The sequence below is a fragment of the Streptomyces sp. AJS327 genome (genome assembly GCF_013450295.1).
Lineage (GTDB): Bacteria > Actinomycetota > Actinomycetes > Streptomycetales > Streptomycetaceae > Streptomyces.
Genome location: NZ_SKBR01000002.1, coordinates 892,501 through 1,123,186, shown reverse-complemented (window position 1 = coordinate 1,123,186; position 230,686 = coordinate 892,501). Strand labels below are relative to the sequence as shown.

182 protein-coding genes, 1 tRNA gene, 2 rRNA genes, 1 pseudogene and 1 riboswitch (2 of these 187 running past the window's edge) are annotated in these 230,686 nt (G+C 72.6%); of the genes and pseudogenes, 75 read left to right on the top strand and 111 right to left on the bottom strand.

The features are described from left to right. The 8 genes from E0L36_RS14500 to E0L36_RS14465 all read right to left on the bottom strand — a co-directional run. Positions 1–1,205, bottom strand: the 5' portion of a protein-coding gene (locus E0L36_RS14500; RefSeq protein ID WP_180929435.1) for an SAV2148 family HEPN domain-containing protein. Its footprint begins 67 nt before the window's first position; the window shows 1,205 of its 1,272 coding nt (coding positions 1–1,205); the start codon lies at positions 1,203–1,205; its stop codon lies beyond the left edge, outside the window. 403 nt (positions 1,206–1,608) lie between these two features. Then, positions 1,609–2,187, bottom strand: coding sequence for a DUF1707 and FHA domain-containing protein (locus tag E0L36_RS14495; RefSeq protein ID WP_180929434.1), 579 nt, complete (start codon positions 2,185–2,187; stop codon positions 1,609–1,611). A gap of 201 nt (positions 2,188–2,388) precedes the next feature. After that, positions 2,389–2,706, bottom strand: coding sequence for a hypothetical protein (locus E0L36_RS14490; protein WP_180929433.1), 318 nt, complete (start codon positions 2,704–2,706; stop codon positions 2,389–2,391). Positions 2,707–2,933: 227 nt separating this feature from the next. Next, positions 2,934–3,101: a hypothetical protein gene (locus E0L36_RS14485; RefSeq protein ID WP_180929432.1), complete on the bottom strand. Its 168-nt coding sequence runs from the start codon at positions 3,099–3,101 to the stop codon at positions 2,934–2,936. A 658-nt stretch (positions 3,102–3,759) separates the two neighbouring features. Then, positions 3,760–4,212 (bottom strand): peptide-methionine (R)-S-oxide reductase MsrB, encoded by a 453-nt coding sequence (gene msrB, locus E0L36_RS14480; protein ID WP_180929431.1) that lies wholly within the window; start codon positions 4,210–4,212, stop codon positions 3,760–3,762. A 78-nt stretch (positions 4,213–4,290) separates the two neighbouring features. Next, a complete protein-coding gene (gene murC, locus E0L36_RS14475) occupies positions 4,291–5,694 on the bottom strand; it encodes a UDP-N-acetylmuramate--L-alanine ligase (RefSeq protein ID WP_180929430.1) in 1,404 nt (467 codons plus the stop codon). Positions 5,695–5,749: 55 nt separating this feature from the next. Further along, on the bottom strand, positions 5,750–6,217 hold the full coding sequence (locus E0L36_RS14470; RefSeq protein ID WP_180929429.1) for an indole-3-glycerol phosphate synthase: 468 nt from the start codon (positions 6,215–6,217) through the stop codon (positions 5,750–5,752). Between the two features lie 128 nt (positions 6,218–6,345). Further along, the gene (locus E0L36_RS14465; RefSeq protein ID WP_180929428.1) at positions 6,346–7,125 is read right to left on the bottom strand and encodes a pyrimidine reductase family protein; all 780 of its coding nucleotides are present in this window, start codon (positions 7,123–7,125) and stop codon (positions 6,346–6,348) included. A gap of 72 nt (positions 7,126–7,197) precedes the next feature. On the opposite strand from E0L36_RS14465, the gene zapE reads away from it, so the two are divergent. Together zapE and E0L36_RS14455 are read left to right on the top strand one after the other, a co-directional pair. Further along, positions 7,198–8,406: a cell division protein ZapE gene (gene zapE / locus E0L36_RS14460; protein WP_180929427.1), complete on the top strand. Its 1,209-nt coding sequence runs from the start codon at positions 7,198–7,200 to the stop codon at positions 8,404–8,406. Between the two features lie 419 nt (positions 8,407–8,825). Next, entirely contained in the window at positions 8,826–10,229 is a 1,404-nt protein-coding gene (locus E0L36_RS14455; RefSeq protein ID WP_180929426.1) for an alkaline phosphatase PhoX, read from the top strand. A gap of 165 nt (positions 10,230–10,394) precedes the next feature. Here the strand turns inward: E0L36_RS14455 and E0L36_RS14450 are convergent, their stop codons facing one another. After that, positions 10,395–11,129 (bottom strand): ABC transporter, encoded by a 735-nt coding sequence (locus E0L36_RS14450; RefSeq protein ID WP_258016165.1) that lies wholly within the window; start codon positions 11,127–11,129, stop codon positions 10,395–10,397. Then, positions 11,116–12,273: an ATP-binding cassette domain-containing protein gene (locus tag E0L36_RS14445; protein WP_180930007.1), complete on the bottom strand. Its 1,158-nt coding sequence runs from the start codon at positions 12,271–12,273 to the stop codon at positions 11,116–11,118. Before E0L36_RS14445 ends, E0L36_RS14450 begins: the two co-directional genes overlap by 14 nt. A 10-nt stretch (positions 12,274–12,283) precedes the next feature. Between E0L36_RS14445 and E0L36_RS14440 the strand changes: the two genes are divergently transcribed. From E0L36_RS14440 to E0L36_RS14420, 5 genes and pseudogenes are all read left to right on the top strand, one after another. Continuing rightward, complete coding sequence (locus tag E0L36_RS14440) at positions 12,284–13,024, top strand: peptidyl-tRNA hydrolase (RefSeq protein ID WP_180929425.1); 741 nt, start codon at positions 12,284–12,286, stop codon at positions 13,022–13,024. Between the two features lie 42 nt (positions 13,025–13,066). Next, on the top strand, positions 13,067–15,109 hold the full coding sequence (locus E0L36_RS14435) for a hypothetical protein (RefSeq protein WP_180929424.1): 2,043 nt from the start codon (positions 13,067–13,069) through the stop codon (positions 15,107–15,109). Positions 15,110–15,114: 5 nt separating this feature from the next. After that, positions 15,115–16,677: an ABC transporter substrate-binding protein gene (locus E0L36_RS14430; RefSeq protein ID WP_180930006.1), complete on the top strand. Its 1,563-nt coding sequence runs from the start codon at positions 15,115–15,117 to the stop codon at positions 16,675–16,677. Between the two features lie 88 nt (positions 16,678–16,765). After that, positions 16,766–18,107, top strand: a pseudogene (locus E0L36_RS14425) (DUF692 domain-containing protein). A 222-nt stretch (positions 18,108–18,329) separates the two neighbouring features. Continuing rightward, the gene (locus tag E0L36_RS14420) at positions 18,330–19,163 is read left to right on the top strand and encodes a TIGR04222 domain-containing membrane protein (RefSeq protein WP_180929423.1); all 834 of its coding nucleotides are present in this window, start codon (positions 18,330–18,332) and stop codon (positions 19,161–19,163) included. Positions 19,164–19,191: 28 nt separating this feature from the next. Here E0L36_RS14420 and hemQ read toward each other — a convergent pair whose 3' ends face one another. The 3 genes from hemQ to hemE all read right to left on the bottom strand — a co-directional run bounded on the left by hemQ (position 19,192) and on the right by hemE (position 22,434). Next, positions 19,192–19,908, bottom strand: a complete 717-nt coding sequence (hemQ, locus tag E0L36_RS14415) for a hydrogen peroxide-dependent heme synthase (protein WP_180929422.1) — start codon at positions 19,906–19,908, stop codon at positions 19,192–19,194. A 9-nt stretch (positions 19,909–19,917) separates the two neighbouring features. Beyond that, positions 19,918–21,303: a protoporphyrinogen oxidase gene (hemG, locus tag E0L36_RS14410; protein ID WP_180929421.1), complete on the bottom strand. Its 1,386-nt coding sequence runs from the start codon at positions 21,301–21,303 to the stop codon at positions 19,918–19,920. Between the two features lie 72 nt (positions 21,304–21,375). Further along, entirely contained in the window at positions 21,376–22,434 is a 1,059-nt protein-coding gene (gene hemE, locus E0L36_RS14405; protein ID WP_258016266.1) for a uroporphyrinogen decarboxylase, read from the bottom strand. A gap of 144 nt (positions 22,435–22,578) precedes the next feature. Here hemE and E0L36_RS14400 point away from each other — a divergent pair, with 144 nt between their 5' ends. The 5 genes from E0L36_RS14400 to E0L36_RS14380 all read left to right on the top strand — a co-directional run bounded on the left by E0L36_RS14400 (position 22,579) and on the right by E0L36_RS14380 (position 29,285). Beyond that, on the top strand, positions 22,579–23,283 hold the full coding sequence (locus E0L36_RS14400; protein WP_180929419.1) for a DUF3000 domain-containing protein: 705 nt from the start codon (positions 22,579–22,581) through the stop codon (positions 23,281–23,283). Between the two features lie 371 nt (positions 23,284–23,654). Further along, positions 23,655–24,332, top strand: coding sequence for a response regulator transcription factor (locus E0L36_RS14395; protein WP_180929418.1), 678 nt, complete (start codon positions 23,655–23,657; stop codon positions 24,330–24,332). 82 nt (positions 24,333–24,414) lie between these two features. Beyond that, positions 24,415–25,680 (top strand): ribonuclease D, encoded by a 1,266-nt coding sequence (locus E0L36_RS14390; protein WP_180929417.1) that lies wholly within the window; start codon positions 24,415–24,417, stop codon positions 25,678–25,680. Positions 25,681–25,938: 258 nt separating this feature from the next. Next, positions 25,939–27,159 (top strand): acetyl-CoA C-acyltransferase, encoded by a 1,221-nt coding sequence (locus E0L36_RS14385; protein WP_180929416.1) that lies wholly within the window; start codon positions 25,939–25,941, stop codon positions 27,157–27,159. Continuing rightward, the gene (locus E0L36_RS14380) at positions 27,156–29,285 is read left to right on the top strand and encodes a 3-hydroxyacyl-CoA dehydrogenase NAD-binding domain-containing protein (RefSeq protein WP_180929415.1); all 2,130 of its coding nucleotides are present in this window, start codon (positions 27,156–27,158) and stop codon (positions 29,283–29,285) included. Before E0L36_RS14385 ends, E0L36_RS14380 begins: the two co-directional genes overlap by 4 nt. A gap of 112 nt (positions 29,286–29,397) precedes the next feature. Here E0L36_RS14380 and E0L36_RS14375 read toward each other — a convergent pair whose 3' ends face one another. From E0L36_RS14375 to acnA, 10 genes are all read right to left on the bottom strand, one after another. Beyond that, entirely contained in the window at positions 29,398–30,993 is a 1,596-nt protein-coding gene (locus E0L36_RS14375; RefSeq protein WP_180929414.1) for a glycosyltransferase family 39 protein, read from the bottom strand. Between the two features lie 260 nt (positions 30,994–31,253). Beyond that, positions 31,254–33,239 (bottom strand): 1-deoxy-D-xylulose-5-phosphate synthase, encoded by a 1,986-nt coding sequence (dxs, locus tag E0L36_RS14370; RefSeq protein ID WP_308416761.1) that lies wholly within the window; start codon positions 33,237–33,239, stop codon positions 31,254–31,256. 434 nt (positions 33,240–33,673) lie between these two features. Continuing rightward, complete coding sequence (locus E0L36_RS14365) at positions 33,674–34,984, bottom strand: sugar ABC transporter permease (protein ID WP_180929412.1); 1,311 nt, start codon at positions 34,982–34,984, stop codon at positions 33,674–33,676. Then, on the bottom strand, positions 34,981–35,760 hold the full coding sequence (locus E0L36_RS14360; protein ID WP_180929411.1) for an ATP-binding cassette domain-containing protein: 780 nt from the start codon (positions 35,758–35,760) through the stop codon (positions 34,981–34,983). The genes E0L36_RS14365 and E0L36_RS14360 overlap by 4 nt, the downstream gene beginning before the upstream one ends. A 235-nt stretch (positions 35,761–35,995) precedes the next feature. After that, on the bottom strand, positions 35,996–37,081 hold the full coding sequence (locus E0L36_RS14355) for a substrate-binding domain-containing protein (RefSeq protein WP_180929410.1): 1,086 nt from the start codon (positions 37,079–37,081) through the stop codon (positions 35,996–35,998). Between the two features lie 426 nt (positions 37,082–37,507). Continuing rightward, positions 37,508–38,707 carry an ROK family transcriptional regulator gene (locus E0L36_RS14350; RefSeq protein ID WP_180930005.1) on the bottom strand — a complete coding sequence of 400 codons (1,200 nt, stop codon included), beginning with the start codon at positions 38,705–38,707 and terminating at the stop codon, positions 37,508–37,510. A 302-nt stretch (positions 38,708–39,009) separates the two neighbouring features. After that, positions 39,010–39,960 (bottom strand): carbohydrate ABC transporter permease, encoded by a 951-nt coding sequence (locus tag E0L36_RS14345; protein WP_180929409.1) that lies wholly within the window; start codon positions 39,958–39,960, stop codon positions 39,010–39,012. 22 nt (positions 39,961–39,982) lie between these two features. Then, a complete protein-coding gene (locus tag E0L36_RS14340) occupies positions 39,983–41,062 on the bottom strand; it encodes a carbohydrate ABC transporter permease (protein ID WP_180929408.1) in 1,080 nt (359 codons plus the stop codon). 70 nt (positions 41,063–41,132) lie between these two features. Then, the gene (gene ngcE, locus E0L36_RS14335) at positions 41,133–42,551 is read right to left on the bottom strand and encodes an N-acetylglucosamine/diacetylchitobiose ABC transporter substrate-binding protein (RefSeq protein WP_180929407.1); all 1,419 of its coding nucleotides are present in this window, start codon (positions 42,549–42,551) and stop codon (positions 41,133–41,135) included. 922 nt (positions 42,552–43,473) lie between these two features. Next, positions 43,474–46,206 (bottom strand): aconitate hydratase AcnA, encoded by a 2,733-nt coding sequence (gene acnA, locus E0L36_RS14330; RefSeq protein ID WP_180929406.1) that lies wholly within the window; start codon positions 46,204–46,206, stop codon positions 43,474–43,476. 1,090 nt (positions 46,207–47,296) lie between these two features. Here acnA and E0L36_RS14325 point away from each other — a divergent pair. Both E0L36_RS14325 and E0L36_RS14320 read left to right on the top strand, forming a co-directional pair. Further along, on the top strand, positions 47,297–48,826 hold the full coding sequence (locus E0L36_RS14325) for a UDP-N-acetylglucosamine 1-carboxyvinyltransferase (RefSeq protein WP_180929405.1): 1,530 nt from the start codon (positions 47,297–47,299) through the stop codon (positions 48,824–48,826). 664 nt (positions 48,827–49,490) lie between these two features. Continuing rightward, positions 49,491–50,327, top strand: coding sequence for a hypothetical protein (locus E0L36_RS14320; RefSeq protein ID WP_180929404.1), 837 nt, complete (start codon positions 49,491–49,493; stop codon positions 50,325–50,327). 59 nt (positions 50,328–50,386) lie between these two features. Here the strand turns inward: E0L36_RS14320 and E0L36_RS14315 are convergent, their stop codons facing one another. The 3 genes from E0L36_RS14315 to E0L36_RS14305 form a co-directional block, all read right to left on the bottom strand. Then, the gene (locus E0L36_RS14315; RefSeq protein ID WP_258016262.1) at positions 50,387–51,061 is read right to left on the bottom strand and encodes a response regulator transcription factor; all 675 of its coding nucleotides are present in this window, start codon (positions 51,059–51,061) and stop codon (positions 50,387–50,389) included. 92 nt (positions 51,062–51,153) lie between these two features. Continuing rightward, positions 51,154–52,452: a sensor histidine kinase gene (locus E0L36_RS14310; RefSeq protein ID WP_374705536.1), complete on the bottom strand. Its 1,299-nt coding sequence runs from the start codon at positions 52,450–52,452 to the stop codon at positions 51,154–51,156. A gap of 172 nt (positions 52,453–52,624) precedes the next feature. Beyond that, positions 52,625–53,644, bottom strand: coding sequence for a hypothetical protein (locus E0L36_RS14305; RefSeq protein WP_258016164.1), 1,020 nt, complete (start codon positions 53,642–53,644; stop codon positions 52,625–52,627). A gap of 589 nt (positions 53,645–54,233) precedes the next feature. On the opposite strand from E0L36_RS14305, the gene E0L36_RS14300 reads away from it, so the two are divergent. After that, positions 54,234–55,115, top strand: a complete 882-nt coding sequence (locus tag E0L36_RS14300; RefSeq protein ID WP_180929402.1) for an SAM-dependent methyltransferase — start codon at positions 54,234–54,236, stop codon at positions 55,113–55,115. A 13-nt stretch (positions 55,116–55,128) separates the two neighbouring features. Here the strand turns inward: E0L36_RS14300 and E0L36_RS14295 are convergent, their stop codons facing one another. Together E0L36_RS14295 and E0L36_RS14290 are read right to left on the bottom strand one after the other, a co-directional pair. Next, positions 55,129–56,112, bottom strand: coding sequence for a CU044_5270 family protein (locus E0L36_RS14295; protein WP_180929401.1), 984 nt, complete (start codon positions 56,110–56,112; stop codon positions 55,129–55,131). Then, positions 56,109–56,732 (bottom strand): RNA polymerase sigma factor, encoded by a 624-nt coding sequence (locus E0L36_RS14290; RefSeq protein ID WP_180929400.1) that lies wholly within the window; start codon positions 56,730–56,732, stop codon positions 56,109–56,111. Before E0L36_RS14290 ends, E0L36_RS14295 begins: the two co-directional genes overlap by 4 nt. Positions 56,733–56,986: 254 nt before the next feature. Between E0L36_RS14290 and E0L36_RS14285 the strand changes: the two genes are divergently transcribed. The 11 genes from E0L36_RS14285 to E0L36_RS14235 all read left to right on the top strand — a co-directional run bounded on the left by E0L36_RS14285 (position 56,987) and on the right by E0L36_RS14235 (position 68,241). Beyond that, positions 56,987–57,310, top strand: coding sequence for a DUF3099 domain-containing protein (locus E0L36_RS14285; RefSeq protein ID WP_180929399.1), 324 nt, complete (start codon positions 56,987–56,989; stop codon positions 57,308–57,310). A 424-nt stretch (positions 57,311–57,734) separates the two neighbouring features. Then, positions 57,735–58,088, top strand: coding sequence for a nucleotide pyrophosphohydrolase (locus E0L36_RS14280; RefSeq protein ID WP_180929398.1), 354 nt, complete (start codon positions 57,735–57,737; stop codon positions 58,086–58,088). A gap of 106 nt (positions 58,089–58,194) precedes the next feature. Then, complete coding sequence (locus tag E0L36_RS14275; protein WP_180929397.1) at positions 58,195–58,653, top strand: DUF6099 family protein; 459 nt, start codon at positions 58,195–58,197, stop codon at positions 58,651–58,653. A 284-nt stretch (positions 58,654–58,937) separates the two neighbouring features. Beyond that, positions 58,938–59,861 (top strand): LLM class F420-dependent oxidoreductase, encoded by a 924-nt coding sequence (locus tag E0L36_RS14270; protein ID WP_180929396.1) that lies wholly within the window; start codon positions 58,938–58,940, stop codon positions 59,859–59,861. A 6-nt stretch (positions 59,862–59,867) separates the two neighbouring features. Then, entirely contained in the window at positions 59,868–60,791 is a 924-nt protein-coding gene (gene mmuM, locus E0L36_RS14265; RefSeq protein ID WP_308416760.1) for a homocysteine S-methyltransferase, read from the top strand. Positions 60,792–60,999: 208 nt separating this feature from the next. After that, on the top strand, positions 61,000–62,235 hold the full coding sequence (locus E0L36_RS14260) for an arginine deiminase (protein ID WP_180929395.1): 1,236 nt from the start codon (positions 61,000–61,002) through the stop codon (positions 62,233–62,235). Positions 62,236–62,346: 111 nt separating this feature from the next. Further along, positions 62,347–63,351: an ornithine carbamoyltransferase gene (gene argF / locus E0L36_RS14255; RefSeq protein WP_180929394.1), complete on the top strand. Its 1,005-nt coding sequence runs from the start codon at positions 62,347–62,349 to the stop codon at positions 63,349–63,351. Positions 63,352–63,852: 501 nt separating this feature from the next. Next, entirely contained in the window at positions 63,853–65,433 is a 1,581-nt protein-coding gene (locus E0L36_RS14250) for a sodium:solute symporter (protein WP_180929393.1), read from the top strand. A gap of 17 nt (positions 65,434–65,450) precedes the next feature. Beyond that, on the top strand, positions 65,451–66,551 hold the full coding sequence (locus E0L36_RS14245) for a Gfo/Idh/MocA family protein (protein WP_180929392.1): 1,101 nt from the start codon (positions 65,451–65,453) through the stop codon (positions 66,549–66,551). 2 nt (positions 66,552–66,553) lie between these two features. Next, positions 66,554–67,384, top strand: coding sequence for an SDR family NAD(P)-dependent oxidoreductase (locus E0L36_RS14240; protein ID WP_180929391.1), 831 nt, complete (start codon positions 66,554–66,556; stop codon positions 67,382–67,384). Further along, on the top strand, positions 67,381–68,241 hold the full coding sequence (locus E0L36_RS14235) for an SMP-30/gluconolactonase/LRE family protein (protein WP_180929390.1): 861 nt from the start codon (positions 67,381–67,383) through the stop codon (positions 68,239–68,241). The genes E0L36_RS14240 and E0L36_RS14235 overlap by 4 nt, the downstream gene beginning before the upstream one ends. 64 nt (positions 68,242–68,305) lie before the next feature. On the opposite strand, the gene E0L36_RS14230 is transcribed toward E0L36_RS14235, so the two are convergent. After that, positions 68,306–69,325, bottom strand: coding sequence for a zinc-binding dehydrogenase (locus tag E0L36_RS14230; RefSeq protein ID WP_180929389.1), 1,020 nt, complete (start codon positions 69,323–69,325; stop codon positions 68,306–68,308). Beyond that, positions 69,322–70,248: a dihydrodipicolinate synthase family protein gene (locus E0L36_RS14225; protein WP_308416759.1), complete on the bottom strand. Its 927-nt coding sequence runs from the start codon at positions 70,246–70,248 to the stop codon at positions 69,322–69,324. The genes E0L36_RS14230 and E0L36_RS14225 overlap by 4 nt, the downstream gene beginning before the upstream one ends. Positions 70,249–70,434: 186 nt before the next feature. Between E0L36_RS14225 and E0L36_RS14220 the strand changes: the two genes are divergently transcribed. Further along, positions 70,435–71,217 (top strand): IclR family transcriptional regulator, encoded by a 783-nt coding sequence (locus E0L36_RS14220; RefSeq protein WP_180930001.1) that lies wholly within the window; start codon positions 70,435–70,437, stop codon positions 71,215–71,217. A gap of 58 nt (positions 71,218–71,275) precedes the next feature. Continuing rightward, complete coding sequence (locus E0L36_RS14215) at positions 71,276–72,124, top strand: amidohydrolase family protein (RefSeq protein WP_180929387.1); 849 nt, start codon at positions 71,276–71,278, stop codon at positions 72,122–72,124. 36 nt (positions 72,125–72,160) lie between these two features. Here E0L36_RS14215 and E0L36_RS14210 read toward each other — a convergent pair whose 3' ends face one another. Beyond that, positions 72,161–73,345, bottom strand: coding sequence for a mandelate racemase/muconate lactonizing enzyme family protein (locus E0L36_RS14210; RefSeq protein ID WP_180930000.1), 1,185 nt, complete (start codon positions 73,343–73,345; stop codon positions 72,161–72,163). Positions 73,346–73,457: 112 nt separating this feature from the next. Here E0L36_RS14210 and E0L36_RS14205 point away from each other — a divergent pair, with 112 nt between their 5' ends. Further along, positions 73,458–74,309 (top strand): fumarylacetoacetate hydrolase family protein, encoded by an 852-nt coding sequence (locus E0L36_RS14205; protein ID WP_180929386.1) that lies wholly within the window; start codon positions 73,458–73,460, stop codon positions 74,307–74,309. 21 nt (positions 74,310–74,330) lie between these two features. Here the strand turns inward: E0L36_RS14205 and E0L36_RS14200 are convergent, their stop codons facing one another. Together E0L36_RS14200 and E0L36_RS14195 are read right to left on the bottom strand one after the other, a co-directional pair. Beyond that, entirely contained in the window at positions 74,331–75,755 is a 1,425-nt protein-coding gene (locus E0L36_RS14200; RefSeq protein ID WP_180929385.1) for a class I SAM-dependent RNA methyltransferase, read from the bottom strand. 93 nt (positions 75,756–75,848) lie between these two features. Then, complete coding sequence (locus tag E0L36_RS14195; protein ID WP_180929999.1) at positions 75,849–77,915, bottom strand: APC family permease; 2,067 nt, start codon at positions 77,913–77,915, stop codon at positions 75,849–75,851. 83 nt (positions 77,916–77,998) lie between these two features. Between E0L36_RS14195 and E0L36_RS14190 the strand changes: the two genes are divergently transcribed. Continuing rightward, the gene (locus E0L36_RS14190; RefSeq protein ID WP_180929998.1) at positions 77,999–78,670 is read left to right on the top strand and encodes a TrkA family potassium uptake protein; all 672 of its coding nucleotides are present in this window, start codon (positions 77,999–78,001) and stop codon (positions 78,668–78,670) included. Further along, complete coding sequence (locus E0L36_RS14185) at positions 78,667–79,353, top strand: TrkA family potassium uptake protein (RefSeq protein WP_180929384.1); 687 nt, start codon at positions 78,667–78,669, stop codon at positions 79,351–79,353. The genes E0L36_RS14190 and E0L36_RS14185 overlap by 4 nt, the downstream gene beginning before the upstream one ends. A 105-nt stretch (positions 79,354–79,458) precedes the next feature. On the opposite strand, the gene E0L36_RS14180 is transcribed toward E0L36_RS14185, so the two are convergent. The 7 genes from E0L36_RS14180 to E0L36_RS14150 all read right to left on the bottom strand — a co-directional run bounded on the left by E0L36_RS14180 (position 79,459) and on the right by E0L36_RS14150 (position 86,185). Continuing rightward, a complete protein-coding gene (locus E0L36_RS14180) occupies positions 79,459–80,238 on the bottom strand; it encodes a DUF3159 domain-containing protein (protein WP_180929383.1) in 780 nt (259 codons plus the stop codon). 3 nt (positions 80,239–80,241) lie between these two features. After that, positions 80,242–80,646 carry an OB-fold nucleic acid binding domain-containing protein gene (locus E0L36_RS14175; protein ID WP_180929382.1) on the bottom strand — a complete coding sequence of 135 codons (405 nt, stop codon included), beginning with the start codon at positions 80,644–80,646 and terminating at the stop codon, positions 80,242–80,244. Between the two features lie 60 nt (positions 80,647–80,706). Further along, a complete protein-coding gene (locus tag E0L36_RS14170; protein WP_180929381.1) occupies positions 80,707–81,393 on the bottom strand; it encodes a response regulator in 687 nt (228 codons plus the stop codon). Next, positions 81,368–84,055: an ATP-binding protein gene (locus tag E0L36_RS14165; protein ID WP_180929380.1), complete on the bottom strand. Its 2,688-nt coding sequence runs from the start codon at positions 84,053–84,055 to the stop codon at positions 81,368–81,370. The genes E0L36_RS14170 and E0L36_RS14165 overlap by 26 nt, the downstream gene beginning before the upstream one ends. A gap of 222 nt (positions 84,056–84,277) precedes the next feature. After that, positions 84,278–85,069, bottom strand: coding sequence for a DUF3710 domain-containing protein (locus E0L36_RS14160; protein WP_180929379.1), 792 nt, complete (start codon positions 85,067–85,069; stop codon positions 84,278–84,280). Position 85,070: 1 nt separating this feature from the next. Next, on the bottom strand, positions 85,071–85,586 hold the full coding sequence (dut, locus tag E0L36_RS14155; RefSeq protein ID WP_180929378.1) for a dUTP diphosphatase: 516 nt from the start codon (positions 85,584–85,586) through the stop codon (positions 85,071–85,073). After that, entirely contained in the window at positions 85,583–86,185 is a 603-nt protein-coding gene (locus E0L36_RS14150) for a PaaI family thioesterase (protein WP_308416758.1), read from the bottom strand. Before E0L36_RS14150 ends, dut begins: the two co-directional genes overlap by 4 nt. Before the next feature lie 58 nt (positions 86,186–86,243). On the opposite strand from E0L36_RS14150, the gene E0L36_RS14145 reads away from it, so the two are divergent. Beyond that, positions 86,244–86,717, top strand: a complete 474-nt coding sequence (locus E0L36_RS14145; RefSeq protein ID WP_180929376.1) for a DUF3093 domain-containing protein — start codon at positions 86,244–86,246, stop codon at positions 86,715–86,717. A 137-nt stretch (positions 86,718–86,854) separates the two neighbouring features. On the opposite strand, the gene E0L36_RS14140 is transcribed toward E0L36_RS14145, so the two are convergent. The 4 genes from E0L36_RS14140 to E0L36_RS14125 all read right to left on the bottom strand — a co-directional run bounded on the left by E0L36_RS14140 (position 86,855) and on the right by E0L36_RS14125 (position 90,496). Then, complete coding sequence (locus E0L36_RS14140; protein WP_308416757.1) at positions 86,855–87,634, bottom strand: hypothetical protein; 780 nt, start codon at positions 87,632–87,634, stop codon at positions 86,855–86,857. A 13-nt stretch (positions 87,635–87,647) separates the two neighbouring features. Then, positions 87,648–87,947: a DUF4193 domain-containing protein gene (locus tag E0L36_RS14135; protein ID WP_180929375.1), complete on the bottom strand. Its 300-nt coding sequence runs from the start codon at positions 87,945–87,947 to the stop codon at positions 87,648–87,650. Between the two features lie 644 nt (positions 87,948–88,591). After that, positions 88,592–89,839 (bottom strand): cell wall metabolism sensor histidine kinase WalK, encoded by a 1,248-nt coding sequence (locus E0L36_RS14130; RefSeq protein WP_180929374.1) that lies wholly within the window; start codon positions 89,837–89,839, stop codon positions 88,592–88,594. A 3-nt stretch (positions 89,840–89,842) separates the two neighbouring features. Continuing rightward, positions 89,843–90,496, bottom strand: coding sequence for a response regulator transcription factor (locus tag E0L36_RS14125; protein WP_180929373.1), 654 nt, complete (start codon positions 90,494–90,496; stop codon positions 89,843–89,845). Between the two features lie 380 nt (positions 90,497–90,876). Here E0L36_RS14125 and E0L36_RS14120 point away from each other — a divergent pair, with 380 nt between their 5' ends. After that, positions 90,877–91,047 carry a hypothetical protein gene (locus E0L36_RS14120; protein WP_180929372.1) on the top strand — a complete coding sequence of 57 codons (171 nt, stop codon included), beginning with the start codon at positions 90,877–90,879 and terminating at the stop codon, positions 91,045–91,047. 107 nt (positions 91,048–91,154) lie between these two features. Here the strand turns inward: E0L36_RS14120 and E0L36_RS14115 are convergent, their stop codons facing one another. Both E0L36_RS14115 and E0L36_RS14110 read right to left on the bottom strand, forming a co-directional pair. Further along, positions 91,155–91,961, bottom strand: coding sequence for an inositol monophosphatase family protein (locus tag E0L36_RS14115; RefSeq protein ID WP_180929371.1), 807 nt, complete (start codon positions 91,959–91,961; stop codon positions 91,155–91,157). A gap of 197 nt (positions 91,962–92,158) precedes the next feature. Next, positions 92,159–93,337, bottom strand: a complete 1,179-nt coding sequence (locus tag E0L36_RS14110) for a ferrochelatase (protein WP_180929370.1) — start codon at positions 93,335–93,337, stop codon at positions 92,159–92,161. A gap of 416 nt (positions 93,338–93,753) precedes the next feature. Here E0L36_RS14110 and E0L36_RS14105 point away from each other — a divergent pair, with 416 nt between their 5' ends. Further along, positions 93,754–95,076: a D-arabinono-1,4-lactone oxidase gene (locus tag E0L36_RS14105; protein ID WP_180929369.1), complete on the top strand. Its 1,323-nt coding sequence runs from the start codon at positions 93,754–93,756 to the stop codon at positions 95,074–95,076. Between the two features lie 87 nt (positions 95,077–95,163). Here E0L36_RS14105 and E0L36_RS14100 read toward each other — a convergent pair whose 3' ends face one another. After that, positions 95,164–96,168 (bottom strand): hypothetical protein, encoded by a 1,005-nt coding sequence (locus E0L36_RS14100; RefSeq protein WP_180929368.1) that lies wholly within the window; start codon positions 96,166–96,168, stop codon positions 95,164–95,166. A 440-nt stretch (positions 96,169–96,608) separates the two neighbouring features. Here E0L36_RS14100 and sepH point away from each other — a divergent pair, with 440 nt between their 5' ends. Further along, entirely contained in the window at positions 96,609–97,697 is a 1,089-nt protein-coding gene (gene sepH / locus E0L36_RS14095; protein WP_180929367.1) for a septation protein SepH, read from the top strand. 62 nt (positions 97,698–97,759) lie between these two features. Here the strand turns inward: sepH and E0L36_RS14090 are convergent, their stop codons facing one another. Then, positions 97,760–98,596 (bottom strand): sulfurtransferase, encoded by an 837-nt coding sequence (locus tag E0L36_RS14090; protein ID WP_180929366.1) that lies wholly within the window; start codon positions 98,594–98,596, stop codon positions 97,760–97,762. Positions 98,597–98,800: 204 nt separating this feature from the next. On the opposite strand from E0L36_RS14090, the gene E0L36_RS14085 reads away from it, so the two are divergent. Beyond that, positions 98,801–99,580 carry a VOC family protein gene (locus E0L36_RS14085; RefSeq protein WP_180929365.1) on the top strand — a complete coding sequence of 260 codons (780 nt, stop codon included), beginning with the start codon at positions 98,801–98,803 and terminating at the stop codon, positions 99,578–99,580. A 60-nt stretch (positions 99,581–99,640) separates the two neighbouring features. On the opposite strand, the gene E0L36_RS14080 is transcribed toward E0L36_RS14085, so the two are convergent. From E0L36_RS14080 to E0L36_RS14065, 4 genes are all read right to left on the bottom strand, one after another. Further along, a complete protein-coding gene (locus E0L36_RS14080) occupies positions 99,641–100,357 on the bottom strand; it encodes a thymidine kinase (RefSeq protein WP_180929364.1) in 717 nt (238 codons plus the stop codon). A gap of 143 nt (positions 100,358–100,500) precedes the next feature. Continuing rightward, positions 100,501–101,685 carry an alkaline phosphatase family protein gene (locus E0L36_RS14075; protein WP_180929363.1) on the bottom strand — a complete coding sequence of 395 codons (1,185 nt, stop codon included), beginning with the start codon at positions 101,683–101,685 and terminating at the stop codon, positions 100,501–100,503. Then, positions 101,682–102,266, bottom strand: a complete 585-nt coding sequence (locus tag E0L36_RS14070; protein ID WP_180929362.1) for a DUF5998 family protein — start codon at positions 102,264–102,266, stop codon at positions 101,682–101,684. Before E0L36_RS14070 ends, E0L36_RS14075 begins: the two co-directional genes overlap by 4 nt. 53 nt (positions 102,267–102,319) lie before the next feature. Beyond that, a complete protein-coding gene (locus E0L36_RS14065) occupies positions 102,320–105,127 on the bottom strand; it encodes a bifunctional GNAT family N-acetyltransferase/acetate--CoA ligase family protein (protein ID WP_180929361.1) in 2,808 nt (935 codons plus the stop codon). A gap of 325 nt (positions 105,128–105,452) precedes the next feature. On the opposite strand from E0L36_RS14065, the gene E0L36_RS14060 reads away from it, so the two are divergent. Beyond that, on the top strand, positions 105,453–105,737 hold the full coding sequence (locus E0L36_RS14060) for an HPr family phosphocarrier protein (RefSeq protein WP_180929360.1): 285 nt from the start codon (positions 105,453–105,455) through the stop codon (positions 105,735–105,737). Between the two features lie 160 nt (positions 105,738–105,897). On the opposite strand, the gene E0L36_RS14055 is transcribed toward E0L36_RS14060, so the two are convergent. From E0L36_RS14055 to E0L36_RS14045, 3 genes are all read right to left on the bottom strand, one after another. Then, positions 105,898–106,749: a M23 family metallopeptidase gene (locus E0L36_RS14055; protein ID WP_180929359.1), complete on the bottom strand. Its 852-nt coding sequence runs from the start codon at positions 106,747–106,749 to the stop codon at positions 105,898–105,900. A 14-nt stretch (positions 106,750–106,763) separates the two neighbouring features. Then, a riboswitch (cyclic di-AMP (ydaO/yuaA leader) is annotated at positions 106,764–106,916 on the bottom strand. A 209-nt stretch (positions 106,917–107,125) separates the two neighbouring features. Further along, positions 107,126–108,544, bottom strand: coding sequence for a pitrilysin family protein (locus E0L36_RS14050; protein WP_180929997.1), 1,419 nt, complete (start codon positions 108,542–108,544; stop codon positions 107,126–107,128). Positions 108,545–108,570: 26 nt separating this feature from the next. Further along, positions 108,571–109,917 carry a pitrilysin family protein gene (locus E0L36_RS14045; protein WP_180929358.1) on the bottom strand — a complete coding sequence of 449 codons (1,347 nt, stop codon included), beginning with the start codon at positions 109,915–109,917 and terminating at the stop codon, positions 108,571–108,573. Between the two features lie 534 nt (positions 109,918–110,451). Between E0L36_RS14045 and E0L36_RS14040 the strand changes: the two genes are divergently transcribed. Beyond that, positions 110,452–112,902 (top strand): DNA topoisomerase (ATP-hydrolyzing) subunit A, encoded by a 2,451-nt coding sequence (locus tag E0L36_RS14040; protein ID WP_180929357.1) that lies wholly within the window; start codon positions 110,452–110,454, stop codon positions 112,900–112,902. A gap of 120 nt (positions 112,903–113,022) precedes the next feature. Here E0L36_RS14040 and E0L36_RS14035 read toward each other — a convergent pair whose 3' ends face one another. After that, positions 113,023–114,225, bottom strand: a complete 1,203-nt coding sequence (locus tag E0L36_RS14035) for a GTP-binding protein (protein WP_180929356.1) — start codon at positions 114,223–114,225, stop codon at positions 113,023–113,025. 311 nt (positions 114,226–114,536) lie between these two features. Between E0L36_RS14035 and E0L36_RS14030 the strand changes: the two genes are divergently transcribed. Next, positions 114,537–115,517: a sucrase ferredoxin gene (locus E0L36_RS14030; protein WP_308416756.1), complete on the top strand. Its 981-nt coding sequence runs from the start codon at positions 114,537–114,539 to the stop codon at positions 115,515–115,517. 205 nt (positions 115,518–115,722) lie between these two features. Beyond that, positions 115,723–117,321 (top strand): sensor histidine kinase, encoded by a 1,599-nt coding sequence (locus tag E0L36_RS14025; protein ID WP_180929995.1) that lies wholly within the window; start codon positions 115,723–115,725, stop codon positions 117,319–117,321. A gap of 57 nt (positions 117,322–117,378) precedes the next feature. Here the strand turns inward: E0L36_RS14025 and E0L36_RS14020 are convergent, their stop codons facing one another. After that, the gene (locus tag E0L36_RS14020; RefSeq protein WP_180929355.1) at positions 117,379–119,502 is read right to left on the bottom strand and encodes a type IIA DNA topoisomerase subunit B; all 2,124 of its coding nucleotides are present in this window, start codon (positions 119,500–119,502) and stop codon (positions 117,379–117,381) included. 433 nt (positions 119,503–119,935) lie between these two features. Between E0L36_RS14020 and E0L36_RS14015 the strand changes: the two genes are divergently transcribed. Further along, on the top strand, positions 119,936–120,163 hold the full coding sequence (locus E0L36_RS14015; RefSeq protein ID WP_180929354.1) for a hypothetical protein: 228 nt from the start codon (positions 119,936–119,938) through the stop codon (positions 120,161–120,163). A 135-nt stretch (positions 120,164–120,298) separates the two neighbouring features. Here the strand turns inward: E0L36_RS14015 and E0L36_RS14010 are convergent, their stop codons facing one another. The 13 genes from E0L36_RS14010 to E0L36_RS13950 form a co-directional block, all read right to left on the bottom strand. Continuing rightward, positions 120,299–121,189, bottom strand: coding sequence for a trypsin-like serine protease (locus E0L36_RS14010; RefSeq protein WP_180929353.1), 891 nt, complete (start codon positions 121,187–121,189; stop codon positions 120,299–120,301). Positions 121,190–121,400: 211 nt separating this feature from the next. Beyond that, positions 121,401–123,008, bottom strand: a complete 1,608-nt coding sequence (locus tag E0L36_RS14005; RefSeq protein WP_180929352.1) for an RNA polymerase sigma factor — start codon at positions 123,006–123,008, stop codon at positions 121,401–121,403. Positions 123,009–123,352: 344 nt separating this feature from the next. Next, positions 123,353–124,303: a FadR/GntR family transcriptional regulator gene (locus tag E0L36_RS14000; protein WP_374705549.1), complete on the bottom strand. Its 951-nt coding sequence runs from the start codon at positions 124,301–124,303 to the stop codon at positions 123,353–123,355. A 232-nt stretch (positions 124,304–124,535) separates the two neighbouring features. Beyond that, on the bottom strand, positions 124,536–126,593 hold the full coding sequence (locus tag E0L36_RS13995; protein WP_180929350.1) for an ATP-binding cassette domain-containing protein: 2,058 nt from the start codon (positions 126,591–126,593) through the stop codon (positions 124,536–124,538). Positions 126,594–126,714: 121 nt separating this feature from the next. Then, positions 126,715–127,497 (bottom strand): NUDIX hydrolase, encoded by a 783-nt coding sequence (locus tag E0L36_RS13990; protein WP_180929349.1) that lies wholly within the window; start codon positions 127,495–127,497, stop codon positions 126,715–126,717. 79 nt (positions 127,498–127,576) lie between these two features. Continuing rightward, positions 127,577–129,484: a glycogen debranching N-terminal domain-containing protein gene (locus E0L36_RS13985; RefSeq protein WP_374705535.1), complete on the bottom strand. Its 1,908-nt coding sequence runs from the start codon at positions 129,482–129,484 to the stop codon at positions 127,577–127,579. A gap of 352 nt (positions 129,485–129,836) precedes the next feature. Continuing rightward, a complete protein-coding gene (locus E0L36_RS13980; RefSeq protein WP_180929347.1) occupies positions 129,837–131,081 on the bottom strand; it encodes a DUF4192 domain-containing protein in 1,245 nt (414 codons plus the stop codon). 1,343 nt (positions 131,082–132,424) lie between these two features. Next, positions 132,425–134,584, bottom strand: a complete 2,160-nt coding sequence (locus E0L36_RS13975; RefSeq protein ID WP_180929994.1) for a RecQ family ATP-dependent DNA helicase — start codon at positions 134,582–134,584, stop codon at positions 132,425–132,427. 377 nt (positions 134,585–134,961) lie between these two features. Beyond that, entirely contained in the window at positions 134,962–135,411 is a 450-nt protein-coding gene (locus tag E0L36_RS13970; RefSeq protein WP_308416754.1) for a hypothetical protein, read from the bottom strand. Positions 135,412–135,642: 231 nt separating this feature from the next. Then, the gene (locus E0L36_RS13965; RefSeq protein WP_180929345.1) at positions 135,643–136,320 is read right to left on the bottom strand and encodes a ribonuclease HII; all 678 of its coding nucleotides are present in this window, start codon (positions 136,318–136,320) and stop codon (positions 135,643–135,645) included. Between the two features lie 462 nt (positions 136,321–136,782). Next, entirely contained in the window at positions 136,783–137,442 is a 660-nt protein-coding gene (locus E0L36_RS13960) for a histidine phosphatase family protein (protein ID WP_180929344.1), read from the bottom strand. A gap of 9 nt (positions 137,443–137,451) precedes the next feature. After that, positions 137,452–138,066 carry a YdbC family protein gene (locus E0L36_RS13955; protein ID WP_180929343.1) on the bottom strand — a complete coding sequence of 205 codons (615 nt, stop codon included), beginning with the start codon at positions 138,064–138,066 and terminating at the stop codon, positions 137,452–137,454. Between the two features lie 64 nt (positions 138,067–138,130). After that, positions 138,131–139,540 (bottom strand): amidase family protein, encoded by a 1,410-nt coding sequence (locus E0L36_RS13950; protein ID WP_308416753.1) that lies wholly within the window; start codon positions 139,538–139,540, stop codon positions 138,131–138,133. A gap of 143 nt (positions 139,541–139,683) precedes the next feature. On the opposite strand from E0L36_RS13950, the gene E0L36_RS13945 reads away from it, so the two are divergent. Then, positions 139,684–140,331, top strand: coding sequence for a TetR/AcrR family transcriptional regulator (locus tag E0L36_RS13945; protein WP_180929342.1), 648 nt, complete (start codon positions 139,684–139,686; stop codon positions 140,329–140,331). A gap of 95 nt (positions 140,332–140,426) precedes the next feature. Continuing rightward, on the top strand, positions 140,427–141,449 hold the full coding sequence (locus tag E0L36_RS13940; RefSeq protein WP_180929341.1) for a medium chain dehydrogenase/reductase family protein: 1,023 nt from the start codon (positions 140,427–140,429) through the stop codon (positions 141,447–141,449). An 80-nt stretch (positions 141,450–141,529) separates the two neighbouring features. On the opposite strand, the gene E0L36_RS13935 is transcribed toward E0L36_RS13940, so the two are convergent. From E0L36_RS13935 to nrdR, 3 genes are all read right to left on the bottom strand, one after another. Continuing rightward, the gene (locus tag E0L36_RS13935; RefSeq protein ID WP_180929340.1) at positions 141,530–142,876 is read right to left on the bottom strand and encodes a cytochrome P450; all 1,347 of its coding nucleotides are present in this window, start codon (positions 142,874–142,876) and stop codon (positions 141,530–141,532) included. A gap of 435 nt (positions 142,877–143,311) precedes the next feature. After that, the gene (locus E0L36_RS13930; protein WP_180929339.1) at positions 143,312–146,179 is read right to left on the bottom strand and encodes a vitamin B12-dependent ribonucleotide reductase; all 2,868 of its coding nucleotides are present in this window, start codon (positions 146,177–146,179) and stop codon (positions 143,312–143,314) included. Between the two features lie 113 nt (positions 146,180–146,292). Continuing rightward, on the bottom strand, positions 146,293–146,823 hold the full coding sequence (nrdR, locus tag E0L36_RS13925; protein WP_180929338.1) for a transcriptional regulator NrdR: 531 nt from the start codon (positions 146,821–146,823) through the stop codon (positions 146,293–146,295). A gap of 478 nt (positions 146,824–147,301) precedes the next feature. Between nrdR and lexA the strand changes: the two genes are divergently transcribed. Further along, the gene (gene lexA / locus E0L36_RS13920) at positions 147,302–148,117 is read left to right on the top strand and encodes a transcriptional repressor LexA (RefSeq protein WP_180929337.1); all 816 of its coding nucleotides are present in this window, start codon (positions 147,302–147,304) and stop codon (positions 148,115–148,117) included. A gap of 315 nt (positions 148,118–148,432) precedes the next feature. On the opposite strand, the gene E0L36_RS13915 is transcribed toward lexA, so the two are convergent. The 4 genes from E0L36_RS13915 to E0L36_RS13900 all read right to left on the bottom strand — a co-directional run bounded on the left by E0L36_RS13915 (position 148,433) and on the right by E0L36_RS13900 (position 155,082). After that, entirely contained in the window at positions 148,433–150,409 is a 1,977-nt protein-coding gene (locus tag E0L36_RS13915; RefSeq protein WP_180929336.1) for an ATP-dependent DNA helicase, read from the bottom strand. A gap of 115 nt (positions 150,410–150,524) precedes the next feature. Continuing rightward, complete coding sequence (locus E0L36_RS13910; RefSeq protein ID WP_374705534.1) at positions 150,525–152,321, bottom strand: IucA/IucC family siderophore biosynthesis protein; 1,797 nt, start codon at positions 152,319–152,321, stop codon at positions 150,525–150,527. Between the two features lie 36 nt (positions 152,322–152,357). After that, positions 152,358–153,074, bottom strand: a complete 717-nt coding sequence (locus E0L36_RS13905; RefSeq protein WP_374705548.1) for a GNAT family N-acetyltransferase — start codon at positions 153,072–153,074, stop codon at positions 152,358–152,360. A gap of 112 nt (positions 153,075–153,186) precedes the next feature. Continuing rightward, a complete protein-coding gene (locus E0L36_RS13900) occupies positions 153,187–155,082 on the bottom strand; it encodes an IucA/IucC family protein (RefSeq protein WP_308416751.1) in 1,896 nt (631 codons plus the stop codon). A 684-nt stretch (positions 155,083–155,766) separates the two neighbouring features. On the opposite strand from E0L36_RS13900, the gene E0L36_RS13895 reads away from it, so the two are divergent. Both E0L36_RS13895 and E0L36_RS13890 read left to right on the top strand, forming a co-directional pair. After that, complete coding sequence (locus E0L36_RS13895) at positions 155,767–157,002, top strand: serine protease (RefSeq protein WP_180929334.1); 1,236 nt, start codon at positions 155,767–155,769, stop codon at positions 157,000–157,002. A 68-nt stretch (positions 157,003–157,070) separates the two neighbouring features. After that, positions 157,071–158,285 (top strand): serine protease, encoded by a 1,215-nt coding sequence (locus E0L36_RS13890; protein WP_180929333.1) that lies wholly within the window; start codon positions 157,071–157,073, stop codon positions 158,283–158,285. A 154-nt stretch (positions 158,286–158,439) separates the two neighbouring features. On the opposite strand, the gene hflX is transcribed toward E0L36_RS13890, so the two are convergent. From hflX to E0L36_RS13850, 8 genes are all read right to left on the bottom strand, one after another. Continuing rightward, positions 158,440–159,948, bottom strand: coding sequence for a GTPase HflX (hflX, locus tag E0L36_RS13885; RefSeq protein ID WP_180929332.1), 1,509 nt, complete (start codon positions 159,946–159,948; stop codon positions 158,440–158,442). A 248-nt stretch (positions 159,949–160,196) separates the two neighbouring features. Beyond that, the gene (locus E0L36_RS13880) at positions 160,197–161,636 is read right to left on the bottom strand and encodes a M1 family metallopeptidase (RefSeq protein ID WP_180929331.1); all 1,440 of its coding nucleotides are present in this window, start codon (positions 161,634–161,636) and stop codon (positions 160,197–160,199) included. 93 nt (positions 161,637–161,729) lie between these two features. Continuing rightward, positions 161,730–163,865, bottom strand: a complete 2,136-nt coding sequence (locus E0L36_RS13875; protein WP_180929990.1) for a bifunctional (p)ppGpp synthetase/guanosine-3',5'-bis(diphosphate) 3'-pyrophosphohydrolase — start codon at positions 163,863–163,865, stop codon at positions 161,730–161,732. Between the two features lie 132 nt (positions 163,866–163,997). Then, positions 163,998–164,873, bottom strand: coding sequence for a diaminopimelate epimerase (dapF, locus tag E0L36_RS13870; RefSeq protein WP_180929330.1), 876 nt, complete (start codon positions 164,871–164,873; stop codon positions 163,998–164,000). A gap of 94 nt (positions 164,874–164,967) precedes the next feature. After that, positions 164,968–165,537 carry a hypothetical protein gene (locus tag E0L36_RS13865; protein ID WP_374705547.1) on the bottom strand — a complete coding sequence of 190 codons (570 nt, stop codon included), beginning with the start codon at positions 165,535–165,537 and terminating at the stop codon, positions 164,968–164,970. A gap of 417 nt (positions 165,538–165,954) precedes the next feature. Then, positions 165,955–166,239, bottom strand: a complete 285-nt coding sequence (locus E0L36_RS13860) for a GntR family transcriptional regulator (protein WP_258016163.1) — start codon at positions 166,237–166,239, stop codon at positions 165,955–165,957. A gap of 285 nt (positions 166,240–166,524) precedes the next feature. After that, on the bottom strand, positions 166,525–167,181 hold the full coding sequence (locus E0L36_RS13855; protein ID WP_180929329.1) for a YdcF family protein: 657 nt from the start codon (positions 167,179–167,181) through the stop codon (positions 166,525–166,527). Between the two features lie 10 nt (positions 167,182–167,191). Beyond that, a complete protein-coding gene (locus E0L36_RS13850) occupies positions 167,192–167,971 on the bottom strand; it encodes a GntR family transcriptional regulator (protein ID WP_180929328.1) in 780 nt (259 codons plus the stop codon). A 524-nt stretch (positions 167,972–168,495) separates the two neighbouring features. Between E0L36_RS13850 and E0L36_RS13845 the strand changes: the two genes are divergently transcribed. From E0L36_RS13845 to xerC, 17 genes are all read left to right on the top strand, one after another. Continuing rightward, complete coding sequence (locus E0L36_RS13845; protein ID WP_180929327.1) at positions 168,496–168,777, top strand: hypothetical protein; 282 nt, start codon at positions 168,496–168,498, stop codon at positions 168,775–168,777. Then, the gene (locus E0L36_RS13840) at positions 168,774–168,917 is read left to right on the top strand and encodes a hypothetical protein (protein ID WP_180929326.1); all 144 of its coding nucleotides are present in this window, start codon (positions 168,774–168,776) and stop codon (positions 168,915–168,917) included. Before E0L36_RS13845 ends, E0L36_RS13840 begins: the two co-directional genes overlap by 4 nt. A 219-nt stretch (positions 168,918–169,136) precedes the next feature. Next, the gene (locus E0L36_RS13835; protein WP_180929325.1) at positions 169,137–169,508 is read left to right on the top strand and encodes a hypothetical protein; all 372 of its coding nucleotides are present in this window, start codon (positions 169,137–169,139) and stop codon (positions 169,506–169,508) included. A 121-nt stretch (positions 169,509–169,629) separates the two neighbouring features. Then, positions 169,630–169,902, top strand: a complete 273-nt coding sequence (locus E0L36_RS27670) for a DUF6284 family protein (protein WP_374705533.1) — start codon at positions 169,630–169,632, stop codon at positions 169,900–169,902. After that, entirely contained in the window at positions 169,899–170,306 is a 408-nt protein-coding gene (locus tag E0L36_RS13825; RefSeq protein WP_180929324.1) for a hypothetical protein, read from the top strand. Before E0L36_RS27670 ends, E0L36_RS13825 begins: the two co-directional genes overlap by 4 nt. A 5-nt stretch (positions 170,307–170,311) precedes the next feature. Continuing rightward, positions 170,312–170,788 (top strand): hypothetical protein, encoded by a 477-nt coding sequence (locus E0L36_RS13820; RefSeq protein WP_180929987.1) that lies wholly within the window; start codon positions 170,312–170,314, stop codon positions 170,786–170,788. After that, positions 170,785–172,533, top strand: a complete 1,749-nt coding sequence (locus tag E0L36_RS13815) for a hypothetical protein (protein ID WP_180929323.1) — start codon at positions 170,785–170,787, stop codon at positions 172,531–172,533. Before E0L36_RS13820 ends, E0L36_RS13815 begins: the two co-directional genes overlap by 4 nt. A gap of 76 nt (positions 172,534–172,609) precedes the next feature. Then, positions 172,610–172,831, top strand: coding sequence for a hypothetical protein (locus E0L36_RS13810; protein WP_180929322.1), 222 nt, complete (start codon positions 172,610–172,612; stop codon positions 172,829–172,831). Further along, on the top strand, positions 172,831–173,508 hold the full coding sequence (locus E0L36_RS13805; RefSeq protein ID WP_180929321.1) for a hypothetical protein: 678 nt from the start codon (positions 172,831–172,833) through the stop codon (positions 173,506–173,508). Before E0L36_RS13810 ends, E0L36_RS13805 begins: the two co-directional genes overlap by 1 nt. A 22-nt stretch (positions 173,509–173,530) precedes the next feature. Beyond that, on the top strand, positions 173,531–173,971 hold the full coding sequence (locus E0L36_RS13800) for a hypothetical protein (RefSeq protein WP_180929320.1): 441 nt from the start codon (positions 173,531–173,533) through the stop codon (positions 173,969–173,971). Continuing rightward, positions 173,971–174,822: a hypothetical protein gene (locus E0L36_RS13795; RefSeq protein ID WP_180929319.1), complete on the top strand. Its 852-nt coding sequence runs from the start codon at positions 173,971–173,973 to the stop codon at positions 174,820–174,822. Before E0L36_RS13800 ends, E0L36_RS13795 begins: the two co-directional genes overlap by 1 nt. Positions 174,823–174,905: 83 nt before the next feature. Then, positions 174,906–175,136: a hypothetical protein gene (locus tag E0L36_RS13790; protein ID WP_180929318.1), complete on the top strand. Its 231-nt coding sequence runs from the start codon at positions 174,906–174,908 to the stop codon at positions 175,134–175,136. A 146-nt stretch (positions 175,137–175,282) separates the two neighbouring features. Then, positions 175,283–175,426, top strand: coding sequence for a hypothetical protein (locus E0L36_RS13785; protein ID WP_180929317.1), 144 nt, complete (start codon positions 175,283–175,285; stop codon positions 175,424–175,426). Positions 175,427–175,794: 368 nt separating this feature from the next. Beyond that, positions 175,795–176,652 (top strand): bifunctional DNA primase/polymerase, encoded by an 858-nt coding sequence (locus tag E0L36_RS13780; RefSeq protein WP_180929316.1) that lies wholly within the window; start codon positions 175,795–175,797, stop codon positions 176,650–176,652. A gap of 3 nt (positions 176,653–176,655) precedes the next feature. Further along, a complete protein-coding gene (locus tag E0L36_RS13775; RefSeq protein ID WP_180929315.1) occupies positions 176,656–178,131 on the top strand; it encodes an ATP-binding protein in 1,476 nt (491 codons plus the stop codon). Positions 178,132–178,600: 469 nt separating this feature from the next. After that, complete coding sequence (locus tag E0L36_RS13770; protein ID WP_180929986.1) at positions 178,601–178,834, top strand: helix-turn-helix domain-containing protein; 234 nt, start codon at positions 178,601–178,603, stop codon at positions 178,832–178,834. A gap of 155 nt (positions 178,835–178,989) precedes the next feature. Further along, positions 178,990–180,216, top strand: a complete 1,227-nt coding sequence (xerC, locus tag E0L36_RS13765) for a tyrosine recombinase XerC (RefSeq protein ID WP_180929314.1) — start codon at positions 178,990–178,992, stop codon at positions 180,214–180,216. 95 nt (positions 180,217–180,311) lie between these two features. Here xerC and miaA read toward each other — a convergent pair whose 3' ends face one another. Beyond that, positions 180,312–181,262, bottom strand: coding sequence for a tRNA (adenosine(37)-N6)-dimethylallyltransferase MiaA (gene miaA / locus E0L36_RS13760; RefSeq protein WP_180929313.1), 951 nt, complete (start codon positions 181,260–181,262; stop codon positions 180,312–180,314). A 349-nt stretch (positions 181,263–181,611) separates the two neighbouring features. On the opposite strand from miaA, the gene E0L36_RS13755 reads away from it, so the two are divergent. Next, positions 181,612–181,839: an antitoxin gene (locus E0L36_RS13755; protein WP_180929985.1), complete on the top strand. Its 228-nt coding sequence runs from the start codon at positions 181,612–181,614 to the stop codon at positions 181,837–181,839. A 279-nt stretch (positions 181,840–182,118) separates the two neighbouring features. Here E0L36_RS13755 and E0L36_RS13750 read toward each other — a convergent pair whose 3' ends face one another. Together E0L36_RS13750 and miaB are read right to left on the bottom strand one after the other, a co-directional pair. After that, entirely contained in the window at positions 182,119–182,826 is a 708-nt protein-coding gene (locus E0L36_RS13750) for a class III extradiol dioxygenase subunit B-like domain-containing protein (RefSeq protein ID WP_180929312.1), read from the bottom strand. A gap of 72 nt (positions 182,827–182,898) precedes the next feature. After that, complete coding sequence (gene miaB, locus E0L36_RS13745) at positions 182,899–184,386, bottom strand: tRNA (N6-isopentenyl adenosine(37)-C2)-methylthiotransferase MiaB (RefSeq protein WP_180929311.1); 1,488 nt, start codon at positions 184,384–184,386, stop codon at positions 182,899–182,901. 77 nt (positions 184,387–184,463) lie between these two features. Here miaB and E0L36_RS13740 point away from each other — a divergent pair, with 77 nt between their 5' ends. Further along, a complete protein-coding gene (locus E0L36_RS13740; protein WP_180929310.1) occupies positions 184,464–185,483 on the top strand; it encodes a TAXI family TRAP transporter solute-binding subunit in 1,020 nt (339 codons plus the stop codon). Positions 185,484–185,981: 498 nt separating this feature from the next. Then, a complete protein-coding gene (locus E0L36_RS13735) occupies positions 185,982–189,077 on the top strand; it encodes a glycoside hydrolase family 38 C-terminal domain-containing protein (protein ID WP_180929309.1) in 3,096 nt (1,031 codons plus the stop codon). Here E0L36_RS13735 and E0L36_RS13730 read toward each other — a convergent pair. Together E0L36_RS13730 and E0L36_RS13725 are read right to left on the bottom strand one after the other, a co-directional pair. After that, positions 189,043–190,443: a HAMP domain-containing sensor histidine kinase gene (locus E0L36_RS13730; RefSeq protein WP_180929308.1), complete on the bottom strand. Its 1,401-nt coding sequence runs from the start codon at positions 190,441–190,443 to the stop codon at positions 189,043–189,045. The two genes, E0L36_RS13735 and E0L36_RS13730, sit on opposite strands and share 35 nt — an antisense overlap. Before the next feature lie 15 nt (positions 190,444–190,458). Then, positions 190,459–191,181, bottom strand: a complete 723-nt coding sequence (locus E0L36_RS13725; protein WP_180929307.1) for a response regulator transcription factor — start codon at positions 191,179–191,181, stop codon at positions 190,459–190,461. 445 nt (positions 191,182–191,626) lie between these two features. On the opposite strand from E0L36_RS13725, the gene E0L36_RS13720 reads away from it, so the two are divergent. The 5 genes from E0L36_RS13720 to E0L36_RS13700 all read left to right on the top strand — a co-directional run bounded on the left by E0L36_RS13720 (position 191,627) and on the right by E0L36_RS13700 (position 196,872). Continuing rightward, entirely contained in the window at positions 191,627–192,403 is a 777-nt protein-coding gene (locus E0L36_RS13720; RefSeq protein ID WP_180929306.1) for an amino acid ABC transporter ATP-binding protein, read from the top strand. Positions 192,404–192,452: 49 nt separating this feature from the next. Next, the gene (locus tag E0L36_RS13715) at positions 192,453–193,367 is read left to right on the top strand and encodes a glutamate ABC transporter substrate-binding protein (protein ID WP_180929305.1); all 915 of its coding nucleotides are present in this window, start codon (positions 192,453–192,455) and stop codon (positions 193,365–193,367) included. Positions 193,368–193,462: 95 nt separating this feature from the next. Continuing rightward, positions 193,463–194,110: an amino acid ABC transporter permease gene (locus E0L36_RS13710; protein WP_180929304.1), complete on the top strand. Its 648-nt coding sequence runs from the start codon at positions 193,463–193,465 to the stop codon at positions 194,108–194,110. Beyond that, positions 194,107–194,994: an amino acid ABC transporter permease gene (locus E0L36_RS13705; RefSeq protein WP_180929303.1), complete on the top strand. Its 888-nt coding sequence runs from the start codon at positions 194,107–194,109 to the stop codon at positions 194,992–194,994. The genes E0L36_RS13710 and E0L36_RS13705 overlap by 4 nt, the downstream gene beginning before the upstream one ends. A gap of 276 nt (positions 194,995–195,270) precedes the next feature. Further along, entirely contained in the window at positions 195,271–196,872 is a 1,602-nt protein-coding gene (locus tag E0L36_RS13700; RefSeq protein ID WP_180929302.1) for an FAD-dependent monooxygenase, read from the top strand. A 341-nt stretch (positions 196,873–197,213) separates the two neighbouring features. On the opposite strand, the gene recX is transcribed toward E0L36_RS13700, so the two are convergent. The 7 genes from recX to E0L36_RS13665 all read right to left on the bottom strand — a co-directional run bounded on the left by recX (position 197,214) and on the right by E0L36_RS13665 (position 203,408). Beyond that, positions 197,214–198,029 (bottom strand): recombination regulator RecX, encoded by an 816-nt coding sequence (gene recX, locus E0L36_RS13695; RefSeq protein ID WP_180929301.1) that lies wholly within the window; start codon positions 198,027–198,029, stop codon positions 197,214–197,216. Positions 198,030–198,032: 3 nt separating this feature from the next. Beyond that, positions 198,033–199,178: a recombinase RecA gene (recA, locus tag E0L36_RS13690; protein ID WP_180929300.1), complete on the bottom strand. Its 1,146-nt coding sequence runs from the start codon at positions 199,176–199,178 to the stop codon at positions 198,033–198,035. A gap of 427 nt (positions 199,179–199,605) precedes the next feature. Continuing rightward, entirely contained in the window at positions 199,606–200,985 is a 1,380-nt protein-coding gene (locus tag E0L36_RS13685; protein ID WP_374705546.1) for an AI-2E family transporter, read from the bottom strand. 49 nt (positions 200,986–201,034) lie between these two features. Continuing rightward, complete coding sequence (locus E0L36_RS13680) at positions 201,035–201,229, bottom strand: DUF3046 domain-containing protein (RefSeq protein WP_180929299.1); 195 nt, start codon at positions 201,227–201,229, stop codon at positions 201,035–201,037. 76 nt (positions 201,230–201,305) lie between these two features. Then, positions 201,306–201,626, bottom strand: coding sequence for an AzlD domain-containing protein (locus E0L36_RS13675; protein WP_180929298.1), 321 nt, complete (start codon positions 201,624–201,626; stop codon positions 201,306–201,308). Beyond that, on the bottom strand, positions 201,623–202,522 hold the full coding sequence (locus tag E0L36_RS13670; RefSeq protein ID WP_374705545.1) for an AzlC family ABC transporter permease: 900 nt from the start codon (positions 202,520–202,522) through the stop codon (positions 201,623–201,625). Before E0L36_RS13670 ends, E0L36_RS13675 begins: the two co-directional genes overlap by 4 nt. A 28-nt stretch (positions 202,523–202,550) precedes the next feature. After that, complete coding sequence (locus E0L36_RS13665) at positions 202,551–203,408, bottom strand: AraC family transcriptional regulator (RefSeq protein WP_180929296.1); 858 nt, start codon at positions 203,406–203,408, stop codon at positions 202,551–202,553. Between the two features lie 154 nt (positions 203,409–203,562). On the opposite strand from E0L36_RS13665, the gene E0L36_RS13660 reads away from it, so the two are divergent. Then, positions 203,563–208,221, top strand: coding sequence for an ATP-dependent helicase (locus tag E0L36_RS13660; RefSeq protein ID WP_180929295.1), 4,659 nt, complete (start codon positions 203,563–203,565; stop codon positions 208,219–208,221). A gap of 33 nt (positions 208,222–208,254) precedes the next feature. Here the strand turns inward: E0L36_RS13660 and E0L36_RS13655 are convergent, their stop codons facing one another. Further along, positions 208,255–208,677, bottom strand: coding sequence for a DUF2267 domain-containing protein (locus tag E0L36_RS13655; RefSeq protein WP_180929294.1), 423 nt, complete (start codon positions 208,675–208,677; stop codon positions 208,255–208,257). Positions 208,678–208,853: 176 nt separating this feature from the next. Here E0L36_RS13655 and E0L36_RS13650 point away from each other — a divergent pair, with 176 nt between their 5' ends. Beyond that, positions 208,854–209,105, top strand: coding sequence for a DUF6480 family protein (locus E0L36_RS13650; RefSeq protein ID WP_180929293.1), 252 nt, complete (start codon positions 208,854–208,856; stop codon positions 209,103–209,105). A 96-nt stretch (positions 209,106–209,201) separates the two neighbouring features. Then, positions 209,202–210,047, top strand: a complete 846-nt coding sequence (locus E0L36_RS13645; RefSeq protein WP_180929292.1) for an Fpg/Nei family DNA glycosylase — start codon at positions 209,202–209,204, stop codon at positions 210,045–210,047. A 56-nt stretch (positions 210,048–210,103) separates the two neighbouring features. Here E0L36_RS13645 and E0L36_RS13640 read toward each other — a convergent pair whose 3' ends face one another. From E0L36_RS13640 to E0L36_RS13600, 9 genes are all read right to left on the bottom strand, one after another. Then, the gene (locus E0L36_RS13640; protein WP_180929291.1) at positions 210,104–210,388 is read right to left on the bottom strand and encodes a hypothetical protein; all 285 of its coding nucleotides are present in this window, start codon (positions 210,386–210,388) and stop codon (positions 210,104–210,106) included. A gap of 372 nt (positions 210,389–210,760) precedes the next feature. Then, positions 210,761–211,138 (bottom strand): helix-turn-helix domain-containing protein, encoded by a 378-nt coding sequence (locus E0L36_RS13635; protein ID WP_180929290.1) that lies wholly within the window; start codon positions 211,136–211,138, stop codon positions 210,761–210,763. A gap of 130 nt (positions 211,139–211,268) precedes the next feature. Beyond that, positions 211,269–211,844 carry a CinA family protein gene (locus E0L36_RS13630; RefSeq protein WP_180929289.1) on the bottom strand — a complete coding sequence of 192 codons (576 nt, stop codon included), beginning with the start codon at positions 211,842–211,844 and terminating at the stop codon, positions 211,269–211,271. Positions 211,845–211,851: 7 nt separating this feature from the next. Beyond that, a complete protein-coding gene (gene pgsA / locus E0L36_RS13625; RefSeq protein ID WP_180929288.1) occupies positions 211,852–212,553 on the bottom strand; it encodes a CDP-diacylglycerol--glycerol-3-phosphate 3-phosphatidyltransferase in 702 nt (233 codons plus the stop codon). Beyond that, positions 212,550–214,082: a 30S ribosomal protein S12 methylthiotransferase RimO gene (gene rimO, locus E0L36_RS13620; RefSeq protein ID WP_180929287.1), complete on the bottom strand. Its 1,533-nt coding sequence runs from the start codon at positions 214,080–214,082 to the stop codon at positions 212,550–212,552. Before rimO ends, pgsA begins: the two co-directional genes overlap by 4 nt. 220 nt (positions 214,083–214,302) lie before the next feature. Further along, positions 214,303–215,112: a helix-turn-helix domain-containing protein gene (locus E0L36_RS13615; RefSeq protein ID WP_180929286.1), complete on the bottom strand. Its 810-nt coding sequence runs from the start codon at positions 215,110–215,112 to the stop codon at positions 214,303–214,305. A 189-nt stretch (positions 215,113–215,301) separates the two neighbouring features. Continuing rightward, the gene (locus E0L36_RS13610) at positions 215,302–217,977 is read right to left on the bottom strand and encodes a DNA translocase FtsK (RefSeq protein WP_180929285.1); all 2,676 of its coding nucleotides are present in this window, start codon (positions 217,975–217,977) and stop codon (positions 215,302–215,304) included. A 252-nt stretch (positions 217,978–218,229) separates the two neighbouring features. Next, positions 218,230–218,928 carry a response regulator gene (locus E0L36_RS13605; protein ID WP_180929284.1) on the bottom strand — a complete coding sequence of 233 codons (699 nt, stop codon included), beginning with the start codon at positions 218,926–218,928 and terminating at the stop codon, positions 218,230–218,232. A gap of 248 nt (positions 218,929–219,176) precedes the next feature. Next, positions 219,177–224,840 (bottom strand): HAMP domain-containing protein, encoded by a 5,664-nt coding sequence (locus E0L36_RS13600; protein ID WP_180929283.1) that lies wholly within the window; start codon positions 224,838–224,840, stop codon positions 219,177–219,179. A 449-nt stretch (positions 224,841–225,289) separates the two neighbouring features. On the opposite strand from E0L36_RS13600, the gene E0L36_RS13595 reads away from it, so the two are divergent. After that, positions 225,290–227,902 (top strand): SpoIIE family protein phosphatase, encoded by a 2,613-nt coding sequence (locus E0L36_RS13595; protein ID WP_180929282.1) that lies wholly within the window; start codon positions 225,290–225,292, stop codon positions 227,900–227,902. An 87-nt stretch (positions 227,903–227,989) separates the two neighbouring features. Here the strand turns inward: E0L36_RS13595 and E0L36_RS13590 are convergent. The 4 genes from E0L36_RS13590 to E0L36_RS13575 form a co-directional block, all read right to left on the bottom strand. Continuing rightward, positions 227,990–228,062: transfer RNA gene (locus E0L36_RS13590), tRNA-Thr, on the bottom strand. 125 nt (positions 228,063–228,187) lie between these two features. After that, entirely contained in the window at positions 228,188–228,868 is a 681-nt protein-coding gene (locus E0L36_RS13585) for a DegT/DnrJ/EryC1/StrS family aminotransferase (protein ID WP_180929281.1), read from the bottom strand. 109 nt (positions 228,869–228,977) lie between these two features. Then, positions 228,978–229,094 (bottom strand): 5S ribosomal RNA (gene rrf, locus E0L36_RS13580). Between the two features lie 139 nt (positions 229,095–229,233). Then, positions 229,234–230,686: ribosomal RNA gene (locus E0L36_RS13575) — 23S ribosomal RNA — on the bottom strand (it continues 1,674 nt past the right edge of the window).

Below are 230,686 nucleotides of genomic sequence, written 5' to 3'. Positions count from 1 at the left end.
CCTTCGCCCTCGTCCCGGCGGGGGCCGCCGGTGACACCGTCGGCGGGCCGCTGGACGAGGTCGCGGGAGCCGCCGCGCAGCACGAAGACCGGGGACTCCAGACCCCGCACCCGACGCAGGTAGGTCTGGATGACGGCCAGACCGTCGCTGCCGTCCCCGTCCACCAGGTACGCGGCGCATCGCGGGGTCTCGTCGAAGACGTGCACCTCGAAGGCGGCCGGATCGCGCAGCCGATCGCGCACCCGCCGCATGTGCAGGATGTTGGTCTCCACCGAACGGCTCAACTCGCCCTTCTTCAGGCCGAGTTCCCGTTCGCGTCGACGCACCGCGCTGCTCGCCGGGTTGAGGAAGAGCAGCCGGACCCGGCAGCCGGACTCCGCCAGCCGCACCAGCCGCCGCCCGCCGAAGTTCTGCACGAGCAGGTTGAGTCCGATGCCCATGGCGTCCAGCCTGCGGGCTCCGCCGAACACGTCCTCGGCGGGCAGGTGCCGTTGCAGCCGCACCCGGTCCGAGTGCACCCCCACCACGTCGGCGAAGCGGTCCCCCACCAGGCTCTCCACCGCGTCCACCGGAAGCCGCCCGGCGGAGGGGGTGTCCTCGTCCATCGCGCCGAGGAAGCGCAGCAACCGGGCGCACATCCGCTCCGCCTGGGCCAGCACGGTGGGCGAGAGCGCCCGGTTGCGGGCGACGGCGCTGCGCGCCACCTCCAGCTCGTCCAGGGCGAGTTCGAGTTCCCTGCGGTCGTCGAAGTACGGTTCGAAGCAGGGCCAGTGCTGCACCATCAGCTCACGCAGCTGCGGCAGGGTGAGGAAGGCGAGCAAGGTGTCGTCGGCCGGGTCGAGCAGGTAGCCCTTACGGCGGCTCACCTCCCGGACGGCCACCGCCCGCTGCACCCACTCCTGGCCGGTGGGGCCCGCCGCCGCCATGACCCAATCCTCGCCGTGCACCGGCTCGTAGATCGGGCGCAGCACGGCGGAGACGACCGATCGCGTGCGCTGCTCGACCAGGTTGATCCAGAGGTAGGCGCGACCGGCGCGCTCGGCGCGGGTGCGGACCTCGGCCCAGATCTCGGCGTCCCAGGTGAGATCGGCGCCGATCTCCATCGGGCGTGCCAGGGAGACGGCCCCCGGGGGTGCGTCGGCGGCGCCCTGGTCCTCCTCGGACACGCCCTCGCCTGGGGGAAGCTCCAGCCCTCCCGAGCCCAAATGTGCACCGCCTTCCGGACCCGTCGTTCGATCAAGGAAGACTACTGCGGCTCCGGTTCCGGTGCATCCGGAACCCCCTCAACCACCGTCTCCCGTACGGTCGTACGAGGCGACCAGCGCCCAACGGCGGCGCGAGGCGCGACCGTACACCGCCCGGCGTCCCCACTGCCAGTCCGGTACCGGAACCTCGTGACCGGTGCCCGAACGCGGTTTCCACCACACCCCTCCGTCGAACGGATATGGGGCGCGGTCCGGACTTGGCGGCGGCCGGGTCGGGGCGGGGCGCACGGGGGCTATCCGGGAATCCCGGCGTCGGCACGCGAGAGGCCGGGCGACGCGGGCGGCCCGACGGGGGCGGCCGGAGGCGGCCCGGCGACGGGGGCGGACGGCCGACGGGCCGAACTCACTGGCGCGGCGCGGTTCCCAGCTCCGGCGGCTGCGGCACGGACAGCCGGAACGCCATCTGACCGAAGCGCACCTGGTCGCCGGGGTAGACCTGCACGGAGCCCGTCACCCTGCTGTCGTTCACCCAGGTTCCGTTGCTGGAGCCCAGGTCGCGCAGGAACCAGCCCTCCACGGTGCACCGGAGCTGGGCGTGCGCCCGCGAGACCGTGAAGTCGTTGAGCCGCAGCATGGATCCGGGCGCCCGGCCGATGGACAGCGGATGTGGGGCGGGCGGGGGCAGCAGCAGTTCCGGCAGCCGCTGGGTGCGCCACGCCTTGCGGAGCATCAGTGGCGTCGCCGACACCCGGGCGATGGCGCGGGTGAACCAGCGTCCACGGTCCCGCCGGGTGGGGAGGTCGTGCAGGACGGCGTGGAGTTCCTCCTGCCACTGGGCCTTGAGGATCGCCTCGGTCCGGCGCATGAAGGTCTCGTGGGAGAGCCGTCCCTGAGCCGCGCCCTCCCGCAGCACGTCGAGCGCGCGTTCCCGGTCGCTGTCCGACAGACGCGACGGGTACGCGCTGAACTCGATCGATGTCATGCCGAGCATTTTCCGGACGTGGTCATCCCCTGTCCAGACGGGACCGGATCCGGTAGCCAGATGGAGACAAACCGCCCCGTCAAGGTCCCCACACCCACCAGCACGGGCACCGGACGCCTCCGCGCCGTACGCGAGTTCCGGACGCTCACCGCCGGACGGGACACCCCGTCAGTGTTCCACTCCCACCCCGGCACCCGGACGTCAGGGCGCCGTCCTTCGCTGCCACAGCATCTCCAGCCCCAGCACGATGGCGCACAGCACCGCGACCGTTCCGGGAACGGCCACGAACGCCACGTGGATCGGGCTGCCCTCATCCGGGAGGAACAGGTCCACCCATCCCAGGGTCAGGGCCACCGCGGTGGCGATTCCGCCGAGCCGGGAGGCCCACTCGAAGAGACGCGCGTGCCACGGCCCGGAGCCGGGCGACTCCCGCGATCGCACGTCGATGCTGAAGAAGACCAGCAGGACGGCGAGGAACGCGATCATGTCGACCATCTCGGACGAGGGCATCTGGCGCATGTCACGTTCCTTGCTGAGCGAAACCGACCTGGGTGAGCGAGCCCGACGGCACCCCAGCACCACTCACGCCGGGACAGGCACGGGCACCATAGGAGGCCGTGGAGCCGGTTCGCGGAGCGAACAGCCCGCTCCCCGCCACTCCCACACGAATGGCTCCGCGACACCAGGCCCGTTGGGCTCAGGGAGACGGCGAGCGGAAGGCCGCTCGGCACCGCGTGGGGTGGTGGTCAACTGACGTGGCGGCGGGGCGGGTTGCGGAGCAGGAGGCAGTGGGTGGGGCGGCCGTGGGTCCGCGCCAGCTGCCACTGGTGGAGGACCTGCCAGCCGTCGCATACCGCGTCCAGGGCCGTGCCGGTCAGTCCCACCGGAGCGGTGCCGTCGCTGAGGGCGGTCATCACGTACAGCAGTCCTCCGGGACGGAGCCAGCGGTGGCGGGCCCACGTCGTCCAGGTGAGGGGACGCGGCAGACAGTGGAGGCCCCCAGCACCACCCGCGCCACCGTTCCCCGCCTCACTGGCGCTTCGTGCTCGGTGCCTCCGCCGGGTCCGGGGAACGCGTTCACCGCCGCGGCGACGTCGGGAAGACGAGGGTGGCCAGGTCCGGTGAAGAGTTCTGCGACCATGCCCTGATCACCTGTCAGGTGTAGTACCTGAAGGCACGAACTCGCCCCTCTCGCCGCACAGCGCGTCTTGGGCAGGATGCGGGGCACGGTCGTTGACACGCTTCCCCAACGGATGACACCCCGAGAGAACGCCGTGTACGCGACCAGAAGGCCTCACAACCACCGTCAGGAACACGGCACATGACGACCCGAGTGCTCTGCCTGATCGCGTGTGCCGCCGAGCCCGCCCAGTCGTCGACACCGGAGTCCGTCGAGCGCGTCGCGAGGGGTGGGACGCGTGCCTGATCCTCACCCCCGTCACGCGCGAGCACGAACAGCGCCTCCGCACACTGGAGTTCCTGACGGACAGCCCCACCCGCCCGGCGGGGCGGCCGAGTTGGGCGGCCCGGCGGCCGCGCGCCCCGGGCCGCCGCCTTCCGGTGGCGGGTGGGCTACGCCGCCGCGCCGCCCGTGCCCTCGCCGGGCCCGGCCGCGTCGTCGGACTCCTTGGGCTCCAGCCGCAGCGAGATGCTGTTGATGCAGTACCGCTGGTCGGTGGGGGTCGGGTAGCCCTCTCCCTCGAAGACGTGGCCGAGGTGTGAACCGCAGGCCGCGCAGCGGACCTCGGTGCGCGTCATGCCCAGCGAGTGGTCGGCGATCAGTTCGACGGCGGCGGAGTCGGCCGGGTCGTAGAAGCTCGGCCAGCCGCAGTGCGAGGCGAACTTGGTGTCCGAGCGGAAGAGTTCGGCGCCGCAGCCCCGGCAGCGGTAGACGCCGGTGGTCTCGGTGTCGGTGTACTCACCGGTGAACGGCGCCTCGGTGCCCGCCTGCCGCAGCACCCGGTACTCGCTGGGCGTCAGCTCCGCGCGCCACTGCTCGTCCGGCTTGTCGGCCTCGTATGCCATGCTCGCTCCTCGGTCTTCGGTGGCCTGCTCGGGGGAGGGAAGGGGAGGGAAACGGGACCGGGTGGTCCGCCGGGCGGCTCAGGCCCCGAGGCGGTCCAGGATCCGGGGGCCCAGCTCGGTGACGTCCCCCGCGCCCATGGTGAGAACGAGATCGCCGGGCCGCGCCATTCCCGCGGCGAGGTCCACGGCCTCGTCCCGGGAGCCCGCGTCCCGCACCTCGGCTCCGGCCGCCCGGGCCGCCTCGGTGATCAGCGCGCTGGTCACGCCCGGCAGCGGGTCCTCACGGGCCGGGTAGATCTCCAGTACCACCGAGGCGTCGGCGCCCAGCAGCGCGTCGCCCATCTCGCGGCCCAACTCCCGGGTGCGGCTGTACAGATGGGGCTGGAACACGACGAGGACCCGGCCGGTTCCGGCCCCGGCACGCACCGCCTCCAGGTCGGCCGCCATCTCGGTCGGGTGGTGCGCGTAGGAGTCGATGACCCGCACCCCGGCGGCCTCGCCACGGAACTGGAGCCGCCGCCCCACCCCGGTGTAGCTGCCGAGCGCGGTGGCCAGCTCCTCCGCCGGGAGGCCCATCGCCACTCCGGCGGCCAGCGCCGCGACCGCGTTGGAGGCGTAGTGGCGGCCCGGCACCGAGACGGTGAAGGCCAGCTCGCGCCCGTCGATGATCACCCGCACCTCGCTGGTCAGCCCGCGCGGGGTGATGTCGGTGATCCGTACGTCGGCGTCCGGTGACTCACCGTAGGTGACGAGCCGCAGCGCGGGGCGGCCGCCGATCCGCTCGGTCAGCTCCCGGGCACCGGCCTGGTCGGCGGAGATCACCAGGGTGCCACCGGGCGGAATCCGGCCCACGAAGGTGGCGAAGGACTCGTAGACCTCCTCCAGACCGGCGTAGTTGGCGTGGTGGTCCAGTTCCACGTTGAGCACGATCGCCACCTCGGGCGCGTACGAGTGGAAACTGCGGTCGCTCTCGTCGGCCTCGGCGAGGAAGATCTCCCCGGTGCCCTGGTGCGCGTTGGTTCCGGGACCGTCGAGGTCGCCGCCGATGGCGAAGGAGGGGTCGAGGCCCATCGCGCGGAGGCTCACGGCCAGCATCGAGGTGGTGGTGGTCTTGCCGTGGGTGCCCGCGACGGCCAGCGGCCGGACGGCGTCCATCAGCGCGGCCAGCGCCGTCGCCCGGTGCATGACCCGGATCCCGCGCGCCCGCGCCTCGACCAGCTCCGGGTTGTCGTCGCGGATGGCGCTGGAGACGACGATGGCGGTGGTCCCCGGGTCGAGGTTCCCGCCCGCGTGCCCGATGTGGACGGTCGCGCCCAGCTCGCGCAGCGCCTCGTTCGTCCCCGAGTCCCGGGAGTCGCTGCCCGCCACCGCCGCGCCCCGCTGGGCGAGGATCCGGGCGATGCCGGACATCCCCGCTCCGCCGATGCCGATGAGGTGCGGGCGTTCCAGGACGGGGGGAACAGGCGGGGTGGCGGCAGCCATGGGCGCGTCTCCAGGTGGTTCGGCTTCGGCGCGCGGGGCGCGGATCAGCGCAAGACTATGCCGTGTGGGCGAACAGCTTGAGCACCGGGACGCCCACTTTGTGCCGGGCCCGCGACGCCCAGTCACGGTGGAAGAACTCCTCCACGAGGTGCGGGGCGGTGAGCACGATGACCTCGTCCGCCGAGGTCTGCTGGACGACCGAGGTGAGCAGGTCCAGCGGGTGCTCCTGGATGATCTGGCCGACCGCCTCAGCGCCCGCGTCTCTCAGCTGTCTCAGCGACTGGGACAGCGCGTGGTCGGCCGGGGCGACCGCCGCGTCCCCCTCGGGTTCCCGGTTCTCCCGGACGGCGTCGTCCAGCTCGCCGAGCGCCACGTCATCGAGCGCCCGGAGCAGCCGGTCCTGCTCGCCGCGCGGCTGGAGCAGCACGACGAAGGAGACCGGCTCGTCACCGTGCAGGGTGGTGACGAGTTCCACGTCGTCGGAGACCAACGGCTTCTCAATCATCAACACGGTCGTGACCACGACGGGCGCCCCTCTCCTCGCGGGGCCGGGACCCCGACAGAAACCATCCTGCCCCGCGTTCTCACGGGAACTTGCGCTCATCAGTCTGCCCAATGACCGGAAAGCGGAACGTAATATTCCGCCGATTGTCAGACGCGCCGGTAACGGGTGAAGAGAAAACCCCCGTCCTCCAGCACCGCGTCCAGGGCGAAGTCCGCGGGCTCCGGGAGCACCGGCCCGCTCGTGATCCGCGAGGCGTCCCCCGAGGTGATCCGGGGCGCCACCGAAAGGCAGATCTCGTCCAGCACCCCGGCCGCCGCCAGCGCCCCCAGCAGCCGGGGCCCGCCCTCGGTCAGCTGCCGCCGCAGCCCGCGCTCCGCGAGCGCCCCCGGCACGTTCGCGGGATCCGCGACGGCGGCGCTCCCCGCGAACACCACCTCGGCACCGGCCTCCCGCGCCCGGGCCACCCGGTCACCGGGCGCCGCCGCCCCGGTCACCACCAGGGTCGGCACCCGCGGGCTGGTGAACAGCGGCTGCTCGAAGTCGAGTTCCAGGCTCGCGCTGACCACGGCGATCGCCGGAACCGGCCGCTGACCGGCCGCTGACCGCCGCTCCACGAAGGCGTCCCGGCGCTTCGCGGGCCCGTACCCCTCCTGGCGGACCGTCTGCGCCCCGACGACGACCACGTCGGCCAGCGCCCGCAGCACCCCGAAGATCCGCATGTCGGCGCGGGAGGACAGCGGCTGGGAGCGTCCGTCGTGGTGCACCGCCCCGTCCAGCGAGGCGACCATGTTCGCCCGCAGCCAGGAGCGCGGCACCTCTCCGGTGGCACCCGTCTCCGGGTAGGCGTAGGCGTCGGCCAGCGCGTCGAGACTCCACTCGGGAGACCGCTCCGGCCCTGCTGAGCTGGAAGGGAACAGGCGTCGCATAGGCGGCAGTGTGGCACGTCCCACCTCTCCCGCCCCGGGCGGTGAACCCCCCACCCGCACTACGATGGCCGAGTGTCCACCTCGCCCACCCGGATATCCACGCCCGCTGGCGGCCCCGCCCGAGAGCCCCTCGCGCTCACGGCGCGCACGCCCCAGGTCCCGGCCGAGCGACTGGTCGCCGAGCTGGTACCACCGCCGCGCTTCGCGGACGCCCGCTTCGGCAGCTACCTCCCTGATCCGGCCCAGCCCAGCCAGGCCGAGGCCGTACGGGTGCTCAGCGCCTTCGCGGACGGGCTCGGCGCGCGCGGCGGACCGGAGCGGGCCGGAGGCGGGCTGACGGGCTGGCTGCGCCGTCTGCGGGGCGGCGCTTCCAGGCCGACACCCGGGCGCCCGGCGGGCAGCGGCACCAGCGGGGTGTACCTGGACGGCGGGTACGGCGTCGGCAAGACGCACCTGCTCGCCTCGCTCTGGCACGCGGCGCCCGCGCCGCCGGAGCGGAAGGCGTTCGGCACCTTCGTCGAGCTGACGAACCTGGTGGGCGCGCTCGGCTTCCAGCAGACCGTGCGGACGCTCAGCGGCCATCAGCTGCTCTGTATCGACGAGTTCGAGCTGGACGACCCCGGCGACACGGTGCTCGTCTCCTCACTGCTGAGCCGCCTCGTGGAGGAGGGCGTGGCGCTCGCGGCCACCTCCAACACACTGCCGGGCAAGCTGGGCGAGGGCCGGTTCGCCGCCGCCGACTTCCTCCGCGAGATACAGGGGCTCTCCGCGCACTTCCGAGCCCTGCGCGTGGACGGCCAGGACTACCGTCACCGCGGCCTCCCCGCGGCACCGGCGCCCCGGACCGACAAGGAGGTGACCAGGGCCGCCCGGCACACCCCCGGCACCTCCCTGGACCACTTCCCCGCACTGCTGGACCACCTCGCCGCGGTCCACCCGAGCCGGTACGGCGCCATGGTCGAGGGCGTCGCCGCGGTCTGCCTCACCGGGGTCTGCCCGGTGCCGGACCAGGCGACCGCGCTGCGTCTGGTGGTGCTGGCCGACCGGCTCTACGACCGCGAGGTGCCGGTACTCGCCTCCGGCGACTCCTTCGACCGGCTGTTCAGCGAGGAGATGCTGAACGGCGGCTACCGGAAGAAGTACTTCCGGGCGATATCCCGGCTGACCGCCCTCGCCCGCGACGGCGGCAGCCTGGACGCCGGAAGCCCGGACGGTGCGCGTCCGGACGCCGGGAGCCTCGGCACCGAGCGGCGGACGGGCGAGCTGACCGCCGGTCGCTGAGCCCCGTTCCCGCGTCGCACCGCTTCCCCCGCGCGCTCCTCCCGCCCTCGCCGCCCCCGCTCCGGGCGCTCCCGGGCCGGGGGCCCCCGGGCCGCGCCCGCCCGGCCGAGGACGCCGTCCGTCGCCGGTGACCGGAGACGCCCCCTCGGCTCCCGGCCCCTCGCTCCCGGCATCAGCTCTCGGCCCCCGTGCCCGGCGCCCTGCCCCCGGTGACGCGCACTCAGTCGGCCGAGGGTCCTCCCGAACGCGCGTAGATCTCTTTCACGGCATTACCCCCGGACCTCACCCATACCTCCTCCGGGATTCGGTCGCACCCGTGTGCGGACCCCACCCGTCCGTGGTACACACACCAGGTCCCCAGCGGTGATCCACGCGCGCGTGGGAGCGCCGCTGACCTGTCCGCCAACAGGGAGTTGCCGATGTCCACGACCCGACGTCAAATCCTCGCCAGAACCGGGGCTCTGGGAACGGGTGTCGCCTTCACCGGTGCGTTCTCCGAGCTGTTCGCCGGTACCGCCGCCGCCCAGGCCACCGGAGGGCGCTCGGGTTACGGCCCGCTCGTGCCCGACCCGGATGGGCTCCTCGACCTGCCGGAGGGCTTCAGCTACCGGGTGCTCTCCCGCGAGGGGGACGAACTCCCCTCCGGTGAGGGCAAGGTTCCCAGCAACTTCGACGGCATGGCGGCCTTCGAGGGACACGGGCGCCCGTCACACATCGACCGGCCGGGCCGGGGTGGACGGGTGTGGCTGGTCCGCAACCACGAGAACCGGATGGACGCCGAACTCGGGGTCCCCACCACCAAGGGCCTGACCTACGACCCGGAGGCCAAGGGCGGCTGCACGCTGCTGGAGCTGGACTCCGAGAACAACGTGCTGCGCGAGCAGGTCGGCATCGCCGGTACCTCCACCAACTGCGCCGGCGGGCCCAGCCTCTGGGGCACCTGGCTGACCTGTGAGGAGACCGAGTTCAAGGCGGGCGAGGAAGGCCACTCCCGCGACCACGGCTTCGTCTTCGAGGTCGGCTTCGACAAGAAGCGGCCCACCTCCACCGAACCGCTCAAGGACATGGGGCGGTTCCAGCACGAGGCGGTCGCCTTCGACCCGCGGACGGGCGTGGTCTACGAGACCGAGGACGCCTTCGAGAAGCCCTTCGGGCTCTTCTACCGCTTCCTGCCCAACAAGCCCCGGGGCGGCTACGGTTCGCTGCACGCGGGCGGCACCCTGGAGGCCATGCGGGTACCGGGCGTGGCGGACCTGTCGGTCGTCTCCGAGCCGGGGCAGTGCTTCGAGGACATCGAGTGGATCGAGGTCCCCGACCCGCTGGCCGCCGAAACCCCCATCCGCTTCCAGGACTTCGGCAAGGGCGGCATCACCCACGCGCAGAAGCTGGAGGGGTGCTACTGGGGCAACGACAGCGTCTACTTCGTCGCCAGCTACGCCAAGAGCGCCGAGGGCTCCCAGGCCGACCACTACGGCCAGATCTGGCGCTACGAGCCGGAGCGGAACAAGCTGACGCTCGTCATCTGCTTCGGCCCGGACACCGACCTGGAGCTGCCGGGCGAGGAGCCGGACAACATCTGCCTGGCCCCCAGCGGCGGGCTGATGGTGTGTGAGGACGGCGAGGGCGCCCAGCACGTCTACGGCCTCACCCGGCACGGCAAGGTCTACCCGATGGCCCGCAACGCGCAGAACATCGGTGACGAGGACGAGCCCGAGTGGGGCGAGTTCGCGGGGGTCACCTTCTCCCCGGACCACCAGACGATGTACGTCAACTGCTACAACCCGGGCACCACGTTCGCGATCACCGGGCCCTGGAAGCACTGACCGCCAGCGCCCCGGCGCCGCCCCGCGCGGTTCCCGGGGACGCCCCGCCGGTCCGCCCGGCACCGCGCCGCACCGGCCACCGGAGTCCGCTCCGGCGGCCGGTGCCCGTGCGTCAAGGGGACGTCTCGGCGCCGCGCGCGTCGGGCGCACGCGCGGCGCGGCGGGTCAGCGAGCGCGGCGGGCCAGTACGCAGACCAGCGTCACCGCGCCGGCCGCCGCGCCCGCGGCGAGCGGCGGGGAAAGCCAGGCGACGTCGACCGTCCCGGTGTCGGAACCGGTGACCAGCGCGCGTATCGACGCGTTGGCGGGCGAGGCACCGAGCGCCAGCAGCAGCACGCTGGCGAGCAGACCGCCGCTGACCGACCAGCCGGTGCCCCGGAGCAGCGGCCGGTTGCAGAGCGCCCCGGCCAGCGTGCCGCACAGCGCGCAGACCAGGGCGGCGAGCAGTCCGGCCCCGGCGGCCGGGAGCAGCGGCACCGCGACCCGTCCGTCGGTGCTGTGCGGATCGCTGAGCAGCAGCACCGCCGCCGTGCCCGGCACGGCGAGCGCCAGCGCCGAGAGCAGCGCGGTGAGCACCGCCGCCAGTTGCACCGTCGCGGGTCCGGCCACCGCCGCGACGCAGTCCCGGGACGCCTCGGGCTCGTGGGTGACGCAGATCCGTACGAGCCAGGCGGTGACGGGCAGCAGCCCGGCCGCCGCGTAGGCGAGCGAGTCCAGCAGCGGTTCGCCGTACCGCACTCCGGCGGCGAGGACCGCCAGGTAGAGCAGGAGGGGTGGCAGCCAGCGCTGCGAGCGGAGCAGCAGCGAGGTCTGGTAGCGCAGCAGCGGCGGGAGGACCGCCCGGACCGCCACGGATCGCCCGGCCCCGGGCGCCGTCACCTCGGCGTCACCCCTGCTCATCGCGGTCCCCTCGCTCGTGTCCCCGGCGTTCGGCGGGTCCAGCGGGTCCCTCGTGCCGCACGCTCCCGGGTGCCTCCGGTTCCGGGGGATCCGCCTCCCGCTCGGCGGACCTCGTAACGCCGGGGGGTCCAGGGGGACTCGGGGGTTCGGGGGGACGTGGGGCGCCGGGGGCGTCGGGGGGTTCGGCGGTCTCCGGGGGGCCTATTCCCCTGGTGGGTCCGGGGTGTTGGTCCCGGCTGGCCGGTGGGGCGGGTGCGGAGCCGGAAGCGGAGGGGGGTGGTGGAGCCTCGGCCGGTGTGGCGGAGCGGACGTGCCAGGGCGGGCTGGCGGTGAGCAGCGCCCGCAGCAGCGCGTCGGAGGCGGGAGCGGGCACCGTCAGGGTGACGGTGCCGTCGGCGCGCTGCTCGCGCACCCGCGCGCCGGGCGGGCCGAGCGGCGGGCGGGCGCCCGGCGGTCCCTCCGCCTCCACCCTGACGCTCGGGCCGTCCTCGGCGCGCGCTCCGCCCGGGGCCTCCGGCGCTCGCGCTCCGGAGCCGGGGACGGCCCACACGGTGCCGTCCCCCACCCGGTAGGCGGTGTCCTGGACTCCCGCGAGCCGCCGGGGGTCGTGGTCGACGAAGACGACGGTTCCGCCGTCGGCGACCCGCTCGGCCACCGCGCGGTCCAGCAACTCCCGGGCTGGCTGGTCGAGTCCGGTCCACGCCTCGTCGAGGACGAGCAGTCCGGGGCCGCCCAGCAGCGCCTGCGCGACCGCCACCTTCTGGCTCGTCCCCTTGGAGAGTTCGGCCAGCGGGGTGCTCGCGAACTCGCCCGCGCCGAACCGTTCGAGCCATTCGCGGGCGGCGCGGCGGGCGGTCCGCCCCCGCAGGCCGTGCAGTCGCGCGAGGTGGACGAGGTAGCCGAGGGCGGTGAACGGCAGGGCGGCGGGGAAGCGTTCGGGCACGAAGGCGCTCGGGGGACGGCCGGTGATCCGGCCCGTGCTGGGCGCGTCGATTCCCGCCAGCAGCCGCAGCAGCGTGGACTTGCCCGAGCCGTTGCCACCCTCCACGCGCAGCAGCGCGGGACGGGGCAGCTCCAGGTCGATCCCCTTCAGCACCCAGGGTCCGCGCGGCCCGTAGCGGCGGCCGACCCCGTGCAGCGTCATGGGCACGGTCATGGACACGACCCTAGTGCCTGGCAGACTGGGCCGGGTGAGCCCAGCGGAAACCCCCGGTGACACGCCCCTCCGCCGTTACGTCCTGCCTCTCGTCGTCCGGGTCGAGCGCGCGAACCCGCCCACCCGCGTCGACGCGCTGGAGACGGCCGCCCGCGCCACGGTGACCCTGCTCGCCGACCCCCGCGCCGCCCAGTCCGGCGGGGAGTGGCGGGAGGTGGTGGAGCTGTGGGAGGAGCGCGGCATCCGCAAGGTGGTGCGCAGGGCGCGCGGCGCCGAATGGCGCCGGGTGGCTCCGCTGCCGGGCCTCACCGTCACCGGCCGGACGGCCGAAGTGCGCGTCTTCCCCCCGGTGCCGCTGGACGACTGGCCGTACGAGTTGTCCCGGCTCCAGGTCTCCGGCACCGACCTCGACGACCCCGAGCCGCCGGGCCCGCCCCCGTCCGGGGTGCCGGTGCTGTGGACCAGCCCGGAGCTGACGATGTCGGCGGGCAAGGCGATGGCCCAGGCCGCGCACGGGGCACAGCTGCTGTGGTGGGCCCTGGACGCCGGGCGGCGCACGCGGTGGGCCGCCGAGGGCTTCCCGCTCGCCGTCCGCGCGGCCCACGGTGGCGAACACTGGGCGCGGCTGCGGGAGTCGGGCGCGCCGGTGGTGCGGGACTCGGGGCTGACGGAGATCGCACCCGGCTCGGAAACCGTGGTGGCGGAGCACGAAGCGTGGCATCCTCACCGCACGGGGTGATTCCCGTCCCAGGGGCAACGACTCGCGGGGGGTGTGTGGCCCATGGCCGAGGGCGCGTTAGCGGCGGCGCACGGACGCGGCACCGAGGGTGTGCTGCATCTCGTGGGCGAGTGTCTGAGCCAGCCTCCGGGCACCGAACGGCCGGTGGTGATGCTGCTCGGGCCGCACGGCAGCGGCGCCAGCGGGGCGCACAACCAGCTGATGGTGCGCTTCGGGCGGAGTGAGGTCCCCTTCGCCTACGTCAACTTCGGCTCCGAGCAGCCGCTGCTGCCCCGGCACGCGCTCGCCCTCATCGCCCGTCAACTGGAGCGAAAACTCCCGCAGTTCCGGGTGTCCCGCTTTCCGCTGCTCACCCTGGGCCTGCTCACCTCGGACAACGAGATCCGGCTCGGCCCGGCGGACCACCGCTCCCGGCAGCGGCGTCATCTCCGCGCCCAGCTCGGTGAGTTCGAGGACCGTTCGGTGGAGCGGTACGGCGACTACCTCTCCGGCTTCATGCTCGTCGGCGAGCAGGCGCTCGGGCTGCCCATCGGCGCCCCCTCGGGCGTGCAGGAGCTGGTGCAGGGCGCGGCTCGGGAGGGGATGCGGGTGGTCTCCGGGCTGTTCACCAACCGGGGCTTCACCGAGGGCGCCACCTGGTACGCGGGCCACCAGCTGAGCCGCAGCTCCGGCCCGTGGGACGCGCTGATCGACCTCAACCAGTGGCGGCACAGCGGCTCCGAGGACGACGCGCTCCGGCTGGAGCGGGTGCTGTTCGCGGCGTTCCTGGAGGACCTGCGGCGGGCCGTCAACCGCTCCTTCGCGCCCCGCTCCTTCCTCCTGCTGCTGGACAACGTGCACACCCCGCACGGCAGACGGTTCCTGGACCTGCTGGTGCGCTCCCGGCAGGACGCGACGGAGGAGAGTCTGACCTGCGATCCGCTGACCTGCGTGGCGAGCGTCAACCGCTGGCTGACGCGCTGGGGTCCGTCCTCCGGGGAACAGTGGCGCTGGGTCCCCCGCGAGACGGACGGCGCCTCGCTGGACGACTGGCGTGCCCGCCGCCCCTCCGGCGGCAGCGCCGACGCCTGGTGGTACCCGCTCCGGCTGCGCGACCTCACCCTCAACGAGGTCCGCGTCCGGCTGTCCGTCACGCCCCAACTCGACCCGTCCCTCGCCCCGTTCGTGCACCGGCTGACGGGCGGGCTGCCCCGCGCCGTCCGGCAGGTGACGACGCTGATGGAGCGCGCCGACATGCCGCCGCACGGCACCGAGCGGGACGCCTGGCTGCGCAACCTGCTCGACCACCCGCTGGTCGACGAGGAGACCGAGGCCCGGGAGGGCGATCCGGACGCGGAGCTGCCCACGCTGGCCGAGGCCGCGCTCGGCCCGCTCCTGGAGAGGTTCACCACCGACCAGCGCGGCACCCTGACGGAGTGCGCGGCGGCGCTCGACCTGTCGATCGCCACCCAGGTGCTCAGCGAGGGCATCCGCTCCCCCGCCGGAACCTCGCTGTTCAGCGCGGCCCGCTCGGCCTTCCTCCTCCTCGAACGGGGGCCGGGTGAGCAACCCCCGCCCACCCTGCACCCCTGGCTGCGGCGGCTGTTGCTCTGGGAGCTGGCCAAACGCCCGGAGGACTGGGACACCGCGCACGAGCTGCTGGCCGACTACTTCCGCTCCGACGGGCGGCCGGTGCAGGAGATGTACCACCGGCTCGCCGGGCACCAGCTCGGCCAGGTCACGGAGTACCTGGTGCGGCGCTACCAGTCGGTGGACGCGCGGCGCTGGATCAGGGAGTTCAACGCGATCACCGCGGCGCCGCACCGGCACCCGGCCAGCCGGGACCACCGCGCGCTGGTGAGTTCGCTGACCCCGGCGGCGCCCCGCACCGCCAACCCGGTGGAGGCCGACATCCGCGCGCTGCTGGTCGCCCGCTGGGTGTGGAGCGACCCGCTGGCCGATCCGGGGATGCGGCTCACCGAGACCGTCGGGGAGCGCTTCGCGCGGCTCTCCGAGCATCCCAGGGGCGACAACCTGTACCTGTTCAACGAGGCGGAGCGCTACCGCAGTTGGCTGCATCCGCAGACGCGCACCGTGGAGGGGTGAGACGGATGGTCCGGATCGAGTGGCGACTGGACCGCGTCAAGCGGATCGCGGCCGTGGTGCTCGCGCTGGCGGTGGTCGCCGTCGCGGTGCCGCTGCTCCTCGACTGGCGGGAGGACCGCCAGGCCGAGGAGGACCAACGGGCGGCGGAGAGGGAGAACTTCTGCGCGAAGGGCATCGCGCGCAAGCCCGTGGGCGGGAAGCGCGGCGGGAGCGCGCACGAACGGGGGAACGGCGAGGAGCGGAGGGAGTGCGTCGGGGTCACCGACGGCTCCTACGTGTTCTACACCCGCTCCGGCGACTCCTCGCCGAGCGAGCAGGAGAGGAAGGACCTCAAGGAGGTCATGCGGAAGATCGAGAAGGAGAACCGCCGCGTCGAACGGGAGACCAAGAAGTACGTCAGCGTCGCGTACGTCACCACACTCACCCTCCAGTCGTCCGACTCCAACCCCCAGGAGTCGGTGCTGCACGAGTTGCAGGGCGCGCACGCCGCCCAGCTGCGGCACAACACCGGTGACCGCAGCGCCCACCCGAAGATGCGGCTGCTGGTCGGCAACGTCGGCAGCGAGTCGGCCCACTGGAAGCACACGGCGGACGAGCTGCTGAAGCTCCGCGACACCCCCGACCGGCTGGTCGCGGTGACCGGCCTGGGCCCGAGCACGGGAAAGAACCGCGCCATGGTGCGTCGCCTCTCGGAGAACGGCCTCGCCACCGTCGCCAGCACGATGACGGCCTCCAACTTCAAGCACATCGAGTACTTCGTCCGGGTCTCCGCTCCGAACGAGGAAGAGGCCAAGGCCGCGGCACGGTACCTCAAGAAGGACGACGAGCGGAGCCGGGGCAGCGCGGTCATCGTGCGGGACAGGTCGAAGAACAACCACTACGCGCAGAACCTGGGCCCCGCCTTCGAGGACGAGTTCACCGCGAACGGCGGCAAGGTCGACACGACTCCGGAGCTGACCTTCAACTCGGAGGCGGAATCGGCGTGGCGCTCCAAGATGCACATGATGCCCCGCCAACTCTGCGCCAAGGACCGGAACGTCATCTTCTTCTCCGGACGCGGCATGCATCTCACCGCGTTCCTCAAGGCCCTGCGCAACCGCACGGAGTGCCAGAAGCAGAACTTCACCGTGATCACCGGTGACGACACCACGAACCTCACCGAGCGGGACATCCGGGAGGCGGAGAAGACCGGCATCGAGGTGATCTACGCCGGGCTGGCCCACCCCGACGTGTGGAAGGACCGCGAGGACGAGAAGCCCAGCCCGGCGATCACGGCGGTCGAGAAGGTCGCCGGGAGCACCGACGACGGCCAGGCCCTGGTAGCGCACGACGCGGTGATCACCGTCGCTCAGGCGCTCACCATGCTCACCAGCAAGGAGGGCCGGTTCACCGGCGAGAGCGTCGGCGAGATGTTCTACTCCATGAAGGGGGACGAGGCGCCCGGCGCCAGCGGCCCGCTCTCCTTCGACGAGAACGGCACCCCGAGGGACAAGGTGATCCCCATCCTGCGGCTGACCAAGGACGGACGGACCGAACTGGAGGACGTCTCCTGGCCGGAGGAGCGCTGAGCCACCGGCCACCGCCCACCCCGGAACCGACGCCGGGGACGCCGCGTCCCTCCCAGAGCCGGGAGACGGCGGGACGGGAGGAGACGGGATGACGCGGCTCGGGACCGGGATCGGATGGCGGCCGGAGATCGCCGGGGAGATCGCGGCGCTACCCGGCGTCGACTGGGTCGAGGTGGTCGCGGAGAACATCGCCCCACGCCACCTCCCGGACGCCCTGCGGCGGTTGCGGGAGCGCGGCACCACCGTCGTACCGCATGGAGTGGGGCTCAACCTGGGGGGCGCGGAACCCCCGGACCCGGAGCGGCTGACGGCCTTGGCCGCCCGCGCGGAGGCGCTGTCCGCCCCGCTGGCCACCGAGCACATCGCGTTCGTCCGTGCCGGAGGCCCGCTCACGGGCGCGCGGCGGCTGGAGGCCGGGCACCTGCTGCCGCTCCCCCGCACCCGTGACGCGCTGGACGTGCTGTGCGCCAACGTCCGTCTCGCGCAACGGGAGTTGCCGGTCCCCCTCGCCCTGGAGAACATCGCCGCGCTCGTGAACTGGCCCGAAGAGGAGCTGACCGAGGGCCAGTTCCTCACGGAACTAGTCGAACGCACCGGCGTCCGGCTGCTGCTGGACGTCGCCAACCTGCACACCAACCACGTCAACCGGGGCGAGGACCCGGCCCGCGTCCTGGACGAACTCCCGCTGGACGCCCTGGCGTACGTGCACGTGGCGGGCGGCGTCGAGCGGGACGGCGTCTGGCACGACTCGCACGCCCACCCGGTGCCGCCCGCCGTGCTGGACGTCCTCGCCGAGCTGTGCTCCCGCGTCCGCCCCGACGGCGTACTGCTGGAGCGGGACGACGACTTCCCCGGCGCGGAGCTGGCCGCCGAACTCGACGCCATCCGGGGCGTGTTCGGCACACCGGAGGTGAACACCCGTGACGTCCGCGCCTGAACCCCGCCGGGCGGCCCCCGAGCGGATCGCGGAACCCGTGCCGCCCCCGGGGTCACCTCTCGCCCCGACGGAGGACGGAGAGCTGGCGGCCGCCCGACTGCGGCTGGCCGCCGCGCAGTTCGCGCTGCTCTCCGCCGTCACCGCCGACGCCCCCACCCCGCCCGGCTTCGACGCGGAGCGGCTGGCCGTCCAGCGGCGCGCGCTGCTCGGCAAGCGGCGCGACGTGGTCGCCAAGGTGGCCCCCGAAATCCCGGAGCTGCTCGGCCCGTCGGCCTACCGCGCCCGCTTCCCCGAGTACGCGGCGGGGCGCCCGATGACCGGCACCTACCGGCAGGACGCCCTGGACTTCGCCGTGTGGCTGCTGGACCGGCGGCTCCCGGAGGACCGCCGCGACCGCGCCCGGCTGCGGCGGTGGTGGCGCGAGCGGTCCGGACCCGCTCCCCTCCCCCGGGGACGCCTCCCCCGGCTGCTGCGCCGTCTCCACCTCGCCTGACCCACGGCCACCCTCGGCTCCCTCGGCTCCCGGGCCCCGAACGCCGGGGACGGACGCCCGGCACCGGGCCCGCCTCTCCCGGAGCGGCCCGACGGCACCCTCCAGAAAAACGACCGCCCAGGGGCCCGGCCGCCCGTACGAACCCCCGGCCGGAGTCCGCTTTTCCGTCCGGATGGTGGAAACCGGATGGCGCCGCGGCCGGGGCCTGGATACAAACAGTCCATGTGGGTGCCGCTGCTCCTGTTGTCCTCGGTGGTCGCGATCCTGGCCTGCGCCCGGCTGTGCCAGGTGTCGCTGGCCGCCGCCGAGGCCGCCGAGAACACGCTCCTCGGCCCCACGGACCCCGAACCGAGACTGACGCTGTACGAGACGGCGTACCTGCGCGGCGGACCGCGCCGCGTCACCGACCTCGCCCTCCTCACCCTGCAACGGCAGCGTCGGCTGCTGCTCGCGCACACCGGGTGGGTCACCGTGGTCCACGCGGACGCGGGCGACCACGTCGAGCGCTCGGTGATCGCCGCCATCGGCGGCCCCGGCGGGCAGTCCACCCTGCCGCCGGTCCGCTCGGCGCCCGGCGTCGTCAGCGCGGTGGGCGACCTGGCCGAACGCCTCGCGGGCGCCGGGCTGACCGTGCCGGAGGCGGTGCGCGCCGAGGTCCGCTCAGCCCTGGCCCACCTGCGGATGGCCGCGCTGTTCGTACTGCTGACCGGCGGCGCGGCGGAACTGCTGTGGGGCGCCCCCGAGGACTCGGCGGCCCCGGGGCTCTGGTTCGCGCTGCCCCTGCTGCTGATCCTCGGCACTCTCGTGGTGGCCCGCTTCGAGATCCACCCCTACACGCGCTGGGCCTCCCCCGAGGGCGAACGGCTCCTGATCGAGGTCACCCGGGAGAGCCGCTACGACCGGGTCCGCCGGGAGGGCGCGGACGCCGGGACCGGGCCGGGGCCGGAGACGGAACGCGCGCTGACCGACTTCGCGCTGCACGGCCCGATAGCGCTCCCCGACCCGGCGCTGCGCGCCGCGCTGGGCGGCGCCCGGCTCACCCGCCGCGAACGCTGAATCCGCCCCGGCGGGCGGGGCTACCGGGTCAGACCAGGCCCGCCAGCAGCTCACCGACCGGCCTGCGCCGCCCGGTGAAGAACGGCACCTCCTCCCGGACGTGCAGCCGCGCCTCGGAGCCGCGCAGGTGACGCATCAGGTCGACGATGCGGTGCAGTTCGTCCGCCTCGAAGGCGAGGATCCACTCGTAGTCGCCCAACGTGAAGGACGGCACGGTGTTGGCGCGCACGTCCGGGAAGCCGCGCGCCATCCGGCCGTGGTCGGCGAGCATCTTCCGCCGCTCCTCGTCCGGCAGCAGATACCACTCGTACGACCGGACGAACGGGTAGACGCTGACGTAGTCGCGCGGCGTCTCGTCGGCCAGGAACGCCGGGATGTGCGACTTGTTGAACTCCGCCGGGCGGTGCAGCGCCATGTTCGACCAGACCGGCTCCAGCAGGCGGCCCAGCCGGGTGCGGCGCAGCCGGTTGTAGGCCGACTGGAGCGCGTCCGAGGTCTCCGCGTGCCACCAGACCATGAGGTCGGCGTCGGCGCGCAGCCCGGAGACGTCGTAGCTGCCGCGCACCACCACGTCCTCCTCGGCCAGCTCCGCGAAGAGCCGCTCCACCTCCCCGGCCAGCGCCGCGCGGTCCTCCGGCAGCGCCTCCCGCAACCGGAAGACGGACCAGAGGGTGTACCGGATGACCTCGTTCAGGTCCTTGGCCCGCTTGCCCGCGCCCCGCTCGTTCTCCTGTGCGTTCGTCATGACTCTCTCTCACTCACTGCCCGGCCGTGTCCCGGCCAGGATGTCCTCCGCCGCCCGCCGCCCACCGCCGACGCAGGCGGGCACCCCGACCCCGTCGTACACCGCGCCGCACAGCACCAGCCCCGGCAGCGCGGCCACCGCCGAGCGGATCCCCGCCACCCGGTCCAGGTGCCCCACCGGGTACTGCGGCAGCCCGCCGTACCAGCGGGTGACGTCCGTGTCGACCGGCCGGGCCGACAGCCCGGTCGCCTCCGCGAGGTCGGCCAGGGCGAGGTCGGCCAGTTCGGCGTCCTCCCGCTCCAGCACCGCCTCGTCCCCGTACCGGCCGAGCGAGGCGCGGAGCACGAAGAGGTCCGGCGCGGACTTCTCCACCCACTCCCACTTGACGCTGGAGAACGTGGCCGCCTTGATCGACCGGCCGTCGACCGGCGGGACGAGGAAGCCGCTGCCCTCGGGGGTGCTCGGCAGCTCCGCCCGTGCGAAAGCCATCGTGACCAGCGCCATCGAGGCGTACTCGACAGCGTCCAGCTCGGTGGCGGCGGCCGGGGCCCACGGACTCAGCAGCCGCGCGGCCCGCGGGGCGGGCAGCGCCAGAACGACCGCGTCCCCCGCGATCGCGCCCTCCCCCGTGTCGGCGCTCCAGCCGCCGGGGGTGCGGTGCAGCGCCCGCACCGTGACGCCGGTGCGCAGTTCGGCGCCCGCCGCGCGGCAGCTCTCCGCCACCGCCGTCGGCAGCCGCCCCACACCGCCCTCGATCCCCATGAACACCGGCCCGCCCTCCGGGCCGGGCGTGGGCTCCTCGCGCAGCGCGCGCACCGCCGCCAGCAGGGAGCGCTCCGCGCGGGCCGCCTCGTACAGCCGGGGCACGGCGGCGCGCAGCGAGATGCGGTAGGCGTCGCCCGCGTAGACCCCGCCGAGCAGCGGCTCCACGAGCCGGTCCACGACCTCGTGCCCCAGCCGCTCCGCGACGTACGCGCCGACCGCCACGTCCGCTCCGACCTCGGTACGCGGCAGCCGTTCGTCCTCCGCGATACGGGACAGTCCGGCCGGGGAGACGACCGAGGCCACCGCCTCCGGCTCCCCGGGCACCCCCATGACGTGCCCGCGCGGCATCGGGCGCACCGCGCCGCGGGTCCACAGCGCCCCGCCGGTGACCCGGGGGACGCGCAGGGCGTCAGCCAGCCCGGCAGCGCGCGCCAGCTCCACCGCCTCCGGACGGCGGGCCAGCAGCGACTCGGCCCCCAGGTCGACGGTGACACCCGCGACGGTGCCGGTGCGCAACTTCCCGCCGAAGCGCGGGGAGGCCTCCAGCAGCGTGACGCGCGCGCCGCCCTCCAGCAGCCGGTGCGCGGCGGCGAGGCCCGAGATGCCCCCGCCGATGACCAGAACGTGCATAACCGCAGTCTTCCAGACGCCCCTTCGGCGCCCGCGCCCGATCCCCGGTAGCGCGGGTCCCCAGCCGGTGGGTCAGCGGGCGGTGCGCTCGTGGACGTGGGAGACGAGGCGGGTGAGCGCCTCCGGGTCGGTGTCCGGCAGCACCCCGTGGCCGAGGTTGAAGACGTGGCCCTCCAGGGCGGCGGCCGACTCCAGGACCCGGTCCGCCTGCCGCTCCACCGCGGAGCGCGGCGCGAAGAGCACCGCCGGGTCCAGGTTGCCCTGGATCGCCTTGCCGGGCCCCACCCGCCGGGCGGCCTCGTCCAGCGGCACCCGCCAGTCGGCGCCGACCACATCGGCCCCTGCCCGGCCGAGCAGCGGCAGCAGCTCCCCGGTGCCGACCCCGAAGTGGATGCGGGGGACGCCGTATTCCGCGACCGACTCGAAGACCTTCGCGGAGGCGGGCAGCACCGACCGCTCGTAGTCGGCGGGCGCCAGCGCCCCCACCCACGAGTCGAACAGCTGGACCGCGGCGGCCCCGGCCTCGATCTGTACCCGGAGGAACGCCGAGGTGATGTCCGCGAGCCGGTCGAGAAGCGCCGCCCACAGCTCGGGGGCGCCGTACATCAGGGCCTTGGTGTGCTCGTGGTTCCGCGAGGGGCCGCCCTCCACCAGGTAGCTGGCGAGGGTGAACGGGGCACCGGCGAAGCCGATCAGCGGGGTGGCGCCCAGCTCACCGGTGAGCTGGCCCATCGCCTCGGTGACGTACCAGACGTCCGCGGGCTCCAGCGGGCGCAGCCGCTCCAGGTCGGCCCAGGTGCGGATGGGCCGCTCGACGACCGGGCCGACGCCCGGCTTGATGTCCAGATCGACGCCGATGGCCTTCAGCGGCACCACGATGTCGCTGAAGTAGATCGCGGCGTCCACGCCGTGCCGCCGCACCGGCTGGAGGGTGATCTCGGTGACCAGGTCGGGCCGCATGCAGGACTCCAGCATCGCGGTGCCCTCCCGCACCTTCCGGTACTCCGGAAGGGAGCGGCCAGCCTGCCGCATGAACCACACCGGGGTGTGCGGGACCGGTTCCCGGCGGCAGGCGCGCAGGAACGCGGAGTCCTGGACGCCGGAACGCGGGGCGGCGACCGCGGCGTCCAGGGAGGAGCGGGCGCCGCGCCCGGCGCCGGAGGTCTCTGTCGGCTGGCCGCTCGGCCCGTGGTTGGCACTCACGCCCCGAGTCTCGCACGCCCCGCGGGGTGTCCCTACCAACGCCGGACGCCCGGGCCGCCTACCCTTCCGCCCATGGCTGCGGCTCGAACACCGATGACGGGGGGCTCCGCCGGGTCCGAGGGCCCCGGCGGCACGCGACAGGACGAGGGACCCGGGGAGCCGAGCGCCTTCCGGCAGGCCGTCGCCGCGCTCCGGGCGGCCCGCCCCCGCCCCGAGATCCGGCTCTCCGGACTGCCGGCGCCCAGACGGCTCGCCCCGTACGCATTCGCCCTGGAGGCCTCGGTGGCGGAGGCCGCCGGGGAGGGCGGCGACGGGGCGGAGCCCGAGGAACTGGCCGACGGCCGGTTCGTGCTGCTGCACAACCCCGCGGGGGACGACGCCTGGCGCGGGCGGTTCCGGGTGGTCACCCTGGGCCGCGCCGACCTGGAGGCGGAGATGGCCGGTGACCCCCTGCTGCCGGAGGTCACCTGGTCCTGGCTGACCGGCGCGCTGGAGGCGCGTTCGGCCGCGTACGACGAGCCGAGCGGCACGGTGACCCGTTCGACCTCGGCGTCCTTCGGCGGACTGGCCGACCGGGCGGCCCAGTCGGAACTGGAGATCCGGGCCAGCTGGACGCCACGGGCCGAGGAGGGAGCCGCGCCGGACACCGTGCCCGACCTCGCGGCCCACCTGGTCGCCTGGTGCGATCTGCTGTGCCAGTGCGCCGGGTTGCCGCCGGGCGGCGACGGCTCCCCGGTCGTCCCGCTGCCCCAGCGACGGGGCCCCAAGCCGGTCTGAGCGGCGGGGACTCGGCCGGGGCGCGGGGCACGGCTCACCGGCGGGCGTACGGATCCGGTCACCGTCCGGCCGGGACGAGGCGGCGACGTCGGGCCGCCGCCGGGCCCAGGCGAGACCGGGACAGGCTGGCAGGGGGAGGCGGGGGACGGGGTGGGCGACATGGTGCGACGGACAGCGGGGGGAGCGAGCACCGCCACAAACGGCACTGTGTCTGATTTCCGAGAAATCCCTCACCGGTTCGTGATCACTCCCTAAAGGGAGCGGAGTCGCCTGCCGAAGAGGTCTGTGACCCTTCCACACGGAATACCCCGGCTCATCCCCCCTGACACCAGCCGGGGTCCGTCCCCCCGCACTCTCCCTCAGGAGGCCCGGTGTCTGTTCTTCTTGAGCACCCCACAAGCCTGGTCGCCTACCGCCCTAACAAGCCGACGGCCATGGTCGTCGTGGCCGACCCCCGCGTCCGTTCCACCGTGACCCGGCATCTCTGGGCTCTCGGTGTCCGGGACGTGATCGAGGCGTCGTCCATCGCGGAGGCCCGCCCCCGAGTTGGTAACCCACGTGACATCTGCGTGGCTGACGTACACCTCCCCGACGGTTCGGGGCTCAGTCTGCTGTCCGAGACCCGCGCCGCGGGCTGGCCCAACGGACTGGCGCTCTCCGCGGCGGACGATATCGGCGCGGTACGGAACGCCCTCGCCGGTGGCGTCAAGGGCTACGTCGTCACCGGCACCCGGAACACCCTGGGCGGCGGCCTCCCGACGCGGCACGGCGCCGCGCCCATCGGCGCCGCCGCCGCGCGGATGCACCGGCGCCCCGGCTCGGCTCCCGGCGGTCCAGGTCACCCCGGCGGCTACCGCGAACTCTCCGGCCGCGAGGTCGAGGTGCTGCGGCTCGTCGCGGAAGGCCAGTCGAACAAGGCGATCGGCGTCTCGATGGGACTGTCCGCCCTGACGGTCAAGAGCCATCTCGCCCGAATCGCCCGGAAACTCGGCACCGGGGACCGCGCCGGAATGGTCGCGGTGGCCCTACGCACGGGGATCATCCACTGACCTCCGAATTCAGCCGACGCCCGCCGACGGAACGTTCCGTCGGCGGGCGTTCCCGCTGTGAACACACAGCTACCCTTTACTGGTGACCGACGCCCAAGAGACCGCCCCCGCGAACGCAGCTCAGTCTCCCCCGCAGGACTCCGGTCCGGCGCCGGTCCCCCTGCTGGAGCCGCGCGAGGGGATTCCCCCGGTAACCGCGACCGCCGAAGCGCTGTCCGAGGTCACCGCCGCCTTCGCGGACGCGGGCGGACCGGTCGCCGTCGACGCCGAGCGCGCCTCGGGCTACCGCTACGGACAGCGGGCCTACCTGATCCAGCTGCGCCGGAACGGCGCGGGCAGCGCGCTGATCGACCCGGTGGCCTGCCCCGACCTCTCCGGACTCGGCACCGCGCTGTCCGGCACCGAGTGGGTCCTGCACGCAGCGACCCAGGACCTGCCGTGTTTGCGGGACATAGGCATGCGCCCCAGACGCCTTTTCGACACCGAACTGGCCGGGAGACTGGCCGGATTCCGACGGGTGGGCCTCGGCGCGATGGTCGAGAACGTCCTCGGGTACGTCCTGGAGAAGGGGCACTCCGCGGTCGACTGGTCGACGCGCCCCCTGCCCGAGCCCTGGCTGCGCTACGCCGCCCTGGACGTCGAGCTCCTGGTGGACCTGCGGGACGCGCTGGAGGCCGAGTTGGAGCGGCAGGGCAAACTCGACTGGGCCCTCCAGGAGTTCGCCGCGATCGCCTCGGCTCCGCCGGCTCCGCCGCGCAAGGATCCCTGGCGGCGCACCTCCGGGATGCACAAGGTCCGCAGGCGCCGGCAGATGGCCGTCGTGCGGGAGCTGTGGGAGACGCGGGACAAGGTCGCGCAGCGGCGGGACGTCTCCCCCGGCAAGGTGCTCACCGACGCGGCGATCGTGGAGGCGGCGCTCGCGCTGCCCACGGACGTGCGCGCGCTCTCCGCGCTGCCGGGCTACGGCCACCGGATGGGCCGTAAGCAGCTCCAGCAGTGGCAGGCCGCGGTCGACCGGGCCCGTGGGCTGCCGGAGACGGAGCTTCCGCAGCAGGGGCAGCAGCCGACCGGCCCGCCGCCGCCCCGCTCCTGGGCCGAGAAGGACCCGGCCGCCGCCGCGCGGCTGGCCGCCGCCCGGGCCGCGGTGAGCGAGCGGGCCGAGGAGCTGAACCTGCCGCAGGAGAACCTGCTGACCCCGGACACCGTGCGACGGCTGTGCTGGGAGCCCCCGGCCGAGGGCACCCGCGCCGCGATCGCGCAGGTACTGCGTGGCCTCGGGGCCCGGGAGTGGCAGATCGAGCAGACCGGTCAGCTCCTCAGCGAGGCCCTGCACACCGAGCCGTCCTGAGCCGGCCGGCCGCCGCGCGGCTGCCCGCGCCCCCCAGGTCAGCGGGTTCGGGGACCGCCACGTCCGGCGGCGGGGATTCCGGTTCCGGGCGACCGCCCGCGGGCGCGATGTGACGTGTGCCCCTCACCGTGACCCGGCCTTGCCCAGCGGTTACCCACAAGTAGCATAGGGTCGGGAAGCGCACCGTCCGGCAGCGGTAGCTTTCTCCCCCCGGGGGAGACACCCCCGGACTCCCGGCCGCACCTGGAGGAGAGCCACGTGCCTCGTACCGCTAGGGATGTCGTCTTCGTCGACGGCGTCCGCACCCCGTTCGGCAAGGCGGGCCCCAAGGGCATCTACCACGAGACCCGCGCCGACGACCTGGTCGTCAAGTGCATCCGCGAGCTGCTGCGCCGCAACCCGAGTCTGCCCCCGGAGCGGGTGGACGAGGTGGCCGTCGCCGCGACGACCCAGATCGGTGACCAGGGCCTGACCCTGGGCCGCACCGCCGGTATCCTCGCCGGGCTCCCGGAGACCGTGCCCGGGTACTCCATCGACCGCATGTGCGCGGGTGCGATGACGGCCGTCACCACCACCGCCGGGTCCGTCTCCTTCGGGGCGTACGACGTCGTGGTGGCCGGCGGCGTCGAGCACATGGGGCGGCATCCGATGGGCGAAGCCGTCGACCCCAACCCCCGGTTCGTCTCCGAGAAGCTGGTCGACCAGTCCGCCCTGTTCATGGGCATGACGGCGGAGAACCTGCACGACCGGTTCCCGCACCTGACGAAGGCCCGCGCCGACGAGTACGCGGTGCGCAGCCAGGAGAAGGCGGCCAAGGCTTACGCCGACGGCCGCATCCAGCAGGACCTGGTGCCCGTCTCCATCCGGCGCACCAGCCCCGAGGGTGGCGAGACCGGCTGGGGCCTCGCCACCGCGGACGAGCCCATGCGGCCGGGCACCACCCTGGAGAACCTGGCCTCCCTCAAGACGCCCTTCCGCGCGCACGGCCGGGTCACCCCGGGCAACGCGGCCGGGCTGAACGACGGGGCGACCGCCTCGCTGATCGCCGCCGAGGACGTGGCCCGGGAGCTGGGCCTGCCGGTGCGGATGCGGCTGGTCTCCTACGCCTTCGCCGGGGTCGCCCCGGAGGTCATGGGGATCGGGCCGGTGCCGGCCACCGAGAAGGCGCTGCGGCAGGCGGGGCTGTCCATTGAGGACATCGGCCTGTTCGAGATCAACGAGGCGTTCGCCGTCCAGGTCCTGGCGCTGCTCGACCACTACGGCATCGCCGATGACGACCCCCGGGTCAACCAGTACGGCGGCGCCATCGCCTACGGCCACCCGCTGGCCTCCTCCGGCGTGCGTCTGATGACGCAGCTGGCGCGGCAGTTCGAGGAGCAGCCGCACGTCCGTTACGGGCTGACCACCATGTGCGTCGGCTTCGGCATGGGCGGAACCGTCATCTGGGAGAACCCGCACCACGAGGGGGCAGGCAAGTGACCACCACCGCCGAGCTGCTGAACACGGCGGCCGAGCAGTTTCCCGACGAGGTCGTGACCGAGGCGCACGTACGCCACCTCGACCTGCCGGACGGGGCGGGCCGGTTCGCGCTGATCACGCTGGACAACGGGTTCGACCACACCAAGCCGACCACCTTCGGGCCGCGGTCGCTGGCGCGGCTGGACGCGGCCCTGGACCAGGTCGAGAAGGAGGCCGCGGACGGCGAGGTGACGGGCGTCGGGATCACCGGCAAGCCGTTCATCTTCGCCGTCGGCGCCGACCTCAAGGGCGTCGAGGTGCTGCGTGAGCGGGAGCACGCGAAGCTGATCGGGGAGGGTGGACACGCCGTCTTCTCCCGGCTGGGGAAGCTGGCCGTGCCGACCTTCGCGTACTACAACGGGGCCGCCATGGGCGGCGGTGTCGAGGTGGGGCTGCACTGCTCCTACCGCACCGTCTCCAAGGCGGTGCCCGCGTTCTCGCTGCCGGAGGTCTTCCTCGGCCTGATCCCGGGCTGGGGCGGTTGCACGCTGCTGCCGAACCTGGTCGGGCCGGAGCGCGCGGTCTCCGTCATCATCGAGAACTCGCTCAACCAGAACAAGCAGCTCAAGGGCGCCCAGGTCTACGAACTGGGCATCGCCGACGTGCTGTTCGAGGGCGCCGACTTCCTGGAGGAGTCGCTGCGCTGGACCGCCTCCGTGCTGAACGGGAAGACCGACGTGGTCCGTCCGGAGCTAGACCGGGGCGACGCCTGGGACGAGGCCGTGCGGCGCGGCCGCGAGATCGCGGACAGCAAGGTGCACGGGGCGGCCCCCGCCGCCTACCGCGCGCTGGACATCATCGACGCCGCCAGGAACGGCGATCTGCGTCAGGGCTTCGAGGCCGAGGACACCGCGCTCGCCGACCTGATCATGACGGGTGAGCTGCGGGCCGGGCTCTACTCCTTCAACCTGGTGCAGCGGCGGGCCAAGCGCCCGGTCGGTGCCCCGGACAAGTCGCTCGCCCGCCCCGTCAACAAGGTGGGTGTGGTCGGCGCGGGGCTGATGGCCTCGCAGCTGGCGCTGCTGTTCGCGCGACGCCTGGAGGTGCCGGTCGTGCTGACCGACATCGACCAGGAGCGGGTCGACAAGGGTGTGGCCTACTGCCACGAGGAGATCGACAAGCTCCTGCTCAAGGGCCGGGTCAACCAGGACAAGGCGAACCGGCTGAAGGCGCTGGTGACCGGCACGCTCGACAAGGCCGCCGGGTTCTCGGACGCGGACTTCGTCATCGAGGCCGTCTTCGAGGAGATGGGCCTGAAGCAGAAGGTGTTCGCCGAGGTCGAGGCCGTGGTCCCGGCGGAGGCGATCCTCGCCACCAACACCTCCTCGCTCTCCGTCACGGAGATGGCCTCGCGGCTCCAGCACCCGGAGCGGGTCGTCGGCTTCCACTTCTTCAACCCCGTGGCGATCCTCCCGCTGCTGGAGATCGTGCGCGGCGAGCAGACCGACGACGCCTCGCTGGCCACCGCGTTCAGCGTGGCCAAGACGCTGAAGAAGACCGCGGTCCTGGTCAAGGACGCCCCGGCGTTCGTCGTCAACCGGGTGCTGACGCGCTTCCTCGGTGAGGTGCTGCGCTCCATCGACGAGGGCACCCCGGTCGAGGTGGCGGACCGCGCGCTCGCCCCGCTCGGGCTGCCGATGTCGCCGATCGTGCTGCTGGAGCTGGTCGGCCCGGCGGTGGCGCACCACGTCGCCGGAACCCTGCACGCCGCCTTCCCGAACCGCTTCGGCGTCTCGGAGAACCTGGGCCGGGTCGTGGAAGCCGGGAAGCGGAACCTCTACACCTACGACTCCGGCGCCCCGGAGCTGGACCCGGAGGTGGCCGCGCTCTTCGAGACCGGCTCGACCGTGCTGACCGAGGAGCAGGTGCGCGACCGCGCGCTGGACGCGATCGCGCAGGAGATCCGGCTGATGCTGGACGAGGGCGTGGTCGCCGAGGCGCAGGATGTGGACCTGTGCCTGATCACCGGCGCCGGGTGGCCCTTCCACCTGGGCGGCATCACGCCGTACCTGGACCGCGAGGGCGTCAGCGAGCGCGTGACCGGCGAGAAGTTCCTGGAGAACGGGGTCGCCAGCGTCCCGGCGTGACACCGGGCACCGGGCCGGCGGACACCGCCCGGCCCGAACCCAGCGGAGGGGCCGGTCAGTTGACCGGCCCCTCCGTCGTGCCCCGGGGTCGCCGGGCGCCTCGGGGGTCCGGTCAGGGGATGGCGGTGCGGACGTAGAAGACCGCGCCGCCGATCGTGTCGGTCCGCTCGTAGTCCCGCTCCAGAACGGCGCGGAGCGTCGGCGTCCGCTCGATCCCGTACGCGGCGCCCCGCGCGTCGTCGACTACCACGGCGGGCGGGTTCTCGGCCAGTTCCCGCCGGAAGTACGGCCAGGCGCCCTCCATCGCGTACTGCTCCCCCACACGCACCCCGCCGCGTCCGCCGCTGAAGTTGGTCAGGAAGCCCGCGGTGAGGTAGCGGGAGGCCGGGGGGCGCTGGGCGAGCCAGTACCCCTCGGGGTGCATGCCCCACAGCAGCACCGGTTCGTCCGGCGCGGTCCGGTCGCGGACCGCGAGCGCGACCCGGTGCGCGTGGTCGAGTTCCGTACGGTCCGCGAGGAAGCCCCAGCCCATGTAGCCGGAGGCGATCACCGCGGTGGCCGCGAGGACGGCCATCACCCGCCGGGCGCTCAGCGCGGCGAGGGCCCCGGCGCCGATCAGCGCCAGCGCGGGCACCAGCTGGAGGAAGTAGTGCCCGAAGAACTGGAAGCCCACGGTGACCGCCATCGCCGAGGCGCCCAGCCACACCAGCAGGTCCGCCATCGGCCCCAGTTCCCGACGGCGCCGGGCCAGGACGTAGCCCAGCGCGCACAGCACCGGCAGCAGCGCCAGCACGAGCAGCGCGCCGCTGCCCACCGCCCGGACCAGCGCCAGCGTCCCAGCGCCCTTCACCGAGGCGTACGAGCCGGAGCCGGTGGCCATCCAGTACAGGAAGGTCGCCGGGCCGTAGGCCACGGCGACGGCCAGCACCGGCAGCGCCGAACCGGCCAGCAGCCTGGCCGCCGCGACCCATCCGGCGCGGGAGCGCCAGAGCACGAACAACATCGGCAGCAGCACGGCTCCGCCGGTCTGCTTGGTCAGTACCGCCCCGGCCAGGGCGAGGCCCGCGGCGGCCCAGTGACCACGCTCGGCACACCACATGGCCAGCACCGTCCACACCATCATGAACAGGCCGAAGCTCGCCGCCTGGGTGTCCTCCGGGTTGAGCCCCACGGAGACGAGCACGAACAGGACCCCGGCGGACCAGCCACCCACCGCTCCCCAGCGGTGCCTGCCCATCGAGGCGATCAGCACCGCCCCGAGCAGGACGGCGACGATCGCCACCACCCGCAGCGGCCAGAGCGAGTCGGCGCCGAACAGCGCGAACGCGCCCTGGTAGAGCCAGGGCAGCAGCGGCGGTTTGCGGTCGACGACGGTGTCGTAGAGCACGCCCCCGTCGGCCAGTTGCCGGGCCTGGGTGGCGACGAAGCCCTCGTCCGGGTTCCACAGCGTGCGGGCGAAGGAGGGAAGCCGGGTGATGACGGTCAGCGCCGCCAGGGTCGGCAGCAGACTCAGCCAGAACCGTCTCCGCTCGGTGCCGGGCTCCGGGGCGAGCGCGGGCGGTCCCCCCGGCCGCCGGGGGGACGGTACCCGGGTGCCGGGTCTGGCCGGGTGCCCGGACGCCTCCGGTTCGGCGTCCTCCGTCGGTGCTCCGACGGCCGGTCCACGGGTGGGTGACGGAGAATACGGCGGCTCGGCGGACGATGGCATAGCCACCAATTTATCGGCCGGGGTGTCAGTACGGTCCACCGGTTTAGCGGCTGTCGCACCGGGCCGGGGTCGGCTCCCGGCCACCGCCGCCCCATGCCCCGAACACCCCCGGGGCGCGGGGAGTTCACCGCCGTTGGGCGCCGCTCAGCGTCTCCCGGGGCCGTCTGCGGGGCGCCGATCCGCGACCGGGCGGGCCCGGACACGAACGCTCCCCGGCCGCCAGCGGCGAGGCCACCGGCGGCCGGGGAGCGATCCGCGGTTCAGTCCCGGACGGTGCGGTCCGGGTCCAGCCGCTCCGCGCGCTCCGTCTCGTACCGGCCGTCCAGCCGGGCGACGAGGCCGGTGACCTGGCGGGAGATGTCCGGCGCCGTGAGGCCCACCTCGGCCAGGACCTCCGCGCGGGAGCCGTGGTCGAGGAAGCGCGGCGGGATACCGAAGTCCCGCAGCGGCATGTCCACGCCCGCGTCCCGCAGCGCCTGCGCGACGGCCGAACCCACGCCGCCGGCACGGCTGTTGTCCTCGACGGTGACGACCACCCGGTGCCCCTCGGCGAGCGGCGCCAGTTCCTCGTCCACCGGCTTGACCCAGCGCGGGTCGACGATGGTGGTGGAGATGCCCTGCTTGTCCAGCAGATCGGCGACCTCCAGGCACATCGGGGCCAGCGCCCCGACCGAGACCAGCAGCACGTCGGGGTGGGGCACGCCCGCCTCGCGCAGCACGTCCATACCGCCGACCCGGCCGACCGCGGGCACCGGCGGCCCGACGGCGCCCTTGGAGAAGCGGACGACCGTCGGCGCGTCGTCCACCTCGACGGCCTCCCGCAGCTGCGCCCGCAGCTGGTCGGCGTCGCGCGGGGCGGCGAGCCGCAACCCCGGCACGCACTGGAGCACCGACATGTCCCACATGCCGTTGTGCGAGGCGCCGTCCGAACCGGTGACGCCCGCGCGGTCCAGCACGAAGGTGACGCCGCACCGGTGCAGCGCCACATCCATCAGCAGTTGGTCGAAGGCGCGGTTGAGGAAGGTGGCGTAGACCGCGAAGACGGGGTGGAGCCCGCCGGTGGCGAGCCCGGCCGCCGAGACGGCGCCGTGCTGTTCGGCGATGCCCACGTCGTAGACCCGGTCGGGGAAGCGCCGCGCGAAGGCGTTCAGCCCGGTGGGGCGCATCATGGCCGCGGTGATGGCGACGATGTCCGGCCGCTCCCGGCCGAGCGTGACCATCTCCTCACTGAAGACCGACGTCCAGTCGGCGCCCGAGGACTTGACCGGCAGTCCGGTGTCCGGGTGGATCACGCCCACCGAGTGGAACTGGTCCGCCTCGTCCTGCCGCGCCGGCTGGTAGCCACGGCCCTTCTCGGTGAGGCAGTGCACCAGCACCGGGCCACCGAACCGCTTGGCGCGCAGCAGGGCCGACTCGACGGCGGCCATGTCGTGCCCGTCGATCGGGCCGACGTACTTCAGGCCCAGGTCCTCGAACATGCCCTGCGGCGCGATGAAGTCCTTCAGGCCCTTCTTCGCGCCGTGCAGGGTGCCGTACAGCGGGCGGCCCACGACGGGGGTGCGGTTGAGCATCTCCTTGCCCCGGGCGAGGAAGCGCTCGTAGCCGTCGGTGGTGCGCAGGGTGGCGAGGTGGTTGGCCAGCCCGCCGATGGTCGGCTCGTAGGAGCGCTCGTTGTCGTTGACGACGATGACCAGCGGACGGTCCTTGGCGGCGGCGATGTTGTTCAGCGCCTCCCAGGCCATACCGCCGGTCAGCGCGCCGTCCCCGATGACGGCGACCACGTGGTCACTGGTTCCGCGCACCTCGTTCGCCTTGGCGAGGCCGTCGGCCCAGCCCAGCACCGTCGACGCGTGGGAGTTCTCGATGACGTCGTGCTCGGACTCGGCCCGGGAGGGGTAGCCGGAGAGGCCCCCCTTGGCCCGCAGCCTGCTGAAGTCCTGCCGTCCGGTGAGCAGTTTGTGCACGTACGACTGGTGTCCGGTGTCGAACAGCACCCGGTCCCGGGGGGACTCGAAGACCCGGTGCAGCGCGATCGTCAACTCCACCACGCCGAGGTTGGGGCCGAGATGCCCACCGGTCTTGGCGACCTCCGAGACCAGGAACGCGCGGATCTCGGCGGCCAGCCGCTCCAGCTGTTCCGGGGAGAGTCCGTCCAGATCACGCGGGCCTGAGATGCGCTTCAGCAGTTCCCCACCGTTGCCCGCCCCCGCACCGGGCCGTCGCGCCTCGCGCGGCACCTGCTGCACTGTGCCTCCTTGGTGTCGAACCATGCCGATCCGTCTGTCTGCCCGTGCTGTCGGTGGTGCCCGGCCCGCGCGCCTCCGGCGCGGCACCCGCCGGGTGCCCGGCCGGCCGTCTGGAACGCCCGCGACCCCGCGGGGTCGCGCCACGGGCGCAGCCCGGGAACCTGACCCGGGTGGGCCTCCGTGCCCGACCCGACGAGTCTAATGTTCCCCCGACGGGGACGAAGCCTGCCCGGTGCGATCCGGCTCACGCCAATGGCGCCCGGCCGGGGGCCGGAGCGGCCCGGCCGCGTCCCCGCGCGGGCGCCCACCGGCCCACCCCGATGGCCCGCGCCCGGCCGCCCGCCACCCGCACACGGACGGGGCGGCGACGCGGGCCGGGCGGATCGGAGCGGCGGAGGGAGCGGGCGGCGCGCTCGGGCGGCCGGGGCCGCGCGTCAGGTGCGTCCGGCGGTTCGCTGGGTTCGGCGCGAGACCGAGTCGATCACCACGGCGGCGAGCAGCACCGCACCGGTGATCATGAACTGGATCTCGCTGGGCTTGCCGAGCAGGTTCAGGCCCTGCTCTATGGACTGGATCACCAGGATGCCCAGCAGCGCCGACCAGATCTTGCCCCGGCCCCCGAAGAGGCTGGTCCCGCCGATCACGGCGGCGGCGATCACGTTCATCAGGGTGTTGTCCCCGCCGAGGTTCTTGCTGGCGCCCCCCGCGAGGCTGGCGATGAACAGTCCGCCGAAGGCCGCCAACATGCCGGAGATCGCGAAGACGGTGATCCGGATCCGGTCGACGGGGATGCCCGCGCGCCGCGCCGCCTCGGCGTTCCCACCGACGGCGAAGACCTGGCGCCCGAAGGTCGTCCTGCGCACCGTGAAGTCGGCGATGACCAGCACCGTGAGGAACAGCACCAGGGCCAGCGGCAGCCCGCGCGACTGGTTGAGGATGTACGCGGCGGCGAACACGACCACCGCCAGCACGCCCGTCCGCAGCCCGATCTCGGTCATGGGACGGAAGGGCAGCCGGGCGGCGCGGCGCCGCCGGGCGTCCCACAGCAGCGAGCCCGCGTACGCGGCGGTCGCCACCGCGGCCAGGCCGTAGGCGGCGGCGATGTCCTCGAAGTAGAAGCCGGTCAGGTCCTCGACGACGCTGCCCGCGGGGGTGTTGATGCTCCCCTCCGAGCCCATCAGCCAGATCTGGAGGCCGCTCCACCCGAGGAACCCGGCGAGGGTCACCACGAAGGCGGGCACGCCCACCTTGGCGAAGAAGAAGCCGTGCAGCCCGCCGATCACCAGCCCCGCGCCGAGGGCGAGGACGACGCCCGTCCAGTCCCCGACGTCGTGGGTGACGCTCAGCACCGCCCACACCGCCGCGCCGACCCCGGCGACGGAGCCGACCGACAGGTCGATCTCGCCCAGCAGCAGGACGAAGACGATGCCGGTCGCCATGATGCCGGTGCCCGCGATGTACACGCTGATGTCGCTGAGGCTGCCGGCCGAGAGGAACTTGCCGTTCAGCGACTGGAAGACGATCGCGATCAGGATCAGGCTGACGACCACCGGCAGCGAACCCAGTTCGCCGCTGCGCACCCGGCGCCGGAAGTCGGTCAGGTAGCCGCGTACCCCCTGCTCGCGGACGAGCAGCCGTGGGTCGGCCACCGGGGTGGCGCCGCTCGCGGCCGCCTGGTCGGCGGGGTCGGCGGGGGCAGCCGCGTCGGGCTGGGCCCCCGGCTCGGTCCTGGCGGTGTCACTCACTTCGACCCCTCCGTGGTGCGGGCCTCGCGCCGGGTGACGGCGTTGTCCGCCGCTCCCGTGATCGCGGCGACGATCTCCTCGTGGGAGGTGTCCGCCAGCCGGAAGACACCGTTGTTCCGGCCGAGCCGCAGGACGGCCACCCGGTCCGCGACCGCGCGCACGTCGGCCATGTTGTGGCTGATCAGGATGACGCCCAGCCCGCGCTGCCGGAGCCGCTCGACCAGGTCGAGCACCTGCGCGGTCTGCTCGACGCCGAGCGCGGCGGTGGGCTCGTCGAGGATCACCACCCGGGGGTCGCCGATCAGCGCCCTGGCGATGGCCACCACCTGCCGCTGCCCGCCGGAGAGCGAGGCCACCGGGATACGGACGCTGGGGATGCGGATGGACAGCGTCTCCAGCAGCTCCCTGGCGCGCTTCTCCATGGCGATCTCGTCCAGGACGGTGGCGGAGCGCAGCTCGCTGCCGAGGAAGAGGTTGGCGACCACGTCGAGGTTGTCGCAGAGCGCCAAGTCCTGGTAGACGGTGGCGATTCCGAGGCTCTGCGCGTCGTGCGGCCGGTGGATGGAGACGGGCCTACCCTCCCACTCCACCGTTCCGCTGTCGATGGGGTGCACCCCGGCGACGGTCTTGACGAGGGTGGACTTCCCGGCGCCGTTGTCCCCCACGAGGGCGACGACTTCGCCGGTCCGGATCTCCAGGTCGACCTTGGTCAGCGCCTGGACGGCGCCGAACCGTTTGGAGACCCCGCGCAGCGCGAGCTGCGGCGTAGCGGACACGGTGCATCAACTCCTGGTGCGCGCGGGGCCGCGCGCTCGCGACGGTGGTGCGTGGTTACCGGAACGGCCGCCCGGCACCGGCCCGGTGTGCCCCGTCCACCGGCTGGCGGGCTCCCGGCGGACGCGGTGGGCGGCCCGCGGGACGGAGGGCGGACGGGGAGGGTGAGCGAGATGACGTAGGGCGCGACGGGTGGGGCGGGCGCGGCCGGACGGCCGAACCGTCCCGCCCCGGCCGCTACTTGATACCCGCGTCGGCGCAGGCCTTCGCGTACTGCTTCGTGCAGATCTGCTCGACGGTGTAGACCTTGTCCTTGATGACCGTGTCCTTGATGTTGTCCTTGGTCACGATCTTGGCGCTGTACAGCTGGGCCGGGACCTTCTTCTTGCTCTGGCTGTCGACCGTGCGCGGGACGAGGTCGTCGATCTTCTTGTCCTGGAGCAGCCGCACCGCGATCTCGGCCGTGGTCTCGGCCTCCGGCTTGATCGCCTTGTAGATGGTGTACGCCTGCTGGCCCTGCACGATCCGCTGGAGGCCGGCGAGTTCGGCGTCCTGGCCACCCACCGGCACATCGGTGACCCCGGCCTTCCGCATCGCGGTGAGGGCGCCGCCGGCCATTCCGTCGTTGGCGATGTAGGCGCCGTCGAAGCCGTCGTCACCGAGCTTGGTGATGGCGGCCTTCATCTTCTTGTTGGCCTGCTCCGGCTCCCAGTTGGGCACGTCCTGCTCGTAGACCACGCCCTTGATCTTCTTGTCGAGCACGCTGTGCGCGCCCCGCTTGTAGAGCGGCGCGTTGGGGTCGGTGGGCGAGCCGTTGAGCATCACCAGCTCGCTCTCCTTCGCCCTGTCACCCAGCGCCTCCAGCATGGCCTTGCCCTGGAGCTGGCCGATCTTGTAGTTGTCGTAGGAGACGTAGGCGGAGATGTCGCCCTCGGCCAGCCGGTCGTACGCGACCACCTGGACGTCCTTCTTGGCCGCGCGGTCCACCCAGGAGCGGACGGACTCGGCGTCCACCGCGTCGAGGATGATCACCTTGACGCCCTGCGCGACCATGCCGTCGAACTGCTTCTTCTGGGTGTCCGAACTCTCCGACGCGTTGTTGTACTTCACCGTGCAGTCGGAGCAGAGCGCCTTGATCTTCTTCTCGATGAGCGGCTTGTCGAAGCTCTCGTAGCGCGTGGTCTTGTTCTCCGGGAGCAACAGCCCGATCGTCTTGTCGTCGCCGTCGTCGTCACCGCCGCCCGCCTTTCCGCAGGCGCCGAGGGTGAGTGCCAGAGATATCGCCGCCGTCCCGATGACAGCGCGACGCGTCCTCGTGTGCATGGGGTCCCAACCTCCCTGACGGGGCCGCGCCGTTGCGGCCGGGGTGGCTGGAAGTCAACTCGCGGGGCGAGGGGCCGTCAAGAAGTAAATCATTAACGAGACGGCAACGATGCCATGCGTTACGGAACTAAAGGCTCAACGACGGTACGGCCGGGGAGATCTGACCGCCCGGCGGCCGGAGTCCGGCCCATCTCCCCCACGAGGCCCGGGCGTTGGACGGCCGGTCCGGCAACCCACGGCACCGGGACGGCGTCCCGTGCCGGGCTCGGTGCGGGAGGACGAGCGCGCGGAGGGTGAACTCGCCCCGCCAGGCGGGTGGTTGGGGTGAACGGTTCGAAGGCGGCACCCAGGGGCACCCGGGGGCCCGCGCGGCGCGTCCGCCCCGCGCGGCGCGCTCCGGCGGGCGCCGGGCGCCGCGGACCGGGCTCAGCCGCCGACGGCGGCGGGCACCCCCCCGGTCGCGTCCAGCAGGCTGGCCTCGCCCATCTCGCTCAGCACCAGGCCGAGCGCTCCCAGCACCTCGGCCCGCCCGCCCAGGCTGCCCGCCGTGATGCGCAACTGCCGGGCGGCGCTGGGGATCGCGTACCGCGCGACGGAGTCACGGACCGGTTCCAGCACCAGGTCCCCGGCGTCCGCGAGGTCGCCGCCGAGCACCACCATCGCGGGGTTGAGCAGGTTGCAGAGGCTGGCCACCCCGCTGCCGATGTGCCGCCCGACGTCCGCCACCACGCGGCGGCAGCCCGGGTCGCCCGCCCCGGCGAGCCGCACCACCTCCGGCATGGTCAGCCCGGCGCCGTGGCTGGAGTGCAGCAGCGGCAGCACGTAGCGGGCGGCGGTGAAGGTCTCCAGGCAGCCCCGGTTGCCGCAGCGGCAGACCGGACCCGACTCGTCCAGCGTGATGTGCCCGATCTCCCCCGCGGTGCCACCCGGACCGCGGTAGACCCGTCCGTTGATCACGAGACCGGCGCCGACGCCGCTGGCCACCTTGATGTAGGCCAGGTCGTTGACACCCCGCGCGTCGCCCCAGACCTGCTCGCCGAGGGCGCCCAGATTGGCGTCGTTGTCCACGTGGACCGGGACCCCGAGGCGGGCGGCCAGTTCGTTCCGCGGGTTGGTGCCCGTCCAGCCGGGGAGGATGGCGGTCGAGCCGAGCACGCCGGTCTCGACGTCGATCGGCCCGGGCACCCCGAGGCCGACGCCGATGATCTTCTCGTGGTGGATACCGGCCTCCGCGACGAGCCGGTGCACCAGCGCCTCCGCGCGGTCGAAGCCCTCAGCGGCCGAGGCGTCCACGTCGAACGGCTCGGCCTCCTCGGCGAGCACCTGGTGGGCGAGGTTGCCGACCGCCACCCGCAGGTGCGAGTGGCCGAAGTCCACGCCGACGACGATCCCCGCGTCCCCGCTGAGCGCCACCGCCCGGGCCCGGCGCCCGCCCGAGGAGGTGGGCGTGACCTGGACGGTGCCGCCCTCCTTCAGCTCCCGCACGATGTTGGAGACGGTCGCGGCGGAGAGCCCGGTCCCCCGGGCGATCTCGGCCTGGGTCAGCGAACCGGCCATCCGCACGGCCCGGACGACTCGTTCGAGATTGGCCCGGTGCAGCGAGGACTGCGACCCTGGAGTCTCCACCACTTGTCAGCTCCCTACCTCGACGGCCCGGCCGGTCCTCGACCGCCGGTTCCCCCGGCCCGCGACCGTGGGCATGACCCACGGCGCCCGCCGCGGCGGAGCACGGCCCGTTTCCAACATGTGAACCCCAGCAGAGACCGAGCGGTTCCCTCCCGTCAAGTCCTTGACCGCGAACCGAGGGGGCGGCCCGGCCCGGCACCGGGGTCCACGGAGCGGACGGCACACGACGGCCGGGCGCCCCGTGGCGCCCGGCCGTCGTGTGCCCCGGTCGGGCGAGACGTACGCCTCGCCCGGAACGGCGGCTACTTCACGGCACCGGCCGTCAGCCCCTCCTGCACCTGGCGCTGGAAGACCATGTAGACGACGAGGATCGGCACCATCGCGATGGACAGCCCCGCGAAGAGGGCGCCCCAGTCCCCCTCGTAGCCCTGGGCGACCGAGAGTTCCGCGAGTCCCTGGGTGAGCAGCGCCTTGGAGTCGTCCTCCGAGTTGAGCGCCAGGGGCAGGAAGTACTGGTTCCACTGACCGAGGAAGTTGAAGATCCCGATGCTGATCAGGCCGGGCTTCGCCATCGGCAGCATGATCTGGAAGAAGGTGCGCAGGTGCGAGGCGCCGTCGATGGTGGCCGCCTCGGCGACGCTGCTGGGCAGCGTCCGGAAGAAGGCGGTGAGGAAGAAGGTGGTGAACGGCAGTGAGTAGGCGATGTACGCGATGATCAGCCCCTGCTTGGTGTCCAGCAGGGCGAAGTTGTCCATCACGAAGAACAGCGGGACGACCGCCAGGATGATGGGGAACATCATCCCGCCCGCGAACAGCAGGTAGAGCACCCGGTTGCCGGGGAAGGAGTACCGGGCGATCACGTAGGCGGCCATCGCCCCGAGCAACATCGTCCCGGGGAGCGAACCGGCCAGCACGGTCAACGAGTTGAGCGCGTAGGTCCCGATGTTCGCGTCGGACCAGGCGTTGGTGAAGTTCTCCAGATTGAACGAGGGCCAGCCGAACGGCTCCCCCTGGATCTCCGCCGACTTCCGCATCGAGTTGATCACGACCCAGACCAGCGGTCCGGCGGCCATCACGACCCACAGCAGCAGGAACCCGAAGGAGAAGACGTTCAGGACGGAGCCCTGCGAACCAGGTCCGCCCCGCTGCCGCTTGCCGCGCGTCCCCCGCTCGCCGGACTCGCCGGAGCCCGCGGGCGCCGGGACCTTCCGCAGCGAACCGGCCTCCTGCTCGGCTGGCTGGGCTGTGCTCATACCGTGGCTCTCCCCGCTCATCTCAGTACTCGATCCGGTCACGGCGGCTGAACAGCATCATGATCGCGGCGAACACCATGGTGACGAGGAGCAGTACCACGCCCATCGCGGTGCCGTAGCCGGCCTGCCCGTTCTCGAACGCCTTCTTGTACAGGTAGACCGGGGTGACCAGGGTCGCGTCCCCGGGACCGCCCTTGTTGATCGTCATGATGTGCACGATGGCGAAGGCGTCCAGGGCCTGGATGCCCATGTAGATCCACCCCGTCTGCACCGTGTCCCAGATGAGCGGCAGGGTGACCCGGAAGAAGGTGACCGGGCGGCTCGCCCCGTCCAGCAGCGCCGCCTCGTAGATGTCCTTCGGGATGGAGCCCATCGCGGCGGAGAACAGCACCACGTAGAACCCGACGAACATCCAGCAGAGCACGAACAGCACACAGAGCAGGGCGGTACCCCGGTCGGCGAGCCAGCTGGTGGTGAGCGACTCCAGCCCGACCGTGCGCAACGTCTCGTTGATCGGCCCGGTGATGGGGTCGAACATCGCGCCCCAGACCACACCGATGATGGCCACCGAGAGGACCTGCGGGAAGAAGTAGACGACCTTGAAGAACTTGGCGCCCTGGATCCCGGAGACGGCCTCGTTCTTCCGGTGCCGCCCGCCCGCCTGGAGCATGAAGGCGAAGAAAAGACCCAGGACCAGGGTGACGACCGGGGCGACGATCAGCAGCAGCAGGCTGTGCCGGATCGAGGCCCAGAACGTCGAGTCGTTCCACAGCCGTTCGTACTGGTCCAGCCCGACGAAGTTGAAGGAGCTGCCGTACCCCGTCCAGTCCGTCAGCGAGTAGTAGAACGCCTGGAAGAACGGGGAGATAACGAAGACCGCGTACAGCACCACCGGGATCAGCAGGAACCAGCAGATGAACCGGTACTTGTCCAGGGTGCGGTACCGCCGGTCCCCGCGCACCACCGCCGGGGTCAACTGCGGCGGGAGCAGGGCGGACAGCAGCAGCAACAGCAACGGCGCCCGCTGCGAGGCCACCGTGCCCCGCCCGCCCGCTCCCGGCTGGGCGGGCCGCTTCTCCACCGTGTCGACGTGCTCTGTCATGCCGCCCCGCTCCGTACTCGCCATGGCCCACTGAGACGCGTGCGCTGCCCGGTCACCTCGCGCACGCGGATCAGCGCTTGTACTTCTTGATGCTCTTGTCCTTGGCCACCTCGTCGGCGGCCGTCTGGCAGCGCTTGACGGCCTCGGCGGGCTCGATGTCGCCGGACATCATCTCGGCGATGGCGCCACCGATCTTGTCCTTGTGCAGCTCCAGGTACCAGTCCCGGATACGCGGCATGACGATGTTGTCCCCGGCCTTGTCCAGCGCGTCCAGCGCGGAGGTCACGCCCGGGTCCAGGTCCTTCAGCCCGGCGCCCGCACCCTTGACGGCGCTCGGCGCGGAGACGAGCTGGATGAAGTTCTCGGTCGACTGCTTGCTGAGCATCAGCCGCAGCCACTCCATACCGCCCTCGACGTTCTTCGCCTTGGTCGGCACCATGAACGGCTCGCTGCCCTCGCAGTACATCGTCTCGAAGGGCATCTTGTCCGCCTTGTCCAGGCTGGGGATGGGCGAGACGGCCATGTCGAAGTCCTTGGGCGTGGTCTTCCGCGACTCGTTCTCCACCCAGGAGCCGTTCGGCAGGAAGAGCGCCCGCCCCTTCGTCCACTGCGTCTGCGACTGGATGTGGTCGATACCCGGGGTGCCCTTGAGGACGTACCCCTTGGCGTACAGCTCGTGGAACGCCTCGAAGCCCTGCTTGACCGCGTCCTGCTTCCAGGCGTTCGGCTCCAGGTTGTCGATCTTCCGCAGCACCTCCTCGCCACCGATCTTGGCGAAGAAGGGGTAGAGCACGAAGGAGAAGTAGTACGGGTGCTTGCCCGCGTAGGTCCACCCGGCGATGTCCTGCTTCTTGGCCTTGGCGCAGGCCGCGAGCATCTCGTCCCAGTTCTTGGGGTACTCGATCTCCAGCTTCTCCAGCGCCGTCTTCGAGTACCAGACGCCGTAGATCGTGTACGAGTAGCTGAGCTGGTACATCTTCTCGCTGCCGATCTGACCGCGCTCGATGACACCGGGCAGCAGGATGTCACGTATCTTCTTCGACGGATCGTCGTAGGAGGGCGCGTCCAGCAGCGGGGTGAGGTCGGCGGCCTGACCGTCCTTGATCAGGCTGGCGATGTCCATCTCCTCGGCGCCGGAGTTGTTGATCACGTCCGGCGGGTTCCCCTTGACCATGCGGGGCTGGAGCTTGGTGCGGATCTTCTGGGTCTTCGAGTGCTTGACCTTGCCGAAGGTCTTCTCGTACAGCTTGTGGTTGTCCTTGGCGTACTGGTCGCCGTAGCCGCCGTTGAAGATCACGACTTCGAGGTCGGCGTCCTTGTTGGCGCCCAGCGGGTTGTCCTTGGACTTCTTGCCCTTCTCGACCTTGTCGCCGCCGTCGTCGCCACCGGTGGCACAGGAGCTGAGCAGCCCCATTCCCGGTGCGGCGACAAGTCCGACCGCTGCCGTCCGCTTGACCAGGTCACGGCGGTTGACGTGGGTGGATCCCATGCTCAAGTCCTCGCTCTCTCCAGGACTCAGGCGGTGTACCGGTGTCCCGTCAACTCGCGCGTCTCGCGAAGGGCCCCACACCGCAGGTCAGTTGAAGCTGGGGTCGTACTGATCGTGCTCCCGCCGCGGTTCCGTGTGCGGGTCCGCGTGAGGTGCGGACAGGTATAGTCCACTCATCACCACACAGGCAAGATCGGGTACACCCCAGAACGCCAGTCTTTCCCGAGTTGAGACCTCACGGACATCGGGCGGAGAGCGCATCCCCCCAACTGCCCTTCCCCGTACGGCGGAAAGGGCCGTCGCCCGACCCCCGGCCATGGTGACACCCCCGGCCCGAACAGCTCCCGCACCGGGCTGAGGCCACGGCCCGGCGGTGCGCTCGACACCCCCGACGCCGACCCCGTTCCCCCAGCTCACACCCATTCCGGCCCCATCAGCCCGCGGTGGACCACTCCCCGTCCCCTACCCAGCCCCGCCACCGCTCAGCTCGTGCCGCCCGGGCTCACGAGGGCTCGCGAGGGCTCACCGGAGGCCGGTGTCCCGGCGAGCGCCCCCCGAACCGGAGACTCCCCCTCCTCATCGCACCGGCGGCGATGGCCGCCACCCCCGCACCCGCCCGGGCCACCCCGGGAACAGCCGCCCGGATCATCCCGAATCCGGACCCGGCGCGGGCCCGCGCGACGGTGACGGCCCGGGACACCAACGACGCATACCCACAGGTAAGTTGGCCGGAAAACGACGCCGGGGACGCCCTCCGGAGCGACCGGGCTCCGGCGGGACAGCGGCCCGGGGAACGGCCGGAGGCCCGGCTCGGCGGGCGCCCGCCGCGGGCGCGCGAAACGGCCCCGGACCGCCGCTCGCCTGGGGCGAGAGCCGGTTCCGGGGCCATAAGGCCGGGTGGGAGGCGCCGCCTCCCACCGGGTCACTTACGCAGCAGGCTGCGCAGCACGTACTGCATGATGCCGCCGTTGCGGTAGTAGTCCGCCTCGCCGGGGGTGTCGATACGCACGACGGCGTCGAACTCGACGCCGGTGTCCGTCGTCACCTTGACCGTGCCCGGGACCCCGCCGTCGTTCAGCGCGGTCACACCGGAGATGGAGAAGGTCTCCTCGCCGGTGAGCCCCAGCGTCTGGGCCGAGCCGCCCTCCGGGTACTGGAGCGGCAGCACGCCCATGCCGATCAGGTTGGAGCGGTGGATGCGCTCGTAGGACTCCGCGATGACCGCGCGGACACCGAGCAGCGCCGTGCCCTTGGCAGCCCAGTCGCGGGACGAGCCGGAGCCGTACTCCTTGCCGGCCAGCACGACCAGCGGGATGCCCTGCTCGATGTAGTTGCGCGAGGCGTCGTAGATGAACGAGACGGGGGCCTCCCCGGCGTTCTCGGCGCGGGTGAAGTCCCGGGTGTAGCCGCCCTCGGTGCCCGGCGCGATCTGGTTCCGCAGCCGGATGTTGGCGAAGGTGCCCCGGATCATCACCTCGTGGTTGCCGCGCCGGGAGCCGTAGCTGTTGAAGTCCCGCCGCTGCACGCCGTGTTCGGTGAGGTACTGGCCCGCGGGGGTGTCCGCCTTGATGGCACCGGCCGGGGAGATGTGGTCCGTGGTGACCGAGTCGCCCAGCTTGGCCAGCACCCGCGCGCCGGAGATGTCCTCCACCGGCTCCGGCTCGGCGCCCATGCCCTCGAAGTACGGGGGCTTGCGCACGTAGGTGGAGTTCGGGTCCCACTCGAAGGTGTCGCCGGTGGGTACCGCCAGGGCACGCCACTGGTCGTCGCCCGCGAACACGTCGGAGTAGCTGGAGGTGAACATCTCCTGGCCGATGGCCCCGGCGACGACCTCCTCGACCTCCCGCTCGGAGGGCCAGATGTCCTTCAGGTAGACCGGGTCGCCGTTCTGGTCGATGCCCAGCGCCTCGCGGGTGATGTCGACCTTCATCGACCCCGCGATGGCGTACGCGACCACCAGCGGGGGCGAGGCCAGGTAGTTCATCTTCACGTCGGGGTTGATCCGGCCCTCGAAGTTCCGGTTGCCGGAGAGCACCGAGGTGACCGCCAGGTCGGCGTCGTTCACCGCCCTGGAGACCTCCTCCGGCAGCGGGCCCGAGTTGCCGATGCAGGTCGTGCAGCCGTAACCGACCAGGTTGAAGCCGAGCTTGTCGAGGTACGGGGTGAGCCCGGCGCGGTCGTAGTAGTCCATGACGACCTGCGAACCGGGGGCCAGCGTGGTCTTGACCCACGGCTTGCGGGTCAGGCCCTTCTCCACCGCCTTCTTGGCGACGAGCGCGGCACCCACCATGACGTACGGGTTGGAGGTGTTCGTGCAGGAGGTGATCGCCGCCACGGCCACCGCGCCGTGGTCGATCTCGTAGGTCGCGCCCGCCTCGTCGGTGACCAGCGTCGGTTTGGTGGGCACACCGTCGGAGACCGCCGGGGAGTCGGAGGCCGGGAAGGACTCCTTGCCCGCCTCGTCCAGGTCCGCCTCGGAGACGAAGGCCCGCACGTCCTCGCCGAACCGCGGCTTCGCCTCGGACAGCGCGATCCGGTCCTGCGGGCGCTTGGGCCCGGCGATCGACGGGACGACCGTGGCGAGGTCCAGCTCCAGGTACTCGCTGTACTCCGGCTCACGCGCCGCGTCGTGCCACATGCCCTGCGCCTTGGCGTACGCCTCGACCAGCGCCAGCTGCTGGGCGTCGCGCCCGGTGAGGCGCAGGTAGTTGATGGTCTCGCCGTCGATCGGGAAGATCGCCGCGGTGGAGCCGAACTCGGGGGACATGTTGCCGATGGTGGCGCGGTTCGCGAGCGGCACCGAGGCGACGCCCGCGCCGTAGAACTCCACGAACTTGCCGACCACACCGTGGTTGCGGAGCATCTCGGTGATGGTCAGCACCAGGTCGGTCGCGGTGGTGCCGGTGGGCAGCTCACCGGTGAGCTTGAAGCCCACCACCCGGGGGATCAGCATCGAGACCGGCTGGCCGAGCATGGCCGCCTCCGCCTCGATCCCGCCGACGCCCCAGCCGAGCACGCCGAGCCCGTTCACCATGGTGGTGTGCGAGTCCGTGCCGACCAGCGTGTCCGGGTAGGCCTGTCCGCCCCGCACCATCACCGTGCGCGCCAGGTGCTCGATGTTCACCTGGTGCACGATGCCGGTGCCCGGGGGTACCACCTTGAACTCGTCGAAGGCGGTCTGGCCCCAGCGCAGGAACTGGTAACGCTCCTTGTTGCGCCCGTACTCCAGGTCCACGTTCTGGCTGAAGGCGTTCGCCGTACCGAACTTGTCGGCGATCACCGAGTGGTCGATGACCAACTCGGCGGGGGCCAGCGGGTTGATGCGCGACGGGTCGCCGCCCAGCTCCTTCACCGCCTCGCGCATGGTGGCGAGGTCCACCACGCACGGCACCCCGGTGAAGTCCTGCATGATCACCCGGGCGGGCGTGAACTGGATCTCCTGGCTGGGCTGCGCCGCCGGGTCCCAGTCGCCCACGGCCCGGATGTGGTCGGCGGTGATGTTCGCGCCGTCCTCGGTCCGCAGCAGGTTCTCCAGCAGCACCTTCAGGCTGTAGGGCAGCCGGGCCGAGCCCTCCACCTTGTCCAGCCTGAAGATCTCGTACGACTCGTTGCCCACGTCAAGCGTGCTGCGGGCGTCGAAGCTGTTCGCCGACACGACAGTCTCCTTCAATGCGTGCGATCGCGCGTACCACCAGCCATCCTGCCGACTCGCCGCACGGGGCTGCCGCTGAGGTCAGGCTTAGTTGGGGTGGCCTTGCTCCTTCTCGGACTTCCCGGTCTTCCCAGAGTGCGGCGCCGACGGCTCGGCCGCACCGCGCCCTCAAGATATCTCGATGTCGAGATAACTCTAGTACACAACCGCGCACCCCTGACGAGCCGCCTCGTCTTCCCCGGCCATCCGGCCGAGGCGACGGGAGGCGTCCGGTCACCCCAAGACCCCCCGGGTACCCACGAGACACCGGAACACGACCAGCCCGGGCCCCGCACGGAGCGCCCGAACGGCACCACCCGGACACCAACCCCCGCCCCGACCCGGATCACCCCGCCCCGGCCTGGCCCGTCCCGCCCGCTCCGTTCCGCCCCGGCGCCTGCTGTGGCCGTGGCCGCGCGGCACGGCTGGCGCCGGGGGACACCCGGAGGCGGCAACCCCACCCCGGAACCCAGGCTCACCCGTACGGCGCAAGGCGGGGCGGACCCTCCGGAGACCGGGTCCGCCGATCCCCGGGTCCGCCGGTGCCCCGGGCCCTCTGACGGCCAGGTCCGCCGGGGACCGGCCGCGCCAGCCGGAACCAGCCCTTCCGACCGCCGCTTCCGACCTCCCCGGCGCGCGGGACTCCCCGCTTCCCACCGCCCCCTCGGCCGCCCCGGGCCCCGCCTCGCCGGTTCCCGCCGGGCGGCCGATGATGGGGAGACGGCACCCCCGACCGGTCGCGCCGGAACATCCGCGTGCCGGGAGAGCGCCCGGGCCGCCCGCTCGGCGGGGCGGACCGGCACACCGCCGCACTCGCGCCGTACCGCACACCGGCTCACCACCGGGGCGGTCAACTCCCGTTCGCCACGGGCCGGCCGGGGCGCGCGGAGCGCGCCGCCGCGCTCGCGCCGTCGTGCCCGGTGTCCGCCGTGGCCGCGAAGTCACCGCCGGGCGCGCTGACTTGCGGGCCGCGTGCGGGGGCGGGGCCCGGACCCGGGCGTCACGACCACCCCCCGAGTTAACACGTATCTCACATCTGAGATAGCGTTTTCTCATGACCGACGCCTACCTTGCCCGTATCGGCCAGTTGATCAGGGACGCCCGACAGCATCGAGGCTGGACACAAACGCGGTTGGCTGGAGCCCTGGGCACCAGCCAGAGCGCGGTGAACCGCATCGAGCGGGGAAACCAGAACATCAGTCTTGAGATGATCGCGCGTATCTCCGAGGCGCTGGACAGCGAGATCGTGTCCCTCGGGTACTCCGGGCCGATGCACCTGCGGGTGGTCGGCGGGCGTCGGCTCTCCGGCAGCATCGACGTGAAGACCAGCAAGAACGCCTGTGTCGCGCTGCTCTGCGCCGCGCTGCTCAACTCCGGCCGCACGGTGCTGCGCCGGGTGGCGCGCATCGAGGAGGTGTTCCGCATCCTGGAGGTGCTGACCTCCGTCGGGGTGCGCACCCGCTGGATCAACGACGGCGCCGACCTGGAGATCGTGCCGCCCGCCGAACTCGACCTGGCGAGCATCGACGAGGAGGCGGCCCGGCGCACCCGCAGCATCATCATGTTCCTCGGCCCGCTGCTGCACCGCGTCGACCACTTCCGCATCCCGTACGCGGGCGGCTGCGACCTCGGCACCCGCACCGTCGAACCGCACATGAGCGCGCTGCGCCCGTTCGGGCTGGACATCACGGCGACCGAGGGCGTCTACCACGCGGAGGTCGAGCGGGGAGCGGCGCCCAGCCGGCCCATCGTGCTGACCGAACGGGGCGACACCGTCACGGAGAACGCGCTGATGGCCGCCGCCCGGTACGAGGGCACGACGGTCATCCGGAACGCCTCGTCCAACTACATGGTCCAGGACCTCTGTTTCTACCTGGAGCGCCTGGGCGTCCGGGTCAGCGGCATCGGCACCACGACGCTGACGGTGCGTGGGGTGCGCGAGATCGACGTGGACGTCGACTACTCCCCCTCCGAGGACCCGGTCGAGGCGATGAGCCTGATGACGGCGGCCGTGGTGACGGAGTCCGAACTCACCGTCCGACGGGTGCCCGCGGAGTTCCTGGAGATCGAACTCGCGGTCCTGGAGGGGATGGGCCTGGACTTCGACCGCAGCGCGGAGTACCCGGCCGACAACGGCCGCACCCGGCTCACCGACGTGACGGTGCGCCCCTCCAAGCTGGAGGCGCCGATCGACAAGATCCACCCGATGCCGTTCCCCGGCCTGAACATCGACAACGTCCCGTTCTTCGCGGCGATTTCGGCCTTCGCGCACGGCAAGACCCTGATCCACGACTGGGTCTACGACAACCGCGCGATCTACCTCACCGACCTCAACCGGCTCGGCGGACGGCTCCAGTTGCTCGATCCCCACCGGGTGCTGGTGGAGGGGCCCACGCGCTGGCGGGCGGCCGAGATGATGTGCCCCCCGGCACTGCGGCCCGCGGTGGTGGTGCTGCTGGCGATGATGGCGGCCGAGGGCACCTCGGTGCTGCGGAACGTCTACGTCATCAACCGGGGCTACGAGGAACTGGCCGAGCGACTGAACGAGGTCGGCGCGCAGATCGAGACCTTCCGCGACATCTGAGGCGGACGCGCCGCGGACTCCGGTCCGCGGCCCCTCGCTCCAGCCGCCGCGCCCCTCCGCCCCGACTCGGGCGGCGGCGCACGCTGGGATCAACTCACCCCGGATAGCGGCGACTTGGCGACCACACGCGGTCCGCGGGCGGGCGGCCGGGGAGGCGACGGAGGCGGGCGCACGATCGTTGCCATGCCTGTGTCAACGCGCGTAGCCTGGTGCGCCGCGGCGCCCCGGTGGTGCCGGCTCCGTGGGCTGAGCCGAGGAGGAAGTCCCATGGGCGAGCGACCGGTTGGGCTCCGGCACCAAAATGCCCGCACACGGAGCGGCACCGCCCGCGCCGCCCCGGTACGGCCCCCGCGCGCGTCCGGCGGCCCGGCCCGTACCCCGTCCGCGCCCGGGAAGGCGACCCGCGCGCTCCGCGATGCCGCAGCCCGCACGGAACGCCGCCCCACCCGCCAGCGCGGCGCCGCACGGCCGGACCTCCACCCCGGCGGCGGCCACCCCCCGCCCCCGCGCGCGGACCGGCCGGCCCACGGCGTCTGACGACCCCCGTCTCCGGCTCGCCTCCCGGCCAGCCCCACCAACGCACCGCCCCATCACGCACCGCCGTACGACGCGCCACGCACCAACCGCCCCCGGTCAGCAGCAGTGCCCGTGCAGAAGGGACGCCATGGAAGCGATCAGCAGGAGACTCGCCCTCACACTCGGCGGCGGCGCCGCGCTCGGTGCCGCCGCGCACCTGTCCTCCGCCAGCGGCGCCGAGGCCGCCCCCGGGTGGCATCGCCTGGTCGTCGTCACCGCCAACATCGGACGCCGGAACCTGGGGCAGCGCGAACGGGCGATCCGCGACGTCCGCCGCGCGGTGACGATCGACGGCCAGCTCACCAGGCCGCTGGTGGGCTGGCAGGAGATCGGTGGCGGAGACGACGACGGCAAGGAACGGCACTGGATCGACCAGTACTTCGGCCCCCGCTACCGGAACCTCTTCGGAGACGGCGGCCGGGGCCGTCAGGTGCCGATGTCGATACCCCGGGCGTACACCGTCCGCGAACGTCGGGTCACCGTCGCCCACGGTGGGAAGAAGGGCGTGTCACCGCACCGCGTCATCACCCAGGCCCTGCTGGAGCACGCGGACGACCCCCGGCTGCGGTTCGTCTTCGCCAACACCCACTACGTGTCCGGGGCCTGGAACGGCGAGCAGGACCCGTACGAGAAGTGGCGGGACCGCATGTGGCGCGAGCACTTCCGGGTCCACCGCGACGAGGTGCTCCGCCACTGGCGCGCGAAGGGCTACCCGGTGATCTGGGTCGGCGACGTGAACCGCCGCCGGATGCCGCTCCTCCTGCCCGACCACGAACGGCGCGCCTTCAAGAAGGGCATCGACCAGATCGGCTGGGCCCCCGGCACCAACGGCACCCGGATCCGGCTCAGGTGGACGAAGACCGTCCCGATGCACGTCGACGGGCACGACGCGCGCGTCGCCGTCCTCCAGATCCGCCGATCCTGACCGCGCGGCGCCCGGCGGCGCGGCTCACCGCCGCGCCGCCGGGCGCGGACCGGGACGCCTCACCCCGTTGACGCACCGCCCGGGGTGACGAAGCCGTGCTCGTACGCGGCGATCACCGCCTGCGTGCGGTCGCGGGCCTCCAACTTCGCGAGCACGGCGGCCACATGGGTCTTCGCCGTGGCCTGACCGATCGCCATCCGGCCGGCGATCTCGGTGTTGGTCAGCCCCTCCGCCATCAGCCGCAGCACCTCGGCCTCGCGCCCGGTGAGCCGTCGGCGCAGGGCGCCCGCGCGGTCCGCGCGCGCGTGGTGGGCGGCCAGGGAGCGGAGGGCGGCGGGGAAGAGCAGCGAGTCGCCGCGCGCGATCAGGCGGACACCCGCGACGAGTTCCTCGGCCGTGGCGCGTTTGAGGAGGAAGCCGTGCGCTCCCGCGCGCAGCGCCTCGTAGACGTAGGAGTCGTTCTCGAAGGTCGTCACGACGAGGACGCGCGGCGCGGCGCGGTCACCGGCGACGACGTCCGGTGCGCCGAGGATCAGTTCGGTGGCGCGGATACCGTCGGTCTCCGGCATCCGGACGTCCATCAGGACGACGTCGGGGCGCAGTTCGCGCACGAGCGACACGGCCTCGCTGCCGCTCGTCGCCTCCCCCACGACCTCGATGTCCGGTTCCGCGCCGAGGATCGCGCGCAGCGCGCCGCGCACCAAGTGCTCGTCGTCCGCCAGGACGAGGCGCAGCGGCCCGTCCGGGCCGGGCGCGGTGGGTCCGGCGGGTTGGGGGTCGGTGGGTCCGGGGGTTTCGGGGCCGGGGGTTTCGGGGCCGGGCGCGGTCATCGGGCGTCCGCCCGGTCCGCGCGCGACGCCGTGGTGAGCGGCAGCCGGGCCGAGAGCCGCCAGCCGTCCTCCCCCACCCCGGCGCGCGCCGAACCGCCCAGCAGCTCGGCGCGTTCGGCGATGCCGGGCAGCCCACGCCCGCCGGTGCCCGGCCGCGCGCCCGTGGCCTCCCCGGTCAGCGGATTGGTCACCGCGATCTCCAACTCCTCACCCTTTCTGGTCTGTTGACGTGTCAGCCGGATCCGTACCGGGGCGCCCGTGGCATGCCGCAGGGCGTTGCTGAGGCCCTCCTGGACGATGCGGAAGGCGGTGCGCGAGGTCTCGTCCGGCAGCGCGTCCAGCGGTTCCACTCCGGGGCCGGGCAGGAACGCGATGGCGGCGCCGGTGGCACGGCCACGCGCCAGCAGTCCGTCGAGGCCGGCGGCGAGCGTGGGCGGACGCGCCAGCTCGCCTTCCCGGTCCGCCGCGTCACCGCGCAACACCCCCAGGACCGCGTCGAGTTCGCCCACGGCGCTCCTGCTGGTGCTCTCGATGGCGGTCAGCGCCTCGCGTACGAAGTCCGGGTCGGAGTCGAGGAGCCGCCGGGCGGCGCCCGCCTGAAGGCTGACCGCGCTGAGCGCGTGGCCGACGGAGTCGTGCAGCTCGCGCGCGAGCCGGTTGCGGCGCGCCAGTTCGGCCGCCCGGCGTTCGGCCGCGGCCAGCCGGTCCGCGGGGGTGGGCCCCAGCAGCGGGGGCGCGCAGCGCGCGAGGACGGCCCCCGCCGCGTACGCTCCGGCCGCCAGCGCCAGCAGCAGCGCCAGCCCGGCCACCGGCGCCGTCCACACCATGCCGTCGGCGCCCCAGGGTCCGCCGCCGAGCCGGGAGCGCAGCGCCTCCGAGAACGGAAGCAGCAGCAGCACCCCGGTCATCGGCGGAACGGCCAGGGTGGAACCGCTGACCACGGCGCCGAGACCAGCGTGCAGGGTGAACCATCCGGCGGTGCGCCAGCGCGCCGCCCACGAGCGTGCCGGTTCCGTGTCCAGCGCGCCGCCCGGCACACAGGCCAGGGTGCGCGCCGTCGTCGCCTCCAGGACGCGGACGAAGGGGAGGAGCAGCGCGGTCACGGCGACCAGCGGCAGCCCGAGCCCCAGCCCGAGGAACTGCCACCCCGGCTCGGAGGAGAAGGGCCGCACACCCGGGCGCACCACGCCGACCACCACCATCACGAGCAGGAAGTACGGCGTCATCAGCGCGCCGCCCTGCAACAGGTGCACCCAGCGCAGCCCGAGCCACCGCGCCCGTGTCCGCGATCCCACGCGTCCCCGCACTCGTCTCCCCCGCTTCCCCGGCGCTTCCCGATCCCCACACCGCGGCCGTCCGACCGCCTCCGGCCCGGCCCCGCCGGGCGGGCGCCCAGCTCACCACACCGGCGAACCGCGCCGCCAACGGACCGCCCCGCCGGTCAACTGCCGTGCCGCGGGCCCCGGTTCACCGCCGTTCCAGGGCCCGCGCGCAGCCGGTCAGCGCCCGGGCGACCAGCGCCGCCAGCAGCAGCCCGACCAGCGTCTGGAGGACGTAGGTGCCCTGCATCGGGCCGGTGATCCGATCGCCCAGGGTGCGTCCGCCGCCGGACAGCGCCCCCATCAGCATCCAGGCACCCCAGCAGGCCAGCGCCCCCGAGCCGACCCAGGCGACGAGGAGCGGCCGCCACAGGGGGACGCGGCCCCCGCCCCGTACGAGCCAGGCCGTCCCCGCGACCGCGAGGAGCACGAAGAGGAGGTGCGTCGCCTCGACGATCCGGGTGTCGGCCGTGCGCTCCGCCGCGACCTCCGCGTCGAGCCCCCACTCCGAACCGGCCGCCCACAGCGCGTGGAACGCCGCGACGGGCAGCGCCCCCAGCGCCGCGACCCCCAGCACCGCGCGGGAGCGGGCCGTGGGGCGCGGCGCCCCCGGCAGCGTGCCCGGACGGATCCGCAACAGCGCGCCCCAGCGCTCGCGCACGTAGAGCACGGAGAGCGCCGCGAGGACGAGGCCCTGCACGCTGAAGCCGGTGTAGACGGTGTTCCACACCCAGCCGTCCAGCAGTTCCTCGGCCCCACCGTCCGCGTCCCCAGTGCTGCCCCCCGCCCCGGTCAGCGCCCCGTGGAGCGCCTGGATGGGAAAGGCCACCAGGATCAGGCCCAGCAGTCCGCTCGCGCACCAGAGCGGCACCGCCACCAGCGTGCTGGGCAGCCGCCGCCCCCGGGGGTGGGTGAGGGCCAGCGCGAGCAGGATGACCGTGGCGTCCATGACGGCGGTCAGCAGGTTCACCGCCCACAGGGTGCCGCCGCCGTCCCGCAGGACGCTTCCCTCCGGGATGCCCGCGGTGCCACCGCAGAGCCAGGAGATCTTCAAGACGAGGTACGGGAGGCAGGCCAGGGGAACCAGGGCGAACAACAGGTTCCGCCATCCCTGGACGCGCGAGGTGGATGCGGGCCGAACGGCCCTGGTGAGCGGTGAGTTGGACATGTCCCCAGGCTCTCCGGGGCGGTGGCGCCCGCACGTCCTGCCAGACGGTGAACCCGCTCCGCCGCGCGGCGGAGACCGCCTCCGCCCGCCTCGTCCCCGGGGGTCGGTGACGGGCGCCGGGACCAGCGAGGCCGGGGGCGGCGTCCGGCGTCCCGGCGTCCCGGCGTCCCGGCGTCCCGGCGTCCCGGCGTCCCGGCGTCCCGGCGTCCGCCAACGAGCGCCGCGTCGCGCGGTGTTGTTCTCCGGCGGCGGGGCGCCAGCCGACGTCCGGTGGTGTGGGTGACCGCGCCCGGCGGCCGCTCCCCCGGGGGGCCACCACCGGCCCACCCACCGCCCCGGCCGGGCTCCACGCCCCCGGCGCGGGCCGCGACCGAACGGCTCCTGATCCGCCGGGAGTCGAACGCGTGCCGACGGCGCGCTCCGCTCCGGGCGGCCCCGACGCGGGGGCGGAGGATGGCGGAAAAGGATCTCGTCCGCCGATCGCCGCTGGTCGCGCCCGGCCCTCGTCTCGTAGCGTGCGGTCCGGGCACACCTGGTGCGCCCACGGGCACATTCCGTGAGTGATCTCCCCCCTCCTGGAGGTAGGTTCGTGAGTTCGGAGCAGCGGTCGGACACGTGGGACATCGTCTCCGGGGCGGGGGTGACGGCCCTCGCGGTGGCGGCTGGCAGAGCGAACGAGAGCGCCCGGCCGGACGCGCTCATGACCGATCCGTACGCCGCCGACTTCCTCACGGCGGCCTCCCCCGACCTCCCCGTCCCGATCACACCGGACGGGGCGGAGGGCACCATCTCGGACGAGCTGTGGACGGCGATAAGCAGGTACCTGGGGGTCCGTTCGCGGGTCTTCGACGACTTCCTCACCGACGCCGCGCGGGAGGGGGTACGCCAGTTCGTCATCCTCGCCTCCGGTCTGGACACCCGTCCCTTCCGTCTCACGTGGCCGGCCGGTACCCGGTGCTTCGAGCTGGACCAGCCCCGCGTCCTCGACTTCAAGCTGGGCGTGCTGCGGGAGAGGGGCGCCGAGGCCGCCTGTGACCACACGCCCGTACCGATGGACCTGCGCGAGGACTGGGCCACGGCCCTGATCGACGCGGGCTTCGACACCACGCGGCCCACCGGATGGCTGGCCGAGGGGCTGCTGCCCTACCTCCCGTCCGAGGCGGAGGAGGAGCTGTTCCGGCAGATCGACCGGCTCTCCGCGCCCGGCAGCCGGATCGCGGCCGAGTGTGCCGCCGTGGCCCCGCTCGCGGGGGACGAGGAGATCCGGGAGAGCGGTACCGCCCTCGGCATCGATCTGCCCACCCTCCTCCCGGACGGCGAACGGCGCGGCCTGCGGGAGCAGTTGACCTCGCTGGGCTGGCGGTACGAGAGCCGCACGGCCCAGGAGTCGGCCCAGACGCTCGGCCGGGTGCTGCCTCCCGACCCCCGGGTGACGGAGAACGTGTCCCACGCGTTCGCTCAGCGCCCCTGAGCCCGCGGGGCGGCTACTCCTTCTTCGCCGCGTCCGGCCGCTGCCCGGGCCGGTCGACCACGGCCCGTTCGAGGACAGCGCTGCGGCCCGTCACCGCGCCCTCACGCGGGCCGTGGGAGAGGTCCTCGGTGGCCACGGACCGTTCGCCGAGGAAGGTCTTGGTCTTCGGGTGGAAGATCAGTTCCACCCGCTCCCCGTCGTTCTCCCGGGCGACGGCCACGCCGCGCCGCCCCGCCGCGTCCACCGCGTCGGAGACCACGGTGACGCCGGAGATCCGCGCCGCCGCCCGGAACAGGGCGGCGGCGGTGTCCGGTGGCAGCAGCGACTCCCTGGCCAGGTCCCCGACGAGCACGAAGGCGTTCTGCTCGTCGCTCTCGCCGCCCTCGGCCACCCGGTGCAGCCACCGCAGCATCCGGGCCGGATCGGTGGGAAGCGTCTGGAGATGCCGGTAGTTGGTGTTGCCCTCGACACCGGGGGTGTCCGGCTCCAGCCTCATGGTGCCGGTGTCGTTCCGCTCCCGGAGCAGTCCCCATCTGCTCCCGTCCACCGAGAGCCAGGCCTCGCGCTGGTGGACGGGCTCCAGCCTGGGCGGCCCGTCCGGCCGCCCCTGGAGGTAGCCCACCCTGCTCCGGACGTAGACGAACTGCTCGTCACGGACGCCGTCCGGCTCGCGCTTCCCCTCGGCCGCCAGCGCGGCGTCCTCCAGCAGGGCTACCGCCTCCTCGGAGGCCCCGGGAGGCGCGCTCGCGCCGTCCTGGGGCAGCACGACGGTGAGGGTGACGACGGCGGCGGTGGCGGCCACCGCGGCGGTCAGCAGCGGCCGGGTCCACCGCCGGGTCGGCCGGCGGCCGCCGGGCCACCAGGACCTCCCCCCGGCCCGGGCCGGAGCGCGCCGCACCTCGTCCAGCAGGTGCTCTCGGCGCAGGTGGTGGCGGCCGGGCGGGAGGTCCCGTTCGTACGGGTCGCTCGGGGTGATCGGATCAGCGGGCGTGGTCATCGGTTTCCCTCCTGAACGGGCCTGGCCACCATGGCCCGCCCCCTTGTCTCCGGTGTCACCCGTGGGTCGGGCCGGGTGTGGCCCAGCGCGGCGGCGAGTTGCCGACGAGCCCGGGACAGTCGCGACCGCACGGTGCCGACGGGGATACCGAGGGCCCGCGCGGCGGCGGCGTAGTCGAGTCCGGACCACGCGCAGAGCGCCAGCACCTCCCGCTCCCGGCGCCCCAGGGAGTCCAACGCGGTGCGGACCAGGGCGAGTTGGGCCTTGTCATCGACGCGCGCCGCGACCTCGTCGGAGAAGTCGCCCTGGTCCCGGGGGACGGGCAGCCGCGCGAGAGCGGCCTGATGGCGGCGCGCCGCCCGGCGGGTGTTCCGAGCCACGTTGGTGGCCAGGCCGAGCAGCCAGGGGCGCACCGAACCGCCGTCCGCGGTGATCCCGCCACGTTTCCGCCACGCCTCCAGGAAGGTGAGGGAGACGATGTCCTCGGCCACCGTCCAGTCCCCGGTCAGCCGGAAGGCGTGGTTGTAGACCGAGCGCGCGTAGGTGTCGAAGAGCGTCCCGAAGGCGTCGGCGTCACCGGATCGGAGCCGGCTTCTGAGTTCTGACTGTTGCGTCGTCACACCCCCTTGTCTGTCCGCGCGTTCCGGACGGGTTCACGCCTGCCGCGCCCCGTCCGCGTCACCCCTCCGTCCGGGGCCACGCCCGCCCTCTGGTACGGGTCCCATCCTGGCCGTACGCCGGAGCGGGCACGGGTGGGGACAGACGGAACGGGCGGCGACGAGCGGTGCCGGGTGCCGACCGGCCGGGACCCGGTGGCGGGGCTGGGGGCGGCCGCCGCCGCGCCTGGCGGCCGTGCCCGCCGTAGCGTGGAGCCGTGTACAGACGACGGCGGAGGCGCTACTTCGCGCTGATGACCGTGTGCCTGGTGCTGTTCGTCAGCGCGGGCGCCTTCGTCCGGCTGTGGTCGGTTCCGGTGGCCGTCGGGATGTGCGTGGTGGCCATGGTCATCCCCCCGTGGGCCGCGATCGTCGCGAACCGCCGGGAGCCCGACGACCGCTGGTGGGACGAGAACGGGGGCGGCGGGGCGGACGGGCGCCGTGGGGCCGCCGGGCACGCCGGGTCCCCCGGTCACCCGGATGACGCCGGAGGCCCCCGGAACGACGGAGACGCCGGGGGCCCCGGCGGCCGCCGCCGCTGACCGAGCGCCTCCCAACTCGCGCCGCGCCCACCGGAGTCCGGGCCGCGCGGCCTCCGCCGAGTGCCCGGGACCGGCGGCGGGCGGGGCGGCGGGCGAGGCGGTAGGCCGCTCCGGCGGCTGACGGAGGAGGGCCGGGGGTTCCGTCCCCTTCTGGGTCCCTCGATCGAGGGAGCGGTACCCGGCGGAAACGGTTCGGCGCACACCACCGCACGTACGTTTCCTGGCCATGGCTACGGCACCGCACACCCCGCGTCCCCGTACCGGAGCACCCGCCCCACCGGGCGGCGGCGACCCGGCACCCCCGCGCCCGCGCGCCGCGTCACTGGTGCTCCCACCACCCCGGGCGGAGCGGGCCGTCCGGCCCGCCGGTTCCCGCGCCGGGGCGACCGGTGGGCTCCGCGCCCGCCCTGGTAGACCTGGGCGGATGAGCGACCTTGACGATCTCACCGTGCGGGCCCTCCAGCGTCGGCTCGCCGCGTTCGCGGCGGCCCGGGACTGGGGCCCGTTCCACACGCCGAAGAATCTCTCCGCCGCGCTGAGCGTCGAGGCCGGGGAACTCGTGGAGATCTTCCAGTGGCTCACGCCGGAAGAGTCCTCCCAGGTCATGGCGGATCCGGAGACGGCCCCACTGGTCGAGGACGAGGTGGCCGACGTGCTCGCCTACCTCCTCCAGTTCTGCGAGGTCCTGGGCATCGACCCGCTCTCCGCACTGGCCGCGAAGATCGAGAGGAACGAAACGCGTTTCCCGGCAACCGGAAACGGTCACTCTATGGAGTGAGAAACCTGCTGAGGCAGGGTCGATTATCCCGAGATTTCCCAAACCCCCTGGCGGAAGAGGCCCTTGATGGTCACGCTGGGTAGCGACCAGTTGAGGGGGATGGCAGATGGACGCCCTACGGCTCATCGAGGCCACCCGGCACGCTCTCGCGCGGTGCGGCACCGCGTCGGAGATCGTCGCGGAGGCGTGGCAGACACAGGCGCTCGCCGAGGCGATCGGCAGCCATCTCGCCATCAGCGGTCCGCCCATGGTGCGTTCGGAAGCCCTGGGCCTCAGTGAGGCGGGCTCCCTCGCCTCCGCGCCCGCCCACCCGCGCGCCCCGGGCGGGGACGCGGTGCGGGCCGCCCGGCTCACCCTCGTCGTCGACCCGCGGTGCACGCTGCTGGAACTGGGCGAGCTGCTGGTCGAGTCGGGCGTCGCGCTGGTGGCGGTGGCCGCCTCCGCCTCCGACGAGGCGCTCTACTGGCAGTGCATCGAGGCGATCGACGCGGCGGACGAGTCCGGGGACCGGGTGACCGGCATCCTGCGCCGGCTTGAGTCGCGAGAACGCGGCGGGGTGGCCTGACCGGCACCCCCGGGACCATCCGGTACCGGACGGGCGCTGCCGCACCGGCCCGGTACCGCCGCCCGCCGCCCGCCCGGCCTCCGGGCCGGTCACGACCGGCCCCTTCCTTCCCCGGAGGCCGGGCGGGCGCCCCACGCCGGACGGAGCGCGGAGCGGCCTCCGGAAGGCGCGGAGAAAGGGCTGGCCGGGGAGCCGGATCCGCTCGGAGGCCCGGATCCGGGCGGCCGGGCGACGGGACCGAAACCCGCCGCTGACCGCCGTCAGCCAATGTGCAAGATGGAGGTATGGACCTCCGCGTATTCACCGAACCCCAGCAGGGCGCCGACTACGACGCGCTGCTCTCGGTCGCCCAGGCCACCGAGGAGCTGGGCTACGACGCCTTCTACCGCTCAGACCACTACCTGGCCATGGGCGACTCCGACGGGCTGCCAGGGCCGACCGACGCCTGGATCACCCTGGCCGGGCTCGCCCGGGAGACCAGCCGCATCCGGCTGGGCACCCTGATGACGGCGGGCACCTTCCGGCTCCCGGGGCCGCTGGCCATCCAGGTGGCGCAGGTGGACGCGATGTCGGGGGGCCGGGTCGACTTCGGCCTGGGCGCCGGGTGGTATGAGGCCGAGCACACCGCCTACGGCATCCCGTTCCCCCGGGAGCGGTTCGCGCGGCTGGAGGAGCAGCTGGAGATCGTCACCGGGCTGTGGGCGACCCCACCCGGCGAGAAGTTCAGCTACCGGGGCGTCCACTACCAGCTCGACGACTCCCCCGCGCTGCCCAAGCCCGCACAGCGCAGGATCCCGGTCCTCGTCGGCGGGCTGGGTCCGCACCGCACACCGCGGCTGGCGGCCCGCCACGCCGACGAGTTCAACGTGCCGTTCGCCTCGGTCGCGGACACCGCGCGGCAGTTCTCCCGGGTGCGGGCCGCGGCCGAGGAGCACGGCCGCCGGGCGGACGAACTCGTCTACTCCAACGCACTGGTGCTGTGCGTCGGACGGAACGAGGCGGAGGTGGCCCGGCGCGCCGAGGCGATCGGCCGGGACCCCGCCGAACTGCGGGAGAACGGTCTGGCGGGCACCCCCGACGAGGTGGTCGACCGGATCGGCCGGTTCGCGGAGATCGGCAGCTCGCGCATCTACCTCCAGCTGCTGGACCTGACCGACCTCGGCCACCTGGAGCTGGTCGCCGACCAGGTCCGCCCGCAGCTCGGCTGAGCGGCCGTGGCCGCTCCCCGGACACCCCTGCGGGACGCGCTGCGCTCCGCGCCCCCCGGCCGACCGCTGCTGCTTGACGGCGGGCTCTCCAACCAGCTGGCCGCGCAGGGGAACTCGCTCGACGGCGCGCTCTGGTCCGCGCGGCTGCTGGCCACCGATCCGGACCAGGTGGAGGCCGCGCACGCCGCCTACCTGGACGCGGGCGCCGACGTGCTGATCAGCGCGAGCTACCAGGCGTCCGAGGCGGGCTTCGGCACGCTCGGGCTGAGCCCCGCCGAGGCGAGGGGGATGGTGCGGCGGAGCGTGGCGCTGGCCCGGCGGGCGGCGGAGGGGACGCGCCGCCCGGTGTGGGTGGCGGGTTCGGTCGGCCCGTACGGCGCGGTCCGCGCGGACGGCGGCGAGTACCTGGGCCGGTACGGGCTGAGCGTCGCCGAGTTGACCGCCTTCCACCGGCCGCGCGTCGAGGCGGTGGCCGAGGCGGGGCCGGACGTGCTGGCTCTGGAGACGGTGCCGGACACCGACGAGGCGGAGGCGCTGCTCCGCGCGGCGGAGGGATGCGGTCTCCCGGTGTGGCTCAGCTACACCGTGGCGGGGGGACGCACCCGCGCGGGGGCGCCGCTGACCACGGCGTTCGCGGTGGCGGCGGACGATCCGCGGGTCATCGCCGTCGGGGTGAACTGCTGCGACCCCAGCGAGGTGCCGGAGGCGTGCCGGATGGCGGCGGAGGCCACCGGGAAGCCCGTGGTCGCCTACCCCAACAGCGGGGAGGGCTGGGACACGGCGCGGGGCGCCTGGCACGGGCCGGAGACCTTCGACGTGGCCGACGTGCCCGGCTGGACGGCCGCCGGAGCGCGGCTGGTCGGTGGCTGCTGCCGGGTGGGTCCCCGGCGGATCGCCGCCCTGCGCGAACGGTTCGGGCCGGTTCGCTGACCCGCCCGGCTCCCACCAGGTGGGGGCGGCCGGGTGGGGGCCGTGGACGCGCCGCGCGTGCGCCGGAGGCCGGGAAACCACCGGTACATCGCCGTAGTGCGGGGGGGTGCCCGGTATCCGGTACCCGACGCCCGATGCCCGGTACCGGGATGAGAACGATCACGGTGAACCCGGCGCGTACCCGGGGGTCCTCAGCGAGGATGACCCCATGGGATTCCATGTCGACTCCGAGACCGGGCGGCTGCGCCGCGTCCTGCTGCACCGTCCCGACCTGGAGCTGAAGCGGCTCACACCGAGCAACAAGGACGACCTGCTCTTCGACGACGTGCTGTGGGTCCGGCGGGCCCGCCAGGAGCACGACGCGTTCGCCGACGCGCTGCGTGAACTCGGCGTCGAGGTGCACCTGTTCGGCGATCTGCTGACGCAGGCGATGGACGTGCCGGCCGCCCGCGCGCTCGTACTGGACCGGGTCTTCGACGAGAAGGAGTACGGCCCGCTGGCCACCGGCCACCTGCGCGCCGCCTTCGACCAGCTCCCCTCGCCCGAGCTGGCGACCGCGCTGATCGGTGGGGCGACCAAGCGGGAGTTCCTGGAGCGCCACCCGGAGCCCGTCTCCGTGCGCTTCCACGCCATGGAACTGGACGACTTCCTGCTCACCCCCCTCCCCAACCACCTCTTCGCCCGGGACGCCTCGGCGTGGATCTACGACGGGGTCTCGATCAACGCGATGCGGTGGCCCGCGCGGCAGCGCGAGACGGTGCACTTCGAGGCGATCTACCGGCACCATCCGCTCTTCCGGTCTCCGGAGGCGGGCGACTTCCACACCTGGTCCGGAGGGCAGTGCGACTACCCGTCCACCATCGAGGGCGGGGACGTGCTGGTCATCGGGTCCGGCGCGGTGCTGATCGGGATGAGCGAGCGGACCACCCCGCAGGCGGTGGAGCTGCTGGCGCGTGGGCTGTTCGAGGCGGGTTCGGCGAAGACCATCGTGGCGCTGGACATGCCGAAACGGCGGGCGTTCATGCACCTGGACACGGTGATGACCATGGTCGACGGGGACACCTTCACCCAGTACGCGGGGCTGGGGATGCTCCGCTCGTACACCATCGAGCCGGGCTCCGGTCCGCAGGAACTGAAGGTCACCGACCACCCCCCGGAGCACATGCACCGGGCCATCGCGGCGGCGCTGGGGCTGGACGGGATCCGGGTGCTGACGCCGATCCAGGACGTGCGCGCGGCGGAGCGCGAGCAGTGGGACGACGGCTGCAACGTGCTGGCCGTCGAGCCCGGCGTGGTGCTCGCCTACGAGCGGAACGCCACGACCAACACACATCTGCGCAAACAGGGCGTTGAGGTACTGGAGATCCCGGGTAGTGAACTGGGCCGGGGCCGGGGCGGCCCACGCTGCATGAGCTGCCCACTGGAGCGGGACGCCGTGCGGTGAGCCGGGGAGGCGGGGTGACCGGGCGGCCGCCGGCCGCCCGACCCGCATAGAGATACGAATAATCGTATACACTTCCAGTCTTCCCCGGCACGCCGCGAGCTAGGAGGCCCCATGGCGGCAGACCTCACGGGACGCCACTTCCTGAAGGAGCTGGACTTCAGTCCCGGGGAGTTCCGGCGGCTCATCGCGCTGGCCGCCGAGCTCAAGGCGGCCAAGCGGGCGGGCAGCGAGGAACGCCTGCTGCGGGGACGGAACATCGCGCTGGTCTTCGAGAAGACCTCGACCCGCACCCGCTGCGCCTTCGAGGTCGCCGCCGCCGACCAGGGCGCCTCAACGACCTACCTCGATCCGACCGGTTCACAGATCGGGCACAAGGAGACGATAAAGGACACCGCCCGGGTGCTGGGGCGGCTCTACGACGCCATCGAGTACCGCGGCAACGGCCAGGACGTCGTCGAGGAACTGGCCGCGCACGCCGGGGTTCCGGTCTACAACGGGCTGACCGACGAGTGGCACCCCACGCAGATGCTGGCCGACATGCTCACCATGACCGAGCACGCGCCGGACCGGGAACTGAGCGAACTGCGCTACGCCTACCTCGGCGACGCCCGCAGCAACATGGGCAACTCCTACCTGGTCACCGGCGCGCTGCTCGGGATGGACGTGCGGATCGCCGCGCCCCGCGCGCTCTGGCCCGCCGACTCGGTGGTGCGCGCCGCCCGTTCGCTCGCCTACCGCACCGGCGCCCGCGTCACCCTGACCGAGGACGTCGAGGAGGGCGTGCGCGGCGCGGACTTCGTGGCCACCGACGTCTGGGTCTCCATGGGCGAGCCCCGGGAGGTCTGGGACGAGCGGATCGCGCTGCTCCGCCCGTACGCGGTGACCATGGACGTCCTCCAGGCCACCGGCAACCCGGACGTGCGGTTCCTGCACTGCCTGCCCGCCTTCCACGACCTCGGCACCGCCGTGGGCCGGGAGATCCACGAGCGGCACGGGCTGACCTCGCTGGAGGTCACCGACGAGGTCTTCGAGTCCCCCGCACACTCGGTGGTCTTCGACGAGGCCGAGAACCGCATGCACACCATCAAGGCGCTGCTCGTCGCCACCCTGACCTGAGCCCGCCGGGGCACCCGGGCCCTCGCGCCGCCCGAACCCCCGCACCCGGCGTCACCGCGCCACCGGAGCGCCCCGCCCGGGGCGAGGCCGCCGCAGGCCCCGCGCCGGGAGCGCCAGCGGCCGCCTCCTCGTTCGCGCGAAGCACCCCGCCTCTGCCCGGGATGGGCGCCCCGCCCGCCCGCGGCTCGACTCGCCGCGTCGCACACGGCCGCCCGCCACTGACCCGGGCCCCGGGTCGCGCGCGTCCGCACCTCCACCCCGAGCCTCCCCTCCCAGGGCGCCGCCCGAGTGGCACCCGGGCGGCGCCCTCCGGGTCCTCCGTCACGACAGGCCACTGAGCTGCGCCATCACACCCCGCGACGACGCGACGACGGGCGGCGGGGCGGACGTGCGGAGGTGCGCGGTTGTCCTTGACAGTGATGAACCCCTCCACCCATCATTCGCTAGTACCGAACAGGAGTTGCCAGAGCAGAACGCACTTGCAGGCTCAGGAGGAGCGAAGTGGGCAACAGTGAGATCAGCTACTTCGACGTGGGCATCGTCGGCCTGTACATCGTCGCGACCCTGCTCATCGGCGTGTACGTGGGACGCCGCAAGAAGAGCGCGGACGACTACTTCCTCGCCGGCCGGACCCTCACCTGGCCGGTCGTGGGGTTCTCGCTGTACGCGACGAACCTCTCCGGCGCCTCGTTCATCGGCCTGGCGGGCGCCGGGTACTCCTCCGGGCTCGCCTTCTACAGCCACGAGTGGGTACCCGCGCTCATCCTGATCGTGTTCGTGGTGCTGTTCCTGCCGTTCTACATGCGCACCGGCGTCACGACGCTGCCGGAGTTCCTCGAACGCCGCTACGACGAGCGGTCCCGAGTGGTGCTGTCCGGGTTCACGATCGTCACCAACGTCTTCATCGACTGCGCGATCGCGCTGTACGCGGGGGCGCTGGTGTTCCAGGCGTTCTTCCCGCACATGCCGCTCTGGCTGCCGATCGTGCTGATGGCCGCGTTGACCGCCGTGTACACGGTCTTCGGCGGGCTCAAGTCGGTCGCGGTCAACGACGTGATCCAGGCGATCGTCTTCATCGCCGGTGGCGCGATCGTCTTCTTCGCGGCGCTGGCGGCCATCCCGTCCTGGGGGGCCGTGGAGCGGGCGGCGCCGGGCGGCGAACTCAGCATCTTCCAGCCGGCCGACGACGCGCAGGTGCCCTGGCCGGGCGTCTTCACCGGACTGGTCATTATCGGGATCTACTTCTGGTGCACCAACCAGGTCATAGTCCAGCGCACCCTCGGGGCGAAGAACCTCGACCACGGGCGGAACGGCGCGCTGTTCGGAGGTTTCCTCAAGCTCACCGGAATCGCGCTGATGATCCTGCCCGGCTGCATGGCACTCGTGCTGTACCCGGACCTCACCAACCCGGACGAGGCGTTCCCGACCCTGACCCTGGACCTGCTGCCGACCGGGCTGCGCGGCGTCGTCCTCGCCGCCGTCCTCGCGGGGATCATGTCCACCGTCGCCGGGGTCCTGAACTCCGCCTCCACCCTGTTCACCATGGACTTCGTGGCGAAGTACCGACCGCGCACCTCGCAGCGCGCGCTGGTGGGCATCGGACGGCTCACCTCGGCCGTGGTCATCGCGACCGCGACGCTCTGGGCCACTCAGATGCACCGCTTCGGCACGCTCTTCGTCTACCTCCAGTCCGTGCTGTCGTACCTCGTGCCACCCATCGTCGCGGTGTTCCTCTTCGGCCTGCTGTGGAGGCGCACCACCCGCCAGGGCGCGTTCTGGACGCTGCTCAGCGGCCTGACCGTCGGCGCCGCCGGTCTGCTGGCCAACGAGGTGTACGGCCTGATCGAGATCCAGGCGCTGTACGCGGCGGCGATCCTCTTCGCCGGCGCGAGCCTGGTGATCGTCGCCGTCAGCCTCGCCACCGAGCCGCCGCCCGACGAGGTGCGCACCCTGGTGTGGCGCCCCCAGCTGTGGCGGGACGAGTCCCGTGAGCTCGCCGCGAAGCCCTGGTACGTCAACTACCGCCTGTACGCGGGTCTGCTGTTCCTCAGCACCCTCACCGTCGTCGTCATCTTCGCCTAAGGACAGGAGCCCAGGACATGCCAGCGGACGTACGCTTCGGGGTCATCGGACTGACCCGCGGCCTCAGTTTCCTGCGCCTGTGCGAGGTGGTGGGCGGCGCGCGCGTGACCGCCCTCCACGACACCGACGCGGCCCGCGGCCGGGAGGTGGCGGCGAGGGCGGGCGCGCGGTACGCGCCCAGCATGGACGCCCTGCTCGCGGAGGACGTCGACGCGGTCGTCGTCGCCTCCCCCGTCCCGTACCACGCTCAGCACGCCGTCCGGGCGCTCGCGGCGGGCAAGCACGTGCTCAGTGAGGTCATCGCCTGCACCAGCCTGGAGGAGGCCCGCGCGCTCGTCGACGCGGCGCGGGCCAGCGACGCCGTGTACATGCTGGGCGAGAACTACCGCTACCTGGACGAGGTCGAGCTGACCCGCCGCCTGTACGCCGACGGACGGTTCGGCGAGGTCTACTACGCCGAGGCCGAGTACCTGCACGACTGCCGCGACCTCTGGTACGCGGACGACGGCGCGCTGACCTGGCGCGCCGACGGGCGGATCGGCGTCTACTGCACGCACAGCGTCGGGCCCCTGCTGTACGTCACCGACGACCGGGTGACCTCGGTGAGCGCCACCACCGTCCCGGGCGGACGGTTCGACCCCCGGGTGACGGCGCCCTCGATGCACCTGCTCCACCTGTGCACCGACGCGGGCCGGGTGTTCCGGGTACGCGTGGACCACACCTCGCCACGCCCGCACCAGATGGCGTACTACGCGCTCCAGGGCTCGGCGGGCAGCTACGAGTCGTGGCGCGGCAACGGCGACACCAGCAAGGTCTGGCTCGACGACGCCCACGAGCGCTCCGGCTGCGAGGAGGGCGCGCGGTGGCACGACCTCGGGGCGTTCGCCGAGCGGTACATCCCGGAACGGCTGGCCGCCCCTCCGGAGGCGACCGTCAGCGACCACGGCACCAGCGAGTACTGGATGCTGCCGGAGTTCCTGGAGGCCGTGCGCGGTGAGCGGGCCGCCCCGATCGACGTCCACCGCGGGCTGGACTACACGCTGCCCGGAATCCTCGCCGCCGAGTCGGTCGCGGCCGGTGGCGCGGCCGTCGAGGTCCCCGACTCCAGGGAGTGGTGACCATGCGGCGCTTCACCATGTCGGGCCGGACGTGCCTGGTCACCGGCGCCGCCGGGGGCATCGGCGGCGTGCTGGCGCGGGGTCTGGCCGAGGCGGGGGCCGACCTCGTCCTGAGCGACCGCCCCGGATCCGCGGGCCTGGCCACGCTGGCCGGGGAGCTGCGGGAGACCGGGTCCCGCGTCTGGGAGGCCGAGCAGGACCTCGGACACCTCGACGAGCTGCCCGGACTCGTCGACGCGGTGTGGGAGCGCACCGGCGGAATCGACGTCCTCGTCAACTGCGCGGGCGTCGCCGCGCTCCGCCGGTTCAACGAGGTGGGTCTCGACGACTGGAACGCGACGCTGGCGACCAACCTCACCGCCCCGTTCCTGCTGAGCCAGCGGACGGCCGAGCACATGGTCCACCACGGGGTGGCCGGCCGGATCGTCATGCTGTCCTCGAAGAACGGCATCGTGGGCGAACCCGGACTCGTCGCCTACAACACCTCCAAGGCGGGCCTGGAGCAGCTGACCCAGTCGCTGGCGCTGGAGCTGGGCGAGCACGGCATCACCGTCAACGCGATCGCGCCGGGCGTCATCGAGACCGGTATCGCCGCCGACTTCGATCTGGAGCGCGCGGCGTTCGAGCGGTACTACCGCGAGCACATCCCGCTGCGGCAGCGCTTCGGCTCACCCGACGACCTGGTGGGCGCCCTGCTGCTGCTGGCGTCGGACGCCGGTTCGTACATCACCGGGCAGCACATCGTCGTCGACGGGGGCGTGCTCGCCAGCCAGCTGCCACGGCTCCCGTTCATGGCACCGTACGTCGACGCGCTGGGAGAGGAATCCACGTGAGAGCGGAACAGGTCACCGCCGCCGAGGCGGACCACGCCGAGGGCCCGGTGTGGTGGGGCCCCTGGGGCGGACTGCGGTACGTCGACATGCTCGCGGGGGACGTGCTGACCCTGCGGGACGACGGATCCGTCACGCGGACGCGCGTCGGCGCGGTCGTGGCGGCGCTGCGCCCCCGCGCGGGCGGCGGGGCGGTGCTCGCCCTGGAGCGCTCCTTCGCGCTGGCGGCACGGGACGACCTGACGGACGTCCGGGAGCTGGGCGAGGTCTGGACGGACCCCGCGGTGCGGTTCAACGACGGTGGCTGCGATCCCGACGGGCGCTTCTACTGCGGTTCGATGGCCTACGACGCCACGCCGGGGGCCGCCGCGCTCTACCGACTCGCGCCGGGCGCCGAGGAGGAGCCACGGGCCGTGCTCCAGGGGGTCACGGTCTCCAACGGGCTCGGCTTCAGTCCCGACGGCCACCTCGCGTACTACAACGACACGGCGACCGGACGGACCGACGTGTTCGACTACGACACGGTCAACGGCCTGGGCCGCCGGCGCCCGTTCGTGCGGTTCGCCACCGGCGCCGGGCTACCCGACGGCCTGTGCGTCGACGCCGAGGGCGGGGTCTGGGTCGCGCTGTGGGGCGGTTCGGCCGTGCACCGGTACGCGCCCGACGGCACCCTGGACAGGGTCGTCACCCTCACCGCCTCGCAGGTGAGCGCGTGCGTCTTCGGCGGACCGGACCTGGACACCCTCTACGTCACGACCTCGCGCACCGGCCTGCCCCCGGGCGCGGAGCCCGCCGCCGGGGCGGTCTTCGCGGTGCGGCCCGGCGTCACGGGACTTCCGGCGCTGCCCTACCGGGGCTGACCGGTGCCGCGCACCGGCCCGGTGCGCGGCACCGGGCCGCTCGGCCGTCCGGAGAACTCGGCCGTCAGGAGAAGCGGACCAGGACCTTCCCGGCCACGGCGAGCCCCTCGGCCAGCTCGGCGAATTGCGCGGGCGCCCGGTCCGCCGGGATCTCCCGCTCCACCAGGGCCGCGACGGCGTCCGGCTCGGTACCGGCCCACCGCGCCGTCTCCACGAACTCCGCCGAGGTGTAGGAGAACGCCCCGGTCAGGGACCGCTCGCCGGTGCTCACCCCGAAGGCGTCCAGCTCCAGGCGCGGCGCCGCCATGCCCACCAGCACGATCCGGGCGCCGAGCGCGGTGGACGCGAAGGCGTCCGCCACCGTTCCGGAGGTGCCGACCGCGTCGATCGCGACGCTCGCCGGGCCGTCGAGCCTCGCCGCCACCCGCGGCCCGACCGGCCCGGCCACGGGGTCGAGCACCTCGACTCCGAGCGCGCGGCACAGGTCCCTGCGCCCCGCGTGCGGTTCGCTGACCACGACGCGCGCCGCCGACAGCCGCCGGGCGGCCAGCGCCACCGCCTGCCCGATGGGGCCGCCGCCCAGCACGAGCACCCGGTCCTCGGCGGTGACGCCGCCGCGCCGCGCGGCGTGATAGCCGACCGCGAGGGGTTCGACGAGCGCCCCGTGCGCCACCGGCATCCCGGCGGGCAACGCCACGACGTTCGCGGCGGGCGCCACGACGTACTCCGCGAAGCCCGCGGTGCGCGTCGGGTCCACCCCGATGACCCGCTTGTCCGGGCAGTACGGTTCGGTGCCCGCCCGGCAGGGCGCGCAACCCCCGCAGCCGACCACGGGGTTGAGGGTGACGAGCGCGCCGAGCGGGAGGTCGGCGCCCGCGCCGAGCGCCTCGACCACGCCCACCAGCTCGTGCCCCATGACCTGCCCCGGCACGCGCCGCCCGTTGGCCCCGGTGAAGCCGTGCAGATCGGAACCGCAGACGCCGGTCATCCGCACCCGGAGCCGGGCCTCCCCGTCGCCCGGCTCCGGTGTCGCGACCTCCTCCAGCGCCATCCTGCCGAACTCCTTCAACACCACGGCCCTCATGGCCGCACCACCTCTTCCAGTCGGTCGAACAGCAGGTCCAGGCGCTGCCGGGTCTCCTCGTCGAGGGAGAAGCCGAGCGGTTCGCGCACTCGCGCGGCGGGCAGCACCCCCTGACGCACGAGGAAGTACTTCTCGAACGCCACATACGAGCCGAGCGAGGTCACCAGGGCCATCAGGGGGCTCAGCGCCTCGTCGAGCGCCCGGCTCCGCTCGTGGTCGCCGACGGCCAGCGCGTCCCACAGCGCCCGCACCGCCCAGACCAGGTCGGGCCCGGGCATCGTGCCCACGACACCCCGCGCGTGGCTGTCGACGAGCGCCGCTCCCCCGCTTCCCTCGAAGACCCGCGCCGTGCCGCCGGTCAGGTCCCGTAGCGTGCTCAGCCGCGGTCCGACCGGCACCGCCTCCGGCTTGAACTGGACGTGCTCCGCCCCGAACTCCCGCAGCAGTTCCGCCTGGAGCTTCAGTGACAGGGGATCGCCGACGTATCCGCTGGCGTCCTGGACGATGAGCGGCACGGAGACCTCCTCCGCGAGCGCCCGGAAGTACCGCCCGGTCTCCTCGGCGCCGCACGCCACGGTCAGGGGCGGTATCGCCATGACGGCGCTCGCCCCGTCGGCCTCGGCGCGGCGGGCGAGCCGGAGCGCGAGGTGTGTGCTCTCCGCGCCCACGCTCAGCACGACCGGGCCCCGCCCGCGCGCGTGCGCGCAGACGATCCTGCCCAGTTCCTCCTGTTCGTCGGTCGCGAGACGCAGGATCTCCGAGACCATCGCGACGACGACGCCGTCGGCGCCCGCGTCGAAGACCCAGTCGATCTCGTCCCGCAGAGCGCTCTCGTCGATCGTCATCCGTTCCGTGAACGGGGTCGCCAGGACCGGAAGGACGCCTCGGAGGCCGGGTTCGGCGGTGGAGCCCGCCGAAGACACCGAACCCACCGAAGTCACCGGGCCCGCCGGGCCCACCGAAGACACCGAATACGCCGAAGACACCTCAGCACCGTTCTGTAGTACCGAACAATATTCTGTATAACCGAACCATAGGGAGGGGTCCACGCGAGGTCAAGCGGCGGCGGATTGACCGGCACGAGCGGGTCACGCAAACTTTGTTCGGTGATGACGAACAGCCTCGACGAGCGTTACCGCGTACGGAGCGTCAGCCGCGCGGCCGAGATCCTGGAGCACCTGGCCTCCGCGGGCGACGCCCTGACCGTGACCGAGGTCACCCGGGCCGCCGGAGGATCCAAGAGCTCGGTCTTCTCCACTCTCCAGACCCTGGAAGCACACGGACTCGTCTCCTCCGAGGGAGAGGGCCCACAGCGGCGGTACTCCCTCGGCCTCGCACTCGCGCGGTACGGCGAGATCGCCGTCGGCCGGGCCTCCATCCGCGACATCGCCCTGCCCGAGCTGCGCCACCTCACCGAGGAGACCGGACTGTCCTCCCGCGTGGCCAAGCCCGAACAGGGCCGGGCCGTGATCGTCGGACGGGTGGACGCACCGGGCTCCGTCCGCTTCGACCTGCACATGGGACAGCGGGAACTGCCCCACAGCAGCGGCCTGGGCAAGGCGGTCACCGCCGAACGCGACGACGACGCCATCCGCGAACTACTGGAGGCGGCCGGCATGCCCGCCCGCACCCGCAGGACCCTCACCGACCCGGACGCACTCCTCGCCGAACTGGCCGAGGTGCGGCGGCGCGGATACGCGATCGACGACGAGGAGGACGCCGACGGCGTCTACTGCGTCGGCGCGGCCGTGCGCGACCACCGGGGAGCGTGCGCCGGGGCGATCAGCGTGACCGGACTGAAGCTGGACGTCTCCCCGGAGCGGCTCCACGAACTCGGGGAGCGGGTACGGGAGTCCGCCGACCGCGTATCGACCCGACTCGGCTGGGGCTGATCCACGGCACCGTTGCTACCGTGATAGAGAACGCTGTTCTCTATCACGGAACGGAATCATGATCGTCGACGTACACAGCCACCTCTTCGGCTGCCCGGACCACCTGGGCCCCGACTTCCTCGCCCAGGCGGGCCGCGCCCGCTCCGGCGCCGTCGATCTCGCCGTGCGCTGGGAGGAGTACGCGGCGACGGCCCCGCCCGACTCCCGGGCCATCGTCTTCGGCGGCAAGGCCCGGCTCTCGGACCTCTGGGTCGACGACGCCTCGGTCGCGGCGTACGTCGCCGAACACCCGGACCGGCTCATCGGCTTCCTCTCCCTCGACCCGACGCGGCCCGGCTGGCAGGAGGAGCTGCGCCACGGGCACCGCGAACTCGGCCTCCGGGGGGTGAAACTGATGCCGATGTACGCCGGGTTCGACCCCGGCGACGAACGCCTCGACCCGCTCTGGACGTACACCAGCGACCACGGCCTGCCGGTGCTCATGCACACCGGCACGACCTTCGTCTCACAGGCGCCGCTGGAGTACGCCCGCCCACTCCTGGCCGACCGGGTCGCCCGGCGCTTCCCCGAGCAGCGGCTCGTCCTGGCGCACCTCGGCCACCCCTACGAGGGCGAGTGCGTGGCGGTGATCCGCAAGCACCCCCACGTCTACGCCGACGTGAGCGCGCTGCACTACCGGCCGTTCCAGCTCTGGCGGGCGCTGATGCTGGTGCAGGAGTACGGCGTCTGGGACAAGCTGCTGTTCGGCAGCGACTACCCGTTCACCTCGGTCGACGCCACGGTCGCCGGGCTCCGCGAGGTCGCGGGGATCCAGAGCCCCGCCGGGCTGCACGGCATCGACGAGCGCGAGGTCGAGGCGCTGATCGAACGGGACGCGCTGTCCCCACTGGGCCTGGCCGGCGCCTGACCCCAGAGGGGACTCCCGCCGCGCGCCCCGTCGCGGTCAGCGGTTCCGCCGCTCCCAGCCCGGGGCGAACATGTTCCAGAAGCCGCCGCGCGGCGGGTACTCGGCGAAGACGTCGTCGTCAAGCTCGACCCCGATACCGGGGGCGGCCGGCAGGGGCAGGAAGCCGTCCTCGATGGGCAGGCAGCCACGGAGCGCGTCGAACACGTACGGCTCCAGAAGCCCGTCGAAGGTCTCCAGGATCCGGAAGTTCGGGAGGGCCGCCGCCGCGTGGGCGGTCGCGGTCGTGCAGAACGGCGAGTTGGAGTTGTGCGGCGCCACCACCATGGAGCGGGTCTCCGCGATCGCGGCGATCTTCCGCATCTCGGTGTAGCCGCCGACCATGCTGAGGTCGGGCTGGACGATGTCGACCGCGTCGTGCTCGAACAGCGCGGCGTACTCGTACCGGTTGTGGAAGTGCTCGCCGCCGGAGATCGGGATCGTCGTGCGGGCACCGACGTCCGGGTAGCGGTCGACGTGCGTCCAGGGCAGCGGCTCCTCGAACCAGCCGATGTCATAGGGCTCCAGGGCGGTGGCGATCCGGACGGCCTCGTGGACGACGAAACGCGCGTGCCCCTCCACGAACAGCTCCACCTCCGGACCGATCGCCTCGCGCACCGCGGCGACGAGGTCGATCGAGCGGCGGCGCTCCACCCTGCCGAGCTCCCCGAGACCGGCCCCGAACGGGTCGAGCTTGAGCGCGGAGTACCCCCGGGCGACGGTGTCCCGCGCCAGCTGCGCGAACCGCTCCGGCGTGCGCTCGCCGGTGTACCAGCCGTTCGCGTAGACCGGGACGGCGTCCCGGCAGGCGCCGCCGATCAGCCGGTATACCGGCACACCGAGGAACTTGCCCTGGATGTCGTGCAGCGCCTGGTCGACCCCGCTCAGCACGATGCCGCCCACGTCTCCCCCGCGCAGGAAGTCCCCCTGGTACATCCGGAGCCAGATCTCCTCCGTGTCGAAGGGGTCGGCGCCGACGAGGTGCCGCTCCCCCATGTGGCGCGCCAGCGCACAGGTCTCGGCGCCCCGGAAGGGGTGGGTGATCTCCCCGATCCCGACCAGCCCCTCGTCGGTCGTCACGCGTACGTAGCTGAAGTCCCGCCAGGAGGTGCCGAGACTGAGCGTCTCGACGCCGCTGATGCGCCCGGCCCCCGTGGCGGGACGGGTCTGGTTCACGGTGAGCACGAAGATCTCCATTCGGTACAGCAGAACGCTGTTCGGTTTTCTGGTATATTCCTGGACAGCGCGGTGGGCCGTCAAGCAACCGCGACGCGAAGGACACGTCGGAGGAGGACGCATGCGGGTGGCACGGATCGGCGAGGTGGGGGCGGAACGCCCGGTGGTGCTGGACGACGAGGGTCGCGCCCACGACCTGCGCGGCCTGACCCCCGACATCACCGGGGACTTCCTGGCCGGGGACTGGGCGGAGCGGGTCCGGCGGGCCCTCGCGGCCGGTGAGCTTCCCCCGTCCGACCTCGGCGGACCGCGCCGGGGGGCGCCGGTCACGCGGCCGGGCAAGGTGGTGTGCATCGGCCTGAACTACCGCGCGCACGCCATCGAGAGCGGCGCCGACATACCCACCGAGCCGGTCGTCTTCATGAAGGCGAGCAACACCGTCGTCGGCCCGGACGACACCGTGCTCATCCCGCCGGGCAGCGAGAAGACCGACTACGAGGTCGAACTCGCCGTCGTCATCGGGCGGACCGCCCGTTACCTTCGCGACCCCGGCGAGGCCCCGGCGCACATCGCGGGCTACACCATCGCGAACGACGTCTCGGAGCGGGCCTTCCAGCTGGAGCGCGGCGGCCAGTGGGTCAAGGGCAAGTCGTGCGAGACCTTCAACCCGCTCGGCCCGTGGCTGGTGTCCCCGGACGAGGTGGGTGACCCGCAGAACCTCGGCCTGCGGCTGTGGGTCAACGGCGAGCGGCGCCAGTCCGGCAACACCGCGGACATGATCTTCGACGTCCGGTACGTCGTCTGGTACCTGAGCCAGTTCATGGTGCTCGACCCCGGGGACGTGGTCAGCACCGGCACCCCCTACGGCGTCGCGATGGGCTCGCCGGACACCCCGTACCTCACCGCGGGAGACGTGGTCGAGCTGGAGATCGACCGGCTGGGCCGACAGCGCCAGCCGGTCGCGCGGGCTTGAACAGCTCCCGCCAGAGGCGCGTCAGGAGCGCTTGCCGGCCGGCTCCAGGATCGCGACGCACTCCATGTGGTGCGTGACCGGGAAGAGGTCGAAGGCGCGCAGGAAGCGGGGGGAGTACCCGGCGTCCCGGAAGTACCCGAGGTCACGGGCGAGCGCGGCCGGGTCGCAGGCGACGTAGGCGACCCGGCGCGGGCCCAGACCCGCGACGTGGCGGACCAGCCGTTCCCCGGCGCCCGCCCGGGGCGGGTCCAGCACCACGATGTCGGCCTCGGTGATCCCGGTACGCGGCAGCACCGTCTCAACCCTGCCCTGCTCGACGCGGACCCGGTCGAACCCGGCGAGGTTGTGCCGCGCGTCCTCCACCGCCCGCTTCGACGCCTCGATGCCGAGTACCGCGCCCTCCCGGTCCGCGCCACCCTTACGCTTCCGTCCCGGCCCGTCCTGCCCGGCCTCGTCCCGCGGCGGGCACACCCGGTCGGCGAGCGCCCCCGCGAACAGCCCCGCGCCGCAGTACAGATCGAGCGCGGTCTCCCCGCGGCGCGGGGTCAGGCCCCGCATCACCGCGTCCACCAGCAGGTCGGCGCCCCGCTCGTGGACCTGCCAGAAGCCGCCCGCGCCCACCCGCCAGGTCCGCCCGTCCGCCCGCTCCCGGACGAAGTCCCGGCCGTGCACGCGGTGCAGCCGCCGCGCCCCGCCCTCGGGGTCGCGTCCCCGGCTCTCCTCGGCGCGCAGCACGGACACCGGGCGGTCCAGCTCCACCAGCGGGAGCCGCCCCCCGGGCCGCGGGGTCAGCACGACCTGCCGGTCGTGCGAGCCGCTGGCGGCCGTCGCGTCGATGGCGGCGATCTGCGGCCACTCCCGCCGCTCGACGCCGAGTTCGCTGACGCCGGGAGCGGCGATCAGGCAGTGGTCGACCGGCTCCACCTCGTGGGAGCGGTGCCTGCGGAACCCGGCCCGGCCCTCCTCGTCCACCGCGTAGCGGACCCGGCTGCGCCAGGCGGGCACCTCACCGGCCGCGACCTTGTCCCCCGGCACCGGCTCCACGGTGCCGTCCCACCCCGCGTCCTGGGGGGTCATCCCGGCCAGCCGGGACAGCTGCTCGGTGAGCACCTCGGCCTTGAGGCGGCGCTGGGCACCGGGTTTGACGTGCTGCCAGTCGCAGCCGCCGCAGCGGCCGGGACCGGAGAACGGGCAGGGCGCCTCGATCCGGTCCTTGGCGGGCTCCAGCACGCGCACCGCGTCGGCCCGCAGGAAGCGGGACTCGGCGTGCCCCTCGGTGACCCGGGCGACGACCCGCTCGCCGGGCAGGCTGTGGCGGACGAAAAGCACCCGGCCCTCCTCGGTGCGGGCGACGCAGTGCCCGCCGTGCGCGACGGGCCCCACCTCGACCTCGTACTCCTCGCCGACGAGGGTGGGGGCGGCGCCGGGTTCGGCTGCTTCGGGCATCGCGGGATCGCTCCAGGGGCACGGGGTGCGGAAGAGGCCAGCCGCGCGGAGTGGCGGCCGTGCGGGCCGGTGGCCGGCCGGCAGCCGCCGAGTCTACTTGCCCGCGTCCCGCCGCGTTCCGCCCACCGACCCACCCGGGGCACCGCCCGCGGGCGGCCGGGTGGGCCCACGCCGGACGGATCCGGGCGCCTCCCAGGCGGCCCGCCGCCGCGCGCGCTCCCGCGCCACCCGGGACGAGGCCAGCTGGTACGGCACCGAGGTGACCATCACCCCGGCGGTGAACAGCAGCCGCCCCTTGAGCCAGAGCGCGCTCTGGTTGTGCAGCAGCCGCTCGTACCAGCGGCCCACCACATACTCCGGGACGAACACGCTGATGACCTGGCCCGGCTCGGCGGCGCGCAGCCGCTTCACGTACTCGATGACCGGCCGGGTGATCTCCCGGTAGGGCGAGTCGAGGATGGTGAGCGGGACCTCGATGGCGTTGCGGTCCCACTCCTCGCGCAGTTGCGCGGTGTCGTCCGGGTCGACCTTGACCGTGACCGCCTCCAGGCTGTCGGCGCGCATCAGCTTGGCGTAGGCCAGCGCCCGCAGCGTCGGCTTGTGCAACCGGGAGACCAGCACGATGGAGTGCACCCGCGACGGGCGCACCGCCTTCTCGTCCTGCTCGGTGGGGGCGAGTTCGGCGGCCACCTCGTCGTGGTGGCGGCGGATGGCGGTCATCAGCGCGTAGAAGACCACCATCCCGAGCAGCGAGACCCAGGCGCCGTGCGTGAACTTGCTGCTCAGCACCACGACCAGCACCAGACCGGTGAGGCAGGCGCCGACCGCGTTGATGGCCCGGGCCCGGTGCGTCCGGCGCCGCTCGGCCGGGTCCTTCTCCTGGGGCAGCAGGGCGTTCCAGTGCCGGACCATCCCCACCTGGCTGAAGGTGAAGGAGACGAACACCCCGACGATGTACATCTGGATGAGGTGGTTGGTGTCCGCCCCGTACACCGCGACCAGCAGCCCCGCCGCCGTGGCGAGCAGCACGATGCCGTTGGAGTAGGCCAGCCGGTCGCCACGGGTGTGGAGCTGGCGCGGCAGGTAGCGGTCCTGCGCGAGGATCGCGCCGAGCAGGGGGAAGCCGTTGTAGGCGGTGTTCGCGGCGAGGAAGAGCACCAGCGCGGTGGCCGCGGCGAGGAACAGGAACAGCGGGGTGCCGTCGCCGAACACGGCGGCGGACACCTGGGAGATCACCGGCTGCTGCACGTATCCGGAACCGACCGGCTCACCGCCGGACAGCAGGTCCCGCGACGGGTCCGCCGCCAGCCTCACCCCCGAGACGAGCGCCAGCGAGACGACGCCGAGGAACATGGTGACCGCCAGCGCCCCCATGATCGCGAGAGTGGTGGCCGCGTTCCGCGCCTTCGGCTTCTGGAAGGCCGGCACCCCGTTGCTGATCGCCTCGACGCCGGTGAGCGCGGCACAGCCGGAGGAGAAGGCCCGCAGCAACAGGAAGACCATCGCGAGACCGGTCAGCCCGCCCGCGTGCTCGGCCCGGATCTCGAAGTCCGCGGTGGGCGCCCGCATCTGGTCCCCCGCCAGCAGCCGCGCCACCCCCCACAGGATCATGCCGAGCACCCCGACGAGGAAGCAGTAGGTGGGGATGGCGAACAGCACCCCGGACTCCCGCACACCCCGCAGGTTCATCAGCGTCAGCAGGACGATGACGGCGAGCGCGCAGAGCGTCTTGTGCTCCGCCACGAACGGCAGGGCCGACCCCAGGTTCTCCACCCCGGACGAGATGGAGACGGCCACCGTCAGCACGTAGTCCACCAGCAGGGCGCTGGCCACCGTCAGCGCGGACCGGCGGCCCAGGTTGGCGGAGGCGATCCGGTAGGCGCCGCCGCCGCTCGGATAGGCGCGCACGTTCTGCCGGTAGGAGGCCACGACCGTGAGCAGCAGGACGGCGACGGCCACCGCGACCCACGGGCTGAGGTGGTACGCCGACATCCCGGCGACGGACAGCACCAGCAGGATCTCGCCCGGCGCGTAGGCGACCGAGGAGAGCGGGTCGGAGGCGAAGACGGGAAGCGCGACGCGTTTGGGCAGCAGTGTCCGACCGAGCCGATCGCTGCTGAGCGCCCGTCCGATGAGCAGTCGCTTCGGGATGTCGGTCATCCGGGACACGGAAGGATCGTAGGCGGTCAGCCGTGCGATCCTGGGGACGGCGCCGCGTGGGAGACGTGGGAGAGAGGACCGACGTGCACATCGTGATCATGGGCTGCGGCCGGGTGGGGGCCGAGCTCGCGCAGACGCTGGAGCAGCAGGGTCACTCCATCACCGTCATCGACCAGGACCCCTCCGCCTTCCGGCGGCTCGGCCCGTCCTTCGGCGGCCGCAGGGTGACGGGCATCGGCTTCGACCAGGACACGCTGCGCGAGGCCGGGATCGAGGAGGCGGGGGCGTTCGCCGCCGTCAGCAGCGGGGACAACTCGAACATCATCGCGGCCCGGGTGGCGCGCGAGATGTTCGACGTCGAGCACGTGGCCGCGCGGATCTACGACCCGCGCCGGGCCGAGGTCTACCAGCGGCTGGGCATCCCCACCGTCGGCACGGTCCGCTGGGCCGCCGACCAGATGCTGCGGCGGCTGCTGCCCTCCGGCGCCGAGACGCTCTGGCACGACCCGAGCGGCGGGGTGCAACTGGCCGAGGTGCACCCGGCGGAGCGCTGGATCGGGCAGCGGATCACCACCCTCCAGGAGCAGGCGGGGGTGCGGGTCGCCTTCCTCACCCGGCTGGGCGAGGCGATCCTGCCCGGCTCCCGGACGGTGCTCCAGGACGGGGACCTGGTACACGTGATCATGCACAGTGACGAGGTGCGGCACGTCGAGGAGGTCTTCGCGACCGGTCCCGAGGAGGCGCGGTCCCGATGAGAGTCGCCATCGCGGGCGCGGGCGCCGTCGGCCGGTCGATCGCCGGTGAACTCCTGGAGAACGGCCACGAGGTGTTGCTGATCGACAAGGCGCCCACCGCCATCTCGGTCGAGCGGGTGCCGCAGGCGGAGTGGCTGCTGGCCGACGCCTGCGAGATCACCTCGCTCGACGAGGCGGCGCTGGAGCGCTGCCAGGTGGTGATCGCCGCCACCGGGGACGACAAGGCGAACCTCGTCGTCTCGCTGCTCGCGAAGACGGAGTACGGCGTGCCGAGGGTCGTCGCGCGGGTCAACCACCCCAAGAACGAGTGGCTGTTCACCGCGGCCTGGGGGGTCGACGTGGCCGTCTCCACGCCCCGGCTGATGTCGGCGCTGGTCGAGGAGGCGGTGAGCGTCGGTGACCTGGTGCGGCTGCTGCGCTTCTCGCAGGGGGACGCCAACCTCGTCGAGTTGACGCTTCCGCCCGAGGCGGCGCTGGCCGGATCGCGGGTGGGGGACGTGGCCTGGCCGGAGGACACCTCGCTGGTGACCGTCATCCGGGGCACGAGGGTCCTGACCCCCGACCCGGAGGAGACCCTGGAGGTGGGGGACGAACTGCTGATCGTGGCGGCACCGTCCCGCGAGGAGCAGCTGGAGCGGCTGCTCTCGGTCCGCGCCGACGGCGCGCGGCGCGAGGAGGACTGAGCCCGGCGCGGCGATCGGCCGGGCCGGGCGTCGCCGGAGGCGGGAGGGGCGCCCGGGGCGGGACGGAACGGCGGGGCGCCGGGCCGGGGCTCGGCGCCCCTCCCCTCAGCCTTCCCGTGCGGCCGCCTTCGCCGCCTCCTCGGCCCGCTCGCGCTCCTCCCACTCCGCGATGACGTTGATCGGCGGCGGCGCCTTCGCGAGGAAGATCCAGGTGAGGTAGACCGCCAGCAGGAACGGCGGGATCTTCAGCGCGACCGAGACCCAGCCGAACTGCGTGGTGTCACCCCAGAAGTACAGCGGGAAGAGGATCGCGCACTTCGCCAGGAGGATGCAGCCCCAGGCGTAACTGGCCTTGGTGTAGGCCTTCTTGCGGCCCGGGTTCCGGGTACGCCAGGAGAGGTTCTCCTTGAAGATCGGTCCCAGCACCAGCCCGAGCAGCGGCACCCCGGCCGCCGAGGTGATCAGGTACGCCGCGGAGAGCCCCAGGGTGTACAGCATCCCCGGGAGGTAGAAGTCCTTGGCGTCACCGGTCATCATCGCGAACAGCACGCCGAAGCCGACGCCGAAGACCCCGCTGAAGGCGTGCTTCACGGTGTCCCGGCGAATCAGCCGGACGACGGCCAGCAGGCCGGACAGCACCAGCGCGCTCAGCGCGGCCGCGTGGATCTCGTGCTGCACGGTGAAGATCGTGATGAACACCAGGCCGGGCACCGTGGTCTCCACGAGACCGCGCACCCCGCCGAACGCCTCGAAGAGCGCGGCTTCCGTGACGGCGGTGGCGTCGGCGGTCTGGTCGCCGCCGGTGCCGGGGGCGTCGCCCGGGGCGTGGGCGGCGTCGGTGCCGTCGTCCCGCTGCTCGGCCGCCGGTTTGTCGAGGGAGGTCACCCGCTACTCCTCTTCGAAGGGTCGTAGCTCGTACGTCGGATTGAAGATGACGGGGCGGCCGTGTTGCAGGGTGGTCCGCCCCCAGACGATCATCTTGCGGCCGGGCTCGACGCCCGCGATGGCGCGGCGCCCCAGCCAGACGATGTCCAGCGAGGCGGTCCCGTCGAAGAGTTCCGCCTCCAGGGTGGGCACCCCGGCCCGTGGCCGCAGGGTCACGGTGCGCAGCGTACCGGCGACGCGCACGATCTGGCGGTCGGCGCAGGCGGAGATCGGTGTGCACCCGGCGGAGCGCGCGTCCCGCCGGAGGTCGGCGGAGCGCAGCTCCTCCTCCGAGGAGGAGATCCGTTCCAGAAAGCGCCGGAAACGCCCGCCCCGCTCAGGGCGGCGCGCTCGCGTGACACCACTCATACCGGCCAGCGTACCGGTGCCCGTGACGGCCACCCGCCGAGCGGCGGCCACCGCCCCCGCTCAGCGCTCGAAGCGGTACCCCATACCGGGTTCGGTCACGAAGTGCCGGGGGTGCGAGGGGTCCGGCTCCAGCTTGCGGCGCAACTGTGCCATGTAGACGCGCAGGTAGTTGGTCTCCGTCCCGTACGACGGGCCCCACACCTCGCGCAGCAGCTGCTTCTGGCTGACCAGACGGCCGGGGTTGCGCACCAGGACCTCCAGCAGGTGCCACTCGGTGGGCGTCAGCCGCACGTCCTGGCCGTCTCGGTGGACCTTCTTCGCCCCCAGGTCGACGCTGAAGTCCCCGGCGTCGATCACCCCGGTCTCCTCGGCCGGGGAGAGCGCCGGTTCCGCTCTGCGGACCGCCGCCCGCAACCTGGCCAGCAGCTCGTCCATGCCGAACGGCTTGGTGACGTAGTCGTCGGCGCCCGCGTCCAGGGCCTCCACCTTCTCGTCCGAGGTCTGCCGGGCGGACAGCACCAGGATCGGGATGCGGGTCCAGCGCCGGATCCCGCGGATCACGTCCACGCCGTCCATGTCCGGCAGCCCCAGGTCGAGCACGACGACGTCCGGCGGGCGCTCGACCACGTGCTGGAGCGCGGCGGCACCGTCCGTGGCGGCGTCCACCTCGTACTGGCGCGCCCTGAGGTTGATCACGAGGGCGCGGACTATCTGCGGTTCGTCATCGACCACGAGCACCCGGTGCATGCGGGTTCCTCTCTCCGTCCTGGCGGTTCTGCCGGTCCTGCCAGTCCTGACGGGTTCGCCGGTCCCGGCGTTCCCCGAACTGCCGCGGGACCGGCACCGCCGCCCGCGCGGGCACCCGTGCGCGGGTGGGGAGCCGGCCGTGCGCCGCGCGGAGGGTGAGGACCATCGTCATCCCCCCGCCGGGGGTGTCCTCGGCGTCCAGCGTGCCGCCCATCGCCTCGGCGAAGCCCCGCGCTACGGCGAGACCCAGGCCCACGCCCGTGCCGCGGGGCACGTCCCCCAGCCGCTGGAACGGCTCGAAGATCCGGTCCTTCCCGCTGTCCGGCACCCCGGGGCCGCGGTCGACCACCCGGAGCTCCACCTGGTCACCGAGGGCACTGGCCTGCACCAGCACCCCCTTCCCCGGCGGGCTGTACTTGACCGCGTTCTCCACGAGGTTGGCCACCGCCCGCTCCAGCAGCCCCGGGTCCACGGCGACCAGCGGCAGCGCCTCGGCCAGCGCCAGCCGCACGCTGCCCTCGGGCACCCCGCGCAGGGCCTTCGGCACCACCTCCTCCAGGGTGATGTCCCGGATCAGCGGGGTGACGGTCCCGGTCTGGAGCCGGGACATGTCCAGCAGGTTGCCCACCAGCGCGTCCAGCCGGTCGGCGCCCTCCTCGATCGAGCGCAGCAGCTCCGCCTCGTCCTCCGCGGACCAGGTCACGTCGTCCGAACGGAGGGAGCTGACCGACGCCTTGATCGCGGCGAGCGGGGTCCGCAGATCGTGCGAGACGGCGGCGAGCAGCGCCGTGCGGATCCGGTTGCCCTCGGCCAGCTCCCGGGCGTGCTCGGCCTCGCCGAGCAGCCGCTGCCGGTCCAGCACCCCGACCGCCTGCGCCGCGAAGGCGGCCAGCACCCGGCGGTCCTCGGCGGGCAGCACCCGGCCGGAGAGCGCCAGCATCCGGTTGTCGCCCACGGGCATGTCGACCTCGCCGTCCTCCGGGCGGAGGAGCTGCTTCGCGTCCGCCGGGCCGACGCTGCCCGCGCAGGTCCAGCGTCCGGTCTCGCTCTCCCGCTCCAGCAGCGCCACGGACTCCATGCCGAAGGTCTCCCGCACCCGCTCCAGCAGCGCCTCCAGCGAGTCCTCTCCGCGCAGCACGCTGCCCGCCAGCGCGGAGAGGATCTCGGACTCGGCGCGCAGCCGGGCCGCCTGGTGCGTGCGGCGGGCCGCCACGTCCACGACGGAGGCGACGGCGACCGCGACGCCGAAGAACGCCGCGATGGACACGAGGTTGCGCGGATCGTTGGTGAAGGGGGTGCTGAACGGCTCCGTGAAGTAGAGGTTGAGCAGCACCGAGCAGACCGTGGCCGACGCCAGGGCGGGCAGCATCCCGCCCACCAGCCCGGCCGCCACGGTGAGCACCAGGAAGAGCAGCACGTCGTTGGTGAAGCCGACACGCACGCCCAGCCCGTGCAGCAGCAGGGCCAGCAGGGCGGGTCCGGCCAGCGCGGTGCACCAGCCGTTCAGGACCCGCGCGCGGCCGAGCCGGGCCCCGCTGGCCATCGGCAGGCCACGGCCCTTGGCGATCTCGTCGTGGGTGACGATGTGCACGTCCAGGTCGGGCCCCGACTCGCGGGCCACGGTGGCCCCGACGCCCGGCCCGAACACGTACTGCCAGGACTTGCGCCGGGAGGAGCCGAGGACGATCTGGGTGGCGTTCACCCCGCGCGCGAAGTCCAGCAGGGCCGCGGGGATGTCGTCCCCGATGACGTGGTGGTAGGTGCCGCCCAGGTCCTCGACCAGGGTCCGTTGGACGGCGAGTTCCTTCGGGGAGGCCGGTGTCATCCCGTCGGCGCGGGCGATGTGGACGGCGAGGATCTCGCTGCCCGAGCCCTTGGCCGCCATCCGGGAGGCACGGCGTATCAGCGTCCGCCCCTCGGGCCCGCCGGTGAGCCCCACCACGATGCGCTCCCTGGCCTGCCAGGTGGAGCGGATGCGGTGCTCGGCCCGGTAGCGCTGGAGCGACTCGTCGACCCGGTCGGCGGTCCACAGCAGCGCGAGTTCCCGCAGCGCGGTGAGGTTGCCGAGCCGGAAGTAGTTCGAGAGCGCGGCGTCGACACGGTCCGAGGAGTAGACGTTGCCGTGCGCCATGCGGCGGCGCAGCGCCTGGGGCGCCATGTCGACGAGTTCGATCTGGTCCGCGCGGCGCACCACCTCGTCCGGCACGGTCTCCCCCGGCCGGACCCCGGTGATGTTCTCCACCACGTCGCCCAGCGACTCCAGATGCTGGATGTTGACGGTCGAGAGGACGTCGATCCCGGCCGCGAGGATCTCCTCGATGTCCTGCCAGCGCCGCTCGTGGCGCGAGCCGGGCGGGTTGGCGTGCGCCAGCTCGTCCACCACCACGACGGCGGGGGCGCGGCGCAGCACCGCCTCGGTGTCCAGCTCGGCCAGCTGGGCGCCGCGATAGGTGAACCGCCGGGCGGGGATCTGCTCCAGACCGTCCAGCAGCGCGAGGGTGCGGGGCCGGTCGTAGTGCTCGACGCAGCCGACCACGACGTCCGTGCCACGCTCCAGTCGGCGATGCGCCTCCGACAGCGCCGCGAAGGTCTTGCCGACCCCGGGAGCGGCACCGAGATAGATCCGCAGCCTGCCGGGCCGCGCCTGCTGTGCTGACGCCATGCCCTCATTGTCACCGCTGCGGAGAGCGGTGCGGGCCGGACGGCCACCGGTGGGCGTCAGGGACGCGTATGGATCTTCCCCGCGACTCCCCCGCGCCCGGAATCGCAGGCCACGGGGGCGGGAGGGGCGGCCACACGGAACGCCGGATGCCCCCGCCGGGGCGGGGGCACCGGTGCCGGATGACGGCTGTGGGCGGGCCACCGGGGCGGCCCGGCCACCGGCTCAGCGGACCTCGGTGATCTCCGGTCCGCGCTGGAGCTTGTCCAGCCCGCCGGCGAAGCGCGAGCCCTCCTCGACGGTGTCCTGCTGCACCCCGTCCGGAACCATCTGCGCGTCGTCCGGAAGCTTGAGGACGATCGGGTCGCGCGGGGCCATCGGGGCGTCCCCACGCACCACCACGGTGTCCCGGAAGATCGTCTCCAGCAGTCCCGCCTTCTCCGGCTGGACCGCGCCCTGCCCGGAGATCACGCCGCGCAGGAACCAGCGCGGGCCGTCGACCCCGACGAACCGCACGACCTGCACGCCGTTGGTGCCGTCCGGCAACTGCACCGGCACCTGGGCCCGCAGCTCCCAGCCGAGGGGGCCCTCGGCCTCGTCGATCACTCCGCCCTGCTGGGTGATGCCGGACGCGATCTCCTCGCGGACCTCGTCCCAGATGCCCTCGCGCTTGGGCGCCGCGAAGCCCTGGAGCTGCACGGCGCTGTCCTGGAGCACGATGGTCGCGGCGACGATGGAGTCCCCCGCCACCTCGACCCGCAGTTCCATTCCCTCGACGCCGGGCACGTACAGGCCACCGAGATTGACGCGGCCGGTCTCGGGTTCGGAGACCTCGGAGACGTCCCAGGGGCCGTCCGGGCGCGGGGCGGGGGGCAGCTTGACGCGCTTCGCCTCACCCTCGGCCTCGACCTCGTCCGCTCCGGCGTCCCCCTCGGCGCCGTCGTCCGCTTCCGTCTCGAACTCGTCCGAGGCGCCCGGCTCAGGCTCTTCGCTCTTCTTGCGACGACGTCCGAACACGTCACTGTCCTCTCAGGTCGGAACGCTGGTCGGCGCCGACCGCAACGTAATCTTCGGGTGGTGCGGCATGGCCGCCCGTGGATCCGAAACCGCCCGCCGCCCGTGCCGAGCCGGGCAGCTCGGTCACCTCGTGGAAGCGCACCTTCTCCACCTGCTGCACAACGAGTTGGGCGATGCGGTCGAACCGCGCGAACCGTACGCTCTCGCGGGGATCGAGGTTGACCAGCACCACCTTGATCTCCCCACGGTACCCGGCGTCAATCGTCCCGGGGGCATTCACCAGGGAGACGCCGCACCGGGCCGCGAGCCCGGAACGCGGGTGCGCGAAGGCGGCGTAGCCGTCCGGCAGCGCCAGGCTGATCCCCGTCGGCAGCACCACGCGCTCCCCGGGGGCCAGTTCGGCCGCCTCGGTGGTGACCAGATCGCACCCGGCGTCACCCGGATGTGCGTACTCGGGGACCGGCACCTGCGGGTCGAGACGGCGCAGCAGCACGTCGACGGGGGGCCGCCCGCTCACGGGTTCACCTCGAAGGCGCGCGCCCGCCGCAGCTGGTCGGGGTCGTCCATGGCCGCCTTGATCTCCTCTTCCCTGCCGTGCTTCACGAAGTGCTCCACCTTGACCTCGACGAAGACGGCCGCCGCGGTCACCGCGACCGGGCCCTCGGGGCCGCCGATGCGCCCGGTGGCGGTGGAGAAGATCTTCCGCCCGGCGACGGCGGTCACCTCCGCCTCCAGGTGCAGCACCGTGTCCACCGGGACGGGCCGCACGAAGTCGGTCTCCAGCCGCCGGGTGACCGCGATGGTCTGCATCAGCCAGTTCAGCGAGCCGAGTGTCTCGTCCAGCGCGGTGGCCAGCACACCGCCGTGCGCCAGCCCGGGCGCCCCCTGGTGCGCGGGCTTGACGGTGAACTCGGCGGTGACGTTCACGCCGTCTCCCGCGCGGGCCTCCAGGTGCAGCCCGTGCTGCTGGCCGTGGCCGCAGCCGAAGCACAGCTCGTAGTGCGCTCCGATCAGCTCCCCGGGCTGGGGAGCGTCAGGATGGCGCACCGGCGCGGTCGCACCCTCCGGGGGCGCCAGCGAGGTGTGGCGGGTCTTCGATGGTTCGGCAGCACTCACGTGAGCAGAGCCTACCGGGGGCGTCGAGCACGGAACGCGGCGTGCCAGGCTTGGAGCCATGGTGACCCGGGTTCAGTACGACGAACATCTGACCGCGCCCCGCAGCTGGTGGCTGATCGCCGCCGGACTGGGCCTCAGCGCGGGGCTGATGCTGCTGCCCATCGGGCCGCTCGCGATGCTCGGCGGGATGGTGGTGGGCGGGGCGCTCGCCGCGGCCGGTGTGAGCGCGTACGGCTCGGTGCGGGTGCGGGTGATCGCGGGATCCCTGGTGGCGGGCGGCGCCCGGATCCCGCTCAGCGCGCTCGGTGAGGCGGAGGCGCTGGACGCGGAGCAGGCCCGCGCCTGGCGGACCCACAAGGCCGACCCGCGAGCGCACATGGTGCTGCGCGCCTACGTGCCGACGGCGCTCCGGGTGCGGATCACCGACCCCGACGACCCGACGCCGTACCTCTACGTCTCCACGCGCGATCCGGAGGGCCTCCTGGCCGCGCTCCGGGCGGCGCGTGCGGAGGCCGCCGACGGCGAGCGCTGAACCCTGGGCCAGCGCCCGGTCCGTACGGCCGGGGCGGGCGGGGCGCGGCGACGGTGCGAAGGGGCGCGGGGCAGCCACGGGAGGATGCGGGGTGCCGCGGACGACGCCGCGGGATCCGGCGGGCGGGGGGCTGACGGTCAGCCGCGGAAGGGGTGTCTCAGCGACCGCGCGGCGCGCGGGCTCTGCCGGGGGACGCGGGGTTCGTCGAGGTCCAGGGGGCCGGGGCTGTCGAGCCGCCGGGTACGCAGGTCCGAGCGGACCCGGTGCGCGACCTTTCTGGTGTCGCGCCGGTTCATGGTCGCCCCCACCGCCGCACCGACCAGGAACGGCGTGAGGTTGGGGAGGTTGCGCACGGTGCGCTTCATGATCTGCTGCCGGAGCTCCCGCTTGGCGGGACCACCGAGGGCCGAGCTGAGCGTCGACGGGCGGACCACGTCGATCCCGCGCTCCGAACTCCAGGCTCCGAGGTAGGCCATGGCCCGCTGCCGGGCGTCTCCCGGAGCCGGGCAGCCGTAGATCTCGTGCAGCTCGGCGATGAGCTTCAGCTCGACCGAGGCGACGCCGACGATCTCCGTCGCCAGCTCGGCCGGCATCGCGGGCGGTACGGGAAGCATCGCGGCGGCGCCCACCCCAGCGCCCACCACGGCGGATCCCCTCATCGCTCCCGCCGTCAGCCGGTCCGCGATCTGCTCGGTGCCGAGCCCGGGGAACTGCCGCCGCAGCGTCTCCGCGTCCCGCACCGGGATCCGGGGGCCCACGTCGATGACCCGCTCGGCGACCACGCCGAGGAAGTCCCGCACGGCCCGGCGCCGCTCCGGAGCCTCGTGGGGAACACGAGGCTCCCGGGCAAAGCGCCTGAGCGAGGCCGCCCGTTTCCTAGGGCCTCGCTCAGCGTCACGTGCGTCCTCGGCCGCCACCCGGCGACGCCGCTCAGGCCGCGCAGTCGCGGCAGATCGGCTGGCCGTTCTTCTCGTCGGCCAGCTGCGAGCGGTGGTGCACCAGGAAGCAGCTCATGCACGTGAACTCGTCCTGCTGCCGGGGCAGCACCCGGACCGACAGTTCCTCGTTGGAGAGGTCCGCGCCCGGCAGCTCCATGCCCTCGGCCTGCTCGAACTCGTCCACGTCGACATTGGACGCGGACTTGTCGTTCCGGCGGGCCTTCAGCTCTTCGATGCTGTCTTCGTTGGCGTCGTCGTCGGTCTTGCGTGGGGTGTCGTAATCCGTTGCCATGTCGCTCTCCCCCTCTGGGTATCTGCGGTGTCTCCAGCGCACGTAACGCATGAGAGGCCGGGCTTGTGCCCGACCCGAGGCGGAGATTTTGCCTCACATCAAGGTCTGTTACTCAATCGACACCCAACCGCACCCCTGAAGAGGTGATCGCGGCGGCTGCCGAGGAGGACCTTAGACGGTCCCGAGTAGCGCTTCGGCACGCCATCCGGGGTACTGCCCACGATCTCCACCAGCGGAAACCTGGATTTTCCCGGATTTCCTCAGGTCCGGGCCACCGAGTGCGCAGACCCACGAAACCGGATGTGTGATCCATCACAGCACCCGGCAGGCGGTCCGTGCGAAGCCCGGCGATCCGGCTGATCCGTCCTCCTTCCCCAGATAACCGGTCAACCGCGAAGAACAGCAGAAACACAGAGAACGCCGGGAACGCGGAGAACACGGAAAACCGGATGGAACCGGGTAACCCCGGATAAACCCGAGGTAAACCGATGGATCCGAAGGAAGTCGGCTTGGTGGCCACGAACCGTACCGCATCCCCGCCAACCACCCCAGGGAAATCGTTCCGCGATAAGCGAACAGGCGCGCGAGGGTCTCACCGCTCCGTGGAACCGGACCCGGTCACCCCGGGTAACCCGGCCGCCACCTCACACCGGCAGCACCACCCGGACCACGAGGCCGCCCTCCTCCCGGGGCTCGGCGCGGACGCTGCCCCCGTGCGCGCGGGCCACCGAGCGCACGATCGACAGTCCGAGGCCCACGCCCTTGTCACTGCCGGTCCGCTCGGTGCGCAGCCGCCGGAACGGCTCGAAGAGGTTATCCACCTCGTACGCGGGAACGACCGGTCCGGTGTTCGCTACGGTGAGTACCGCCTGCCCGGGGCGGGACTCCGTACCGACCTCGACCCAGCCGTCCTCCGGGACGTTGTAACGGACGGCGTTCTGCACCAGGTTCAGCGCCACCCGCTCCAGCAGCACCCCGTTGCCCTGCACCACGGCGGGGCTCCGCTCCCCCCGCAGCTCCACGCCCTTGCCGTTCGCCTCGGTCCGCCCTTGCTCGACGGCGCGCGCGGCGACCTCCGCCAGGTCCACGGGCTTGCGGTCGACGATCTCGTTGTCGCTGCGGGCGAGCAGCAGCAGCCCCTCCACCAGCTCCTCGCTCCGCTCGTTCGTCGCGAGCAGCGTCTTGGCGAGCTGCTGCACCTCGGGGGACGCCCCGGGGTCGGAGAGCTGCACCTCCAGCAGGGTCCGGTTGATCGCGAGCGGGGTGCGCAGCTCGTGTGAGGCGTTGCCGACGAACCGCTGCTGGGCGGTGAAGGCCCGCTCCAGCCGGTCGAGCATGTCGTCGAAGGTGTCCGACAGCTCCCGGAGCTCGTCGTCCGGACCCTCCAGCTCGATCCGTTTGTGCAGGTCCGAGCCAGCGACCTGGCGCGCGGTGCGGGTGATCCGGCCGAGCGGGGACAGCACCCGCCCGGCCATCACGTAGCCGAAGGCGAAGGCCGCCACCGCCAGGCCCAGCAACGCCAGCAGCGAGCGCCGCAACAGGGTGTCCAGCGCGCTGGCCCGCTGCGCGTCCACACAGTCGCTCAGCCGCTCGGTGAACTCCTGGGTCTCCATCGTCCCGCTCAGGCCGGGGCAGCTCTGCGAGGTCAGCTCGCCCCGAACGTCCACGATCCGGAACGGCAGGGAGCTGACGTCCCGCAGGGCCTGGGCGGCCAGCAGGTAGATGATCGTGAGCAGGACCATCCCGGCGATCAGGAACATCCCGCCGTAGAGCAGGGTGAGCCGTATCCGGATGGTGGGCCGCAGCCAGGGGTAGGGGCGCGCGGGCTCACGCGGGTCCCAGGTGGGTTTGGGCGGCGCCTGGGCGCCCGGGCCGGTGGGAGAGGCGGCCATCGCTCAGATCCGGTATCCGGCACCGGGCACGGTGACGATGACGGCGGGCTCACCCAGCTTGCGCCGGAGCGTCATGACGGTCACCCGCACGACGTTGGTGAAGGGGTCGGTGTTCTCGTCCCACGCCTTCTCCAGCAGCTGCTCGGCCGAGACAACGGTGCCCTCGCTGCGCAGCAGCACCTCCAGCACCGCGAACTCCTTGGGAGCGAGCTGGATCTGCCGGCCGTCCCGGAAGACCTCGCGCCGCCCCGGGTCGAGCCGGATGCCGGAGCGCTCCAGCACCGGCGGCAGCGCCGAGGTCGAGCGGCGGCCCAGTGCCCGCACCCGCGCGGTCAGCTCGGCGAAGGCGAACGGCTTCGGCAGGTAGTCGTCGGCGCCGATCTCCAGCCCCTCGACGCGGTCGTTCACGTCCCCCGAGGCGGTCAGCATCAGCACCCGCGTGGGCAGGCCCAGGCCAACGATCTCCCGGCAGACGTCGTCGCCGTGCACCAGGGGGAGGTCACGGTCGAGGACGACCACGTCGTAGTCGTTCACGCTGACGCGCTCCTGGGCCGCCGCGCCGTCGTACACCACGTCGACGGCCATGGCCTCCCTGCGGAGGCCCGTCGCCACCGCGTCGGCGAGCAGTTGCTCGTCCTCGACGACGAGTACGCGCACAGCGCTGTCCTTCCTCGATAGGGGTTACGGGCACGGCGGCCGCCCCGTGCGGAACGGCCCGTGGACCGGTCCGGGCGGGGCGCGCCCCAGGAGGCCCCGGCAGATCGGGACGCTCCCCCGGCTCATCGTCCCCATCCTCCCCCGAGCGCCGGTAAACCGGCGGTAAGCGGGAGATGACGCCCGGGGGAGCCCGATTTTCGCGGGGCCCTGAGGTTTCCCTGAGGGTTCGGCTGGGGAGGACGAGTGACACACTTCCGATCACACCCTGTGCGCGGCAAGCCACGGGCTGCCGACCAGCCAGGGCAGGGGTGAGGGTCGGAGCCGCTCAGTCAACCCCCGGCACACCCCCGTGCCACCGACCCTTGACGAGGGGGCACACCATGGACGCGTTCACCGCTGGACTGCTACAGCGCATACAGAGCACCGAGTCCGACCTGCACCGGGCCCGCGAGTCGGGCGACGACTTCCTGGCGGAGGTCGAGCAGGCGGAGCTGGAGGACCTGCACCGCCTCGCGGCCGAACACGGCGTCGAGGTACCGGCCTCGGCCTGACCCCGACCCCACCGCGACGCCCGCACCCGATGAGCCCCCGGGAACTCCCCGGGGGCTCGGTGTCTGTCCGGCGGGACGCACCAGGCCGTCCCGTCCGGCCGACGGGCTCAGTCGTGCCAGGCCCCGAGCCCGTCCACCAGCGGCTGGAGTTCGGCGAAGACGCCGGGCGAACCGGCCACCGTCAGCTCCTCCCCCGGCGCCTGCCCCGGCCGCCCCCCACTCCGTCCGCCCGCCTCCCGGACGATCAGGTCGCCCGCGGCGAAGTCCCACAGATGCAGCCCCCGTTCGTAGAGCCCGTCCAGCCGTCCCGCCGCGAGGTCGCAGAGGTCGACGGCGACCGAACCGGAGCGCCGCACGTCACGGACGCGGGGCAACAGCTGGCGCACCACCTCCGCCTGGGCCGCGCGCTGCTCGGTGACGTAGCTGAAGCCCGTCGCTATCAGCGCCTGCTCCAGCGGCGGGGCGGGGCGCACCCGGAGCGGGGTGTCGCCGCGGAAGGCGCCCCCACCGAGGGTGGCGTGGAAGGTCTCACCGCGCGTCGGTACCTCGACCACCCCGGCGACAACCTCGCCGTGGTGGGCGGCGGCGATGGACACCGCCCAACTGGGGAGCCCGTAGAGGTAGTTCACGGTGCCGTCGATGGGGTCGATGATCCACCGCACCCCGGAGCTGCCCTCGGTGGAGGCCCCCTCCTCGCCCAGGAAACCGTCGTCCGGGCGGTGCTCGCGCAGGAAGTCGGTGATCAGCTTCTCCGAGGCGATGTCCATCTCGGTGACGACGTCGATCGGGCTGGACTTGGTGGCCGCCACCCCGAGGTCGTCGGGGCGGCCGTCACACAGGAAGGTCCCGGCCCGCCGGGCGGCCTCCCTGGCGAGGTCGAGGAGTTGGTCCTTGAGGTCCGGCTGGTCGGTCACGGGTCTGTCGCTCCTCGCGTGGTGCTTCGCTTCGGTGCCGCGCGATCCGGCGGCACCCGTTTCGTCAGTTCTCTTCAGCGTTCGCCTGCGTTTGTTGATACTTGTCGGCGCTCGCCGGCGCTGGGCAGCCTTCTCGGTGGGCGCCGGTGGGCGCCGGCCTTCGGTCGTGTGCGGGGCGTGCGCCGGGCGCTCCGGCACTAACCGGCACCGAACTCCGGGGCGTCCGCCCCCGCGGCCGCGGGACGGGGGGTGCGGGCGGGACAGCAGCCGACGGGACACAGGTCGTGGCTGGGGCCGAGCCCGCCGAGGGCCCGGCGCTCGGGCGCCGCGCCCCGCTCGGTGGCCGCCCGTTCCAGCACGAGGTCGCGGAGTCCGGCGACGAACCGCGGGTCGTGCCCCACGGTCGCCGAGCGAGCGATCGGCAGGCCCAGTTCCGCGGCGGTGTCCCGGGCCTCCGTGTCGAGGTCGTAGAGCACCTCCATGTGGTCGGAGACGAAACCGATCGGGACCAGCACGGCCGCGGGGGCGCCCTCCCGGCTCAGCGCCGTCAGATGGTCCGAGACGTCCGGTTCCAGCCAGGGCATCTCCGGGGGGCCGCTGCGTGACTGGTACACCAGCCGCCAGGAGCGTTCGGTCCCGGTGCGCTCCGCCACGGCGGCGGCGATCAGCCGGGCCACGTCGAGGTGTTCGGCGACGTAGGCGCCACCGGGGCCGTGTGCGCACGGTGGCCCCGAGGTGTCGGCGGCGGCGGCCGGGATGGAGTGGGTGGTGAAGGCCAGGTGCGCGCCGCCCCTGACCTCCCCGGGCAGCTCGGCGAGCGCGGCGAGCACCCCGTCGGCCATGGGCTCGACGAAGCCCGGGTGGTTGAAGTAATGCCGCAGCTTGTCGACCCGCGGCGGGCGCAGCCCCTCGGCCGCCAGCTCGGCCTGTGCCTCGGCGAGGTTCTCGCGGTACTGACGGCAGCCGGAGTAGGAGGCGTAGGCGCTGGTGGCGAGCGTCAGGACGCGGCGGTGGCCGTCCCGGGTCAGCGCACGGAGGGTGTCGCGCAGGTACGGCGCCCAGTTCCGGTTCCCCCAGTACACCGGCAGGTCGAGGCCGTGCGCGGCGAAGTCGGCGCGCAGCGCCGCCAGCAGTTCGCGGTTCTGCGCGTTGAGGGGGCTGACACCGCCGAAGCGGAAGTAGTGCTGGCCGACCTCCTCCAGACGTTCCCGGGGGATGCCCCGGCCACGGGTGACGTTCTCCAGGAACGGCACCACGTCGTCCGGGCCCTCCGGGCCGCCGAAGGACAGGAGCAGCAGGGCGTCGTAGGGGGCGGTGGCCTGCTGGCCGGTGCGCCCCGGTTCCACGGGGTCTGGCGTGACGAGCGGGTCGGGCATGTCCCCGATCCTCCCACTCGGCCGTGGCGCGCGCCGGAGGGCTCCCGCGAATCCGGAGCGCGGCGGAGGCACGGGCGGGGCGCGCACCGCGCGGGCCCGCCGTACGCCCGGTAGGGGTGCGCGAGTATCATCCGGTTTCGCCAGGGGTTCCGGTGGCCACGCGTCGTCGCACGGCGGGGCGGAACGCCTCGGATCCCGTCCGCACTGACGGACCGGGTCTGAACCGAGCCCGGGCTACGGTACCCGCCAGCCGTGCGCCGCGGGCCGGGAACCCGCGCGGCGCACCGCCTGGGCGGTACCGGGCCGGGCCGCCGCCGGAGGTGGCCGGGAAACGGCGGATCGGGGGCGCACCGGCCGTCGCGGGACGGCGACCGCGAGGCGTCCGGGAGGACGCGGCTACCAGGGGAGGCGGCAGGGTGACCACGAGCGCACCGGCGGGCCAGGGGAACACGTGGCGGAACTGGGCGGGGAACGTGCGGGTCTCCCCCACCCGAACCGTCGCGCCGTCCTGCACGGCGGCGCTGTCCGAGGTGGTGCGCCGGGCCGCCGAGGAGGGGCTGCGGGTGAAGGCGGTCGGGACCGGCCACTCCTTCACCACCGTCGCCGCCACGGACGGGGTGCTGGTCCGCCCGGAGCGGCTGTGCGGGGTGCGCACCATCGATCGCGCGGCGGGCACCGTGTCGGTCGCCGCGGGGACGCCGCTCAAGCAGCTGAACCAGACGCTGGCCCGGGAGGGCCTGTCGCTGGCCAACATGGGCGACATCATGGAGCAGACCGTCTCGGGTGCCGTCAGCACCGGGACCCACGGCACCGGGCGGGAGCTGGCCGGGCTGGCGGCCCAGGTCGTCGCCCTCGAACTGGTCCTGGCCGACGGGTCGGTGCTCCGCTGTTCCGCGGAGGAGCACCCGGAGGTCTTCGCGGCGGCCCGGCTGGGCCTCGGAGCGCTCGGTGTGCTGAGCGAGGTGACCTTCGCCGTGGAGCCGGAGTTCCTGCTCACCGCGCGCGAGGAGCCGATGCCGCTCGACTGGGTCCTGGCCGAGTTCGACCAACTAGCGGCTGAGAACGAGCACTTCGAGTTCTACTGGTTTCCGCACACTGCCTCGTGCACCACCAAGCGGAACAACCGCAGCCCCGGCCCCGCCCGCCCACTGCCCCGGATACGCGGCTGGATGGACGACGAGCTGCTGTCCAACGGCGCCTTCCGGGCCATCTGCGCGCTCGGCCGGGCGGCCCCCGCCACGGTCCCGGCCACGGCCCGGCTGTCCAGCAGGGCGCTCTCCTCCCGGACCTATACCGACATCCCGTACAAGGTGTTCACCAGCCCCCGCCGGGTGCGGTTCCTGGAGATGGAGTATGCGCTGCCCCGCACCGCCGCCCTGGAGGCCCTGCGGGAGCTGCGGACGGCGGTGGACCGCTCCGGGCTTCCCGTCGGCTTCCCCGTCGAGGTGCGAACGGCGCCCGGCGACGACCTCCCGCTGTCCACCGCGAGCGGCCGCGACACCGTGTACCTCGCGGCCCATCTGTACCGGGGCACACCCCACCGGCGGTACTTCACCCTGGTGGAGCGGATCATGACGGCGTACGAGGGGCGGCCCCACTGGGGGAAGCTGCACACCCGGGACGCGGGGTACCTCGCCGGGGTCTACCCCCGATTCGCCGAGTTCCTGGCCGTACGCGACCGGCTGGACCCGGACCGGGTCTTCGGCAACGACTACCTCCGTCGCGTCCTCGGCTCCTGACGGCGCCCGCCGCCCTACGGGCGGCCGGTCCCGCCCCTCCCCCCTCGGGGACGGACGGGACCGGGGACGGGTTCGCGGTGGAGCCGCTCAGCCGGTTCCGGGGAGCGCGTCGCGCTGTTGCAGGCCGCCGTCCGGCGAACCGGTGAAGCCCTCGGCGTCCTCCGGAACGGAGCCGTCCCCCTCCGGGGTGGCCGGACCGCTGGGGACCGCACCCTCTTCCGGCTGTGTGCTGGGACCGCCCCGGCCCGGCGACGGGGCGTCGCCGCCTCCGGAGGGGGCCTCCGGTCCGGTGGGGGTCGGCACCGGAGCGGGGCTGCCGTCGGTGTCGTCCCCGGTCTCCGGTGTCCCGTCGGTCTCGTCGCCCTCGCGTGGATCGGAGCCGTCCTGGTCACCGGACTCGCCGGGGGTGGGCGTCGGGGTGGTGTCCGGTGCCGAGTCCCCCGAGCCGCCGAAGACGCTGCCGATCGAGGTGCCCCGGCCGCCGGAGACGCTGTTGCCGGAGAGCGCCTCGTAGAGCGTGATCCCGCCGATGGCGAGGACGAAGACGAGCAGCGCGGGGAGCAGGGTGCGCCGCCAGCCGCGCCAGCGGGTGCCGTGTGTGGTCGCCGCGGTGAACTCGCCGTCCGGGGCGCCGGAGCCGCTCCACGGGTCACCGCCGGTCCCGGGCTCCCCGGAGACCGGCGTCAGCAGCCGGGTGGCGGCGGGGTCGTCGGCGGTGGGCGGCCGGCGGGTCGCGTCGCCGGACGGTCCCGGCGGCGCCCCGGCGGGCCGCCGTGTGAGGCCGCCGGGGTTCGGCGGGGTCCCGGCCGGTCCCGGCGTGCGGGTCTTGGCCTGGACCGTGGCCTCCTTGATCTGGGTTCCGGTGCGGTGGAAGAAGTGCTGGAAGACGGGACCACCGCTGGTGACCACCAGGCTCATCACCCCGGCGCCGATGAAGGTGCCGTAGACGCCGAGACCACCGGCCAGGACCGCGGCGATCACCGCGGCCACCGCGCTCCCCAGTACCTGGGCGACGCTCAGTTCGATCCGCTTGTTCTTCTTCTCGCTCCCGTCCTGCTCTTCTTCGGTACTGGATATGTCTTTCTCGCCCATGAACAGCCCTCAATCGCACACTGCCGACCACTGTGCCTGATAGATGGACATTCCGGCGAAAGGGATAGTTCCACTTCTCCGTGATCTGTGACTCATCCCACCCCCGTACGCTGGGCGGATACGCGATCTTGACGTCAACTCCCTTACCTGGGGGCAACTTCGGCGGCGCGGCGGTCCACCCGGATGGCCCTAATGGAGTAGTGTGACCAGCCCTGGCCCCAACCCTGGAACGACGCGGGTGACACCCGGCGATCAAGGAGATCCCGCAGATCACCGGGCGTTACACGGAGGCAGCCGTGGCGTCACCACCGCCACGGGAACCGCCCCCGCGCGTCATGCGAGTCGACAAGGTTGTGGCAGGCTGCGCCCGGGCAGGCCACACTCGTCCAAAGGGAGCAGCGACGCACGTGACGTCGGCAGGCACCATCCGGGAGGTCCCCATGCCCGAACTGCGTGTCGTGGCCGTCAGCAACGACGGCACACGACTGGTGCTCAAGGCTGCCGACAGCACGGAATACACACTTCCGATTGACGAGCGGCTGCGCGCCGCCGTGCGCAACGACCGCGCGCGGCTCGGCCAGATCGAGATCGAGGTCGAGAGCCATCTGCGGCCCCGGGACATCCAGGCCCGGATACGAGCCGGTGCCTCCGCCGAGGAGGTGGCCCAGCTCGCCGGTATCCCCGTCGACCGGGTGCGCCGGTTCGAGGGCCCGGTGCTGGCCGAGCGCGCCTTCATGGCGGAGCGGGCCCGGAAGACACCCGTGCGCCGCCCCGGGGAGAACACCGGCCCGCAGCTCGGCGAGGCCGTCGCGGATCGGCTGTTGCTGCGCGGCGCCGACAAGGACTCCACGCACTGGGACTCCTGGCGGCGGGACGACGGCACCTGGGAGGTGCTGCTCGCCTACCGCGTGGCCGGTCACCCGCACTCGGCGACCTGGACCTACGACCCCCCGCGCCGTCTCGTGCAGGCGGTGGACGAGGAAGCCCGGTCGTTGGTCGGGGAGTCCGACGACACCCCGGAGCCCAGCTTCCCCTTCGTCCCGCGTATCGCCCGGCTGCCGCGCGAGCGCCCCGACCGCACAGAGCGGAGCGAACCGGAGCCCGCCGCCCTCGCCCCCGCGAGCCCGTACGACGGCGAGGAGCAGCCGGCCGCCGACGGCCGCCCCGGCGAGAGCGACTCGCTGACCAGCCTGCTGGAGGCGGTGCCGAGCTTCCGGGGCGACATGGTGGTGCCGGAGCCCTCCCCGCCCTCCCCGGTGCGCCCGGGGGGCGAGCCGGAGGCGAAGCCGGAGCCGCCGCCCGCCGCGGCCGAGGAGGAGCCGGAGACGGAAGAGCCACCGGCGCCCGCGGCCAGCGCCGGATCGGCCTACGCGGACGTGCTGATGCCGCGTTCGGTCAACTCGCACCGCGACCGGCTGAAGGGCACCACCGACCGGCAGGCCGAGGCGGACGGCGTCCGGCCCGGTCGCCGCGCCGCGGTGCCGAGCTGGGACGAGATCGTCTTCGGCACCCGGCGGAAGAAGGAGTGAGTCCGGGGCCGGTGCCCGCCTCGCGGGTACCGGCCCCGGATCGTCCCGCGGCCCGGCGGTCGTCAGCCCGGTTCGGGTCCGGTGGCCACCGGACGCTCCGGGTCGGCCGTCCACTCGCTCCAGGAACCGGCGTAGAGCGCGGCGTCCACGCCCGTCTCAGCCAGCGCCAGCACCTCCTGGGCGGCCGAGACGCCCGAGCCGCAGTAGACGCCCACCGCCACTCCTGGGCGCACGCCCAACGCGGCGAACCGCTCGGTGAGTTCGCCGGTGGGGCGGAGGGTTCCGGAGGCGGTGAGGTTCCCGGTGGTCGGGGCGGAGACGGCGCCGGGGATGTGCCCGCCCACCGGGTCGACGGGCTCCACCTCCCCCCGGTAGCGCTCCGCGGCGCGGGCGTCGAGCAGCAGCCCGTCCCGGGCGAGCGCGGCAGCACCCTCGGCGTCGAGCAGCCGGAGGGGCCCGGCGTCGGCGACTGGCCGGAAGTCGCCCTCGGGTACCGACTCGCTTCCGGCGCTGAGCGGCCCCGTCCAGGCGGCGAGCCCCCCGTCCAGCACCCGTACGTCCCGGTGGCCGGTCCAGCGCAGCAGCCACCAGGCGCGGGCCGCCGCCCAGCCCCGCCCGCCGTCGTGGACGACCACCGGACGGTCGGCGGAGACTCCGGCGCGGCGCATGGCGGCGCCGAAGACCTCAAGGTCGGGCAGCGGATGCCGTCCCGTTCCCGGCCCGGTGGGCCCGGACAGTTCGGTGTCGAGATCGACGTAGACCGCGCCGGGCAGATGGCCCCGTTCGTACGCGGGGCGGCCCGGGGGCCCGCCCAACTCCCAGCGCACGTCGAGGAGTGACGGCGGATCCGCCGAGGCCATGTCGCGCACGAGTTCGGTCACGGAGATGAGGGCTGTCATGGACGTCATCCTGCCCCAGTCCGGCGCCCGTCGCGTACCCACGCCGCTTCAGCCATTCTCGCGTGCGAAGGCGAGAAGGCGGCGCGGCCGGGGCACACGGCCGGTTGGGCAGTGCGAATATCTGCACTGGCACAGTTCGCAGAGGCGAGGCACGGCAACACCACCGCACGACCGCAGCGATGATGGTCTTGAGGAGCGACACACATGACCGAGGCAGTGACTCGGCAACCGCACGTCCCCGGAACCCCCTGCTGGGCGAGCCTGGTGGTCCGGAACCTGGCCGGGAGCCAGGAGTTCTACCGCCACCTGTTCGGCTGGGAGTTCCGCTCCGGTGCGGGGCAACCACCCCCGTACGTCCGGGCGGTGAGCGGCGGGCGGGAGGTCGCGGGGCTGTGGCGGCGGGCGCCGGGCCGCCCGGGCGCGGTGGGGTGGACCCCCTACCTGGCGACCGGGGACGCGGACGAAACGGCCGCGCTGGTCCGCGAGTCGGGCGGCACGGTGGCCGTCGGTCCGCTGGCCGCGGAGGAGCGGGGCCGGATGGCGATCGCCGCCGACCCGCAGGGCGCGGTCTTCGGGCTCTGGCAGGGGCCCGCCGGATCCGGCCCGCCCTGTCCCGCCCACCGGGGGGAGGGGGCACCGGTCTGGCACGAGCTGCGTGTCCACGAGGCCCCGGCCGCCGGGAAGTTCTACGCGGCCGTCTTCGGCCACGACGTGGACGACACGGCGGCGGGCGAACCGGACTGCCTGACACTGCGGTTGGCCGGAAGCCCGGTAGCCGCGGTACGGGGGCCCGACGCACCGCCGCCCGCCCACGGGCCGCACTGGACCGTGTACTTCGGCGTCTCGGACCTGGCGGCGGCGGTGCGCCGGGCCCGGGAGGGCGGCGGCGCCGCGCTGGACGGTCCCGCCGACTCGCCGGTGGGCCGCGCGGCGACGGTGGCCGACCCGGAGGGCGCGCGGTTCCGGCTCGTGCAGCGGGACTGAACCGCGCCCACGGCGGGCGGGGCGCTCCGGCTGTCGCCGTCAACGTGCCCCGCGGGCGGATCAGTTGCCGCGGAACGACACCGGGTGGGACGGCCGGGAACCGTTCTCGGTGGAGTTCCGGGGACCGCCCGGCGTCTCAACTGGCAGCACGTCGGGGGAGAGTGGGGCGGCGCCGGCGGCCGCCGCCGTCAACCGTCGCCGGTGGTGGCGGCGGCAGAGCACCTCGTACTCCACCTCGCTGGACTGGCTGCCGACGTCCCCCACGACCACCTGCGCGCCCTCGACGACCATGGTGCCGTCCACCGTGCGGGCGTTGTGCGTGGCTCGGGCGCCACACCAGCAGAGGGTCTCCACCTGGAGCACCTCGATCCGGTCGGCCAGTTCCATGAGCCGCTGCGAGCCGGGGAAGAGCTTGGTGCGGAAGTCGGTGGTGATACCGAAGGCGAAGACGTCCATGCCCAGGTCGTCGACGACGCGGGCGAGTTGGTCGACCTGGCGGGGCGCGAGGAACTGGGCCTCGTCCACCACCAGGTAGTCGACCCGGCCGCCCGCCGTGAGGTGGTGGACGAGGTGCGCGTGGAAGTCCAGGCCCTCGTCCGACTCCACCGCCTCCGTCACCAGACCGAGGCGTGAGGAGAGCCGCCCCTCCCCCGCGCGGTCGTTCCGGGTGAAGATCATGCCCTGGAGGCCGCGCGCCGAGCGGTTGTGCTCGATCTGGAGCGCCAGGGTGCTCTTTCCGCAGTCCATCGTGCCGGAGAAGAACACCAGCTCAGGCATGGGCGGTTCATCCTTTCGGGATGGTGGGGTTCGGCGTCGGGCGCACGGTACCGTCCGGCGTGCGGCCCGCGCGGCTCCGGGCCGGGCGAGGCGGGGAGCACGGCCCCTCGCGCGCCACCGGGCGGGCGAGGGGCGCGCGGGGGTCAGGCACGGACTTCGAGCAGGGGCACCAGTTGCTCGGCGGGGGTGGCCGAACCGTGCATCCCGATCAGCGCGGACTCGTTGGGCTCCCGCTCGGTCGCGACCACCGCCGTGGGGGTGCGCACCGCCACGACGACGTCCCCGATGCGGGGGCGCACGCGGTCGTCGACCAGGTTCCCGAACCAGCCGAGGCCGACGGCCTCTTCCCTGGTCGCCACCCAGGCGTGCCCGCCCAGTACCTCGCGCCAGACCGCGTGGACGTCGGAGGCGGCGCCCGGCACGGCGTACAGATGCCGCATCCGGCCCTCCCCGCCCAGCAGTCGGACCCCGGCGGTCAGCTCCCAGTCGCTGTCGGCGTCGAAGCGGGCCTCGGGGTCCTCGGGGATGTCGACCATCCCGTGGTCGGCCGTGACGTACAGGGCGGAGCGGGGCGGCAGCTGCTCGGCGAGCCGCTGGGCGAGCCCGTCGACGTAGCGCAGCTGGGCGCGCCAGGCTTCGGAGTCCATGCCGAACCGGTGGCCGTTGCCGTCCAGTTCGGCGTAGTAGGTGTAGACGAGGGAGCGGTCACCGGCGGCCAGCCGCTCGGCCGCGAGGTCCATCCGCTCCTCGCCGGAGAGCCTGCCGAGGAAGGTGCCGCCGGACAGCGCGATCTGGGTGAGCGGGGTGTGCGCGAAGTGCGGGGCCGAGACCTGGCTGGTCGCCACCCCCGCGCGGTCCGCCAGCTGGAAGACGGTGGGGTACGGCTGCCAGGCGTACGGGTCGGTCCAGGGCTGCCAGCGCAGCTGGTTCATCAGCTTGCCGGTGTCCGGGTCGAGCGCGGTGTACCCGGCGAGTCCGTGGCGGCCGGGTTCCAGCCCGGTGCCCACCGAGGCGAGGGAGGCCGCGGTGGTGGAGGGGAAGCCGGAGGTGATGGGCTCGCCGGTGCCGCAGCCCGAGGTGGGCAGCAGCGAGGTGAGGAACGGCGCCTCGGCGGGGTGCGCCGCCAGCGCCTCCCAGCCCATGCCGTCCACCAGGAAGACGCAGACGCGGTCGGCGGGCTCCAGCGGCAGCGCGCCGCTCAGCCCGGGAACGCCGAGTCCACCGGCGATCGAGGGCAGCAGGTCGGCGAGGGACGCCGCCCCGTAGCGCGGGACGGGCGCGGTGCGCGGGTCGAGTGGGGTGTGCCCGGCCAGGTCCTCCGCGGTCAACGCGGTGCCGCCGTGGCCTCGGAGAGGGCCTGGGCGAAGGCGAGCGTCTGCCGGACGGTGTCCGGGCCGTCCCCCGCCTCGCTGACCCGGAGCGAGAGGTCGTCAGCGGTGGCCGAACCGGTGTAGCCGTGGTCCGCCTCGCAGTTGGGGTCGCCACAGGTGGCGGGTTCCATGTCCAGCCGGGAGACCGCGCCCCAGCCGATGGTCAGCACGACCTCTCGTGGCAGGGTGCCCGGGGTGTACGACTCGGGGTTGGCCACCACCCGGGAGAGCACGACGGAGGAGATCCGCTCCAGCTTGACGGACTCGGTGGAGGTGGTGGCGTACGGCGAGGGGGAGGTGCCGTCGGCCGCCTGCTCGTCGGTGTGGCTGACCAGGAAGCGGGTGCCGGTCAGCACGAGCACGGTGACGTGACGGCGCACCTCGTTGGAGTCGAAGGTGGTCTCCTGATGTACCAGGTACGAGGTGACGGGCTCCCCGCCCACGGCCGCGTCCACGGCCTCGGCTACGAGGGCTGGATAGTAGCCGCTGCGCTCGATCGCCGCGCGCAGCCCCTGCGTCGTCGTACCGGTCTTCGCCATGTGAGCCATCCTACGGGGCGCCACCGGGCCCTCGTCCCGCCACCGCGCCTCGCTCAGTACACGGGCAAGGTACGCGGGCCCAGGTCGGTCCGCGGGGGTGGCTCCGCCACGCGCACCGCGGCGTCCAGTACGGCCACCCCGCGCGGGGCGACCACCACGGGTTCCAGGTCGACCGCGACGATCTCGGGGTGGTCGTCGAGCAGCATCGAGACCCTGAGCAGCAGCTCCTCCAGGGCCGCCGTGTCGGAGGGGCTCGCGCCACGCCAGCCGAAGAGCAGCGGGGCGGAGCGGATCGCCCGCACCAGCGCCCCCGCCTCCCGGTCGGTGACGGGCACGAGGCGGTGTGCCGTGTCCCCGAGGAGGGCGGAGGGTGTTCCGGCGAGCCCGAAGGAGAGCATCGCGCCGACCGAGGGGTCGACGGCCGCCCGCACCACGGTGTCCACCCCGCGCGGCGCCATGGCCTGCACCACCGGGCGCAGCTCGGCCGGGGAGCCGAAAGCGGCGGTCAACTCCGCGTAGGCGTGCCGCAGTTCGGACTCCCCCGCCAGGTCGAGGCGGACGCCACCGAGATCGGCGCGGTGGCGCAGATGGGGCGCCGTGGTCTTGAGCGCCACCGGGTAGCCGAGGTCCCGGGCCGCCGCGGCCGCCGCGTCGGCGTCCGGCGCCTCGCGGACCGGGTGCACCTCGATGCCGTAGCGGCCGAGCAGGCTGGCCGTGTCGGCGAGGCTGAGCGGCAGGCCGGAGGAGGGCCGCTCCCCGCCGGGCGTGGCGGGGGTTCCCGTCCGGCCGGTCCCCGCGGCGCCCGGCGGTTCCGGTTCCGCTTTCTCCGCGCGGGTCGCCCGCTCCAGCAGGGCCCGCGCACCCGGCTCGTCCACCTCGTACTCCGGGACCCGGCCCGGGTCGCTGGCCGCCCGCCGCCAGGCCGCGTACCGGCTGGCCTCGGAGAGCGCCCGGGCGGCCCGTTCCGGGGCGGGGTAGCCCGGGATGCCGTGCTCGGCGAGCGCGGTGTCCAGCCCCTCGATGGCCAGGTGCGCGACCGCGAGGGGCTTGCCCCGGCCGGTCTCCTCGGCCGCCGAGCGCACCGCCTCCGCCAGTTCGGCGGCCAGCCGCCGGGCGGCCGCCTCCTCCTGACGGTGCTCCGCGGTGGTGTCGCCGGATCCGGCGCCCACCCAGGGGATCGCGGTCACCACCACGGCGTCGCTGGCCGGATCGGTGAGGGCGGCGCGCACCGCGCGGCCGAAGTCGCCCGGGGTCGCGGAGGTGGTCAGGTCGGTGACGGGGAGGGGGCGCAGCTCCTCGGTGAGGGCGGCGTCGTAGGTGAGGAGGCCGAGCGACTCGGCGTTGCCGACGATGGCGACCCGCGGGCCGTCCGGCAGCGGCTGGGTGGCCAACAGCAGGCCGGTGTCGACCAGTTCGGTGACCGTGTCGACCATCGTGACGCCCGCGTTCCGCAGCAGCGAGGAGACGGTGGCGGCGGAGGTGCGGAAGACCGGGGCCGCGTGCCCGGGGGGCGGCGCGCTGCCGCTGTGCCGCGCGCCCTTGACGACCACGACCGGCTTCCGGGCCGCGGTGCGCTTGGCCAGCCGACTGAACTTGCGCGGGTTGCCGATCGACTCCAGGTACATCAGGGCCACGTCGGTCTCCGGGTCCTCGTCCCAGTACTGGAGGACGTCGTTGCCGGAGACGTCCGCCCGGTTCCCGGCCGAGACGAACGAGGAGAGCCCGGCGCCGCGCCGGTGCAGACCGTCGAGCAGCGCGATCCCGATCGCCCCGGACTGGGTGAACAGCCCGACGCGGCCCGCGCGCGGGAGGCGGGGCGCGGGGGTGGCGTTCAGCCGGATCTCGGGATGGGTGTTGATCAGGCCGAGCGCGTTCGGGCCGACCAGCCGCATACCGTACGAGCGGGCCAGCCGCACCAGTTCCCGCTGGTCCTCGCGGCCGAACTCGGCGGAGAGCACCACCAGTCCGCGGACACCGAGTTCCCCGCAGTCGGTCACCACCTCCACCACCGCTGGCGCGGGCACGGCGACGACGACCAGATCGGGAGCCTCGGGCAGCTCGTTCACCGACCGGACGGCGGGGAAGCCGCCGAGCCGCCCGGCCTCCGGGGGCAGCGCCTGGTTGACCGCGTGCACCCGGCCGGTGAACCCCGCTTCGCGCAGCCCGTCCAGCACCGCCCGCCCGGCGCCGTCCGGGGTGCGCCGCACTCCGACGACGGCCACCGACCCGGGGGCCAGCAGCCGCTGGACGGAGTGGGCCTCGGCCCGCTGCTCCCGGGCGCGCATGACGGCCAGCGACCGTTCGGTCGGCTCCAGGCTGAAGGTCAGGTGGACGGAGCCGTCCTCGAAGCTGCGCCGCTGCGAGTAGCCCGCGTCCGTGAACACCTTGATCATCCGGTTGTTCGCGGGGAGCACCTCGGCGGTGAAGCGGCGGATACCGCGCTCCCGGGCGACGGCCCCGATGTGTTCCAGCAGCGCGGAGGCCACGCCCCGGCCCTGGTGGTCGTCGCGGACCAGGAAGGCGACCTCGGCCTGGTCGGCGGGGGCGCTGGCGGCGCGGCCCGCGTCGTCCACCCGGTCGTATCGGACGGTGGCGATGAACTCACCGCCCACGGTGGCGGCCAGCCCGACGCGGTCGTCGTAGTCGTGGTGGGTGAAACGCCGCACATCGCGGTCGGACAGCCGGGGGTAGGGCGCGAAGAAGCGGTAGTACTTCGACTCGTCCGAGACCTGCTCGTAGAAGTCGACGAGTCGGTCGGCGTCGTCGGGGGTGATGGGCCGGATCCGCGCGGCGCCGCCGTCCCGCAACAGCACGTCGGCTTCCCAGTGGGCGGGGTACGCGCGTTCTTCCGCAGTCGGCATGGGGCCCACCCTAGGCCGCGCGGCGCGGCGGGGAACCCCTCTTCGCGCTGGTCGGCGGGCGGGGCCGGGGAGGAACGCCGAACCTCCGTGCGAAACTGGTCCGGACCGGACAGGGCGACTGTGGAAGGATCCGGGCTGAACCGGACCAACCCGGACCATCCGCCACTGACCGGACCCGCCCGGACGGCGCGTACTCGTCGGCCGGCCCGCACCTCACGGATCGGTACGGGCGCGCCCGGGCACCCATGGTCCCGCGCGGCTCCGCGCGGGACCACACAGATCCACACCGTGCTGGATACGGCACCGAATCGCGAAGGACTTCACCATGGTTGAGCGCAGCGTCACCGTCGGCTGGGCCGAGGGCCTGCACGCCCGCCCCGCCTCGATCTTCTGCCGGGCGGCAGCCGCGGCCGGCGTTCCCGTGACGGTGCGGAAGGGCGCGGACGGCACCCCGGTCAACGCCGGCTCGATGCTGGGCGTCCTCGGGCTGGGCGCCGAGGGCGGCGACGAGATCGTCCTCGCCTCCGAGGCGGAGGACGCGGGACCGGCCCTCGACCGGCTGGCGAAGCTGGTCGCCGAGGGGCTGGAGGAGCTGCCCGGCACGGTCTGACCAGGCCACGGCCCCGGCGGCCCGGCCGGTGACCGCCGGGCGGTCGCGCGGGTCGCCCCGCCAGCACCGGCCTGGGCGCGGAGCGGGACGGACGCGGGCACCCGGCCCCTCGGGGCGCGGGTGCCCGGTGCGCCGTGGCGGTCCCCGGAGGTGGCGGTCCTCAGATACCGACGCCCTTGCCGCGCAGGTAGGCGACGGGGTCGATGTCCGAGCCGTAGTCGGGACCGGTGCGGATCTCGAAGTGCAGGTGCGGGCCGGAGGAGTTGCCGGTGGAGCCGGAGAGCCCGATCCGCTCACCCGCCGAGACGGACTGCCCGACCGAGACCGAGGTCGAGGAGAGGTGCGCGTACTGGGAGTACCTGCCGTCCGCGTGGCGCACGACCACGTTCACGCCGTAGGAGCCGCCGTCCCCGGCCTCGACCACCTCGCCCCCGGCGACCGACCGCACCGGGGTGTTCATGCCGGCGCGGAAGTCCACACCGGTGTGCGAACCGGAGGACCACATGCCGCCGCTCTGCTGGTACCCGGTGGACAGCGTGGCACCGGCCACCGGCGCCACGTAGCCGGAGGAGTTCGCGGTGCCCCGGTCGGCGCTTCGCGAGACGCTCCGCCGCTCGGCACGCTGCCGCTCCGCGCGCTCCCGCTCCTTCTTCCGCTCGGCCCGCTCGGCCGCCGCGCGCCGCTCGCTCTCGGCCTTCTTCTTCGCCTCCGCCTTCTTCTTCGCCACGACCGCCTGCCGTTCGGCCTCGGACTGCGCCTCGGCCTTCACGGCGACGAGCTGCTGCGTGTCAGCCTGGTCGTGCAGGGTCTCCGCGAGCGGATCACCGACCTCGACGGCCTGGCTGAGGCCGGTGCTCGGCAGCGGCGCGGACGCCTCGACGGCGGAGGCCGGGGCGGCGAGGACTCCGACGCCGCCGACCGCGGCGAGCGAGGCGGTGCCCGCCACCCGCGCTCCGGCCCGGCGGGCGCGGCTCGGCTTGCGGTGCTTCCCGGTGGGACGGGTGAACGCCATGCTGTGGCGCACTCCTTTCCTTCCTTCTCGCCTACCGGGTTAGCTGACGGGTTCGGAGCAGGAAGGTCTCCTACGGGCCGCCCGAAGGCCGCCCGACTCACCCCAGGGACGTGCGATGGGTCCCCGGCTCCCCCGGCTCGCGCCGGGGAACTCGGCGATCGCTGCGCGGTGACCGCCTGGTGCGGTCAGATCTGACGAACAGCGGCAACGAAGCTAAATGGGGCATTGCCGAACCACCAAAGAAATCCGGCCCGCTGTCGCGCACCCCACACTGCGATCCCCCACAACAGCGACCGAAACGGACACGCGGGTGGCCCCCGGCGTCTCTGCGACACCGGGGGCCACCCGCGTTCGGCTGGCGCGGTGGGCGCCGGGGTCAGCCGCCCCGCACCACCGTGACCTCACCGATGCCCAACTCCCGTACGGGATCGGCGATCTGCTCGGCGTCGCCGACGAGCACCGTCACCAGCCGGTCCGGCGGGAAGGCGCTGACCGTCGCCGCGGTCACCTCGACCGTGCCGGTCTCGGCGAGCGCCGCGTACAGCCGGGCCTGGAAGTCGTCCGGCAGCCCCTGCTCCACCTGGTCGGCCAGGGTGCCCGCGACCGACACCGCCATCTCGTACTTCAGCGGGGCCACCCCGACCAGGTTCCGCACCGCGAAGTCCCGCTCGTCGTCGGTGAGGCCCTCGTCCGCGACCCGGCGCAGCACGCCCCACAGGTCCTCCAGCGCCGGACCCGTGACGTCGGTGGCGATCGAGCCGCTGATCGCCAGCAGCGCGGTGCCGGGGCTCCCGTCGGTCCCCGGCGGGCGGAGGACCTGGGCGAAGGCCCGCACACCGTAGGTGTAGCCCTTCTCCTCGCGCAGCACCCGGTCCAGCCGGGCGGTCGGGGTGCCGCCCAGGGTGTAGATCCCCAGCAACTGGGCGGGCCAGACCCGGTCGTGCCGGTCGGGCCCGACCCGGCCGATCAGCAGCTGGGTCTGCACCGCCCCCGGGCGGTCCACGATGACGACCCGGCCGGCGTCGTCCGAGGAGACCGGCCTGACCTCGCGCGCGGGAGCCTGGGAGCCCGTCCAGGCGCCGAGCGTCTCGGCCAGCGCGGTGTCCAGGTCGATCTCCGAGAAGTCCCCCACCACCACGACGGTGGTGGTCGCGGGGCGGACGTGGGTCTCGTAGAACGCGCGCACGGCGGCGGCGTCGATCCGGCCGACCGTCTCCTCGGTGCCCTGGCGGGGGCGGGAGATCCGGGTGCCCTCCTCGAACAGCTCCCGGTAGAACTGCCGGGCCGCCCGCCGGGCCGGGTTCGCCAGCTCGTGCGGGATCTCGTCCAGCCGGTTCTGGACGAGCCGTTCGACCTCGCTCGGCGCGAAGGCCGGGGCGCGGAGCGCGTCGGCGAGGAGCCCCAGGGCCTTCGGCAGCCGGGAGGACGGCACCTCCAGCGCGACGCGGACCCCGGGGTGGTCGGCGTGCGCGTCGAGCGTCGCGCCGCAGCGCTCCAGCTCGGCGGCGAACTCCTCGGCGTCGTGCTTGTCGGTGCCCTCGCTCAGCGCCCGCGCCATCAGCGTCGCGACGCCGTCCAGCCCCTCCGGCTCGGCGTCCAGCGGGGCGTCCAGATTGATCTCGACCGCGACGACCTGCTGCCCGGGACGGTGACAGCGCAGCAGCGTCAGCCCGTTGGGCAGCGTCTCCCGCCGCGGCTCCGGGAAGGCCCAGGGCCGCGGCTCCCCACCGCGCGGACGGGGGTGGAAGTCCATCGACGACGGGGAACCGGACGCGGAGGTCGGCGTGGTGGGCATGGTGGTCTCCGGGGTCGTGGCGGCGCTCACTGGCCAGCCTCCTCGTGCTCGACGGACTCGTCGGTCTCTTCGCCGGCCGGGCCGGACGGCTCGTACACCAGCGCCGCGCGGTTCTCCGGGCGCAGCCGCTCGGCCGCCACCGCCCGCGCCTCCTCCGCGGTGACGTCCAGCACCCGGTGGACCGCGCTCAGCGCGAGCTGCGGATCCCCGAACAGCACCGCGAACCGGCAGAGTTCGTCGGCGCGGCCGCCGACGGTCGCGAGCCGGTCCAGCCACTCGCGCTCCAGCTGGGCCTGGGCCCGCTCCATCTCCTCGGGGGTGGGCCCCTCCTCGGCGAAGCGGGCGAGTTCCTCGTCGACCGCGGCGTCGATCTCCGCGATCTCCGCGTCTCCCGAGGTCTTCACGTCCATCCAGCCGAGCGACGGGGCACCCGCCAGCCGCAGCATCCCGAAGCCCACGGCGACCGCCTTCCGGTCGCGCCGGACCAGCCTCCGGTACAGCCGCGAGGACTCGCCGCCGCCGAGGACGGTCAGCGCGACGTCCGCGGCGTCCGCCTCGCGGGTGCCGTCCGGTGGCAGCCGGTAGGCGGACATCAGCGCCCGCGAGGGGACCTCCTCGTGCAGCGTCCGCCGCTGCTCGGCCCCCAGCACCGGCGGCAGCGAGCCGTCACGCGGCGGGAGTTTCGCCTCGTGTGCCGGGATCGAGCCGAAGTACTTCTCGACCCACGCCAGGGTCTGCTCCGGGTCGATGTCCCCGACGATCGCCAGGACCGCGTTGCCCGGGGCGTAGTAGGTGCGGAAGAACTCCCGGGCGTCCTCCAGGGAGGCCGCGTCGAGGTCGGCCATCGAGCCGATGGGGGTGTGGTGGTAGGGGTGCCCCTTCGGGAACACCATGGAGACGAGCCGCTCGAAGGCGGTGCCGTAGGGCACGTTGTCGTACCGCTGGCGGCGCTCGTTCTTCACCACGTCCCGCTGGTTGTCCAGGCTCTCCTGGTCCAGCGCGGAGAGCAGCGAGCCCATGCGGTCGGCCTCCAGCCAGAGCGCCAACTCCAGCTCGTGCGTCGGCATTGTCTCGAAATAGTTGGTGCGCTCGAAGCTGGTCGTCCCGTTGAGCGAACCACCGGCCCCCTGCACCATCTCGAAGTGCCCGTTGCCGTGGACCTGGGCCGATCCCTGGAACATCAGGTGCTCGAAGAGGTGCGCCAGGCCCGTGCGGCCCTCGGCCTCGTGCCGTGAGCCCACGTCGTACCAGAGGCAGACCGCCGCGACCGGTGTCAGGTGGTCTTCCGAGAGCACCACCCGCAGACCGTTCGCCAGTCGGTGCTCGGTAGCTGTCAGCCCTCCTGTGGCGGGGGGCGGAGCCGTGTGACCCATGGGCATGGAGTCCCTTCGATCGCGGGGTGGGAGGGTGCGGCCGGGTGTTCCCCGCCGCTGCGGAGCCTGCGCATCCAGTACTGCTGTCACTGTATGCAACCGTGCCAACGTCGTGCGAAGTTCCCGTACCGTAACGGTCTCCTTCCGAAGGGTCAGGGCCGGGCGTTCCCGGGTCGGGAGGTCCGCCACGGAGCGCTACCGGTGGCGCCGCCGGGCGCCGCCCCCGGACGGCTCGCCCGCCCGGACCGTCCGGGCCGTCCGGAACGCGCCCGGGGAGGCGGACGGTTGGGAGGGGAAGCCCGCCGGACCCACCGGGTGCCCCCGTCCGTCAGTCCCGTCAACTCCCGTACCCACGGAGGCGGCTCGGGACGTCACCGACCGTCGGGAACCGGCCCACCGGCGGGAGGTGACCCCGGCGACCCCGAGTGCCCCGTTGTCGGTGGCTGTCGGCCCGCCAGGCCACAATGGTGCGCGACAACCGCCAACAGCCCGCCGTGGCCGCACGGCACACGCCCCGAAGGAGCCGCAGCCCCGATGGCCCGCCGCAGCACGAAGACTCCCCCGCCGGAGGACGACTTCGAGGAGCGCATCCTCGACATCGACGTCGTAGACGAGATGCAGGGCTCCTTCCTGGAGTACGCCTACTCCGTCATCTACTCGCGCGCGCTGCCCGACGCACGCGACGGGATGAAGCCCGTCCACCGGCGCATCCTCTTCCAGATGCACGAGATGGGCCTGCGCCCGGAGCGCAACTACGTCAAGTGCGCCCGGGTCGTGGGCGAGGTCATGGGCAAGCTGCACCCGCACGGGGACGGCGCGATCTACGACGCGCTGGTGCGAATGGCCCAGTCCTTCTCGATGCGCCTTCCGTTGGTGGACGGACACGGCAACTTCGGGTCGCTGGGGAACGACGACCCGCCCGCCGCCATGCGGTACACCGAGTGCCGTTCGGCACCGGCCGCCGGGCTGATGGTCACCTCGATCGACGAGGACACGGTCGACTTCGCCCCGAACTACGACGGCAGCGAGCGGGAGCCGGTGACCCTCCCGGCCGCCTACCCGAACCTCCTGGTCAACGGCTCCTCCGGGATCGCGGTCGGCATGGCGACCAACATGCCGCCGCACAACCTCGGCGAAGTCATCGCCGCCGCACGGCACCTGATCAAGCATCCGGCCGCCGACCTGGAGACGCTGATGCGCTTCGTCCCCGGTCCCGACCTGCCCACGGGCGGCCGGATCGTCGGGCTGGAGGGCATCAAGGACGCCTACGCCAAGGGCCGCGGCACCTTCAAGATGCGGGCGACGGCCACGGTGGAGCAGGTCAGCGCGCGCCGCAAGGGGCTGGTGGTCACCGAACTCCCCTTCGCCGTGGGCCCGGAGAAGGTCATCTCCAAGATCAAAGACCTGGTCAACGCGAAGAAGCTCCAGGGCATCGCGGACGTCAAGGACCTCACCGACCGGGCGCACGGACTACGCCTGGTGATCGAGGTCAAGAACGGCTTCAACCCGGAGGCCGTGCTGGAACAGCTCTACAAGCTCAGCCCGATGGAGGAGTCCTTCGGCATCAACAACGTCGCCCTGGTGGACGGCCAGCCGCTGACGCTCGGGCTGAAGGAGCTGCTGGAGGTCTACGTCGACCACCGCTTCACCGTGGTGCGGCGGCGCAGCGAGTTCCGCAGGACCAAGCGGCGGGACCGGCTCCACCTGGTGGAGGGCCTGCTCACCGCCCTCGTCGACATCGACGAGGTCATCGCGATCATCCGGGGCAGCGAGAACGCGGCGGAGGCCAAGTCCGCGCTGATGGAGCACTTCTCGCTGAGCGAGATCCAGACCCAGTACATCCTGGACACCCCGCTGCGCAGGCTCACCCGGTTCGACCGGCTGGAGCTGGAGCAGGAGCGCGACCAACTCCGCGCCGAGATCGAGGAACTGACCGCCATCCTGGAGTCCGACGCGGCGCTGCGCAGGCTCGTCTCCTCCGAACTGGCGGACGTGGCCAAGAAGTACGGCACCCCCCGCCGCACCGAGCTGCTGGACGCCGCCGAGGCGCCGATCGCCTCGGTGCCGCTGGAGGTCTCCGACGACCCCTGCCGGGTGCTGCTCTCCTCCACCGGACTGCTGGCCCGCACGGCCAACGGCGAACCGGTGTCCGACGAGTCGGTCAAGCGGGTCAAGCACGATGTGGTGGTCTCCGCCGTCCCGGCCACCACCCGGGGCGAGGTGGGGGCGGTCACCTCCGCCGGCCGGCTGCTCCGGATTCCCGTCGTCGACCTCCCGCAGCTTCCGGAGTCCTCGGGTCCGCCGAACCTCTCCGGCGGCACCCAGTCCTCGGAGCTGATCTCCCTGGAAACCGGGGAGACGCTGATCTGCCTGACCACTCTGGACGAGTCCTCCCCCGGCCTGGCCCTCGGCACCGAACAGGGCGTGGTCAAGCGCGTGGTCCCCGACTTCCCGTCCAACAAGGACGATCTGGAGGTCATCACGCTGAAGGACGGCGACCGCGTGGTGGGCGGCGCGGAGCTGCGCACCGGCGAGGAGGACCTGGTGTTCGTCACCAGCGAGGCCCAGCTCCTGCGGTTCCAGGCCGGACAGGTACGGCCCCAGGGGCGGGCCGCGGGCGGCATGGCCGGGGTCAAGCTCGGCGAGGGCGCGCGGGTGGTGTTCTTCTCCGCCGTCGACCCGGCCGCGGACGCCGTGGTCCTCACGGTGACCGGCGCCGACGGCACGCTCGACGACACCCCGGTCACCGCCAAGCTCACCCCCTTCGACCAGTTCCCGCGCAAGGGCCGGGCCACCGGCGGGGTGCGCTGCCAGCGCTTCCTCAAGGGCGAGGACCACCTCACGTTCGCCTGGGCCGGTGCCACCCCCGCGCGAGCGGCCACCGCCACGGGCGCCCCGGTGGAACTCCCCGAGCCCGACCCGCGCCGGGACGGCTCGGGCACCCCGCTGGCCAAGCGGGTCGCCGCGATGGCGGGCCCCGCCTGACGCCCACCGGCGGAGGCGCCGCTCGCGCCTCCGCCGGACCGCCCGCTCCGCGAGCCCGCGACCCGGATCACCGCTGACGGTTCCCCCCGGGTCCGGGATCCGGCATCTCGTGGATCCCGGCTAGTCGCCCTCGGGGTCCCCCGCCGTCACGAGCGGTTCGTAGCGATCGGCGTCCGCCACATCTCCGGCGTATCCGGCTGCCCCGGCCCCCCATGCCGCGTCCTCCTCCTCCCGCTCCACGTACCGCAGGACGCCCCACAGCTCGCTGCCGTCCACCGCCGCCGGGCCCCCGTCCGTCGGCGCGGCCACGCATTCCGCCAACGCGCCGCTCAGCGCCGGGCCGTCGAGCCCGGTGCCGATCAGCACCAGCTGGGTGCCGCGGGGCTCGTCGCGCGGCCAGGGCTCGGGGGTGAAGCGCAGGAAACCACCGACCGCGTGCAGCGCGTAGCGGTGGTCCGGATCCAGGTCCCCGAAGTCGACGAACCCCTTGACCCGGTACAGACCCGCCGGCCGGGCGTCCAGGAGGGCCAGCAGACGCCGCGGCGCGAGCGGGTCCGCCGCCGTGAACGCGACGCTCTGGTACGCGGCGTGCAGATGCCGCGCGCAGGGCGAGCCGGGGCCGTGCCCGCACGCCTCGCCGGAGCGCTCCGCGCAGGTCTCCTCCCGCTCCCGCTCGTCCCAGAGCAGGCTGTCGAAGGAGAGCTGCTCGACTGCGGGCCGCTCGCGGTGCGGCGCGTCGAACAGCAGCGCCGGGTCGATCCGGCCGTGCGAGGCCGGGATCACCGGGACGCCGGGCGCCAGTTCGGCCACCGTGTCCTCCAGCTCCCGCCGCGTCTCCTCGCTCACCCGGTCGGCCTTGTTCAGCACGACGAGGTCCGCGACGCCCAGATGCCGGGCCAGCTCGGGATGGCGCTCGCGGACCGCCGTGAACTCCGCCGCGTCCACCACCTCGACCAGCCCGCCGTAGACGACGCGGCGGTTCCCGCTGGCCAGGATCATCCTGATCATCGTCTCCGGCTCCGCTAGACCGCTCGCCTCGACCACGATCAGGTCCATGCCCAGCTCCGGGCGGGCCAGACTCTCCAGCACCTCGTCCAGATCGCTGGTGTCGACCGCGCAGCAGAGGCAGCCGTTACCCAGCGAGACCATCGAGTCGACCTGCCCGGCGACCGTCATCGCGTCGATCTCGATACTGCCGAAGTCGTTGACGACGGCGCCGATCCTGGTCCCCCTGCTCCGGCGGAGCAGATGGTTGAGCAGGGTGGTCTTCCCCGAGCCCAGGAACCCCGCCACGACCACCACCGGCACTCTGCTCTCGGCCACTGCGCTCCCCTGGCTCCCACGTGTTCCTTGGTTCCCTGGCTTATCCGGGCTCACCCGGGCTCACCCGGCTTGCCCTGGTCTTACCCGGTTCGCCTCGCTTCGACGTGCTCCTCGCCGCCGCCAGCGGCTGCGATGCTACCCGCGCACGCCCGGGCGCCGCCCGCGCGCGGGGTGCCCCGGGGTCCGGGTGGGGCGCGCGGGAGACACGCCCTTCGAAGGGGAGCACGGAACCGGGCGGGCTCCCGGGGCGCGCCCGCGCCGGGGTCCGAACACGCCGGGCGCCGAGGTCAACAGAGGCTAGGCTCACCTACGTGGATACCTGCACGGCCGTCTCGCACACCCTGGCCGAACCGCTCACCGCGACCGCGGCGACCGCCCGCACCTGGCTGCTCGTCGAACAGCCGGGGCCCTGGGGCGGCAAGGCACTGACACGGAGTCACCTCGACCCCGAGCTGGGTGCCCGGCTGGAGGCGCGAGCCGAGCCCCACGGCGTCCGGGTCGCGTTGATCCGCCGCCCCGGACCGCACGCGGACCGGCACCGCGCCGAGCGACGCGGCGCCTTCCTCGCCCACACCCTGCCGGGCGCCTCCTGGGTACGCACCACCGTGCTGGAGCCCGGGACGTCCGCCCCCTCCTCCGGTGCCGAAACCATCCAGCAGGCCCTGGACGCGCTCGACTTCGCCGCGCTCGGCGCCGGGGATCCCGGCGGCCTCCCGCCCCGCTGGACGCCGTACCGCGGCGACCCGCTGGTGCTGGTCTGCACGAACGGCAAACGTGACCAGTGCTGCGCCCTCCAAGGGCGGCCGCTCGCCGCCGAACTGGCGGCCTCCGGCGCCGCGGACGTCTGGGAGATCACCCATATCGGGGGCCACCGCTTCGCGCCGACGCTGCTCGTCCTGCCCTACGGCTACGCGTACGGGCGGGCCGACGCGCCCACCGTCAAGTCCACGGTGCTCGCGGCCCGCGACGGCCGGATCGCGCTGCACGGCTGCCGGGGCCGCTCGGCCTGGGACCGCCCGGGCCAGGCCGCCGACCTGGCGGTGCGCGCGGCCTGCGGCGAACACGCCGCGGACGCCCTCGCCGTGACGGAGGTTCAGGGCGCCGAATCCCACTGGACGGTGACGGTCGCGCACCGGGACGGCCGGGGCTGGCGGGTGCGTGTCCACGCCGAACCGGGCGAACCAGCCCCGGCGAGCTGCGGAGCCGCCCCGACCGCGAGTGTGCGGATGCGGGTGGCGGGTATCGAGCCGACCGGGCCTTCCGCACCGTCCGAGGCGGCGCCGCTCGGCTGATCCCGCGCGGCGCCTCCCTGGGCCCCACAGGGGCGCGCGCCCGGCGCGCGCCCCTGTGGGGCCCACACCGCACCGAGGAGCCATCGTGGCCACAGCCCCACCACCCGTCCGGACCGCGCGCCGTCTCGCCGGACGGGGCGGCGCACGCCGGGTCTTCGCCCACGTCCGCTCCACCCAACTCGCTCTGGTACTCGGCGTGACCGCCATGACCACCGGGCTGTTCCTCGGGCCCTACAGCGAACGGCTCGACGAACAGGCCATGGACCGCGCGCTGTCCGTCGCGCAGGCCACCGCCGCCGACCCGGAACTCCCCACGCTGCTACGCGCCCGGGAAGGGCCCAGCGCCGACGGACCGGTGCAGACGATCGCGGAACGCGTGCGCCGGTCCACGGGCGCGAGCTACGTGGTGGTGCTGGACCGTCGCGGGATCCGCTGGTCCCACACCGAACCCCACCGGGTCGGCGAGCGCGTCTCCACCGACCCCGCCGAGGCGCTGGCCGGACGCGAGGTACGGCACATCGACGCGGGCACGCTGGGCCGGTCAGCTCGCGGCAAGGTTCCGGTCCGCGACGCCGCCGGACAGGTGGTCGGCGCCGTCTCGGTCGGCATGGCCTACGACGACGTGCGCGAGCGGCTGCTCGCCTCGCTGCCCGAACTACTGGCGTACGCGGGAGGCGCGTTGGGGGCGGGCGCCCTCGCGGCGCTGCTGGTCTCCAGGAAGCTCCGCCGGAAGACCCACGGGCTGGCCTTCTCCGACCTCTCCGCCCTGCTCGCCGAGCGCAGCGCCATGCTGCACGGCATCCACGAGGGCATCGTCGCGCTCGACGCGCGGGGCCGAATCCGGCTGGTCAACGACGAGGCGCAGCGGCTGCTGGAACTGGGCCCCGAGGCCCAGGGCCTGACCGCGGACGAGGCGCTGGGCCCGGGCCGCACCACGGACGTGCTCACCGGCCGGGCCACCGGACGCGACCTGCTGACCGTCAGCGGAGGGCGGGTGCTGCTCGCCAACCGGATGCCGACCGACGACGGCGGCGCCGTCGCGACCTTCCGGGACCGTACCGAACTGGAACTGCTCGGCCGCGAGCTGGACGGCTCACACGGGCTGATCGACGCGCTCCGCGCCCAGGAGCACGAGCACGCCAACCGCGTCCACCTCCTGCTCGGCCTGCTCCAACTCGGGCTCTACGACGAGGCGGTCGACTACCTGAGCGAGACGGCGGGTCGCCGCCGGGACACCACCCGGGAGATATCCGAGCGGGTACGGGAGCCACTGCTCGCGGCGCTGCTCGTCGGCAAGGCCACCGTGGCCGCCGAGCGCGGCGTGGCCTTCCGGCTGACCCCCGGCACCCGGGTCCCCGACCGGCTGGTCGACCCGCGGGAGCTGGCCACCGTCGTCGGCAACCTCGTGGACAACGCGCTGGACGCGGCGGCCGGTACGGAGAACGCCACCGTGGAGGTGGAGCTGGCCGTACGGGAGGACGGACGCACCACGCGGGCCGCCCCCGCCCCCGGGCTGCTGATCCGGGTGCGGGACAGCGGCCGGGGCATCCCACCCGAGCAGTACGAGCTGATCTTCACCGAGGGCTGGTCGACCAAGGAGCCACCGGCGCACGGCTGGCGCGGTCTCGGGCTGGCTCTGGTACGGCGGCTCGCCGAACGGCACGGCGGCACCGCGACGGTGTGTGAACCCACCGGTGGCGGCGCGGAGTTCACGGTCACGATCCCCGAGGCGCTGCGCCCGGAGCCGGGCCACGGCCCCGGACCGTCCCCCGCGCGCGGTACGGCTGGCGCGGAGCGTCCCTGAGCAGGGCACCGCCGGGCCCACCGGACGGCGGGCGCCCGGCGGCCCGGACTCCGGAGGTCAGATGTCGATACGGGAGCGGTCGAGCGTGGCCGCCGAGGAGCTGATGAACTCCCGGCGCGGCGCGACCTCACTGCCCATCAAAAGGTCGAACGCCTGCTCCGCGGCCTCAAGGTCGCTGATGTTGATCCGGCGGAGCGTACGCCGACGGGGGTCCATGGTGGTCTCCGCCAGCTGGTCGGCGTCCATCTCACCCAGACCCTTGTACCGCTGGATCGACTCCTTGTAGCGGACGTTCTTCCGCTCCAGCTCCAGCAGCGTCTGCCGCAGCTCGTTGTCGGAGTAGGTGTAGAGGTACTTCTCCTGCCCCTTCTTGGGCTTGACCAGCTCGATCCGGTGCAGCGGCGGCACGGCGGAGAAGACCCGGCCCTCCTCCACCATCGGCCGCATGTAGCGCTGGAAGAGAGTGAGCAGCAGGCAGCGGATGTGCGCGCCGTCCACGTCGGCGTCGGCGAGGAAGATGACCTTGCCGTAACGCGCCTGGTCGATGTCGAAGGTCCGCCCCGATCCGGCCCCTATGACCTGGATGATCGCTCCGCACTCGGCGTTCTTGAGCATGTCCGAGACGGACGACTTCTGGACGTTGAGGATCTTGCCCCGGATCGGCAGCAGCGCCTGGAACTCGGAGTTCCGGGCGAGCTTCGCGGTACCCAGCGCCGAGTCCCCCTCAACGATGAACAGTTCACCGCGCTCCACGTCGTCGCTCCGGCAGTCCGCCAACTTCGCGGGGAGCGCGGAGGACTCCAGGGCGGTCTTGCGCCGCTGCGCCTCCTTGTGCTGCCGGGCCGCGATACGCGTGCGCGCAGCCGCGGCCACCTTCTCCAGCACCGACCTGGCCTGCGCCTTCGCGTCCCGCTTGGTGGAGGTCAGGAACGACTTCAGCTCCCTGGAGACCACCTGCGCGACGATCCGGGAGGCGGCCGAGGTACCCAGCACCTCCTTGGTCTGCCCCTCGAACTGCGGCTCGGCCAGCCGGACGGTGACGACCGCGGTGAGCCCCTCCATCGCGTCGTCCTTCACCACGTCGTCATCGGCGACGCGCAGCAACTTGGCCGAACGGAGCGCCTCGTTGACCGTCCTGGTCACCGAGCGCTCGAACCCGGACACGTGGGTGCCGCCCTTGGGCGTCGCGATGATGTTGACGAACGACCGCAGGGTGCTGTCGTACCCCGTCCCCCAGCGCAGCGCGATGTCCACGCCCAGGTCCCGCTGCACCTCGGTGGGGATCATGTGCCCCAGCTCGTCCAGCACCGGGACGGTCTCCTTGAAGGTGCCGCTCCCCCGCAACCGCACCACGTCGCACACGGCGTTGTCCGGCGCGAGGTACTCGCAGAACTCGCTGATGCCGCCGTCGTACCGGAAGATCTCCTCGGTCGGCTCCGCGCCCTCTATACCGCGCTCGTCCCGCACCAGCAGGGTCAGCCCCGGTACCAGGAACGCCGTCTGCCGCGCCCGGGCCCGCAGGGTCTCCAGGGAGAGCCGGGCGTCCTTGAGGAAGATCTGGCGGTCGGCCCAGTACCGCACCCGGGTTCCGGTCCGGGTCTTGGGCACCTTCTTCCCCTTGAGGAGCCCCGCCGACGGGTCGAACGGCGCGTCCGGTCCGGACTCGGTGAAGATCCCCGGGACGCCCCGCCGGAAGCTGATCGCGTGGGTACGGCCACCGCGGTCCACCTCGACGTCCAGCCGCGCGGAGAGCGCGTTCACCACGGAGGCGCCCACCCCGTGCAGACCGCCCGAGGCGGCGTAGGAGCCGCCACCGAACTTCCCGCCGGCGTGCAGCTTGGTCATCACGACCTCGATGCCGGACAGCCCCGTCTTGGGCTCCACGTCCACCGGGATCCCCCGGCCGTTGTCCCGGACGTCGACCGAGCCGTCGTCGTGCAGGATCACCTCGATGCGGTCGCAGTAGCCGCCGAGGGCCTCGTCGACGGAGTTGTCGATGATCTCCCACAGGCAGTGCATCAGACCGCGACTGTCCGTCGACCCGATGTACATGCCGGGACGCTTCCGCACCGCCTCCAGTCCCTCAAGGACGAGCAGATGCCGCGCGGTGTAGTTGCCACCACCATCCCGGTCGGCCCCGGTGAGCACGGCGGTGGACGGAACGGACGTCTCGGCGGTCACGCGGTTCGCTCCTCGCTGAATTCTGCTGCGGATGGCTGGTTCGCCGGGTCAGAGGGTACCGAGCCCCAGGACAGCGCGTGGCACGCCACCCAGGGGAAGCGCCATGCTAGCCCACACTCGATAGCACGTTCGATAATTCGGCCGGGTGACACGAACATCACGTTCCCATCCAGGCATGAACCGTTTAGGCTCCGGGCACGTCCTCATGAACGAACCGCTGGGAAGCACGCTGGTTCCGAGGGCAGCCAACCGCACAACAACCACAGATCGCGCACCAAGCAATCCCTGCAATACGGCTCATTCGCCGCCACCGGCAACATCCCGGCCGCCCAGGAGCTCGCTCCGAGAAAAAATTGGCCAGGGCGGGAACGTTTTCGGCCCGGTTGGATGTTGACCCTGGTACGACAGCTCGTCGAGCTAGAGAAGAGGCGACGTGACTACTGTTCTGACCCCCGCGACTCCACTGACGGCCGCTGACCGCTGTGACCGCTGCAACGCTCAGGCATACCTGCGGGTCGTCCTGCTCAGTGGCGGAGAGCTGCTGTTCTGCGCCCATCACGGCCGCAAGTTCGAGCCCGAGCTCAAGAAGATCGCCGCGGAGATACAGGACGAGACGGAGAAGCTGACCGCTTCGCCCACCGCCGCGGAAGACGAGCGATGACCAGGCCGTAGCGGCGACAGCCCCCTAGACAACCGCCTGCGTCCACTCGATGACAGGGGCGGTGCGCCACCAGCGCACCGCCCCTGTCCTGTTTCCGGCGCCGTCCCGTACCGCTTCCGGCCGATCGCGCCCCGCTCAGCGGGAGCCGTGCGCGCGGACGAGCGAGGCGATGGCCGAGACCCGGGTGTAGACCCCGGGATACCCGCGCTGGCCGCATCCGGCACCCCAGGACACCAGGCCGATCAGACGCCCTTCCGCGACCAGCGGCCCGCCGCTGTCCCCCTGGCAGGCGTCCCGGCCGCCGTCCTCCAGCCCGGCGCAGACCATGGACGCCTTCCTGTAGGTCCCGTCCGCACCACCCGGATACGCCCGCGAGCAGTCCGCGTCCGGCAGCACCCGCACCCGGGCGGCCCGCAGTTCCGTGGCGTACCGTCCGTTGCCGTCGGTGTCCCCCCAGCCGAACACCATGGCTTCGGTGCCGGGGCGGTACCGCCGGTCACCGGCGCGCGCCATGGGCACCACGTCCCGGGGCGACAGGCCCTCCCGCAGCCGGAGTACGGCCACGTCACCGGCGTTCGTCCAGCTGTCGTAGTCCGGGTTGACCCAGGTCCCCTCGACGGCTATCTCCCTCCCGGTGCGCCCACCGAGATCGTCGCGGCCCTGGATCACGCGCAGGTCCGCGACCTTCCGCCGATCGACCCCCAGGACCTTCTCGCTGAGGCAGTGCGCCGCGGTGATCACCGTCCGCACCCCGACGACCACTCCCCCGCAGAACTGGCCGGAACGGCCAGCCCCGAACCGGTCGCGGCTGCTGAGCGCCACCGCCCACGGATGCTCGCGGGTGCCGACCGGCGCCCCACCGACCACCAGCCCGTCCTTGGCGACCACATCCGGAAAGCGGGGGCCGGTATCGGCCCCCGCTCGTCCACGACCCTCGGCGGCCGGGGCGAGGAGCGCCACCAGGAGAGCCCCGAGCAGCAGCGGAACGAGGGCTGGGAAAGCACTGCGCAACCGACGGCATCGCATACGCGACGACCTCCTGACGGCACGGAACCATGGGAACACCCAGCGTGAGTCCGGCTGTCCACTCGCGCATCCGGAACTGTAAGCACGGTGCGTGACCGGTTCACCGCCCACCGCATCCCCCGCGGCACCCCGCCCGTCACCGGAACGGCGAGAGGGCCGGCGGCCCCGATCCGGGGTGCCGCCGGCCCTCTCGCCGTGCTGGAAGGCGCCGTCAGTCCAGGTAGTCGCGGAGCACCTGGGAACGGGACGGGTGGCGCAGCTTCGACATCGTCTTCGACTCGATCTGCCGGATGCGTTCCCGCGTGACGCCGTAGACCTTCCCGATCTCGTCCAGCGTCTTGGGCTGGCCGTCGGTGAGGCCGAAGCGCATGGAGACCACACCGGCCTCGCGCTCACTGAGCGTGTCGAGAACGGAGTGCAACTGCTCCTGCAACAGCGTGAAGCTCACCGCGTCAGCCGGGACGACCGCCTCGGAGTCCTCGATGAGGTCACCGAACTCGCTGTCGCCGTCCTCGCCGAGCGGGGTGTGCAGGGAGATCGGCTCGCGACCGTACTTCTGGACCTCGACGACCTTCTCCGGGGTCATGTCGAGTTCCTTGGCCAGCTCCTCCGGAGTGGGCTCGCGGCCCAGGTCCTGGAGCATCTGCCGCTGCACCCGCGCGAGCTTGTTGATCACCTCGACCATGTGCACCGGAATGCGGATGGTGCGGGCCTGGTCGGCCATGGCACGGGTGATCGCCTGGCGGATCCACCACGTCGCGTAGGTCGAGAACTTGTAGCCCTTGGTGTAGTCGAACTTCTCGACGGCCCGGATGAGGCCGAGGTTCCCCTCCTGGATCAGGTCCAGGAAGAGCATGCCCCGCCCCGTGTACCGCTTGGCCAGCGAGACCACGAGGCGGAGGTTGGCCTCCAGCAGGTGGTTCTTCGCGCGTCGCCCGTCCTCCGCGATGATCTCCAGCTCGCGCTGGAGCTTGGGGGCGAGCTTGTCCACCGGAGCGAGCTTGTCCTCGGCGAACAGCCCCGCCTCGATCCGCTTGGCGAGCTCCACCTCCTGCTCGGCGTTGAGCAGCGGAACCTTGCCGATCTGCTTCAGGTAGTCCTTGACCGGGTCGGCGGTGGCACCGGCGGCGGCCACCTGCTGGGCCGGAGCGTCGTCCTCGTCATCATCGGAGAGGACGAACCCCTCGTTCTCGTTCTTGCCCTCGGTCGCGGGACCGTCCTCCGCACCGGGCTTACCACCTGGGCTCGGCGGGAGCTCCTCGATGAGCTCCTCTTCGCCGTCCAGCAACTCGTCGACCACGGACTTCTTGGTCTCGGCGGTCTTCTTGGCGGAGGTGGCGGCCTTCTTCGCGGTCTTCTTGGCCGCGGTGGCCTTCTTGGGGGCCGCCGCCTTCTTCGCGGCGGGCTTGACCGGCGCCTCGGCAGCCGCCACCGGGGCGGCCTCGGTCGCGCTGGCGGCGGTCGCGCCGACGGGCGCGGCGGCGGGGGCGCTCTCGGTGCGCTTCTTCGCGCTGGACTTGGCGGCGACCGTCTTGGTGGCTGTGCGCTTGGCCGGGGTCTTGGCCGCCACGCTCTTGCGAGTGCGCTTCGGCGCCTCCGCGGCGCTCACCATCAGCGTCACACCCTCCTCATCCAGAATCTGGTTGAGGCTGCGGAGCACGGACTTCCACTGGGTCGGCGGAATCTGATCAGCCTCGAAGGCCCGACGCACATCGTCGCCTGCGATCTGCCCCTCAGCCTTTCCCTGCTCAATGAGGGCCATCACGGACTCGGACTCGGCGATCTCCGCGGGGAGCGTACGGGATGTGCTGGCCGACACGAACAACCTCTCGGAACGATGGAAACGGCGGACCGTCGGCGCGAGTGAACCGACGGGGCGGGCTGAGCGGTGGAGAGACCCACACCGCACATAGCGCGAGCGCCACACGCGGCTTTGGTATTCCTTCCTCCGCTGTCACCTCTTGAGTCATCGCGCTGGGACACGAAGCGTTACGCCCAATTCACGTGGCCCGAGTCACACCAGGTATGGCGATGAACCGTCTTACACCGGCATGAATCAGTCACGAAACACGCCTCCGCCGTCCGCACCACCCGGCGGGTGGTGCGGACGGCGGAGGCGGTGTACGGGGCGAACTCGCCGCCGCGGCTACTGGCGGAACGCGGTCAGTGTTCCCGGGGTGCGGGGACCACGTGATCGGCTCCGGGGGCCGCGCCGCTGGGCACCTGCTGTCCGGCGGCGGCCGATCCGGCCGAGGACGCCGGGGACTGCGCGGGGGTCTCCGGATGCACGGCCAGCAGCTGACGCATCGCTGACTCCGCCTCCGTTCCGTCCCCCTCGGACAGCGCCTCGACGACCCGCCGGTGGTGTTCGACGGCGGACTCGGTGAGGAGTTCACAGCCGCTTGCCGGTCCCCCCGAGACCTGGAGGGCGGAGGCGACGATGCCGGACAGGTGCTCCAGCATCCGGTTCCCGGCGGACTGCAACAGCAGGCCGTGGAACTCGGCGTCGGCGCGCGAGAAGGTGAGGTTGTCCCCCTGCCCCAGCGCGTGCCTCATGATCTCCACCATCTCAGCCAGGCGCTGCTGTACCTCGTCCCGGCCCTGCTCGGCGGCGAGCCGAGCCGCCAGCGGCTCGATGGTTCCCCGGAGTTCGGAGAGTTCCCTGCGCTGACCCTCGCGCTGCGGCCCGAAGGCACGCCACTCGATGATGTCCGGGTCGAGGAGGTTCCAGTCGCTCACGGGACGAACCCGGGTCCCGACGTTGGGCCGCGCGCTCACGAGCCCCTTGGCCTCCAGGACCCGCAGCGACTCACGGACGACGGTGCGGGAGACCTCGAAGCGCTGCCCGATCTCCTCGGGAACCAGAGGCCGGTCCGCTCCCAGATCGCCAGAGACGATCATCTGGCCGAGTTGCTGGACGAGTTGACCGTGCAGCCCACGCCCACGGTTTCCGGCGGCTCGGCGACCTACTCGATTCACATCAGCCTCAGAACTCTCCCAGGCGGGCGCGTTGGTCGTCACACGCGGAGTCCCGGTTGACTCGGCGTACGTGTAGCGGTCGAGCTCGCCCGGGCCAACGAGGCCGGAATCGGCGGGGCGGCCCGCGGTCATCATGGAGTGCGCAAGGGTAGTCACGCATCCTTTGTCGGCGGCCCCTGGAGCCCCCTTGAGGAATTTGGTGAAAAAAACACGAAAGGGTGATCGCTGATGTCCCCGCAATTGACGGCCTATTGCCGGGAAATGGGCTTGTCAGGGCCGTGATTCGGGCCCGAGGACGCGGATCCGGCACGGTGGCCCGCACACACACCAGTTCCATCGCGAACCCCCGAAGCGTTCGGCGAACCCGCTACGGCCGTCCCCGCCTGGGCAGCGCGCAGAGGAATCCGCACCAGAGCGTCACGAGGACCAGCAGGAGCGCCCCAGCGAACGGCTGGGAGACACCTTCCGCCGCCTTCTCCAGCCACGCCGCGGGACCGGCCGCCCCGAGAGACGAGATCACCAGCCCCGCTCCGTCGAGGACCTCGCAGAGCGCCGAGGCGAGGGCGCCCAACGGCCCCTCCGCCGTGGCGGCGAGCAACGGGACGGACAGCACGGCCAGCGCCCCGGCCCAGGAGGCGCGGAACACCGCGGCGGCCAGCAGCGCGCACCACGAGCACCCGATGCCGAGCAGCACCACCGCGGCCCACTCCACGAGCCAGCCGGGACCGCCGGAGCGCGGGGCGAGGGCCCCGGGCCCGAACAACACCACCAGCGCGGAGCCGTTCACCAGTGCCGTGCCCGCGGCCAGCAGACTCGCGACGACCGCTGAGACGAGCGACTTGGCCAGCAGCAGCCGGGACCAGCCAGCGAGTGGTGCGAGAGCGGGGTAGCGGAACTCCTGACCGAACGCCAGCGCCCCCAGCCACCCGGCCGCCAGCACCGCGGGAGGCAGCAGGACGACACCGGTGGCGGGCCATCCGGTCAGCAGACGCACCGCCGGGGAGAGCGGCACCCCCGCTCCCCCAGACCCCGGCGTCCCCGCGGCGGCCGTCACGAGCGCCACGGTGAAAGAGGCGAGTACGGCGCCAGCCAGCACCAGCCACGTCGCCCGAAGCCCGAGCAGCCTGCGGAGTTCGTAGCGGAGCGGGGCCACCGGCCCCGGCCGGGGCACGGCCGGAAGGGGGGCGGGAAGTGACTGGGTCGGCTCACCGCCGTCCTCACCAGTGTGCTCCGCACCGGTCCCCGCGGGATCCGTCACCGCCTCGCCGGGCTCCCCCTCCGCGAACGGGGTGGGCTCCGGGAACCGCGACGGGCCGGAGAGCGGGGCTGCCGCGGAGCGAGCCGACGGCGTCGGCACGCTCGGGTCGGTCGCCGTGAGTGGAGCGACCGCGTGCGCACCGATCGGGGACCCGCCACTACCGGCCCTCCCGGCCGGGAGGATCACCGGCTGAGCGGCCGAGGTGACCGGCGCCGAGCGAGGCGGACGGACCCCGAGTTGACGGGCGGACGCGACCGTCGCCGTGGATTCCCGGAGAGCGGACGGCGCGAATCCCGGCTCCTCCGAGAGCCGGTGCAGCGGGATGCCATGGTGGTGCGCCATGCGCCCCACGGTCGCGCAGTCGCTGTCGAAGACCGAGACGCGGAAACCGTCCTCCGACACGCGCACGCGCCGGAACTCATCGCCCACGACCGGGACTTCGCCGCCCTGGGGCAGCACGGAAGCGAGCCGTCTCGCCTCCGGGCTGTGCGCCACGACGACTCGACGCAGCCGGGCCCGGGCGAAATCGCTCACCGACTCGTCCGCTACCAGCCGCCCCTGAGTCAGGGACAGCACGTGGTCGCCGAATCTGGCCGCCTCCTCCGGATCGGGACACGTCATCAGCACGGTTCCGCCCTGCCCGGCGAAGCTCCTGAGCAGGCCGTGCAGCCAACTCGTCTCACGACCCGAAAGCCCGTCCGCGGGCTCGTCCAGCACGAGGGTATGGGGATCGCCGAGCAGAGCGACGGCCACCCCCAGTCTCCGGCCCATGCCGAGCGAGAAGCCACCGAGCCTGTGGTCCGCGAGACCGTTCAGCCCCACCACGTCGAGCACCTCCTCGGCGCGCACCGGCGGCACACCGACCACCGGCCCCAGCATGCGCATGTGGCCCCGCACCGTGCGGCCGGGATGCCCCGCGACATCGCCGAGCAGCACACCCACCTCACGATGCGGATGGCGGATCCGGCTCATCGGCCGCCCGCGGAAGAGCGCTGTCCCCCGCCCCGAGCGGAGTTGGAGCATCAGTCGCAGCGCGCTCGTCTTGCCCGCGCCGCTGGGCCCGTGCAGCACCGTGATCCTGCCGGGGTGGGCTTCGAAGGTGAGGTCGTCGACGGCCAGGGGCCGTTGCCGCCGGCGCACGCTGGTGATGCCGATGGCCTGGATCATCGCTTCTCCCAGGGGAACATGAGGTCCCGTGAAAGATAGCCCGATATGCGCAATTTTCCGCGTAACGCGGCCTATCGAGGCTTGAGTGCGGCGTGCGAACCGCGGTCCGACCCGCCTCCGGTCACACCTCCGGCCGCAGCATGGGCGGGTTCAGCAACGTGGCACCGCCGGCCTTGAACAGTTGAGCGGGCCGTCCCCCCTGACGGGTGGTCGTCCCTCCAGTCGGCAGCAGGAACCCGGGAGTGCCCGTCACCTTGCGATGGAAGTTCCGCGGGTCCAGGGTCACGCGCCACACCGCCTCGTAGACCCGGCGCAGCTCACCAACGGTGAACTCGGGTGGGCAGAACGCCGTGGCGAGCGAGGAGTACTCGATCTTCGACTGGGCTCGTTCCACCCCGTCGAGCAGGATCGTGCCGTGGTCGAAGGCGAGTGCGGGCTCCGTCTCGCCACCGCTCTCCGCTGACTCACCGCCGCCGAGCAGGGTGCCGACCTCGACCCAGCTCGCCTCCTGAGCGCTGGCGGCGAGCTGGGCCGCGGTCCGCGAAGCGACGTCCTGGGCGCCGGACTGCGAAGCGAGCACCAGATGAGCAACGCTGACCACACGCGCCCGAGGATCACGATGCGGGTCGCCATAGGTCGCGAGTTGCTCCAGATGCGCTCCGGCGTGCTCCTCACCAGGTCGTCCCTGAACTCGCATACCAGTCTTCTCGGTGAGCTCGCGTGCCGCCGCTGCCGCCAGGTCCTCATCGCCACGGACGAAGCCACCGGGTAGGGCCCAACGTCCGGCGAAGGGCGCGTCCCCACGCCGCAGAGCCAGCGCGCACAGCGCGTGCCGCCGAACGGCGAGCACCACCAGGTCAACAGTGACTGCGAAAGGAGGGTGGGCCGACGGCTCATAGGGCATGGCGTGATCATAGTTGTCCGCCTGACGTGAAAAAGGGCGTTCCCCGGACCTTCACCGCGCCCTCGACGAGGGGCGGACCTCATCTCTGGCACCCGCCAAGGCGTAGTGAATCCGCCGCCTCCTCGACCAGTCCCATGCCCTCCGCGCTCACACGGACGCTGAACGGACGCTGACCGACACTCAACCCGCTGAGCCGCACCGCCCCCAGCGGAGCGGAGGCCATCGGCCGCAGCGTGACCGAGCCACCGGGGACGTCCGGACGCAGCCCGGCGACGGCAGTGACCAGGTGCACGATCCCCGCCGCGGCCACGGCGCTGGGACGGCACGCGACGGGGTGCGGCACAACGGTCCGCTCGCCACCCCGCGCGTCCACGGCGTACATCTCCGGGAGCCGTCGTCCGAAGGCCACCGCCGCGTCGAGCGTCCCGCGCACCAGAGCCGCGGCCTCCTTCTCACAGCCCGCACTGGCCAGACCGACGGCGGCGAGCACGCTCTCACCAGTGTGCACGGCCCCGGCATGGTGCCCGAACGGGTTGAACGCGGGATCGTCCGTGCCGAGGCTCCGCAGTCCGCGGCCTGAGTCGAGGGACGGTCCGCTGAGCAGCTCCGTCAGGCGTCGCGTACGAACTGGGTCGAGCAGCCCGGACGCCATCCGCCCGCCGGAGACCAGTCCGGTGTCGAGGAGTTCCGCGATCGAACCACCGAGCCGGCTGACCGTGCGCCCGTCCCGGTACCGCTGCGCGAAGGGCTGCTCCTCCTGGAGTTCCTCGGGCCAGAAGTCCTCCAGGAAACGCTTGCGGAGCGCAGCAGCGAACTCCCGCAGACCCGCGCCGTCACCCCACCCGTGCGCGTCGAGCAGTTCGGCGCCCAACAGCGCCGCACGGTACGCCTGGGCCTGGACCACGCACCGGTACGGTCCTCCGGGCTCCGGATCCGGGACGTACCCCTCTTCCGCGACCCGCGTCATCCATTCGAGACAGCGAACCGTCACCGGCAGCAGGGCTTCGACCTCCGACTCGGGCAGTCCCCAGAAGCGGGCCTCCGCCAGCACCGTGGGGAAGAGGAGCGTCGCCTCGATGCCCGTGCAACAGGGCGGCATTCCGGGCCCGCCGTGTCGCAGTGGCCCGGGCAGGCGTCCCGACTCCGGGCCGGGCTCGGTACGTTGCCCGCGGGCGAGGGTCCGCAGGGTGCCCGCTGCCAGGGCGGTTCCCAGCGGGAGCAGCATTCGTGCGGCACGCAGGGACTCCGCGGGTGAGAACACGCACCGCCAGGGCGCGCCCGCGGCGAGGTGGACGTCGGCCGGTCGCTCCGGATCACGGAGCAGCAGCCCGCCCAGGTCGTTCAGACTGGTACGGAACAGGGGCCGGGCGGTCGCGTCGTCAGCGTCCACCTCGGCCAGCGCCCAGTGTGCGGGCGGTGGGGCAGACCTCGGACCGGTCAGCCCTCGCCTTCCTTCCGGAGATGATGCCGTCGTCATCTCGGAGGTATCCGGAGCGGGCTGAAGAGCGATCGTGAGCAGCACGGTGCGGCTCTCTCCCGGCTCCAGCTCCCAGTCCCAGCAGAGCAGTCCGGATCTCGCCCAGATCGCGTCGGGGCCGGGTTCGGCCGCCGCGGTGACCTTGAGGCCCTCCGCGCTCCAGCTCAGCCCGGGCCCCGAGACCGAGGCGGACAGCGACGGGACCTCTCTGCCTACCGCGACGGCGCCCAACTCGGCGAGATCGCAGGCGAGCCGGACCTCCAGCGGAACACGCAGACGCCGATCGGCCGCGCTGCGAACGGTGACCCGCTCGGTGCCGACGGCTGAGCGCAGACGCTCCACGGTGATGACCGGATCGGGGCCCGCCCCGGGCGGGGTAGGCGCCGTCGCCAGGAACCGTGCTTCCGACGAGTTGACCATCCGCCCGTCGAGGGCGATCGGCTGCTCGCCAGCCAGCATCACCCAGCACTGACTGAGCGTTCTGCGTCCCGCCCGGTAGAACCCTTCCATCCCTGTTCCCCGCAGCTGACCGTCGGGACCGGACACCGCGACGGCGGGTGCGGCGACGCCGATCAGTGCCGCGTGCGCGGAGCGGTGGTGGACCGGCCCCGTACCCTTCGGCGGGGTCGAGGCAGCGGTCCGTCGAGGGCTCGGACGCCCACGCTCGGGGGCTCCGAACGGTGGGGGGATCCTCGGGGCGGCCGTTGACATACGCCTTCCTCCGGTTTCTGTTCTCCGAGGTCCGCCGGAACGTCTCGCGTCAGGGGACGATCCGCCGGGACGGGGCGCGGACACGCGGTATTCGCCGCCTAACTGAACGGGGGTGAGCTGCCGGCGGTCACGGTCGGCCGCGTACATCGGCTCAGTGCGTTTCGGGGTCGGCCGTCTCACGGGTACGGCGCTCCTCGCGCAGGCAGTGGCGCACACGCTCCGGATCGAGCCCCTCGTTGCACGCCTGATGGAGTAGGCGCGCGAACAGGTACTCGGGGTCGACACGGAGAGCCCGCCCCAGGGCCACCCGCGCGGCGGCCTCGTCCCCGCTGGCCCACGCCACCCACCCGGCGAGGGTCAGGGGCGCCGCCGCCTGCGCGGCGTAGGGGTCGACGCAGCGGCGGGCGAGGGCTCGCCAGACCCGCAACGCGGGTTCCGCGTCCCGGTCGTCACCCCATTCCGCCGCCTGGTCACGGGCCTTGCGGTCCTGGAGGCCGATGATCAGAGTCGCGGCCTCCTCGTGGCTCAGCAGGGCGTCGTCCCGGGCGTCCGCCGCCGCCTGGGTCGCTGGCGCGTCGCACTCCCGCCGGAATCGCGTCACCACTCCCGCGACGAGTTCCCTGGTCTTCTCCCGGAGTTCCCTGGGCCCCTCGGCACCGAGCATCTGGGGAACCAGTTCGGCCACCGCGGTGTCCAGGGCACGTCGTTGTTCCTCGGCCAGGGAGGAGGTGAGGGGACTCAGTCGGCGCTCCATCACGCGAAGCGACCGAGGTGTCGCGGGGTCGTCGAAGGCCAGGGCCATGGCGGACGTGCCGGGCGGGGAGAGTCGACCGCCCTCGGTGGGACAGCGCTCCGGATCCGGACAGCAGTAGGACCAGAACCGGCCAGCCGAGAGGCACAGAGCCTCGTAGACCGGAGTGTCCCGCTCTCCGCAAGCAGTGCGCAGCAGCTGCGCCAGCGGACGCAACCGTTGCATCACGTCCGCTCCGTCCTCGCCCGGCCTCGGGTCCTGGCACAGGAAGAGCACCGCCCCGTCCGGCTTCTCGCCGGGGGCTGTCGCGTTGACCTCCAGGCAGAGCGCCACCTCGGCCGCGACCGCCGACCACTCGGCCGGGTCCTTCGGAATTCCGAGCCGTACGCGGCCTCCGAATCGGCCTCGTTCGCCGTGCAGCGCGATGACGACCAGGGAGTCGTCGGGCTGGAATCCGAGGAGGTACGGGAGAGCTTCCGCGAGGTCGCCCGGCCCCCGCACCAGAATCTCCCGCCCCACGGATACCGAAGCCGCCGTCCGCTCGCCGTCGCCACACGCTGCCGGCTGCTCCGCTCCCGGCTGGTTTCCCGCGCCGTACTCAGCGGTGGGCTGGTTGTTGGGCTGGTTGTCGCTGTGCTGTGTCATGCGAGGAGAGTGGAGCAAAACGCCCGACTCACGTCGTGAGTCATCCACAGGACCGAACGTTCGTCATACGACTTCGGGGGGTTGTGGATGACGGATTCGCTGATACCCGGTGTATCCGATTGCATAGGGACATGCGCCACTTCGGGCTGCGGAACGCAGCCACATCCGCTCTGTCCTACCGCTCCGTGCGGACCGTTCGCCCACCCGCTACCGCACCGAAACGCGGCCGCTCCCACGTCACGGGAACGCGGTGGTCGACAGATGAGCCCGATCTCCCTGACACCCGCCGGGCACGCGACATCCGCGAGCCCCTTCCCGGCACCGGGAGCAAACCCGATCCGACCGCTGTTGAGGCGGAACGGCCATCGCCGTCCCCGAAGCGCCGGGTGCGGTGTTCCCACTCGCGCGGCAGCGGCACCACCGCGCGTTCGGCCGCCTCGTCTGGAAGCGCCCGCCGAAGCAGAGTTCACGTGCGGGACACGCACGGCCCCTGTCTCATCCGCCGGGACGTGCCAGGAACGGAGGAGCGCGAAACGCATGACGAGGGCACCCAACGCGAGGAGCCGGAGGTTCGTGGCGAGCCAGAAACCACCGTCGCGGAGGAGTCGGGCGACGAACAGCACCGCGACGACGAGAACGGCCCCGGGTCACATCCGCCGCTCTGCGCGGGACGGCTTCTCACATCCCCGGTCAACGCCGGGCCGGGGCCCGGTACCTCCGTCATGCGGCACTCCCCGGCGGGAGCCGAGGGCGGTGGATACCGTGGGCCGCGGTGTCTCTCCTGTCCGCGCCGGATCACCCCTGCCCGGGTAACGCCCGACGACGGTGGCGAGTCAGGTCGTCATCGGGGCCAGCGTGGCGACGGTCGCCAGCGCCGCCCGTCTGAACAACGGCGCCGGGAAGCACCGTGGGAGCGACGGCGGATCCCACCGCGCGGTCAGCGACCCGCTCCGCGTCCCTCCTCGTGCCGTTTCTGCCCTCATCGGCGGCGTGGCGTCACCAGCAGGCGCTGGTTCGCCGGAAGTCACCCTGCCCCCGGGGCCCGCACTTCCGCTCAGACGCCGTCTGGGCCGCGCAGCAGAAGTGAAGGTGGTCGCGACAACCGGCCCCCGTGTAGGAGTGGCTTCGGGCTCCCAGGCCACCGGGCTCAGGGGTGCGCGTGCTCCCCGAGAAGCGCTGGTCGCCCGCCCACGAGCCGCGTCGTGCGGCGGGCGGCCGCGACGAGCGGCTCCGTTCCCCGCCGTCTGGCCGGGGTGACGCGATGGCTCGGCGGCGGCCTCCGGCGGCTCGGGGACCGCCCACTCGGGTCGGCCAGGAGGGTCAGTGCGGGACTTCCCGGGGAGTCAGCCCGATGTGGCGAGCACCAGCGGAAGCACCGGTCCGCTGCCAGCCCGCCGGAGCAACCGCGCGGCGACCGCCAGGGTCCAGCCGGAGTCGGTGGAGTCGTCCACGAGCAGGACGGGGCCCGGCGCGCTCGCCAGTGCTGCCGTCAGTTCCCCGGACACGGCGAAGGAGCCGGACAGCGCCCTCAGCCGCTGCGCGGAGTTGCTCCGGTGAGCCGCGTGCGCGCCGTGCGGCCTGGTGTCGGTCAACGTACCGAGCAGCGGCATCCGGCCGACCTCCGCGATTCCGCGGGCCAGGGACTCGACCAGTCGTGGGCGCGTGCGGGACGGCAGCGCCACGACGCCCACGGGGCGGGCCGAGGTGTCCGGTACGTCCGCCGCCCAACCGCCGGGGGACCGCGCCCAGTCGGCGAGGACCGCCACCGCGGCACGCAGCACATCGTCCGGCACGGGCCCGTCGGTGGCGTTCTCGGCCAGCAACGGACGGAGTCGGTTGCCCCAGCCGATGTCCGAGAGCCGTCCCAGCGCGCGTCCGGTGGAGCACTGTTCCTCGGCCGGGATACGCCCCTTCAGGTCGATGCCCACGGCAGGCATCCCCGTCGGCCACATGCGGCGCGGTTCGACCGGTACCCCGGGCCGGTCCAGCTCCTTCTCCGCCGCCGTGAGGGTCTGTTCCGAGACGCCGGACTCCACCCAGGCGCCCGCGCAGGTGTCACACCGTCCGCATGGCTTCGCTCCGTCGTCGTCCAACTGGCGGCGCAGGAACTCCATCCGGCACTCGGCCGTGTTCACGTAGTCGCGCATGGCCTGCTGTTCGGCGGCCCGCTGCCGCGCCACCCAGGCGTACCGCTCCGTGTCGTACGTCCAGGGACGCCCGGTGCTCTCCCATCCGCCCTTCACCCGTCGCACGGCGCCGTCCACGTCGAGCACTTTCAGCATCATTTCGAGCCGAGCGCGCCGCAGGTCCACGGCGGCCTCCAGCGCCGGAACGGACATCGGCCGTCCGGCGCCGTCGAGAGCCGAGAGAGTCTGGCGAACCTGCGCCTCGGGCGGGAAGGCGGTGTCCGCGAAGTAGCGCCAGATGGCCTCGTCCTCCTTACCCGGCAGCAGCAGCACGTCAGCGTGCTCTACCCCCCGACCCGCGCGTCCGACCTGCTGGTAGTAGGCGATCGGCGAGGAGGGCGAGCCGAGGTGCACCACGAAACCCAGGTCCGGCTTGTCGAACCCCATGCCCAGCGCCGAGGTCGCGACCAGCGCCTTGACCCGGTTCGCCAGCAGGTCGTCCTCGGCCTGGAGACGGTCGACGTTCTCCGTGCGCCCCGTGTAGCAGGCCACGGCGAAGCCGCGCTGCCGGAGGTAGGCGGTCGCCTCCTCGGCGGCGGCGACGGTCAGCGCGTAGATGATCCCGGAGCCCGGCAACTCGTCCAGGTGCTCGGAGAGCCAGGCCAGGCGGTGAGCCGCGTCCGGAAGACGCACCACGCCGAGCCGCAGGCTCTCCCGGTCCAGCGGGCCGCGCAGCACCAGTGCCTCGCCCGCGCCGGTACCCAGTTGTTCCGCCACGTCCGCGGTGACGCGCGCGTTGGCGGTCGCGGTGGTCGCCAGCACCGGAACACCGCTCGGCAGCTCTCCGAGCATGGCTCGCAGTCGTCGGTAGTCGGGGCGGAAGTCATGGCCCCAGTCGGAGACGCAGTGCGCCTCGTCCACGACCAGCAGACCGGTCGTGGCGGCGAGTCTCGGCAGCAGCTGTTCACGGAAGTCCACCGAGTTGAGGCGCTCCGGGCTGACCAGCAGAACGTCGGTCGCGCCGCGCTCTACCTCCGCCTGGATGGTGTCCCACTCCTCGGGGTTGGCCGAGTTGATGGTGTGCGCCCGGATACCCGCCCGCGCCGCTGCGTCCACCTGGTTACGCATCAGCGCGAGCAGCGGAGAGACGATCACCGTGGGGCCCGAGCCCCGTCGCCGGAGCAGCGCGGTGGCGACGAAGTACACCGCCGACTTGCCCCAGCCCGTGCGCTGTACCACGAGTGCACGGCGACGCTCCTCCACCAGTGCCGCGACCGCCTGCCACTGGTCCTCTCGCAGCCGCGCCCTGCCCTCCGGGGCACCGACGAGTTCGGCGAGGATGGCGTCGGCTTCGGCACGGAGTTCCAGATCACCCATGCCCCCATGCAACCGGACGGCGAGGGTGCTCGGCCAGTTCACCGAGTGTGACCACCCTCGCCTCGCGGCACCGCGCCCCGGGGCGAGCCCCACCATCGAGCGGGAGGGGTCACGGAAGTCCTACCCCCCACCCGTCACGCGGTGGCCCGGCTCGCGCCGTCGCCAGCGCGGCGCCGGGCCGTGCCCGGACCGCCAGGTGACCGGGTGGCCCACGAAGGGACGCGGTGGCACCAGTGAACCAGGCGCGCGGTCGCCCGTCACGACCCACCGATCAGGACGGTCACGGAGGTGGGACCTCAATGAGGTCAGGCACAGCCCGGGAGGAGACCCGGCCACGCACCAGCCGTGCAGGTGACCGCCGCCGCACGCGCGACAGGTCAGAGGAGTTGAGTCAGGCGCGTCGGATCGCCGCAGACGGTGAGCTGTTCCCGCGCGCGGCCCAGCGCGCCGGGAAGCGCGGCGGTGACCTCCTCGTCGGTCCCGCCGTTCACGGCCAAGACCACCACGGCCCGGGAACTGGCCCGCTGCGCCGCGGAGGCGTGGGCACAGAACACATCGCTCTCCTCGGCGAGTTGGCGCCAGTAGGCGTCCTCACCGAAGGTCAGCTCGTGTTGCGCCCAGGGGTGGTGTTCACCCGTGGTGAGGACCAGGATGTCGCCGGGCGCGCGGCCCTCGTCGAGCAGCGCGTCAACGGCCTCGTCCGCCGCCGCGACAGCGGTCGACTCCGTGGCGGGGACGAGCTGGATCTGGGCGGTGCGCGCACCGGAGGCGGGGGTCGGGGTGTGGGAAGCGCGTCCGCCGCCGGACCTCCCGCGCCCGTTCTCCACCTGTTCGGGTGCGGACCTGGGACCGGGGACCGGCGGGACGGGACGGGTCGACTGCCGAGTTGGGGCCGGTCCCGTCGCGTTGCGGGGACCCGGGACACTCTCGTGAATCTGAGGCTCCTCGGGGATGAGAGGCATGGAGTGATGTCTATCAAACGGCATCGTGGGACATGTCAGCGGGGATGGCGCCCGCCACCGGGAGAAACCCGTGGTGCGGCGGAGGCCGTACCCCACTCAGAACAGACCGGGTTGATCAACCGGTTCGCTCCTGGTGCGCTTGAGGTGCCGCCAGCGGGGCAGGTCGTCGAGGTACGCCCAGGAGAGCCGGTGATGAGGGGTGGGACCACGTTCCTCAAGCGCCGCACGGTGGACGGGCGAGGGGTACCCGGCGTTGTCCTGGAAGGCGAACGCCGCGTGCTCGCCGCCGAGTTGGGCCATCAGCGCGTCCCGTCGCACCTTGGCGATGACCGAGGCGGCGGCGACCGAGACGCAGGACTGATCGCCCTTGATCACGGTGCGCACGCGCCAGGGGGCGCCGAGGTAGTCGTGCTTGCCGTCCAGGATGACGGCGTCGGGTCGCTCGGGGAGCCCTTCCAGCGCGCGGACGGCCGCCAGCCGGAGCGCGGCGGTCATTCCCAGTTCGTCGATCTCCTCTGGCGAGGACTGCCCCAGCGCGAAGGCCGACACCCAGCCGTACAGGGCCTCGGCCAGTTCGTTCCGCCGCTTGACGGTGATCAGCTTGGAGTCGGTGAGGCCCTCCGGGGGCCGACGCAGACCCGTCACGGCCGCGCAGACGGTCACGGGTCCGGCCCAGGCGCCGCGGCCGACCTCGTCGACTCCCGCGACGATCTTGGCTCCGGTAGTGGCACGGAGCGAACGTTCAACGCTGTGCGTGGGCGACTCATAGGGCATGACGGAGATCAGAGTAACGCCGGGTGGCGCGGGCCACGCACCCGCCCCCTCGCCTCACCCGCTGAACCGGACCCGGTGCGTACGTGGGGCGGCGGCGAGCGCGCGCTGCCGCCCTCCTGGCCCGTCCCCGGCCCGGAGAGCGAGGAGTGGCCCCGTGGAGAAACGCGACGTCAGGCAGGAACTCCCCGGTGGGGGCGCGCGCTTGGGGGAGGCCACCACCGGGCGACCGGGCAGGGTGCTGGCGCCGCGCGGCGACCATGAGACTGGGGAGGACGGGGCGCCGCACGCGATCTTTCCGGAGGCCGTGGGAATCTGGCACGTCGCCCGCTGGACGAGGCGCGGGACGTCACTCGCGGGACGCGTGGACGCCGCGACCTTCGGAGCGTGGACCTCGGGATGTGCGATTCGGGGCGTGGACTTCGGTGCGGTACCGGCGCGGCATGGTGGCTGCGCGCGAGTCCGCTATTCCAGCTCGCCGTAGGCGTGCGGAACGCACCACTGTTCGAAGGGCCGGTCGAGCCGGTAACGCCCGTCCGGGCCGAGGACCAGGGAGCGGGTCGCGCCGTTCTCCGGATTGGACAGCGCTTCGAACTGCGGAACCGTCCAGTGCAGCCAGCGCATGCAGAACAGCCGCATGGTGAGGCCGTGCGTCACGAGGAGCACGTTCGGTGGGTGGTCCGGGGACTCGAAGCTGCGCCAGAGGCTCTCCAGGAAGGCGCCGACCCGGTCGTAGACGTCCGCGCCGGACTCGCCCTGAGCGAAGCGGTAGAAGAAGTGCCCGTAGGCGTTCCGGTAGGCCTTCTGCTTCCGTACGTCCTCCCGGTCCTGCCAGTTGCCCCAGTCCTGTTCGCGCAGCCGCGGCTCCTCCCGGACCCGGAGGAGCGTGGGGTCGAGCGCGAGGGCGGTGAGGGTCTCGCGGGTGCGCCGGTAGGGGGAGACGTAGGCGGACACGCGTTCCTGCCCGAAGAGATCCCGCAGGTACTTCCCCGCCTCGGCGGCCTGCCGCGTCCCGCGCTCGGTCAAGGCGAGGGCGTGGTCCGGGACCCGTTCGTAGATGGTGTCGTCGGAGTTGCCCTCCGACTCTCCGTGCCGGAGGAGGACGATACGGCGGGGACGTGCCATGACCCCACCTTAGGCCGATACCGTCCACGACGGTTCAAGGTCGATCACGTCTCCCGCAACAGCGGTCACGTCCGCTCCGGTCTGCGCGCGGAGCGCCAGCCGTTCGACGCGCTCCGCGCGGTACTTCCCGTGCTCGGCGGCCGAGTTCCACATCGAGAGCACCAGGAACTCGTCCTCGGCCTGGGACTGTGCGAAGACGCCACGCAGCATGCCCGGCGAACCGGCCATCGCGGGGTTCCAGACCTTCTCCTGCATCAGGGTGTAGTGCTCGACGCGGTCGCTGCGCACCCGGCAGTGCGCGACCCGCAGCAGGTCGGCGTCGGTGAAGTCGGGCCGGAAACCGGTCTTCACATCGAAGCGGTACTCGAAGAGACGCACCCGCATGTCCCGGTAGGTGCCCTCCTGGGCGGCCTGCAACCGGTCGTGCGAGCGGGCCACGAACGAGTCGTAGAAAGCGCGGCTCTCCCAGAATCCGAAGAGGTGCACCACACCGTCTCGGGCCCGGCTCCACCCGCCGCCCTGACCCCGGAAACCGGGTTCGCCCAGGAGCCCCGCCCACTTCCGCTGTCCCCGCTCGAAACCGCGTCGGTCGACGACGGTGCAACGCATCCACTTGACCAGCACCGCGCCATCGTACGGCCAGACAGGTGAGCGGGGACCTGGAAGTGACAGCCCGCGTCCCCCGGGACTACGCTCCGCGCCCCACCGGGGCCAGCCGCCCGATCCGCGCCTCCACCGCGGCCGCCGCGTCCAGGCACAGGTCCTCCCGGAACACCCTGCCGATCAGCTGCACGCCCTGCGGCAGCCCGCCGAACACCCCGCCGCTGACGGCGGCGGAGGGCAGGCCGGCGAACGAGGTCACCGAGCAGAGCGAGATCGCCTGGGTCACCCGGCGGTGCCCCTCCGCGTCCCGCGCCTCCAGGCCCGGCGGGAACGCGGGCTCGGTGCTGACCGGCCCGAGCATCAGCGGATACTCCCGCTGGAACTCCGCCCACGCCCGCCGGACGCTCAGCCGCGTGCCCGTCAGCCTGAGGTATTCGGCCAGTCCGACGGGGGCCGTGCGCGCCATACCGAACTCGATGTACCGGTGTTCCTCCTCGTCCAGACAGGTCCTGATCCGCGGCCAGGAACCGCTGAACTCCGTCATCACCAGCTGTCCGTACGCCTCCAGCGTCTCCTCCAGCATCGGTGGCCCGGGCACCTCGACGAGCGGGTATCCAGCGTCCGAGAGTGCGCCGGCCGCTGCCTCCACCGCTGCCCGCACGTCGGGGTGCACGCCCCAGCCGGGATCGGTGACCACCGCCACCCGGATCGGACCGTCGACCTCCGGGAGGTTCACCGGCACGGGTAGCGCCCGGGGGTCGCGCGGATCGGTGCCGCTCAGCACCCGGTGGATGGCGCGCAGGTCTCCGGTGGAGCGGGCGAGAGGCCCGTCGACCACCAACTCCTGGGAGCCCAGCGGCGGATCCTCCGGACCGATCCGGTGGTCGGCCGGGTACCGCCCTGAGCTGGGTTTGAGTCCCGCCACGCCGCAGAACGCGGCGGGCAGCCGGACCGATCCGCCCGCGTCCTGCCCCAGCCCGAACGGGACCATGCCGGAGGCGACCGCCGCGCCGTCGCCGCCGCTGCTGCCGCCGGGCGTCACCTGGGCGTTCCACGGGTTGGCCGTGTCCCCGAAGAGCTGGCTGCGGGAGTGCACCCCGGCGAGCGTGAGGGTCGGCATGTTGCCGTGCGCGAGCGGGATCGCCCCGGCCGACCGGAGGCGTGCGACGGGAGGTGCGTCCCGCCGCGCCGGGTCCCGGGCGAAGTGCCGCGCTCCGTGTGTGGTGGGCACTCCCTCGATGTCGAGGCTCGCCTTGACGGAGAACGGCACCCCGGCCAGCGGCCCGGGATCGTGACCAGCCGACCGCGCGCGATCGAGGGCGGCCGCCGACTCCCGGGCCCGGTCGCCCTGGAGTTGGGCGAGGGCGTTGACCTGGGGGTTGACCGCGGCGATCCGTTCCAGATGGCTGTCCACCACTTCGCGGGCGCTCAGCTCTCCGGTCCGGACGGCCGCGGCGAGCGCCGTCGCCTCCCAGGTCCACAGTTCGCCTTCCACGCGACCTCCTCCCACGAGCCGCCCGGCGGCCCGCTCAGACGACAGGTACCGATGCATGCGCATCAGAACGCTCGGCACCGTACCCTGTTTCCGATGCGAGCGCATCGAAGATGTGGAGAGCACCGCAGAGCCGGGAGAGACACGTGCCCCGTCAGATCGATCACGAGAACCGGCGCCACCTGGTCACCGAGGCGGTCTTCCGGCTCGCCGCGGAGCGCGGCCTGGAGGCCGTGACCCTGCGGGACGTGGCGGCCAGCGCCGGGGTTTCCATGGGCGCGGTCCAGCGCTGCTTCCGCACCAAGGAGGAGATGCTGGTCTTCGCGCTGGGCCGGCTCAGCGAACGCGTCGAGGGACGCGTCCGCGAGCGGATCGGCTCCTCCCCCGCACAGTCCGCCCGCAGCAGACTCGGGCACACCCTGACCGAAGTGGCCCTGGTCCACCCGGACCAGGGCGCGGAGGCCCGCGTCTGGCTGGCGTTCCTCGCACAGGCCGCCGTCGCACCCAGCCTCGCCACCGTGCTCCGGCGGAACTACGCGGCTCTGCACACCGCCCTAACGCGGCTGCTGCACGCCGCGCTGCCCTCGCCCACCGGCGCCGGGGAGCTCGCCGAAGCAGCCGAGCGGGAGGCTCACGCGCTACTGGCGCTCGCCGACGGCCTCACCGCCCACGTCCTCGTCGGCCACCTTGACGCGACCGGGGCGATCAACGTCCTCGACCGGTATCTCGAACGGCTCTGGACACTCCCGGATACACTCCCCGGACGCCCGACTCCCGAGGACCAGAGCGGCTAACTGCGCCTGAAAAGCGCGGTGTTGACGTGTGTCGGCTCGGCGAGGCGGGTTGGTCCCGGTGCCGGGGGGCACCGGCCGCGCCGGGAGGAGGACCCGTGAAAGCCGTGTGGATCACCAAGGCAGGCCGACCGGAGGAGGCTCTGGAGGTTCGGGAGACCCCGGAACCCGAGCCCGGGCCCGGTGAGGTACGTATCCGGGTTCGCGCAGCAGGGCTCTCCTTCGCCGAGCTGATGACCCGTCTCGGGCTGTACCAGGACGCCCCCAAGCTGCCCAGCGTGCTCGGCTACGAGGCGGCCGGAGTGGTGGACGCCCTCGGGAAGGGCGTCGAGGAACCCGCCGTCGGAACCCGGGTACTGGCCGCCTGCTCCTTCGGGGCGCAGGCCGAGGCGGTGTGCGTACCGGTCGCGCAGGCCCTCCCGATGCCGGACGAGATGGGTTTCGAGGAGGCCGCGGCACTGCCCGTCAACTACCTGACGGCGCACCACATGCTCTTCCAGGTGGCCGCCCTGCGCCCCGGCGACCGGGTCCTTGTACACCAGGCCGCCGGTGGGGTGGGCACCGCGCTGCTCCAGCTCTGCCGCACGGTGGACGACACCGTGGTCTTCGGCACCGCGTCGGCCGCCAAGCACGACGCGATCCGCGAGGAGGGCTGCGCGCACCCCATCGACTACCGCTCCAGGAACTACGCGCGCGAGGTCCGGCGGCTGACCCGCGGGGAGGGCGTCGACGTGGTGTTCGACGCCCTCGGCGGACGCGACTGGCGCACCGGCTACCAACTGCTCCGTCCCGCCGGGCGCCTCGTGGCCTACGGGTTCAGCAACCTGGCGACGGAGCGGCGCCGCAACCCCCTGCGACTGCTGAGCCAGGGGGTGAGCGCCCCGTTCTTCTCACCGCTGTCCCTGATGAACAACAACCGCTCGGTCTCCGGGGTGCACATGGGCCGGATGTGGGACCGGCAGGATCTGCTCGCGCCGCAGATGGACCGGCTGCTGGAGCTGTACGCGAAGGGCGCGATCACCCCACGCATCGACTCGGTCGTCCCCTTCGCCGAGGTCGCCCGCGCGCACCACCGCGTCCAGCGGCGGCAGAACGTCGGCAAGGTGATCCTGGTCCCCTGAGGGCCGCCCGCCCGCGACCCCGCCGCTCCCGGCGGCTGGGGCGGCCCCGAGACCACCGGAGGCCGTTGCGAGACCCCAGCTCAGTCGCGGGAGCGGACGCGCACCGGAAGCCGCTCCGGACGCATCACCGTGAACCCCACCGGCTTCGCCGGAACCCTCGGGAGTTGCAGGGAGACGCGACGCACCAACTGGGCGAGCAGCACCTTCATCTCGACGGAGGCGAAGGTCGCGCCGATACAGCGGTGCGGACCACCACCGAACGGCAGGAACTCGTGCGGCCCCGCCTTGCGGTACCCCGGCTCGGCGGGATCCCAGCGCTCCGGGAGGAAACTCTCCGGGTCCCGCCAGACCTCCGGAAGCCGGTGGGTGACGTAGGCGCTGAGCACGATCAGCGCACCCCGCGGGATCCGGTGCCCCTCGAAGGTGAAACTCTCCGCCGCCTTCCGGGCGTTGAACGGCGCCGCCGGATACAGCCGCAGCGTCTCGTTGACCACGTGGTCCAGATAGGGGAGCTTCGGGAGGTCCGCCGCCGTCACCGGACGGGAGCCCAGCACCTCCTCCGTCTCGGCGCGGGCCCGCTCCCACACCTTCGGGTCTCGGGCCATGGCGTGCACGGCCCAGGCGATGGCGGCGCTGGTCGAGTCGTACCCCGCGGCGATCAGGCTGACCACCTGGTCGATGATCTCCACATCGCTCAGCCGCGCGCCGTCCTCGTCCCGGGCGGCCGTCAGCAGGGTGAGCACGTCGTGCTGGTCCTCGTCCGGATGCGCGCGCCGGTGCTCGACCTCGGTGAGGACCCGGCGAGCCACCTCGGCCCGCGCCGCGGTGGCCCGGCGATACGACGGGAGCCCCCACCGCTGCACCTGCTGGACCAGCGGGGACTGGTTGATCAGATCGAGGACGAGCTGGAGCTGCCTGCCGAGCGTGCGCTGGTCCGCGGCGAGCCGCTCACCGAACAGCACACGGACGGTGATACGGCGGATGACCGACCGGAGTTCCTCGTAGGCGTCCAGGGTCTGGCCCGGCCGCCAGGCGTCGATCGCCTCGTCGGCGAAGGTCCGCATGATCTCCACGTAGCCGTCCACCTCGCGGTGGTGGAAGGCCGGGGCGACCAGCCTGCGCCGGCGGTGGTGCTCCTCGCCGTCACTCACGATCAGCGCCGTCTCACCGTCCACCGGTATCAGCTGCTCGAACGCCTCACGCCAGCGGAAGAGCTGCGAGTTCGCGAAGACGAACCGGTTGGCCTCCGGCCCGAGCAGGTAGACGTACGCCAGCTTGCCGGAGCCTAACCGCCAGACCGGCCCGTAGGTCCGGTAGAGGTTCTCCGTCCCCTCGTACGGATGGCGAGCCAGCTCCGCGACGGTGCGCAGATAGCGGGCCGACCTGCCCAGTGGGCCTGCGGGCGGGGTGGTACCGGGAACGGGCATGGGCGACTGCCTCCTGACGCGGCGGCGGACCGCCGTGGTGCGGAACATGGGGCGTGGTGCGTGTGTGCCGGGAACGTATAACGCTGTTGACACGCGCTGCCACCGCTTCGCCCCAGCCGCCCGGCGCCACCCCGAACACCCCCGGAACCCCCCGTCCAGGCGATCGCGGCGCATACGGCCGTCCGTCCCCCTGTCACCTCTGTGACCAGGCACGGAAGGTGTCGCGACCGCCCGCTCCCCGTCCAGGAGCACGGAACGGAACCGGACATCCCGGATCCGCCTGGCGACTCCCTGGGAACCCCGTCGCGCCGCCGGACGCCGAACGCGGGCCGTATACGCGCGGAACGACCGGACCCCGGCACAACGACGGGGCGGTGGAACCGTGTTCCGGCTCCACCGCCCCGGCCGGACCGGGCGACCCCGACCCGGCGCGCCTCAGCTACAGCCGCTCGTCGAGCCGCAGCCCTCGCAGAGGTAGCAGCTCCCCGCCCGGCGCATCTTCGTGCCACAGGAGAAGCAGAGCGGTGCGTCGGCGTTCAGACCGAGCTGCATCTCCATCAGCTCCGTCGAGTTGTGCGCCTCCGCCGGAGCCGGGGCGGGCGCCTGCGGCACATCGGCCGAACGCTCCCGCTCACCGGTGTCCCGGCGCTCCCCCGTCCCCGCGGTCGGAGCCGACTGGGCCAGTCCCTGCACGTCCAGCTCCTCCGACGGCTCGTAGGAACCCGTCTCCAGGTGCCGCTGCCGCTCGGCCGCCGAGTGGATACCCAGCGCGGAGCGCGTCTCGAAGGGCAGGAAGTCCAGCGCCAGCCGCCGGAAGATGTAGTCCACGATCGACTGCGCCATCCGCACGTCCGGATCGTCCGTCATCCCCGCGGGCTCGAAGCGCATGTTGGTGAACTTCGAGACGTAGGTCTCCAGCGGCACGCCGTACTGGAGGCCGACCGAGACGGCGATGGAGAAGGCGTCCATCATGCCGGCCAGGGTGGAGCCCTGCTTGGACATCTTGAGGAAGACCTCGCCCAGCCCGTCGTCCGGGTAGGAGTTGGCCGTCATGTACCCCTCGGCGCCGCCCACCGTGAACGAGGTGGTGATGCCGGGGCGGCCCTTGGGCAGCCGCCGCCGCACCGGGCGGTACTCGATCACCTTCTCCGGCTCGGCCTGCTCCTCCTTCCGCTTCGCGGACAGCGGCTGGCCGACCTTGGAGTTCTCCACGTAGACGGCGAGCGCCTTGGTGCCGAGCTTCCAGCCCTGGAGGTAGATCTCCTCCACGTCCTCCACGGTGCTGCTGGCCGGCATGTTCACGGTCTTGGAGATCGCGCCCGACAGGAACGGCTGGGCCGCCGCCATCATCCGCACGTGCCCCATCGGGGAGATGGCCCGCTCCCCCATCGCGCAGTCGAACACCTCGTAGTGTTCCGGCCGCAGACCGGGGGCGTCCACCACGTTCCCCTGCTCGGCGATGTACTCGACGATCGCCTCGACCTGCTCCGGCTGGTAGCCGAGCCGCTTGAGCGCCTTGGGCACGGTGTTGTTGACGATCTGCATCGAGCCGCCACCGACCAGCTTCTTGAACTTGACCAGCGCCAGGTCGGGTTCGACGCCCGTGGTGTCGCAGTCCATCATCAGGCCGATAGTGCCGGTCGGCGCGAGCACCGACGCCTGCGCGTTGCGGTAGCCGTGCTTCTTGCCCAGCCGCAGCACGTCCTGCCACGCCTCGGTCGCCGCGGCCCACACCGGGGTGTCCAGGTCGTCGGCGCGCGGGGCGCTGTCGTTCGCCTCCGCGTGCTGCCGCATCACCCGCCGGTGCGCGTTCGCGTTGCGCGGGTAGCCCTCGTACGGGCCGGTCACCGCGGCGAGTTCGGCCGAGCGCCGGTAGGAGGTGCCGGTCATCAGCGAGGTGATGGCGCCCGCCAGCGCCCGGCCGCCGTCCGAGTCGTAGGCGTGGCCGGTCGCCATCAGCAGGGCGCCGAGGTTGGCGTAGCCGATGCCCAGCTGACGGAAGGCGCGCGTGGTCTCCCCGATCTTCTGGGTGGGGAAGTCGGCGAAGCAGATGGAGATGTCCATCGCCGTGATCACCAACTCGGTGACCTTGGCGAAACGTTCCACGTCGAAGGACTGGTTGCCCTCGTCGTCGTCACGGAGGAACTTCATCAGGTTCAGCGAGGCCAGGTTGCAGGACGAGTTGTCCAAGTGCATGTACTCGCTGCACGGGTTGGAGGCGGTGATGCGGCCCGACTCCGGCGAGGTGTGCCACTGGTTGATGGTGTCGTCGTACTGGATCCCGGGGTCGGCGCAGACGTGCGCCGCCTCGGCCATCTTGCGGAACAGCGACTTCGCGTCCACCGTCTCGACCGTCTCACCGGTCATCCGGGCGCGCAGCGGGAACTGGTCACCCTGCTCCACGGCCCGCATGAACTCGTCGCTCACCCGCACCGAGTTGTTGGCGTTCTGGTACTGGACGGAGGTGATGTCGTCCCCGCCCAGGTCCATGTCGAAACCCGCGTCGCGCAGCGCGCGGATCTTCTCCTCCTCCTTCACCTTGGTGGAGATGAACGCTTCGACGTCCGGGTGGTCCACGTCGAGCACGACCATCTTGGCCGCCCGCCGGGTGGCGCCCCCCGACTTGATCGTCCCGGCGGAGGCGTCCGCCCCACGCATGAACGAGACCGGCCCAGAGGCGTTGCCGCCGGAGGAGAGCAGCTCCTTGGAGGAGCGGATCCGCGAGAGGTTGAGCCCGGCGCCCGAACCGCCCTTGAAGATCATCCCCTCTTCCTTGTACCAGTCGAGGATCGACTCCATCGAGTCGTCCACGGAGAGGATGAAACAGGCGCTGACCTGCTGCGGCTGCGTGGTCCCGACGTTGAACCAGACCGGCGAGTTGAAGCTGAAGACCTGGTGCAGCACCGCGTACGCCAGCTCGTGCTCGAAGACCTCGGCGTCCTGCGCGGTAGCGAAGTACCCGTGTTTCTCGCCGGCCTCCCGGTAGGTCCCCACCACGCGGTTGATCAGCTGACGGAGGCTGGTCTCCCGCTGTGGCGTGCCCACCGCGCCACGGAAGTACTTGCTCGTAACGATGTTGGTGGCGTTGACCGACCAGAACTCGGGGAACTCCACACCGTGTTGCTCGAAGTTGACCGAACCGTCCCGCCAGTTGGTCATGACGACGTCCCGCCGCTCCCAGGTCACCTCGTCGAACGGGTGCACCCCGGGAGTGGTGTGGATGCGCTCGATACGCAGCCCGCCGCCCGCCTTGCCACCCTTGGCGCGGGACCCACGTGCCGGGCCACTCGTCGTCTCTGTCATTCCGCCTCCCTGTACACAGGCATAACGCCCTGAAGTACCCCGAATCATCCCGGGGGACCATGTCTCTCCGAAGACCGGCGCCCGTAGGGCCCGGCCACGCCTCAAACGGCCACTTAGTCGGCGGTGACCGGGAGGGGGATCTCCGCGTCCCCACCCGCCCCGCACTCTCCACACCGGGCCCGCTCGCCCGCCTCCGACGGACGCGCCTCCCGGAGTTCGGCGATGGCGGCCTCGAAGTCCTCAAGCGACTCGAACGCTCGGTATACGGACGCGAACCGCAGGTACGCCACCAGGTCCAGTTCCTGGAGCGGACCGAGTATCGCCAGGCCCACGTCGTGCGTGGACAACTCGGCGCTCCCGGTCGCCCGCACGGCCTCCTCGACCTGCTGCCCGAGCTGGGCCAGCGCGTCCTCCGTCACGGGCCTGCCCTGGCACGCCTTGCGCACCCCCGCGATGACCTTGTCCCGGCTGAACGGCTCGGTGACCCCACTCCGCTTGATCACGGTGAGTGAGGCGTTCTCCACGGTGGTGAACCGGCGGGAGCAGTCAGGACACTGCCGACGGCGCCGGATGGCGGCGCCGTCGTCGGTCGTGCGGCTGTCGACGACACGACTGTCGGAGTGTCGGCAGAAGGGACAGTGCATCGTTTCCCACCCTTCCCTGAGCCTCACCGAGCATGACGAACCAGGCCCCACAGGGCCCACTCAGGCCCCCGGGACAACACCAACAGCATAGGCCAGAGTCCCCGACTCAGCACCGGGGACCACAACTTGTGGTGGCCGACGCCCATCAAACCACTAGATCTGGTGCCGAGAACCAGGGGGGCCACCACGCGTGTCGCGCCGCGGGCGGGACGAGGCTACGCACCCCGCGCCACGGCGGCCGCACCCGGGGGCCGGTGCGCCACACCCCGGGCGAACCTGACAGACTGGCCACTCGAGGAGACGCGGATCCACCGCACGCCCCCTGGGCGGCCCCGCGCGAACCCACGCTTCCCCCTACATCAGCGGACTTGATCACGTCAGGTGAACTGCGAATATTCACTCGAACGTGTGTTTGGCGCAACCTTTCGAAACCAACTACCGTTGTCCAGCTAGGGAGAACCGTTCGAGAGGGGCCGACGTGACCACCACCGCAGAGAGCGCCACCATCACCTCCCAGAACCGCGCGGGCCAGGCGCTTGACCAGATGCAGCCGATCAGTGACACCCTGCACCGGGAGAGCCAAAGCCAGAGCCCGGGCGGCGAGGAGAGTCCACAACCGAAACGCTCACTGCCGGGCCGACCTCCCGGCATCCGGGCGGACAGCTCGGGCCTCACCGACCGGCAACGCCGGGTCATCGAGGTGATCCGCGACTCCGTGCAGCGCCGCGGCTACCCGCCGTCCATGCGGGAGATCGGCCAGGCCGTCGGTCTGTCCAGCACCTCCTCGGTCGCCCATCAGCTGATGGCGCTGGAGCGCAAGGGCTTCCTCCGCCGCGATCCACACCGGCCTCGCGCGTACGAGGTGCGCGGATCCGACACCCCGAGCGCCCCGGCCCCCGCCGACACCTCCGGGCAGCCCTCCGCCTCCTACGTCCCGCTCGTGGGCCGGATCGCCGCCGGCGGCCCGATCCTCGCGGAAGAGTCAGTCGAGGACGTCTTCCCCCTCCCCCGCCAACTCGTCGGGGACGGCGAGCTGTTCGTGCTCAAGGTGATCGGGGACTCCATGATCGACGCGGCCATCTGCGACGGGGACTGGGTCACCGTTCGACGGCAGCCGGTGGCCGAGAACGGCGATATCGTCGCGGCGATGCTGGAGGGCGAGGCCACTGTCAAGCGCTTCAAGCGCGAGGACGGCCACGTCTGGCTGGTCCCGCACAACAGCTCCTACCAGCCGATCTCGGGCGATGACGCGACGATCCTCGGTAAGGTCGTCGCGGTTCTGCGGAGAGTCTGACTCTCCCCCACCAGCCGCCGGTCCCCTCTGCGCCGGGGACCGGCGCCGCGCCCTGCCGCACGCCGTGCGACGGGCGTGGCCGCACCGCACGGCGTCACCTGTCCGTCGGGCCCTCGGGGGGGGGGCGGCAGGAGGCGGGCCGCGTCAGGCCGTTACGTGCCGCCCTCCCCGGCAGGAGCCCGGGCAGAGCCCGTCGGGGAGCGCGGCGTCCGTGCACACGGCAGGCGTTGGAAGGCATCCGGCCGGAACGATTCCCGGTACCGCCCCGCGCCATTGGCTCCGGTGGTTCCATGGCCCACCCGAGGCGGTGGGAGGCTAGTCGTCCTGAGCCGCGGCGTCGATGGCCGCCAGCGAGCGCCGGACCTGGTTGCGGTCCGTGGTGTACCAGAAGTCGGGCATCGAGGCGCGCAGGAAGCCGCCGTACCTCGCCCGCTCCAGCCGCGGATCGAGCACCGCGACGACGCCCCGGTCCCCCGTCGCCCGGACGAGACGCCCGGCGCCCTGTGCCATCAGGAGGGCGGCGTGGGTCGCCGCGACGGCCATGAACCCGTTCCCCCCGGCCTCCTCGACGGCCTTCTGGCGGGCGCTGAGCAGCGGGTCGTCCGGCCGGGGGAAGGGGATCCGGTCCATCGCCACCAACTGGCAGTTCACACCCGGCACGTCGACCCCCTGCCAGAGGGACAGGGTGCCGAAGAGACAGGTCCGCGCGTCGTCCGCGAAGCGCCGGATCAGCTCGCCCAGCGTCTCCTCACCCTGGAGCAGGATGGGCAGGTCCAGCCGGCCGCGCAGTTCCTCGGCCGCCGTCTGCGCGGCCCGCATCGAGGAGAACAGGCCGAGAGTCCGGCCCCCGGCGGCTTCCACCAGCTCCGCGAGTTCGTCCAGCATGTCGCTTCGGGAGGGCTCACGACCCGGAGTGGCGAGGTGTTTGGCGACGTAGAGGATGCCCTGTTTGCGGTAGTCGAAGGGCGAGCCCACGTCCACGCCCTTCCAGGGCGGCTGGTCTCCCTCACCGCTCAGCGGCCCCGATTCCTCGGGGCCGAGGCCGAGTGAGGCCCCCACGCCGTTGAAGTCACCACCGAGCTTGAGCGTGGCCGAGGTCAGCACCACCGAGCGGTCGTCGAACAGCTTCTCCCTGAGCAGGCCGCTGACCGACAGCGGAGCGACCCGGAGCGAGGCGCCGTACCGGTCGTGCCGCTCGTACCAGAGGACGTCGAACTCCGAGCCCTCAAGGACGCGTTCGGCCACGCCGTGTACCGACTCCAGGGACGCCTTGGCCTGCTTCCGCACGGCGTCCTCGTCCTGCACCGAGGAGTCCCGGGTGCCGCTCAGGGCGCTCAGACAGCCGCGGGCGGCGTCCCGGAGCGCCATCAGGGCATACCGCAGCTCCTCGGGAAGCTCCTCCAGCCGCCCCGGCAGAGCGAGTTCCATCAGCCGCTCGAAGCCCTCGGCGGCACTCTGCAACTGGTCGGCCACCCGCTGGTCGACCAGCTTCGCGCTGCGGCGGACCGCCCGGTGGACACCGCCGGGGGTGAGTTCACCGGTCGCCACGCCCGTCACACGGGATACCAGCTCGTGTGCCTCGTCCACGATCAGTACGTCGTGTTCCGGCAGCACGGGGGCGCCCTCGATCGCGTCGATCGCGAGCAGCGCGTGGTTGGTGACGATCACGTCGGCGAGCTTCGCGCGCTCCCTGGCCGCCTCGGCGAAGCACTCGGCACCGTACGCGCACTTGGAGGCGCTCAGGCACTCCCGTGAGGAGACGGAGACCTGCCCCCAGGCCCGGTCGGACACGCCGGGGGTGAGGTCGTCCCGGTCGCCGGTCTCCGTCTCGTCCGACCAGTCGCGCAGGCGCAGCAGGTCCTTGCCCAGCCGGGAGGTGGGCGCGGCACCCTCGAAGGGGTCGAACAGACCCTCCTCGTCGTCCTGGGGAACGCCCTCGTGCAGCCGGTGCAGGCAGAGGTAGTTCGAGCGGCCCTTGAGCATCGCGAACTCCGGGCTGCGGCCGAGTCGTGGCCGCAGCGCCCGCACCGTACGCGGCAGGTCCCGCTCGACCAGCTGGCGCTGGAGCGCGAGGGTGGCGGTGGCCACCACCACGCGGTCGCCGTGCGCGAGCGCCGGGACGAGGTAGCCGAGCGACTTCCCGGTACCGGTGCCCGCCTGCACGAGGAGATGGCTGCCGTCGGTCACGGCCTCGGCGACGGCCTCCGCCATCGCCACCTGGCCGGGGCGCTCGGCGCCGCCGACAGCGTCGACGGCGGCGTGGAGGAGTTCGGAGAGGGCAGGCGTGCTCATAGGGCCGACAGCCTACTCCCGGCCACTGACAGCTCGGCCCGCTTTCGTACCGTTCCCGCCATGCCCGCTCCCCTCTTCCCCGGCGGCCGCCTCCGCGCCCCGGCGCGCCCCCGGCTCAGGCGCTGTACAGGGGGTTGGCCACCGTTCCGTGCACCACCGCGTGCGGACGTTCCGTCCGGTCGGCGTAGCCGTCGGCGAAGAGCCGGTTCCGGTTCAGGCAGAGCCGCTCGATCCGCTCAGTCAGCAGGTCGAAGGTCTCGAACCGCTCCTTCAGCTCCGGGAAGCGGCGGTGGTGACGGTCGATCTCGGCGCGGACCAGCGACCAGAAGACGTGCTCGGGAACCCCCAGCTGCTCCCGGCACAGCGGTGCCAGAAAACGGAAGACCCCGACGAACAGACCGGAGTGCAGGAACTGGATCAGCCGTTCCGGGGGCTCGGTGAGCAGCACCGCCCGGGCCGCCTCGGGCAGGGTCGACAGCTCGGGCAGCGGCAGCGCGCTGACGTTGACGTCGTCCACGAAGTCCTTGACCGCCAGCCGCACCGGCACGTCCCGGTCGTCGAAGACCACGATGGCGTTCTCCCCGTGCGGGGAGAAAACCGTGCCGTACCGGTAGAGGAAGTGCAGCAGCGGGGGCAGCAGCGCCCCGAACAGCCGGCGGAGCCAGACCCGGGGCTCCAGACCCGAGCGGGTCACCAGCTCCGCGGTGAGCGACCGGCCGCGCGGGTCGGTGTGGATGAGGGAGGCGAGGGTCCGGGCTCGTTCGTCCGGGGCGAGGCGCGGCGCCAGCGGTTCGCGCCAGATGCAGCCGAGCAGCTCCCGGTACTGGTACGGAACGCCGGGCAGCCGGTCGTAGAGCGGATGGTGGACGGTCACCGAGGCGACCTCGCCGAGCAGGATGACCCGGCACTCGTCGCTCAGGAAGGGGTCGGCGTCCCGCAGGCCGCACATCCACTGGGTGACGGCCGGTGCGGCCAGCGTGCGCCCCGTCGGAAGACCGCGCCACACCAGGGTGTTCAGAATGGAGAGCGGCAGCTTGACGGTGTGCCGCTCGGGACTGCTGACGTTGAGGAAGGTGCGGATCGACTGCTGCGGCAGCCGCAGGTCCCCGTCGCCCGGCAGGGGCACGATCTCGTCGCGGGCGAGTTCGCCGGGGAAGAGCGGCGCTACCGTCTCGTCCCACTGCCAGGGGTGGACGGGGAAGGCGAGGTAGTCCGCCGGATCGAGTCCCCTGCTCCGCAGGGTGTCCGCGTGGAGCGCGCGGGTCTCCGGGCTGAGTTCGCCCACGTACAGCCGCTCCGGGGCGGCGAGTTCACCGGCGCCCCGGTACTCAGCGAGCCCCCGGCGCACCGCGAGCCAGGGCAGTCCGCGCGGGGTGCGGGACTCCGGCGCCCACCAGGTCGCGTCGGAGGCGGAGAAGCCGAGCCGGCCCTTGTTGGCGACGATCCAGGGGTGGCCGGTCATGTGGCCTTCGAGTTCCGCGTAGCCGAGGTCGGCCAGCTCGGGAGCGCTGACCGCCTCGGCCAGCAGCCGGCTGTCCGCGCTGAGGGTGGCGGTGAGTTCGCGGATGAGGTGTCCGGTGATCTCACCGCTGATGCCGAGTACCGACCCGTGGGCTCGCGCGAGCAGGTCCAGTGGACCGATCCACGGGGTGACGGACCCGGCGTCGACGGTCCAGTGTCCGTAGGCGCCGCGCTGGGCGCGGAAGCGCAGGGTGAGGTCGGCGTCGACGCGGAGCCGGTAGCCGTCGGGGGTGCCCGGTTCCGGTTCCGGGCGCAGGATCTCCTCGTAGCTGTATTCGCCGATCATGGTGGCGAGCAGGCGGCGGGCGGCCTCCGCCCAGCTCTCCGCGTCGAGCCCGGGGGGCGGTTGGGGGGCGTGGGGGCGGAGAGAGTCGGTGGGCGGCAGCGGCACGCTGGCTCCTTCGGTCGGGGACGGGTTGGTCGCGGCTCAGTCGGCGGCGCGCGGCATCCGCTCGCGCACCATCAGGGCCGCCCGCTTGCCGGGGAGTTCGACTTCGGCGCTCAGCCGGAAGCCAGCCCCCAGGAAGGCCGCGACGGACGGGGTGTTCAGCAGATCGGGTTCGGCCAGCACCCGGGCGCAGTGCGGCCGGTGGTCCAGGACCAGGTCGGCGACGGCGCGCAGCAGCGCCGAACCCCGGCCGCGGCCGCGGTCGGCGGCGGCGCCGATCAGCAGGTGCAGGCCGGTGTCGTGGGGCTGTACGCGGCAGTGCCGGGCGAGCGGGTCGAGATCGGCGCGGTAGATCTCCCAGTAGCTCATGGGGGTGCCGTCCAGCACGCCGAGGCAGGGCACGCTGCGTCCGTCGCCGTCGAGTTGCGCGGTGAGGTGGGCGGCGGTGCGCTCCGGGGGGCCGGACAGCTCCCAGAAGGCGGCGACTGCCGGATCGTTCATCCACGTGGTGATCAGGGAGAGGTCCCGGGCTGGGTGGACCGGGACGAGCTGGAACTCCCCGACCGGGGTGCCGCGCGCGGGCCAGCCGCCGGGCGAGTCCAGCAGGTCGGTACCGGTGAACGGGGCGGCGGGGCGCGCGGGCGGACCGGTCACGGCTCCCTCGGGACGGCGCGCGCCGGGATGGGGCGGCCGGTGCGCGGTAGGCGCGTGTCCCCCGGGCAACCGCGCCCGTTCCCCGGACGGTTCCGTGGGCAGCCCCGCGGCCAGCTCCGGGCCGACGGTGCCGTCACCCCCACCGGAGGCCGGTCGGGGCGGTTGCCGCGGTGGCTGCCGCACGGTGTGTCTCCTCTCGGCCCCGCCCGCGCCGTCAGTCGGCGAGGGGGTTGCGGATGGTGGTGTACACGGACTGGGTGTCGACCGGGCCGACCAGCTCGTCCATTCCGCGCAGCCGGGTCAGCAGGTTGGCCTTGCAGCGCAGCGTCGGGGAGTCGAGCAGCAGCGGGGGCAGGGAGGAGGCGCCCTCGGGCGCGCCGGAACGACTCACCTCCCGCAGGAAGCACCGGAGTTCGGCCAGCAGCCGCCGCTCCTCGGCGAGCCCCTGCGCCCCGAGCGCGCCGATCAGACCGAAGACGTTGTTGATGCCCAGGTAGTACGCGAAGCGTTCGTCGACCACCGGATCGTCGACGAAGGAGTCGCTGGCCACCCCCAGCGGGTGGCCCGGCAGGCGACGTTCCAGCGCGGCGCGGTGTGAGGTGCGGAAGTAGTAGCCCTGGTTGTCGCGGTAGCGACCACCGACGGGCCAGCCCTCGGCGTCCAGGGCCACCAGCGTGTTCTGCTGGTGTGCCTCCAGGGCGACGCCCGCGGCGCCGTCCAGCCAGAGCACCGGCCGCACCACGCGCTCCAGATAGCGCCGGAACCACTCGGCGGCCAGCGCGCCCGCGCACTCCCCCCGCCGGGCCGCGAGCCCCTCAAGGAGCCTGGCGAGCCGGGACCGCGGGGGTCCCTCGGGGCGTTCCGGGTCGGGCAGCGGGGCCAGGAGCCCGGCGACGCACCGGATGTCGTCACCGGCGGCGAAGGGGTGGTGCCGCAGCACGGTGTCCACACCGGCCAGCGTGCCGCCGCCGGGCAGGTCGACACCGAGCCACGCGGGGTCACGGACGACGTCGAAGCCGGGGAAGGCGGCCCGCCACTCGTCGGCGAGCCCGGAGCAGAGCAGCCGGTGGGCCTCGACGCCGCGCAGCAGCTCCTTGCGGAGGTTGTTCCGCCGCGAGTTGGTGATCCGCAGCCCCAGGGACAGCTTCAGCATCATCGGGCCGTCGGGACGGCAGACGGTGCGGACCGAGGAGGTGGGGTACCAGGGTTCGCCAGCGGGGCCGAGGTCGCGCAGCACCCCCTCGGCCAGCAGCGCCGCGCACACCGGGTCCCGGCGCAGCTCACGGGCCTGCCAGGGGTGGAGAGGCAGCGGCACCGCCCCGTCGGGCAGCTGCGCGCGCACCGACGGGCCCGCCGCCCGGGCGGCCAGCAGCGCGGCGGGGATGGTCGAGCCGTTCTCGGTCCAGGCGGAGTCCCCGGCGGCCAGCTCCGGTGAGACGGCCAGCCAGTGGAGGGCGAAGGCGCCGCGCGTCTCCGGGGAGTAGACGTCGAGTTCGGACTCCGTGAGTCCCTCGCGGCACTTGGGTGTGGGGTGCAGTGGATGGCCGAAGAGCAACGCCTGCTCCGAGTCGAGGAACGCGCCCGTCGCGGAGGGGGGTTCGGGGGTGGCGCGCCGGTGCGCGAGGAAGCGCGCGGTGTGCTGGACCGAGCCGGCGACCCGGGCGATCAGCCCGGTGTCCTCGGCGGAGCGCGGCGCGTCCCCGAGGTACGCGGCCTCCCGGCTGAGCAGCGCGGCCAGGGTGACGGCGTTGAGCGGGGCGGCCTCGGGCGGCGCCCCCTCCAGTACCGGCGGGCCGAAGCGGTGCGCGCCGGTGACTGACCAGTGCGGCACCGGGACCCGGAGGGTCAGGCCGCTGGCCGTCAGCGGGACGCGGAGGGTGCCCTCCCGTGGGGCGGTTCCGCCTTCGCCCGGGCCGCCGCGCTCCCGGAGGGCGCCGGTCTCGCGAACCCAGCAGCGCAGCAGGTTCTCCAGGGTGGCGGCGTCGGCGGCGGTGTACGGGTCGGGGTGGCCCGCCCGGTCGGACGTCCCCCCGGGACCTGGGAGTTCGGGGCGGCCCGTGCGTGGCTCCCCCGCCCGGGCGAGCGGGGCCGCGGGGGACTCGGGGGCCACGCGGGGCGCGGGGACCTGCGGTGGGAGGGGGGCGGACCGCGGCGGCACGCGCCGCTCGGGCACGCGCGCTCCGGCGCGGGGCGCGGAGTCGGGGGGACCGGTCTCCGGTACCCCGGCACGGCGCGAGTCGGACGGTTCGCCGGATCCGGCCGGGGCCGCCGACGTGCCGGGCCGCCCTCCGGAGGGGCTGGGCGCCGTCGCCCGGCCGGGGCTCACCGGTGGACCGTCCGCCGTGGAGCGCGCGTTCACTCAGGACTCCTCTGCCGCTGCTCGGTGGCGCGCGCGGACACGCGCGCTGTCCCCCGTACGCACTAACGACGGGGCACGCGGGAGATCACGGGCAAGTACGAAGAGAGACAGATCAGTTGGGATTGCGGGCGGGCGCGGTGGGCACGCACCACCGTCTCAACTCCCCGCGCCGGGGGCTGTTTGTTGCACGGGGAGGCTCGGGCGACCGCCGTCCCGAGCCCCCGTACACCTTTCCCACCTGGACCGACCCGGCGCCAGCTCGCCCCACACACGCACGGCGGTTGTCGCGAGCATGTCTCGGCTCTGTTCCGGAAGGAACCGGGGACCCGGCTGCTCCCGTCCCCCACCTCACCGGGCATAGTGGGAGCCGCCCCGCTCCGGCGCGGTGCATGACAAATACACAGCACGACGATTCACTTCAGGGGGAGTTCATCCATGTCATCGACACCCAGGTCCGCCCGCCGACGGTCGGCGTTCGCGGCCACGGCTGTCGCGGCGGCACTCGCGGTGACCGCCACGGCCTGTGGTCCGGAGGACGACAACGCGGACGCCAAGCCCACCGACTCGCAGTCCGCGGAGAGCAAGCCGGAGCGCGACCTCAAGGACGAGCTGGGTCTGCCGGATGACTTGCCGGACAAGCTCCCCTCCTCCCTGGACGACCTGAAGAAGTGGCGTGACGGGGACTGGAAGAACTGGGACAAGGATCGTTGGCTCCGCGAGGCCAAGGACTTCTTCAACCCGATCATCGAGGACCTGTGGGACTCGGACCGGATGAAGGACGCCGACAAGAACGACCGTCAGAAGGACCGGCGCGAGGTCGACGAGTCGGAGATCGATGACGACCCGAGCGGCGGTGAGGGCGGCAGCGGCGAGGACGAGGGCGTCACCGACCCCGAGCCCCGGCCCGTGCGGGCCAAGCCGACCCCGACCCCGTACGACGGGGACGACCGGCCGGTCGGCAAGGTCTTCATGGACACCCCCAAGGGCTCCATGGTCTGCTCCGGCACCGTGATCGCCGACCCGAAGAACCCCGGCAAGTCGAACCTGGTCGCGACCGCCGGGCACTGCGTGCACGGCGGCCAGGGCAAGGGCTGGTTCCGCAACGTCATCTTCGCGCCGGACTACAACCCCCAGGGCAAGGACGGTTCGGAGCTGGACCAGTCCGACCAGAAGGCGGTCGCCCCGCACGGTGTCTGGTGGGCGAAGCACGCCCGTACCACCAGCCACTGGATCAACAACGGTGCCGAGCGCGGCGGCAAGGGCGCGCAGCAGGACTTCGCCGTGATGGACATGCAGCCCGAGAACAAGGGCACCAGCAAGTCGCTGGAGGAGACGGTCGGCGGCTCCATCCCCGTCGCCTTCAACACCCCGCGGGTGAAGTCCCTCAGCCAGCTCACCTCGCACGGTTACCCGGCCGCCCCGCCCTTCGAGGGCTCGAAGCAGTACAGCTGCACCTCCAAGCCCGGCCGTCTGACCATCGACACCACCCAGCCTTCGATGTACCGCATCGGCTGCACGATGACCGCGGGCGCCTCGGGCGGTGGCATCCTCAGCGCGGACGGCAAGCGACTGCTCTCCGTCAACTCCATCGGCCCGGCCACGGCCACCTGGCTGGCGGGACCGCGGCTCGGCAAGGACGCCAAGCAGGTCTTCGAGTCCCTCAGCAAGTGAGCCGCGGCTGAGCCGCATCTCAGCAACCCACCAACGCATCGCACGACCACCCAGGGAGACAACGACCCATGCGATCCATACGCCGGCGCGGGCGCGGACGACCCGTGATCGCCGCAGCCGCGATCGCCGCGGCGCTGGCGGTCACCGCCACCGCCTGCGAGTCCGACGACAGCGGGGACTCCGACGCCAAGTCCTCGGCGGAGGCCGACGGCGGGCAGCAGGACGGCGAGAAGGGCAAGGACGGCATCGGGCTGCCGGACAAGCTCCCCGACAACCTGCCCAGTTCCCTGGAGGACCTGGACAAGTGGCGGGACGGGGCGTGGAAGGACTGGGACAAGGAGCAGTGGCTCCGGAAGGCCAAGGACTTCGTCAACCCGTACATCAAGGACCACTGGAACCTCGACCGGATGAAGAAGGCCGAGGACAACGAGAAGCAGGTACCGAAGGACGTCGGGAACACCTCGGCGGACACCGGCAACGACCCGGAGCCGGAGGCCGTCCGGGCCAAGGCGGTGCCGACCCCGTACACCAAGAGCGCGGCACCGGCCGGGAAGGTGTTCATGGACACCCCCAAGGGCCCCATGGTCTGCTCCGGCACCGTGATCAAGGACCCCAGGAACCCGGGCAACTCCAACCTGGTGGCCACCGCGGGGCACTGCGTGCACTCCGGTAAGAGCGGCGGCTGGCTGCGCAACATCACCTTCGTCCCCGCGTACAACAACAAGGGGCTGTCCCCGCGGCAGGTGCAGTCCGCGCAGCGCTCGGACGTGATGCCGTACGGCGAGTACTGGGCCGAGTGGGCGCAGACCACCAACTACTGGATCAGCGAGGGCGCCCAGTCCGGTGGTGGCGGCGCGCAGCAGGACTTCGCCGTGCTCAAGGTCAAGCCCGTCCAGGGCGGCAAGTCCCTGGAGGCGACGGTCGGCAACGCGGTCAAGGCCAACTTCAAGGCCCCGTCCGTCCAGCGGTTCTCCAGTCTGCGGTCCTACGGCTACCCGGCCGCTCCCCCGTACAACGGGGCGCGGATGTACAGCTGCCTGGACAAGCCCGGCAGCCTGACGATCGACCCGTCACAGCCCGCGATGTTCCGCATCGGCTGCACCATGACCGGCGGTTCCTCCGGCGGTGGCTGGTTCATGCAGGGCAAGGGCGGCAAGCCGGAGCTGGTCTCGGTCAACTCGATCGGCCCGCAGCCGGCCACCTGGCTCGCCGGACCGCGACTCGGCCCGGAGGCCCACGGCGTCTTCTCCGCGATCAGCAAGAAGTACGCGGGCAAGAGCTGACCCCCTCGCGGGCCGGGCGCCGAGCGGCGCGCGGCCCGCGATCCCGCCGGGGCCCCGGAACCGGCGGGTGAGGACACGAGGAGGGGCCGCCCCTGGGGGACGGCCCCTCCTCGCATGTGGTCCGCGCCATCGGTACGGAACCGGCGCGGGCGGTTCAGCGGGTCGGCGCGAACTCCGACAGTGCGGCGAACTGCCGCAGCTGCGCGGCCAGTTCCTCGTGTACCCGGGCCCTGAGCAGGGTGCCCTCCGCGGTGTGCTCCTCGGAGATCACCTCACCCTCGCCGTGCACCCGGGCCACCAGCTTGCCCTGGTCGTACGGCACCATGGCGGCGATCTCCACCTCGGGCCGGGGCAGCCGGGCGTCGATCTCGGCGAGCAGTTCCTCGATGCCCTGACCGGTGCGCGCCGACACCACCAGCGCCGAACGCTCCGCGGCGAGCAGCCGGTGCAGCGTCTCCGGGTCGGCCGCGTCCGCCTTGTTGACGACCACGATCTCCGGAACGTCGGTGGCGCCCACGTCGGCGACGACCTCGCGCACCGCGGCGAGCTGCTCCTCTGGCGCCGGATGCGAACCGTCCACGACGTGCAGGATCAGGTCGGAGTCACCGACCTCCTCCATCGTGGAGCGGAATGCCTCCACCAGGTGGTGCGGCAGATGCCGGACGAACCCCACCGTGTCGGCCAGGGTGTACGCGCGCCCGCTGGGCGTCTCCGCCCGGCGCACCGTCGGGTCGAGGGTGGCGAAGAGCTGGTTGTCCACCAGCACGCCCGCCCCGGTGAGCCGGTTGAGCAGCGAGGACTTGCCCGCGTTGGTGTAGCCGGTGATCGCCACCGAGGGGACCCGCTGCCGCCTGCGGACCTGCCGCTGGGTGTCGCGGCTGCCCTTCATGTTGGCGATCTCCCGGCGCATCTTTGCCATCTTCTCGCGGATACGCCGCCGGTCCGTCTCGATCTTGGTCTCACCGGGACCACGGGTCGCCATGCCGCCACCGGTCGAACCGGAACCGCCACCGCCCATCTGCCGGGACAGCGACTGACCCCAGCCGCGCAGTCTCGGCAGCATGTACTGCATCTGCGCGAGCGCGACCTGGGCCTTGCCCTCACGGGACTTGGCGTGCTGGGCGAAGATGTCGAGGATCAGCGCGGTGCGGTCCACCACCTTCACCTTGACGACGTCCTCCAGGTGAATCAGCTGACCGGGGCTCAGCTCACCGTCACAGACGACGGTGTCGGCGCCGGAGGAGAGCACGAGGTCCCGCAGCTCGTCCGCCTTGCCCGAGCCGATGTAGGTCGCGGGGTCCGGCTTGTCGCGCCGCTGGATCACGCCGTCGAGTACCTGGGCGCCCGAGGTCTCGGCCAGCGCCCCCAGCTCCGCCAGGGAGTTCTCCGCGTCCGCCGCGGTACCGGAGGTCCAGACACCGACCAGCACCACACGCTCCAGGCGCAGCTGCCGGTACTCGACCTCGGTGACGTCCTCCAGTTCGGTGGAGAGCCCGGTGACCCGGCGGAGAGCGGCGCGCTCGGAGCGGTCGTACTGCTCGCCGTCACGCTCGCCGTCGATCTCGTAACTCCAGGCAACGTCCTCCTCCATCAGGGCGTCGGCCCGGCGGTTCGACTCGTCGCTGCGGCGGCCGTCATCTGGAAGGGAAGAGGAAGGAGTCAAGTGCGTCCTTAGGTCGGGAGGGATCGGGAAGAATGCTGTGTTCCGCAGAACGCGCGGGGTGCCGGGAAGATTCCCGTCCCGCTCCCGCCAGCGGCGGGATGCGGCGGCCCGGAGCGTACCGGCCCGCACTGTCGATACTGGCACGCCCCGGCGGCCTGGTCACCCGGATAAACCCGGTCGCCGTCCTCGTCGCCGCCTCCCGGGCGCGCGGGCCGCTCACGGGCTCCGGCCACGCGCCGGGGAGCCGCTCAGCGGGCGGCGCGCGGGAGGGGCGGGGTCCGCTCACCGTACAGCCAGCCACGCAGGAAGCCGCTCAGGTCGCGACCCGCGACCTCGCTCGCCAGGGCGACGAAGTCGGCCGTGGAGGCGTTGCCGTGCCGGTGCTCCGTGACCCAGCGGCGCTCCAGCCGCTCGAAGGCCGCCGCCCCCATCCGCTCCCGCAGGGCGTAGAGCGCCAGCGCCGCCCCCTCGTACACCACCGGACGGAAGACCTCGGGGCGCTCGCCCTCCGGCGCGGCCCGCTGTGCCGCCGGGGGACCGTACCGGTCCCGCCAGCCGTCGGACGCCCGGTGCGCCTCCCGGACCCTGTCGCGCAGCGCGGTGCCGCCCGCGCGCTCCGCGTACAGCCACTCGTACCAGGTCGCGTGGCCCTCGCTGAGCCAGAGGTCGTCCCAGCGGCGCGGGGTGACGCAGTTCCCGAACCACTGGTGCGCCAGCTCGTGCACCATGACGGACTCCTTGTACCAGTCCCGGTACTCGGCCGAGGTCAGGAAGCGGCGCGCGAAGAGGGAGAGGGTCTGGGTCTCCATCGCGTACCCGGTGGTGGCCTCGACCGCGAGCACCCCGTAGTTCTCGAAGGGGTACCGGCCCAACCTCCGCTCCAGCCACTCCAGTTGTTCCGGGGTCCGGTCCAGCCAGGGCTTCAGCCGCGCGCGCCAGGGGCGGGGCACCACGTGCCGCAGGGGCAGCCCGCGCTGGCCGCGGGCGTGGAGGACCGCCGACCGCCCGATGGAGAGCTGGAGGAGTTCCGTGGCCATCGGGTGCGTGATCCGGTACCGCCACACGGTGCTCCCTCCCCGCCGCGCCGTGCCCACCGCCCGGCCCCCGGCGACCACCGTGAGCCCGGCCGGGGCCGTGACGGTCAGGGTGAAGCGCGCCTTGTCCGAGGGGTGGTCGTTGGAGGGGAACACCCGGTGCGCCCCGTCCGGTTGTGGCGCCAGGGCCAGCCCGTCGCGGGTGCGGATCCAGCCGCCGTGCGGCACGTCGGTGGGGCTGGTGTGGCGCACCTCAACCCGTAGGGGACGATTCCGCTCCAGCGGGCGCGCCGGGGTGACCACCAGGTCCTCGCCCGCCGACCGGTACCGGGCCGGTTCCCCGTTGACGTGCACGGAGTCGACCCGGCCACCGTTGAAGTCGAGGTGGAGGCGGGAGAGAGGACCGGCGGTGGCGCGCGCGGTGATCCGCGTCGTGGCGGCGAGGGGCCGGGTGTTGTCGCCGCCGTAGCGGAAGGCGAGATCGTACTGGAGCACGTCGTATCCGGGGTTTCCCAGCACGGGGAACAGCCGGTCGCCGACGCCGACCGGTTCGGGCGCGGGGGCGCCCGCGGCGACGAGGGTGAGCAGCGCCGCCGTGGCCGCGCCGGCGCGCACCAGCCTGGCGCGCGGTGATCCTGCCGGGGTTCTGGCCATGCGGCCATCGATACCCGCGGGCGGCGGGACGCCCCGTGCCCGGCGGAGGTGGGGCACCCGGACGGGGCCGGGCCGCGCGGCAGTCGGCCGGGGTCAGTGCGCCGGGTGACGGCGCGCCGCGCGGGTCACGTCGTAGACCCCCGGCACCCCGCGCATGGCCCGCATCAACTCGGGCAGCCCGGCGGCGTCCGGGAGGTGCAGGGTGTAGGTGTGCCGGACGCGCTGCTCGCGGGGCGGCTCCACGTCGGCGGCCACCACGGCGGCGCCCTTGGCCGCGATGGTCTCCGTCAGATCGGCCAGCAGGTGCGGGCGGCCGAACGCCTCGGCCCGCAGGGTGACCCGGCAGCCCGCGGCGCCCTTCCGCCAGCGCACCGGCACGGCGGAGCGGCCGGATCCGGTCATCCGCGCCACCGTCTGGCAGCCGTCGCGGTGCACGGTGACGGCGCCGCCCCGCACCGCGAAACCGGTGACGCTGTCGTGCGGTACGGGAGCGCAGCACCGGGCGAGCCGGACGGGCGCGCCGGGGCGGTCGGGGACGAGGGGCACGGCGGTGTCGTCGGTGGTGTCCTCAGCCGCCTCCCCGTAGTCCGTGCCCCGGCCGGCCGGGTGCCGGGACTCGGGCGGCTTCGGGCCGGTTGGGGCGAAGTCCTCCCCGCCGACGTCGGCGGGCGGCCGCTCGCCGTGCGTGGCGAGCCACTGCCGGATGGCGATCCGCGCGGCGGGGGTGCGGGCGTGCTCCAGCCACTCCGGGGACGGGCCGGACGGCTCGGCGCTGGTCGCGGGCTCCAGGAAGAGCTGCACCGCGTCGCCGTCCCGCAGGACGGTGCTGAGTGAGGTGAGACGGCCGTTGACCCGCACTCCGATGCAGCGGTGGCCCGTCTCGCCCAGACCGGCGTAGGCCGCGTCCACACAGCTGGCCCCGGCGGGGAGCGGCAGGGCGCCACCGGCGGGCCCGCCTCCACCGGGCGCCGCCCAGTACACGGTGATCTCGCGGTCCTGGGCCAGTTCGTCGCGCAGCTCGGTCCAGAAGGTGTCGGTGTCCGGCGCGTGGCTCTGCCACTCCAGGAGGCGGGAGAGCCAGCCCGGGCGGGTGGGGTCGGCGCGCTCCCCCTCGTCGCCCTCCGGATCGGCCACGCCCTCGTGCGGATCGCCGAGCGCCACCACTCCCGCCTCGGCCACCCGGTGCATCTGGTGGGTGCGTACCAGTACCTCGGCCACCCGGCCCGCCGGATCGGCGAAGGCGGTGTGCAGCGACTGGTACAGGTTGAACTTCGGCGCCGCGATGAAGTCCTTGAACTCGGAGATCAGCGGGGTGAAGCAGGTGTGCAGCTCGCCGAGGACGGCGTAGCAGTCGGCGTCCTCCTCCACCAGGATCAGCAGCCGCCCGAAGTCGCAGGGGCCCAGCTCACCGCGTTTGAGGTGCAGGCGGTGTACGGAGACGGTGTGGCGCGGGCGGATCAGCACGCGCGCGGCGATGCCCGCCTCACGGAGTACCTCCCGGACGGCGTCGGCCACCTCGGTCAGCGGGTCGGCACCGGCGTGGTGCTCGCGGACCAGCTGCCGGGTCCGCTCGTACTCCTCGGGGTGGAGCACTCCGAAGACCAGGTCCTCCAGCTCGGACTTGAGCGCCTGCACGCCGAGCCGCTCGGCCAGCGGGATCAGCACGTCTCTGGTGATCTTGGCGATGCGTGCCTGCTTCTCGGGCCGCATCACGCCCAGGGTGCGCATGTTGTGCAGCCGGTCCGCGAGCTTGATCGACATGACCCGCACGTCGCTGCCGGTGGCGACGAGCATCTTGCGGAAGGTCTCCGGCTCGGCCGCGGCGCCGTAGTCGACCTTCTCCAGCTTGGTCACCCCGTCGACCAGGTGCGCCACCTCGGCGCCGAAGTCCTCGCGGACCCGCTCCAGGGTGGCGTCGGTGTCCTCCACGGTGTCGTGCAGCAGCGAGGCGGTGAGCGTGGTCGTCTCGGCGCCGAGTTGGGCGAGGAGCAGGGTGACGGCCAGTGGATGCGTGATGTAGGGGTCGCCGCTCTTGCGCCACTGGCCCCGGTGGGAGGACTCCGCGAACAGATAGGCCCGGCGCAGGATGTCCAGATCGGCCCGCGGATGGTGGGCGCGATGCACCTTGGCGACGTGTTCGATGGCGTCCGGCAGCGCGCGCCCCCCGCGAGGCGCCGCCCCGAGCATCGCGGCCCTGCCGAGCTTCCGCAGACTGCGCACCGCGCTCATGGGCACCTCCCGCTCGTGGAACTCCCCCGGCCCCGGGAGCCCGATGCTACAGACCCCGGCGCCCTCTTCTCCGCCGGTCTCGGAGACCGTGAAACGGATCACTCCATCGTGCGACGTTTAGCGGACGGTTCGTCAAAAAGTGCCTATCCAGGCCGAGTCGAGCGTCCCCTCCGCGACGATCACCGCCGGACCGGTCATCTCCACGGCGCCGTCCACCCCCTCGGTGATCACCAACCGCCCGCCCGGCACGTCGACGGTGTAGGTGACGGGGCGCCGGAGCACCGCCGGGTCCAGGCCGTCCCGCCGGGCGGCCGCGACCATCACGGCACAGGCGCCGGTACCGCAGGACCGGGTCTCGCCCGAGCCACGCTCGTGTACCCGCAGCGCCACATGACCGGGCCCGCGCCGGACCACGAACTCCACGTTGACGCCGTCCGGGTAGGCCGAGGCGGGCTCGACCGCCGGTGCGTCCAGCAGGGGGCCCGCTTGGGCGAGGTCGTCCACGAAGGCGACGGCGTGCGGATTGCCCATGCCGACCCGGCGCGCGGGCCAGTCGCCGCCCGCCGCCCGGACCCGGACCTCGCCGGGCTCGGGCAGCTCCGCGCGGCCCATCTCGACGGTGACGCCCCCGCCCTCCTTGTCCAGGTGGACGCGGCGCACACCGGCCCGGGTGGCGACGGCGAGATCGCCGGGCTCGGCCAGCCCCGCGCGCTCCAGGTAGCGGGCGAACACCCGCACGCCGTTGCCGCACATCTCGGCCACCGAGCCGTCGGCGTTGCGGTAGTCCATGAACCACTCGGCCTCGTCGGCCATCGCGCGCGCCTCGGGGTGCGCCGCGCTGCGTACCACGCGCAGCAGCCCGTCCCCGCCGAGGCCCGCCCGGCGGTCGCACAGCCGGGCCACGGCCGCCGGGGAGAGGTCGATCGCGCCCTGCGGGTCGGGGATGATCACGAAGTCGTTCTCCGTGCCGTGTCCCTTGAGGAACGGCACGGCCTGCGCACTCTTCACACCGACGATCGTACGGGAAACGCCGGAGGTCAGGCGGCGCGCGCCGAGTGCCGCACGCCCCGCGGGACCGCCCTCTGGCACCGGGGCGCGCCCGCTAGTGCAGCCGGGCCACCCGCCAGATCGCCAGCAGGACGACGGTGCCGACCAGGACCGCGTACAGCGTGACCAGGCGCCAGTCCGGGCGCTGCCCCGAGCCCCGGGAGGGCAGCCCGGGCCAGGTGTGGCCGACCCGCCGGGCGGCGAGCACCCCCCAGCCCGAGGCGCAGCCGCAGAACAGCAGCCCCAGCATGGCGACGACCGCGCCGGAGCCTCCGCTGGGCTCGAAGGCCAGGGGGAAGGCGAACATCAGCGAGCCGAGCGCGCCCAGCGCCACGATCGGGGCGAGCTGCCACAGCCGCAGCTTCCGCTGCGGGCGCAGTTCCTGGGGTTCCTCGGCCGGTTCGTCCGGGTCGCCGTCGAGGTTCAGCTCCGCGGGGTCGTCGTCCACGTCGGGGACGGCCAGGCCGAGGGTGCCCGACGGTGGGGCGGGCTCCGGAGCGGAGTCCCGAGGAGGACGGGCGAGACCGTGGTCGGCACTCTCCGCGCCGGCCGGAGCACCGGGCTCCGCCGCGGCGGCGGGAGCCGCATCGGGGGTAAACCGTTCCGCCTCGGTCGGTTCGGGGATCCTGGATGAGGCGCCGTCCAGCGACCGCGCCTCCACCGGCTCCCTGACGTCCTCCGCCGGCGGCTCTCCGTTGTCACGAGGGCCGGCCTCCATCGCCACCCGCCCTCCCAACTCTGGCTTCACGGCTCCAGCGATGGTCGATGATGGCACGGCCGGGAGGCCCCTCAGTCCGCCCGGCGCTTCCCGATGCCATCACGTGATCAGGCTGTGACCCCCCGTCTGAGCCGCCAGCCTCGTTCGCCGGTACACGAGTGTCGCGCGCCGTCGAAGTGGTGGTTGTGGGCAGTCGTTGGTGATCGGTGGTCCCCCTCCGACGGCCCAGAGACGGCCCAGCCGCGACCTCCCCCACTCCCGGTTCACCTCGGCAGCGCTCAGGGGCGCACGTAGGCACGCAGCAGCGCGCGACGCACACCGCGCTCAGCGCTTTGCAACGAAGCTGCCCATGCCGGGCTCGGTGTAGATGAGCCCTTCTTCGCGCAGCGCGCGGTGAACCTTCTGACCGGTCGAAGTGGCGATGCCGAACTCATTGAGCATGGCGACCACGGAAGGAACGCGGGTACGCGGTGGGTACGTGCCGTTCTCGATCCGCTGGCGGATCACGTCGGCAACCTGTTGCCAGCGCGGCCGGTCGGGCTCGAATTCGATCACGCAGCCACGCTGCCACTGGCTCCATCTGCGTGCGATCCGCAGCATGCCTGGCATGGGGTAGCACGGTGCAATACGGTCTTTGGCGAGAAGAAGCCCCGACAGCCGTATCACCGACTTCGAGGGTGGACCCCAGCCCGAGGAGCTGCCCCGTGAACAATCCCAGCTCGACCGGCCGCGCAGGTGAAGCACCCCGCCATCCGGGACTCACATTCAAGATCTACACGGTGGACTCGCGAACCCTGAAGCGCGGCCCCGTCACCGTCTTCACCGTGCCTCCTGATCGGGGGCCGATGCACTCCAGTATTTGGCCCGAGTGCGAGTGCCCCCGATGTGGTGATCCTACGGAGAATGTGCCACGAGGCGGCTGGTGAAGCCCGCGCCGCGTAGTCGGTCGTACGCCGCCATCACGTCGTCAGGAACCGGCACCGCGACCATGAACCCCTGCTCGGGGTAGATCAGCAACCGCTGAAGCGCGCCGACCAACATGTCAATCACCAGTCGTGCGTCTCCGATCGAGTCGACATAATCCGCGAGCGTCATCGGTGTGGACGCGCTCACGATCTCGACGTTGGGCCACAGCTTGCGGGCCGTGGCGTACGCGCGTCGCTCCTCGTAGGGCTTGCTGACCAGCAGCACCGACGTCACGTCGACGCCCTGCTCTTCGAGTACGGTCCGACTGAAGCGGATGTTCTCGCCCGTGTTGCGCGCGTTCGGCTCGACGAGGACGGCGGAGTCCGGGACGCCCAGCTCAAGGGCCCGGTCGCGGTAGTGGACGGCCTCCCCGCGTGGCATCCGCTCGCGTGTCGTGGGGCTCGTCGAGCCCGTGAAGAGGACGAGCGGGACCAGGCCCCGCTCGTACAGGTCGACCGTCGCGTCTGCCACGCCCAGGTCGTGGCTGCCCAGGCCGACCGCGACCGAGCACGCCCGCGGTTCGTGGTGCATCTGGTGAAAGTCCCAGATGATCTGAGCGTCTTCCCACGCCTGTGCCGAGATCACTGCTTCTCCTTCACTCCTGGGCGGAGTCGGGAACCTTGAAGTCATACGACCACGAGAACCGTGTGGCCGCGTGAACGCCGATCGCGAACTCCACCACTGTGCCGTCCGCAGTGCACGTGGTCCGGTGCAGCTCCACTACCCACTCCCCCGGGTGGAGCTGCAAAAGCTGGATCTCTTCCGCGCTGGGCACCCGGGCGCGCAGCTCCTCCGTCATGTGGTCGATTTCGTACCCCGCGTCGTAGAGAACGCGGAAACCGCCACCCTTGCCGGCGGGGCCCGGGCCCGGGTCAACGAGGCGGGTGCCCTCCACGTGCTCCGGCCTGTAGTAGCTGGTCAGGCTGTGGGTTGGCTGGTCGCCCTCCTTCACGAGGCGGGCCCGAGCGTAAACTCGGGCGCCTTCCGGGATCCCGTGGGCCCTGGCCACCAACGGGGGAGCCTCCACCTCGCTGACGGTCTGCGTCTGCTCGCCACGGAGGTACGACCGGCCCGATGCCACCCGGTCCGCGATGAACGCGACTTCGTCGCCGTCGCGCCACTTCGCCTTGTCGTATCGCGCGATACCGAGCCGCTTGAGGGGCACGTGCTCTCGCACGACCGTGCCGCGACCGCGCGATGAGGTCACGAGGCCCTGTGCTTCTAGCGCCTTGTACGCCTTGTGGACGGTCTCCTTCGAGCGCTCTCCCTTCTCTACTAGGTCCCTGATCTCGGGCATCGGTGAGCCCGGTGCGCGCTCACCGGTCCTGATCTCCTCCTCGAACTTTTCCGCCAGCTCTCGCCACTTCGGCTTCATGCAGCACTCCTCTCGACCCGTCCAGTGAAACACAGTCCCAGGACTGTTGACAGTCCTAGGACTGGCAGTGCATGGTCGTGTCAGTCGCAAGCAGTCCTAGGACTGTGACGCAGGGCGGGGACGCTGCAATCCCGCTAAAGGCCAGGCAGAACAGGGTTCGTACCCGTACTGGCGAGGTGGCCCGGTGACCGCGAGCAACGGCCGGAGAGTGGGGGACATGAGCCCCCTTTGCAGTGCATCCCATGTGTCTGGTCTGAACCTGAAGGCGAGTTCATGCGTAATCGACATATCGAGGGCGCCTGAAGCGTGTGACCAGCGCTTTGGGCCGCGCCCCGCCGCGTCGGGTCACCGAGCACCACTGGTCGCCCAATCCGCATCCGGAGAACCCGCGTCATCTGCGGGCCGGTTGCCTCCTCCGCCTGTCTCGTACGGGCGGGGCGAGGGGAGCCGGGGCACCGACTTCACGCAAGCGCGACCCCCAGGGGGGCCTCCCTGGGGGTCGCTGGACAGGAATGGAGTCTCCTGTGCACGTCACTATCCCACGCCACGCGGAGGATCAGTCCGCGAGCAAGGTGTTAGCCACCGCTCAGCAGCAGTTGGCCGCCGCGATCACGGCGGGGCAGGGTGATCGGGTCCTGAGCCCGATCGACTTCTTCGCCCGGATCGCCCGCCGCCAGCACGGCACCGACCTGCCGCCCGCTCGACGCGCGCTGGCGGTCGCGCTCGGCCCGGTCAGCAGTCCTCATGTTCCGGTCACCGTTCGGCAGCTCGCTACCCGCATCAGCGGCATGAAGGCGGCCCGATGACTGAGGATCTGGAGGCGGTCCGTCAGCGGCAGCTCGCGGAGATGGAGGCGGCTCGCCAGCGGGCGGAGGCGGACCGGGTCGCGGCCGAGGAGTCGGCTCGGCGTCTGGCGGAAGCGCTCCAGCAAGGTGGTGGTCGGTGATGGCCGCTGGCGAGCCGGAGCCGGAGCACGAGCGGGCGCCGGAGGACCGGCAGGAGCTGCCGCCGCTGCCGCAGCGGACCCCGGGAGGGTCGCTGTAGCGGGGCCGGTCGCCGCACTCACGTGGCTGGTCACACCACGTGACCCGTCACTTCCTCTTTCCCTCGCGGGGGCGGCGCCAGCGCGCCGCCCCCGCGTTCTACCCCCGTCTGGGAGTTCCGCATGACTACCTCTTCACACCCGGCCCCGGACTTGACGGCGCCGCAGTGCGCGGCTGCGGCGGCGGAGGCCATCCGCGCACTGAACCACGCTTTGGCTGTATCCCCGTCGGTTGTGCGTCCTGATGAGGCGTATGCCGTGGTCGGGGACCTGGCCACGCTGGCCTCCCGCCTGCCCCAGGCGCTCTCGGCCCTCGGGCTGGTGCTGCAGCGCCAGCAGGAGGCGGGCCGTCTGCGGTCGGACCGTGACGCCCTGCCGGAGGACATGGCCACCATCATCAGCGCGCTGATCGACGCGGCCTACACCGCCGAGCGCCTGGACCGCGCGGTGCGACCGGCACATGCCGCGCTCTCCCACCTGGCCTACCGGGGCTGACCCTTCCCCGCCTACCCGAGGGCCCGGCGCGACCACCGCGCCGGGGCCTGGCCCAACTCATCCGCCGGTGGGGCGCGACTCGTTCGTCGCGCCCCACCGGCATTCCCACCTGGAGAACCTGGTGAAGATCTTGTCTTTGCATGTGCTCGCCGCGCTGGACGCCGCTGCGAGCGCCCCGGAGCCCACCGCAGCCGACCTGGACGCGATCGAGGCGGAGATGCCTGTGATCGCGGCGGAGGTTGAGCTGCTGGACACCCAGATCAGCCTGCTCGATACGCCGCGCACGGCGTGGGCCGATCGGCGTCTGCGGCGCGCGCACCGCCGCGTGCTGGAGGCCCGCACCGCCGCGACCCGCCGGAGTGCCGAGTCGGTGCTTGGGGGTGAGGCGGCGTGAGCGAGTGTCTGCCTCGTGACCTCATGGGTCAGATCGCCGCCGCCGAGGCGGACATGGCCTGGGCCGCTGATGTGGCCCGGGCCTTGCTGGCTGACCACGAGGACCTTCCCGTGGCTGGGGTGCACCTGCGGCGGCCGGGAGAGGCCGCTGAAGTCCACCTGCACCTGCCCAACCCGGCCACAGTGCGGGCCTGGGCCGGACGGCTACGCGGCGGTCTGCTGCGCCGGGTGCCCATCCGCACGAGAGAAGTGGCCCAACCGTGGGGCGAGCGGGCCGAACACACCACCGCCGAGACCACCGTGTCCGGGGTGCGGGTCCACCTCTACCACTGCCGCTTCCTGCCCGCCCCTGGCCGGGATCAGGAAATCGCACGTCACACGCTCTCAAAGGAGGATGGCTCGTGATCCGGATGGTGACTACCCGCCGCTTGCGGGCGATCGAGGCCGCTGCCGCCACGGAGCGGGAGCGAACGGTTGAGGTACGCGAGCACCATGCCCTTCGCGAGGCTGAGGTCGAGGAGCTGGTTGCCGAGATCCGGCAGGCCGAGGCTGATCGGGAGGATCTCGCCGCGCGGCTGGCGGTGGTGGAGGCCGAGCGTGATGAGGCGCGGGCCCAGCCACTGTTGACTCACGAGGATCAGGTTGCGCTGCGGGCTCTGCTGCGGCAGGCCCGCCGCCAGGCACGGAAGGTGCCGCATGTCTTCGTTCTGTATCAGCGGGGTCGCCTGCACAGTCTGCACGCCACGGTGGAGTCGGCGGAGGCGGCGGCCGAGGCCGAGGGGCCCCCGCACAGCGGCTGGACTCCACACACCCCGGGCGAGCCGCTGTCACCGGCGGCCGAGGTGGCTTGGCGGATCTGCCCGATGGCGCTGGGCGGTGCCCAGTGACGGGGCTGTCTGCCGGGGCGTCGGCTGTGGTGGAGGGGGCGCCGGGGTGGCTGCTGACGGTGCTCGGCGCCATGGCGGTGGCCGTGGTGCTGGCCACCGTGGCGTGGGTGGTGGTGCGGTGCCGGGCGGCGGTGGGCGGCTGGACGCGAGGGATCGGCGCCCAGGCCGTCGTGGCCCTGGGTGGCGTCGCCGTCTCCGTCCACGGTCTGTGGGGCTTCGCCACCGACACCGCCGGACTGAACCCGCTGTTGGCGACCGCGTTCATTGGGGTGTTCGACGCGGCGGAGATGGTGCTGCTGGTCATGCTCTACCGCGCCGCCGACCCGAAGGTCGGGTGGACGGCGGAGCTGCGGTTGATGCACCGCACCGCCTGGACGCTGGTCGCCTTCTCGATGTTGATGAACGCGATCCACGCCCCGAACTGGTGGAGCAGGCCCGTCCTCGCGGCGATTCCGGCGTTGGCGACGTGGCTGATCGAGCTTCAGCTGCGTTCCAAGCTCGGCACCAACCGGCCCGGCCAGGAGGAGGACGAGGCGGGGCGGCGGCCGGGGCCGATGCGGCTTGTGTTGCTGTTGTGGCAGCGGGCGTGGTCGGGCATCTTCGCCGCCCTCGGCCTGAACGCGCATGCCTCGTCCTCGGGGTTGGCGCGGGCGGCGTTGGTGCAGCGGGCCGCTGTGCGGCTCTACCGGCTGCGGCTGGCGCTGGCGGCCGGGGTCCGCCCACGGCGGGTGCGCGCGCTGCGCCGCCGCGCGCAGTCCGCGTTGGATCGCGCTGATGTCGCGACTGATCGCGGTCAGTCCCTGGCCCTGGCCCGGCGTCTGGCCGTGCTGGTACGTGCTGATGAGGTCGCCCGGCTCGACTACCGCAGCACCCGGGCGGTGATGGAGATGGTCGAGGAGTTGTCGGTCACCGACGCGGCCGCCGCTGATGCGGCCGCCTCCCGAGCTGACCGGGCTGAGGCCGCTCGGCAGCGCTCGGAGGACGCTCGGCAGGAAGCCGAACGCGCTCGGCAGCGCTCGGCTGACGAGCTGGCGGTCGCCCAGGCCGCGCTCGATGAGATCCGGGAGCGGCAGGAGCGTGCTCGGCAGGACGCCGCCGCCGCGGAGGAGGAAGCCGAGGCCGCTCGGCAGCGCTCGGCAAGCGCTCGGCAGGAAGCCGAGCGTGCTCGGCAGCGCTCGGCTGATGCTCAGCAGCATGCGCAGGCCGCTGAGAGCACAGCCGCCCGCCAGGCCCGCCAGACCGTGCGGGACTTGGAGGGGGAGGCCGAGCGGCTGCGCGGGGCGATCACCGAGCTGGAAGGCGCCGCCCGCCAGGCACAGCGCGAGGCCCGAGACGCGCAGCACGCGTTGGCGCAGGTCACCAGCCAGACCGTTGAGGCTCAGGTGGTGCGAGACCGGCTGCTGGGCGAGTTGGCCCAGCACGCCGGCGACCACGACCCCGCCGCCCTGGCCGGGGCCGGACCCCTGTTCCAGTCGGAGGCCAAGCAGGCCGGGTGGGAGGACTACTACCACCGCCTGGACACCTCCGCCGGACAGGACGAGCTGACCTCCGCCGACCTCGCCGCCCGCTACGGCGTCGCCCCCAGCAACGCCCGCAACTGGATCAGGGACTTCCGCGCGGCACGTGCCGCACAACTCACCGAGCGCGCCGAGCAGGTTGCCGAGCGCGCCGAGCGCCCCACCGAGCACCAGCCGAGCGCCGAGCGCTCGGCCACCCTCACCCCGACCGAGCCAGTAGCGGCTTGAGGGGCAGAAGCGATCAAGCCCCCGGAGGGCGGCGGCCGGTTGGTCGCCGCCCTCCGGCGTGTCAGCAGGAGGAACCGTGACCGAGATCACCCACGAGCCGCATGAACAGACGGTGCTGGTGCTGCCCCTGCCTCCGGGCTACGACAGGGCCCGGCCCGGGCCCGGGCCCGGGCCGGGTTGGTGGCCGCACGAGGTGCACACCGCCGCCCCGGGCGATGACGAACTACGGGCGCGCGCCCGACTGCACGCGCTGCTGGGCGTCCGTCCGGCTCCGGCTGCGCGTGGGGGGTGGGCGTGATGCCCACGCCCGTGACCGAGGGCACCGGGTGGTGGGACCGGCTCTACGACCCGGCGGCCGGGGACACCGCCACGACGGACACCCAACCCGCACCCGCGCCCGCTGAGGAGTCTCCAGCGGAGCGGATACGGAAGTGGTGGTGGACGGGCCGGGACCAAGACGACGACACCGACCAGGACGAAGACGAGGAGGACGAGGAGGACGAAGGAGAGGAGACCGACGAAGACCACGAGAAGAAGGCCGCCGGGGACAAGGACCAGGCCGCCGGAGACGACGGAGAGGACGAGGGCGGAGCCGAGAGCGAGGACGGCAGCCGGGGCGAGAAGAAGGCGGGGCCCGGGGCCAAGAAGACGAAGGGCAAGAAGGGCAAGACGGGCAAGACGGGTCCGGTGGTGCTGGTCCGGGCCCGGTGGCTTCTCTACTCCGGCCCGGCGGCCGGGGTCGGCTGGTGGTGCGGCCTCGGCCCGGCCGTGCACGGGCTGCTGGCCGATTGCGGCGCCGACGCCTCTGTGGGGGCCGCGCTGATCGTCGGTACCGGGCTGTGCGCGGTGACCGCGATGGCGGTCGACCGCCGCACCCGGGGCTGGTGGCCGCCCCTGGCGTGGGTGTGCCACATCCCCTACGCGACTTGTGTTCTCGCTCTGCTCCTGTACGCGCCCGGCACCGGACTCTCCTGAAGGGACACCATTAGAGATGATCATGACTGCGGCTGAGACAGCGGCGGGGATTCAGGGCGGGCAGGTGCTCGGCACGCTCGGCGCCGGGGGCGCCGCCCTGGCCATCACCGTCTTCCTGATCACCGGAATCAAAGGCAAGCACAAACTCAAGCTCGACGCGGACCAGGCGGCCATCGCCGGTTTCATCGCGGGGGTGCTCTACGGGGCGGCAGCGTCCGTGTGGTCCACGGCTGAGAGCGTCAGCCTCGGCCTGGCCCAAGCCGTCAAGGGCGCCGGGGTGGGAAACGTCGGCATGGGCGCCGTCGCGCTCGTGCTGGTGATCGTGATCTACGGGGTGAAGCTGAAGCCGCGCACGGCCGCGCTGGCCGGGATCGCCGCAGCCTCCATCTTCGCGGCGGCGGGCGGCATCTGGGCGGTGCTGTCCACCACCGTCGCCCACGGCCTGAACACGGTACTCACCTGATGCCGCCCTCACCGATCACCGAGACGACGGAGGCCCAGCCCACCAAACCCGAACCCGAGAGCGAGAGCGAGGGCGGGTTCCGGATTCGAGACGCGCTGCCCAACAGGCAACTCGCGGCGGCACTGTGCAGGGGGAGCGGTCGCCTGGTTCGGCTGGGGTGGCAGTGGATCACCGCTGAGGATTGGCGGCTGGCCGCCCAGCGCGCCGGAGGCGTCGCCCTGGGCGCCCTGGTCGGTGCGCACCTCGCGCAGACGTACTCGGCGGTGGTGATGCCGCTGGTGACCGGCGGCTGGGTGGTCGGCGCGCTGATCCTGGCCCCCCAGACCAAACCGGCGACCACCGCCGACGACGACGGGGACGAGGGAAGCGACCAGACCCCGACCGAGACCGGGAACCCCCTCCCCTCCCCCACCCCCCACGCCGACACCCCGGAGGCCTCGGAGGCCGGGGTGGAGGCGGGGCCGGAGGTGACCCGGGATCAGGTGATCGAGCTGATCCGGCGGGTGGCCGATGACCAGCAAGGCGCCCACCACGCCGACCTCCTCACTTCCGGCGAGCTGACCGGCTGGGACCGCGACGATCTGCGCGCCGCGTTGGCCGACTGGGGCATCCCCGAGGGGGAGTTCAAAATCCGGGACGCGGCCGGTCGGCAGCGGGTGCGAGTGGGGGTGCGGGTACGCGACCTCCCCACCCCGGTCGGGGAGGGCCCCACCGGGCCCGCCCCGACCCCACCCACCGCGCTCACCAAACCCCCCACCCCACCCCCTCCGCCGGGCGGCGCCACGGGCCCGGCCGCGGCCTCCCCTCCCCCCGAGGACGACCCCCACCCGCGGGTGGGGGTAGCCAGGTAGAAACCGCAGGTCACTCCGCGCCCTACCCGCGCCCTACCTGGGCCCTACCTACCTATCTACCTACCCGAGAAAGGGCTTTCGAGATGACCTGGCGCTACCGCTGCCAGCGGTGCGAACTGACCTCCCCCCGCACGACCCGCGCCGCCGCCGAGGAACTGGCCCAGCGGCACCGCGCGGCAGCCCACGACGGACTGATCCCCGACGACGGGGAGGAGCTGTGGCCCGAGACCGGACTGTCCCTCCCCGCCCGCCGCATGCTCCTGGGCATGGCGCTGGGCGGCACCGCCCTGCTGATCGCCCGCTGGCTCGGCTGACGGCTGCCGGTCCACCCCGGGGGCGCCACCGCGCCCGGGGCGGGCCGGGAGCCGGACACCGGCTCCCGGCCCCATCAACGCCGGGACGACCCCTTCCACCAAGTCGCGGTCGCCCCGGCTCCATCCCGAAAGACGGAGACCCCAGCATGCCATGGCCCCAGATGCCCATCCGCGACGAACAAGGCACCAGCGACTCGCCCTACGCCAGCGACTACGACCCGAACTCCGGGTGGTGGACCCGCTCGGAGAACGACGACCAGGACCAGTCCGGGAACGGGGGGACGAAGTGACCCCCGATCCGCACGAGTTGATCGAAGACGGGCTGGGCCGCGACACCGATATCAGCCTGCCCCACCCCCAGCCGACCGAGGGGAGCGAGGGATGACCACCTGTAGCGCTTGCGGCGGCTCCGGCGGCCACACCGAGGTCGAAGTGGAAGACGGCGTGCGCCGCGAGACCTGGCGCGCGTGCGGAAACCTGCGGCGGACGGGGGCACTTCGGATGACCGCGACCGAGACCCCCCGCCCGAGCTGGTGCACCCGCCACTGACCCCCACCACTACCTGAACACCCAGGGGCGGCCCCGCGATTCGTTGGCGCGAGGCGGGGCCGCCCCTTCCCAGCAGAACTCCCCAGTGAACTGAACTGGAGCTTCCAGGATGCCTGACTCCGTCCCCCTGGCCACCACCGCGCGCCGCCTGGCCGCCACCGGGGTTCCCGTGCTTCCCCTCAGTCGCGGGAAACGCCCCGTGCCCAACTGCCGTGCGTGCGCCGCGAACGCGTGCGGCGGACGCCCGAACATGCGGGACCCGGGCACCTGCCGGTGTCCGGACCCCTGCCACGGCTGGGCCGCCGCCACCACCAACACCACCCTGATCACCTCCGCAGCGTGGCGCGAGGCGTGGCGTCAGGCGGTCGCGGTCGCCTATCACCCCGGCGGCGCCGGGCTGACGGTCGTGGATCTCGATACCCCGGACGCGGTGGACTGGGCCCGCGCCACACTCCCCACCACCCGTACCGTCTCCACCACGCGCGGCCAGCACTGGATCTACCGGGGCGCGATGCCGTCCGCGAACGCGGTCCGGACCGGAGTCGACATCAAGTCGACCATGTCCTATGCCCGGTGGCTCGGCCCCGGCACCGGCACCCTGACCGCCCTGCCGGAGACCGTCCGCGCGCTGGCCGTGAGGACCCCAGCCCGGAAACCGCAAGCCGTCACCCTGCCCGCCCGGACCGACGCCGGATTCAGGGGCGGGGGCGGGGAGTGCCCACATCGCACGCTCGTCTTCCTGGAACGCGGGATCGCCATGGCGGAGCAGCGGATCACCGAGGCCAGCGAGCAGGTGCACGCCACCGTCTACGCGACGTTCCTCGCGGTGCTCTCCAGGCACGGCCGGTGCGGCTGCCTCACCGACACCCACATCACCCGCCTGTTCACCGCCGCGCGGGCCAAGGGCGAGAGCCCCCGGCACTGCACCGACGCGTGGGCCAACGCGCGTGGCGCGCTGGGGATGTGAGCCGTGTCCGAGGACGAGAAGACCCCGGCGCGGCAGGTCATCACCGACTACGCGCAGCAGCACTTCCGGTACTTCCGTACCGCCGACGGCACCGTCTACGCCCAGCAAAAGGACCGCCCTATCGCGCGGCCGATCCGCTCGCAGGGCACCTCAGGCAGTCACCGGCAGGAACTCATGGTCGGCCTGTTCGAGGCGGGACACGGCTCCTTCGGCGGCACGGCTCTCAAGGAGGCACTGGACATGATCGAAGCACTCGCGATGAAGCAGGACGTTCAGCGAGTCCACATCCGCGTCGCCCCCGGCACCGACGGGGCGACCTGGCTCGACCTGGGCCGCAACGACGGACAGTCCGTGCGCATCCACCCCGGCGGATGGGAGATCACGGTGCCCGACCCGAAGGAAGTGCGCTGGCGCCGCACCCAGCTCACCGGCGAACTGCCGCTCCCACTGACCGGCACCGAGGGCAAAGGCATAGACCAGCTCCTCGGCCTGTGCAACTTCGCCAGCGCCGAGATCGAGTCCCTGGTCATCGCCTGGCTGATCGGCTGCCTCAACCCGTGCTCGCCGGTCCCGGCCCCCTTCCTCACCGGGCCGCAGGGGGCGGGCAAGTCGACCGCGGGCCGGATGCTCACCCGGATCATCGAGGGCATGAGCGGCGACCTGCGCCGCGCCCCGAAAGACGAGGAACACTTGATCGCGGCCGTGGCCGCCGGGTGGATCACCGCCCTGGACAACCTCTCCTACTTGACCCCGGACATGTCCGACGCGATGTGCTGCATCGTCACCGGCGCCGAAACCGTCAAACGGGCCCTGTACACCGACGGGGACGTGTCCATCGCCCGCTACCGACGGCCCCTGCTGATGACCGGTATCGATGTCGGCGTCATCCGCCCCGACCTCGCTGAGCGCCTCCTGCCTCTGCGGCTGGAGCGGCCCACGGTCCGCCGCACCGAAGCCCAGCTCTGGGCGGAGTACGAGCCGCTCCTCCCCGCGATCCTCGGATCGCTGCTGGATCTGACGGTCAAGGTCCGCGCCGCCGAGGCCGAGACCCCCACCGATCTGCGGATGGCGGACTTCGCCCACCTGTGCGCCCAGCTCGACGCCGCCACCGGCCTACGGTCCCTAGCCGCCTACCGGGCGTGCCTGGACGACCTGACCGACGACGTGATCGAAGGCGACCCCCTCGCGCAGACCGTCTTGCAGTACGCGGCCGGACTGGAGCCGGGGGAGCCACAGCGCAAGACCTCCACCGAGTGGCAGCACAGCCTCACCCGCGCCTACCTCGGCGAAGACCTCCGGCCCCTGCCCAAAGGCTGGCCCACCACCGGCAAAGTCCTCTCCGACCGGCTCAAGCGCCTCCAGCCCACCCTGGCGGCGCGCGGCGTCGCCATCGACTGGGGACGTACCAAGACCGCCCGGTACGTGGAGATGACCCGCGCCCGCGCGGCCGAAGAGACCACGCGCACGCCGATGTTCTGACCACCGCGTGAAGGACAGCCAAAGACAAGAAGAGCACCCGCCCGCCGAGGCCCGGGGGTGCTCTTCTTGCTGTTCGGCGGCTCCGCCGCCCTGGTCAAGTCGCGTCGCGAAGCGGCACCGCTCCAACCTCTTTGACCGCGCAGACAAGAACACTGCCCCCTTCTTTTCCTAAGAGAGGGGAACGTGCGTCACCCGCGACACCGGTACCCGAAAACCCGTCGCCACCTGCCACAACAGCGGTGACGCAGAACGACCCACCCTGCGTCACGCCACGTCACCCGCGTCACCCCCAACCACCCACCAGTGACACACCCGATGACGAACCCCAACACCCCCCGTCACCCAAAACCCCAGCTCAGCAACCCACATGACGCAGATGACGCGATGACGCAGAAATCCCAACCTCGGACACGCAGCCGCAGCCTCCGCGCGCTGCCCCACCAACCCACGGAGCGATTCTGTGCCCCTCATTGCATCCGACTCCACCGGCCCGACCACCGCGCTACGAGCAGGACTGCCCGACCGATACCTGACCCCCGACGACATCGCGGACCTGTTCGGCGTCCCGCTGGAGACCGTCTACGCCTGGCGCAAGAAGCACACCGGCCCGCCCGGATTCCGCATCGGCAAGCACCTGCGCTACGACCCCGCACAGGTCCGCGCGTACGTCCAAGGACTCACCGGCGAAACCTTGGCCGCCTGAGCCCCCGGCGTGCTGGACCCAGCGTTCGTTACCGCTGGGTCCAGCACCCCCTCCAGCGCACAACTCCCCACCTGGCCAACCCGCCAGCGGGAGCAACCCTGCCCGAGCACCGGCCAGGGCGGCCCTACGGCAGTCAAACCTCAAGGAGCACGTACGTGGCAGGCCATGTCCAAGATCGCTGGTACAAGACCGAGGAAGTCCCCGGCGGCAAGCCCCGCCGCGTGAAAACCGACCGCCACGGAACCGGCAATCGGTATCGCGCCCGGTACATCGGTCCCGACGGAACCGAGAAGTCGAAGAGCTTCCCCGACGGTCAGAAACGCCGCGCCGAGGCGTGGTTGTCCAAGACCGAGACGGACATGGCCAGCGGCCAGTACATCGACCCGAAGCTGGCTCGAACCACCTTCCGGCAGTACGGCGAAAAATGGGTTTCCACCCAGACCACGGACGTGTCGACCCAGGACGGTATGGAGCGCTACCTGCGACTGCATGCCTTCCCGTACATCGGTGCCCGCCCGTTGGGTTCGTTCAAGCCGGAGCACATCCGGAAATGGCTCCGCGAGTTGGACGACGAAGGGATTCCGGGGTCGTACGCGGTACACATCTTCGCCACCGTGCGCGGCGTTCTGTCGGCTGCGGTGGACGACGGGTATCTCACGCGGAACCCGTGCGGCGCGAAGTCGGTGCGACCTCCAGCCCGGGAATCCAAGCGAGTCGTTCCGTGGTTGCCTGACCGTGTCTTCGCGGTTCGGGCGGCCCTGCCGACACGGTATCGGCTCGTGACGGATGTCGGCGGTGGGTGCGGCATGCGTCAGGGGGAAATCTTCGGGCTCGCTGACGAGGCCGTGGACTTCGCCTCGGGGACCGTACACGTCGTTCGCCAGGTCAAGCTCATCAAGGGGCGCCCCGTCTTCGCGCCGCCCAAGGGAGACAAGGAACGGGACGTGCCATTGGCCGAGGCCGTGGGGAACGCGATCAAGGCACACATGGCCGCGTTCCCACCGGTGAAGGTCACGCTGCCCTGGAAGACGCTCGACGGCCCGTTGGTGACGCACAGGCTGATCCTCACGGGGGGTCGCGGGGCCGTGATTCGGCGTGTGGACTTCAACCCCCGGACGTGGAAACCCGCCCTGGTGGCCGCTGGCGTCCTCCCCCAGCCACGGGCCGGGGAATCCCCGGGCGCCGCCCGCGAACACGGCATGCACGCCCTGAGGCACTTCTACGCCTCCGTTCTCCTGGACGCGGGAGAGAACATCAAGGCCGTGAGCGAGTATCTGGGTCACAGTGATCCGGCGATGACGCTCCGCGTGTACGCGCACCTGATGCCCAACAGTCGGGAGCGAACGCGAAAGGCCATAGACGAGGTGTTCAGCGGGGCCTGACGGCCCAGAGACGGCCCCAGAGCCCCACCGCACCCCCTGACCGATGGATAACACGCTGGTCAGGGGGCGCTTCTCGCGGAGGCGCCATCACGTGATCAGGCTGTGACCGCATCACCCAGCAACGTGAGCGCCTGACCCGTGAGTTCCCCCCGGTCCCCCGCCGCGCCGCTGAGCCAGCGGACCCTCGGGTCCCTCCGGAACCAGGAGTCCTGGCGGCGCGCGAAGCGTTTGGTGGCGCGTATGGTCTCGGCGCGCGCCTGCTCCAGGGTGCACTCCCCCGCGAGTGCCGCCAGCACCTGCTGGTAGCCGAGCGCCCTGGAGGCGGTGCGCCCCTCGCGGAGCCCGGCTGCCTCCAGCGCGCGGACCTCGTCCACCAGCCCGGCCTCCCACATCCGGTCGACCCGGACGGCGATCCGCTCGTCCAGCTCGGGGCGGCCCACGTCGACTCCTATCTGCACGGTCTCGTACACCGACTCCGGTCCGGGGAGGTTGGCGGTGAACGGGCGCCCGGTGATCTCGATGACCTCCAGCGCCCGCACGATGCGGCGCCCGTTGCTCGGCAGGATCGCCTCGGCCGCGGCCGGATCGGCGGCGGCCAGCCGCTGGTGCAGGGCGCCGGGGCCGAGTGCCGCGAGCTCCTCCTCCAGCCGGGCGCGCACCCCGGGGTCCGTCCCGGGGAACTCCATGTCGTCGATGGCGCCCCTGACGTACAGACCGGAGCCGCCCACCAGCACCGGGACCCGGCCCAGCGCCCGCAGCCGGTCGATCTCGGCGCGGGCCAGCCGCTGGTACTCGGCGACGCTGGCGGCCACCGTGACGTCCCAGACGTCCAGCAGCCGGTGCGGCACGCCGCGCCGCTCCTCCGGAGTCAGCTTCGCGGTACCGATGTCCATGCCCCGGTACAGCTGCATGGAGTCGGCGTTGATGACCTCGCCGCCCAGCAACTCGGCCAGGGCGACACCGAGGTCGGACTTGCCCGCGGCCGTGGGACCCACCACGGCGACGACGGGCGGAACAGTACCGAAGACAGGGAGTGCGGCTCTCACCCCGCCAGTCTCGCAAACGCGGCTCCACCGTTCGAACGAGATGAGAACGAGATGGGGGGAGGCGGTGGTGACGGCTGGGACGCGGGCTCCCGGCCGTCAGCGGTGCCGACCGCAGCTGATGACGGGAGAGCCCGGGCGCGCGACACTGGAGATCGGGACGGCGCCACGGCTGGTTTCCACGCCTCGTCGGGCTCTGACGGGGCCGTACCGGCCCGCACCCGCTACCGTCGGGGGCCGCTGACGGCGCCGGGATTCCCCAGCGGCGGCCGACGGCGGAAGGGCCGACGGCGGGTGGCGGGGTGAGACCGCGCGGAGGCCGCCGGGAATCCACGTGAGAGAGGTGAGCGGTATGGGCTTCATGGACAAGGTCAAGGGCATGATCGGCCAGCACGGCGACAAGGTCCAGCAGGGCTTGGACAAGGCCGCGAAGATGGCTGACTCCAAGACCAAGGGCAAGTACAGCGGCCAGATCCAGTCGGGTACGCGGAAGGCCAAGGACGCGGCGGAGAAACTCGCCGAGGACAAGAAGAAGGACGGCGGGGACGGTCAGGGCGGCCGCGGCCAGAGCGGCTCCTGACCGGCGGCCCGCGCCGCATCGGGCCCCGCTCGGTGCGGCGCCACCGCCACACGTCCGGTGCGGAGCGGTGTTCCCGCCCGCGCGGGAGCCGCGGGAAGAGAACCGGCACCGCGCCCCGCCCGAGGGATCGAATCGGGCCAGTCAGCGTCGAGCCCCCCGGGGACGCTCCCGGCCACCACACCGCCGGGGCCATCGTCACGCCGAGGGACGAGCGGGACGTGAATCCACCGCCTTCCGACCTCGCGGCTCCGCTCGGAGCGGTGTGCCCGCGCCCGCCCGCTAGGACCAGCTCGCCACCAGATAGCCGACGCCGTAGGGCGCGCCCTCGAACAGCAGCCGCCCCTCCAGCCCCGCGTCCCGGCCGGCGCCCGCCAGCACCTGCCAGCTGGAGCGTCCGGAGGCGCCCAGTTCGTAGCCCAGCTCGGCGTCGAGCGTCAGCAGGGCGGGGACGTCCGCCGTCCCGAGCGCGCGGGCGGCCCGCTCGTCGTAGGTCGCGGCGCGTTCGTCGAAGTAGCCGGGGGCTTTGAGGGTGCGGCAGTTGGTGCCGTCCCCCAGGACCAGCAGGGCGGTACGGTCCGCCGCCGAGGCCAGCTCCTCCCCCTCGGCGACGCACTTCTCGGTGGTCAGCGGCTCCCCGACGCCGTGACCGGCGACCGGGCAGCCGTTCCAGTCCGTACGCTCCAGCAGCCACGCGCCGACCGCGAGGGACGGCGGAAGCTCCCGGAGGGCCGGATCGCCCTTGCCGAGTATCACCTCACGGTCGACGCCGAAGCCCCGGAACGAGCCGCGCGCCCCCTCCGGGTGGGGGCCGCGCTGGGCGGGGCCCGCGGGGCCGACGAGGACGAGCCGGTCCGGCCGGGCGGCGGCCAGGACACCGACCGCGTCGTAACAGGCGGCGCGGGCGCCGTCCATCTCGGGGGCGGCCTCGCCCGCGATCTCCGGAACCAGCAGCGGCGGACAGGGGCACACGGCAGCGGCGACTAGCATGCCGCGCAGCTTAGGGCCCCCGGTGGCCGCTTCCCACCACCCGCCAGGGTGACCGTGGCGCCGACCGGGGGCTCAGCAGCTGCCGCACCCGCCGTCCGTGACCGGCTGGGGTGGCGGCGCGCCGACCGTGGGCAGGCCGAGCAGCACGCCGCCGTCCGGCGGGCTGGCGGGGGCGGCGTTCCGCCGTTCCCAGGCGTCCCCGGAGCGGGTGGTGCGCACGTCCAGCACGGGGCCCTCGGCGAGCAGGTGGTGCGGGGCGGCGTAGCTGATCTCGACGGTGGCCATGTCGCCGGGGCGTACGGGCTGTTCGGGCGGGGTGAAGTGGACCAGCCGGTTGTCCGGGGCGCGCCCGGAGAGGCGCCGGGTGGCCAGATCCTTACGGCCCTCGCCCTCGGCGACCAGCAGCTCGACCGTGCGGCCCACCTGCTTCTTGTTCTCCGACCAGGAGATCTCCTCCTGGAGGGCGACCAGTCGTTCGTACCGCTCCTGCACGACCTGCTTGGGGATCTGCCCGTCCATCTCGGCGGCGGGGGTCCCGGGGCGCTTGCTGTACTGGAAGGTGAACGCCTGCGCGAACCGCGCCTCCCGCACGACGTGCAGCGTCTCCTGGAAGTCCGCCTCGGTCTCCCCGGGGAAGCCGACGATGATGTCGGTGGAGAGGGCGGCGTCCGGGATGGCCGCGCGGACCTTCTCGATGATGCCGAGGTACCGCTCCTGCCGGTAGGAGCGGCGCATCTCCCGCAGCAACCGGGAGGAACCGGACTGGAGCGGCATGTGCAGCTGCGGCATCACGTTCGGCGTCTCGGCCATCGCCTCGATGACGTCGTCGGTGAAGTCCCGGGGATGTGGGGAGGTGAACCGGACACGCTCCAGGCCCTCGATCCGGCCGCAGGCGCGCAGCAGTTTGCCGAACGCCTCGCGGTCCCCGATGTCGGAGCCGTAGGCGTTGACGTTCTGGCCGAGCAGGGTGATCTCGGTGACGCCCTCGGCGACCAGCGCCTCGACCTCCGCGAGGATGTCGCCCGGTCTGCGGTCCTTCTCCTTGCCGCGCAGCTGCGGAACGATGCAGAACGTGCAGGTGTTGTTGCAGCCGACGGAGACCGAGACCCAGGCGGCGTAGGCGCTCTCCCGCCGGGTCGGCAGAGTGGAGGGGAAGGCCTCCAGCGACTCCGCGATCTCGACCTGCGCCTCCTCCTGGACGCGGGCGCGCTCCAGCAGCACCGGCAGCTTGCCGACGTTGTGCGTGCCGAACACCACGTCGACCCAGGGGGCGCGGCGCACGATGGCGTCACGGTCCTTCTGCGCGAGGCAGCCGCCCACCGCGATCTGCATGCCCGGCCGCGCGGCCTTCTTCGGCGCGAGCTGGCCGAGGTTCCCGTACAGCCGGTTGTCGGCGTTCTCCCGGACGGCGCAGGTGTTGAACACCACGACGTCCGCCCCGTCGGCGTCTTCGGCGGCCCGCACGTACCCCGCGTCCTCCAGCAGACCGGCCATCCGCTCGGAGTCGTGGACGTTCATCTGGCACCCGAAAGTACGCAGCTCATAAGTCTTGGCAGTCATCTCAGTCGACAGGGTACGCGCTGCCGTACCGGCCCCGCCCCTCCCTTCCGCACTCCGTCGCTGGCAGGATCGCCACCATGGCCAGCCCCCTCGACCCGTCCGCCGACGCCTCCGGCCGCCCCCGGAGACGGCGCCGCACCACCAGGTCGCTGGTGGCGGCGCTGCTGGCGGCCGGGCTGCTGGCGTGGTGGCTGTGGCCGGTGGCGCCGCCCGAGCCGCGGGGTGAGGTCAGCTTCGCGACCGGGGTGCGAACCGGGGTCTACGAGCGGTACGGCGGCCTGCTGAAGCAGCGACTGGACGACGAACTGCCCAAGGTCGAGCTGGAGTTGCAGAACAGCCAGGGCTCGGTGCACAACGTGCAGCGGGTGGCGTCGGGGCAGACCGACTTCACCATCGCCGCCGCCGACGCCGTGGCGGACTACGTCGACAGGGGCGGTCGCGGCGGTCGTGACCTGCGCGCCTGTGCCCGGCTGTACGACGACTACATCCAGCTGATCGTCCCCGCGGACTCCCGGGTGCGCCGGGCCGGGGACCTGAAGGGGCTGCGGGTGGCGGCCGGGGAGGAGCGGTCGGGGGTCAACCTGGTGGCGGGGCGGCTGCTGGAGGCGGCCGGGCTGGACCCGGAGCACGACCTGACGATGGTGCGCGCCGGGATCGACCGGATGCCGAAGCTGCTGGCCGAGCGGAAGCTGGACGCCTTCTTCTGGTCCGGCGGCCTGCCCACTACCGCGGTGCAGCGGCTCGCCGAACGGACGGACATCCGGCTGGTGCAGCTCGGCGACCTGGTCCCCCGGCTGCACCGGCAGCAGCCGGAGACGCGGTACTACCGCTCGGCCGTGATGCCACCGGACGCCTACCCGGGAGTGCAGAACGGTGAGGCGATCAAGACGGTGGCCGTCGCGAACCTGCTGGTGACGCGGGAGAGCACCGACAGGGCCACGACCGAGGGCATCACCCGCTCGGTGATCAGGAACCGGGACGCGATCGGCCGCGAGGTGCACGCGGCCCAGAAGGTGGACCTGCGCACGGCGATCTACACCGATCCGCTGCCGCTGCACCGGGGCGCCGAGCAGTACTACCGCTCCGCCAAGCCCTGAGCCTCCCGGCGGCCCGGAGCATCGCTCCCCGCCGCTCCCCTCATCCGGCCGCCACGTCACTTCGTCGGTCCGCCGCCCCGGCCGCCCCACCGTCCCGCCCTTCCACGGTTTCCGGTCCACGGTTTCCGGTCAACGGCGGTGGTCCCGGCGGGTGTTCAGCGGCGGATGTCCCGCGAGGGGCCGGCGGGCGGGCGCTCCCCGCGTGCGGTGTTCCGGATCGGCGGGGCGGGCTGGCCGCGCGCTGGCTCCTGGCCGCGTCACGTACGCCGGGGCGTCCGCCGGTCGCCGGGCGAGCTACCCGGGGGCCGTGCCCGCAGGGCGCACCGGGGCCTCTGGCCGCCGTGTTCCCGAGGGCCCCGGCGGGCCCACGGTTCCAGGGAGTGACCCAGCCTCCCACCGGTTTCCGGGAGTTGCGGTATTCCGGGGGCGTCCGGCTGGGAAAGCCAACAGGTGCCAGCGTCCAGCCAGCTGAGAGCACCGACCCGATCGGAGTCGCCCATGCATGACGACCGGACCATCGTCGAGGACCGTCTGCGCCGCGTGCTGAAGGAGCGGGTGCGGCCCGCCGTCCACTCCTCGCCCCGTGGGCTGACCGTCGAGCGCTGGGAGGCGCCGGGCGAACCGGTCCCCGTCGAGGAGGGGTTGGCCGCGCCGTACCGGCCCGCCGAGGTCGGCGAGATGTGGGGACCCGCCTGGGGCACGACCTGGTTCCGGGTCAGCGGCCGGGTGCCGGAGGAGTGGGCGGGGCGGCCCGTGGAGGCCGTGCTCGACCTCGGCTTCGACCGGAACATGCCGGGCTTCCAGTGCGAGGGGCTCGTGTACGCCGCGGACGGGAGCGTGGTGAAGGGGCTCAACCCGCGCAACAGCTGGCTGCGGGTGACCGACGCGGCCCGGGGCGGGGAGGAGGTCACGCTGTTCGTGGAGGCGGCCTCCAACCCGATCGTCAACACTCCCCAGACTCCCACCTACGAGGGGGACGTCCGCACGGCGAGCGACCGGCCGCTCTACCGGCTCGACCGGATGGACCTCGCGGTGTTCGAGGCCGGGGTGTGGGAGCTGGTGCAGGACCTGGAAGTGGCGGACTCGCTGATGCGGGCGCTGCCGCTGGAGGACGCCCGTCGCTGGGAGCTGCTGCGCGCGATCGAGAACTGTCTGGACGCCCTCGACCTCGCGGACGTGCCCGGTACCGCCGGGCGGGGCCGGAAGGCGCTGGCCGGAGTGCTCGCGGTGCCCGCGCGCCCCTCAGCGCACCAGATCAGCGCGGTCGGTCACGCGCATATCGACTCCGCCTGGCTCTGGCCGCTGCGCGAGACGGTACGGAAGGTCGCCCGTACCGCGTCGAACGTGCTGAACCTGATGGACGACGACCCGGGCTTCGTCTTCGCCATGTCGCAGGCGCAGCAGTTCGCCTGGCTCAAGGACCACCGGCCCGAGGTGTACGAGGGAGTGCGCCGCCGGGTGGCGGAGGGCCGGTTCGTACCGGTCGGCGGCATGTGGGTGGAGTCGGACACCAACATGGTGGGCGGGGAGGCGATGGCGCGGCAGTTCCTCTACGGCAAACGGTTCTTCCTGGAGGAGTTCGGGGTCGAGACCCGGGAGGTGTGGCTGCCCGACTCGTTCGGCTACACCGCCGCGATGCCGCAGATCGTCCGGCTGGCCGGTGCCGACTGGTTCCTCACGCAGAAGATCTCCTGGAGTCAGACCAACGCCTTCCCGCACCACACGTTCTGGTGGGAGGGGATCGACGGCACCCGGGTCTTCACCCACTTCCCGCCGGTCGACACCTACAACTCCGACCTGGGGGGCGACGAGTTGGGGCACGCGGCGCGCAACTACCGGGAGAAGGGGGGTGGTACGCGGTCCCTCGCCCCCTTCGGCTGGGGCGACGGCGGTGGCGGTCCCACCCGGGAGATGCTGGCCCGGGCCGCCCGCCTCCGTGACCTGGAGGGATCCCCACGGGTGACGGTGGAGCCGCCCGCGGCCTTCTTCGCCAAGGCCCGCGAGGAGTACCCCGACGCCCCGGTCTGGCTGGGGGAGCTGTACCTGGAGCTGCACCGCGGCACCTACACCTCGCAGGCCAAGACGAAGCAGGGCAACCGGCACGCGGAGTCGCTGCTCCGCGAGGCGGAGCTGTGGTCCGCGACGGCGGCGGTGCGCACGGCGGAGGAGCCCGAGCCGTACGCCTACCCCCACGACCGGCTGGAGGCGTTGTGGAAGACGGTGCTGCTGCACCAGTTCCACGACATCCTGCCCGGCTCCTCGATCGCCTGGGTGCACCGTGAGGCGCGGGAGACCTACCGGCGGGTCCGGACCGAACTGGAGGAGATCGTCGCGGCGGCGCAGACCGCGCTCGCCGGACCGGGAGAACACCCGATGGTGTTCAACGGGGCGCCCCACGCGCGCGGCGGCGTCCCGGCGGGCGGCGCGGCCACGCCCGGCGGCCACACCGCGGACGCGGTCACCGCGCGGGAGCGGCCGGAGGGCGGCTGGACGCTCTCCAACGGGCTGCTCCGGATCGAGATCGACAGCCGTGGCCTGGTCGTCTCGGCATATGACACCGGGGCGGGGCGGGAGGCGGTGGCGCCGGGGCGGGCGGCCAACCTGCTCCAGATCCACCCGGACTTCCCCAACCACTGGGACGCCTGGGACGTGGACGCCTTCTACCGGCACAACGTCACGGACCTGACCGAGCTGTCCGGCACCGGTGGACCGGCGCTGACCGAGTCGACCGGGGAGCGGGCCACGGTACGGGTGGCCCGGGACTTCGGACACTCCGGGGTCGCCCAGTGGCTGACGCTGCGCGCGGGCTCCCGGGTGCTGGACATCGAGACCGAGGTGGACTGGCAGGAGACGGAGACCCTCCTCAAGGTGGCCTTCCCGCTGGACGTGCGGGCCGACCGGTCCGCGGCGGAGACCCAGTTCGGGCACGTCTTCCGGGCGACGCACACCAACACCACGTGGGAGGCGGCGAAGTTCGAGATCTGCGCGCACCGCTGGATCCACGTGGGCGAGCCGGACTGGGGCGCGGCGCTACTGAACGACTCCACCTACGGGCACGACGTGACCCGCGACGTCCGTCCGGACGGCGGCCAGACCACCACCGTGCGACTCTCGCTGCTGCGCGCGCCCCGCTACCCGGACCCCGAGACCGACCAGGGCACCCACCGGATGCGCTACGCGCTGGCGCCGGGTGCCGGGATCGACGACGCGGTGCGCGAGGGGCACTGGATCAACCTGCCCGAGCGGACCGTCCCGGGCGGCGGCGCCCTGGTGCGTCCGCTGGTCGGGGTGGACAACGACCTGGTCGTGGTGGAGGCGGTCAAGCTGGCGGAGGACCGGAGCGGGGACGTGGTGGTGCGGCTGTACGAGGCGGGCGGGAGCCGGGCGACCGCCCGCCTGACCCCCGGCTTTCCGGTGGCCTCGGTGCGCCCGGTCGACCTGCTGGAGCGGCCGATCGGGGAGGAGGAGCCGCCGGGGCCGCTGGCGGCGTCCGTCCGGTCGGTCTCCCCGGCGCCCGACGGGCCGGGGGTGACGCTCACCCTGCGCCCGTTCCAGATCCTCACCCTGCGTCTGGAGCGTTCCTCGGCAGACTGACGGTGACGCGCAGTCCGCGCGGCTCGTCCCGGGCGAAGGCGAGCCGCGCGCCGCCGGCCTCCAGCAGCGCGCGGGCGATGGAGAGCCCGAGGCCGGTACCGGAGACGTTCTGGTGACGGCCGCTGCGCCAGAAGCGGTCGCCGATCCGCTCCAGTTCCTCGTCGGTCAGGCCGGGGCCGCCGTCGTCGACCACCAGCGTGACCCACTCGGCGTCCCGGGCGACGGTCACCGTGACCTCCCCGCCCTCGGGCGTGAACTTCACGGCGTTGTCGACGACGGCGTCCAGCGCGCTGGAGAGCGCCACCGGGTCGGCCCACCCGGTGGCGGCCGTGAGTCCGGCGGCCCGCAGGGCGACGCCCTTCCGCTCGGCGACCGGCCGCCACGCTCCGGCGCGTTCGGCCGCCACCTCGGCCACGTCGGTCAGGCGCGCGTCGGGGGGCGAGTGCTCGGCCAGCGCCAGGCCGAGCAGCCCGTCGAGCACCTCGGCCAGCCGCTTCCCCTCGGCCCGCACGGAGGCGATCTCGTCCCGCGCCTCCGGGAGTTCCAGACTGAGCAGTTCCATGCGCAGCAGCAGCGCGTTGAGTGGGTTCCGCAGCTGGTGTGAGGCGTCGGCGACGAAGGCGCGCTGCTGTTCCAGCACGTTCTCCACGTTGTCCGCCATCTCGTTGAATGAGGTGGCCAGCCGCCGCAGTTCGGGCGGCCCCTCGGAGGCGGCCACCCGGGAGGTCAGCTTGCCGGTGGCGATCTCGTGGGTGGCCCGGTCCAGGGTCCGTACCGGGCGCAGCACCCAGCCGGTCAGTCGCAGGGCGGCCGCCACGGCCAGCAGCATCGCCGCGGCCTCCCCGGCGACGATGGGCAGCCAGCCGCGCAGGATGCGCGAGCGCAGCGCGCCGGTGGGCGAGTCGGTCAGCACCACGGCGACGACGTCGCCGTCGCGGATGACGGGTGAGGCCACGGCGATCCGCGCCGAGTCCCACGGCCACACCTGCGGTGGGTCGTGGCTGCGGCGTCCGGCCAGCGCCTCGGAGAACGCGCGCCCGCGCGCCCCGGCGTCGGCGTCCTCGGCGCCCTCCCAGCCGTCGGGCGCCGTGGCCATGGCGGTGCGGTCCCGGTAGTAGACGCCGACGCGGACGCCGTACAGGTCGTGGTAGCGGTCCAGTTCCAGCTGAAGGGCGGCGCGCCGCTCGGTGTCGTCCCGCGAGGTGACGTACTGGGCGAGAGCGGCGAACCGCGCGGTGTCGTCGATCCGGTCGACGACGACCCGCTGCTGTTCCGCGGTCGCCTGCCCCGCGGCGAGCGGAAAGCCGAGGGCGAGCAGCACCCCGGAGAGGAGCAGGGTGAGGAGGGAGAGGAGGCGGGTCCGCACGGCGCGTCCGGCGCTCTAGGCGTGCTGCTCGACGAGCCGGTAGCCGACCCCGCGCACCGTCTCGACCAGGTCGGGGCGGCCGAGCTTGGCGCGGAGCGAGGCGACGTGCACCTCCAGGGTGCGGCCGGTTCCCTCCCAACTGCTCCGCCAGACCTCGCTGATGATCTGCTCCCGCCGGAAGACCACCCCGGGGCGCTGGGCCAGGAGCGCGAGCAGGTCGAACTCCTTGCGGGTGAGCGCCACCACGTCCTCGCCCACCGTGACGCGGCGGGTGGCGAGGTCGATGGTGACCTCGCCCAGCCGGAGGGTGGGCTCGCCGCCCTCGGTGTTCCGCCCGGGGGGTGGCTCCTCGGCGGAGCGGCGGCTGACGGCGTGGATCCGCGCGAGCAGTTCACCGATGTCGTACGGCTTGACGACGTAGTCGTCGGCGCCGAGGTTGAGCCCGTGGATGCGGGAACGGACGTCGGCTCGGGCGGTCACCATGATCACCGGGGTGCCGGTGGTGCGGCGGATCCGGTCACAGACCTCGAAGCCGTCCCGGTCCGGGAGGCCCAGGTCCAGCAGGACCACCCCGAACGGCGCGGAGTCCGCGGCGTCGCCCCCGGACCCGGTGGGCAGCAGCCGCTCCAGGGCCTCCTCGCCGCTGCGGGCCTGCGTCACCTCGAAGCCGTGCCGCGCGAGTACGGCGGCGAGGGCCGTGGCGACGCGGTCGTCGTCCTCCACAAGCAGCAGCCTCATGGCCTCCCGGCCCTCCTCTCACGGATCGGCCGCCCGCCGTCCGGCGCGCGGCTCCGGCCGGTTCGGCCGCTGTCCGGATCTCCGGTTCCGCGCGCCCGGGTTTCCCGGTACGCCGGATTCCCGAGTCCGGGGTCACTGGATATTCCTGGGGCACGCGATTCCTCTGGGATTACCACGGGGATATTCCCGTGGGCGCCACCCGCAGATTCTCCCCCGGCCGCACCCCGCGAAGCGCCGTCGGGACGGTCAGACGCGGCGCCGGAGAGCGCCCAGCACTGCATCAACTCCGATCCACACACCCGAGTCAAGGCCACCTCGACCGCTTTGGCCGGAGTGCCGGTTTGCGGCCGGATCGTTATGCTCAATTTCCCCTCAGATGTAATGACGGTCACCCGGGCGGCTGTCTAGGGTCCTCGCAACCCGACGAGGACGGAGCTACACGCCGATGAGCAAAGAATCGGTGCCCCAGGACGCCGCTCCCGCGGCGGACGATCTGGTCGTACTGAACCATGTGAACAAGCACTTCGGTGCCCTGCACGTGCTCCAGGACATCGACCTGACCATCGAGCGCGGCGAGGTCGTCGTCGTCATCGGGCCCTCGGGGTCCGGAAAGTCCACCCTGTGCCGCACCATCAACCGGCTGGAGACGGTGGACAGCGGGCACATCAGCATCGACGGCAAGCCGCTCCCGCAGGAGGGCAAGGAGCTGGCCAGGCTCCGCTCGGACGTCGGCATGGTCTTCCAGTCGTTCAACCTCTTCGCGCACAAGACGGTGCTGGAGAACGTCACGCTCGGCCAGACGAAGGTCCGCCACACCCCGAAGGCCGCGGCGGAGCAGAAGGCGCGTGCCCTGCTGGACCGGGTCGGGGTGGGCAGCCAGGCCGACAAGTACCCGGCCCAGCTGTCGGGTGGTCAGCAGCAGCGGGTCGCGATCGCCCGCGCGCTGGCGATGGACCCGAAGGTGATGCTCTTCGACGAGCCGACCTCCGCGCTCGACCCCGAGATGATCAACGAGGTCCTTGAGGTCATGAAACAGCTGGCGCAGGACGGCATGACGATGGTGGTCGTCACGCACGAGATGGGCTTCGCACGCTCCGCGGCCAACCGGGTGGTCTTCATGGCCGACGGCCGGATCGTCGAGGAGGCGACGCCGGAGCAGTTCTTCAACAACCCCCGCAGTGACCGGGCGAAGGACTTCCTCGCCAAGATCCTCCACCACTGACGCCGACAGCCGGCGCCCCCGACGAGCAGACGAGCAAGGGAAGTTCACCATGAAGCTCCGCAAGACCACCGCCATGGCCGCCCTCGCGCTGGCCCTGACCGCCACCGCCGCCTGTGGCGGCAAGGACGGCGAGGCCGGGGACCAGGAGAAGAAGACCGACGAGAAGGCGCTGCCCACCTACGAGGTGGCCAAGGACGTGGACATCGACTCCGCGGTGTTCGAGAAGGCGAAGAAGCGCGGCAAGCTGATCATCGGCGCCAAGGCCGACCAGCCCTACCTCGGTTTCCAGAACCAGTCCTCCAAGAAGTACGAGGGCTTCGACATCGAGATAGCCAAGATGGTCGCCGCCGACCTCGGATTCGACCCCGAGAAGCAGGTCCAGTTCAAGACGATCGACTCCTCGATCCGTGAGACCGCTATCTCCAAGGGCCAGGTCGACCTGATGGTGGGCACCTACACCATCAACGACGAGCGCAAGAAGCAGGTCGACTTCGTCGGCCCGTACTACATGGCGGGCCAGGACCTGCTGGTACGCAAGGACGAGAAGGACATCAAGGGCCCGGACAGCATCAAGGGCAAGAAGGTCTGCTCGATCACCGGCTCGACCCCGCTCCAGAACATCAAGGAAAACAAGGGCAAGTACGGCGCCGAGCCGGTCGAGTTCGGCAAGTACACCGACTGCGTCAAGCAGCTGATCGACGGTCAGGTCGACGCCATGACCACGGACGACGCCATCCTCAAGGGATACGCGGCGCAGCGCCCGACCAAGCTGAAGGTCGTCGGCGAGCTGTTCAGCGAGGAGCCCTACGGCATCGGCCTCAAGAAGGGGCAGGACAAGCTCCAGAAGGCCGTCACCGACGCGGTCAAGAAGCACCAGGAAAACGGTGACTACGAGAAGGCGTACGACGCGACGCTGGGCCTCTCCGGCTCCAAGTTCGTCGAGCCGCCGGCGCTGGACAACTGACCCGAACGCGCATCGGCACGCTCAGTGTCCCGTACGCCCGCCCCGCGCGCGTGCGTACGGGACACGCCTTTCCCTGACCGCTCCGCGGAGACTCCATGAATGTTCTGCTCGACAATCTGGAACTGTTCCGAGAAGGACTCGTCGGAACTGTTTCACTGACCGCCGCCAGCGCCGTCATCGCGCTCGTGGTGGGGGTCCTGATAGCCGGTTTCCGGGTGTCCCCCGTACCGCCACTGCGGATATTCGGCACGGCCTGGGTGACGTTGCTGCGCAACACCCCGCTCACGCTGCTCTTCATGATGATGTTCTTCGTCCTGCCGGAGATCGTCTTCCCCGGGATGAGCTCCTACGTGCTCGCGGTGCTGGCCCTCGGCTTCTACACCTCGGCCTTCGTGTGTGAGGCGGTCCGCTCCGGCATCAACACCGTGCCGCTCGGACAGGCGGAGGCGGCCCGCAGCATCGGGATGACCTTCGTGCAGACACTCACCAGCATCGTGCTCCCGCAGGCCACCCGGACCGTTCTGCCGCCGCTCAGCAGCATCATGATCGCGCTCACCAAGAACTCCGCCATCGCCGGCGCCTTCGACAACATGGAACTCTTCAACGTCCAGAAGGTGCTCAGCGACAAGGGCTTCGAGGTGATGGTGATCTTCGTCTGGGTCGCCATCGCGTACCTCATCCTCGTCTTCCTCATCAGCGGCCTCTTCCGGCTGCTGGAGCGCCGTCTGGGGGTCGCCCGATGAGCTCCTCCGTTCTCTACGACTCACCGGGGCCCAGGGCCCGCGCCCGCAACCGCGTCTACGCGGTCGCCGGCTCGGTCGCCATCCTCGGACTGATCGCCTTCGTGGGCCTCCGGCTCGCGAACGCGGGGCACTTCTCCGCCGAGATGTGGGACATCTTCAACTACTCGGGTGTCCGCAACTCGATCATCGACGGCATGGTCCGCACCCTCCAGGCGTTCGCGATCGCCGCCGTCCTCTCGCTCGCGCTCGCCGTGGTGCTGGCCATGGCCCGGCTCTCCGACCACAAGCCGGTCAGCTGGGTGGCGACCGGCATCATCGAGCTGTTCCGCGCGGTCCCGCTCCTGATCACCATCTACGTGCTGTGGGTGGGCTTCTTCACCAGCGACCCGATGTGGGCCGTGGTCATCGGCCTCACGCTCTACAACGGCGCCTTCCAGGCCGAGGTGCTCCGGGCCGGCATCAACGCGGTGCCGAAGGGCCAGGCGGAGGCCGCGTACGCGCTGGGCATGCGGAAGACCCAGGTCATGCTGACCGTGCTGCTCCCGCAGGCCGTCCGCTCCATGCTGCCGACGATCATCAGCCAGCTGGTGGTCACGCTAAAGGACACCTCGCTCGGCTTCGTCATCACCTACGAGGAGCTGCTGCGGGCCGGACAGCTGCTGGCCTCCAACACCATCGTCAACGACGAGAACCCCTACGTTCCCGTGATCATGGTGGTCGGCGCGATCTACATCGCGATGTGCCTGGCGCTCTCGGGGCTCGCGCAGTGGATCGAGCGGCGCGGACGGCGTGCCAAGACCGGGATCGCGATGGGCGGTGGCGACATGGCCGAGGTCGCCGACGGACCGGACGGAGCGGCTCCGGACACCCGGAAGGTCAACTGACGGACCGGACGGGCGGAAACCGCGACCAGCGGGCACCTTCCGCCCCACCCGGCACTGCCCGTTCCCCCGCCGCTTGACGGGGGAACGGGCAGTGGGTTGCATTCTTCATGTGATCGCGCACCGGGCCCAGTTGCCTCCCCCACACCGCACCCACACGAGGTCCGGCCGCTCCGCTGTGCCCGGCCCGTCCCAGGGCCGGTACCCCCGCCCGGTCCACCGCGCGCACACCGAGCCCACCCGGCCGGGCGACCGAGAGGAACTCCCGGGGTCGGCAGCGTGAGCGACTCGGCCGTCCTGGTCGTCGGCGCCGGACCCACCGGACTCGCCCTCGCCCTCGCCCTCGCCCGGCACGCCGTGCCCTCGATCGTGCTCGACGCGACCGACGGCGCGCCCCCACGCCGCGCCACCCGCAGCTGCGTCCTGCGGCCGGACACCGCCGCCTGGCTGCCCACGGTTGACGGCGCCCGCTGGCCCGGCTGGCGGATCCAGCGGCGGCGACAGCTGGTGCGACACCTCCCGCTGGAGCCCGGCGACTCCCCCGTGCACCTCGAACAGCACGCCCTGGAGCGGGCGTTGCGCGACGCGCTGGGGCGCGAGACCCACGCCACGATCGTCAGCGGCGGCCACGTCGACCATCTGGAGCAGGACGCCGACGGGATCACCGCCCACACCCGCGAGCCGAACGGCGCCTGGTGGCGCGGCAGCTTCCTGGTGGGCTGCGACGGAGCCCGCTCCACCGTCCGGAAACTGCTCGGCGTGCGGTTCGCGGGGCGGACCGCCGTGGAACGGCACGCCGTCGCCGCGCTCCGCACCCGCCTCCCCTGGGAAGGCGAGGCCCTGCTCCACCGGGACCCGGGCGGCGAACCGGGCGAGGTCACCGCGCGGCCCCTGCCCGGCGGCGTCTGGCGGCTCGACTGGCTCCTCCCCCCACGCGGCGAACTCGTCACCCCCGAGGAACTGCTGGACCGCATCCACGACACCCTCGCCGTCTGGTGCGCCGAGGAGGGCGAACCCGCCGAGGGCCACCCCTACGAACTGCTCGACACCGGGGTGCACATCAGCCACCAGCGCCTCGCCCGACACTGGCGCGTCGAACGCGCCTTCCTCGCCGGGGACGCGGCGCATCTGGAGGGCGCCCTCGGCGTCTCCTCGGTCGACGAGGGACTGCGCGACGCCGCCAACCTCGCCTGGAAACTCGCCCTCGCCTGGCACGGCGGCCACCGGGGAACGGCCACCGAAACCCTGCTGGACAGCTACGAGACGGAGCGGCGCGGAGCCGTCGGGGCCCGGCTGCGCGCCGTCGACCAGGTGCTCCCGCTGGTGCGGCGCGGCGGTGGGCTGCGCACCCTGCTGCCCGGCGGCGGCGCCCGCGCCCACCTCGAACTGCTCGCCGACTGCCACCTCGGGCGCGGGCCGCTGGGCGGCCCGCCCCGCTACGCCAGGTCGCCGCTCGCCCCCGCGCGGGAGACGGTGGTGCCGGTGCCCGTCGCCACCACGCCGGGCTCCACCGTGGCCGACGTGCCGGTGACCTCGCTCAGCGGGGAACGCGGACGGCTCCGCGGCTGGCTGGGCGGCGCCGGGGACGGCGGTGAACTGCTGGTCGTCCTCGTCGCCCCGGGCACCGGGGTGTGGGACAGCCGCCACTGGCGTTCGGCGGGCATGATGCCGGAACTCGCCGCTACCGTACGGGGGTTGCCGCTCCGGGCCGAGCTGCTGGTCGCGGAGAGCTACCCCGGCGCGGCGGCGCACACCGTGCTCGCCATCAGGCCGGACGGGCACCTGGTGGCGGCGCTACCCGCCGCCCGGACCGGGCAGTTGCGGGCCTGCGCGGAGGCGGTGAGCGGCGGCGCCGGCGACCGCGGGCAACTCGCCTCGTAGACCGGGGAGTCGTGGTGGCCGTACGCGGTTCGCCCGGACGCCGGCCGACGCCGCGCCGGCGCGCGGTGCCCCGCGCTCCGGTATTCCGGCTCCGGACCGGCGGCCACGCGACGCGGTGGCGGACGCGGGGGTGCGGGCTGGTCGAGGACGCCGCAGAGGTGTGCGGAGAGGTGTGCGCCGGGAGCGGCCGCGCCAGCCGTGGGCTTCCGGGAACAGCCCGCTGGGCGGCGTGGGCACGAGGTCGCGCGCGGGCGGGCGGCACCGGACCGCGGCGTCCGGCGGGACCTTGCCGTACACCCGGCCCTGGCACTGCCGTGCGGCGGGCGAGGCGTCATCTTCCCCTAGAGGTCGGGGAGTTCGGCCTCCAGTGCCTCAGCGTCCTCGCCCTCCTCCTCCAGCGCCTGCCGGACCACGCGCAGCGCCAGCCCTTCCGCGTACCCCTTGCGCGCGAGCATCCCGGCGAGTCGGCGCATCCGCTTCGTCCGGTCCAGCCCGCGGGTCGCCCGGAGTTTCCGCTCCACCAGCGCCCGCGCCGTCTCCTCCTCCTGTTCGGAGGCCAGTTGGCCCACGGCCTCGTCGACGACCGCGCTGTCCATCCCCTTGGCGCGCAGTTCCCTGGCGAGCGCCCGGCCCGCCAGCCCCCTGCCGTGGTGCCGGGACTCCACCCACGCCTCGGCGAAGGCGGCGTCATCGACCAGCCCGACGTCCTCGAAGCGGGCGAGCACCTCCTCGATCGCCTCGTCCGGCACGTCACGGCGGCGCAGGGCGACCGCCAGTTCCTGGCGCGTACGCGGTGTGGTGCTCAACAGACGGAGGCAGATCGACCGCGCCCGCTCCACCGGGTCGCGGGTGGCCGGATCCGGCTCCACCTGTTCCTCGCGTCCCGCGCCATCGCGCCGGGCCGCACGGGAGCCGCGCTCCCGACGTCCCTTCCGCGCCCCGCTAGACAAGCGCGATGGCCCCGTCCCGGCCCTCGACGGGACGGGGCCATCGCTGTCCAGGGGGTCGGGGTACCGGTCGCCGGGTCGCCACTCCCCTGACTGACCGGGCACCCACTCCTCCGCGGGCTCCAGCCCCGCGTGGGCCTCCTCATACTCCGGAAGCTCCGACCGTCCGGGAGGCCACGGTTCCTCGGGCCAGTCGGTACGCCGGGTCACGGATCAGCTCTTGGCCGCGGCGGTCTTGGTCGCCTTGCTCGCCTTGGTGGTCTTGGCCGCCGGGGCGGCCTTGGCCTCCACGGGGGCGGGCACGGACGGGGCCGCGGCTGACGGGGTGTCATCGGCGCCGGTGCCGCTCGCGGGCTCCTCGGCCACCACGCCGATCCCGAGCTTCTCCTTGATCTTCTTCTCGATCTCGTTGGCGAGATCCGGGTTGTCCCGGAGGAAGTTGCGGGCGTTCTCCTTGCCCTGCCCCAGCTGGTCGCCCTCGTAGGTGTACCAGGCTCCGGACTTGCGGATGAAGCCGTGCTCCACGCCCATGTCGATCAAACCGCCCTCGCGGCTGATGCCCATGCCGTACAGGATGTCGAACTCGGCCTGCTTGAAGGGGGGCGCGACCTTGTTCTTGACGACCTTGACCCGGGTCCGGTTGCCCACCGCGTCCGTGCCGTCCTTCAGGGTCTCGATCCGGCGGATGTCGAGCCGCACCGAGGCGTAGAACTTCAGGGCCCGGCCACCGGTGGTGGTCTCGGGCGAACCGAACATCACGCCGACCTTCTCGCGAAGCTGGTTGATGAAGATCGCGGTGGTCTTGGACTGGTTGAGCGCCCCCGCGATCTTCCGCAGCGCCTGGCTCATCAGCCGTGCCTGGAGGCCGACATGGGAGTCGCCCATCTCGCCCTCGATCTCCGCACGGGGCACCAGCGCGGCGACGGAGTCGACGATGATCAGGTCCAGCGCACCGGAGCGGATCAGCATGTCGGTGATCTCAAGGGCCTGTTCGCCGTTGTCCGGCTGGGAGAGGATCAGCGCGTCGGTGTCGACCCCCAGCCGCTTGGCGTACTCGGGGTCGAGCGCGTGCTCGGCGTCGACGAAGGCGACCGTGCCGCCCGCCCGCTGGGCGTTGGCGACCGCGTGCAGGGTCAGGGTGGTCTTTCCGGAGGACTCGGGGCCGTACACCTCCACCACCCGGCCGCGTGGCAGCCCTCCGACCCCGAGCGCCACGTCGAGAGCGGTGGAGCCGGTGGGGATGATCTCGATCGGCTCGTTCGGCCGCTCCCCCATGCGCATCACGGCGCCCTTGCCGAATTGCCGTTCAATCTGCGCGAGCGCGGCGTCGAGCGCCTTCTCGCGATCAGTACCTGCCATGGGTGCCACCCGGTTGTTTGCTTGAGTCGATCGCTTCACGTCCACCGACGCTAGCGCCTGCCACTGACAATCGGCCCGAACCGCCTGAGCGGAGAGGCCGGACGGATAACTCGCCGGCCCCCTATAAGAATCCATGTTCGATTATTGAGTCAAGCCACCACCGCTCCCTGTGGAAAACCTGGAAAACCGCTGCTCACACGGGGTGGAGCGGCAATCCGCCCCGTCCCCTCCGCCTCGATCCCCCCACCCACGACCGGTCCGCCTGACCCGCGACTGGCCCGCAACTGGCCCACGACCGGCCCACATCCGCCCCCTCCCGGTTCGCCCCACGCCCCACCACCGGCTTCGGACTCCCGGCCCGTCAGCCCGACCCGTCAGCCGGCCCGTCACCCACGTCGGTCGCCGGTCGCCGCGCGCCGGTACGCGCTCAGCGTCGGTTCAGCCGGGGGTCGGTCACGTCGTACCGCTTCACGTAGGCCCCGAGGAACCCCTGGAGCGTGGCGGTGGCGGGCACCGCGACGAGCGCCCCCACCACACCCATCAGCGAGGTGCCGACGATCACCGAGCCGAAGGCCACAGCGGGGTGGATGTCCACGGTCCGCGCGGTGATCCGCGGCTGGAGCACGTAGTTCTCGAACTGCTGGTACAGCACGACGAAGACCAGCACCCAGACCGCCGCCCAGGGGTCCTGGGTGAAGGCGATCAGCATCGGGAGCGCCCCCGCGAGGTAGGTGCCGACCGTCGGCACGAACTGCGAGACGACACCGACCCACGCCGCGAGCGCGTAGGCGTAGGGCACCCCCATCAGCTCCAGGAAGACGTAGTGCGCGCCGCCCGACACCAGGGCCATCAGGGCCCGGGAGTAGATGTAGCCCCCGGTCTTGAGTACCGCGATCTCCCAGGCACGCAGCACCTCGCACTGCCGGGCCGGAGGAAGGACCGAGCAGAGCGCGCGGCGCATCCGGGGGCCGTCGGCGGCGAAGTAGAAGGCGAACAGCAGGACGGTCAGCAACTGGAAGACGCCGCCCAGCACCGTCGCGGAGATCCCCCACACGCTGCTGGCGCTGGACTGCACGTACCGCCGCAGCCAGTCCGAGTGGAGCACGTCGTTCTGGAGTTCGTCGACGCTCAGGTCCGTCCCGAAGGTGGCGTTGATCCACGAGATCACGTCCGCGACGGAGGCGGGCAGCTTGTCGATGATCCGCGTGATCTGCTCGGCGAACACCGAGCCGAGCGCGGTGAAGAACCCCGCCGTCAGCACCAGCAGCAGCACGAAGACCAGCCCGGTCGCGAGTCCGCGCCGCACCCCGCGCGACGCCAGCCGGTCCACCAGGGGCTCGATGGCGAGCGCGAGGAAGAAGGCGATCAGGATGTTCAGCAGCAGCCCGATGACCTCCAGGAAGGCCCAGCTGGCCAGCTGGAAGGCGGCCAGCAGGAGCAGCGCGAGCACCAGCGCGCGGGGCAGCCAGCCGGGCATCCGCTCGCCCGGCGAGGTCCGGGAGCCGCCGGGCGGCTTCCCCGCGCCGGACCCGACGGCCCCGCTCCCCGCGAGAACCCCGGTCACCGGGGGCTCAGCGGCGCCAGCCGTCCCGGCGCCGCCGGAGGATGCGGTGGGCCCACCGGCCGGGGCGCCGGAGGGACCGGGCCGCTGCCCGGCTCCCTCGGCCCCAGCGGCTCCCCCAGCCCTCTCGACTCCCCCGATGTTCCCGGAGACCCCGGACTCCCCCGCGCCTCCCGGCTTCCGGGCGGACCGGCCCGCGTCGTCGTTCCGTTCCTCCAGCCCCTCCGGCTCGTCACCTTCCGCCACGCCCACGCCAATAAGTGTCACCTATAGGCATATACCGGACAGGAACGACTCACCTGCGATCAGCCGGAACCTCCATCGCGCGGCACACCACGCGCCAGACCTCCTTCGCCGACCAACCCGCCTCCAGCGCCTCGTACACCGTCCTGCCGCCCAGTTCGGACATCACGTGATCACGGGCGAAGGAGTCCGCGTAGGAGTCACCGAAGTGCTCCGCCATCCGCGCCCAGAAGTCGGTCAACCGCATGGGGCCAGTATCCCCGCCCACGCGACGCGTCCGTACCCGCGTCCCGCGGACCGGCGCGAGGTCCCGGCCCGCGCCCTCACCAGCCCAGCGCCCGGACGGCGGCCGTACCCGCCACCGCCACGGCGATCACCACCAGGAACGGGGCGCGCAGCACCAGGGCGAGCGCGGCGGCGGCGAGTCCCGCCGCCCGCGCGTCCAGCACCAGCTCCGTCCCCGAACCGCCGGACTGGAAGGTCTGCTGCGCGGTGAGCGCCGCGAGCAGCGCCACCGGCAGCAGCGCCGCGAGACGGCGCACCAGCGGACGTTCGAGTATCCCCGCCGGAACGGAGAGGCCGAGCAACTTCACCAGGTAGCACCCGGCGACCGTCAGCAGTATCGCGATCCACGTCCCACTCATCGGGTGCTCTCCCCCCGCTCGTCCCGCTCCACTCGCGCCCGCTCCAGATGGCCCTTCGGGCTCGTCGGCCCGGCGGTCTCCCCGTCGCTCCCGTCGCCGCGGCGGCCCCGGCCGCACGCCGTGCGGACCAGCAGCACCGCGGGGGCGGCCAGCGCCGCGGCCAGCACCGGCACCCCGGAGGGCAGCAGCGGGAGGAGGCCCAGGCCCAGCAGGACGGCGAGCGCCGCCGTGGCCCGCTCCGTCGGGGTGCGCAGCATCGGCGCGAGCAGGGCGAGGAAGACGGCGGGACCGGCGGCGTCCAGCCCCCACGCGCTGGTGTCGCCCAGCGCCCCGGCCCCGACCACACCGAGCAGGGTGGTCGCGTTCCACAGCACGAAGACGGCACAGCCGGTGACCACGAATCCGAGACGCGCGGTGCGGCGGTCCCGCTGGGCGAGCGCGACGACCGAGGTCTCGTCGATCACCCAGTGCGCCGCCAGCGGGCGGAGCCAGCCGGGGAGCCGCAGGAGGGTGGCCAGCCGCAGCCCGTAGAAGGCGTTCCGCAGGCCGAGGAAGAAGGCCCCGGCCGCCGCCGTGACCGGGTTCACTCCGGTGGCCACCGCGCTCACCAGCGCGAACTGTGAGGCTCCGGTGAACACGAACAGGCTGAGCACACACGCCTGGAGCGGGGTGATCCCGGCGTCGGCCGCGGTCACCCCGAAGGCGAACCCGGAGAGGCCGACGGCCACGCCGACGCCGAGCGCGTCCCGGACGACCGCCCGGTCCCCTCGGTCCGGGTCGGCGCCGGATCCGGAGCCGGGGCGCGTGCCGTCCCCCCGCGGGGGTTCCGGGGGCACCGCGGCGCGGGGGGTGCCGGGAGCGCCGGTGGCCCCCGAGGTCCGGCGCGCGCCGGACATGTCTGTCGGCTCGTCCATACGGCGCACGCTACGGCGGGCTCTCGCCACCGGTCTTGTACGTTCTTGCGCGCCCCCGCTGGTACGCCCCCGGGGGAACCCCGAACACCCTGCTGAAGTGCCGGGTCAGATGGGGCTGGTCGGTGAAGCCGACGGCCAGGGCCGCCGTGGCCGGGGAGTGCCCGGCGTCCAGCAGGGCCCGCGCCCGGTGGACCCGCGCGTTGGTCAGCCAGCTGTGTGGGGGCATCCCGTACCGCTCGCGGAAGGCGCGCAGCAGCGCGAACGGGCGGCTGCCGAGTTCGGCGGCGAGCCCTTCCAGGGTGGGCGGGTCCACCATCCGCTCCTCCAGCACGGCCCGGGCGCGCGCTGCCTGCCGGGCGCCCGCGGTGGGCGCCTCGCGCTCGGGGGCCGGGCCGCCGTTGCGCCGGAGGAGGCGGGCCAGCGTGACCCGCATCAGGGTGTCGGCGGCCAGCGCCTCGCCACGCTCGGCCGCCCGGTGGACCCGCTGGACGAGCCGCACGGCGCCCGGGTCCGCGAGGACCGGGGCGCGGAAGCCGGGGGTTCCGCGCAGCCCCAGCGTCTCGGCGGCGACCTCGGCGACCAGCCCCGGCTCCGGGTACAGCGCGCTGTACCGCCAGCCGTCCGGCACTCCGGCCCGCCCAGTGTGCGGGGTGTCGGGGTTGATCAGGGCCAGCTCCCCGGGGCCCGCCCGGTGGGTCCCGCCGCCGTGCGCGAAGACCTCCACCCCCTCGGCGATCGCCGCGACGACGTAGCCGCGGTGGGTGTGCCGCAGGAAGGTCTTGCGGACGTAGCGCGCGCGGAGCAGGTCCACGTCCGGGAGCGCGGGGTGCTGCCATAGGCGCGCGCGCTCGCCCGTACCGTCACTCATGGGTCCCCCGTTCCGCTCGGTCCGCACAGGCAGTCTGCGCCACCGGCGCCCCGGCCGCCCGCGCCGTCCACCCGCTGGAACGCCTGGTCCGGCGGGGCGCGGGCGCCGGGCCACCCGGTCTGACGGTGTCAGTGGCCCGGGGCACGATGGGAGCATGGGCCAGACCTCGGCGCTCGCCGCCTTCTCCCCCGCCACCCGAGCGTGGTTCACGGGCGCCTTCACCGCGCCCACCGCCGCGCAGACCGGTGCCTGGGAGGCGCTCGCCGGGGGCTCGGACGCGCTGGTCGTGGCCCCCACCGGCTCCGGGAAGACCCTCGCCGCCTTCCTCGCCTCACTCGACGCGCTCGCCTCCACCCCGCCCCCGGCCGACCCGCTCCGGCGGTGCCGGGTGCTGTACGTCTCGCCGCTCAAGGCGCTCGCCGTCGACGTCCAGCGGAACCTTCGCAGCCCGCTGACGGGCATCCGCCAGGAGTCGGTGCGGCTCGGGCTGCCCGAGCCGGACATCCGGGTGGGCATCCGGTCGGGGGACACCCCGGCCACCGAGCGCCGCGCCCTCGCCCGGCGCCCGCCGGACATCCTGATCACCACCCCGGAGTCGCTGTTCCTGATGCTCACCTCCTCCGCGCGGGAGGCGCTCGGCGGCGTCGAGACCGTGATCGTGGACGAGGTGCACGCGGTCGCGGGCACCAAGCGCGGCGCCCATCTCGCGCTCTCCCTGGAGCGGCTGGACGAGCGCCTGGAGCGCCCGGCCCGGCGCGTCGGCCTGTCCGCGACCGTCCGCCCGGTGGACGAGGTCGCCCGCTTCCTCTCCCCCCGGCGCAACGCGACGGTCGTGCAGCCGCCGTCCGGCAAGGTCTTCGACCTCTCCGTCGTCGTCCCCGTCGAGGACATGGGGGAACTGGGCGGATCGCCCGCGCGGGAGGCCGGTGGCACGGAGACCCCGGGAAGCGGCGCGAAGCCGTCGATCTGGCCGTCGGTCGAGGAGCGGATCGCCGACCTGATCCAGGCCCACCGCTCCACCATCGTCTTCGCCAACTCCCGGCGGCTGGCCGAGCGGCTCTGCAACCGGCTGAACGAAATCGCCCACGAACGCGAGACGGGCGAGCCGCTGCCCGAACACCACTCGCCCGCGCAGCTGATGGCGGAGGCCGGAGCGGCCCGGGGCGCTCCGCCGGTGCTGGCGCGCGCCCACCACGGTTCGGTCTCCAAGGAGCAGCGCGCGCTGGTGGAGGAGGAGCTGAAGTCCGGGCGCCTGCCCGCCGTGGTGGCCACCTCCAGCCTGGAGCTGGGCATCGACATGGGGGCGGTGGACCTCGTGGTGCAGGTGGAGTCCCCACCGTCGGTCGCCTCCGGACTCCAGCGGGTGGGCCGCGCGGGGCACCAGGTGGGGGCGGTCTCGGCCGGGGTGGTCTTCCCGAAGTACCGGGGCGATCTCCTCCAGGCCGCGGTGGTCACCGAACGGATGCGGGAGGGGGCGATCGAGTCCCTGCGGGTTCCGGCCAACCCGCTCGACGTCCTGGCCCAGCAGATCGTGGCGATGACCGCGGTCGACGACTGGGACGTCGACCGGCTCCTCACCGTGGTGCGTCGCGCCGCCCCGTTCGCCTCGCTGCCCGAGTCCGCCTACACCGGCGTACTGGACATGCTCGCCGGCCGCTACCCCTCGGACGCCTTCGCGGAGCTGCGCCCGCGCCTGGTGTGGGACCGCGTCGCGCACACCGTGAGCGGCCGCCCCGGGGCGCAGCGGCTGGCGGTCACCTCCGGCGGCACCATCCCCGACCGAGGGCTGTTCGGGGTGTTCCTCGCGGGGGGCGAGCCGGGGACGGGCGGCCGCCGCGTCGGCGAGCTGGACGAGGAGATGGTCTACGAGTCCCGGGTGGGCGACGTCTTCACCCTGGGCACCACCTCGTGGCGGATCGAGGACATCACCCGCGACCGGGTGCTGGTCTCCCCCGCGCCCGGCGTCCCCGGGCGGCTCCCCTTCTGGAAGGGCGACCAGCTGGGCCGTCCGCTGGAACTCGGCCGCGCGCTGGGCGGGTTCGTCCGCGAGGTCGCCGCGCTGGCTCCGGACGCGGCGCGCGAACGCCTCGCCGCCTCGGGGCTGGACGACCTGGCGGTGCGCAACCTGCTCGCCTATCTGGAGGAGCAGCGCGCGGCCTGCGGACACGTCCCGGACGACCGCACCATCGTCGTGGAGCGCTTCCGGGACGAACTGGGCGACTGGCGGGTGGTGGTGCACTCCCCGTTCGGCGCCCAGGTGCACGCCCCGTGGGCGCTGGCGCTGGGCGCCCGGCTCACCGAGCGGCACGGCCTGGACACCCAGGTGCTGCACGCCGACGACGGCATCGTGCTGCGCCTGCCCGACATGGACCTGATGGACCTCGATCCGCTCGGGGACGACACCCCCGTGAGCGGCGCGGGCGATCCGGACCAACCACCGGTCAGCGCCTCGGACGTGCTGTTCGACCAGGGCGAGGTCGAGCACACGGTCACCGAACAGGTCGGCGGGTCGGCGCTGTTCGCCGCGCGTTTCCGGGAGTGCGCCGCGCGCGCCCTGCTGCTGCCCCGGCGCGACCCGGGCAAGCGCACCCCGCTCTGGCAGCAGCGCCAGCGCTCCTCCCAACTCCTCCAGGTGGCCAGCGAGTTCGGCTCCTTCCCGATCGTGCTGGAGGCGGTCCGCGAGTGCCTCCAGGACGTCTTCGACGTCCCGGGCCTGGCCACCCTGATGGGGGATATCGAGGCCCGCCGGGTGCGGATCGTGGAGGTCACCACCCGGGAGCCGTCGCCCTTCGCGCGCTCGCTGCTGTTCGGGTACGTCGCCCAGTACCTCTACGAGGGCGACTCCCCCCTCGCCGAGCGGCGCGCGGCCGCCCTCTCGCTGGACTCCCGGCTGCTGTCCGAGCTGCTCGGCCAGGCCGAGCTGCGGGAGCTGCTCGACCCCGGCGTGCTCCAGGAACTGGAGCGGGAACTCCAGTGGCGCACCGAGGACCGCCGGATCAAGGACGCCGAGGGCGCCGCCGACCTGCTGCGCGTCCTCGGCCCGCTCACCGGCGACGAGCTGGCCGAGCGCGGCGCCGAGCCAGGCTGGGCGCGGGAGCTGGAGGCGGCGCGGCGCGCCATCCGCGTCCGGATCGCCGGTCGCGAACACCTCGCCGCCATCGAGGACTCCGGACGCCTGCGGGACGCGCTGGGCGCGGCGTTGCCGGTCGGCGTCCCGGAGGCGTTCACCGAACCCGTGCCCGACCCGCTCGGCGACCTCCTCTCCCGCTTCGCCCGCACCCACGGCCCGTTCGTCTCCTCGGAGGCCGCGACCCGCTTCGGCCTCGGGACCGCGGTGGCGGACGGCGCCCTGCACCGGCTCGCCGCCCAGGGCCGCCTGGTGCAGGGCGAGTTCCACCCCTCCGGGCTGGGCCAGGAGTGGTGCGACCCGACGGTGCTGCGCCGGCTGCGGCGCCGTTCCCTCGCGGTGCTCCGGCAGGAGCTGGAGCCGGTGCCGCCCCCGGCGCTCGGCGCCTTCCTGCCGCGGTGGCAGCAGGTCGGCACGCGCGGGCTGCGCGGCGTCGACGGCCTGCTGCGCGTCATCGAGCAGCTACAGGGCGCGCCGGTCCCCGCCTCGGCGCTGGAGAGGCTGGTACTGCCCTCCCGGGTCGCGGACTACGCCCCGCCCCTGCTCGACGAGCTGACCGCCTCCGGCGAGGTGGTCTGGGCGGGGGCCGGTCCGCTGCCGGGGAAGGACGGCTGGCTGTCGCTGTACCTCGCGGAGGCGGCGCCGCTTCTCCTGCCGCCCCCGCCGCCCTTCGAAACCACCGGGACGCACCGGGTGCTGCTGGAGGCCCTCGCCCCCGGATACGGGCTCTTCTTCCGGCAGTTGGCGGAGCGGGCGAGGGCCACCCTCCCGGAGGCGACGGACGCGGCGCTCACCGAGGCCCTGTGGGACCTCGTCTGGGCGGGGCGGCTGACCAACGACACTCTCGCCCCGCTGCGCGCGCTGCTCGGCTCCGGCCGCACGGCCGGTTCCACCGCGCACCGGGCCCGACGCCCCGCCCCGCGCGGCCGGTACGGCTCGTTCACCGCGGCGGCGGGGCGCGGGGCCGCGCGGCCCCGTCCGTCGGCCGCTCCCGGCTCGCCCACCACGGCGGGGCGCTGGTCGCTGGTGCCTAAGCCGGAGAGCGATCCCACACACCGGGCGCACGCGCTGGCGCGCACCCTGCTGGACCGGCACGGCGTGGTGACCCGGGGGGCGGTCGCCGCGGAGGGTGTGGAGGGCGGTTTCTCCGCCGCGTACCGGGTCCTGGCCGTCTTCGAGGAGAACGGCCAGGCGCGGCGCGGGTACGTCGTCGAGGGGCTGGGCGCGGCCCAGTTCGCGATGGACGGCGCGGTGGACCGGCTGCGGGCGGTCAGCACGGCCCGGGAACGGGAGCCGGACGCCCCACCCCACGCCGTGGCGTTGGCGGCCACCGATCCGGCGAACGCCTACGGCGCCGCCCTCCCCTGGCCCGGCCCGCCCGAGGGGGCCACCCACAAACCGGGACGGAAGGCGGGGGCCCTGGTCGTCCTGGTGGACGGCGAGTTGACGCTCTACCTGGAGCGGGGCGGCAAGACCCTGCTGGCCTGGGCGGAGGGCGAGGCGGCCGGGGCGCGGCTGGACGCCGCGGCGGCGGCGCTGGCGAGCGCGGCGGGCGAGGGCGCGCTGGGCACGGTCACCGTGGAGCGGGTGAACGGCACAGCGGCGCTCACCTCCCCCACCGGTTCCGCGCTGGAGGCGGCGGGGTTCCACGCCACCCCGCGCGGGCTGCGGCTCCGCGGCCGCTGAGCCGCGGCCCGGAGCAGGTACGCCGGGGGCCGGTCAGCCGGGGGCGTCGCGCCGGGCGGCGGGCAGCAGCTCCTCCACGTCCTCCGGCAGCACGTCGTCCAGCTTGGCCATCAGCTCCGGTGCGACGGCACGGTCCAGCACCTCGAAGACGGCGGCGGCACGCCGGATCGCGGTCTCCTCGTCCGTACCGTCGCGCCAGGCCACGCGTCCGGCGAAAGTGGTCAGGCCGAACTTCTCGCCCCGTTCCCGCTGCCGGGTGTTCTGGTCGGCGCCGGTGACCTCGCGCATCGCCGTGGCCGCCTCGGCGGGGAGCTGGTCGGCGACGTGCTCGGCCGTCGCGTCCGGCATCCGCTCGGCCAGGGTCCGCAGGGTCGCCAGCACGGCGGCGGCGGCCGACGCCCGGTCGGGCAGGTCGGCCTCCCGCTCGACCAGCGTCAGCATCTCCTCGTACCGCACGGTGACACCACCTCGCAGGGAGTAGTTCGTCTGATGTGCTCGTCCTCCGGACGGGTCGCCCACAGCGGCCGATCCATGCCTCGGCCGGCCGGGCCGCCGTCCCCGCCGCGCCCGGCACCCGGACGAGCCCGGCGCCGCCGAGGTGTGAGACGGCGGTACGCGTCTACCCGGGCACGATGACGCAGAAGAGGCCCAGCACGACGTGGAAGAGCCCGGACCCCGACCCGCTGGAGACCCCCGGGCTTCAGGAGGGTGGCCAGGTGCCGCAGGGCGACACCCCGCCCGCCGAGGGCAGCACCCCGGACGCGGGGCCACCGGACCCACCGATCCCGAACCGGGGCTGGGAGATCTCCTCCCTGGTGTTCCTGACGATCCTGATCGCCAGTTTCGCCGTCTTCTTCCTGGCCTGGGCGTTCGAGGTGTGGTGACCCGGCACCGGGGCGCGCCGGGCTCCCGGCCGGGACGCCGGGCAAAGACCCGGGCAAGCCGCTCCCGCGCGGTCGCCTGGCTGGGATCCTGCTGCCATGCCCGAAGGCGACACCGTCTGGCGCACCGCGCACCGCCTGCACGAGGCTCTGGCGGGACGGACACTCACGCACACGGACTTCCGGGTGCCCCGGCTCGCGACGGTCGACCTCAGCGGGCGCACCGTGCTGGAGGTGATTCCCCGCGGAAAGCACCTGCTCATGCGGGTGGAGGGTGGCCTGACCGTGCACTCACACCTGGGCATGGAGGGAGCCTGGCGGCTGGGTGGCCCCGCCCCCGCGAAGCGTGCCGGAGGCGACGGGTCCGACCGCGCCGACCAGATCCGGGCCGTGCTCGGCACCGCCGAGCACACCGCGATCGGCTACCGGCTCCCACTCCTGGAGCTGATCCGGACCCGCGCCGAGCACGGCGCCGTGGGACATCTGGGCCCTGACCTCCTCGGCCCCGACTGGGATCCGGCCGAGGCCGAGCGGCGGCTGCTCGTCGACCCCGAGCGCCCGCTGGCCGAGGCCCTGCTCGACCAGCGGAACCTGGCCGGGATCGGCAACGTGTACGCCTCGGAACTGTGCTTCCTCGCCCGCAGCTCGCCCTGGGCACCGGTCGGCTCCCTGCCGGCGCCCCTGCCCACCCGGCTACTCTCCACCGCCCACCGGCTGCTGGAGGCGAACAAGGACCGGCTGGCCCGCCGCACCACCAGGGACCCGCACCGGGACCGCGCGCTCTACGTGTACGGCCGCGAGCGCCGCCCCTGCCGCCGTTGCGGAACACCGATCACGACCGGCGGCTACGGCCCCGTGGACCGCCGACGCACCATCTGGTATTGCCCGCACTGCCAGCCCGGCCCCGCGCACCCACCCCCTCCCCACACCCCGGCCGGCGGCTGACCGCCCAGCCTCCCGGAACCCACCTCTCCGACGCCGTATCCACGACGCACCCCACCTCACGAACCCCCGGGTGGCTCCGGCCACTTCCGGAGCACCGGCTCCTCCACCGCGCCCTCCTCCCGCCCCGCCTCCCCCTCCGGGCCGCCCCGCCGCACCCCGGGGGTGGCGTGGAGCGGCAGCAGGCTCAGGCTCCAGCCCCCGGTGACGATCGCCGCCTCCAGCGGCCCCGCCTGCCCGGCCCCCGACCGCCATATCACCCACCCCCCGGCGACGGTCCCGAGCACCGCCAGCACACGTATGCCCAGCGGACGCGAGGGGCGTTCCGCACCGGCGTCCGGCATGACCGCCCTCCTCCCGCTCGTCCGGGACCCGCACTCGCCCATGGTCGCCCGGGCTCGCCGGGCCCGCGAGCAGAGCGGCCCACCGGGCGGGCGCGGGGAGGCGTGCGACGGCGTGACCCCGTCCGAGCCACGCCCGCGCGCGGCACGAGCGGGCAAGCCAGCGGGCGTGAGACCCCGTGGACGCCAGGAAGCCCAGAAACCGGATGACCCAGAGAAGCCAGAGAAGCCGGACGCCCCCGGGGATACCGGAAAAACGGTAGGACCGAGAAAACCGAAAAAAGGGGTCCACCGACTCGGTGGACCCCTCTGCTCACTTCGGGTGGTCTCTCAGTACGTCCGCACCGCCCGTCCGGCGACCGGTCGCCCAGCGCCTCAGGCGGCGACGACGTCCACGGCCTCCGCCGGAGCCTTGATGGTGACGCGCTCCTCCGGCACCCCGGTGACCGACACCGAGAGCGGATTGAGCACCGGCCGCATCGGGCCCGGCACCGAGTCGCTCGCCGCGGACTCGGCCAGCTCCGCGAGCGCCAGCTCGTCGCTGACCTCCCGCATCAACTCGGACATGCGCACATCCAGCGCGTCACAGATCGAGGACAGCAGCTCGGACGACGCTTCCTTCTGGCCGCGCTCCACCTCGGAGAGATAACCGAGCGAAACCCGGGCGGACGAAGAGACTTCGCGCAGGGTGCGGCCCTGGCGTTGGCGCTGCCGACGCAGCACGTCACCCAGCAGGCGACGGAGCAGAATCATCGGTGCTCCTCCCTCTCAACGCGCGGCGTCTTCCACAGCCTGTTCCCGGCCGGCCCCTTCCCGCCGGACCGTTCAGGCTCCACCGTACCGCTTCGGGCTGTGCCCGTGCGGGGAGCGATGTCGTGTTCACTCAGGGCTGCAAACATCCATTCCCCCCGGTCTGTTCCCCCTCCTGCGGCGGACCATGCCCGATCAGTTCGTCACGGAGCAGCTCCAGCACCGCCCGTACACTAGCGCCACGCACGGCCGCCCGATCTCCCTCCAGCCGCAGTCGCACGGCGGTGACCGTCTCCCGCGGTCCGGCGACCGCCACGTAGACGGTACCGACGGGCTGGCCGTCCTGCGGCTCGGGCCCCGCCACCCCGGTGGTGGCCAGACCCCAGTCAGCGCCCAGCACCCCGCGCACGCCCCGCGCGAGCAGCCGGGCGACCTCCGCGTCCACCGCGCCCCGCTCCGCCAGCAGTGCCCCCGGCACACCCAGCACGTCCCGCTTGAGGTCGGTGGCGTAGGCGGTCACCGAGCCACGGAACGCCCGGGAGGCCCCCGGGACGCCGGTCAGCTCGGCCGCCACCAGTCCGCCGGTGAGCGACTCCGCGACAGCCAGCGTCTCGCCCCGCGCCGACAGCAGGTCCAGCGCCTGGCCCGCGACCGGGCGATCCCCGCGGACGCGCCCCGCCCGCTCCGACCGGCTCCCGGACCCCCTCATCGCCACCTCACCGTTGTCGTGCGCCTTCCGTCCCCGGACCGGTGACCGCCGCCACCGTCTGCTGGGCGGCCACCTCCCGCGCCTCGGCCAGCCCAGCCCGCCGCAGGAGGACCGCCTGCCGGACGTAGTCCAGCCCGGTCACCACCGTCAGCACCACGGCGACCGCCATCACCCACCAGCGCAGCGTCGCGAGCGGTCCGGTGAGCGCGAGGACGTACATGCCCACCGCGACGCCCTGCGCCAGGGTCTTGAGCTTGCCGCCCCGGCTGGCCGGGATGACACCGTGCCGGATAACCCAGAAACGCAGCAGCGTGATCCCCAGTTCCCGGAAGAGGATCACGCCGGTGACCCACCAGGGGAGATCGGAGAGGGCGGAGAGGCAGACCAGCGCCGTGCCCATGATCGCCTTGTCCGCGATCGGGTCGGCGATCTTGCCGAAGTCGGTGACCAGGTCGTACCGCCGAGCCAGCTCACCGTCGAACAGGTCGGTGATCATGGCGACCGTGAAGGCCGCCCAGGCCAGGGAGCGCCAGGCCGGGTCATGGCCCCCGCCCCAGAGCATCAGCACCACGAAGGCCGGTACCAGCAACAGCCGCACCATGGTCAGGATGTTGGCGATGTTCCACAGGCTCACCGGCCGCACGGCCGGAGCGGACGTCGGCGCCGCCACCGGACCGCGTCCGGCGGCGGAGGCCGGCACTCCCGTCATCCGGTTGCCTCCCTGCCCTTGTCGGTGCTCCGGCCCGTGGCCCCGACCCCGGCCAGCGGCTCGGCGATCAGGTCCACGCCCTCGCTGGCCACCACCTTCGCCTCGACCATACGTCCGACCACGAGCCCGTCGAGGAGCTCCGGAGCGCTGCCCCCGGTCTCCAGACGCACCACGCCGTCGGTCTCCGGTGCCTGGTGCGCGGCGCGGCCCACCGGCCCCTCGATGTCGTCCACGGACTCGACCAGCACCGTCACGGTCTCGCCCACGCGTTCCTCGGCACGCTGCGCCGTCAGCTCCTCCGCGAGCCGGGCCAGCCTGGCCAGCCTCGCGTCGACCGCCTCCTGGGCGACCTTCTCCGAGTACCCGAACGCCTCGGTGCCATCCTCGTCGGAGTAGCCGAAGACGCCGATCGCGTCCAGACCGGCCTCCCCGAGGAACCGTTCCAGCTCCGCCACGTCCGCCTCGGTCTCGCCGGGGAAGCCGACGATGAAGTTGGAGCGGACCCCGGCCAGTGGTGCCTTGCCCCGGATCGTCGCCAGCAGCTCCAGGAAGCGGTCGGTGTCCCCGAAGCGCCGCATCGCGCGCAGCACCCCGGGCGCCGAGTGCTGGAAGGAGAGGTCGAAGTAGGGCATCACACCGGGCGTCCCGGTCAGCACGTCGATCAGTCCCGGCCGCATCTCGGCGGGCTGGAGGTAGCTGACCCGCACCCGCTCGATCCCGTCCACGGCGGCCAGCTCCGGCAGCAGCGTCTCCAGCAGGCGGATGTCGCCGAGGTCCTTGCCGTACGAGGTGTTGTTCTCCGAGACCAGCATGACCTCCGAGACGCCCTGTCCCGCCAGCCAGCGGGTCTCGGCCAGCACGTCCGAGGGACGGCGCGAGACGAAGGAGCCACGGAAGGTCGGGATGGCGCAGAAGGAGCACCGGCGGTCGCACCCCGAGGCCAGCTTGACGGAGGCCACCGGGCTGCTGCCGAGCCTGCGCCGCAGCGGGGCGCGCGGACCGGAGGCGGGCGCGACCCCGTCCGGCAGTTCCTCGGGTTCCTCCGGGAGTGCGGGGGCCGCGTCTCCGTGGCCGGGCAGCGCCACGTCGGCGCCCTGCCGCTCCACGGGGCTCAGCGGCAGCAGCTTGCGGCGGTCCCGGGGCGTGTGGGGCGCGTGCACCCCGCCGCCGAGAATGGTCCCCAGCCGGTCGGAGATGTCGGCGTAGTCGTCGAAGCCGAGGACGCCGTCGGCCTCCGGCAGGGCCTCGGCCAGCTCCTTGCCGTACCGCTCGGCCATGCAGCCGACCGCCACCACCGCCTGCGTACGGCCGTGGTCCTTGAGATCGTTCGCCTCCAGCAGCGCGTCGACCGAGTCCTTCTTGGCGGCTTCAACGAAACCGCAGGTGTTGACGACGGCGACATCCGCCTCGGCGGCTTCCTCGACGAGGTCCCAGCCGTCCGCCGCAAGGCGGCCCGCGAGCTCCTCGGAGTCCACCTCGTTACGGGCGCAGCCAAGCGTGACGAGGGCGACAGTACGGCGTTCGGGCATGGGATCAGCCTACTTCGTCATCCCCACCGCACGGTCCGCGAGGTGCCTGACCTGCCGGTATCCGCACGCTCACACGCGGCTCGACGGCGTGTGCGGGCGGTTACCGGTGGAATCCGCCGGGTTCGTGCCGCTGCTCCCCCGCGGCGAGGAACCACGGGACGGCCCCGCCGCCACCGACGCCGGACACGGCGGCACGCGGCCTCCCACCCGGTGAGGTGGCTCAGCCCGCCTCGGGGTCACCCCGGGTGTAACTGACGCGCTGCACCTGCCCGGCCTTCCCGAGGTCCTTGATCTCCTTGCCGTTGACGTACAGCTTCACGCCTCCGGCGTTGCCGAGGACCAGAGACAGCCGCTTGTCGTCGGTGAGGGTCTTGGAGGCGCCCTTCTTCAGCACGCCCTCGTGGATCATCCGGCCGTTGTGGTCCCGGGCGGAGATCCAGCTGTTGCCCTTCTCCGCCGTCAGCCGCACGGTGACCCGGTCGGCCGGTGCTCCCGCGACCGCGCTCTCCGAGGGCTTGGGGTCGGTGCTGCGGGTCGGGCTGGGCTCCTTGGACGGCTTCTCCTCCGGGGAGGACGACGGTGACTCGTCGGCCTGCGGAGCGCCGGACTCGGTGGACTCCCCACCGCCGTTGAACAGCGTGAAGCCGACGAAGCCGACCACGGCGACGATCGCCGCGACCATCGCGGCCGTCCAGTTCGGGCGGCGGGGCTCCGGCCGGATCCGCTCGGCGTCGAACAGGGTCGCGGCGGGGGCCGGGGACGGGCGGCCGCCGTACTCCTCGTCGTACCGCGCGACGAGCGGTGCGGCCTCCAGCCCCACGGCGCGCGCGAGCGCCCGGATGTGACCACGGGCGTAGACGTCCCCACCGCAGCGGGAGAAGTCGTCCTGTTCGATGGCCTGCACGATGGGCACGCGCACCCTGGTGGACGTGCTGACCTCGTCCACGGTCAGCCGTGCGTCGATACGGGCCTGCTGGATGGCCTGACCGACCGAAGGCCGGTCCTCTTCGGATGAGTTGCCGATGGACACGGGGGCGCCTTTCGAGCGTGTAGCCACCTGCTGGGCGTTCAGTCTAGGGGCGATGCAAAAGGGTGGGGCAAGCGGGCGGAGCGACTTTGTCCGCCATCGGAATTGCGCACGGCAGGACAGTGACACATCCGGCCGCCGCTCGCCTCAACGTGACCTCGCGACAGGAGGAACGGTTACGTCCCTCCCCCCTTATGGGTGAGCCTCCCCACGGATCACGGCCAGCACTCCCTCCAGTTCATCTGGCTTCACCAGAACATCACGCGCCTTGGAGCCCTCACTCGGACCCACCACACCCCGGGACTCCATCAGGTCCATCAGCCGACCAGCCTTCGCGAAGCCCACCCGCAGCTTCCGCTGGAGCATGGACGTCGACCCGAACTGGGTCGAGACCACCAGTTCAGCGGCCTGGCAGAGGAGGTCCAGGTCGTCGCCGATCTCCTCGTCGATCTCCTTCTTGGGACCCTGCCCGGCGACCACGTCGTCCCGGAAGGCCGGGGCCATCTGCGCCTTGCAGTGCTCGACGACGGCGGCCACCTCCGCCTCGGTGATGTAGGCGCCCTGCATCCGCACCGGCTTGTTGGCGCCCATCGGCAGGAAGAGACCGTCCCCCTTGCCGATCAGCTTCTCCGCGCCCGGCTGGTCCAGGATGACCCGGCTGTCCGCCAGCGAGGACGTGGAGAAGCCCAGCCGGGACGGGACGTTCGCCTTGATCAGCCCGGTCACCACGTCCACCGACGGCCGCTGGGTGGCCAGCACCAGGTGGATGCCGGCGGCCCGCGCCAGCTGGGTGATCCGCACGATCGCGTCCTCCACGTCGCGCGGCGCCACCATCATCAGGTCCGCCAGCTCGTCGACGATCACCAGCAGGTACGGGTACGGCGCCAGCTCCCGCTCGCTGCCCTGCGGAGCGCTGGCGCGGCCGTCCCGCACCGCCTCGTTGAAGTCGTCGATATGGCGGAAACCGAACGCCGCGAGGTCGTCGTAGCGCAGGTCCATCTCGCGGACGACCCACTGCAACGCCTCGGCCGCCTTCTTCGGGTTGGTGATGATCGGGGTCACCAGGTGCGGGATGCCCTCGTAGGCGTTCAGCTCCACCCGTTTCGGGTCGACGAGGACCATCCGCACGTCCTCCGGAGTCGCCCGCACCATCACCGAGGTGATCAGGCAGTTGATGCAGGAGGACTTGCCCGAACCGGTCGCGCCGGCCACCAGGACGTGCGGCATCCGCGCCAGGTTCGCCGAGACGTAACCGCCCTCGACGTCCTTGCCGAGCCCGACCAGCAGGGGGTGGTCCTCCCCGGTCGACGCCGCGGAGCGCAGCACGTCGCCGAGATTGACCATCTCGCGGTCGCTGTTGGGGATCTCGATCCCCACCGCCGACTTCCCCGGGATCGGATTGATGATCCGTACATCCGGACTGGCCACGGCGTACGCGATGTTCTTCGCCAGCGCGGTGATCTTCTCGACCTTCACCCCGGGCCCGAGTTCCACCTCGTAGCGGGTCACGGTCGGACCGCGGGTGAAGCCCGTGACCGCCGCGTCCACCTTGAACTCGCCGAACACCTTGCTCAGCGCGTCGACCACCTGGTCGTTGGCCGCGCTGCGGGTCCGGCCGGGACCACCGCGCTCCAGCAGGTCCAGAGAGGGCAGCGCGTAGGTGATGTCCCCCGCCAGCTGGAGCTGCTCGGCCCGCGCCGGGAGCGACCGCGGTTCGGGCGGCTCGACGGACTGCTGCTTCGTCAGGTCCGGGACGGACGCCTCCTCCTGCCTTCCCGCCCCGCCCCGCGCCTCCGGGACGGCGTTCCGCCGGGAGGCCGACACCTCGCTCGACAGGTCGGCCACCACCGGAGACGGCTGCACCCCGTGCAGCACCGCGCCGTCCAGCGCCGCGGCGGCCTCCGCCGCCACGTCGACGGCGTCGAGCGTCCGCTCCGGGGTACCGGCGTCCGCCCCCGCGGTACGCGCCTTCGCCGCGCGGCGCTTCGGCGGGGCCGGGGCACGCCGGCTGTCCAGGGCCTCCTTCTCGGCGTGCGCCGGGTCCAGGTAGTCCTTGCGCATACTGTGCGCCGTCCTCCGGCGCCCCCGCCCCGAGTCATCGGACTCGGTGGCGTCCTCCTCCACCCGGCTCTCCACCACGCCGAGGCGCTCACCCAGGCTCCGCAGCCGTCGCGGAATCGCCATCACCGGAGTCGCGGTAACCACCAGCAGCCCGAAAACGGTCAGCAGGCCGAGCAGCGGAACTGCCAGCACCTCGCCCACGGTGACGATCAGCGGCCGGGACATGCCCCAGCCGATCAGGCCCCCCGCGTCGCGTATCGGCGCGGCCCCCGCGCCCCGGCCGGGCGCCCCGCACCCGATGTGCACCAGCCCGAGCACCCCGAGCACCAGCGCCGACAGCCCGATCACGATGCGGCCGTTGGCCTCCGGCTTCTCCGGGTGCAGGATCAGCCGCACCGCGACCGTCGCCAGCAGCACCGGCACCAGCAGGTCCAGCCGCCCGAACGCGCCGGTCACCAGCATGGTCACCAGCTCACCGACCGGCCCCTGAAGGTTCGACCAGGTGCCGGCGGCGACGACCAGCGCCACCCCCAGCAGCAGCAGCGCCAGCCCGTCCTTGCGGTGCGCCGGATCCAGCGCCTTGCCGCTACGCCCTATGCCGCGGAATACCGCACCGATGGCGTGCGCCACCCCGAGCCAGCAGGCGCGCACCCCGCGCACGAGGACGTTGCCCGAGGGAGCCGGCTTCTTCGCCGCCCCCTTCTTGGCGGGGGCCTTCTTCGCCGGGGACTTCGCCGGGGCCTTCTTACCTGCGGTTTTCTTCGCGGGCGCTTTCTTGGCTGCGTTTCCCGGCGTACGTGAGGCCATAGGGGTGAGGTTACCGTCGCCGGGCGGAAGAGGCACGGACGCCCGGACGGTCAGCCAGCCCGGCCACGACCGGGTGCCGGATGGTCGGCGGCCTCGCCCCCACACGCGGCGTGCGCGGCTCAGCTGGGCCTGGCGCTCCCCGGTCAGCTCCGGGGCAGACAAGGGATGTTGGCGGGCGCGGGCCCCTCACCGGGCCCCGGCCCCATGAGGGGCGCAGGCCGACGGACCGCTCGGGGCCCGTCGGAGGCGGTGTCAGTTCTGGGAGGGCACCTGAGCCGAGGCGTCGCCGCCGGTTCCCGGCTCCAGGGCGTCAAGTGCCCTACGGAGTCCGGAGAGTTTGCGCTCCAGATGGCTGGCGGTTGCCGCGGTCGCCGGATCCGCGGACTCGCCGAGCTGCTTGCTCAGCGCCTCGGCCTGTTCCTCGACCGCCGCGAGGCGCGCGGAGAGTTCGGCGAGCAGTCCGGGAGCGCCGCCGTCCTCACCGTCCGGCGGCGTGGGATGCCGGACCGCGCCGTTTCCCTCCAGCCGGAGGCGGAGCAGCGCTGCCTGCTCCCGCAGTTGGACGTTCTTCATGTACAGCTCGACGAAGACCGACACCTTGGCGCGCAGTACCCACGGGTCGAACGGCTTCGAGATGTAGTCCACCGCACCAGCCGCGTATCCCCGGAAGGTGTGATGCGGGCCGTGGTTGATGGCCGTGAGGAAAATGATGGGAATGTCGCGGGTGCGCTCCCTGCGCTTGATGTGGGCCGCGGTCTCGAACCCATCCATGCCCGGCATCTGGACATCCAGCAGAATGACCGCGAAATCGTCCGTCAGCAGCGCCTTGAGCGCTTCCTCCCCTGACGATGCCCGCACCAGCGTCTGATCGAGCGCGGAGAGAATGGCCTCCAGCGCCAGCAGATTCTCCGGCCGGTCATCGACCAGGAGGATCTTGGCCTTCTGCACCATGGCCCGTCCTCCTCGCCCCGGCAGCCCCTCGGACGCCGCCCCTGGGGGCGGCACCTTCACGCCGCCGCCCGTCCTTGTGCCGGTCATGGTAGCCGCACACCACGGCCCGCCACACCCTGTCACCGTGATGTCACGGTCCACGTAGCAGAAACGCCTCAGGGGACCAAAAGGTTCCCCGTTTACCGCGATTCCACACGTGTTCGACCACACTCAGTCAGCGTCTGGTCCGCGGCGGCACGGTGTCATATCTACCTGGCAAACATCCACTGACGCATGACAGCCAGGAGATGGTCAGTGTCGACCGGCTTCGTCACATAGTCAGAAGCACCGGACTCGATGCTCTTCTCCCGGTCTCCCTTCATCGCCTTCGCGGTCAGCGCGACGATCGGCAGGCCAGCGAACTGCGGCATCCTCCGGATCGCCGCGGTCGTCGCGTAACCGTCCATCTCCGGCATCATGATGTCCATCAGCACCACCGCCACGTCGTCGTGCTGCTCCAGCACCTCGATGCCCTCCCGCCCGTTCTCGGCGTAGAGCACCTGGAGCCCGTGCTGTTCGAGCACGCTGGTGAGCGCGAACACGTTACGGATGTCGTCGTCGACGATGAGCACCTTCTGGCCACCGAAGTCGGCCGACGGACCCGGGTCCACCAGATCCTGGCCGCTGTGCAGCCACGCCTCGTCCCGATCGGCCGGGCCCTCCTCGCCGTCTCCGTACCGTCCGTTCACCGCGAGGGGCTGAGCCGGCGTCAGCGACTGCCCCAGCGGATGACGGGGCTCCGCCTCCGGCGGGAGCGCGCGCTGGTCCGGATTGGCGCCCGAGCGCTGCTGGCGCCGGCGCACCAGGGAAGCGGCGGCACGCTCCGCCTCGGCGGACGCCGGGTCCCGCTCCAGCGCCTCGTCCGGCGACACCAGTTCCTCCGGGTCCCCCTCCGCACCGGCGAGACGCTCCGGCGGCGGAGCGGCTCCCTCCAGCGCCCTCGGCAGGACGGACGGGCTCACCGGCTCGGCGGCCGAGGCGCCCGTCTCCGAGGCCACCGCGGCCAGGGTCGCCGAGCCCAGCTGTGAGTAGCCGTGCGGCGGCAGTTCGGTGGGGTGCAGCGGCAGGTACAGCGTGAAGGTGGAGCCGCGCCCCGGCTCGCTGGCGGCGTAGATCTCACCGCCGAGCAGCCGGGCGATCTCCCGGCTGATGGACAGCCCCAGCCCGGTCCCCCCGTACTTCCGGCTGGTGGTGCCGTCCGCCTGTTTGAACGCCTCGAAGATGACCCGCATCTTGCTGTGGGCGATCCCGATCCCGGTGTCCGTCACCGAGAAGGCGATCAGCTCGGCGTCCGGGCTTCCCAGCGAGCCGTGCACCAGCATCTGCTCTCGGATGGCGTCCGGCACATCGGCGCGCGCAGAGCGGATCACCAGCTCCACGGCACCCGTATCGGTGAACTTCACGGCGTTGGAGAGCAGGTTGCGCAGCACCTGCAACAGCCGCTGCTCGTCGGTGTGCAGGGTGGCCGGAAGTTCGGGTGAGACCCGGACCGAGAAGTCCAGCCCCTTCTCCGCGGTGAGCGGCCGGAACGTCGCTTCCACGTAGTCCACCAGCTGCACCAGGGCGATCCGGGTGGGGCTGACGTCCATCTTTCCGGCCTCGACCTTCGACAGGTCGAGGATGTCGTTGATGAGCTGGAGCAGGTCGGAACCCGCGCCGTGGATCGTCTCCGCGAACTCCACCTGTTTCGGCGAGAGGTTGCCCTCCGCGTTGTCCGCCAGCAGTTTCGCGAGGATCAGCAGCGAGTTGAGCGGGGTGCGCAACTCGTGCGACATGTTCGCGAGGAACTCCGACTTGTAGCGCATGGAGACCGAGAGCTGCTCCGCGCGCTCCTCAAGGACCTGCCGCGCCTCCTCGATCTCCCGGTTCTTGATCTCGATATCGCTGTTGGTCTGCGCGAGTTGCTCCGCCTTCTCCTCCAACTGGGCGTTGGATTCCTGGAGGGCCTTCTGCCGGTTCTCCAACTCCGCGGAACGCTCACGGAGTTGCTCGGTCAACCGCTGCGACTGCCGCAGCAGCACCTCGGTCTTGGTGTTGACGCTGATCGTGTTGACGCTGGTCGCGATCATCTCCGCGATCTGGTTGAGGAAGTCCTTCTGGATCTGTCCGAACGGCTGGAAAGAGGCCAGCTCGATCACGCCCAGCAGGGTGTCCTCGAACACCAGCGGCAGCACGATCACGTGGGCGGGCGGCGCCTCCCCCAGCCCGGAGGAGATCTTCAGATAGCCGGGCGGAGCGTTCTCCACCAGCACCGTGCGCTTCTCCGAGGCGGCCGTGCCCACCAGCGACTCCCCCGGCCGGAACGTGGTCGGCATGGTGCCCTTGGAGTAGCCGTAACTGCCCAGCATGCGCAGCTCGTACTGGCCCTTCTCACTCTCCTCCGCCCCCACGCCGACGGAGGCGTCGTCCTCCTCGCCCGGCACCGCGAGGAAGAAGGCGCCGTGCTGCGCCGAGACCACCGGCGTCAGCTCACTCATGATCAGCCGAGCGACGTCCTCAAGGTCGCGCCGTCCCTGCATCAGCCCCGAGATCCGGGCGAGATTTCCCTTCAACCAGTCCTGTTCCTGGTTGGCCAGCGTGGTCTCGCGGAGATTGCTGATCATCGTGTTGATGTAGCCCTGGAGCTGGAGGATCTCCCCGGCGGCCTCCACGTCGATCCGGACTTTGTGGTCGCCACGGGTCACCGCGGTGGCCACCCCGGCGATGGCGCGCACCTGACGGGTCAGGTTCCCGGCCATCTCGTTGACGGACTCGGTCAGGTCCTTCCAGGTACCCGCGACGTCCCGCACCCGGGCCTGACCACCCAACTGCCCCTCGGTGCCCACCTCCCGGGCCACCCGGGTGACCTGCTCCGCGAAGGACGAGAGCTGATCGACCATCGTGTTGATGGTCGTCTTCAGCTCCAGGATCTCCCCGTTCGCCTCGATGTCGATCTTCTTCGTGAGGTCGCCCTGGGCGATCGCGGTCGTCACCGTCGCGATCTGGCGCACCTGGCCCGTCAGGTTGGAGGCCATCGAGTTGACGGACTCGGTCAGGTCCTTCCAGGTACCCGCGACCCCCGCGACGCGCGCCTGCCCACCCAGCACCCCGTCGGTGCCGACCTCCCGTGCCACCCGGGTGACCTGCTCCGCGAACGAGGACAGCGTCGTCACCATGGTGTTGACGGTGTCCGCGAGCTGCGCGACCTCGCCACTCGCCTCCACCGTGACCTTCTTGGTGAGGTCGCCGTTGGCGACCGCGGTGGCCACCTGCGAGATGTTCCGCACCTGACCGGTCAGGTTGTTGGCCATCAGGTTGACGTTGTCGGTCAGGTCCTTCCAGATCCCGGAGACGTCCCGCACCCGGGCCTGACCACCCAGCTGTCCCTCGGTGCCCACTTCCCGGGCCACCCGCGTCACCTGCTCCGCGAACGAGGACAGCTGATCCACCATCGTGTTCACGGTCGTCACCAGGGCGAGCACCTCACCCTTGGCGTCCACGGTGATCTTCTTGGAGAGGTCGCCCTGGGCGACCGCCGTCGTCACCTCCGCGATGTTCCGCACCTGCGAAGTGAGGTTGTTGGCCATGAAGTTGACGGACTGGGTGAGGTCCTTCCAGGTACCTGACACGCCCTTCACCTCGGCCTGCCCGCCGAGGATGCCCTCGGTGCCCACCTCCCGCGCGACCCGGGTGACCTGCTCCGCGAAGGACGAGAGCTGATCGACCATCGTGTTGATGGTCGTCTTCAGCTCCAGGATCTCCCCGCGCGCGTCCACGTCGATCTTCTGCGACAGGTCACCGCGCGCCACCGCCGTAGCCACCTGGGAAATGTTCCGCACCTGAGCGGTCAAGTTCCCCGCCATGCCGTTCACCGAGTCGGTCAGATCCCGCCAGACTCCGGCAACGCCCGGCACCTGCGCCTGGCCACCCAGCCGACCCTCGGTACCGACCTCCCGGGCCACCCGGGTCACCTGGTCCGCGAAGGCCGAGAGTTGGTCGACCATGGTGTTGACGGTGTTCTTCAACTCCAGGATCTCGCCCCGCGCGTCGACCTCGATCTTCTGCGAGAGGTCGCCCCGCGCCACCGCCGTCGTCACCTGCGCGATGTTGCGCACCTGCCCGGTCAGGTTCCCGGCCATGAAGTTGACGCTGTCGGTCAGGTCCTTCCACGTACCCGAGACCCCGTCGACCCGCGCCTGGCCACCCAGCCGGCCCTCGGTCCCCACGTCCCGCGCCATCCTGGTGACCTGTTCCGCGAACGAGGACAGCTGGTCCACCATCGTGTTGACGGTGTTCTTCAGCTGGAGCATCTCGCCGGAGACGTCCACCGTCACCTTCTGCGACAGATCACCGTTGGCCACCGCCGTCGTCACCTGCGCGATGTTGCGCACCTGCCCGGTCAGGTTGCGGAACGCGGTATTGACCGAATCGGTCAGGTCCTTCCACGTACCGGCCGCACCCGGTACCTGCGCCTGCCCGCCGAGTTCGCCCTCGACCCCGATCTCCCGGGCCACCCGGGTCACTTCGGCGCCGAAGGAGGACAGCTGGTCCACCATCGTGTTGACGGTGTTCTTCAGCTCCAGCATCTCGCCGGAGACGTCCACCGTCACCTTCTGCGACAGATCACCGTTGGCCACCGCCGTCGTCACCTGCGCGATATCCCGCACCTGCGCCGTGAGGTTGCGGAACGCGGAGTTGACCGAGTCCGTCAGGTCCTTCCAGATCCCCGCCGCACCGGGCACCTGCGCCTGCCCGCCCAGCACACCCTCGGTGCCGACCTCGCTGGCGGCGCGGGTCACCTCGTCCGCGAAGGTACGCAGCGTCTCGGTCATGGCGTTGATCGTCTCGGCGAGCTGCGCCACCTCGCCACGGGCGTTCACGGTGATCTTCTGCGACAGGTCACCGCTGGCGACGGCCGCGGTGACCTGGGCGATCTCCCGCACCTGCGAGGTGAGGTTCCCGGCCATCAGGTTGACGGAGTCCGTCAGGTCCTTCCAGACCCCGGCGACGCCCTCCACCTGCGCCTGCCCACCGAGTTCCCCCTCGGTACCGACCTCGCGCGCGACTCGGTTGACCTCCGACTGGAACGAGGAGAGCTGATCCACCATGGTGTTCACGGTGTTCTTCAACTCCAGCATCTCGCCCGCGACATGCACTGTGACCTTGCGCGACAGGTCCCCCTTGGCCACCGCCGTGGTCACCAGCGCGATATCGCGCACCTGAGCCGTCAGTCGGGACGCCATGGTGTTGACCGAGTCCGTCAGGTCCTTCCAGGAACCGGACATCCCGCGCACCCGCGCCTGTCCGCCGAGCTTGCCCTCGGTCCCGACCTCACTCGCCACCCGCGTCACCTCATCGGTGAAGGCGGACAGCTGGTCGACCAGCCCGTTGACGGTCCGGCCGACCTTGAGGAACTCCCCTCGCAGCGGATGCCCACCGCCCTCGGAGCCCCGGGAGCGCAGATCCATCCGCTGTTCCAGGTCCCCGTCCGCCACCGCGGACAGCACCCGGCCGACCTCGGACACCGGGCGCACGAGATCGTCGACCAGCGCGTTGGACGCGTCGATCGCGGCCGCCCAGGAGCCCTCCAGGGTGCCGGTCTCCAGGCGCTCCGTCAGCTTCCCGTCCCGGCCCACCACCCTGCGCACCCGGGCCAGCTCACCCGTCAGGTGGAGATTCTGGTCGGCGACCTCGTTGAACACCGCCGCGATCTCGGCCATCGGTCCGTCGCCCGTGACCGTCAGCCGTCGGCGAAAGTTACCGTCACGCATGGCCACCAACGCGTTCAGCAGCTTGCTGACACTCGCGGCATCGACCTCGATCGTCCCGTTCTTCCGGCTGCGTCCGCCCTTCGCACGCGTATGGGGGCTACGCGCCGCTGCGTCAGACTCCACCGTGTCCCTCCCGCGGGTCGATCTGTCGTGGCCCGGGCCGTCACTTCGAGCCTTCCCAGTGTTTCACCCTGCCCGAACCCGGCGATAACAGTTCGGCAGCATGGCACACGGCGCTCCGTCCGGCCCCGCGCCCGGGAAACACCCGCATCCGGCAACCATGCACACGGGGAACGTAAGTAACCTGGCACCCGGCTGTCCATCCGCCCCCGGCGCCGGGGGGTGACCCACAGACCGGCGGGTAGGGGACATACGGACAGCGGCGTGAGCACAACGGGCAATGGAGGGGCGCTGCGGTGACGCACGAGCAGAGCACCGAGCGTGGGGGCGCCCCCGCGAGCGGCGGGGGAGAGGCTCCCCCAGCGGCGGCCGGGGGGCGGCGGAGCGCGGGAGTGACCGCGCAGCGCACTTCCCCGGAGACGATCAGCGACCAGAAACCCTTGGGGAGGCCAGTGATAACGGCCCGGGCTGCGGCCACCTTCGAGCCGGTGGGACGTTCGGTCGCCACCGCCCGCGGCTTCGTGCGCGACACCCTCCAGGGCTGGGGTCTCGGCGATGTCGTGGACGACGCCGTGGTCCTCACCAGCGAACTCGTGACCAACGCCGTCGTGCACGCGGGTACCGCGGTGGAGGTGCTCTGCCTCCGGGAGGAGGACAGCGTCCGGATCGAGGTGGTCGACCGCTACCCCGAACGTGAGCTACCGCTCCAGGACCCGGGACAGCAGTTCGCCAGCCCGGACCGCGAAGGGGGGCGCGGGCTGCTGCTGTGCGCCGCGCTCGCGACCCGGTGGGGCGCCGACTACACCGCGGCCGACAAGCGCGTCTGGTTCCGTCTCGCGCTCCCTGAGCGCCCCGTCGGCACCCGCACGGCCGGACCGGCGCTGCCCGACTCCGCGCTGCCCGTCGCCGAGACCCGGGTGCACGTCGCGGTGGTGCAGGTCGACCGGGGTGGCGCCATCAGCAGCTGGAACGAGGACGCGCAGTCGCTCTTCGGCTACCCGGCGGAACAGGTCGTCGGCAAGCCCCTCACCGACCTCGCCGCCTGGCCGCACACCCCCGGCACCGGCACCGGGATCGCCGAGGCCCTCCAGCTCTCGCGCTGGGAGGGGTCCTACGGCGTCCGCGGCTCCGACGGCCGTACCGTTCCCGTCTACGCCTCGCACCTGCGGGTGCGGGACAGCGACGGCGAGCCCTCCACCGTCTGCCTTCTGGTGCGGGACCACGAGCGCGCCGTGCTCCAGTCCCCGCTGCGCGCGCCCGCGCCGGACGCCGCCAGCCAGCAGGAGGGCGAGTCCGCCGTCGACCCGTTCGAGGTCTTCATCGGATCGCCCCCGCCCGACGACCTGGACGGCCTGCTCCAGCGCACCGTGGAACGCGCCCGCGACATGCTCGACGGCGACGCCGCCTACCTGCTCCTCGCCACGGACGACGAGACGGAGCTGGAGGTCAGGGCCTCCACCGGGCTTCCCTCAGCCCGTCAGCGCTTCGCCCGCGTCCCGGTGGAAGCCGGAAGCGGACGGTACGGATCCGCCCGGATGCCCTCCGTGCACGAGGACCTCACGATCGTGCCCGGCGCGGTCCCGCTGCTCGCCGGAACGGGCATGCGCGCCGTCGTCACCGTCCCCCTCAAGGTCGAGGGACGACTCACCGGCTCCCTCGGGGTGGCCACCGAGTCACCGGGCCGCTACAGCAACGAGGAAGCCCTCCGGCTCCAGTTCGCCGCCGACCGGATCGCTCTCGCCGTGGAACGCGCGCGGCTCACCGAGCTGGAGCGGCTACGGCGCGGTTCCCTCTCCTTCCTCGTCGAAGCCTCCGACCTGCTCGCCGGAACGCTCGACCGGGACCAGACCCTGGCCCTGATGGCCCAGATGACCGTGCCCACCCTCGCCACCTGGTGCGCCGTCTACACCGTGGCCGACCAGGGATCCGACCCCCGTCTCTCCTACGTCCTGCACGAGGACGAGGACCGCATCGACAGCCTCAAGGCGCTGCTCGCCAAGGTCGACCCGCCGGACCCGGTCCCCACACCCGGCGCCCGGGTCTGGACGGCGCCGACGGACGCGGCGCACTCCGCCGCCCTGCGCACCTCACTCCGCAACGTCGTCATGGGCGCCGACGGACACGGCCTCGCGCCCGGCACCTCGCTGGCGACGGCCGCAGCCGTCGGCGGCGAGACCGTCGTGCTGCCGCTCGTGGCACGAAACCGCGTGATCGGGATGCTCACCCTCGGCAAACCCGCGGAGGAACGCTTCCGGCAGGAGATCCTCGAACTAGCCGAGGACCTGTCCCGCCGGGCCGCGCTCGCCCTGGACAACGCGCGCCTCTACTCCGAACGCACGGCCATCAGCCAGTCCCTCCAGCGCAGCCTGCTGCCCCCGGAGCTGCCCGAGGTGACCGGCGGTGTCGAGGTCGAGGTCATCTACCGCGCCGCCGGCGAGGGCAACGAGGTCGGGGGCGACTTCTACGACCTCTTCGAGATCCGGGACGGCACCTACGGCTTCGCCATCGGGGACGTGTGCGGCACCGGACCGGAAGCGGCCGCCGTCACCGGGCTCGCCCGGCACGCCCTCCGTCTGCTCGCCCGCGAGGGCCTCGGCGGACCCGCGGTGCTGGAACGACTGAACACCGCGATCCTCGACGAGGGCGCGCGCAGCCGTTTCCTCACCCTGCTGTACGGCGAACTGCGCCCCCAACCCGACGGCAGCGCGGAACTCAAGGTCGTGTGCGCCGGGCACCCCCTCCCGCTGCGCCTCCGACAGGACCGCAGCGTGGAACCGGCCGCCGAACCCCAGCCGCTGCTGGGCGTGTTGGAGGACCTGGAACTCTACGAGCAGACCGTCGTCCTGGAGCCGGGCGACGTGCTGCTCTGCGTCACCGACGGTGTCACCGAACGCCGCGAGGGCACCAGAATGCTCGGCGACGACGGCCTCGTCGAGGTCCTCACCACCTGCACGGGACTGACCGCGGGGGCCGTCGCGGCCCGGGTGATGCGCGCCGTCGAACGCTTCGCGAGCGACGCCCCCTCGGACGACATGGCGATCCTCGCGATGCGGGTGCCCAAGTAGCCACCGCGGAGGGGCCATCCGCCCACTCCACGAACCGTCGCACGCACAGAGGGAGGGGCCCGCCGAAGCGGACCCCTCCCTCTCGTGAGCCCCAAAACGGAATCGAACCGTTGACCTTCTCCTTACCATGGAGACGCTCTGCCGACTGAGCTATTGGGGCGCGCCAGCGATAGAGATCTTACCTGACGTACGCCGTGCCTCAGAACGCCAGGAGCCAACTTCCCACGCTTCGTTCGCCGACTCCCCAACTCAGCACCGAAAGGGACCAGTTCGCTTCTGCGGCGATCAGCAAGCGACCTCCCAGAGCAGCCCACCCAACGCGTTACAGGCGGCGACCAGACGACTCATCTCACGCCGCGTCAGCGCCGTCCCGACAGGAAGGGCAAGGCACTCGTTCGAGGCGCGCTCACTCTCCGGGAGAGACAACTCGTCGCCGCGCCGGGCCAGCCAGTGCTCCGGGTTCCGCACCGGTACGCGGCTCGCCACGCCACGGGCGCGCAAGGCGTGCGCGAACGCGTCCCGATCGGCACGCCCGTTCCCCGGCACCCGCACCACGTACTCGGTATAGCGGTGCTCGACTCCCGGAGATACGCGGGGCGTCACCACACCGGTCAGCCGACGATCAAGGTACTCCGCCTGTCGTCGGCGACGCCTCACCTCCACCGACGCCCCGCACGGCAGGGGTTCACCCTCCACCAGCAACACCCCGTGCTTCCGGGCCACGTCAGTCAACCGCCCGAGGTCCGCCGGATGCCCGAAGAGATGCTCAACCACCACGGCCGTGGTTCTCGACGAGACCACTCGCTCGACGGACTCCGGATCCAGGCAGAAGCTGCCCCTCTCGATGTCCGCGAAGACCGGCCGGGCCCCCACGGTACGAACCGCGCTCACCGCGGTCGCCCCACCGAACGCTGGCACGATGACCTCGTCCCCGGTTCCCACTCCGGCCACTGCAAGCTCTCTCATCAGCATGCCGCGTATGCTTCTCACTCGGCATGAACGCCCGATGACACAACGAAAAAGGGCAGTGGTTCTCACGGGTAACAACCCATGAAAACCACTGCCCTCAACAAGAGTTCGGCGGTGACCTACTCTCCCACGAGGTCCCCCTCGCAGTACCATCGGCGCTGGCAGGCTTAGCTTCCGGGTTCGGAATGTAACCGGGCGTTCCCCCACCGCTATAACCACCGAAACACACCCACACCAACAACCCACCCCCACAAACAAGGGCATGAGCCACATCGGCATGGAAAACACGCAACACACTCTTCAAAAATAAACAAAGAAGAATAGTCGTTGTCTCAGAAACCACACAGTGAACGCGAGCACCTACGGACAAGCCCTCGGCCTATTAGTACCGGTCAACTCCACCCATTACTAGGCTTCCATATCCGGCCTATCAACCCCGTCATCTCCAGGGAGCCTTAACCCCACAAAGGGGGTGGGAGTCCTCATCTCGAAGCAGGCTTCCCGCTTAGATGCTTTCAGCGGTTATCCCTCCCGAACGTAGCCAACCAGCCATGCCCTTGGCAGAACAACTGGCACACCAGAGGTTCGTCCGTCCCGGTCCTCTCGTACTAGGGACAGCCCTTCTCAAGACTCCTCCGCGCGCAGCGGATAGGGACCGAACTGTCTCACGACGTTCTAAACCCAGCTCGCGTACCGCTTTAATGGGCGAACAGCCCAACCCTTGGGACCGACTCCAGCCCCAGGATGCGACGAGCCGACATCGAGGTGCCAAACCATCCCGTCGATACGGACTCTTGGGGAAGATCAGCCTGTTATCCCCGGGGTACCTTTTATCCGTTGAGCGACGGCGCTTCCACAAGCCACCGCCGGATCACTAGTCCCGACTTTCGTCCCTGCTCGACCCGTCAGTCTCACAGTCAAGCTCCCTTGTGCACTTACACTCACCACCTGATGACCAACCAGGCTGAGGGAACCTTTGGGCGCCTCCGTTACCCTTTAGGAGGCAACCGCCCCAGTTAAACTACCCACCAGACACTGTCCCTGATCCGGATCACGGACCCAGGTTCAGGCATCCAGCACGACCAGAGTGGTATTTCAACAACGACTCCACCAACGCTGGCGCGTCAATATCACAGTCTCCCACCTATCCTACACAAGCCGAACCGAACACCAATATCAAGCTATAGTAAAGGTCCCGGGGTCTTTCCGTCCTGCTGCGCGAAACGAGCATCTTTACTCGTAGTGCAATTTCACCGGGCCTATGGTTGAGACAGCCGAGAAGTCGTTACGCCATTCGTGCAGGTCGGAACTTACCCGACAAGGAATTTCGCTACCTTAGGATGGTTATAGTTACCACCGCCGTTTACTGGCGCTTAAGTTCCCAGCCCCGCCACCCCCAAAAGAGCAGCTCACCGGTCCCCTTAACGTTCCAGCACCGGGCAGGCGTCAGTCCGTATACATCGCCTTACGGCTTCGCACGGACCTGTGTTTTTAATAAACAGTCGCTTCTCGCTGGTCTCTGCGGCCACACCCAGCTCACACCGAAAAGGTGATCACCAAACATGGCCCCCCTTCTCCCGAAGTTACGGGGGCATTTTGCCGAGTTCCTTAACCATAGTTCACCCGAACGCCTCGGTATTCTCTACCAGACCACCTGAGTCGGTTTCGGGTACGGGCCGCCACACACCTCGCTAGAGGCTTTTCTCGACAGCACAGGATCATCCACTTCACCACAATCGGCTCGGCATCAGGTCTCACCCCTATAACGGTGCACGGATTTCCCTGCACACCGGGCTACACCCTTACCCCGGGACA

Bases quoted from the DNA above. Each gene is read 5' to 3' on its own strand.
- E0L36_RS14220 (WP_180930001.1), top strand. From the start codon at position 70,435: ATGACGAACAGCCTCGACGAGCGTTACCGCGTACGGAGCGTCAGCCGC.
- E0L36_RS14465 (WP_180929428.1), bottom strand. From the start codon at position 7,125: ATGCGACGCCTGTTCCCTTCCAGCTCAGCAGGGCCGGAGCGGTCTCCC.
- E0L36_RS13800 (WP_180929320.1), top strand. From the start codon at position 173,531: ATGACTGCGGCTGAGACAGCGGCGGGGATTCAGGGCGGGCAGGTGCTC.
- E0L36_RS13720 (WP_180929306.1), top strand. From the start codon at position 191,627: ATGAGCAAAGAATCGGTGCCCCAGGACGCCGCTCCCGCGGCGGACGAT.
- E0L36_RS14195 (WP_180929999.1), bottom strand. From the start codon at position 77,915: ATGACCGACATCCCGAAGCGACTGCTCATCGGACGGGCGCTCAGCAGC.
- E0L36_RS13875 (WP_180929990.1), bottom strand. From the start codon at position 163,865: ATGAGCGCGGTGCGCAGTCTGCGGAAGCTCGGCAGGGCCGCGATGCTC.
- E0L36_RS13930 (WP_180929339.1), bottom strand. From the start codon at position 146,179: ATGACAGAGACGACGAGTGGCCCGGCACGTGGGTCCCGCGCCAAGGGT.
- E0L36_RS14450 (WP_258016165.1), bottom strand. From the start codon at position 11,129: ATGAGCAGGGGTGACGCCGAGGTGACGGCGCCCGGGGCCGGGCGATCC.
- E0L36_RS13795 (WP_180929319.1), top strand. From the start codon at position 173,971: ATGCCGCCCTCACCGATCACCGAGACGACGGAGGCCCAGCCCACCAAA.
- E0L36_RS14445 (WP_180930007.1), bottom strand. From the start codon at position 12,273: ATGACGCTGCACGGGGTCGGCCGCCGCTACGGGCCGCGCGGACCCTGG.
- E0L36_RS13785 (WP_180929317.1), top strand. From the start codon at position 175,283: ATGCCATGGCCCCAGATGCCCATCCGCGACGAACAAGGCACCAGCGAC.
- rimO (WP_180929287.1), bottom strand. From the start codon at position 214,082: ATGCCCGAACGCCGTACTGTCGCCCTCGTCACGCTTGGCTGCGCCCGT.
- E0L36_RS13660 (WP_180929295.1), top strand. From the start codon at position 203,563: ATGGGCCAGACCTCGGCGCTCGCCGCCTTCTCCCCCGCCACCCGAGCG.
- murC (WP_180929430.1), bottom strand. From the start codon at position 5,694: ATGGCTGCCGCCACCCCGCCTGTTCCCCCCGTCCTGGAACGCCCGCAC.
- E0L36_RS14200 (WP_180929385.1), bottom strand. From the start codon at position 75,755: ATGCCCGAAGCAGCCGAACCCGGCGCCGCCCCCACCCTCGTCGGCGAG.
- E0L36_RS14025 (WP_180929995.1), top strand. From the start codon at position 115,723: ATGACCACCGGGCTGTTCCTCGGGCCCTACAGCGAACGGCTCGACGAA.
- E0L36_RS14295 (WP_180929401.1), bottom strand. From the start codon at position 56,112: ATGACCACGCCCGCTGATCCGATCACCCCGAGCGACCCGTACGAACGG.
- E0L36_RS14120 (WP_180929372.1), top strand. From the start codon at position 90,877: ATGGACGCGTTCACCGCTGGACTGCTACAGCGCATACAGAGCACCGAG.
- E0L36_RS14060 (WP_180929360.1), top strand. From the start codon at position 105,453: ATGGTTGAGCGCAGCGTCACCGTCGGCTGGGCCGAGGGCCTGCACGCC.
- E0L36_RS14275 (WP_180929397.1), top strand. From the start codon at position 58,195: ATGGACGCCCTACGGCTCATCGAGGCCACCCGGCACGCTCTCGCGCGG.
- E0L36_RS14230 (WP_180929389.1), bottom strand. From the start codon at position 69,325: ATGAGGGCCGTGGTGTTGAAGGAGTTCGGCAGGATGGCGCTGGAGGAG.
- E0L36_RS13715 (WP_180929305.1), top strand. From the start codon at position 192,453: ATGAAGCTCCGCAAGACCACCGCCATGGCCGCCCTCGCGCTGGCCCTG.
- E0L36_RS13850 (WP_180929328.1), bottom strand. From the start codon at position 167,971: ATGAAGCCGAAGTGGCGAGAGCTGGCGGAAAAGTTCGAGGAGGAGATC.
- E0L36_RS13960 (WP_180929344.1), bottom strand. From the start codon at position 137,442: ATGGCACGTCCCCGCCGTATCGTCCTCCTCCGGCACGGAGAGTCGGAG.
- E0L36_RS13665 (WP_180929296.1), bottom strand. From the start codon at position 203,408: ATGAGTGACGGTACGGGCGAGCGCGCGCGCCTATGGCAGCACCCCGCG.
- E0L36_RS14050 (WP_180929997.1), bottom strand. From the start codon at position 108,544: ATGCCCACCACGCCGACCTCCGCGTCCGGTTCCCCGTCGTCGATGGAC.
- E0L36_RS13610 (WP_180929285.1), bottom strand. From the start codon at position 217,977: ATGGCCTCACGTACGCCGGGAAACGCAGCCAAGAAAGCGCCCGCGAAG.
- E0L36_RS13725 (WP_180929307.1), bottom strand. From the start codon at position 191,181: ATGAGGCTGCTGCTTGTGGAGGACGACGACCGCGTCGCCACGGCCCTC.
- hemQ (WP_180929422.1), bottom strand. From the start codon at position 19,908: ATGACGAACGCACAGGAGAACGAGCGGGGCGCGGGCAAGCGGGCCAAG.
- E0L36_RS14165 (WP_180929380.1), bottom strand. From the start codon at position 84,055: ATGGCGTCAGCACAGCAGGCGCGGCCCGGCAGGCTGCGGATCTATCTC.
- miaB (WP_180929311.1), bottom strand. From the start codon at position 184,386: ATGACTGCCAAGACTTATGAGCTGCGTACTTTCGGGTGCCAGATGAAC.
- E0L36_RS13675 (WP_180929298.1), bottom strand. From the start codon at position 201,626: ATGAGTGGGACGTGGATCGCGATACTGCTGACGGTCGCCGGGTGCTAC.
- E0L36_RS13585 (WP_180929281.1), bottom strand. From the start codon at position 228,868: ATGAGAGAGCTTGCAGTGGCCGGAGTGGGAACCGGGGACGAGGTCATC.
- E0L36_RS13635 (WP_180929290.1), bottom strand. From the start codon at position 211,138: ATGATTCTGCTCCGTCGCCTGCTGGGTGACGTGCTGCGTCGGCAGCGC.
- E0L36_RS14000 (WP_374705549.1), bottom strand. From the start codon at position 124,303: ATGATGACCGCGGGCCGCCCCGCCGATTCCGGCCTCGTTGGCCCGGGC.
- E0L36_RS13995 (WP_180929350.1), bottom strand. From the start codon at position 126,593: ATGATCCAGGCCATCGGCATCACCAGCGTGCGCCGGCGGCAACGGCCC.
- E0L36_RS14065 (WP_180929361.1), bottom strand. From the start codon at position 105,127: ATGCCGACTGCGGAAGAACGCGCGTACCCCGCCCACTGGGAAGCCGAC.
- E0L36_RS14070 (WP_180929362.1), bottom strand. From the start codon at position 102,266: ATGGCGAAGACCGGTACGACGACGCAGGGGCTGCGCGCGGCGATCGAG.
- E0L36_RS14130 (WP_180929374.1), bottom strand. From the start codon at position 89,839: ATGGCCGCCTCTCCCACCGGCCCGGGCGCCCAGGCGCCGCCCAAACCC.
- E0L36_RS13740 (WP_180929310.1), top strand. From the start codon at position 184,464: ATGGCCAGCCCCCTCGACCCGTCCGCCGACGCCTCCGGCCGCCCCCGG.
- E0L36_RS14280 (WP_180929398.1), top strand. From the start codon at position 57,735: ATGAGCGACCTTGACGATCTCACCGTGCGGGCCCTCCAGCGTCGGCTC.
- E0L36_RS13915 (WP_180929336.1), bottom strand. From the start codon at position 150,409: ATGAGCACGCCTGCCCTCTCCGAACTCCTCCACGCCGCCGTCGACGCT.
- E0L36_RS13990 (WP_180929349.1), bottom strand. From the start codon at position 127,497: ATGCCCTATGAGCCGTCGGCCCACCCTCCTTTCGCAGTCACTGTTGAC.
- E0L36_RS14485 (WP_180929432.1), bottom strand. From the start codon at position 3,101: ATGACCGCCCTCAGCGACGGCACCGCTCCGGTGGGACTGACCGGCACG.
- E0L36_RS14145 (WP_180929376.1), top strand. From the start codon at position 86,244: ATGGTGACCCGGGTTCAGTACGACGAACATCTGACCGCGCCCCGCAGC.
- E0L36_RS14455 (WP_180929426.1), top strand. From the start codon at position 8,826: ATGTCCACGACCCGACGTCAAATCCTCGCCAGAACCGGGGCTCTGGGA.
- E0L36_RS13710 (WP_180929304.1), top strand. From the start codon at position 193,463: ATGAATGTTCTGCTCGACAATCTGGAACTGTTCCGAGAAGGACTCGTC.
- E0L36_RS14320 (WP_180929404.1), top strand. From the start codon at position 49,491: ATGGAAGCGATCAGCAGGAGACTCGCCCTCACACTCGGCGGCGGCGCC.
- E0L36_RS14240 (WP_180929391.1), top strand. From the start codon at position 66,554: ATGCGGCGCTTCACCATGTCGGGCCGGACGTGCCTGGTCACCGGCGCC.
- E0L36_RS14400 (WP_180929419.1), top strand. From the start codon at position 22,579: ATGGCTGCGGCTCGAACACCGATGACGGGGGGCTCCGCCGGGTCCGAG.
- E0L36_RS13605 (WP_180929284.1), bottom strand. From the start codon at position 218,928: ATGGTGCAGAAGGCCAAGATCCTCCTGGTCGATGACCGGCCGGAGAAT.
- E0L36_RS13640 (WP_180929291.1), bottom strand. From the start codon at position 210,388: ATGCCGGACGCCGGTGCGGAACGCCCCTCGCGTCCGCTGGGCATACGT.
- E0L36_RS13980 (WP_180929347.1), bottom strand. From the start codon at position 131,081: ATGACACAGCACAGCGACAACCAGCCCAACAACCAGCCCACCGCTGAG.
- E0L36_RS13755 (WP_180929985.1), top strand. From the start codon at position 181,612: ATGGGCTTCATGGACAAGGTCAAGGGCATGATCGGCCAGCACGGCGAC.
- E0L36_RS14205 (WP_180929386.1), top strand. From the start codon at position 73,458: ATGCGGGTGGCACGGATCGGCGAGGTGGGGGCGGAACGCCCGGTGGTG.
- E0L36_RS14260 (WP_180929395.1), top strand. From the start codon at position 61,000: ATGGGATTCCATGTCGACTCCGAGACCGGGCGGCTGCGCCGCGTCCTG.
- E0L36_RS13780 (WP_180929316.1), top strand. From the start codon at position 175,795: ATGCCTGACTCCGTCCCCCTGGCCACCACCGCGCGCCGCCTGGCCGCC.
- E0L36_RS13790 (WP_180929318.1), top strand. From the start codon at position 174,906: ATGACCTGGCGCTACCGCTGCCAGCGGTGCGAACTGACCTCCCCCCGC.
- E0L36_RS13735 (WP_180929309.1), top strand. From the start codon at position 185,982: ATGCATGACGACCGGACCATCGTCGAGGACCGTCTGCGCCGCGTGCTG.
- E0L36_RS14420 (WP_180929423.1), top strand. From the start codon at position 18,330: ATGTGGGTGCCGCTGCTCCTGTTGTCCTCGGTGGTCGCGATCCTGGCC.
- E0L36_RS13650 (WP_180929293.1), top strand. From the start codon at position 208,854: ATGACGCAGAAGAGGCCCAGCACGACGTGGAAGAGCCCGGACCCCGAC.
- E0L36_RS13820 (WP_180929987.1), top strand. From the start codon at position 170,312: ATGGTGACTACCCGCCGCTTGCGGGCGATCGAGGCCGCTGCCGCCACG.
- E0L36_RS13890 (WP_180929333.1), top strand. From the start codon at position 157,071: ATGCGATCCATACGCCGGCGCGGGCGCGGACGACCCGTGATCGCCGCA.
- E0L36_RS13965 (WP_180929345.1), bottom strand. From the start codon at position 136,320: ATGCCCTATGAGTCGCCCACGCACAGCGTTGAACGTTCGCTCCGTGCC.
- E0L36_RS14135 (WP_180929375.1), bottom strand. From the start codon at position 87,947: ATGGCAACGGATTACGACACCCCACGCAAGACCGACGACGACGCCAAC.
- E0L36_RS14305 (WP_258016164.1), bottom strand. From the start codon at position 53,644: ATGTCCAACTCACCGCTCACCAGGGCCGTTCGGCCCGCATCCACCTCG.
- E0L36_RS14375 (WP_180929414.1), bottom strand. From the start codon at position 30,993: ATGCCATCGTCCGCCGAGCCGCCGTATTCTCCGTCACCCACCCGTGGA.
- E0L36_RS13630 (WP_180929289.1), bottom strand. From the start codon at position 211,844: ATGAGGGGGTCCGGGAGCCGGTCGGAGCGGGCGGGGCGCGTCCGCGGG.
- E0L36_RS14175 (WP_180929382.1), bottom strand. From the start codon at position 80,646: ATGAGTGGTGTCACGCGAGCGCGCCGCCCTGAGCGGGGCGGGCGTTTC.
- E0L36_RS14325 (WP_180929405.1), top strand. From the start codon at position 47,297: ATGACCGACGCCTACCTTGCCCGTATCGGCCAGTTGATCAGGGACGCC.
- E0L36_RS13680 (WP_180929299.1), bottom strand. From the start codon at position 201,229: ATGCGGTTGACCGACTTCTGGGCGCGGATGGCGGAGCACTTCGGTGAC.
- E0L36_RS14110 (WP_180929370.1), bottom strand. From the start codon at position 93,337: ATGCCCGACCCGCTCGTCACGCCAGACCCCGTGGAACCGGGGCGCACC.
- E0L36_RS14085 (WP_180929365.1), top strand. From the start codon at position 98,801: ATGACCGAGGCAGTGACTCGGCAACCGCACGTCCCCGGAACCCCCTGC.
- E0L36_RS13880 (WP_180929331.1), bottom strand. From the start codon at position 161,636: ATGGCCAGAACCCCGGCAGGATCACCGCGCGCCAGGCTGGTGCGCGCC.
- E0L36_RS14355 (WP_180929410.1), bottom strand. From the start codon at position 37,081: ATGCACACGAGGACGCGTCGCGCTGTCATCGGGACGGCGGCGATATCT.
- E0L36_RS14490 (WP_180929433.1), bottom strand. From the start codon at position 2,706: ATGCGCCAGATGCCCTCGTCCGAGATGGTCGACATGATCGCGTTCCTC.
- pgsA (WP_180929288.1), bottom strand. From the start codon at position 212,553: ATGACGGGAGTGCCGGCCTCCGCCGCCGGACGCGGTCCGGTGGCGGCG.
- ngcE (WP_180929407.1), bottom strand. From the start codon at position 42,551: ATGGGATCCACCCACGTCAACCGCCGTGACCTGGTCAAGCGGACGGCA.
- E0L36_RS14185 (WP_180929384.1), top strand. From the start codon at position 78,667: ATGAGAGTCGCCATCGCGGGCGCGGGCGCCGTCGGCCGGTCGATCGCC.
- E0L36_RS13645 (WP_180929292.1), top strand. From the start codon at position 209,202: ATGCCCGAAGGCGACACCGTCTGGCGCACCGCGCACCGCCTGCACGAG.
- E0L36_RS14215 (WP_180929387.1), top strand. From the start codon at position 71,276: ATGATCGTCGACGTACACAGCCACCTCTTCGGCTGCCCGGACCACCTG.
- E0L36_RS13670 (WP_374705545.1), bottom strand. From the start codon at position 202,522: ATGTCCGGCGCGCGCCGGACCTCGGGGGCCACCGGCGCTCCCGGCACC.
- E0L36_RS13750 (WP_180929312.1), bottom strand. From the start codon at position 182,826: ATGCTAGTCGCCGCTGCCGTGTGCCCCTGTCCGCCGCTGCTGGTTCCG.
- E0L36_RS13805 (WP_180929321.1), top strand. From the start codon at position 172,831: ATGCCCACGCCCGTGACCGAGGGCACCGGGTGGTGGGACCGGCTCTAC.
- E0L36_RS14245 (WP_180929392.1), top strand. From the start codon at position 65,451: ATGCCAGCGGACGTACGCTTCGGGGTCATCGGACTGACCCGCGGCCTC.
- E0L36_RS14435 (WP_180929424.1), top strand. From the start codon at position 13,067: ATGGCCGAGGGCGCGTTAGCGGCGGCGCACGGACGCGGCACCGAGGGT.
- E0L36_RS14495 (WP_180929434.1), bottom strand. From the start codon at position 2,187: ATGACATCGATCGAGTTCAGCGCGTACCCGTCGCGTCTGTCGGACAGC.
- E0L36_RS13840 (WP_180929326.1), top strand. From the start codon at position 168,774: ATGACTGAGGATCTGGAGGCGGTCCGTCAGCGGCAGCTCGCGGAGATG.
- hemG (WP_180929421.1), bottom strand. From the start codon at position 21,303: ATGCACGTTCTGGTCATCGGCGGGGGCATCTCGGGCCTCGCCGCCGCG.
- E0L36_RS13835 (WP_180929325.1), top strand. From the start codon at position 169,137: ATGACTACCTCTTCACACCCGGCCCCGGACTTGACGGCGCCGCAGTGC.
- E0L36_RS13895 (WP_180929334.1), top strand. From the start codon at position 155,767: ATGTCATCGACACCCAGGTCCGCCCGCCGACGGTCGGCGTTCGCGGCC.
- E0L36_RS14045 (WP_180929358.1), bottom strand. From the start codon at position 109,917: ATGGGTCACACGGCTCCGCCCCCCGCCACAGGAGGGCTGACAGCTACC.
- E0L36_RS14430 (WP_180930006.1), top strand. From the start codon at position 15,115: ATGGTCCGGATCGAGTGGCGACTGGACCGCGTCAAGCGGATCGCGGCC.
- sepH (WP_180929367.1), top strand. From the start codon at position 96,609: ATGCCCGAACTGCGTGTCGTGGCCGTCAGCAACGACGGCACACGACTG.
- E0L36_RS13860 (WP_258016163.1), bottom strand. From the start codon at position 166,239: ATGCCAGGCATGCTGCGGATCGCACGCAGATGGAGCCAGTGGCAGCGT.
- E0L36_RS14270 (WP_180929396.1), top strand. From the start codon at position 58,938: ATGGACCTCCGCGTATTCACCGAACCCCAGCAGGGCGCCGACTACGAC.
- E0L36_RS14055 (WP_180929359.1), bottom strand. From the start codon at position 106,749: ATGGCGTTCACCCGTCCCACCGGGAAGCACCGCAAGCCGAGCCGCGCC.
- msrB (WP_180929431.1), bottom strand. From the start codon at position 4,212: ATGGCATACGAGGCCGACAAGCCGGACGAGCAGTGGCGCGCGGAGCTG.
- nrdR (WP_180929338.1), bottom strand. From the start codon at position 146,823: ATGCACTGTCCCTTCTGCCGACACTCCGACAGTCGTGTCGTCGACAGC.
- E0L36_RS14340 (WP_180929408.1), bottom strand. From the start codon at position 41,062: ATGACAGAGCACGTCGACACGGTGGAGAAGCGGCCCGCCCAGCCGGGA.
- recA (WP_180929300.1), bottom strand. From the start codon at position 199,178: ATGGCAGGTACTGATCGCGAGAAGGCGCTCGACGCCGCGCTCGCGCAG.
- E0L36_RS14100 (WP_180929368.1), bottom strand. From the start codon at position 96,168: ATGGGCGAGAAAGACATATCCAGTACCGAAGAAGAGCAGGACGGGAGC.
- E0L36_RS13985 (WP_374705535.1), bottom strand. From the start codon at position 129,484: ATGGAAGGGTTCTACCGGGCGGGACGCAGAACGCTCAGTCAGTGCTGG.
- E0L36_RS14010 (WP_180929353.1), bottom strand. From the start codon at position 121,189: ATGCGATGCCGTCGGTTGCGCAGTGCTTTCCCAGCCCTCGTTCCGCTG.
- argF (WP_180929394.1), top strand. From the start codon at position 62,347: ATGGCGGCAGACCTCACGGGACGCCACTTCCTGAAGGAGCTGGACTTC.
- E0L36_RS14040 (WP_180929357.1), top strand. From the start codon at position 110,452: ATGGCCCGCCGCAGCACGAAGACTCCCCCGCCGGAGGACGACTTCGAG.
- E0L36_RS14080 (WP_180929364.1), bottom strand. From the start codon at position 100,357: ATGCCTGAGCTGGTGTTCTTCTCCGGCACGATGGACTGCGGAAAGAGC.
- E0L36_RS13935 (WP_180929340.1), bottom strand. From the start codon at position 142,876: ATGCCCGTTCCCGGTACCACCCCGCCCGCAGGCCCACTGGGCAGGTCG.
- E0L36_RS13705 (WP_180929303.1), top strand. From the start codon at position 194,107: ATGAGCTCCTCCGTTCTCTACGACTCACCGGGGCCCAGGGCCCGCGCC.
- E0L36_RS14440 (WP_180929425.1), top strand. From the start codon at position 12,284: ATGGACACGACCCTAGTGCCTGGCAGACTGGGCCGGGTGAGCCCAGCG.
- E0L36_RS14090 (WP_180929366.1), bottom strand. From the start codon at position 98,596: ATGACAGCCCTCATCTCCGTGACCGAACTCGTGCGCGACATGGCCTCG.
- E0L36_RS14345 (WP_180929409.1), bottom strand. From the start codon at position 39,960: ATGAGCACAGCCCAGCCAGCCGAGCAGGAGGCCGGTTCGCTGCGGAAG.
- E0L36_RS13975 (WP_180929994.1), bottom strand. From the start codon at position 134,584: ATGGGTGATCTGGAACTCCGTGCCGAAGCCGACGCCATCCTCGCCGAA.
- E0L36_RS14170 (WP_180929381.1), bottom strand. From the start codon at position 81,393: ATGCACCGGGTGCTCGTGGTCGATGACGAACCGCAGATAGTCCGCGCC.